The sequence below is a fragment of the Cobetia sp. PDI-23MA genome (genome assembly GCF_059507735.1).
Window position 1 is genome coordinate 2,928,752 of record NZ_CM183352.1, and the last position, 230,686, is coordinate 3,159,437.

Below are 230,686 nucleotides of genomic sequence, written 5' to 3' on the forward strand. Positions count from 1 at the left end.
TCATCGCCATCGACGTTGTTACCTTCGTACTGATCCAGGCTGTCGTACACAGCAGCGACAGAGAAACCGCCCACGGTGTATTTTACACCACCGAAGAATGAAGTTTGGTCAGAGCCACTGATGTTACCGGAGTCACCAGCGTTACGGACGCCATCATCGTTGTCATCGGAGTAAGAACCTTCTCCATTGAAGTTGGCACCAACGGCGAACTGCAGCCCGGCGTAGCTCGGAGACATGTACTGCAGCTTGTCACCTTCGCGCAAGGTGCTGTCATCGTTATCTTCGTTGGCAGTCAGTGCGGTACCGGAGTCGCTCAGATCAAAGTATTCATTGTTGGTTACCGGATCCTGGATCCAGTCATCCATCAGCGGATCCCAAGAACCGATACGCGCATCACCGAAGGAGCCCTTGGCACCGACATAAGCCTGGTCGCCAGTATCGAGACCGCCAGCGCCCTTGGCTTCGTCAGCGTCATATTCCCACTCGGCCTTGAAGTAACCGACGATGTCGTCGTTGATCTTGTGCTCGCCCTTGGCACCGAAGGTAGAGCCGTTGTCAGTCAGATCGCTGTCCGGATCGCCACCCAGCTTATCGATATAAGTATAAGCAATCTGAACGTTACCGTAGATGTCCAGCTTGGTACCGTCCTGGTTGTAGACGGTTGCAGCGGAAGCGGAAGTAGCAGCCAGGGCAGCAGCGCCGGCGATGGCAGTAGCCAGAAGTGTCTTTTTCATCGCGATAGTTCCTTAACTAGCGTTAACTGTTCGATCGTGTCTGCCGGTGGCAGTGACCAAGGTTCCGGGCGCTTGATGACGCCTCTAAAACTCTGTGGTCTAGTTATTATCCAATGCTCGCAGGGAAACCATATACCGGGCTTTCAGGATGTGCAACAGAAAAAAACACTGTTTTCGATCACCACTCCTGAACCTATCCATCGGTCGGTTGTCTGGCGTGAGCATACTCTAGGGCCCACGAATGAAGGATTCATGACAACCATGCGTCTTGACGCCGATTTCTGCAGCATCGAGCGCATCGCTGAGCGTTAATCCCGGATTCATTGTGGAAAAACCTCGTTTGCGACAAAAGTCGCAGATCAAATACCCGTCAACTGCTGTGCTTGTCTGATGCCAAGCTGTGGTTTCCTCTCAGCTTTATCTTCATCAAAGGCACCGTCCCTGTGCCAGTGATTCATTGATGAGTCTGCTATCAAGATCTGCAGACAGTTATCGTCAACTGCTCAACCAGTTGGGCAGGAACAGCGAGATCGCCGGCACATAGGTGATCAACACCAGGAACAGCAGCAACAGCGACAGCCACGGCAATGCTGCCCGAATGACCCAGGTCATCGGCTTGCCGGTGATTCCCGCCGTCACGAACAGATTCAGCCCCACGGGAGGCGTCAGCATGCCGATCTCCATGTTGACCACCATGATGATGCCGAGATGGATCGGGTCGATCCCCAGCTGCGTCGCGATGGGAAACAGGATCGGCGCCATGATCAGCAGGATGGCCGAGGGCTCCATGAAGTTGCCCGCCGCCAGCAACAGCAGATTCATCACGATCAGGAAGCCCCATGCCGGCAGTCCCCAGCCGATGATGGTTTCGGCGATGGTGTGCGGAATGCGCTCCGTGGTCAGGACATGCGCGAACAGCATCGCGTTGGCGATGATGAACAGCAGCATCATCGAGACACGCGCGCCATCCAGTACCACCTTCTTGACCTCCTGATCGGTGAAGGACCCCAGAAGCCCGGCAGGCACCTGCCACAGCGCGCGCAACCCCGCACTCCCCCAGGCTTCGTTGCCCTTGCGCCACGGCACGTTCTTCAAGGGCCCCATGTCGCGATAGCCCACCACGGCGATCAACCAGGCATACACCGTGGCCACGGCCGCGGCTTCGGTGGGACTGGCCACGCCACCATAGATCGAGCCCAGCACGATGAAGATCAACATCAGACCGCCCATGGCGATCAGGCCGGAGCGCGCAAGCACCCGTACGCCAGGGAAAGGCTGAGCCGGCAACTTCTTGATCCGCGCCGCGATATAGATCGCGACCATCAGGATACCGCCCATCAGGAGGCCCGGAATCAGGCCGGCCATGAACATCTTGGCCGCCGAGACTTCCGTGGCGGCGGAATACACCAACATCACGATGGACGGTGGAATCAGAATACCCAGCGTACCCGCATTGGTGATCACACCCGCCGCGAAGGACTCGGTATAGCCCTGGCGCACCATGCCCGCGATCACGATGGAGCCGATGGCCGCCACCGTGGCCGGAGAAGAGCCGGACACGGCGGCAAACAGCATGCACGCCAATACGGAGGCCATCGCCAGCCCACCGCGCACGTGGCCGATGGCATCGGTGGCGAAGGTGATCAGGCGACGTGCCACGCCGCCGGTCGAGAGAAAGGTGCTGGAGAGAATGAAGAACGGGATCGCCAGCAGGGTGTAGTGATGCGACAGGGCTTCGAACAGCTTGATCGCCACCGACCCCAGTGAGTCACTGGAAAACAGCAGGATCGTGGTAACGCTCGAGAAGCCCAGCGCAAAGGCGATCGGCATGCCGAGAAAGATGCCGCCGAACAGCAGCGCAAACAGAGTGGCTATGGTCATCGTGGTGTTCCCTGATCACTGTCACGGCCAGCATCGCCGTTGTCTTGGCCATCCGGCTCATCCGACTGCACCAGGTGCATGCTGTCCTCGCCTTCGTCATGAAAGCCGAAGCCACTGGCATCGCCACGAATCACCTTCCAGCCCAGTACCGTAAAGCGCAGCATCAGCAGCAACATGGCAATGGGCAGAATGGTGAGGGCATACCACTTGGGAATCGCGATGTCCTCAAGCTCGATGCCGATCATCTTCATCAGCGAGAGATATTCATAACTGCCGACCAGCAGCAACACGCAGTACGCCATGCAGATCGCCAGCGCCAGCAAGGTCGCCACGCGCTGCCAGAGCACCGGCAGCATCTTGACCACGACATCCACACCGATATGCGCGCCCTGCTTGACGCCCCAGGACACGCCGATCAACACGAACCAGCCCGCCAGATACAGCGTGGCTTCCTGTGACCAGCTGATGCCGGTATTGAAGACAAAGCGCAACACCACCTCGACGAAGACCAGCAGCACCATCGCTACCAGCAGCAGCGAGAACAGCGTCTCTTCCGCCTTGTGAAGCCATCTTAGTGCCATGGCAAGAATCCTCATGTCGCTCAAGGACACTTGCCCCACGCGTGATCGCCGATTTTCTGGCGCTCAAGATGGGGCAAGTGATGGATGGCCTGACGGCTTACTGGTTGGCCGCTTGCGCGGCGTCGATGATGTCCTGACCGATGTCGTCGGCAAACTCGCCCCATACCGGCTTCATGGCGTCGACCCACTGCTGACGCTGGGCATCGTCGAGCGTGATGATCTCGCTCTGGCCGGAATCGAGGATGGCCTGCTTGGCCTCCATGTTCTTGGCTTCGGAGAGCTGGTTGCCGTAGACGATGGCCTCATCGAGCGCCGACTTGACCTCGCCACGCACATCATCCGGCAGGCCATTCCAGAAGCGTGCCGAGGACACCACCATGTAATCCAGCACACCGTGGTTGGATTCGGTGATGTACGGCTGCACCTCGAAGAACTTCTGGGAGTAGATATTGGAGTAGGTATTCTCCTGACCGTCGATGGCCTTGGTCTGCAGCAGAATGAAGACCTCGGAGAACGGCTTCTTCAGCGAGACGGCATCCACCGCGTCAAACTGGGCCTCGAGCACATCGGAGGTCATGATGCGGAATTTCTTGCCGTCGGCATCCTCCGGTGTCTTGAGCGGCGATGACGCGGACAGCTGCTTCATGCCGTTATGCAGATAACCGAGCCCCACCAGCCCCTTGGATTCCAGCGACGTCAGCAATGACTGGCCCGTCTCGCTGCTCTGGAAGCGCTCGACAGCGCCCATGTCCTTGAACAAGAAAGGCAGATCGAAGACCTGCAGCTGATCGGTATATTTCTGGAACTTGGACAGTGACGGCGCGGCCAGCTGCACATCGCCCAGCAGCATGGCTTCCAGCACCTTGTCGTCCCCGTACAGCTGCGAACTGGGGTAGAGCTCGACTTCCACCTTGTCGCCCAGACGCTCTTCTACCAGCTGCTGGAATTTCTTGCCCATCTGGCCCTTGGGGGTATTTTCCGCCACCACATGGGAGAACTTGATGGTGATCGGGTCGGCCATGGCCGTCGCTGAGGCAAACAGGATGGCGGCACTCAGGGCGGTCAGGGCTGGCTTGATAAGGCGCATGGCGAATCCTCTTGAATTGCGGATATTGTTGGTCTTGTAGGGCATTCGATATCCCGTCTGCGCGGCTCCGACACGAAGCCGCGCAGAGGTGCGGCGCGAGCAGGGATAGCCGAGACACTGCGAGCATTGCGCCACAGCCGCCAGATAGACGAGACAATCCAGACAATTCAATAAGTTGCAAACGCACAGTTCACCCACAACTCGCGCACAAGTGAGCCGAATTCCGCGGGTCGCCGGCGATTTGTGAGGAGTTGTGCGGATTTCCGCCCACCAACGACAAGGCCCCTGTGCGGGAATCCGCACAGGGGCCTTGTCTGTTAGTACCGATCATTGTCGATCGAGCGTCTTCCTCAGCTGTCACACCACCTGCCAACACATTCTCAGAGACGGGGCTCAGGGACGGTACTCAGGGACTTTGTTCAAGGACGGTGTTCAGGGACGATGCTTGGTCATCAGCTCGCTGAGCTTGTGGCTGATACGCTGATCGGTCGCCTGCTCTTCACGCGCCTTCTGTTGACGCGTCAACTCATCGAGCTGCTGACGGGCATGGCGTGCTTCATCTTCCGTCACGGCACCCACCGACTGGCCCGACAGATCCACGCGCTGCGTGCCCGCCCGTACCGCCTTCAGATACCGCGGCAGATGGACATAACCCGCCAGCGCGCGCCGCACCAGCTTGTCATCCCAGGGCTCGTTTTCCAGCAGCTCGATATGGATGCCGATCTTCAGCGGCCGGGTATGGCCCTTGAAGAAGGTATCCGGATAGCGCTTGTACCACTGCTTGAGCAGCGCATGGGGAGAAGGCGCTGCCTCAGGCCGAGACGCCTGCTGCGCCTCGCCCTGCGTGACTTCGTTCTGCTGATGCGCTTCCTGCTCCTGCGGTACCTGAGCTTGCAGTGCCTGAGCCTCGGACGAGTCGGCAGCCGCCGCTGTCTGCGCGGCAGCTACCGGCTGACTCACGTTCAGGCGCTCTGAGGCCAGGCGTTCTGCCTGCGCCTCCTGCTGCGCTGCCAGACCCGACTCCGCATTCGTGGAGGGTTGCGGCGCAGAAGCCTGCTCAGCCAGTTCGCGCAATTGCGCATCTCGCGCCAGCAACGCCTCATTCACCGCGTTCAACTGCGCCTGCTGCTCCTGCAGTGTCTGGCGCGCCGCCGCGAGCTGCTCAGCGAGCTGCTCTCGCTCACGACGCTCTGCGGCCAGTGCACGCTCGGCGTCTGCCAGGGCACGCTGATGCGCATCGGCATCTGCCGTGGCTGCAGACGTTGCCTGCTGCTCAAGCTGGGCCAGCGCATCGCGCAGGCGGGCATTTTCCGACTCCAGGGCCGCACGGGCCTGGCGCTCTGTGTCACGCTGCTGTCGCTGTGTGTCGGCTTCATGTTCAAGCGCAGAATACAGCGCTTCGAGGCGATCCATCGTCAAGGCCTGAGCCTCCCTTGCACGCTATGGGCAGTTCCGTTTGGCACCAGTCTGTGTCAGTACCTGCTGACTGTAAAGGTCACGCCGGCCAGCCAGTGGCTCAGACGTCGCGGCGCTCGAAGCGCACGAAATCATAGGCCGGCAGGCCCTCACCGCTCTCCCCCGGGACGCGCTGCGCTTCCTGCCAGCTCGCATCCAGCGCCGGGAAATGGGCATCGCCCTCGATCTCGACCGCAACCTCGGTGAGATAGAGGCGCGTCGCCACCGGCAGCGCCTGGGCGTAGATCTGACCGCCACCGATCACCATGATCTCATCCACGCCTTCGATCATCGCGTGGTGGTCCGCCATGCTCAGCGCGGCGGCCAGGTCACTGCAGACCCGTACGCCATCGTGACTGAACTCGCTGTCACGCGTGACCACGATGTTGAGGCGGTTGGGCAACGGCCTGCCGATGGAGGCGAAGGTCTTGCGACCCATGATCACCGGCTTGCCCTGGGTGACATGCTTGAAGAACTTCAGGTCTTCCGGCAGATACCACGGCAACTGGTTGTCGACGCCGATCACGCGGTTGACCGACATGGCAGCAATCATCGCGACGGGCACGACGGTGTCAGCCGCCGCCGTCAGCGGAGAGAATTCATTATCGCTCATACAGCCACCTGCGCCTTGATATGCGGATGGGATTCATAGCCTTCGATGGCAATGTCATCGAAGGTGAAATCGAACAGATCCGTGACCTCCGGATTCAACACCAGCTGCGGCAGCGCCAGCGGCTCACGCGTCAACTGCTCACGCGCCTGCTCGAGATGATTGCTGTAAAGGTGGGCATCGCCGAGGGTGTGGATGAACTCGCCCGGCTTGAGGCCACACACCTGTGCGACCATCTGGGTCAGCAGCGCATAGCTTGCGATGTTGAACGGCACGCCGAGGAAGATGTCCGCGCTGCGCTGGTAGAGCTGGCACGACAGGCGACCATCGGCGACGTAGAACTGGAACAGCGCATGACAGGGCGGCAGCGCCATCTCGTCCACCAGCGCCGGGTTCCAGGCCGAGACCATCAGACGGCGCGAATCCGGGTTGGTCTTGATCTGCTGGATCAGCTGGCTGATCTGGTCGACGGAACCGCCTTGCGGGTTCGGCCAGCTGCGCCACTGGTAACCGTATACCGGCCCGAGATCGCCATTCTCATCGGCCCACTCGTCCCAGATACGCACGCCGTTTTCCTTCAGGTAGGCGATGTTGGTATCGCCTTTCAGGAACCACAGCAGCTCGTGGATGATCGAGCGCAGGTGCAGCTTCTTGGTCGTGACCAGCGGAAAGCCTTCGGCCAGATCAAAGCGCATCTGGTGGCCGAAGACACTCAGGGTGCCGGTGCCGGTGCGATCGCCCTTTTGTGTGCCGTTTTCCAGCACATGGCGCATCAGATCTAGATAGGGTTGCATGGTGGCGAGTCCGTACGGCGTGTCAGAGGCTGGCGCAGCGAACGGGCCAGGTGGATCGCCCTGCGCGCGCCAGCCTCTCATGAATTCGAATCGTTCACTTGACGATATTTGACGCTGCCAGATACGCAAGAACGCGGCCCGATGGCCGCGTTCTTGCGTATCTGGCAGGGGGCCAGTTTACACCGAATGCCCCCTGTATTCACGCCTGCATTGCCTCTCAGGAGGCGCGAGGTGCAGGCGGCTGCGCCACTTCCTGACCGCGCGACCAGGCCATCAACAGCAGCCCGAACAGCACCATCGGCAGCGACAGCAGCTGGCCCATGGTCAGCCAGTCGAAGGCGATGAAGCCCAGCTGGGAGTCCGGCTGACGGAAGAATTCGGTGATGAACCGGAAGCAACCATAGCAGAGCAGAAACAGCCCGGAGATCAAGCCCTTCTGGCGCGGTTCACGCGAGACGAACCACAGGATGGCGAACAGCACGACGCCTTCCAGTGCAAACTGATAGAGCTGCGAGGGATGACGCGGCTCCGGCCCGTAGAGCGGGTAGACCATGCCCCAGGAGACATCGGTGATGCGCCCCGGCAGCTCCTGATTGATGAAGTTGCCCAGCCGTCCTGCCCCGAGGCCGATCGGCACCATCGGCGCGATGAAATCGGTCAGCTGGAAGAAGGTCAGCTGATGGCGACGCGCGAACAACAGCATCGCGATCAACACGCCCAGCAGACCGCCATGGAAGCTCATGCCGCCATCCCAGACCTTGAAGATCCACACCGGGTCCGCCAGCAGCTTGTCGAAGCCATAGAAGAGCGCATACCCCAGGCGCCCCCCCAGCACCACACCCAGGGCGCCGAAGAAGATCAGGTCGCCCACCGCGTCCTGACTGAGGCCGACACGTGCGCGACGTGCTCGCGCCAGCCCCCAGGCCGCCGCGAAACCGATCACGTACATCAACCCGTACCAGTGAATCTTGAAGGGCCCCAGCGCCAGCGCCACGGGGTCGATCTCAGGATATTGCAACATGTGAAAACCTTGAATGAGGAAGTCGGGCTCTATCAACGCACTGGGCGATGCAGGCATCGCCTCTCAGGCGGGCAGAGCATAACAGTCAAAGCATGAACACGACCTGCCTGAGGCAGCGTATTCCCGCTCACGCCAGCAGAAACCGCAGTCCGACGACGACCAGAATCAGCGCGAACAGGCGCTTGAGCAGCAGAGCTGGCAAGGCATGTGCCAGCCGCGCCCCGAGGCGCGCGAACGGCACGGATACCAGCACGATGCCCAGCCACGCCACCCAATGGACATAGCCGATGGCGTGTTCCGGCAGATTGGGGGCATGCCAGCCAACCACGATGTTGGTCAGTGCGGCGGTCAGCGCAATGGGAAAGCCTGCCGCGGCGGCGGTCCCCACCGCCTCGGTCATGCGCGCCTGCCAGCTGGAGAGCATCGGCACCATCACCGTGCCGCCGCCGATGCCGAACAGCGAGGAAATCACGCCGACGGTACTGCCACCCACGAACTGGCCGACCCGCCCGGGGGCCTGTGCCATCTGGCCCACCTTGAGATCCAGCCCGAGCTTGGCCGCCACCAGCAGCACGAAGACGCCAAAGGCCATCTTGAGCGTCTCACCGCTCAGTTCACTGGCCAGCACCACGCCCAGCCCGGTGCCGACCACCAGTCCCGGCAACAGCCGCTTGAGCCAGTCGAGGCGCACCGCACCGCGCTCATGGTGTGCCCGCGCCGACGACAGCGAGGTCACCACGATGGTGGCCAGCGAGGTGCCGATCGCCAGATGCATCAACACCTCCGGCGCGACGCCTTGCAGCACGAAGGCCGCGGCCAGCACCGGCACGATGACCAACCCACCCCCTATACCGAACAACCCCGCAATCATGCCGGCGACCGCGCCCAACAAGGGATACCACCACCACATACCCGACTCCTCTCATGCTGAATTGCGGTGACTGTCTGCCGAGAGTGGCCAGGGCCTCTCAACGCCATGACCGTCAGCCCTCTGTTGATACTGGACCTTCGCCGCTGCCGGACGCGCGTGGCGTGAGCGTCACGTCAGGCAGCCACATGCTGACCTTGTCGATCAGCGCCTGGGGACGGTAGGGCTTGCCCAGATAATCATCCAGCCCGGCGGCGAAGAAGCGCTCGCGATCAGCTTCACTGGCATTGGCGGTCAACGCGATGATGACACTGCGCCGCCCGCTGCCGGCGGCGGCTTCCTGCTCGCGCCAGCGCTGACTGACACTGACGCCATCCATGCCGGGCATGAAGATATCCATGAACACCAGGGCGTAGAAATGTTGCCCACGTGCGGCCAGTGCCTCTTCGCCGCTGCTGGCGGTATCGACCAACAACCCCTGACGACCGAGCACCGTGCGCGCCAGCATCGCATTCACCGGCCCATCATCCACTACCAGAATGCGGGTTTCGGTCGGCTTGCCCGGCCATGTCATCGGCAGCAGGATTTCCAGCGCCTGCTCGTCGTCCAGATTGACCTGGCGATAGCTGCCGCCCAGCTCGTCGATCAAGCGCCGCGCCATGACAAGACTCGAGGGCGATTGATGGCCGATATCGAGCCCGACATGCCCACGCAGCTCGAGTCGCAGGCAGCAACAGCCAGCGCCCTCGTCATCCGCCCCCTCGGCAGAGAACGCTGCATCGCGACAGGCCGGCAGCTCACAGCCTTGCTGCAGATCAAGCAGTAAGGATTGATGACTGGCGCTTTCGTGGCGCACACAGCCTTCCGCAAGATGCTCGAACAGCTGTGCAAGCCGACGCACATCACCGCGCAATGCCTCCGGCATCGGTCCCAGCTGCCACTCGAAGGGGCAGCCGACATCATGATGGCGCTGCTGCATATCCTCGAGCAGCGCCCCCAGCGTCTCGGTCGGCGAGAAGTCATTCTCTTCCAGCGGTGCCCGTACCACTTCCTCACGCTCGGTCAGGGCATCCAGCAGTTGCGCCACGCTGTCGAGGCGGCCCTGCAGCAGGCTGAGCTCGGCATCCTCGATATGACGCTCGCGCCTGAGCTGACCAAGCTTGCGCACCAGGCCTTGCAACGGCGGCGTCAGCTCGGCGTGCAGCATGTCCAGATAATCGCTCTTCAGGCGAGCCTCTTCCCGTGCACGGTCACGCGCGACCAGCAACTGCTGACTGGCCTGATCATGTTCGGACTCGTCGATCAGCACCCCGAGCACCTGGGCCGGGTCATTGTTGAAGCGACACAGCTCCAGGCGCATGCGCCGCATGCGCCCCTCGGCGTCATGCACCCGGAGTTCACGACTGCTGGGCACGCTGGGGCTGGGCTCCAGCATCAGCAAGCTGCCCACCGACCGCCCCAGCGACTCATGCAATACCAGCCCGAACAGCTTCTCGAAGGCCGGGTTGGCCATCGCCAACAGCCCATGGCGCATCACGAAGGCCGGCAGCGGCAAGGCATCCAGCTCATGGCCGCGACCACGACGCAGCAAGGCCACGGCTCCACGATGGCGACGCAGGATGTCATCCGCCGGATAGCTCTGCCGCCCCACCGGCGGGTACTCCTCCATCACCTCTCCGTTTTCAAGACGCTCGCTCTGGCGCGCCAGCCACTCCAATGGCTGCCCCAGGCGCTGGTCCATACGCCTGAGCCGCCATTGCAAGATGAGCATGACGACAGCGAACACCAGCAGCAGCGCGCCACCACTGCCCAGCAACAGGGTCAGCAGCGGCACCTGGCCGGGCACCTCGAGTCGCGTGCTGGACACCAGGCGCCAACCCGTGACCGGCAAGCTGTCCCACACCACCACCTGGGCGCCGTGCGGGTCATCCAGCGTGGCACCGCGCAGGCTGGTATCCATTGCGCGGGCGATATCCGCAGGCAGCTCCCGTGAATGGCCGTCGCCGACATTGCTGCTGGCCGCCCAGACGTTCAGGTGGTCATCGACCAGCCAGAAGGCATCCGAGGGGGCATGCCCCGGCAGCAGCAGGCGCGCCTCCATCTGCGGCAGCGCGAGATCCAGCCCGACACGCGCCTTCTGGCCATTGCCGAGCGAGATCTCTGCCAACGCCGTGATCTGCGGCAGACCGGCAGGCCCGGGGTGCGGCGGCAGCCAGACCACGCGCGCCGCACCATTGTCGGCATTCTCGGCAAGCTGACGCACGGTGTCCGGCAGCACCCCGGTGTAGGGCATGAAATCACTGCCCGGCGCGAAGGCGTCCAGCACGTTGAACCAGGGATAGAGCATGACCATGCTGTTATCGAGACTCACGAACAGGCGTGAGATCAGGGGGTCCGACGAGTAGAGGTCCGATAGCAGCCACTGCATATGCATCAGTCGCCGCCCGGCGTCACGATCCTTATCGCTCAACGGTCCTTCGAATTCACCATAGAGTGCGGCTCCCCCGCGCGATACCGGCCTGAACAACTGGCCCTGCTCGGTGAGCGAGAACTGGTCCAGGCCATCGTCATAGGCGATGCTCCCGTTGGCGCCGAAGTCGAGATGGCGCCGTGCGTAGCGCGCCAGAATCTGCAGGCGACGCTGCTGGGTTTCCAGGCGCTCGCTGACCAGCGCCGTGGCCAACGCATGCTCCTGCCTGAGTTCCCCCAGCGCGCTATCGACGGCGGCATGCTGCGTGCTGTCCCAGACCACGGCGGCCCCGACCAGAAAGCACAACGCCACCGCCAGCTCCGCCAGCAGCAGCGGGCCAGCCGTCAGCCGAATCATGCGCGCCCAGACCTTCTCCAGGCTACTGGCGGAATTCTGGGCATTCGAAGCCGCCGCCGCGGGCGGTGGCTCGACAGAGGAAGCACGGCGCGAGAACATGATCTGAAAGCATCCTGTAGGTGAGGCGTCGGCAAGCCCGACCGCTTGCCAGCGCAAGCTGTCGAGACAAAGCAGCAGCATACGCAAGCCGCCGTCAGGCGTCATGCAGTGCCCGCGTGACAGAGGCGCTATTTTCTCCCGACCCCCTGATGGAGTGGCGATATGTGCCTGATGGCATTTGACTGGCAACCGGACTCGCCGCAGGGCGAATGCCTGCTACTGATCGGCAACCGGGATGAGTTTCACGCACGCGCCACCATCGGGCTCGGCGTGTGGCCGGATGGCCTGTTGTGCGGCGGACGCGACCTGGTGGCCTGCGGCGGCTGGCTGGTCATGCACCCCGCCGGCAGCCTCGCCACGCTGACCAATGTGCGACAGCTGGACCACCCTGCCCCGACGGCCAGCATCAGCCGTGGCCAGCTGGTCGCGGCAGCGGCGCGTCAGGCGCTGGGCCGATGCTCAGACTGGGGCCTTGAGGACTGGTTGCGCGCCCTGGTCGCGGGAGAGAGCGTGCCTGCGGCACTGGAGGGGGCAGACGCACAGAAGCTGTCTGCGCTGACACTTGAGGCCGTGGACTGGTGCAACCTGCTGGTCTGCGATGGCAAGGCGTTGTGGCGCCTGCATCATGGCCCGAAAGGGGCCGAGGTGAGCCGCCTCGGCGCGGGCATCCACAGCCTGAGCAATGGCCATCCCGAGAGCGACTGGCCCAAGCAACGACGTCTGAGTGGGCGCCTGGCAGCCCTCCTCGCCCCGTCAGCCCGTGCTGGTCAGACAACCGCACGAGCATTGAGCGACGACGCGCTGCTCGACCTGCTCAAGGATGACTGGCGGCCCGCGCCGACTCAGCTGCCGGCCACCGGGCTCACGCCCGAACGCGAAGCCCTGCTGTCCAGCCCGTTCATCGTCAGCGCCGAATATGGCACGCGGGCCTCGACCCTGGTGCGCTGGCAACGCCACCCGGCAAGGGACACGACTGATCCATCTGGTGTGGTACAGACCCTGACCCTGCTGGAGCGCCGCTTCAGCCCTGAGGGCCATACCATCGCCAGCCGCAGGGCCATGACATGTTCGATCGCCCCGGGAAGCGGCGAGAAAGGAGACATCGGCAGCTGGCGGCTCAGTTAGTCGTCTCGCCGGCTTTCTGCGCCACGGGCGCGTTGTCGCGCGGCGGCAACAGATGGGCCAGATCCCAGGCCTGCAGGCGGTGGAGCAACAGGTCATGAACCTCATCGGCGGTGGGCTGACACAGCACCTCGTCCACCAGTCCCTGCGCCGCACCCAGTGACACCCGCCGAATGGCCGCACGCACGCGCGGCAGACTCGGGGCATTCATCGACAGGCTGTCAAAGCCCATGCCCAGCAGCAGCAAGGCCCCGGCGGGGTCGCCCGCCAGCTCACCGCAGACGCTCACCGGCATCTTGAGCGCACGCGACTCTTCCGCCAGGCGCGCCAGGGCGCGCAACACCGCCGGATGGCAGGCATCGTAGAGACTCGCCACGCGCGGGTTGTTGCGATCCACCGCCAGCAGATACTGGGTGAGATCGTTGGAGCCCACGGAGAAGAAGTCGACCCGAGTGGCGAGCGCTTCCAGCTGGTAGAGCGCCGCCGGCACCTCGATCATCACGCCGAGACTCGGTCGCGAGACGTTGATGCCCTCTTCGGCCAGCTCGACCAGCGCCCGATTGACCAGCGCCAGCGCCGCATCAACTTCCTCTATTCCCGAGATCATCGGCAGCATGATGCGCAGATTGTCCAGTCCTTCCGCGGCACGTAGCATGGCACGCAGCTGCACCATCAGCACCTCGGGATGATCGAGTGTCACCCGGATGCCCCGCCAGCCCAGGAAGGGATTGGCCTCGTTGATCGGGAAATAGGGCAGGTCCTTGTCGCCGCCGATATCCAGCGTGCGCATGATGACCGGCAGCGGCGCGAAGCCCGTGAGCTGCTCACGATACAGACGCGCCTGCTCCTGCTCGCTGGGGAAGCGGTCACTCATCATGAACGGCACTTCGGTGCGGTAGAGCCCGACCCCGCCGACCCGCGACTTGAGCGACGCGACGGAATCCAGCGCCAGGCCGGTATTCACCATCAGCGGCAGAACATGACCATCCGGGGTCACGCTTGGCAGATCCTGCTCCTGCTCCAGCAGAGCACTCAACGCCTGCTCCTCCTCGATCAACCGTGAATAGTAGGCGCCGAGCTCAAGCTCGGGACGCACTACCAGTCGACCACGGTGACCATCGAGAATGACCGGTGCACCGCCCAGTCGCGACAACGGAAGATCCACCATGCCCAGCACGGTGGGAATCCCCATCGCACGCGCCAGGATGGCGACATGCGAGGTGCTCGAGCCACTGACCGCGACCAATCCCTTGAGGCGCTCACGCGGCACCTCTCCCAAGGTCGCTGGACTGATCTCGTGGCCGATGAGGATGGTGTTTTCCGGGTATTCGATCGGACCGCTGTCACCCTCTTCCTGCAGGTGTGACAACACGCGGCGCCCGAGATCCCGTATGTCGGCCGCTCTTTCGCGCAGGTAGTCGTCATCGACACGCTCGAGATACTGCACATGGCGGCGCACGATATCGGCCAGCGCCGCCGGCGCCCACTGTCCTTCACGGATGCGCTTCTCGACCTCCTGCCCCAGCGCCGCGTCGCCCAGCATCTGCTGATAGACCTCGAACAGCGCATGTTCCTGGGTGGAGATACGACTGGCGAGACGCTCCGCCGCGACGCGAATCTCTTCGCGCACGGCGTTGATCGCCTCCTTGAGGCGTGCGATCTCGAATTCGATATCGGTGGGGATCAGGTCGGGGACAGCGTCCAGATCGGCAGGCGGAGACAGCACGAAGGCCTTGCCGATGGCGATGCCGGGCGAGCCGGCCACGCCGGAGAAGGTCGCCTGGCCGCTGGTGCCGGCCAGCTTGCCCAGTGCCCCGGTGGCCAGCGCGTGGGCCAGTACCCCCGCCAGCTGTGCGCCGAGGGTGACAAGGAAGGCTTCCTCACCTTCATCGAAGCGGCGCTTCTCGTGTTGCTGGATGACCAGCACCCCAAGCACGCGACGCTGATGAATGATGGGGACACCGAGGAAGCTGGAGAAGCGCTCCTCTCCGGTCTCCTCGAAATAACGGAAATGGGGGTGTGCGGGCGCATCCTCGAGATTGAGCGGCTCTTCTCTGAGCGCCACCATCCCGACCAGGCCCTCGCCACGTGCCAGACTGACCTGCCCCACCGACGACGAGCGCAGACCGATGGTATCCTTGAGCACGAAGCGATCGCTTTCCGGTGCCAGCAGATAGACGGAGCAGACGTCCGTCTTCATGGCCTTGCGTATGCGCAACACCATGGTCGCCAGTGCCGCGTCCAGGGAACGTGCGCCATTGACCTCCTGAACGATACGACGTAGCACCTCAAGCATGGAGTACCTCAAGCATGGTGTCTCTCGCGCATCGGAGACGTCGAGAAAGTGATTGCTGGACACAGGTGGCGTGAATCAGGCTCAGCCACCCGCGCCCATCAACGCCATCAGTCGGACGAATGACGCCCGTGACCCTCGGAGCTGGCGCCACCGGCCTCGGGGTCAGTGGCACCTGTACCATCGAGCCCCTTGGCCGCCGCCGCATTGGCAGTGCCGACCGGTGAGCCACTGGCACCAGGCGTCCCGCAGGCACCTCGCGCCTCATGCAGCGAGGTCCCCTCGGCGAGCGCCTTGAGGCGCTCGGTGTCCACCAGACACTGCAGCCGCGGCGCCAGTTCACGCAGCGCCCGCCGATAGACCTCGCGCTTGAAGGCCACGACCTGCCCCAGTGGATACCAGTAGCTTACCCAACGCCAGCCATCGAATTCCGGCTTGGGTGTGGTATCCACGCTTACGCGGTTGTCCTGACAGCGAATCTGCAACAGGAACCACTTCTGCTTCTGACCGATGCAGATCGGTCGGGAGTGCGTTCTTACCATGCGTCTGGGTAACCGGTAGCGCAGCCATCCACGGGTGCAGGCCAGTATCTCGACGTCCTCAGCTTTCAGGCCGATCTCTTCTTCGAGTTCACGAAACAGCGCCTGTTGCGGTGTCTCGTTTGGCTTGATGCCCCCTTGCGGAAACTGCCACGCATTCTGTCCTACCCGGCGCGCCCAGAGCAGCTGGCCCTCACAGTTGGCAATGATGATGCCAACGTTGGGGCGAAAGCCGTCAGCGTCGATCACGGATGTCACCTTTGATTCGTTAATTGAAACCATTCTTCCACAAAGGCTGAAAGCGCTTCAATACGCGGTTTGGCGGTGTGAAAGCCCGAGTACCTCTGCAATAATCGCTGCCTTCACGCTATTGCAGTGCAACACGGCCGGGCGAGACTGCTCGTCGGCCACCGTACACCCGCGCAAACACTGGGCCGGCACCCTATCGTGCTCTGTTGTCCGTGTCTGTCGCCCAGCCGAGTGTGGCTGGGCAGAGCAAGGAGTTTTCCGTGAGTCTGGCCATCTTTGATCTCGACAATACCCTGATCGCCGGGGACAGTGATCACGCCTGGGGCGAATTTCTGGTCGAACAGGGCGCTGTCGACGCCAACGTCTATCGTGAAGCCAACGAGCGCTACTACCAGCTCTACCAGAGTGGCGAGCTGGACATTCACGAATACCTGGCCTTCTCACTCAAGCCGTTGTCCGAGAACAGTCCGGAGCAGCTGGCGGCCTGGCACCAGCAGTTCATGGCCGCCAAGATCGAGCCCATCATCCTGCCGCGGGCGGAAGAGCTGCTGGCACGTCACCGGGCACGCGGCGACACCCTGCTGATCATCACCGCCACCAATCGCTTCATCACCGCTCCCATCGCTGAGCGCCTCGGCGTCGATGAGCTGATCGCCATCGAGCCCGAGATCGTCAACGGCCGCTACACCGGGCGCGTCAGTGGCGTCCCCAGCTTCCAGGCCGGCAAGGTGACCCGCCTCGAAGCCTGGCTCGCCGAACGTGACCACACCCTGGATGGCAGCACCTTCTACAGCGACTCCATCAATGACCTACCGCTGCTGGAGCGTGTCGATACTGCCATCGCGGTGGACCCGGATAAGCAACTGCGCGACGCCGCTGACGCGCGCGATTGGCGAATCATTTCACTGCGCGACTGATAACAGACTGATTTACATGGATTTTATCGATCCATAAGGTCGAGCGACCTCAGCTATAAGGTTTTCATGTGGCCACAAGCATTCACCATAAAGTCGACCTTATTTGCTGAATCATTTCGCACAAGATGTGTCTATAATGTGTGTCCATCGAACCGTCGAGCCTGGTGCGGCAACTTTTGCCCCGTCACGGCAGGACGGCCTCCGGAATCCCGGTCGGGTCCGGGGGATGTCCCTCACCAACCTTGAGCGTGAGCAGCCATGTCCTCAACGACATACGATGTTCTGATTGTGGGTGGCGGCGTGTCCGGCACCGCCCTTCTCTATGAACTCGCCCGCTACACCGACCTCAAGTCGGTCGGCCTGGTGGAAAAGTACGACCACGTCGCGATCGTCAACTCGCACGGTCGCAACAACTCCCAGACCATTCACTGCGGCGACATCGAGACCAACTACACGGTTGAGAAGGCGCGTGTGACCAAGCGCACCGCGGGCATGGTGGTCAACTTCGCCACCAAGCTCAGTGAGAGTGAGCGCGATCACATCGTCTACAAGTATCCGAAGATGGTACTGGCGGTCGGTGCCAAGGAATGCCAGTTCCTGCGCAAGCGTTTCGACACCTTCAAGCAGCTGTTCCCCAATCTGAAGCTGCTCGAGCGTGATGACATCGCCGAGCTGGAGCCGAAGGTGGTGGAAGGTCGTCGTCCTGACGAGGAAATCGTCGCGCTGGGTTCCACCGACGAATATACCGCCGTCAACTACACCACCCTGTCGGAAGCCTTCGTCAGCGAAGGCGAGAAGGCAGCGGCCGAGAAAGGCATGAACTTCGACGTTCGCCTCTCGACCGCCGTGGAAGACATTCGCAAGGAAGGCGACGTCTACAAGGTCAAGACCGACAAGGGCGAGCTCAGCGCACGCTATGTCGTGGTCAGCGCCGGCGGTCACTCGCTGCTGTTCGCCCACAAGATGGGTTACGGCCTGGACAAGTCCTGCCTGCCGATGGCCGGCTCCTTCTACTTCACCCCGAAGGTGCTCAACGGCAAGGTCTACACCATCCAGAACGAGAACCTGCCGTTCGCCGCCGTCCACGGCGACCCGGACGTGCTGGTGGAAGGCAAGACCCGCTTCGGCCCGACCGCACTGATGCTGCCGCTGCTGGAGCGCTACAACGGCAAGACCTTCTGGGAGTTCCTCAAGGTGCTGCGCATGGACCGCAACGTCGTCAAGGCCCTGTGGGACCTGATGAAGGTGCGCGACATCCGCAACTACATCTTCAAGAACTTCATGTTCGAGGTGCCGGTGCTGCGTGAGCGTCTGTTCCACGGCGACATCAAGAAGATCGTGCCGAGCCTGGACGTCAAGGACGTCAGCTTCGCCAAGGGCTTCGGTGGCGTTCGTCCGCAGTTGATCGACAAGAGCAAGCAGAAGCTCGTGATGGGCGAAGCCAAGATCAATCCAGGCACCGGCATCGTCTTCAACATGACGCCGTCACCGGGTGGCACCAGCTGCCTGGGCAACGCCGAGAAGGACATGTATCTCGCCCAGGAATTCCTTGGCTTCAACATCGACAAGGAAGCCTTCGAGCGTGACCTGCTGACCGGCGAGATCGAATTGACCGAGATCGAGCGTCCGGAAGCCTCCTCTCTGATGTAAGCCTCTTTCGAGACACGCCTCGGGATGAGCATCAAAAAGCCCCGCCAGCATTCGCTGGCGGGGCTTTTTGATAGGTGCCTGCTGATGGCTGCCTGACGGAAGGTGCCTCAGGACACCGATTGGCCCGACGTGGCCGTCCGGGCAATTGGCTCGTGTACCGCATGCAGACGCTGGATCAGCTGATCCTCCAGCGCGAAACGCTCGGTCAGCCCCTGCTGCAGGCGAGCCAGCCATTCCGGCAGTCGTGCGCGATAGTGCTGGCAGCGGGTAGGGCTGGAGAAATCCTCATCGAAGGACAGCACCAGCTCGGTGGAGGGCTCCAGGCGCTGCATCAGCTGCTCGCAGACCGCCAGTGCCGCGGTGTCCTCGAAGACACGACCTTCTTCCTTGAGCTGGGGATAGACCTCGAAATGCCCCGCCGAGATGTAGTCCATCAAAAGCTCGATGAAGCGATTGACGCGTGTCATCTCGAGCTGCTCGAGGTCATTGACACAGGCCTCGTGCAGATCCATGAAGCAGACCAGCATCTCGCGTCGCTGGTCCAGCCAGCGATCAACCAACTGATGAACGCCACGAAAGCGTTCCGCCGCAGTGGTGCATTCCTCCAGCATGGGCGCCTCCTCTGGCATGACCCGAACGATAGGGGCTGACCTCCGGTGCTCGCCCCGCTGCCAACCCACTATCCTCCATGCCGTGCGCGCTGCCAACCCCCCACCATGGTGGCAGGGGCAATGGCTTCAACGGCGGCAACTGCTCCACAACATCGCCAGCGGCACCAGCGCCAGCCCACAGAAACCGATCAGCGACCACTGGGGAATCGAAAGTCCCAGCCACTGTGCGCTGATCTGGGCGCACTCACCGGAGGCGTTGAGCACCTGGGTGATCACGTCCCATACCGGCAGCACTTCCAGCATGTAGTTGAGGCCCGGGCCACAGGCCGGCACCTGGTCCGGCGGCAGAGACTGCAGCCAGACATGGCGCCCCGCCAGCACGACAGCACCGAGGCTGCCGGCCAGTGCGCCCAGCGCATAGATGCGCGTGCCGATGCGTCCGGGGCCATGCAAGGCCCCCAGCAGGAAGAAGACGCCGGCCACAGCCACCGCCACGCGCTGGAAGATGCACAGTGAACACGGCGCCAGATCGAAGGCGAACTGCAGCACGAAGGCCACGCCCAGCAGAAAGGCGCATCCCAGCGCTCCCAACAGACACCATTGACGCCCACTCCAGCTCGCCAGGCTGGCAAGCCCACCCTTGCGCGCTACCGGCTGCTGCCCAGATTGTTTGTCCGCTTGTGTCATTTGCCGTCCTTGCCGGTCGAACTCCAGTGGAGTCATGGGTGAGAAATGACGCAGCCGCAAGGCCATCAAGGCCCTGCGACTGCATGGAGGCTTGCACCGCGTCGTGCCCCGCAGCCGCGCTCAGTCTGGCTGCACAGGCCACATACATCATCGGCGCCTCAAGCCTGAGGCGCCGATGATGCAGCGATAGCCGAATCCGTCACTATCAGCGACTGATACCTATCATGCCGTGTCGCGATGACCTGAACATGAATTGGCGTTGCGTCACGAGATCACGCCGGTTGCGTAGCATGGGCGGACGCGAAGTACTCGGCCATGAAGGTGTCGAAATCCTGATGATCCCCCTTCTCGATATCACCCTGTTGCTGCAGCGAGGTCTCGACCAGCTGATCGAGCAGATAGCCGCGCGCACGCTCCGTCGGTTCTGACTTGAACTGCTCGGCCTGGCCCTTGGCCAGCGCCAGCACTTCGTCGACGAAGTTGCTGCCGTTGTCGAGCATGCTGGTCAGCAGACGGCCAGACGGTGTGGTCTGCGCATCATCGAAGCGCGGTGCGAGTGCCGCCAGCGCATCACGGTGCGCGCTGCCAGTCTTGTCGCCACTGTCGAGCAGGCCCGCGACTTCTCCCAGCTCATCCATGATATTGGCTGCCAGATCGCGCAGGCGTCGCTCTTCACCATTGACGCTCAGGGTCAGCGCCGGGTCACGCCCGGCCTCGACCACGCGACGCTTGCTGTCGTCGAGCGTGGCGCATTCCTCGTCGTCGATCCACGGACTCTCGGTCAGCAGACACCAGATCAGGAAGGTATCGAGGAAGCGGATCTGCGTCTCGTCGATCCCGACCGGCAGGAAGGGATTGAGATCCAGACAGCGCACTTCGATGTATTCGACACCGCGCCCTTCCAGTGCCTGACTGGGCGTCTCGTTCTGCCGGGTGACACGCTTGGGACGGATGTCGGAGTAGTACTCGTTCTCGATCTGCAGGATGTTGCTGGAGAGCTGCGACCAGCTGCCGTCGGCCTGCTTGACGCCCAGCTTCTCGTAGTCCTTCCACGGCGTGACAATGGCGTGACGCAGGGTGCCGACGAAGTTGTCCAGCGAGTTGAAACAGATCTTGAGCTGCGCCTGCACCTTGTTCTGATAGCCCAGGTCCGACATGCGCAGACTGGTGGCGTAGGCCGAGACCAGGCTGCGGTCCGCCTGACGCTTGAGGCGATCATCATTGCCGCCATCGAGGAAGCTCTCGTCGATCCCCGGCGAGGCGCCGAACAGATAGAGCAGGATCCAGCTATGGCGGCGGAAGTTGCGGATCAACTCGAAATAGCGACGCGAGCGGAAATCACGCGCATCTTCCGCCTCTGCCCCTTCCAGCCCCTGCAGCAGGCTCCAGAAATCATCCGGCAGCGAGAAGTTGTAATGGATACCGGCAATCGACTGCATGATGCGCCCGTAACGGACATCCAGCCCCTTGCGGTAGATATGCTTCATGGTGCCGCTGTTGGAGGTGCCGTAATCGGCGATCGGCACGCTGTCATTACCGTGCAGACGCGGCGGCATGCTGGCCGGCCAGATCAGCTCATCGCCCAGGTTGCGATAGCTGAAGCGATGCAGGTCAGCCAGAAACTCCAGCGACTCCTTGGGACGAGTGAACACCGGGGTGATGTACTCGAGCAGAGACTCGGAATAGTCCGTGGTGATGTACGGATGGGTCAGCTTCGACCCCAGAGAACGCGGATGCGGCGTCTGGCTGATGTCACCGCCAGCGGTAACCCGCAGGCCTTCCTTCTCGATACCACGGCGCAGGCGCCCGAAGAGACCCTGACGGGCCTGGGGCGTGAGTCGCGCGATGGCGGACGCGAGTTGCTCGGACAAGGTATGAACCCTTTCGCATGGGGAGAAGCCCAGCCTCTCCGGTCGAATTGGATGACCATGGCCCGCGTGCTGCACCGGATGCCATGCAAGACGCGAACGGCAGGCACCGTTCGCGTCAGGTCAGTATGCCCACATTATGGGCGCGTAAAAAATGCTTTCAAGGCTTATGATTTTGACTTGCGCGCATTGAGCAGTGCTGCCGCCATCGCATTGTTGGCCGGTGCCGCGCCGCCGCTAGCGCCAGAATTACTGCCGCGACCGCCGCGCTCCTGACGGCCACCACCGCCTTGCGAGCGCCCACCACGACCGCCCTCTGCGCCGCGTCGCGCCTCGCCGGCCGCGCCTTTCTCGGCGGGAGTATCGCTCATACGCATGCTCAACGCGATGCGCGCGCGCGGGATGTCGACCTCCATCACCTTGACGCTGACGATGTCGCCCGCCTTGACCACCTCCCGCGGGTCGGCAACATACTTTTGCGACAGGGCAGAGATGTGTACCAGGCCGTCCTGATGCACGCCGATATCCACGAAGGCTCCGAAGTGAGTCACGTTGGTGACGACGCCCTCAAGCTTCATGCCCGACTCGAGATCCTTGAGGGTCTCGACGCCTTCCTTGAACTCGGCGAAGCGGAACTCGGGACGCGGGTCACGTCCCGGCTTGTCCAGTTCGCGCAGGATATCGGTCACCGTCGGCAGGCCGAAGTACTCATCGGTGAATTCCGTCGGCTTCACGGTACGCAGGAAGGCGCTATCACCCAGCAGACTCGGCAGATCACGCCCGTGTGCCTTGGCGATGCGCTCGACCAGCGGATAGGCCTCCGGGTGGACGGCGCTGGCATCCAGCGGATTCTTGCCGGAGGCGATGCGCAAAAAGCCGGCACACTGCTCGAAGGTGCGCGGGCCCAGCCGGCTGACCTTGAGCAATTCCTGGCGCGAGGCGAAACGGCCATTGGCGTCCCGGTGCGCGACGATATTCTCGGCAAGCGTGGTGTTGAGACCCGCGACACGCGACAGCAGCGCGCTGGAGGCCATGTTGAGATCGACGCCAACACCGTTGACGCAATCCTCGACGACGGCCTCCAGACTGCGCCCCAACTGCACCTGACTGACATCGTGCTGGTACTGGCCCACGCCGATGGACTTGGGCTCGATCTTGACCAGCTCGCCCAGCGGGTCCTGCAGGCGGCGGGCGATGGAGACCGCGCCGCGGATGGTCACGTCCAGATCCGGAAATTCGCGCGCCGCATATTCCGAGGCCGAGTAGATGGACGCGCCGGCCTCGTTGACCATCACTTTCTGCAGACGACGGCCGGACAGGCGCGTCAGCACGTCGGCGGCCAGCTTGTCAGTCTCGCGTGAGGCGGTGCCATTGCCGATGGCGATCAGCTCGACATCATGCCGTTCGATCAGCTTGACCAGCTCGGCCACCGAGGCGTCCCAGCGATTGTGCGGTGCATGCGGATAGAGGGTGGCCTGATCGACATACTTGCCGGTGGCATCCACTACCGCGACCTTGACGCCGGTGCGTAGCCCCGGGTCCAGCCCCAGTGTGGCCTTGGGGCCCGCCGGCGCTGCCAGCAGCAGGTCCTTCAGGTTGTCGGCGAAGACCTGGATGGCCTCCTGCTCGGCGCGCTCGCGCAGGCGCCCGATCAGTTCGCTTTCCAGATGGGTGTAGAGCTTGACGCGCCAGGTCCAGCGCACCACTTCCTTCAACCAGCGGTCCGCGGCGCGCCCCTGATCGTCTATGGAGAAATGCGCCGCGATGGCGCCTTCCATCGGGTGACGCGGCAGGTCGTCCTCGCCTTCCAGCTTGAGCGCGAGGCTCAGCACGCCTTCGTTGCGACCCCGCAGCATGGCCAGCGCACGGTGCGAGGGCGCCTTGTGCAGCGGTTCGTCATGCTCGAAGTAATCGGAGAACTTGGCGCCCTCCTGCTCCTTGCCCTTCATGACGCGCGCGCTGAGGATGCCGTCGTCCCACAGACGTTGACGCAGGCGACCGACCAGCGCGGCATCCTCCGCGAAGCGCTCCATCAGAATCTGCTTGGCGCCATCCAGCGCCGCCTTGGTATCGGCCACGTCCTTGTCGGCAGCGACGAAGCCAGCCGCCTGAGCCTCCGGCTCCAGCGTCGGGTCATTGAGCAGCGCATCGGCCAGAGGCTCAAGCCCCGCTTCACGGGCGATCTGGGCCTTGGTACGGCGCTTCTTGCGATACGGCAGGTAGAGATCTTCCAGACGCTGCTTGCTGTCGGCGGCCAGCACATCGCGCTCAAGCGTGGCGCTCAGCTTGTTCTGCTCGGCGATCGACTCGAGCACGACCTGACGCCGCTCCTCCAGCTCACGCAGATAGCGCAGGCGCTCTTCGAGCTGACGCATCTGGGTGTCATCAAGCCCGCCGGTGGCTTCCTTGCGGTAGCGCGAGATGAACGGCACGGTCGCGCCGCCATCCAGCAGCTCGACGGTGGCAGTGATCTGTTCTTCGCGCACCCCAAGCTCACCGGCCAGCGCCTGTTGAATGCGGCGAGTGGTGGCAGCGGGCGACAGCGTCGGTGCAGGACGGGAGGTGGTAGCGTCAGTTGCAGTAGCGTCCATGAAACGTCAGTCCCTTACAGCAGAATTCATGCGGCAATATACAGACGGCCCGGTCGTGGAGTTGACCGGGCCGTCTGTATCACGATGTCGTCACGTTACCACAAAGCGGCAAGATTGCTTTAGCCGCTCACTGCGCCAATCGGGATGCCTCCCAAGCGCCTCACGCGGGCACGAAGCGCAGCGCGACACCGTTGTTGCACCAGCGCAGGCCGGTGGGTTCGGGACCATCCTCGAAGACATGCCCCTGGTGCCCGCCACAGCGCGCACAGTGATATTCGGTGCGCGGCCAGATGAGTCCGTAGTCGATCTTGGTCAGCAGGCGGCCTTCGATATGATCGAAGAAGCTAGGCCAGCCAGTGCCGGACTCGAACTTGGTGGCAGAAGAGAACAGCGCCAGATCACAACCGGCACAGCGATACTCGCCCTCGCGATGCTCCCTGTTGAGCTCGCTGGAGCCCGCACGCTCGGTGCCCTCCTCGCGCAGTACGCGATACTGCTCCGGGCTCAGGCGGGCACGCCATTCATCTTCCTCCAGGGTCAGCGGCGTGATGTCCGCGCCACGCTCGAGTTCCAGCTGCGGACGTGCGGCAGACAGCCTGGGCAGGGCCAGCATCGCTCCCGCCCCCAGCACCAGCCCCATGAATTGGCGTCGTTGCATGACGTGTCTCCTTATGACAATGAACGGCAATACTGACCTCTACGCGCAGCAACCTGCGTTGGATGCATTCGCCGCAAGAGAAAGCCCCCACGATGCTGTCATCGCGGGGGCTTCAGTCTCATCGGCTGACACAAGCCATGGGGTCAGATGCGCAGACCACCATCACATTCGATCACTCGCCCGGTGAAGTAGTCATTGTCGAAGATGAAGGCCACGCTGCTGGCGATATCTTCCGGACGCCCGAGATCGCGCAGCGGAATGCCACTCTTGATCTTGTCGAGCATCTCCGGCTTCATGCCGGCAGTCATCTCGGTGGCGATGAAGCCCGGTGCCACGGCACCGACGCGAATCCTGTAGCGTGCCAGCTCCTTGGCCCAGGTCACGCTCAGCGCCGCGACACCGGACTTGGCGGCGGTGTAGTTGCTCTGCCCCATGTTGCCGGCGCGCGAGATGCTGGAGATATTGATGATCACGCCCGGCTGGCCGGCTTCGATCATCTGACTGGCCGCTTCACGGGTGCACAGGAAGACACCGGTCAGATTGACATCGATGACCTGCTGCCAGCTGGACAGCGACATGGTCTTTTCCACCACGCCATCGCGTGCCTTGATCAGCAGGCCGTCACGGGTGATGCCGGCATTGTTGACCAGACCGCTCACCGGCCCCAATGCGCCCTTGATGGCCGAGAAGGCCGCGGTGACGGAGTCTTCTTCCGCGACATTGGTCACGAAGCCCTGCGCTTTGATGCCTGCAGCTTCCAGACTCGCGACGGCGTCATCCAGGCCGTCCTGTTCGATGTCCAGCAGCGCCAGCACCGCTCCCTTCTCGCCCAGATAGCGCGCCATGGCCAACCCCAGCCCTCGAGCGCCGCCCGTAATCGCGATGACCTTGTCGTCAAGTTTCATGTCCCGTCTCCCAGGTTGTCTGCCGGCAGTCAGTAACTGCTACCGGATGCGAGGCCCGCATGCCGTACGGGCGTCACTATCTATGTGTCGAGTGTCCCGCACCGCGCCCTTCAGTGTTCAGCGTCATCGTGACAGAGAATGCCTCTGGGTGACGCCCGCTGCCAGTTCGCGGTAAATTTTCATGATGCAGTGCAACAGATCGCGCCGTGTCCTGCCTCAACGCAGGCGAGATCCGCCAACGCTAGGCAATGACAGCGTCAACGCACACTATCAACAGCGTGAGCGTAATCAGGGGATACTGATGAGTGAGCCTGGGCCCGCCCCCTACGGCCGCCGTGGGCTCTGCCTGCCGGCGCTCCCGATCCAGCCCCTTCTATTGTGCACTGCAACATGCAACATCGTTCAGCATGGCACCGCTACCCCTGCAGCGCCAGCCATCCACGCCACCGACCATCAACCGCTCACCAGCGGATCATGGGCCGTTCAAAGGGCCCGATTCGACTGTTCCCCGTCCGGCGGCTGGTTTACCCTTGACGCATTGGCGCAACCTGCCATTTACCTGCTTCGGGAGAGACGATGCCCATACTGTTAGTGATTACCCTGTTCGGGTTATTGGATTTCGTGGTGTTGTTCAGCCTCGGCAGCCAGATCGGCCTGCTGCCGACCCTGGCGCTGGTGCTGATCACCGGCGCCGTCGGCCTCCATCTGATTCGCCGCGAAGGTCGCGCGACACTGATGCGCGCCCAGGAACGCCTGCAACGCGGCGAGATGCCTTCCGGCGAGCTGATGGAAGGCGCGGCGCTCATCTTCGGCGGCGCCCTGTTGATGGCGCCGGGCTTTCTGTCTGACGCCTTCGGCCTGCTGTGCCTGCTCCCCGCCTCGCGGGGACTGTTGACGCGCGGTCTGAGCGGCAATGGCGCGATCGCGCGCTTTTTCAAGGAGCGCTTCTCGGCTGCGGGGAGCTCGCGCAGCACCCGCACGGGTGACTGGGAAGCCGATGCCCGTGCTGACAGCGCCTCACGCAGCGGTGGCGATCAGCAGCACACAAGCAGCAACCACGCTGGACAGCAAGGCAGCAGCCAGCAGACCGGCGAGCCGCTGGAAGGTGATTACATCAGCCGTGACGAGCCGCGCCTGTAACCTGCGCTGCTGCGGCGTCACGGCGCAAGACATTGCCAGACGTGATCGAACGGCCCCAAGGCCCGGCACTGGAGAGACAGGCTCGAGTGCCGGGCCTTCTTGTTCGAGCCATCATCCGACCTGGCCTGGCGGGGCCTGGACTGGGTCTTAATCCGGCCTTGTACCAATGGACACCGTCTGGAGGCAGCCAGCTATATGCCAACGGCGAGTGGCTCAGATACACTCAAGCCGTTGATTCATCTAGTGGAACCTGTTCAAACAACATTGCGCCCGGGTTGCGTAGCTTTTACGCGACGCATTTGAGGCGGCGATTTGAATTTTTTTTGTGATCGCCTACTTGAAAGCTGTCCCCTCGCCACCATAAAAGCGGTGCAATGGATAACGGCCCCGCCCCCGGCGGCGGGGTCCACACTCGGTAGGCAACCCCATTGAACGCCAGACTCACCGACAGAGAACGGGAGCTGGCGGGATTTACCATCAGGAGAACGTGAGCAATGAACATCCGTCCCTTGCACGATCGCGTCGTGGTTCGTCGCGTGGAAGAAGAACAGAAAACTGCAGGTGGCATCGTTCTGCCCGGCAGCGCCCAGGAAAAGCCGACCCGTGGCGAGATTCTCGCTGCCGGTAACGGTCGCATCCTCGAGAACGGTGAAGTTCGCCCGCTGGACGTGAAAGTCGGCGATACCGTGATCTTCAAGGATGGCTACGGCGTCGAGAAGCAGAAAATCGACGGCGAAGAGGTGCTGATCATGAGCGAGAGCGACATCCTCGCCGTGGTGGAAGGCTGAGTTTCAGCTTTTTCGGGTTCCAACGCTTCGACTTACTGATTAAAGGTAGAGATAAACATGGCTGCAAAAGACGTTCGTTTCTCCGATGATGCACGCAAGCGCATGGCGCGTGGTGTCAATGTCCTGGCCGACGCGGTCAAGACTACCCTCGGCCCTAAAGGCCGTAACGTGGTACTGGAAAAATCCTTCGGCGCTCCGACCGTCACCAAGGACGGCGTTTCCGTCGCCAAGGAAATCGAACTGAAGGACCGCTTCGAGAACATGGGTGCCCAGATGGTCAAGGAAGTCGCTTCCAAGACGTCTGACGTGGCTGGCGACGGCACCACCACCGCCACCGTGCTGGCTCAGTCCATCGTCAACGAAGGCCTGAAAGGCGTGACCGCGGGCATGAACCCGATGGACCTGAAGCGCGGTATCGACAAGGCCGTCATCGAAGCCGTCAAGGCCGTGCGTGAGCTGTCCGTGCCGTGCACCGACACCAAGGCCATCGCTCAGGTCGGCACCATCTCCGCCAATGGCGACTCTCGCATCGGCGAGATCATCGCGGAAGCGATGGAGAAGGTCGGCAAGGAAGGCGTCATCACCGTCGATGAAGGTCGTGGCTTCGAAGACGAGCTGGAAGTGGTCGAAGGCATGCAGTTCGATCGCGGCTACCTGTCTCCGTACTTCGTCACCAACCAAGACACCATGGCGGTCGAACTCGAAGACCCGTACATCCTGCTGGTCGACAAGAAGATCTCCAACATCCGCGAACTGCTGCCGGTGCTGGAAGGCGTTGCCAAGTCCGGCAAGCCGCTGGCGATCATCGCCGAAGACATCGAAGGCGAAGCGCTGGCGACTCTGGTCGTCAACACCATGCGCGGTATCGTCAAGGTCGCTGCCGTCAAGGCACCGGGCTTCGGTGACCGTCGCAAGGCCATGCTGCAGGACATCGCCATCCTGACCGGTGGCACCGTGATTTCCGAAGAAGTCGGCCTCAACCTCGAACAGGCCAACCTGGACCACCTGGGCACCGCCAAGCGCGTGACCATGTCCAAGGAAAACACCACCATCATCGATGGCGCCGGCAACGAAGGCGATATCGAAGCACGCGTTGCCCAGATTCGCGCTCAGATCGAGGAAACCTCCTCTGATTACGACCGCGAGAAGCTGCAGGAACGTGTCGCCAAGCTGGCCGGCGGCGTTGCCGTCATCCGCGTCGGTGCTGCCACCGAAGTCGAGATGAAAGAGAAGAAGGCTCGCGTCGAAGACGCCCTGCACTCCACTCGTGCAGCCGTCGAGGAAGGCGTCGTGCCTGGCGGTGGTACTGCCCTGGTTCGCGTGCTGGGCCAGCTGGCCGACCTGAAAGGCGACAACGAAGATCAGACTCACGGTATCGCCATCGCACTGCGTGCCATGGAAGCGCCGCTGCGTCAGATCGTCACCAACGCCGGTGAAGAAGCCTCTGTCGTGCTCAACAACGTCAAGGCTGGCGAAGGCAACTATGGCTACAACGCCTCTACCGGCGTCTACGGCGACATGTTCGAGATGGGCGTGCTGGACCCGGCCAAGGTGACCCGTTCTGCACTGCAGTCCGCGGCCTCCATCGGCGGCCTGATGATCACCACCGAATGCATGATCGCTGAAGATCCGGAAGACAAGGAAGCTGCCGGCGGCGGCGACATGGGTGGTATGGGCGGCATGGGTGGCATGGGCGGCATGATGTAAGTCAGCCTCATCCACGACTCACCCGTCGTGACCCGAACCGCTCCTGCGCAAGCAGGGGCGGTTTTTTCATGCCTGTCATTCGGCGAGCGCTGCGAGCTCCACATGGTGTGCACCGCGAGCCCCATACAGTGAACGCCGTGACTCTCATATGGCAAGCGCCACGCCTCTCGGCACCTGACGCCTCCCGCTCACCACGCTACACTAGGCGCCACTTTTCGCCGCGACCCGAGACATTGCGCTTGGTGATGACAGTGAATCGAGGCTGACGTTGTATTGCGGCTGAAATGCCTACGGTCACGACCGATGACGCTACCACTCAGGCCGCGCGCCTCGCTTGCCCAGGACCTTCTCATGACTGACACCCCCGCCGCTTCTCCGACCACTAGTGACCTCGACAATGTGCGTGTCGTGCTGGTGCAGACCTTCCACCCCGGCAATATCGGCGCCACCGCTCGCGCCATCCTGACCATGGGCATCACGGACCTGGTGCTGGTCAATCCGCGCTGCTTCCCCGATGAGGAAGCGACGCGCATGGCCAGCGGCGCCGCGGAGCTGCTGGAAAATGCACACGTAGTCGAGCGCCTGGAAGACGCCGTCAATGACTGCCAGCTGGTCATCGGGGCCAGCGCTCGCCTGCGCAGCGTCCCACTACCCCACTTCGATGAGCCACGCGAGATGGCGGCCCACGCCATGGATATCGCGCGCGATGGCAAGGTGGCGCTGGTATTCGGCCGCGAACGCTTCGGGTTGACCAACGAGGAGATCGCTTGCTGCACGCATCAGGTGTCGATCCCCACCAACCCGGACTACGGCATCCTCAACGTCTCACAGGCCGTCCAGGTGCTGGCGCACGAGTGCCGCAGCGCATGGCGCCTGACACTCGACAAGCCTAAGAAGGCGCCTGTCGCGCGCCGTGAGGACGACCAGTTGCCGACCCGCGAACAGCTCGGCTACTTCCATGAGCATCTTGGTCGCGCCCTGCAGGGCTCCGGCTTCCTCAACCAGCCCCACTCCCAGACCGAAGAGCGGCTGCGCGCCCTGTTCGCGCGTGCCGAGCCGACCCGCCGCGAGCTCTCCATCCTGCGCGGCATGTTGTCCAATCTTGAGCGCCAGACGGCAGCGGCGAACGCTGGCACAGCCAGCGAGCAGAGCGATCACGAGGCGTCCTGAGTCGCGCACGGCCCTCCCGTCATGTACTGAGGCTCGGACTGTTGCGACTTGGCTCTTGCCACTTGGCTCTCGCCACTTCGCTACCGCCTGTCAGCGCATCGTCATCCCCCTGACATGGATCAAGGTGCACTCTAGACCTTCCGCTATGCTTGACGAGCAGGACAGCAGGTACCGAGTGACACACTGTCCCATGCAGCAACTGCAGCTCCGCCGTGATAGCTCGAGCGAGGGCTGCAGGTATCAGGCAAAGGCTCCCATCTGATCTCAAGATCCGACCCGGGACCTGGCATGCACGATGAGAATCGCTGAGCGGATCGCGAACTGGCTCAAGCGTAGACAGCAGCACCGCCACGTCGCGAGAAGTCTTCAAGACAAGAAGAGCCGACCCTGACCCCATCCACGACCATGGACTCACGGAGCGCCTTTACATGACTCAGACAGCCGCACGACAGCCTCTGACCCCGGACACGACACAGCTGGCCAGCGACCTCCACCAGCTGGAAGCTCGCCTGCTCAAGACCGATCCGAAGCAGGAACCGGAACTCTATCGCAGTCTGTACTGCACGATCTCGCTGCGTCAGATGCAACTGCTGGCCAAGGTCAGCCAGCCTGGCGCCTCGCAGACGCATTGAACAACGCCAGATCAGGTGGTTGGCAGGTGGCGACTGCTAATGGCCAGCAACGATCAGCAATGACCAGCAGTCACCCGTAACGACCAGACATGAAAAAACCGCCACCCCGAAGGGTGGCGGTTTTTTTCGTTCCCGCATATGACATGCGCCTCATGCAGGATACCGATTCGGAGACGCCGAGATGACAACCAGAGGCATGTCACCTCAGCGTGGATCCGGACACCCCACCTCACGAGGAGGCGGAGTGTCTCGGGATCACTCCTGACCCAGCTGCTGCTTGATCAGATCACCGATGGTAGTCGGGCCGTTGCTCTCGACTTCCTGGGTGCGCGGCTTGGCAGCCTGGCCACGCGGAGCTTCAACCTGGTCCTTGGACTTGACGGACAGGTTGATCAGGCGGCTCTTGCGATCCACACCGACGATCTTGGCTTCGACAGCATCGCCGACGCTCAGGACGTTGCGTGCGTCTTCGACACGGTCAGCGCTGATTTCAGAAGCCTTCAGGATAGCAATGACGTCAGTTGCCAGCTCTACCTGAACTTCCTTGGCATCGATGTCGACAACGCGACCGGACACGACAGCGCCCTTGTCGTTGACGGCCAGGTACTCGGAGACCGGATCGCTCTCGAGCTGCTTGATGCCCAGAGAGATGCGCTCACGTTCCGGATCGATGGACAGGATGACCGCTTCAGCTTCTTCGCCCTTCTTGTAACGACGCACGGCTTCTTCGCCAGCTTCGTTCCAGGAGATGTCGGAGAGGTGAACCAGGCCGTCGATGCCGCCTTCCAGACCGATGAAGATACCGAAGTCAGTGATTGACTTGATGGTACCGGAGACGCGGTCACCCTTGTTGTGCTTGCCGCTGAAGTCTTCCCACGGGTTGGTGGTGCACTGCTTGATACCCAGGGAGATACGACGACGCTCTTCGTCGATGTCCAGAATCATCACTTCCACGTCATCGCCGACATTGACGACCTTGGACGGGTGGATGTTCTTGTTGGTCCAGTCCATTTCGGACACGTGGACCAGACCTTCGACGCCCTCTTCCAGCTCGGCGAAGCAGCCGTAGTCAGTGAGGTTGGTGACGCGTGCGTTGATCTTGGCGCCTTCCGGGTAGCGAGCCTTGATGTTGACCCACGGATCTTCGCCCAGCTGCTTGAGACCCAGAGACACACGGTTGCGCTCGCGGTCGAACTTCAGCACCTTGACATTGATCTCGTCGCCGACAGCAACGATCTCGGACGGATGCTTGATGCGCTTCCATGCCATGTCGGTGATGTGCAGCAGGCCGTCAACGCCGCCGAGGTCGACGAAGGCGCCGTAGTCGGTCAGGTTCTTGACGATACCCTGAATCTGCTGACCTTCCTGCAGAGTGGCCAGGAGGGCTTCACGCTCAGCGCTGTTCTCGGCTTCGAGGACGGCACGACGAGACACGACAACGTTGTTGCGCTTGGCGTCGAGCTTGATGACCTTGAAGTCCAGCTCCTTGTTCTCGAGGTGGGCGGTGTCGCGCACAGGGCGGACATCGACCAGAGAACCCGGCAGGAAGGCACGGATGGTGTTGATGTCGACGGTAAAGCCACCTTTGACCTTGCCGTTGATCACGCCCTTGACGATCTCGTCCTTCTCGAAGGCAGCTTCCAGCTCTTTCCACGCTTCGGCACGCTTGGCCTTCTCGCGGGACAGGCGGGTCTCACCGAAGCCATCTTCCACGGCTTCCAGTGCAACCATGACTTCGTCGCCGACGCTGATGGACAGCTGGCCACTTTCGTCACGGAACTGTTCAGACGGAATCTGACCTTCAGACTTCAGACCGGCATTGACAGTGATCCAGTCGCCATCGATATCCACGATGGTAGCGGACACGATTGCGCCCGGCTCCATGTTGATGTCCTGGAGTGACTGTTCAAATAAATCAGCAAAGCTCTCGCTCATGGTATTCCTACATGATCAACGTTTGGGGCGGCTTGCACCGCAGTCTCCGTACCACCAGCAAGCACGGGCCATATCTACATATCCCCGGGGGCGTTGACGCTGGTTCGAGATACACCGGCTTTCCGCTTGCCGCCGATGCACCCCATGACACCTGGCCGGGGGGTTGATGACACCTCGGTGTCATCTGGGTTCTGCATCATCACTCGCGAAGCGAGCGAAACCCGCTGCTGCCCGACCCGGAGGCCGCATTGCAACAGCAGGCATTCAATCCGTTGTTCTGACGACTTACAGGCTGAGACTCGAGTCTCAGCGCGCTGCTACCAGGCCGTATTCGACCAGCAGCTGCTGGATGCGTTCGATCACCTGGTCGATGTCGAGATCTGTCGTATCGAGGATCACGCCGTCGTCTGCAGGCTTGAGCGGGGCGACTGCCCGGCCCATGTCACGCGCATCGCGCGCCTGTATTTCTGTCAAAAGGCTCGAAATATTAGCATCGACACCCGCTTCCTGCAACTGGGCATGACGACGACGCGCACGTTCCTCGGCGCTCGCCGTCAGGAAGATCTTGAGCGGCGCAGCGGTGAAGACCACCGTGCCCATGTCGCGACCATCGGCCACCAGGCCCGGCGCACGCGCAAAGGCACGCTGGCGCGCCAGCAGTGCAGTCCGCACGCGCGGCTGGGCCGCGATGATGGAAGCATTGTTGCCGACCGACTCGAGACGGATGTCACGGGTGACATCCTCGCCTTCCAGAATCACGCTGGTGGCGTCGCCTTCGGCATCGAACTGCACATCGAGGTACTCGGCGATGGTCGCCACGGCGTCCTCGTCTTCCAGCGCTACGCCATGACGCTCGGCAGCCAGTGCCGTCAGGCGATACAGCGCACCGGAATCCAGCAGATGCCAGCCAAGGCTCGCCGCGACCAGACGACTGATGGTGCCCTTGCCTGCCCCGCCAGGGCCATCAAGGGTCAACACCGGCGCGTCGCAGATCTGGCTGTGATGAGGTGTCGCTTCCCCGCTCATGAAGCCTCCTGGCCGGGTGCCACGGCACCGAGATTCTCGACCTGCATGCCGACTTCAGCGGCCAGCGCCACGAAGTTCGGGAAGGAGGTCGCGACATTGGCGCAGTCGTCGATCAGGATCTCGCCCTGGGCGCGCAGCGCCGCGACACTGAAGGCCATCGCGATGCGGTGATCGCCGTGACTGTCGACCAGGCCGCCGCCGTAGGCGCCGCCACGGATGTCGATGCCGTCCGCGACCACTTCGTGCTCGACGCCGATCTGCGCCAGACCATCCGCCATCACCTGGATGCGGTCGGATTCCTTGACGCGCAGTTCCTCGGCACCACGCAGACGGGTCATGCCCTCGGCGTTGGCGGCGGCGATGAACAGTGCCGGGAATTCGTCGATGGCCAGCGGCACCTGGTCTTCCGGAATGTCGATGCCCTTGAGCGGCGCATAACGGATGTGCAGGTCTGCCACCGGCTCGCCGCCGACTTCGCGCTCATTGGTGACGCTCAGGTCGGCACCCATCGCCTTGAGGATGTTGATCACGCCGATGCGCGTCGGGTTGATGCCGACGTGCTCCAGCACCAGATCTGAGCCCGGCGTGATGGCTGCGGCGACCAGGAAGAAGGTCGCGGAGGAGATGTCGGCCGGCACGTCGATCGGGCAGGCTTCGAGGCTGCCGCCACCGGTCAGCCACGCCTCGGCGCCCTCGCGCTCGACCTTGTAGCCGAAGCCATTGAGCATGCGCTCGGTGTGGTCACGCGTCGGCGCCGGCTCGATGGCACGTGTCTCGCCTTCGGCGTAGAGACCGGCCAGCAGCAGGCACGACTTGACCTGAGCGGACGCCATCGGCATCTCGTAACGGATGCCCTTGAGCGGCTGACCACCGTGGATACGCAGCGGCGGACGACCGTTGTCGGCGGTATCGATCACCGCGCCCATCTCGCGCAGCGGATTGGCGACGCGGTCCATCGGACGCTTGGTCAGCGAGGCATCACCGGTCAGCTCGGTATCGAAGGCCTGACCGGCCAGCAGACCGGCGAACAGGCGCATCGCGGTGCCGGAGTTGCCGACATACAGCGGGCCCGGCGGCTGCTTCAGGCCGTTGAGACCCACACCGTGGATGGTGACACGCCCCTGATGCGGGCCTTCGATGACGACGCCCATGTCGCGGAAGGCCTGCAGCGTGGCCAGGCTGTCTTCCCCTTCGAGGAAACCTTCGACTTCGGTCACGCCAGTCGCCAAGGCGCCCAGCATGATGGAGCGATGCGACATGGACTTGTCGCCCGGCACACGAATGCGCCCCTGAACCTGCCCACCCGGCAGTGCACGGTACCGCACGTTCTGCTGTTCCATGGTCTGATAACTCGTCTGTTTCAATAGGGTATTGAAGTAGTGTCGGGCGTGGCTTGCGCGGGTGAAGATCCCCAGCATCGCCTCACCATCGCCCGCGGTCACGGCAGCGCGCACCCGCGCCACCCCGGCCTCGAATTCGTCCAACGCCTCCAGCACCGCATCGCGGTTGGCCAGATAGACGTCGCGCCACATCACCGGATCACTGCCGGCGATGCGCGTGAAATCACGGAAACCGCCCGCCGCGTAGCGGAAGATCTCCAACCGCTCATCCTGGCGCGCCAGGCTGTCGACCAGCGAGAACGCCAGCAGGTGCGGCAGATGGCTGGTGCGCGCCAGCACTTCATCGTGGCGCGCCACGCTCATGCTCAGAAGCTGGGCACCACATACCGACCACATGGCCGCCACGCGTGCCACGGCCTCGGCATCGCTGTCCGGCTCCGGCGTCAGAATCACCTTGTGATCGCGATAGAGCTCGGGATTGGACGCCGCGACACCGCTCTTCTCGGACCCGGCGATCGGGTGACCGAGCACCAGATTCGGCGGCATGCGACCGAAGACGCCGAGCGCCGCATCGCGGATCGCGCCCTTGGTGCTGCCGACATCGGTGATGACGGCGTCATCATCCAGCAACGGCGCCAGTTCGGCCATCACGCCCTGCATCGCCATCACCGGCACGCACAGCACGATCAGCGAGGCACCCGGTACCAGCGCCGCCAGTTGCGTGCTACCACCGTCGATCAGCCCCATGCGCTGACCGAGGCAGATCTCGTTGGAGTCACGATCACAGGCGAGAATCTCGCCGTGATGGCCCGCCGCGCGCAATGCCGCCGCCAGCGAGCCACCGATCAAGCCCAGCCCGACCAGCAGGATACGCCGCTCGCCGGCCAGGCGCTCCGCTGACGGCAGCGAGGACAGCAGGTCTGACGACGCAGCATGGTGAGTGTGGTCAACCTCGCTCACAGCACACCGACCGGGTAGGACCCGAGCACCTTGACGTCCGCCGCGCACTGACGCAGCTCTTCCAGCGTCGTCGTGATGAGCGGGTCATCACGGTGGCCACGGAAGTCGATGAAGAAGACATAGTTCCAGGCACCGGAACGTGATGGACGCGTCTCGACGCGGGTCAGATCGATCTGGTGGCGGTGGAACGGCGCCAGCAGGTCGTGCAGTGCCCCCGGCTGGTTGCGCATCGCCACCACGATGGAGGTCTTGTCATCGCCGGACGCCGGTACCGAGCTGTCACCGATGATCAGGAAGCGCGTGGAGTTGTCAGGGCTGTCCTCGATCTTCTCCTCGACCTTCTCCAATTCATAGAGCTTGGCCGCCATGTCACCGGCAATCGCCGCACTGTGCCATTCGGTGCGCACCTGACGCGCGGCCTCGGCATTCGAGGACACCGCGATGCGCTCGGCGTGCGGGAAGTGGGCATCCAGCCACTTGCGGCACTGGGCCAGCGACTGGGCGTGGGAATAGATGCGCGAGATCTTCTCGCGACGCGTATTCGGGCCCACCAGCAGGTGATGATGAATGCGCAGCACCACTTCGCCGGAGATCTTGAGCTGCGAGCCCATGAACGAATCCAGCGTGTGATTGATGACGCCCTCGGTGGAGTTCTCCACCGGCACCACACCGTACTGCACCGCGCCCGCTTCCACTTCGCGGAACACCTCGTCGATGGCGGCCATCGGCTTGGTCACGGCACTGTCACCGAAGTGCTTGAGCGCGGCCTGCTGGGTGAAGGTGCCTTCCGGGCCGAGATAGGCCAGGCGGATCGGCTGCTCCAGCGCCAGACAGGCGGACATGATCTCGCGGAACAGACGTGCCATCTCCTCGCCTTTCAGCGGGCCGGGGTTGTTGGCCATGATGCGACGCAACACCTGGGCTTCGCGCTCCGGACGATAGAACTGCACCTGACCATCCTCGCCCACGTCACCGGCGGCCATCTTGACCTCGGCGACCTGCTGCGCGCAGCCCGCGCGCTCGCTGATCAGGTTCAGCAGTTCATTGTCGATGGCGTCGATGCGCTGACGCAGGTCATCCAACGTCACCGCCTTGCCCGCCGCCTGCGACACGGGATTCTGCTTGGAATCCGACATTTCATCTCCTCCCTTAGCCGTGACGGCGCGCGAAGTCGCCCATGAAGTCCACCAGCGCAGTGACGGCAGCTTCCGGCACGGCGTTGTAGAGGCTGGCACGCATGCCACCGACGCTGCGGTGACCGGCCAGATTCAAGAGACCCGCCGCTTCGGACTCGGCGAGGAAGGTCTTGTCGAGACGCTCATCGGCCAGCACGAACGGCACGTTCATGCGTGAGCGGTTCTCGGTCACGATCGGGTTGGAATAGAAGTCGCTGCCATCGATGGCAGCGTAAAGCGCCTGCGCCTTGCGATCATTGATCGCGTTCATGGCGGCGAGGCCGCCGACCTCATCCTTGAGCCACTCGAACACCAGCCCGGAGAGATACCAGGCGTAGGTCGGCGGCGTGTTGAACATAGAATTGGCCTCGGCGGCCGTCTTCCAGTTCAGCATGGTCGGGCAGTCCTTGCGGGCGCGATCGAGCAGGTCTTCGCGCACGATGACCAGCGTCAGCCCCGCCGGACCGATGTTCTTCTGGGCGCCGGCATAGATGACGCCGAAACGGCTGACATCCAGCGGGCCAGACAGGATGGAAGACGACATGTCACACACCAGCGGCACGCCATCCGCTGCTACCTCGGGGATATAGTCGAACTCGAGGCCGCCGATGGTCTCGTTGGCGGTGTAGTGCAGATAGCCCACATCGCCCGAGAGCTGGATCGCGCTCTGGCGCGGCACGGCGATCAGGCCATTGCTCTCGCTGGAGGCTGCCACGTGGCTGCCCACCGCCAGATGCTCGGCTTCCTTGATCGCCTTCTTGCCCCAGATACCGGTATACAGATAGTTGGCACTGCCACCCGCGCCCAGCAGGTTCAGCGGCACACCCGCAAACTGGGTCGAGGCGCCACCCTGCATGAACAACACGCGATAGCTGGACGGAATCTCGAGCAGTTCGCGCAGGTCCGCCTCGGCCTTCTCGGCGATGGCCACGAATTCGTCGGAGCGATGACTCATCTCCATGACGGACAGTCCGCGGCCCTGATAATCCAGCATCTCGGCGCGGGCGCGCTCCAGGACAGCGGTCGGCAGTGCAGCAGGACCGGCGCAGAAGTTGAACTTGCGTGTCATGTCGTCTTATTTCCCGAAAGTGAAGCGACCGCCCCGAAGGCGGTCGCAATCCAGCGTCTTATTCCGCGCCTGTCGGCGGGGTATCCGTCGACTCGGCGTCATCTCCCGCCTGCACCTGTTCGTCGGTGCTCAGCGCCTCTTCGTCCAGCTCATCCTGCACCACGACGACCTCTTCCGGCTCGTCGACACGCACCGTCGTCACCAGACGCTCCTCTTCCGCCGTGCGGATCAAGGTCACGCCCTGGGTGTTGCGCGAGGTGGTGGACACCTCGGCGACGCGGGTACGCACCAGAGTGCCGCGGTCGGTGATCAGCATCAGTTCGTCGTTGTCGCTGACCTGCACCGCGCTGACCAGATCACCGTTGCGCTCACTGGTCTGCATCGCGATCACGCCCTGGCCACCGCGGCCACGCAGCGGGAACTCTTCCAGACGCGTGCGCTTGCCGAAGCCATTGGCGGACGCGGTCAGGATGTAGCACTGCGGCACTTCACCGCTGGCGACGCTGTCTTCCGTCGCACCCTCGGTGGCCGCCACATCAGCGCTCTCGATGCCTTGCGCCGTCGCGTCCGCGGCCTCATCGACCTCGATCTCGTTGTCATCGATCGCGGTGGTGCGCGGAATGATCAGGCTGATGACCTGTGCATCGTCGAGCAGACGCATGCCGCGCACACCACGGGCGGTACGGCCCATCACGCGCACGTTCTGCTCTTCGAAGCGGATCGCCTTGCCGTTGGAGGACACCAGCATGACGTGGTCGGAACCGGACGTGATGTCGGCGCCGATCAGACGGTCACCTTCCTCGATGTCCAGTGCGATCAGGCCGACACTGCGCGGACGCGAGAACTGGCTCAGCGCGGTGCGCTTGACCGTGCCGTTGGCGGTGGCGAAGAAGATGTAGCTGTCGGCAGCGTAATCGCGCACCGGCAGGATGGTGGTGACCCACTCGCCGTCGTCCAGCGGAATCAGGTTGACCAGCGGCTTGCCGCGCGAGCCACGTGACGCCTGCGGCATCTCGTAGACCTTGAGCCAGTACACCTTGCCCTTGTTGGAGAACAACAGCACGGTGTCGTGGGTCGAGGCGACCAGCAGGTGCTCGATGACATCCTCATCCTTCATCGAGGTGGCGGACTTGCCGCGGCCACCGCGCTTCTGGGCCTGGTAGTCAGACAGCGGCTGGGTCTTGGCATAACCACTGCGCGAGACCGTCACCACCATGTCTTCCTCGTTGATGAGGTCTTCGATGGTCAGGTCACGACGGCTGGTCATGATCTCGGTGCGGCGCTCATCGGCGTACTGGGCGCGCACTTCGCGCAGCTCTTCGCGGATGACTTCCATCAGACGGTCGGCAGAGGACAGGATCTCCATCAGCTCGGCGATACGCTCGAGGATGGAGGAGTACTCGGCCAGCAGTTTCTCGGTCTCGAGACCGGTCAGGCGATGCAGACGCAGCTCGAGGATGGCCTGAGCCTGGGCCGGCGACAGACGGTAGTGCTTGGCGTCTTCAGATAGCCCCAGACCTTCCGGCAGGTCTTCCGGACGGCAGGACGTGGCACCGGCGCGCTCGAGCATCTCGACCACTTGACCCGGCTGCCATTCACGACCGATCAGCTTTTCCTTGGCTTCCGCCGCGCTCGGCGAGCCCTTGATCAGCTCGATCACCTCATCGATATTCGAGATCGCCACCGCCAGACCTTCAAGAATGTGGCCACGTTCACGCGCCTTCTTGAGCTCGAACAGGGTACGACGGGTGACGACTTCACGACGGTGACGCACGAAGGATTCCAGAATCTGCTTGAGGTTCAGGATCTTCGGCTGACCTTCGTGCAGCGCGACCATGTTGATGCCGAACACGGTCTCGAGCTGGGTCTGGGAGAAGAGGTTGTTGACGACCACTTCACCGGACTCGCCACGCTTGGTCTCGATGACCACGCGCAGACCGTCCTTGTCGGACTCGTCACGCAGCTCGGCGATGCCCTCGATCTTCTTGTCCTTGACCAGCTCGGCGATCTTCTCGATCAGACGCGCCTTGTTCACCTGGTAGGGAAGCTCGGTGATGATGATGTGATCACGGCCGTTCTTGTCGTTGTGCTCGATGGTATGCACGGCACGCACGTAGATACGACCACGACCGGTGCGGTAGGCATCGAGGATGCCGGCACGGCCGTTGATGATACCGGCAGTCGGGAAGTCCGGCCCCGGAATGAATTCCATCAGCTCATCGACGGTCAGGTCACCGTTGTCGATCAGCGCCAGACAGCCGTCGATGACCTCGCCCATGTTGTGGGGCGGGATATTGGTGGCCATGCCCACGGCGATACCGGAGGAGCCATTGACCAGCAGGTTCGGGGTCTTGGTCGGCAGCACGCCAGGGATGCGCTCGGTGCCGTCATAGTTGTCGACCCAATCGACGGTGTCCTTCTCGAGGTCGGCCAGCAGCTCGTGCGCCAGGCGCGCCATGCGCACCTCGGTGTAACGCATCGCCGCGGCGCTGTCGCCATCGATGGAACCGAAGTTGCCCTGACCATCCACCAGCACATAACGCATGGAGAAGTGCTGGGCCATGCGGACGATGGTGTCGTAGACCGCACTGTCACCGTGCGGGTGATATTTACCGATCACATCGCCGACGACACGGGCAGATTTCTTGTAGGCCTTGTTCCAGTCATTGTTCAGCTCGTGCATCGCGAACAGTACGCGACGGTGAACCGGTTTGAGGCCATCGCGAACATCCGGCAAGGCACGCCCGATGATGACGCTCATCGCGTAATCGAGATACGACTGCTTGAGCTCGTCCTCGATGTTGACTGGCAGTATCTCTCTGGCGATCTCACCCATGATTCGTCAAATCCTTGAACTCAACTGTTGGCGCCACTGCAGCAACGACGCATGCTCCGTCGCTACTGCAGCGCGGCAGTGACGTGAAGCGGACACGGGGTGCCAGCTCCGCGGCACCGAAGTGGCGGCATTATATCACTTGCGAGCGCGCCTAGCAGCTCACACGACGCCGCAAGGACACCTCAGTACGGTAGTACGGCCGTCAATGTGCACGGCCTGCTGGCTCATGCCTCGCCGCTGAGGGCGATCAGGCCGTTTCTTCACTGACCAACGCGCCCAGCAGCGCGCCGATCTCGCCATCCAGCGGCATGGCGCGACCGGTATCGGTATTCATCAGCACGAAGGTGAAATCCGCTCTGGAGACCAGCGCTCCGGAACGCGGATGAACCTCGCCCATGCGCCGCTCACCCAGATGGATCTCCTGGCGCATGATCATCTTGCGGCGCCCGAGCTCTGACAGCCGCGTGGTGATGATCAGCTCATCGTGCACGGTGGCGGGATAGTGCCAGTCCAGGTTGAGGTTGACCGCCACCATCGCGATGCCTTCTCGCTTGAGCGCGGCCAGATCGAGGTGCGCGAGCATGAACTCCCAGCGGCCTTCCTCATAGAACTCCAGATAGCGGGCATTGTTGACGTGCCCATAGCCATCCAGATGATAGCCTCGCACTGTCAGGGCCGTGCGACTGACGACGCCTGCGTGATTGCCGACGTCTGTGTGAGTGCCATTCGCTGCCTGCGGTGGATTGCTTTCGTGTTGCATCCCTGCCTCCCGTCCATGAAACGATCGCGCCGTATGGCCGTCGTCAGCTGATCTTATGCCGGTGACGGACAGAAAAACAAACGCTTGGCTGAAAATCGCGACTGCCGCCACTCGAGTGTCGGACAGAGACCGGAGAGAAATGGAACAGAGGAAATGGAACAGAGGAAAATGCCTGCCAGAGCCTTCTCCTCGTCTCCAGGCACCGGCACCATACTGCCGACCACTCCAGTCTCCCTATTCCTCTTCCCCGAACCACCGGATCACCACCGCGAGACCCACGGCGGATGACCCGCCGCATGAGTTTCGCCATAATATGCGCCATTCAGACGGGCAGCCCCCGTTCACCGGACTCAAGGACTGGTCGCATGTGGTTCAAGAACCTGCAATTGTATCGCCTGCACGATAGCGCACCGCTGGAAGAGGGTCGTCTCGCCGAGGCCCTGCCGGAGCATGTCTTCCGCCCGGTCAGCGGCGTCGAAGCCAAGCGTATCGGCTGGGTCGCACCGGGCGGTCGCAACAGCGATCTGCTGGTGCACGAGATTCAGGGCCATTTCCTGATCAGCGCCCTGCGCCAGGAGCGCGTACTGCCCTCCGCCGTGGTCAAGGAAGAGCTCGAGGAGCGCGTGGCCGAGCGCGAGACCGCCGAAGGCCGTCCGCTGCGTCGCCGCGAGAAGCTGACCCTCAAGGAGCAGATCTACGAGGAGCTGCTGCCGCGCGCCTTCACGCGCTCCTCGCGCACCGACCTGTGGTGGGACAGCCGTCGCGGCCTGATCGCCGTCAACGCCTCGAATGCCAAGCGCGCCGAGGAAGTGCTGGACCTGCTGCGCCAGACGCTCGGCACGCTCAAGGTCACCCCGCTGGCCGTCGCCCAGCCGCCCTCCCAGGTGATGACCACCTGGCTCAAGGATGTCAGCTCGCGCCCGGAAGACCTGATCGTCGGTGATCAGGTCGAACTCAAGGCGCCGGGCGGCGAAGATGGCGTACTGCGTGCGCGCCAGTTCGATCTCGACGGCGAGGAAATCCAGACGGCGCTGAATCTGGGCCGTGTGGTCAGCAAGCTGGCGCTGGAAGTCGATGGCCGCGTCGCGCTGGTGCTCGGTGAGGACATGGCGCTCAAGAGCCTCAAGTTCGCCGATGCCGTGGTCGATGAAGCCAACGCCCAGGATGATGGCGAAGACCCCATCCTGCGGCTGGAGACCGACTTCGCGTTGATGGCCCAGGTGCTGTCCGGCGTGATCGAGCAGATGACCGCCTGGCTGGGTGGTGAAGCCCAGCCCGCCAGCTGAGCCTTGGGGCCGCTGCCGACTTTCTCTTTTCTCAGAATGACAAACCCGGATGACGTGCGTCGATGACTGACACTGCAACACCCAAGCCTGCCACGACCAGCGAACAGGACCCGTTCGCCGATATTCGCCCCTACCACGACGACGAGGTAGCGGAGGTGCTGGTACGCCTGGAGCAGGACCGCGAGCTGCTCGACACCCTGACGCGTTTCCGCCTGCCGGGCCTGACCCAGCGCTTCCCGTGGCTGGCGCGTCAGATCGCGCGCCTGGCCATCAAGCGCGAGATGCGTGGCGTCACCGATGTGGCCAGCTTCCAGAGCCGCATCGCCAGCTACATGGCGCGCATGATCCACACCACCACCACCAGCTTCGAGACGGTGGGACTGGAACGCCTGTCGGACGACACGCCGTATCTGTTCCTGTCCAACCATCGCGATATCTCGCTGGACCCGGCCTTCGTCAACTACGCCCTCTATCGCCACGGGCGCGACACGGTGCGCATCGCCATCGGCGACAACCTGTTGCAGAAGCCCTTCGTCACCGACCTGATGCGCCTCAACAAGAGCTTCATCGTGCCGCGCTCCGCCAAAGGCAAACGGGCGATGCTGGCTGCCTATCAGTCACTGTCGGGCTATATCCGCCACTCGCTGATCCATGACCAGCACTCGATCTGGCTGGCCCAGCGTGAAGGGCGCGCCAAGGATGGCCGTGACGGCACCGAGAGCGCCATCATCAAGATGCTGACCATGGCGGCGCGCACCGCCGACAAGACGCGTCCGTTCAGCGAGGCGATCAGCGAGCTCAACATCGTGCCGGTGTCGATCAGTTATGAGTTCGACCCCTGTGATCTGCAGAAGGCGCGTGAGCTGGCGGCCGTCGCCAATGAAGGGCGTTACGAGAAGGTGCAATACGAGGACATCCAGTCCATCGCGGCGGGTATCAGCGGCCACAAGGGGCGCGTCAAGCTGGTATTCGGCGAGCCGCTCAAGGGCGACTTCGCGACACCCGAGGACGTGGTGGCCGAGGTCGATCGCCAGGTGCTCCAGCACTACACCCTCTACCCGAGCCATCAGCTGGCACTCGAGAAGCTGGCCGCCAGCCGTCCGCAGCTGCGTGAGGAGCCGCGCCTGGCCTCGGCGCTGGATGTCTCGGCGATCAGCGGTGCCGACCGCGCCACCTTCGAGAACCGCCTCGCAGAGGTACCCGCAGAGCTCAAGGACTGGTGGCTGATGCAATACGCCAACCCGATCCTCAATCGCGAAGGGCTCTCCATCGATCTCGATGAGAAGCTCGATGCCGCCGAGGCGACGGACGGCGAGAAGGTCGCGCAGTAAGACGGCGCAAGCCATATCGCCCCTGCGCTTGGCACGACCAAAGCCACGAAAACGCCACCGTCAATCGACGGTGGCGTTTTCGTTGGGTAGGACTGGACAGTATTACTTGCGCCAGAAGCTGGGCGAGAACAGCACCAGCACGGTCAATATCTCGAGACGCCCCATCAGCATGCCGATGCACAGCAACCACTTGGCGCTGTCCGGCAGGCTCGAGAAGTTGCCCGCCGGGCCGATGATCTCGCCCAGCCCCGGGCCGACGTTGGTGACGGCCGTGGCGGCGCCGGTCACCGCGGTGATCAGATCCAGCCCGATGAATGACAGCGCCAGCGCCAGGCCACCGATGGTGATGAAGAAGAAGAACGAGAAGGCGATCACGGCGCGCACCACCTCATCGGGCAGCGCACGGCCATTGTAACGCTGCGAGAAGACGCCATTGGCATGGATCAGCGAGCGCAGATGGTTGCCGAGCATGATCAGCCCGATCTGCAGACGGAAGATCTTCATGCCACCGCTGGTCGAGCCGCTGCAGCCGCCGACGAAGGTCAGATAGAAGAAGGCCACCACCGCAAAGGGCCCCCAGGCACTGTAGTCATCGCTGGCGTAGCCGGTGGTCGTCACCACCGAGATGACATTGAAGGTCACCTGGGTCAGCGCCGTGAAGATGGCCTCGCCATTGACGACGCGATACAGCGTCAGCAAGGCGATCACCCACCCCAGCAGCCGCAGGAAGCCGCGCACCTGGGCATCACGCCACAGGACACCGGCCTGATCCTGCCAGGCACGGATGAACAGCACGAAGGGCAGCGCCCCCAGCAACATGAAAGCCGAGGCCATCCACAGCAGATAGGGCCGGTCGGAATAGACGCCCATCGAGCTGTCGTAATTGGCGAAACCACCGGTGGCCAGCGACGTCATGCCATGTACCAGCGCATCCAACCAGTGCATGCCGCCCAGCCAGTAACAGACGATGGCCAGCAACGTCAGCCCGACGTAGACCAGCCCGATGGCCTTGGCCACGCCACCGGCACGCGGCAGCACCTTGTCGGACCAGTCCGAGGATTCGGTCTGGAACAGGCGCATGCCGCCGACCTTCAGAAACGGCAGGATCGCGATCGCCATCACGATGATGCCGATGCCGCCGACCCACTGCATCAGCCCCCGCCACAGCTTGAGCCCATCCGAGAGCCCTTCGATGTCAGACAGCACGGTCGAGCCGGTGGTGGTGATCGCCGACACCGATTCGAACACGGCATCGGTCACGCCCAGGTGGGTGGCACCGAAGATCAACGGCAGGCTCGAGTAGGCCGACACCAGCACCCAGCTCAGTGTCGTCAGCACGAACATCGCGCGCGGCTTGAGCTGCAGCTCCACCTTGCGCGATACCGTCAGCATGATGGCCGCCGAGCCGAGCGTGATGCCCAGCGAGATCAGGAAGGCGCTGGCATCCGCATCCGCTTCACCGAGCAGTACCAGCAAGGGCGCCAGCATCATCAAGGCCACCACGCACAGCAGCAGGCCGAGCACCTGGATGACCGGCAACCACTCCGAGAGCGAGAGAAGGCGAACCAGCGCCTGCGAGTGCGCTCGAGTCGCCTGCCCTGCGCGCTCCCGCCTGCGCCGCCGTTTCGGCGAGCCAGCCTTCATGCCACCGACCTGTTGATGACCGTCATCATTGTGCGTCCTCAGCGTTTTACCCCATGACGCCCCGGGCGCCAGTCTCAGTGCGGCGATACCCTACACCCTCTTTCGCCGCTGTCCAGCGCCGCCACAGCGGTGACCCGCCGCAGGACATCACGCCCCGACACCTCACGTCAGGCGCCTTGTGCCACCCTGCAAGCTGCTATCCTGCCAACGACACGCGTAGCCACGCCGCCTGCTCAGTGCCAACACGCCTGAGTCCGGTTGGGCTGCCCAACCCCCGTGCGGTACACTGAGGCCCCAATATGGCAACGATGCGTTCACGGACAAGAACCTCATGCGTCTGACTGACTGGCGAGCCTGGCAGGCGAGTGCGACCCGCACCGCCCACGACAGCCGCGTAGATATCACCCCTTCCCCGCGTGCCGAGCAAGTCCCGGCCATGCAGCGTCGTCGACTCAGCCCGGTCGGCCAGGCCTGCTGCAAGCTATTGTTCGCGCTCGACCCTGACGCCGACCTGCCCATCATCCATGCCTCGCGCCATGGCGATACCGGCAAGATTCTCGCCCTGCTGGATGCCGCCACCCAGTCCGACGAAGCCCTGTCACCGGCGCGCTTCTCGCTCTCGGTGCACAATGCCGTGCTGGGGATGTACTCGATCACCGGCAAATCACGCCAGCCGCTGGAAGCCCTCGCCGCCTGTGGCCACGAATTCGAGGCGCTGATGAGCGAGGCGCTCGGCTATCTGAGCGAGCGCGAGGAGGTCATCGTGCTGTTTTCCGATATCGCCGCGCCAGAGGCCTTTCTACACCACGGTGACTACCCGGCGTGCGCCAGCGCCGTCGCCCTGCGTCTGAGCCGCCGCAGTGACGATGACAGCGCCTGGACACTGAGCGCCACGTCAAGCGAGTCAATGACGGACAGCGCCCCGACGCCGCTTGAGGTCATCGCCTGGCTTGAGCAGGCCGGGGCCGAGACGCTCGTCTGTCGCCGCCAGCAGTGGCAGCTGAACACGGCCTCCTCCAGGCCCTCCTCCACTCCCTTCTCCAGCCCCCGGGCCGACTGATGTCGCGCGTGCTGTCGTCTGCCCTCGGACGCCTGTGGCGAGGTATCGCCACCGCCTTGAGCTTCCTGATCTTCGGACTGGGTGGACTGCTGCTGGGTGGCACATGGCCGCTGCTGGCATGGGTAGTACATCGCCCCGACAAGCGCCAGAGGCTCGCACGCCGGATCATCCATCACGCCATGCGCGGTTTCGTGGGCCTGATGCGCACCCTGGGGGTGCTCGACTATCGCCTGCATGACTGCGAGCGTCTGCAACGCCCGGGCCTGCTGGTGCTGGCCAATCATCCGACGCTGATCGACGTGGTCTTCCTGCTCGCGCTGATTCCCCACGCCGACTGCGTGGTCAAGGGGCGGCTAGCGCGCAACCTCTTCACTCGCGGGCCGATTCGCGCCGCCGGCTACATCACCAACAACGAGCCGCAGGACGTGCTGGACGCCGCACGCGCGAGCCTTGCCAAGGGCAATGCCCTGATCCTGTTTCCGGAGGGCACCCGCAGCGTGCCGGGGCGGGCGCTGAAATTCCGTCGCGGCGCCGCCAACATCGCGCTGCGTACGCCCAGTGACATCACACCGGTGCTGATCGACTGCCAGCCCAGCACGCTGACCAAGGGCGAGCCCTGGTACCACATCCCGGCCCGGCGGGTGATGCTCAACATCAAGGTGCTGCCGGACATGCCACCCGAGGTCACCCAGGCTCCCGACGCGTCGCCGATGCCTCCCTCGCGTGCCGCCCGTACACTGACACGTGAGCTTGCCGACACCTTCGCCACGCAGCTGGAAAGCTTCCAGCAGGCCAACGCGGCACAGGATGGCACAGGCCAGCCCCGGGCCTCTCGGCCGCGAAAGCTGTCATGAAGAGCGCAGTGCCCGCATGATCGCCGCCATGCCATGACGGAACCTTTTTCCCTATCGCCGATCGAGAGATCGACGTCTCACCGTTCAACGACCCTGACACGCCAGAGAGGACCCTCCATGAGTGATACGCCAGCGCTGGAACTGGAACTCAAGCAACTGATCATCGATACCCTGGAGCTTGAGGACATCACCCCGGACGACATCGTCGCCGATGAGCCGCTGTTCGTGGACGGCCTGGGGCTGGACTCGATTGACGCCCTGGAACTCGGCCTCGCGCTGCAGAAGCAGTACGGCATCACCCTGGACGCCGAAGCCGAGGACACCCGCGCGCATTTCGCCAGCCTCAATGCCCTGCGTGAACTGGTGGAGGCCCGTCGTGAGCGCTGATCGAGCAGCCCTCTCCCGCGAGGACATCCATGCCCATGTGCGCCGCACCCTGATCGAGCTGTTCGAGATCGATGCCGCTGACATCCATCCCGAGGCACGCCTCTATGAAGACCTCGACATCGACAGCATCGATGCGGTGGATCTGGTGGTCGAGCTCAAGAAGTTCACCGGCCGCCGCATCGACGCCAATGACTTCAAGAGCGTGCGCACTCTCGATGACATCGTGACCGCCGTCGAGCAGCTGTTGCAGCGCCAGGCATGACGTCATTGTCCTCCGCTCGAGGACGGCGCCCGTCACTGGCGAGTCTGCTGCTTGGCGGGCTGGGTGTCGTGGCGGCCATATGCTGGCCGCTGCTGGTCTACGCCCTGCTCTCGCGGCTGACGACAGCCCCGACGGGCGACGCGACCAGCGGACATGTCTCGCCCTGGATATGGGCACTGATCGCGCTGGGCGCCTTGCTGATCCAGCGCCTGCCCTTGCCGTGGCTACTGCGCCTGACGCTGGGGGCACTGCTGATCGTCGTCAGTGTGGTGAGCGAAGCGGAGCTGGGGCTGCGCGCCTATCCGGTGCTGGTCAATCTGGCCATGCTCAGCGTGTTCGCCACCAGCCTGTGGCGCGGCATGCCGGTGATCGAGCGCCTGGCGCGTCTCAAGGAGCCTGATCTGCCCGCCGCCGGCGTGCGTTATACCCGCAAGGTCACTCGCGTGTGGTGCGGCTTCTTCGTCTTCAATGCCAGTGTCGCCGCGGCCACGGCGCTGTATGCCGACCTGGCGACCTGGACGCTCTACAACGGCCTTTTGAGCTACGTGCTGATGGGACTGCTGTTCTGCGGCGAGTGGCTGGTACGCCTTCGCCTGCGCCGCGCCGATGACTGAGCGCACAGACCGTTGCCGGCCAACCGCCCTGTTCCCGATGAATCCGACTTTCTGAAGAGTTGTCTGACCCACATGACTGATGCCCGCCAGCCTGCCAGTCGCGCCACTGAGCAAGACGCCGCCCAGCGCGCTACCCCCCTCATACGTCAGAGCTGGCGTCAGCTTGCCCGACTCGCGCCCGAGGCGCCGGCCTGCTGGTTGGCCAGCCCCGGTCAGCCGCTGCGCGCGTTGAGCCGTGGCGAGCTGATGGCACGCGTCGATGCCTGGCATCAGTGGCTGGACAACCTGCCCGCTGCACATGCTGGCCGCCGGCCCGGCGCACGCTGGGTGCTGTTCCAGCCCACGGCGCTTGGCGCCTGCGTGCAGCTGCTGGCGCTGTGGGAGCGCGGCATGCTCGCCGTGCTGCCCGGCGACGACCGCCCGCAAACCCTGGCTCGTCTGGCCGAGAGCAGTGATGGCCAGCTGCCCGAGACCAGCCCCGCTGGCTGGCCGCCCGAGCCGCTCGACTCGGGCGCGGCGCCCGGCACACGCCCTGCGATCACGCCTGACGGCGCGCGTCTCGCGCTGGAACTCTGCACCTCCGGCTCCACCGGCGAACCGCTGCGCATCGCCAAGCGCTTCGCTCAGCTCGAGGCCGAACTGGCCGTGCATCGCGCTCTGTGGCCGCTGGTACCGGACGCTTCGGACGCTGACGCAGCGTCTGAGCCGGGCGCAGACACAGATACAGGCACAGACATCGTCAGCCTCAGCCAGGTCAGCCATCAGCATATCTACGGCCTGCTGGTCTCGCTGCTGCGCCCGCTCAGCGAAGGCGTGCCCTTCGTGAGTGACGCCTGTCATTACCCCGAGCAGCTGGTCGCTGCCATCGCACAGCTGGCCGGTCTCGGGTATCGCTGCCAGCTGATCAGCTCGCCGGCCCAGCTGGCGCGCCTGCCCCAGGCCAGTGACGAGAGCCGCGTGGCGGGCCAGGCTCAGACTCAGGTTCAGGCTCAGGTGCTGCGAGTGTTCTCTTCGGGGGCTCCGCTGCCGGCCGTGGCCGCCCGCCATGCCGAGAATTGCCTGCAGGCGCCGGTGATCGAGATCTACGGCAGCACCGAAACGGGCGGCATCGCGCATCGCCGCCAGCATGAGACACCCCACTGGACACCGCTGCCCCAGGTCGAGCTGCGGTTCTCGCCCGACTTCGCGGTGCGCTCGCCGTTTCTGGCACAGCCGGACCAGTGGTGGCAGCAGGCCGACAACGCCGCGCCAGTGACGGCGAAGCCGCCGTCGCAAGGTGATCAGCCGTCTGAGCCGCCGTCGCAAGGTGATCAGCACGCAGCGCCACGTTTCCAGCTGCTGGGGCGCAGTGACCGGCTGGTCAAGCTGGCCGGCAAGCGGGTCTCGTTGAGCGCGGTGGAGCGCTGCCTCAGCGAGCAAGCGCAGGTGCTGGAGGTACGCTGCCTGCCGATGCCCACTCGCGATCATCGCCTGGGCGCGGTGGTGGTGATGGAGGAGAGCGCACTGCCGCAGGACCACGCCAGCCGCCGCGCCCTGATCGCGCGGCTGCGCCGTGCGCTGATGCCGAGCTTCGAGCGCATCGCCCTGCCGCGCTACTGGCGCTTCGTCACGCGCCTTCCGCTGAATGCCCAGGGCAAGTTCACGGCGGACGCCGTCGCACGGCTGTTTGCCGATCTCGACGATACACGTCTGCCACGCTGGCTGGGCGAGACCTCCAGCGGCCCGCACCAGCTGACGCTGGAAGCCGAGGTGCCTGACAGCCTGATCTATCTCGAGGGCCATTTCGCCGCACAGCCTGTGGTCCCCGGCGTGGTGATGCTCAAGTGGGCGCGCGATCTCGACCGTCGCCTGCGCCTGGCGGGTGTCGGCGTGGAGGAAAGCCGTTTCCAGCGTCTCGAGCGCATCAAGTTCTCCAACCTGCTGCTGCCGGGCATGCGCTTCACGCTTGCCACGACACTGATTGCCGACAGCCACGGGCTGCGTATCGACTTTCGACTGGAATCGCCTGCGGGTCTGCATGCCAGTGGCCGCTTGCGCTACGGTGCTGATACCGATAGCGCACCTCTCAGTTCGCCTCTCAGCTCGCCACCTAGTTCGCCCCAGACGACACCCACACCGGAGGCGTCATGAGCCAGTCCCAGGCGCCGATGACCGGCCACACATCCTCCCCCCCCGTCAACGAGTCGCCACTGCGCGCCTGCGTGGTGATTCCGGTCTATGACCACCCCGCCACCATCGCCGGCGTATGTGCCGGTCTGGCACCGCTCGGCCTGCCCATCGTGCTGGTGGATGACGGCTGCAGCGCGCCCTGTGCCCGGGTGCTGGACCAGCTGGCGGCCGAGGGCCATCACCTGGTGCGGCGTGAGCGCAATGGCGGCAAGGGCGCCGCGATGCGCAGTGGCCTGCAGGCCGCCGAGCAGCTCGGCTTCACCCATGTCCTGCAGGTAGATGCCGACGGCCAGCATGACACCAGCGACCTGCCCGCCTTTCTCACCGCCATGCACAGGCGCCCCGACTGCCTGCAGATCGGCTATCCCGAGTACGATGCCAGCGTGCCACGCATCCGCTTCTATGGCCGCTACCTGACCCATATCTGGGTGTGGATCAACACCCTGTCACTGGCCATCCGCGACACCATGTGTGGCGTGCGCCTCTACCCGCTGGCCGCCACCAACCGGCTGCTGGCGCGGCATGACTGTGGTGACCGCATGGCCTTCGACACCGAGGTGCTGGTGCGCTGGTACTGGGGCGGTGGCGAGGTCGCCAATCTGCCAGTCCGCGTGAGCTATCCCACCGATGGCGTCAGCCATTTCCGCCACGGGCACGACAATCTGCTGATCACCGCCATGCATGCGCGGCTGTTTCTCGGCATGCTGCCGCGCTCGCCGAGACTTGCCTGGCGCACGCTGAAGGGACTGGCCGGCAGGTCACAACCTTCAAGCTCACGCAGCATGTCATCACCGCAATCCGCACTGCCGGCCGATGACGACGCCGGCCCCAGCCACTGGGCGCGCCTGTCCGAGACAGGTTCGCTGAGCGGCATGCGCCTGATGGTGACGATTCGCCGTCGCCTGGGGGCCTGGCCGTTTCGCATCGCGCTGTTTCCGGTGCTGGTGTGGTACTTCCTGCTGCGTGGGGTGGCGAGGCGCGCCTCCTTCGACTTCCTGAAGCGCCTGGAACCGGAGCTTGGCGGTGTGCGCCTGTGGGCGAGAAGCTTCGCCCACTTCATGCAGTTCGGTGAGGCGATCATGGACAAGGTCTCGGCCTGGAGCGGCGAGATTCCGCTGTCCTCGCTGACCGGCACCGGCCCGCAGGACCTGCGCGATGCCGCGCGACGCGGCGAAGGCGGCATCATCCTCGTCGCCCACCACGGCAACCTGGATGTGATCAATGCCATCGGCGAGCGCCACGCTGTCGACCTGTGCGCGCTGGTGCACACGCGCCATGCCGAGAAGTTCAACCAGCTGCTGGAGCAGGCCACCGGCCGCAAGCCGCCCCAGATGATCGAGGTCAGCGAGATCACGCCCGCCACCGCCATGGCATTGGGAGAGCGCGTCAATCGTGGCGGTTTCGTGGTCATCGCCGCCGACCGCGTGCCGATTCCGCCCACGGTCGATCAGCCAGAGCACAGCGCGAACCAATCAGAGCACAGCGCGAACCAATCAGAGCACAGCGCGAACCAATCAGAGAACGACAGCGGCGACAGAGAAGCACAGCAAGCCGCCAATCGTGATCGCGTGCTGCACTGCGACTTCATCGATCAGCCCGCGCCCTTCCCCCAGGGGCCCTTCATGCTGGCCGCGCTGCTGCGCTGTCACGTCTACACCCTGAGCTGCGTACGCGAACAGGGCGGTGCCCATCCGCGCTTCCGGGTCGATTTCGCGCCCTTCGATGACAGCCGCGCCGTGAGGCGCAGCGGTCGCGAGGCGTGGATCCAGCAGGCCATGCAGCGCCACGCCCGTCATCTGCAAGCCCGCGTGAAGCGTCATCCGCTGCAGTGGTTCAACTTCTTTGACTTCTGGCATCAGGCGCCCGAGAACCCCACGCCTCTGGAGACGCATCCCTCCGGCAATGATCTGTCGAGCACTGACCGCCCAGGCTGATGGCCGCCGCGACGCCTGCTTTCCTTTACCGACTTTCGCCCTTCAGGTAACTCGTCCATGTCATATCCCGTCTCATCCCCTGCCGCGACACTGATGCTCGACGGCAGTGATATCACCCTCGAGCAGTTGATCGATGTCGCCGAAGGCCGCCGTGAGGTGCGCCTGACCTCGGATGCCGCCTTCCGCGCCCGTATCGAGGCCGGCCCGGCCCTGCTGGAGCGCCTGCTGGAAGAGGAAGGCGTGGTCTACGGCGTCACCACCGGTTACGGCGATTCCGTGACGCGAGCCGTGCAGGGGGCAGAAGACCTCGAAGCCCTGCCGCGCCACCTCTACACCTTCCACGGCTGTGGCATGGGCGCGGACCTGGATGTGGTCAGCAGTCGCGCGGTGGTGATGGTGCGCCTCGTCTCGCTGTGCCGTGGTGTCTCCGGGGTCAGCATGGCGCTGCTGGAGCGCCTCGTATGGCTGCTCAATCACGACATCCTGCCGCGCATTCCCGAGGAAGGCTCGGTGGGCGCCAGCGGCGATCTCACCCCGCTGTCCTATGTGGCCGCCGTGCTGTGTGGCGAGCGTGAGGTCTGGGTGCGCCCCGGCGCAGGCCAGCCCCACGCGCTGCGCCCGACGGCGGAGGTCTTCGCGGCACACGGCCTGACGCCCTATGTGCTGCGCCCCAAGGAAGGTCTGGCGCTGATGAACGGCACCGCCGTGATGACGGCCCTCGCCGCGCTGGCCTACGGCCGCACCACCTACCTCAGCCGCCTGAGTGCGCGCATCACCGCGCTCAGCGTGCAGGCGCTGGAAGGCAACCCCTATCACTTCGATGCCGATCTGTTCGCCGCCAAGCCGCATCCCGGTCAGGCCCGCGTGGCGCAGTGGCTTCGCGATGATCTGGCCCATCCGGCGGCGCCGGAAGTCGATGCCACGCCGATCAACTCGCCGCGCCTGCAGGACCGCTACTCGACACGCTGCGCACCCCACGTCATCGGCGTGGTCGAGGACAGCCTGCACTGGTGGCGCAGTTTCCTGGAGACCGAGCTCAACAGCGCCAACGACAATCCGCTGATCGATGTCGAGGCGGGCAAGATTCTCCACGGCGGCCACTTCTACGGCGGCCATGTGGCGATGGTGATGGACAGCCTCAAGACGGCGGTCGCCAACCTGGCCGACCTGCTCGACCGCCAGCTGGCACTGCTGGTCGATAGCCGCTACAACCGTGGCCTGCCCAGTAACCTCAGCGGTGCCACGCCTGAGCGCGCGCCGCTCAATCACGGCTACAAGGCGGTGCAGATCGGCGCCTCGGCCTGGACGGCGGAAGCTCTCAAGCTGACCATGCCCGCCAGCGTCTTCTCGCGTTCCACCGAGTGCCACAATCAGGACAAGGTCAGCATGGGCACCATCGCCGCGCGGGATGCGCTGCGCGTGCTGACATTAGTGGAACAGGTCGCCGCCGCCACCCTACACGCCGCCGTGCAGGGCAGCGAGCAGCGCGCCGACATCACGGGCCAGGCTGCCACGCCGCCCAGGCTGGCCGCCTTCACCCGCGAGCTGCGTGAAGACATCGCGCCCCTCGAGGAAGATCGCGCTCTGGAAGCCGACCTGCGCCTGCTGTGCGCGCGCATCCGTGAGCGCCATTGGACCCTGAGCGCTGGCGAGGCCAACGCATGAGTGAGCGGACAGCCTTGAGCGAGGCAGCATTGAACGAGAGACAAGCCATGAATCAGCCCACAGATACCCCGATGCCGACCGCCACGGTAGAGATGGAAGTGCCCTTCCACGACGTCGACATGATGGAAGTCGCCTGGCACGGCCATTACGTGCGCTATCTCGAGATCGCCCGCTGCAAGCTGCTCGACATGCTCGACTACAACTATCCGCAGATGCGTGAGTCGGGCTACGCCTGGCCGGTGATCGACCTGCGCCTGCGCTATGCCGGTCCGGCGCGCTTCGGTCAGCGCATCGCCGTCACCGCACGGCTGCGCGAGTGGGAGAACCGCCTCAAGCTCGACTACGTGATCCGCGATGTCGAGAGCGGCAAGCGCCTGACCCGTGGCTACAGCGTGCAGGTCGCCGTCGGGTTGGAGGATGGCGAGATGCTGCTGGCCTCACCGCCCGCGCTCAGCGAGCGGCTGGCGAAGTGGCAGGCCGAACAAGCGCTGACACACGCAAGCGATTCACCTGACTCCCCTTCAGACGCCCGAGGAACGCCGTGATGACGTCACGCCTTGCCATTGCCGCCACTGCCCTGCTGCTGACTGCCGGGGCCTCCTGGGCCAGCGCTTCCGAGAGCAGCGCTCCCAAGACCAATGCTGCAAAATTCGACGCCCGTGCCCTGACGCAACAGCTGGCACGCACCGCCCCGGTCTGCGGTGATTTCCAGCAGGCGCGCTGGCTTGAGGATGTCGGCGCAGAGCTCGAGAGCCGGGGTCATTTCCGTCTGATCGGTGACCCGAACGCGCCTGAGGGCCTGGTGTGGGAAACCACTTCGCCGATTGAAGACCGTCTCGAGATGCGCCCCGATGCCAGCCAAGGCCCGAATGGCGAACCGCTGCCGGCCGACCAACAGGCGATGGCGGAGCTGCTGATCAGCTTCTTCCACGGCGACTGGCAGGCGCTGGAGGAGCACTTCTCCCTGACGTTGAGGGGCACGCCGGATGACTGGCAGGCCAGCCTGACGCCCAACGATGCCCGCCTGGCCGAGGCCATCGAGCGCCTCGAGATCGACGGTGGCAGCTGGCTGGAACACGTGAATCTCGCCAGCGGCGACGGTGATCGCCTTGAGCTGACCCTCACCGCCGGCGGTCACTGCGAACGATGACATCACCCAGTCATGAGCCGCGCAAGGGGCTGGATCGCGCCGTCTGGCGCTGGCTGTGGGCCGCCGCCCTACTGTTGTGCGCCCTGCTGCTGGCCGCGAAACTCGCCCCGCAGAGCCCATGGCGAGGGGCGATCGACACTCGCATCACCGCCATGCTGCCGAAGCAGGAACGCAGCCCGCTGGCGGCGCGCGCCGAATCGCTGGATGACACCGCCAACCGGCTGGTGATTCTGGTCGGCAGTCGCGATGCCAGCGCCGCCGCACGCAAGCAGCGTGACGCTGCAGCCCAGGCGCTGCGTCAGGCGCTCGCGCCCATCGCGAGGCTGGATGACGGCAAGAGCCTCGAAAGCCTGCGCCTGCCGGCAGAGGTGCAGCCGGCCCTGATCGCCCCGTCGCTTGCCGGCCTGAGTGACGATGACTGGCAGGCGCGCGCGCTCAGGCAACTGTTCCAGCCCGGCGGCCAGCGTGACCTGATCCGTGATCCTTTCGGGCTGGCCAATGCCTGGCAGAGCTGGCTGACGCCCGCCAACCTGTCGCTGTCCGGTGGCCAGCTGTTGCTGCGCTCGCCGGCGTCAAGCGGTGACCAACCCAGCAACGGCTATCGCCTGATCAGCGCCACCCTGACGGGCAGCGCCTACGCGATGAGTGGCCAGCAGGCGCTGGAGCAGGCCGTGAATGGCGTGAAGGCCGACTATCCCGACGTCCAGCTGCTGCGCTCCGGGCTGGTCTTCCATGCAAGCTCAGGTGCCAGACAGGCCAAGCAGGAGATGTCGACCATCGGGCTCGGCTCGCTGATCGGCGTGCTGCTGTTGCTGTGGGCGGTGTTCCGCACCCCACGGCGGCTGCCCTTGCTGCTGGTGCCGGTGGCCACGGGCGTGCTGTTCGCGCTGCCGCTGACCTGGTGGGCCTTCGGCAGCCTGCATGTGCTGACGCTGGCCTTCGGTGCCAGCCTGATCGGCATCTCCATCGATTACGTGCTGCATCTGGAATGCATGCGCCGTCTGGCGACGCATGGCCGTGGCGGGCTCGCCGCGCTATGGCCGGGCCTGACGCTGGGGCTGTGCTCCAGCCTCGCCGCCTATCTGGCCATCACCCTGACCCCGATGCCCGGCCTGCGCCAGATGGGCATGTTCGCCGCACTCGGCCTGATCGGTGCCTGGCTGAGCGTGCGCCTGTGGCTGCCGAAACTGCCACTGCCGGCGCAGGCCACCCGCGAGGACTCCCCCGCCGCCCGCGCCGCAGGACGTCTGGCGCGCGCCATCCCCGGCAGGCGCAGCTGGCAGGCACTGGCGCTGCTGCTGGTAGCCGCGCTGGCCAGCCTCTACGGACTGCGCAGCGATGACCGTCTCACGCAGCTCAACCCCTCGCCTGCGTCGCTAATCAATGAGCAACGCGAGGTCCAGCGCCTGCTCGCCGAGCCGGACGGCCTGCGCTACCTGATCGTGCAGGCCGAGACTGACGCCGCCCTGCTCACGCGCCTGCATGCCCTGGAAGACACCTTCCAGCGACTGAATGCACGCCAGCAGCTGGGTCACTGGGCGAGCCTCGCTCAGCAACTGCCGACACTTGAACAGCAGCAGGCCAACCTCGGCGCCATGCGTGAGCGCACCCGCACCCTGCTGCCTCAGGTGCTGAGCACCGCAGGCCTGCCGCCCGAGCTGGTCACGCGTGCCGAGCAGGCCAGCGCTGACGCCCACCCGCTGCGCCCGGCCGATTGGGTCGCGCTGCCCGCCGGCGAGATGGGCCAGCGACTGTGGCTCGACTCGCGCAGCGTCGCCATCGGCATCGTGCGCTTCGGCGATGTCACGGCTGAGGGCAGTGCCGCGCTTGCGCGCCTCGCCGCGGATGACGACAGCCTCGAGTATGTGGACCAGGTCGCCAGGCTCTCGACGACGCTGGGCAGGATTCGCAGCGAGATGGCCTGGCTGGTCGGCGGCGCAGTAATCCTGATCAGCCTGCTGCTGGCGCTGCGCTATCGCCACAGTACCTGGCGGGCGCTGTTGCCACCGCTGGGCGGACTGGTACTGACATTGGCAGCCCTGACGCTGGCAGGCGTCGGCCTCAACCTGTTCCACCTGCTGGGCCTGCTGCTGGTACTGGGGATTGGCCTGGATGCGGGCATCTTCTGTGCCGAGCATCCCGCGCGCAGCGCAGAAAAAGACAGGATCGGAGACACCGCCAGCCGTGCATCGCAGGCCAGCCTGCTGGCGATTTCGCTATCGTGCGCCTCCAGCCTGCTAGCCTTTGGGTTGTTGAGCTTCAGTCAGACACCGGCGCTGGCGGCACTGGGGCTGGCCTGCCTGCTGGGGCTGAGCGCTACCTGGTTTCTGGTGCCCTTCGCGCGCAGTTGATTCGGGCCATAAGCGAGAGGCAAGCAAGCCGCAGGAAACGCAGCGCAACATCAACACATAACGACAACGACGACAGGGGACGATGCCATGGAATCGGCAGATCGCAGCGACAACCCACCACGCAAGGAAGTCATCATCATCGGCGCCGGGCCCGCCGGTGCGGCGGCGGCGGCGTGGCTGGCACGCGCGGGCCATGCGGTGCGCGTACTGGAGCGCAGCCACTTCCCGCGCTTCTCCATCGGCGAGAGCCTGCTGCCGCGTTGCATGCAGCATCTGGAGGCCTGCGGCCTGCTGGAGGCCGCAGCCGCCGGTGGCTATCAGCGCAAGACCGGTGCGGCCTTCACCCGCCGCGGCGAGCATCGCGTGATCGACTTTCGCGACAAGTTCACTGACGGCCCCGCCATCACCTGGCAGGTGGAGCGCGCCGACTTCGATCAGCGCTTGATCGAGGGCGCACGGGCGGCAGGGGCCGAGGTCGAATTCGGCGTCACGGTCACGGGCTTCACTCCCGCTCGCCCCGCGCAGAGCGATGCCAGCAGCCAGGCCCAGGGGCCACGTCTTACGCTGGAAGATGGCCGCGAGCTTGAGGCCGCCTTCGTGCTGGATGCCAGCGGCTATGGCCGCGTGCTGGCGCGCCTCGAATCCCTTGAGCGCGACCCGCGTCTGGAGCCGCGCATGGCGCTGTTCGGCCATGTCCACGATGGCATCGCCGACCTTGCGCCACCCGCCGAGGACTATCGCCGCGACAATATCCTGATCGCCTCGCACCCGGTGCATCCCGATGTCTGGTACTGGCTGATTCCCTTCGCCAATGGCCGCGCCTCGCTGGGCGTGGTCGGCCCGCGCGAGCTGATCGAGCCTGCCGCCGGGGACGATACGCAGTCACGCCTGTGGCTGTGGGTGATGGAAGAACCGCGCCTGGCAGAGCTGCTGCGCGATGCTCGGCCGGCCAACGCCGTGCAGTCACTGGGCGGTTACAGCGCCGATGTCAGTCGCCTGCATGGCCCGGGCTATGCGCTGCTCGGCAATGCCGGCGAGTTTCTGGACCCGGTGTTCTCCTCCGGCGTGACCATCGCGCTGGAATCGGCACTGCGTGCCGCGCCGTTGGTCGAACGCGAGCTGACCGCCGAGCATGCCGCCCAGCGCCCCGACTGGGCCAGCGAATACGAGCAGCCGCTGCGCCGTGGCATCGAGGTGTTCCGCGAATTCGTCACCGCCTGGTATGACGGACGCCTGCCCACCATCATCTATCACCCGAGCTCGCCGGATCGCATCCGCCAGATGATCAGCGCGATACTCGCCGGTTACGCCTGGGACACGGCCAACCCCTTCGTCAGCGCCAGTCGCCGCCGCCTGACGGCCCTTGCCAGGCTGACCGCGCCCGAGCAGGCACTCGCGCCAGACGCGGTGCAGGAAAGCGACTCGCTCGCTGGCCTCAGCGCCTTCGGCCGCGCAGCAAGCGTCGGCGAGAACAGGTAAAGTAGCGTCATGAAAAACATGTCTTTCGCCTCTCACGTTGTTTCCACAAGGCTGCGCTCAGTCGGGCTGCGTTCAGCAGGGCTGAGCAGCCGCCTCGGGCTGGCCAGCCTTGCCGTGGCCGCCACGCTGCTGTTGAGCGGCTGCAGCCTGCTCGCCCCAAAGCCGCTGGAGGCTGCCAGCCCGATGCCGGCGCTGGCGAGTCTCGAGCAGACCCGCACCCAACGTCTGATTCTGCGTGTGGCGCGTATAGAGAGTGATGACAGCGCACAGCGTGCAGCCGATGGCGAGGGTGCGCAGGAGCACAATCTGCCGCCTCTCATCGGCGTACTGCGCCAATCGCCCGAGGCCATGCGGCTGGTCATGCTCAGCGTGCAGGGCCAACGTCTGTTGACGCTGGTGCATGACGCCGATGGCAGCCGTTTTGAGAAGGCACGCCCCGAGGTGCTCGAGAAGCTGCCCTTCAGCGCCGACTGGCTGGCGCGGCGTATCGCCTGGGTGCACTGGCCAAAGGCCACGATCGATAGCGCCTTTGCGAACACAGGCTGGCAGCTGGTACAACGCGGCGACTGGCAGCAACGTCGCCAGCCCGCGCAGCGCATCATCACGCAAGAGGGTGTGACCATCGCCGAGCTGACCCGCGATGCCAGCGGCCGCGTGACCCTGCGCGACCCGACGGCCGACATGCAACTGACGCTGGAACCGCTGGCAGCGCCCAGCACACAGAACGCCCCTGACGACTCACCGGAAGCTTCGCCGCATGACTGACCCCGTCACCCCTGACGTTCCCGATACCTGCCATGCCCCCACTCCGGGCCCTTGCCGCCTGTCACGCCCGGCCATCGTCTGCCCGCTGGGTGCGGACCACAGCCTGATCAGCAGTGCGCTGTTCACCGCCAGTCGCGGACTGCGCATCAGTGATGACTTCAGCCCCGGCACGCCGTTGCCGCTGGGGCGCGTCACCGCACGGCTGGTGGATGACGATGACTGGCCCGCCGTCATGCGTTCGCGCAACAATCGCCTGCTGGCCACCGCGCTTGAGCAGCTGGCACCGGAGCTTGAGGCCCTCAGGCGCCAGGGCATCGCGCCGGAGCGCATCGGCGTGGTGCTCGGCACCAGCACCTCAGGTGTCGGTGAGACCGAGCAGATGATGCCGGCCTATCGCGCCGGTATCGCCGCCGGCAAGGCGAGTGGCGAGAGCTGGCCGCCGGACTTCGAATACGGCCGCCAGGAGCTGGGCGCCCCCGCCAGCTGTGTCGCCTGGCTGAGCGGCGCACGCGGGCCGGTCTACACCCTCTCCACCGCCTGCACCTCCAGCGCCAAGGCCCTGGCCAGTGCGCGCCGTCTGCTGGCCTCCGGCCAGTGTGATGCGGTGATCGCCGGTGGCGCCGACAGCCTGTGCCACATGACGGTGAAGGGCTTCATGAGTCTGGAGGCCGTCAGTCGTCAGCCCTGCCTGCCGCTGGGGGCCGAGCGCGATGGCATCAACCTGGGTGAGGCCGCCGCGTTGTTCGTGGTCACGCGCGAGCGTGGCGGCGTGCAGCTCACCGGGGTCGGCGAATCCAGCGATGCCCACCACATCTCCGCCCCCTGCCCCGAAGGCAACGGTGCCGAGGCCGCCATGCGCGGTGCGCTCACCAATGCCGGGCGCACCCCGAGCGAGATCAACTACATCAACCTGCACGGCACCGCCACGCCGCTGAATGATGCGATGGAAAGCCTCGCCATCAGCCGCCTGTTCGGTACAGATGCCGGTTCTGATATCGATCAGCTCCGCCTCCCCGCCGTCAGCTCCACCAAGGCGCTGACCGGCCATACGCTGGGCGCCTGCGGGGCACTGGAAGCCGCCTTCTGCTGGCTGACGCTGGAACATGGCCGCCTGCCGCCGCATGCCACGCCGCAAAAGGCACTGGACCCGACATTGCCCGAGCTCAATGTCGTCACGCGTGACCGCCCCGAGACCCCGCCGCTCAGAGTGATGAGCAACGCCTTCGCCTTCGGCGGCAACAACATCTCGCTGCTGTTCGAGCGCCACCCCCAGCCAGCGGACAGCCCGGGAGGTGAGGCATGAGTGACAGTCCTGCGATGCTGCCGGCATTCCCCTGCGCCATCGCCGACTACGTGCCCCACGAGCACGGCATGTGCCTGCTGGATCGCATCCTGCATTGGGATACCACGAGCCTGAGTGCGGATGTCGTGCCTCAGGCGAGTGATGTCTTTGCCGAGCGCGGCCCGGCCGATCGCGGCCCGGCCGAGCGCAGTCCGAACGCTGACGCCGAGCAGCAGTTCGTGATTCCGGCGTTCGTGGGGCTTGAATGGATGGCGCAGGCCATCGCGGCCTGGTCGGGGGTCGAGGCGGCCCTGGCCCGGCAGGCACCGCGGGTCGGCTTTCTGCTCGGTACGCGCCGCTACCACTGCAACGTGGCGCATTTCGCCTGCCAACAGCGCTGGAAAATCCACGTTCGGCTGGATTATCGTGCTGCCAACGGACTGGGCGCGTTCACGGCCCACCTACAGGATGAGCAAGACAGGGAAGTCGCCTCCTGCGTGATCAACGTCTTCGAACCGCCCGCGGGTGGGAAGACAGACGACTCGCAGTCATCACAGACTCCCCGGGACACCGGTGGCAATGAATCGTAAGGAAAGACCGATGTCCGAGCACTCAGTCCCCACAAACTCTATCCACACAAGCCCTGCTGACGACACTCCCGATGCTGATACCCGCCCTCCCCGCGAGTGGATTCTGGTCACCGGCTCCAGCCGTGGCATCGGCCGCGCCATCGCGCTGCGACTGGCCCGCGAAGGCTACAACCTGGTGCTGCATTGTCGCTCGCGCCGTGACGCCGCCGAGGAGGTCGCGCGGGAGATCAGCGCCCTGGGCGGCGAATCGCGCATCCTGAGTTTCGATGTCGCCGACCGAGACGCCACGCGCAGCGCGCTGGAAGCCGATATCGAGGCCCACGGCTGCTACTACGGAGTGGTCTGCAATGCCGGTATCCATGCCGACAACGCCTTCCCGGCGCTCACCGATGACGACTGGGACAGCGTGATCCGCACCAACCTCGACGGCTTCTACAACGTCATCAAACCGCTTTCCATGCCGCTGGTGCGCCGTCGCAAGCCGGGGCGCATCATCGTGATGTCCTCGGTGTCGGGCATGATGGGCAATCGGGGGCAGGTCAACTATTCCGCCGCCAAGGCGGGATTGATCGGCGCTGTCAAGGCGCTGGCGGTGGAGCTGGCCAAGCGCCGCATCACCGTCAATGCCGTCGCACCGGGCGTCATCGCCACCGAGATGACCGAAGGCGTCGAGATGGAAGAGGCGTTGAAGATGATTCCCATGCGTCGCGCGGGAGAAGCCGAGGAAGTCGCCGCCACCGTGGCCTTCCTGTGCTCTAAGGACGCCGGCTACATCACCCGCCAGACCATCGCGGTGAACGGGGGCATGTTCTGATGACGACTACTTCATCCCTGCGCGGCAGACGTGTCGTGGTCACCGGCATGCATGGTTTCTCGCCCATCGGCAATGACTGGCCGACCCTGCGCGCCAACCTCGAAGCGGGCTGGACCGGCATCCGCTATATCGAGGACTGGGACAAGTACGAGGGTCTCAACACCCGCCTCGGCGCGCCGGTCAACGATTTCGAACTGCCGAAACACTACAATCGCCGCGCGCTGCGCAGCATGGGGCGTGTGGCGCAGCTGGCGACTCGCTCCAGCGAACTGGCGCTGGAAGCGGCCGGCCTGAGTGACAGCCCGCTCAAGGAGAGCGGCCAGATGGGCATCGCCTACGGCGCCTCGGCCGGTGAGCCGGATGCGGTGGCCGACTTCGGCAACATGCTGATCAATCACTCCACCGATGGCCTCAATGCCAATTCCTATATCCGCATGATGGCGCACACCGCGCCGGTCAATATCGGCGTGTTTCTCGGTATCAAGGGGCGGATTCACACCACCTCCAGCGCCTGCACCTCCGGCAGTCAGGGCATCGGCTACGCCTATGAGGCGATCCGCTTCGGCCGCCAGACCGCGATGGTCGCCGGTGGCTGCGAGGAGCTGTCCGCCGCCGACGCCGCCGTGTTCGACACCCTGTTCGCAACCAGTACCTGCAATGACCAGCCGGACCTCGCACCGCGGCCCTTCGATGCCGAGCGTGATGGCCTGGTGATCGGTGAAGGCGCCGGTACGCTGATTCTGGAAGAGCTGGAGCACGCCCTGGCACGTGGCGCGACCATCCATGCCGAGATTCTCGGCTTCGGCACCAACTCCGATGGCCGTCACGTCACCCAGCCGGATGCCAGCATGATGGAAGCCGCGATGCGCATGGCGCTGGAGGATGCCGGTGTCGAGGCCTCACAGATCGGCTATGTCAGCGCGCATGGCACCGCTACCGAGCGCGGTGATATCGCCGAGAGCCATGCCACCCATGCGGTGTTCGGCGAGCACATGCCGATCAGCGCCTTCAAGAGCTTCACCGGCCATACCCTGGGGGCCTGTGGCGCGCTGGAGGCCTGGGTCGCCATCGAGATGATGCGCGAGGGCTGGTTCCACGGCACCGCCAATCTCGAGGACATCGACCCGCGCTGCGCACCGCTCGACTACCTCACCGGCGCAGGCCGCGAGATCGCGACGGACACCGTGATGAGCAACAACTTCGCCTTCGGTGGCATCAATACCTCGCTGATTCTGCGTCGCTGGCAAGACTGACCCGCAGAGCGAGCCAACTGACGCACGACTGTCGCCACCAGACGACTTTGCAGCGGATCGGATCTGGCGCAAGATACGCGCCCGCTGCATGGTCTATGGTGTGATTGGCTCACGCCTCTGGCTGTCTGACGGCGATATTCGCTGGCGTCGCGCCAGTCAATCACACGGTAAGGAGGGGTTTCACATGGCGTCATCCGTTGCTCAGTCATTCTTTTGGGTGTTGCGTGCCGCGCGCTCTGCACGTGGCATGGCAATGGCCACCGCCCTGGTGACCGGCTCTGCCAGCCTGCTGGCCTCCATGCCGGCAGAGGCGCGGGACACGCAGCACTTCCTGCCGATCATGCCGGTGATGGCCAGCACCGCGGCCAGTCAGCGGCTGGGCAAGGACGTGGCCTTCTTCTTCGGTGACAAGCAGCCCTACGAGCGCATCGAGAAGCGTGGCTGGGCGCGGGTGAATCCGAAGACCAACGCGTCCAACAAGAGCGATGCGGAGGCCTGTCGCTGGGTGTTCCTGTCGGCGCTGCGCGAGTTGCAGAAGAAGGCGCGTGAGTATGGTGCCAATGCGGTGATCAACATTCGCAGCGACTACGACAACGTGCCCTACTCCAGCAGCGAGAAGTACGAGTGCCATGCGGGCAATATCGTCGCGGGTGTGGCGCTGCGCGGGGATCTGGTGATCCTGCATCCGAAGAACTGATTCCTCGATATGGCGGTCAGGCAAGGCAGTGGCGTGAGCGGGTCAAGTGAGCCGGTTGTGGATGACGTGGCAGGCACGCCTGCGAGGCGCCCGACCGATCACCCCGCCTACCGCTGCGTGGTGCTTGGACGCGCTGCATCAGATGACATCGCTTCGCTGAGCACGGGTTCGCCGAGCGCCGACTTGTCCAACGGCGAGCCGCTGATCTCGCATGATCCCCACGCCCTCGCCGCCTCCCTGGCATCTGCAACTGGCGGCGCTGCCAGCGCCTTGCCGAATCCCTGCTCTGAATCATCCTCTCGGCCAGCCCGCCTGTGGCTGGCCGAGGCGTGTGTGCTGCCAGCCTCCTGTGCTGACTCGGCTGATTCCTCTGCCAGCCCCTCCACTGAAACCTCCAGCTGTCGCTCGCTGCGCGCTCGCCAGCCGGATGTGGATAACGCTGCCCCCCCCGTGTCATCTGCCAAGGCCCGCCGTCGCCAGCAACGTGAAGCCGAATCGCGCCTCGCCCGCCTTCTGCTCGGTGAACTCGCCGCTGCTCAAGGCATCCAGCTTGCGCTGGCCGATTGGTCGCCGCGTGGCCAGGCACCCTATCACCCTGCGCTACCGGCGGGCTTTCACGTCTCCATCGCCCACCGCCACGGCCATGTGCTCGTCGGCCTCGCCACCGCCCCGCTCGGGCTGGACCTCGAATACCGCAACCCCCGCCACGCCCACGACCTCGACACCCGCATCGCCATGCTGCCTACAGACGCACGCGAACGCCTCGCTGAGGCATCACACCTCAGCGAGACAGAACGATTGGACGGGTTTTATCGCGAATGGGTGAGGTACGAGGCGAAAATAAAAATGAATTTCTGTACTCTGAGATGGAGCCATCAATTAGAAAGATAACCGAGAGCTCATAATAACTAGATAGAATTCCCCACTCTTAGGAACTCAGCAACGCTAATTATGCGACTTACATCTTTTCGAATCAATCCGAATTCAGGCCATGAAAACTGACCATATTTCTCATCAGACTTTATTTTATCATAGGAATCTTTTAGAGTTTTGACAGAAACTAGCAAACTACTCCACCTCATCAGATGTACACTTGATATTTCTGCCGCAGCAGAGGTTAAGCTAATTAGTATTTCATAATGTTGATCACACGTTTCCAAAAGCATTTTTACATTAAGATCGCTTATGTTTTTATCGACATCTAAAAACTTTCTCAGATCATGAAGCTGTGATTCATAATCACTAGGTGATGGCAAATCGTCAGCACTATCACTCCATGAAAAGGGGTCCCCAGTTTCAAAATTAATTAGCAATATAGAGACGTGTTTCTCTAGACTCTTTCTAAGCTGCTCTTTTCTATTACATTCTATCTCTATTTCTTTTTCTCTTATTCTACGTCCTAGTCTGTTAGATAAAGAGTTTAAAAAAAGACCAATTAACAAAATACCCAAAACAGCTTCTGAAGAAACCATTATCATACCAAGATCATTGCTTGGCAGAATATCTCCAAATCCTAAGGTGGTTATAGTAACAAAACTAAAATATATACTTTCAACCCAAGTCAGCTCTGTAGAGCTAACTCTCAAGTACTTGTAGAATACTCCGTATATAACTGTAGGGTGCCGGATGATCGGATTTCACAACGAAGCTATCCTTTGTTAGCCTCTCGTGAGCTCATCAAGCAATTGATTCAGGAAAAGCTTCATGGACATCAAGCTGCATAAGCAAGCGACGACGACACCGAAAATCCGTGCCGACATCCAAGCAGCTCCCTCCAGCATGACGAACAAAGATCTCGCTCGTCAGTTCGGGGTCAGCGTCTCAACTATACAACGCTGGCGCTATCGTGATGATGTCCTGGATCGTTCCCACACACGTCATAACCTACTCGCGACTCTGACCTCAGAACAGGAAGAGATCGTCATCGCCGCACGTGAACTGCTTCGCCTGGGGCTCGATGATCTACTTGTCGTTGCTCGGGAATTCCTGAACCCAAATCTGTCGCGTTCCGCACTTCAGCGCATGCTCAAACGACGTGATGTACCGACTCTCGCCAAGCTGGCGCGTCAAGATGCGAAGGAGGACGAAAAGCCCAAGCATCGGCCTTTCAAGGATTATGAGCCCGGGTATGTGCACATTGATATCAAGCACCTGCCCCAAATGCCTGACGAAGATCAGAAGCGTTATCTCTACGTCGCGATTGATCGTGCCACTCGGTGGGTGTATCTGGAGGTCAGATCAAGTCAATCTGCAAAGGACGCCCAGGCGTTCATGAAGCGTGTGGAAGAGGAGGCTCCCTTCACGATTCGAACCGTGCTCACGGACAATGGTAAATCCTTTACCGATCGCTTCACCGTGGGTGGCGAACGTAAGCCCAGTGGAAATCATCTTTTCGACCAGGAATGTCAGAACCATGGTATTGAGCATCGATTGATCAGGCCAGGCAGACCCCAAACGAACGGGATGGTGGAGCGCTTCAATGGGCGTATCAGCGATGTTTTGGCGACTCGGCGTTATGACTCAAGTGAGGATTTAGAACAGACACTCGAGCGTTATTGCTGGCTCTATAATCACCACATTCCTCAGAAGGCACTACAGCACAAAGCGCCTATAGCAGCAATGAAGGAGTGGCAGGTCGAACGACCTGAGCTGTTTACGCAAGCTATAGTCAATCAGACGGAACCCGACATATAAAAATAAGAGCTAGAGTTATACTAGAGAACCAAAAACCAAAACCTATAAGAGTTATTATCTCTCCATCGTCTTCAAAATTAAAAAATAAGCTTTTTGCTAAAAATCCAAACCCTGAAAAAACCAAGAATACAGAAGAGACTATCCCAGCTATAACACCAAAATCACATACGGACTCACTAACTCTATACACATAATTACCATAACTCTTAAAAAGCTTGCTTCTCTTAAGAGCGGTACTTAACCCAAAGAAAACACTTCCAAATATAAAATATACAACAGATATTGTGAAAGCTAAAAACTCATAAGCGACTGAATCAGCGATATTATTATAAAAATAATCAACATTTTCATCTAAAAAAAAGCAGCCTATGATAAAACCAGAGAATGCAGATATTGCTGCATTTGGAAAATAAGCAACTTTTAACCTTTTTCTTAAAAACTTACACTTAATATTAAGCACGCCGTCTCCTTGGCTACACTTGATGTATTAAAAAACTACAAGTACACCGAAAAACCCGCCAGAGTTTTCTCTGGCGGGCTTAGAAAAACCATACTGCGAGTTACTTAACGGCGGCGACCACGGTAATTTCACACAGCAGTTCCGGGCTGGCCATGGCGGCTTGTACACAGGCGCGGGCGGGGGCGTGGCCTTGTGGTACCCAGGTATCCCAGATGTCGTTGAAGGTCTTGAAGTCGTCCATTGTCTTGAGATAGACGGTGGCGGAGAGCAGGTGCTCGCGGTCGGTGCCGACTTCTTCCAGCAATGCATCGACACGCGCGAGCATGCTGTTGGCCTGGTCCGTGATATTCCCGAAGCGGTGGTCCGGCCCGGCGACCTGGCCACACAGGTAGATGGTGTTGTTGTGGATCACGGCGCGGCTCATGCGCGGCTTGGTGTCGTGACGTTGGATATCGCTCATGGAGAGTGTCCTTGTACCGTTCTTCCTGGAGTGGTGAAAGACGCGCCTGCGTAAGGGAAAGCCCCGCAGCGGCATGACGCGCAATGAGGATAGGCGGCCATCAGCGTTCCAGATTCCGGCGAGCGGCGCAACGCGACCTGCGGGGTATTTTCCAGTCGTCGAGAGGGTTTCTGCCTTGCGTACCTGTAGCCACTCCCCAAGGGGCAGAAATGAAGACGCCGCGCCGTCCCGACATGACACGGGAAGACGCGGCGTTCTCATTGCCCGACAGGGCGTGGGCTGAACGATGCTAGCGCAGGATCAGCAGCGGCACCGTGGCGTTGCGAATCATCTCGGTAGTGGTGCTGCCGACCAGCAACTGACGGATGCGCGAGTGGCCGTAGGCGCCCATCACCAGCATGTCGATGGCGTGTTCCTTGGCATATTCGCGCAGACAGGCTTCCACCTCCCCCGCTCTGAAGCTTGCCTGCACGCTGAAACCTGCCGCGGTGAGAGTGTCGCGCGCGGCGTCCAGCGGTGCCTGATGCTCCACCGTTTCCGCGCCGACCATCACCAGATGCAGCTCCGCGCCCTTGAGCAGCGGGCTTGCCGCCAACACCTCGACGGCACGCTTGATGGTGCTGCTGCAATCGAAGGCGATCAGCACCCGCGTCGGCAGGTTGAACTCACCCGGCACCACCAGCACGGGACGATGCAGGCTGCGAATCACGCGCTCCAGATTGCTGCCCAGGTGCTCGCTGGCCTGCTCCGCCCCTTCACCACGCTTGCCGATCACCAGCAGGCGAATCTCGTCTTCCAGTTCCTCCAGGGTCTCGACCAGCTCGCCATTGCGCTGGCGTGGGCGCGGCTCGGTGATACCCGCTTGCACGGCGCGCTTGTAGGCGGCCTCCAGCATCAGACGGCCCTGCTCCTGGGCGATGCGCCCGCGCTGCTCATCCAGGGTGGCGAGTTCTTCCAGCAGGTGCTCGCGCGCGCCGAGCCCGATGCTACCGGAAAGATCACTGGTGGTCTCGCCCGCCCCTTCCTGGCGGTCGATCACATGCAGGAAGCTCAGCGGCGCCGAGAGACGTTGGCTGGCCCATACGGCGGCATCACACACGGCGACGGCAAAGGCGGAGCCGTCAATGCAGGCGGTGATCTTGTCATGGCCTGTCGGGGCACTGGCAGAGGATTGGCTCATGGCGTGCTTCCTTATGCTGACGATCAAGGTTGGCGCTTCAGGCACCTGTTTCGAGATTACCACTTTCCGGCCCCATCAACGCAAACGGCGGGCAGCCCGTGTGGGACTGCCCGCCGTCTTTCCGCATGAATCACGCTGCTGGCGCCACCACCCTCGATCAGGCGGGTGGCGCCAACGGGATCAGTGACCCATCAGCTTCTCGACCGCATCCGGCTTGTCATGCACCGCGAAGCGATCCACCAGCGTGGCGCTGGCCTCGTTGAGGCCACGCACCTCGACCTCGGTCCCCTCGCGGCGGAACTTGACCACCACGGTGTCCAGCGCGCCGATGGCGGTGATGTCCCAGAAGTGCGCACGGCTGACGTCGATGACGACACGCTCGACGGTCTCCTTGAGGTCAAAACCGGCCTGGAACTGCTCGCTGGAGGCGAAGAACACCTGACCGACCACGCGGTATTCGCGGGTACGGCCATCGGCATTCATGTCGCTGCCGATATGCAGCACCTGACCGATCTTGTTGGCGAAGAACAGCGCCGAGAGCAGCACGCCGACCAGCACGCCGAGCGCGAGGTTGTGGGTCGCGACCACGACGGCCACCGTCGCCAGCATGACGATGTTGGTGGACATAGGGTGGGTCTTGAGGTCACGGATCGACTGCCAGGAGAAGGTGCCGATGGAGACCATGATCATCACCGCGACCAGAGCGGCCATCGGAATCTGCGAGACCCACGGGCCGAGGAACACGACCAGAATCAGCAGCACGACACCCGCCACCATGGTGGAGAGACGTGTGCGACCGCCGGACTTCACGTTGATCATCGTCTGACCGATCATCGCGCAACCCGCCATGCCGCCGAGGAAGCCGGTGACGACGTTGGCCGCGCCCTGGCCCTTGCACTCACGGTTCTTGTCGGACGGCGTGTCGGTCAGGTCATCGACCAGCGTGGCCGTCATCAGGGATTCCAGCAGGCCCACGACCGCCAGCGGCAGCGAGTACGGCAGGATGATCCACAGGGTGTCCAGATTGAAGGGGATGTCCGGAATCAGGAACACCGGCAGGCTGTCCGGCAGCTCGCCCATGTCGCCGACGGTGCGGATATCCAGACCGACGATCATGGAGAAGATGGTCAGCACGATGATGCAGACCAGCGGCGACGGCAGCAGCTTGCCGACCTTCGGCACCAGCGGCAGCAGATAGATGATGCCGAGACCGGCCGCCGTCATGGCGTAGACGTGCCAGGTGACGTTGGTCAGCTCCGGCAGCTGGGCCATGAAGATCAGGATCGCCAGCGCATTCACGAAGCCAGTGACCACCGAGCGCGACACGAAGCGCATCAGCGAGCCGAGCTTGAAGTAGCCGAAGATGATCTGGATCACGCCGGTCAGCACGGTGGCGGCCAGCAGGTATTCCAGGCCGTGGTCCTTGACCAGGTCGACCATCAGCAGTGCCATGGCACCGGTGGCGGCGGAGATCATGCCCGGACGGCCACCGGCGATGGCAGTCACCACGGCGATGGAGAAGGAGGCATACAGGCCGACCTTGGGGTCGACACCGGCAATGATGGAGAAGGCGATGGCTTCGGGGATCAGGGCCAACGCCACCACCAGGCCGGACAGGATGTCGGGCCGGAGGTTGGAGAGCCACTGCTGTTTGAGGCTGCTTGTCATCGAGTCGTCCGCAACAGGTTGGGGAAGGTGGTGTGCGTGCTGAATCCTGGCGCTGTCGAGTCAGTCTGGCGTCCGGTTGTGGCAATCTTCATCACTGCGTCAGGACAGTGCCGCTCGCGCCTGGCTCGCGTCGTGAAGTCGCTATCGTTTCCGGTCGCCCTGTGGCTTTCTTCGCGCCATGAGCTCTTCGCTCCGGTCGCCGTGAGGCGTCCGGAGGGCTGTCATTTGACAGTGAATAAACTCGGGGATGGGCGGAATTGTATCAGTTGCCGCCCGCAGACGCATCCGCAGAAGGCGCGCGCGTGGCCTGCAGGTGACGCAGGCGGCGGTCGATCAGGCTCTTGATCAGCATCGCGCCCAGCACCATGGCGCCGCCCACCCAGCCGCGCAGGGTCAGCGACTCGTCCAGCACCCACCACACCCACAGGATGCCGAACACGCTTTCCAGCAGCATCAGCAGTGCCACCTCGGCGGACGGCAGATACAGCGGGCCGCGCTGGATCAGCGTGAAGCCCAGCGGCGAGAGCACCAGACACAGCAGCACCAGCCAGCCGGCGCGCTGAGCGAAATCATCGCTGTGCGAGGGCCATAGCTGGGTGAGCACGCTCTCGAGGCCCTCTGCTGCACCCTCGCCTACCCCTACCCCAGAGGCTGCCAACCATATGCAGGCCAGCAGGCCGCACAGCGCGGTCATAAGCCCCGACAGGGTCAGCATCGGGCTCATGTCGAGCCCCGGGCGCGTGCGACACAGCGTGAAGTTGCCCGCCAGCGACAGGCTGCAGCCCAGCGCGAGCAGATTGCCGGTCAGCGAGCCGCTGCCCGCCTCATCCATCACCAACAGCGTGATGCCCGCCAGCGAGACCAGAATCGCGCCCCACACATGGCGCGGCTGGCGCTCGCCCAGCCATAGCCGCGACATCAGTGCCGCGAACAGCGGACTGGCAGCGAGGATGATCAGCACGTTGCCGGCGCGGGTGTATTGATTGGCGAGCACGAAGCCCAGCGTGGAGCCGGTGAACAGCAGCGCGACCCACAGTCCCGTGCGCCCGCAGCCACGCATGCGCGCCAGCGCACTGATAAAGCGCTGGCCAGGCCCGCCGCGCTGGGTGAGCAGCAGAATCAGCGCGAATCCGATGGCCGTCAGCAGGCCGCGCCAGAACACCAGCGGGCCATCGGCGACATCGGCGAGGCGCAGCAACAGCGCATCCGGCGAGATCAGCAGCACGCCCAGCGCCGTCAGCGCGACGCCACGCGCCTGCAGGGCTCTGGCATCCGGGCTGTGATCGCGGGAAAGGTGGGAGTCAGTCGCCGGCTTCATGCACGCTCAGTCCGATTCGATGGACAGGTGCGACTGGCGCCAATCGACCACCGGCCAGCCACGCGCTTCGGCGAACTGGCGCAGCGGCGCATCCGGCTGGGTGGCGTGGGGATGATCGACCCGCTCGAGCAGCGGCAGGTCGTTGTGGGAATCGGAGTAGCCCCACAGTGCCTGCGGCGCACGCTTGAGCTGGCTTGCGTCTTCCAGCCAGGCATCCAGCGCCGCCAGCTTGCCTTCGCGGAAGGTGACGATGCCGGTGGTCTCGCCGGTGAAGCGGCCCGCTTCATCGAAGGCAGGATGGGTGGCCAGCGCGCCATCGGCGGTCAGGCGACTGGCGATGGGGCCGACCAGATGGTGCATGGAGGCGGAGATGATCAGGGTGCGATGTCCCGCCTCGCCGTGTTCGGCGAGACGCGCGATGCCGCCTTCCAGCAGACGCGGCATCACCATCTCCTCCACGAAGCCATCGACCTCGCGGCGTACCTCATCGCGATGCCGCCCGATGAGCGGGCTGAGCAGATGACCGGTGTGCTCGTGGATATCCAGAGTGCCGGCGTGATACTCGCTCTGATGGCGCTCGCCGATGGCCATGAAGGCTTCGACATCCTCGATCCAGCCACAGGCGGCCATCCAGCGCATCCACATGCCAGTGCAGTCGCCATCGAGCAGGGTATCGTCGAGATCGAACACCGCCAGCGGGGAATCCAGCTGGCAGAAATGGCGCAGATACCCCTCACCCGGCGGGGATAGCGGTGGCAGCAGCGTCACGGCATCGCAGTCGGCACAGAGGTCCGCCAGCGGCGAGCGGCGGACCTCTACCCCGGGAGCAGCATTGAGGGCGCGCGGCGCAGCAGGGGGTGAGGGCATGGTTCGAGTCACGACAGGCTCCGAGTGGACGAGAGAGTCAACGGCTTCCTGCCGTTACTGCGTGACCCTCGCATGCGGCGCCGCGCTGGGCAAGTCCGTCGCGCCTTCACGACCCGCTGTCGCTGCGCGCTAGCGCTGGGCGAGTCGAGCCAGCGCCAGGCTGGCAATCGCGGTGTCCTGCACGCCGGTGCCGGTCAGGTCTGCCACCGTGATGCGGGTATCAGTGGTGGTTTCGGTCTCTTCATCTCTGTTCTGGTCACCCTCACGCAGACGGCGCCCATCGGCCAGCAGCTTGCCCAGCTCGTACACCTCGCACGCCTTGGCCTGGTCGTCATCCAGCCCCTTCAGCTCGCCATTGATTTCCGACTGGGCGCGGCTGTCACACACGAAGTAGTCGCAATCGGTCAGCACGTCGGCTTCCAGTTCGCGCTTCTCGGGGCTGTCGGAACCCATCGCGGTGACATGCACGCCTTCCGGCAGCATCGTGTATTCCAGCAGCGGCGTGTGAGACGGCGTGGCAGTGACGATGATGTCGGCGTTCTGGCAGACCGCGTGCAGGCTGTCATGACTACGTACGGTGAGGCCCAGCCGCTCCTCCGTCTCACGCGCGAAACGCTCGGCCCGCTCCTTGTCGCGTGCCCAGACATCGACACTCTCGATGTCGCGCACCAGCCGCAGCGCCTCCAACTGCAGGCTCGCCTGCTCACCGGCGCCGATCAGCGCGACACGCTTGCTGTCAGGGCGCGACAGGGCCTCGGCCGCCACGGCCCCGGCCAGTGCGGTGCGAATGGCGGTGAGATAGCCGCCGTCATTGAGCAGCGCCTCGGCAAGGCCGGTCTCGGCGGAGAACACCACCATCAGGCCATTGAGGCTCGGCAGGCCACGGGCGGGATTGTTGAAGAAGCCGGGGCTGATCTTGATCGCGAAGTGCTTGAGGCCCTGGATGTGGGCCGTCTTGACGTCCACCTCGCCATTGGCCTCCTCGATGGCCATCGACAGGATCGGCGGCTGCACCACCCTGCCTTGACCCAGCGCGATAAAGGCGTCACGGATGGTGGCAAGCGCCGTGGTATCCAGCCCCACGACCTGCTCGATCTGTTCACGGGAATATGTCTGCATGCTTTCTTGAGTCGTTTCCGTCATGCGCCCTCCTTCTGGTGTGCCGTCAGCTGTCTCACGCTGTGAGCCATGGGCGAAAAATCACTGCTGAGCGTCCGCCAGCAGCGCTCGGGCCTGATCGAAGGTCTCCAGACTGACACCGTTGCCGCTGATGATCAGCGCGACACGCTGGCCGCGGATCGACTCGGCCAGCCCCGGGTCACTCTCCCCCAGCCGTGAGGCCTCAAGTGCGGCGAGACCGACCACGGCGGCGCCCTCGACCAGCAGCTTCTCCTCTTCCAGCAGCATCAGCATGGCGCGGGCGATGGCACGCTCGCTGACCTGATGGTGGTGATCCATCACGCGGCGCACCAGCGGCAGCGTGGTGTGATTGCCAAGCCCGATGCCGCCGCCCAGTGAGTCGCCGAGGCTCGCGACCTCTTCCGCCTCCACCGGTTCGCCTGCCTGCAGGCTGTGCCACATGGCCGCGCCTTCGGTGAGGCTGATGCCATGCACCTGCGTCTCGGGGCGAATCGCCTTGAGCGCCGCCCCGATGCCGCCGAGCAGGCCGCCGCCGGACAGTCCGATCAGTACCTGATCGAGCTGCGGGCAATCCTCCATCAACTCAAGCCCGATGGTGCCCTGACCGGCCGCGATCAGCGGGTCATCGAAGGGCGGCACCGCCAGCATGCCCTCCTCCTCGACCAGCCGATTGACCTCGTGGAAGGCCTCGTCCTGGCTGCGCCCGACCCGGCGCACCTCGACACTGCCACCAGTGGCACCGCCCAGCTCACCCAGCGCCTCGATGGCACGCACCTTGTTGGCGGGCACCTGCTCGGAGAGACAGATGACCGCCCTGAGGCCACGGCGCATCGCGGCGTAGGCCAGCGCGCGACCGTGGTTGCCGGTGGAGGCGGTGGTCACGCCGCGCTGGAGGCGCTCGTAGGCCTCCCCAAAGGCCTGCTCCGCCACGGCGGCCAGCAGATTGCTGGCCCCGCGCAGCTTGAAGGCGCCGGTGGGCTGGCGGGTCTCCAGCTTGAGCAGAATCTCGGCATCGAAGCGGCGCGACAGCGCCGGTGACGGTACCAGCGCCGTGCGTTCGACACCCGTGGCCGTCGATGAATGAAACAGCCGCTGGCGCGCGGCATGGATATCGGCCAGCGCCAGCGGTGTCTCCCGTGAACTCTTGAGCGGGGGCAAGGTCAATGCCATGACCTACTTGTCACCAGGAGTGGGATCACCGGAAGAGAGATCACCATTGTCGACAAGCTCCTGATGCACCTTGTCCACGGCGCGGCGCGCGCGGGCGACGATGTCATCGATTTCCTCAGGCGTGACCACCAGCGGCGGCGCGAAGCCGAGGATGTCGCCCTGCGGCATGGCGCGTGCCACCAGGCCTTCCTCGAGGGCCGCCGCGGAGATGCGCGGGCCGACCTTGAGCCCTGAGTCGAACGCCTTGCGCTGTGACGGCTGCGGCGAGAACTCCAGTGCCGCCAGCAGGCCGATGCCACGCACATTGCCGACGATGGGATGATCGGCGAAGGCGGCCTGCATGGCGTTCTGCAGATAGGCGCCGGTATCGCGGGCATTGTCGACCAGGCCCTCGCGGCGAATGATCTCCAGATTGGCGACACCGGCGGCGGCGCCCAGCGCATGCCCGGAGTAGGTCCAGCCGTGGCCGATGGGGCCGAATTCGCCGGTGCCCTGCTCCAGTACCTTCCACACGCGGTCGCCGACGATGACCCCGGACAGCGGCTGATAGGCGCTGGTCAGGCCCTTGGCGATGGTGACCAAATCCGGCTTGATGCCGAAGTGCTGGAAGCCGAACTGGCTGCCGATGCGCCCGAAGCCGCACACCACTTCATCGCAGATCAACAGGATGTCGTGGCGCTTGAGCACGGCCTGGATGGCCTCCCAGTAGCCCTCCGGCGGCGGCACGATGCCACCGGTGCCCAGCACCGGCTCGCCGATGAAGGCGCCGACGGTCTCCGGCCCCTCGGCCTGGATCATCGCCTCGAGCTTCTCGGCGCACCAGGTGGAGAATTCGCGCTCGCTCATCTCGGCGCACTCGGCAGGACGGCGGTAGTAGTCCGGCGCCTCGGTGTGCAGGATGCCCGGAATCGGCAGATCGAAGTGATCATGGAAGGCTGCCAGCCCGGTCAGCGAGCCAGAGGCGATGCCGGAGCCGTGATAGCCGCGCCAGCGCGAGATGACCTTCTTCTTCTCGGGCTTGCCGATCACGTTGTGGTAATAGCGCACCAGCTTGAGCTGGGTCTCGTTGGCATCACTGCCGGACATGCCGTAATAGACCCTGGACATGCCGGGGCCGGCCAGCTCGAGAATCTTCTCCGACAGCGCGATCTGCGGCTCGTTCGAGTGGCCGACGTAGGTGTGGTAGTAGCTTAGCTTGAGGGCCTGCTCGTGGATGGCATCGGCGACTTCCGTGCGCCCGTAACCGATATTGACGCAGTAGAGGCCGGCGAAGCCGTCGATCAGCTCACGTCCGTCACGCTCACGGATGCGGATGCCTTCGCCACCGGTGATCACGCGGCCCGGTGCATCGCCCTGGGCGTAATCGCGCAGGTGGGTCGAGGCATGGAAGGTGACCTTGCGATCACGGCGAATCAGTTCATCGGTCGAGGTCGCGTCGTCGAAGCTGGCGGCCTGACTCAGGGTGTTATCGGTGCTCATGTGACTCTCCGAATGCTCAACTAGGGGCGATCGACCGGTAGTGTTGCTCAATGGCCACCGGTCGCTATGATCGACATGTGACAGTGAAGGATGTCCGTCTCAACTTCCGGAGGCGCTTTCCAGCCCACCCAGACAGTAGTACTTGATATCGAGATATTCCTCGAGCCCCTGACGACCGCCTTCGCGGCCCAGGCCGGATTGCTTGACACCACCGAAGGGAATCGGCGCGCCGGTCATCTTGACGGAATTGACCGAGACCATGCCGAAGCGCAGGCCACGCATCAGTCGCCAGATGCGGCGCACATCGTGGGTATAGACGTAGGCGGCGAGGCCGTATTCGGTGTCGTTGGCCATCGCGATCACCTCTTCCTCATCGTGCCAGGCGGTGATGCCGGCCACCGGCGAGAAGGTTTCCTCGCGCCAGACGCGCATGTCCGGCGTGATGTCGGCCAGTAGCACCGGCATGAAGAAGTTGGGGCCCGGCGCCATGCTCTGGTCACCGTGGATCAGCCGCGCGCCCCGCTCGACGGCGTCATCGACGATGGTCTGCGCCTTGGCGACGGCGTCGCGGTGGATCAGCGGGCCAAGGTCGATCCCCTTCACCTGGCCATTGCCGACCTTGAGCTGCTTCATGATGCGTGCGAAGTGGCTCAGGAAGTCCTCGTAGAGGCTGTCGTGGACCAGGATACGGTCGGCCGCGAGGCAGTCCTGACCGGAGGTCTGGAACTTGGCATCGACGGCGGCGCGTGCAGCCTCCTCGGGGTCCATGTCCGGCCCGACGATGAAGGGGGCATTGCCGCCCAGTTCCAGCGAGACACGCTTGACGCTGTCGGCGCACTGTTTCAGCAGCAGACGCCCGACCCGGGTGGAACCGGTGAACGAGAGCCCCGCGACGCGCGGGTCATCACACAGCTGCCTGGAGACCTCGGAGGCCTCGCCGGTGATGACGCTGAAGACACCGGCGGGAATGCCGGCGCGCTCGGCCAGCTCCGCCAGCGCCAGCGCCGAGAACGGCGTCTCGCCGGCCGGCTTGACCAGCACCGTACAGCCCGCCGCCAGTGCGGCCGCGGCCTTGCGGGTGATCATCGCCAGCGGGAAGTTCCACGGCGTGATCAGCGCCGCGACACCGATAGGCTCACGCACGGTGCCCAGCGCGGCATTCGGAATATGACTGGGTATGGTCTCGCCGAAGGCACGGTTGCCCTCCTCGGCGAACCAGTGAACGAAGCTGGCGCCGTATTCCACCTCACCACGCGCATCGTCCAGCGACTTGCCCTGTTCACGCGTCATCAGCATGGCCAGGTCTTCCTTGTGGGCACGGATGAGGTCGTACCAGGCATCCAGCAGCTCGCCGCGCTGGTCGACGCGCAGCTTGCGCCATTCACGCTGGGCCGCATCGGCGGCGGCGATGGCGGCGTCGATCTGCGCCTCCTCGAGCCACGGCACCTGGCCGAGGCGCTCGCCGGTGGCAGGGTCGAAGACCGCCTCCTCGCGTCCGCCTTCGCCATGCACCCAGTAGCCATTCACGTAGGCGAGCTGGCGAAACAGACGCGGGTCTTCCAGAGCAATGCCTTCGCTGGCGAACTGGGCAGGCTCGGACGTCGCTCCGTCCTGGGAAGTTGCCCACTGTCGTGCAAGAGATTGAGCACTCATCGCTTGTCTCCCGGGCCGCTCGGCCGTCATCTGAGAAGGCGGAACACCGCCAAGGACAACGCCCACCGAAACGCGGCGGGCGTCATGTGATGACCTCAGTGTGGGGGAGATGAGACGTGGAGACTTTCGGAATACCCGCCAACGACTTGGCGTTCTTTCTGTTGTGGCGGGCAGAGTGGGGATTCTTTCTGTGTTGCGGGGAATCGCGCGCAGCGTCACACAGCAGAACGCATGGATCAGGCGGTCACGACATCACTCTCGGTCAGTTCGGCGTAGAGTTCCGGGTAGGCTTTCTGGAGGCGCTCAAGCTCGGTGCGCGCATGCGGGATGGCATCGGTCAGCTGCTGCCATTCCTCGTCACTGAGGTTGTCGCGCATCAGCGGGAACAGCTCGGTGCGCTCGGCACGCAGGTAGTCACGGTGTGCCTCCACATACTCGCGCAGGTCGGCATTGAATTGGTCCATCGGGATGATCTGGTCCATCAGAATGCTGTCGAGATTGTCGGACAGCTTGTCCAGACGCTCGTGCAGGGTGCGATATTGCTGGATGAGGCGCTGACAGAGTGGCGCGGCGTCTTCGGAGCGTTCGCACAGCATCTGGGTGCATTGACGCTCCAGCGGAATGATGAAGCCCTGCATGTAATCGAGAATGTAATCCACCACCTCACGCATCATGCGAAAGTCGGGACGCTCACCACTGACGAGCGTCTTGTGGCGATGCGAAAGCACGTGCAGCAGACGTGCCATGTTGGCGTGGTCCTGGCGCAGCTGAGTCACATTGGGCATGACTTCCTCCTCCTGACGGAACAGGTGGCCGATGCTGGCAGACAGCGCTGCCGCCTCGGGCATTGCTACCGAATGTAGCAATGTCGTCACCTAGAAGTGTAGGACACATCCCTCGAGCGCCAGTTAGACGTTGGGTGGGATTGCCTGAATGAGCGTCTCATGCTGGCAAAGAAACATGACAGTCTGGTGCAATGCCACGCGCGGCCTGAGGCCGCTGACTGAGCGCGCCGCCACTGCTGATTTGTACAGGTCCGCAGGATCGGCCATGATGAGCGCAATACTGCCCCACGCCTGCCGGAGCCAGACTCGCCGATGGATCTTTTTGCCGATACCGCCTCGAATTCCCATGCGCCACTGGCCTTCCGCATGCGCCCACGCACCCTGGATGACTACATCGGACAGACAGCGTTGGTCGGGCCTGACATGCCACTGCGCCAGATGGTGGCCTCGGGCGTGGTGCGCTCGATGATCCTGTGGGGGCCGCCGGGGGTCGGCAAGACGACGCTGGCCGAGATTCTCGCCAAGGGCTGTGATGCCCATCTGGAGCAGCTCTCGGCGGTGATGGCCGGCGTCAAGGACATCCGCGAGGTGGTGGAGCGCGCCAGACACTTCCAGGCCAGCGATCGCCAGACGGTGATGTTTCTCGATGAGATCCACCGCCTCAACAAGAGCCAGCAGGACGCCCTGTTGCCGCATGTGGAATCCGGCCTGCTGACGCTGATCGGCGCGACCACCGAGAACCCGTCCTTCGAGGTCAACTCGGCCTTGCTGTCACGGGCGCGGGTCTATGTGCTCAAGGCCCTGGAGACGGAAGACCTGATCGAGGTATTGACGCGCGCCCTCAAGGATGAGGTCAACGGCCTCGGCAAGCGTCACATCGACGCCAGCCGCGAGACGCTGACCCGCATCGCGCGCTCGGCCTCCGGCGATGCACGCCGTGCCCTGGGCCTGCTGGAGACCGCCTGTGACTTCGTGCGCCGTGAGCCCGACGGCCAGGGGGGAACGCGCGAGATACTCGAGGACAGCTCGCTTGAGGCCGTGCTGGGCCATCAGGCCTCCAGTTTCGACAAGCAAGGCGATGACTATTACGACCTGCTGTCGGCGATCCACAAGTCGATACGCTCCTCACGGCCCGACGCGGCGCTGCTGTACATGGCGCGCTTCATGGATGGCGGTGGCGACCCGCTGGATGTCGTGCGGCGCCTGACGGCGATTGCCTCGGAAGATGTTGGCAACGCCGACCCGCGCGCCCTGCCGCTGACCATCGCCGCCTGGGATGCCTATCTGCGCCTCGGTGACTACGAGGGCCAGCGCGCCATCGCGCATGCGGCGATCCACCTGGCCATCGCGCCCAAGAGCAATGCCATCGAGGTGGCCTGGAAGGAAGCCCGCGCTTTCGTGCGCCAACAGCCCCACTTCGAGGTACCGGTGTATCTGCGCAATGCGCCGACCACGCTGATGAAGGAGCTGGGCATGGGCGAAGGCTATCGCTATGCCCACAACGAGCCCAATGGCTATCCGGCCGGCAGCTCCCACGATGCCTGGCCAGAAGAGCTGCCGACCCAGCAGTTCTACCGCCCGACCCAGCATGGTGGTGAGAAGCGCTTCGCCGAGATCGAGCGCTGGCGCCGCGAGCAGGACGCCGCCGCAGACCGTGGCGAGACGCCCGGACAGCGCTGATCAGCGGCGAATCCTGCGCGCACGTGCCTGCCGAGTCGAGACTGGCACTAACAGGAACGCCCGGACCATCTGGTCCGGGCGTTCCTGTTTGTTCAGCATATTGCGATGTGCTCACAATTTGCGCTGCACCTTGGGCGCGATCACTGCTCGCGAATGACGTCGGCGCCTTGCGGGATCTGGAACACGAAACGACTATCCTGCAGCGACGGATTGTATTGCACGTTGCTGAAGTCGATCGCCGTGCGCTGACCGGTGGAATCCGCCATCTGCAGCATGTCGAGCTGCTCGCTGTCAAAGGTCAGCTTGAGGCTTTCGAACAGCGTATCGGCCTGCTTGGGCGTCAGCGTGAAGGTCTCACGTGCGCCCTGCTGCTGGCGCTTGACCGCATAGTTGGCGGTCAGCTCACTGGAACGACCTGACAGCAACAACGCCGGCGTGTGGGTGACACGCTCATCCAGCGGCTGCACGGTGACCTGCTCGAGGTCCGGATCATGCAGATAGACTTCCTTGCCATCCGACACCACTTCCTGCCGGTACGGCGCATCGACGCTCCAGCGGAACTTGCCCGGGCGCGACAGCCACATCTTTCCCCTGGCTTCCTGCAGACGCTGACCGGAGGCATCGAGGATCTGCTGGTCGAAGTCGGCAGCATAGGTCTTGAGCGGCTCCAGCAGGCGCGACAGGCGATCGCCTGCCGACTCCTCGGCGTGCGCTGGCAGAGCGGCCATACCCAGCATCAGAGCGGCGCCCAGCCCCTTGGCCAGACGAGCGGTCAACGAAGATGCGAAAGAACGCGACAATGTCTTCATGAAACTCCTTGCGATGAGGAAGACCAGTGGCGAGCCTCGGCATCGAGGCCCTGCACCTGACCATCACCGTTTCAGCGATTCGGGATGATTGCTGCCAACATCCTGCTGGCAGCGATCTGTTATCTGACGTCTTTGACACGAAGGGGAGCAAAAAGCTCCCCTTCGTGTGTTTCAGCGACCAGACCTGCGGCGGCTAGCCACTGTGGTTGGGCGCGATCACTTCCCGCGAGCCATTGGTGCCCATCGCGGAGACGACACCCGCCATCTCCATCGCCTCGACCAGACGCGCGGCGCGGTTGTAGCCGATCTTGAAGCGACGCTGCACGGCAGAGATGGAGGCACGACGCGACTCGACCACATAGGCCACGGCCTCATCGTAGAGCGCATCCTGCTCGGCATCGCCGTCCTCGCCTTCAGCCTCGAGACCGGCCAACGCATCCGCCTGCACACCACCGGTGAGGATCTCCTCGATGTACTCCGGCGAGCCGCGACGCTTCCAGTCGTCGACCACACGGTGAACCTCGTCATCATCGACGAAGGCACCGTGCACGCGCGTCGGCATGCCGGCACCGGCCGGCAGGTAGAGCATGTCACCGTGGCCCAGCAGGTCCTCGGCGCCGCCCTGATCGAGGATGGTGCGCGAGTCGATCTTGGAGGAGACCTGGAAGGCCATGCGCGTCGGAATGTTGGCCTTGATCAGGCCGGTCACCACGTCCACTGACGGGCGCTGGGTGGCCAGAATCAGGTGAATCCCCGCGGCACGGGCCTTCTGGGCCAGACGTGCGATCAGCTCCTCGACCTTCTTGCCGACGATCATGAACATGTCGGCAAACTCGTCGATCACCACCACGATGTAGGGCAGCTTGGCGAGCACCGGCGGATGCTGGTGCATCTCCCAGGGCTGCGGCTCCCACAGCGGATCAGCGATCTGGGCGCCGTGCGCCTCGGCTTCATCGATCTTGGCATTGAAGCCGGCCAGGTTGCGCACGCCCATGGCGGCCATCAGCTTGTAGCGACGCTCCATCTCGGCGACACACCAGCGCAGGGCGTTGGCGGCCTCCTTCATGTCGGTCACCACCGGCGCCAGCAGATGCGGAATGCCGTCATAGACCGACAGCTCCAGCATCTTGGGGTCGACCATGATCATGCGCACTTCGTCCGGCGTGGCCTTGAGCAGCATCGAGATCAGCATCGAGTTGATGCCGACTGACTTGCCCGAACCGGTGGTACCGGCGACCAGCAGGTGCGGCATCTTGCCGAGGTTGGCCACGACAGGGGCGCCACCGATGTCCTGCCCCAGCGCCAGCGTGACCGGAGATTCCGCCAGCTGATAGGCATCGGAATCGAACACTTCACGCAGGCGAATCATGGCGCGGTTGGGATTGGGGATCTCGATGCCGACTGTCGGACGGCCCGGAATCACCTCGACCACACGCACGCTCTTGACCAGCAGCGAACGCGCCAGGTCCGTCGACAGATTGGAGATCTTGGACGCCTTGACGCCCGGCGCCGGCTGAATCTCGAAGCGTGTGATGACCGGCCCCGGCCAGACATCCGCCACCTCGGCCTTGACGCCATACTCGCGCAGACGCACCACCAGCAGCTCGGCCATCTGGTCGAGCTCTTCTTCGCTGTAGTTGGGCTTCTGGGCATCCGGCGGGGTCAGCAGATTCAGCTGCGGCAAGTCCCCTTCCGGCTCATCTTCGTGATCGGCACCTTCATGGCGCTGGCTCTGCATGTGCTCCACGGTCCACAGGGTCGGGCCGGAAGGATCACTGGCAGCCGCCTGCGCATCCTCCGCCGTCGCCAGGCGACCGCTGCCCGGCACCATGCCGGATTCATCGCCGTCATAGGCCCAGGACGGACGCTCGGCCGGCGCGGGGGCCGCTTCCGGCGTGGCAGGCTGAGCCTCGAAGGGCGGCACATGCTCGGCCTGAGGTGCGACGGAATCGGGCTCCGGTGGCGCGACCGGCTCGGCCGGTTGATGGGGCGCTGCAGGCTGACGCGGCTCAGGGGCATGCTGCTGCGGCGTCGCAGACGGGCTGCTTGACGCCGCAGGCGCGTCTGCCTGTGTCGGCGCGTTGCCCGTCGGCTGCTCGAAGGCATCATCCCAGGAGACGACCGCCTTGCGAGCGGGAGTCTCGGAAGAGGCCGCCGCGACACCGGCCGCCATCACACCCGCACCGGCTGCCAGCCCTGCGGCCGTGGCGAATTGACCACCACTGCCGGGCAGGGGCGCATCGTCGTCGTCCCTGGGCTCCGGCGGTTGATTGCGGCTATCCGGCGCGACACCGCTGCGCTCGCGCGCAAGTTGCGCGTCGCGCTCACGCTGTGTCTCTTTCTCAAGCTGCGCCTCTTTCTCAAGCTGCGCCTCTTTCTCAAGCTGTGCCTGCTGTTCAAGCTGCGCTTGTCGCTCTGCCGCTTGCTGCTCGGCTGCACGCTGCGCTTTCTGTTCTGCTTCGCGCTGCGCCTCCTGCTCTGCCAGACGCTGCGCTTCCTGCTCGGCCAAGCGCTGTGCCTCCTGCTTGCGAGCCTGAGCTTGCGCCTGAGACGGATCTTGAGCTTGCGACGAAGCCTTGTGAGCTTCGGCCTCGCTCTGCGCCTGAGCCTCTTGCGCTGTCTCGTGACGGGCGGTCTCATGACGAGCGGCCGGCGTAAAGGCAGAGGCAGCATCCCAGGCAGCAGGGGCAGCCGAGCTGTCGGAGGCTGATGCCGTATCTTCGACAGCAGGGCCTGGCGTCGGTGCCTTGGGAGCCTGTGCCGTGGCTGAGGCGTCAGCATGACGCTGGCGCTCAGCCTCAATGGCAGCGGCTTGGGGCAGGCGAGAGCGCGTGACATCGGCATGCGCGACACGTGGCGCGGAGGCTGTCTCTGCCGCCACGGCGGTCTTCAGGGCCGCGGCCAGGTCAACCCCTTCGATGCTGACATTGGCGCTCTGCACCGTCATGCGCTCGGTGTAGGCAGCGCCCGGCACCTTTGCGGAAGGCGTGGTTTCAGCGGTCTGCCACGGGATATCGGTGCTGCGGTCGTCCGTGAAGTCATCGCGAGCGCTGATGGCCTCGTCGGTGCCGCCATCCAGCGACGGCTCGACACGGCGCTGGCCGCGCGGTTCGGCGGCGATACCTTCTGCCTCCTGCCGGCGACCAAGCAGAATCTCGTCGCTGTCCTCATCCCACTTCTCCTCACGGGCACGCCGGTCCGGCAGCAGACGCTGCCACCAGCTCAGTCTGGGGGCTGGTTCACGATCCGCGTCATCCTCTTCACCATCCTCGTGAGTCAGCGACTCCTCGGCGTAGGCTGCCTCGTCATCGTAGGCGTCCTGATCGTCGCGGCGGCTGTTGAAGCGCTCGGCGCACCAGCCGGACACCCGCATGCAGCCATTGCCCAGCTCATCCATGACCGTCAGCCACGACATGCCGGTAAACAGCGTGAAACCGCACAGGAAACTGGCCAGCGCGACCAGTACCGTGCCGCCCATGCCGATCAGCGGCGTCAGCGCACCGGCAATGCCCTTGCCGAGAATGCCACCCGCGCCGTTGGTCAACTGGCTGTCGGGGCTGTAGAACTGGATATCGCCGATGACGCAGGTCGCCATGATCAGCAGGAACAGGCCGCCAGCACGCACCGCGATGGTCGTCGGATCCCACACCAGCTCTGTACTGGGCTGACGCATCAGACGCCAGGCACCGAAGCCCAGCATCGCCGGCCACCACAGGGCACTGCCGCCGAACAGCGAATACAACACGTCTGACAGCCAGGCGCCGATGCTGCCCATCCAGTTGCTGGGCGTCAGTTCAGGGCCGCTGTAGGACCAGCCGGGGTCCGTCGGCGCATAACTGAACAACGCCAGTAGCATGAAGACGCATAGGCTGAGCATGAGAATGACCACGCCTTCACGGCTGACGCCCTGCAGGGTGGTGGTCAGGCGTGACGGTGGTCGCGCTGCCTTCTCCGCACGCTGCTCGGCGCGGATGGCCTGGCGTTCGGCGCGTTCGGCCTGACGCTCGGCGCGGCGCTGGGCTGCAGGGCTTTCTTCCTGCACGCGCGGCGTGTTTCTGGTCTTGGCAGCAGGCTGGCCGCTGGCATCCTTCCTCGCGGGCTTGCCCGAGACGCGCGGCGTCTTGCGTGCCGGGCTGGACTCGTTGGCCGAAGCACCGCGCAGACGCGCGAAGAAGCCCGGCGAGTCCGATTTCTGACGGGCACGCTTCCTGGGTGTTGCTGCCGCACGGCGGCTACGGGTTTCAGGCTTGGCCTGTTCCCGACTTGTCTTTCTGGCACTCTTGGCAGTCAAGTCGCCATCCCCCTTGCACCTTGTGGGCGATTTTCCATGTACCTTCAGCCGGTTATCATAACCATTCGATGGCAGTGACGTCATAATTGCCGATTCACGTCCGCTCATGACGCCAAGGCGCCAGGAGCCCATTGCTCCGTGCATGTTCCCGAACCGACAAGAGGCTGCCCATGCTTCCCTGGCTTCCCCCTGCCCCTGTCCGCTTTCCGCATGCTTCCACCGCCCTGAGCGAGCCCGACGGCCTGCTGTGTGCAGGGGGCGAACTCAGTCCCGAGTGGCTGCTGGCGGCCTACCCCCGCGGCATATTTCCCTGGTTCAGTCCGGGTGATCCTATCCTGTGGTGGTCACCGGACCCACGCATGGTGCTCAAGCCAGAGGAAGTCCGTGTACGCCGCAGTCTGGCCAAGCGCCTGCGCAATGCAGGCCTGAGCTACAGTATCGACCGCGACTTTACCGGTGTGATCAATGCCTGTGCCAGCATTCCTCGCGATGGCCAGACAGGCACGTGGATATTGCCAGAAATGCAGCAGGCCTACATCGCCCTGCATGCCATGGGACATGCCCACAGCGTTGAAGTCTGGCAGGGCGATTCTCTGGTGGGCGGCCTGTATGGCGTCGCCTGTGGACGCATCTTCTTCGGCGAGTCGATGTTCTCGCGCGTGCCCGATGCCTCGAAACTGGCGCTGGTGATCCTGTGCCAGGAATTGAAGGCACGGGATTTTCCGTTGATCGACTGTCAGATGCATACTCCGCACTTGGCAAGTCTTGGCGCCCGCAGCATCGCCCGCAGCGATTTCATCAGCTATCTTGACCAGTATGCCACTGGCCAAGGGCATGAGGGCAAGTGGTCACTGACATCCCGGCCCACGCAGCACGCCCGGGAATGATGGCCACGGCAATTCCAAGAGGGAGATGATGCAACGGTGAGCAGCAATACCCCCAAGCAACCGCAACGCGATCTGCGCTTCTTTCTGACGGTACCGCACGCCTGCAGCTATCTGGAAGGCCGCCAGGCGACCACGCTGTTTCTCGATCCGCAGGAAGCGCCCAATTCCGGTGTCTATGACGCCCTTGCCCTGCTCGGCTTTCGCCGCAGCGGCTCTCATCTCTATCGTCCGCATTGCGGTGATTGCCGTGCCTGCATTTCCGTCCGCGTGCCGATCGCCGACTTCACGCTCAACCGCACCCAGAAGCGTCTGGTGCGTCGCAATGCCGACCTGGTCATCGAAGAGGGGCCGGCACTCTTCGACCCCGAACATTATCGCCTGTACGCCCACTACATCCGCAGCCGTCATGCGGATGGCGACATGTTCCCGCCCAGTCATGAGCAGTATCGCACCTTCCTCACCTCCCGCGATGACTACGCCCGTCTGGTGAGCTTTCGCCTCGACGGCCGTCTGGTGGCCGTCGCCGCCATGGACCGCATGAGTCATGGCCTGTCCGCCATCTATACCTTCTACGATCCGGATGAATCACTGAATCAGCGCTCGCTGGGGACCTACGCGGTGCTGTGGCAGATCGAGCAGGCACGCCGCGAAGGCCTGACCCACCTCTATCTGGGCTACTGGATCCGTGACTGCCGCAAGATGAACTACAAGCAGCATTTTCAGCCGCTCGAGTATCTGGATGGCAGCCACTGGCGGCGACGCATACCGGCCAATCATACCGATAGCCATCTGCCACTGAGCCTGGTCAAGCAAGGCGCGTCAGTGACACCCGGCGAGTGACGCGCTCTGCGGGCGCCCTCTCGACGCAAGCGCGTCTGACAACGTCAAGATGAGCATCGTTCAGCTAGCAGGAGCTCACCAGACAGCGCCGACTGCCGACCAACCGCCTCCCGGAAGTTGCCCCGGCGCAAGAAGCCGATTTTTATCTTCCTCCTGAACTGCCCACAGGCGCTCAAGGAGCGTACAATCGCGCTTCGGCTTTGCCTTGCCGCCGCCCTTACGGCACAATATCGCGTATCGAAGTCCCGAATCGGGCACTTTTTGTGCTGAGGCGGCTCGGAACTACCAGCAGTATTCCCTGTAATAAGTGAGGATCAGCCTATATGGCGCGTGAAGATCATATTGAAATGGAAGGCGTCATCGTCGACACCCTTCCGAACACCACTTTCCGTGTTGAACTGGAAAACGGCCACATCGTGACCGCACACATCTCCGGCAAGATGCGCAAGAACTACATCCGCATCCTGACTGGCGACAAGGTCAAGGTTGAGCTGACTCCGTACGACCTGTCCAAGGGCCGTATCGTCTACCGTTCGCGCTAAGCACGGTCAGACTGCCCTGCCGGTTGCCATGCCATCGATCACTCTGCACGTCCTGGACCTGCATGCGATCATCATGACACCGGCTGGCTGAACCGGTCGTTCCCGGCATCTCAGGCACCAGCGTCACCTCCGCCTGAACCCTCCGCCCGGACCCGGAACGCATCGAGGTTGCAAGACTTGCCCTTCACGGCGAGACACCCGCCACCTCGATGGCGTATGCCTGAGTATTCCGATGATGCCGCCTTGTCCCATGAATGTGTCTTGAGCCCGAACGCCAATCTGGTCTTCGCTCCCATTGTATGATGACAGGCGGCTCATCCCCGCTGGGCATTTTCTCCTCAATACGCATTCGCTTCCCCCGATACGCATTCGCCTCCTCGCAGTACTCATCCAACTCCCCGCCCTCCCCTTGAGGATCGCGAGCCCCTTGGCGTGCGCGCGTGTCCAGGTTGAGCAATCGACTCCATGTTAGCTACATGCGGACAGCCTGCTGACTGGCGACCATAAAAAACGGCCAGTGCTTGAGCACTGACCGTTCATGTCGCCCCCCTCAAGGCAGGAGGCTTAGCGTCAGATCACGCCATTTCCGCTTCCGTTTCCAGGTGCAGCTCGCCGTTGTCGACTGTGACATGCACGATGCCGCCCGACTCGGAAAGGTCGCCGAACAGGATCATTTCTGCCAGCGGCTTCTTGAGCTTCTCCTGAATCACGCGTGCCATCGGGCGAGCCCCCATTGCCGGGTCATACCCGAGGGTCGCCAGCAAGTCGCGCGCCTCATCAGCGACATCCAGCTGCACGCGTTTCTCATCCAGCTGCGCCTGCAGTTCGACCAGGAACTTGTCGACCACATTGCGCACCACGGCGAGATCCAGCGCGCCGAACTGGATGATGCCATCCAGACGGTTGCGGAATTCCGGCGAGAACGTCTTGCGGATGACTTCCATGGCGTCGGTGGAGTGATCCTGGTGCTTGAAGCCGATGGAGCGACGCGCCACCTGCTCGGCACCCGCGTTGGAGGTCATCACCATGATGACGTTGCGGAAGTCCGCTTCGCGGCCGTTGTTGTCGGTCAGGCGGCCGTGGTCCATCACCTGCAGCAGCAGGTTGAAGACTTCCGGGTGTGCCTTCTCGATCTCATCTAGCAACAGCACGCAGTGCGGCTGCTTGGTGATGGCTTCGGTCAACAGACCGCCTTGGTCATAACCGACGTACCCCGGCGGTGCCCCGATGAGGCGCGAGACGGTGTGACGCTCCATGTACTCGGACATGTCGAAGCGCACCAGTTCGATACCCATCAGCGCCGCCAGCTGACGAGCGACCTCGGTCTTGCCGACGCCTGTCGGGCCCGCGAACAGGAAGCTGCCCACCGGCTTGTCCGGCGCCTTGAGGCCTGCACGCGACAGCTTGATCGCCGCGGACAGTCCGGTGATGGCGTCGTCCTGCCCGAACACCAGCATCTTGAGATCGCGCTCGAGATTGGACAGCAGCTTCTTGTCGGAGCTGGAGACCGTCTTCGGCGGAATGCGAGCGATGGAGGCGACGATCGCCTCGACCTGCTCGGTATCGATGGTGTCGACGCGGATGCTCTCCGGCAGCAGCCGCTGGTGGGCACCGGCCTCGTCGATCACGTCGATGGCCTTGTCCGGCAGCTGACGCTCGTTGATGTAGCGATCGGCCAGACGCACTGCCGTTTCCAGCGAGGCATCGGTGTACTTGATGGCATGGTGCTCCTCGAAGCGACCACGCAACCCCTTGAGGATACGGATGGTGTCATCCACCGACGGCTCCATCACATCAACCTTCTGGAAACGACGCGCCAGGGCGCGGTCCTTCTCGAAGATGCCGCGGAATTCCTGGAAGGTAGTGGAGCCGATGCAACGCAGTTCACCGGAAGACAGCAGCGGCTTGAGCAGGTTGGAGGCATCCATCACGCCACCGGACGCAGCACCCGCACCGATGACAGTGTGGATCTCGTCGATGAACAGGATCGAGTTCGGTTCCTTGCGCAGCTCCGCCAGCAGCGACTTGAGACGCTTCTCGAAGTCGCCGCGGTACTTGGTGCCGGCCAGCAGCGCGCCGAGATCCAGCGAGTAGACCACGGCTTCCTTGATGACGTCCGGCACGTCCTCCTCGACGATGCGCTTGGCGAGACCTTCCGCGATGGCAGTCTTGCCGACGCCCGCCTCACCGACCAGCAGCGGGTTGTTCTTGCGGCGACGCACCAGAATCTGCACCACACGCTCAAGCTCCTCGTCGCGACCAATCAGCGGGTCGATCTTGCCCAGACGCGCCTGCTCGTTGAGGTTGGTGGCGTAGTTGGTCAGCGGGTTGTTGCCGCCTTCGCTGCTCGCCTCTTCGCTCTCTTCGTTCTCGACCGACGCCTGGGGCGCCTGGGTGTGACCCGCGACCTTGGAGATGCCATGCGCGATGTAATTGACCGCATCCACACGCGCGACATTCTGCTGCTTGAGGAAGTAGACGGCCTGGCTTTCCTGCTCGGAGAAGATGGCCACCAGCACGTTGGCGCCGGTCACTTCACTCTTGCCGGAAGATTGCACGTGGAAGACGGCACGCTGCAGGACGCGCTGGAAGCCCAGCGTCGGCTGCGTCTCGCGGTCTTCCTGCTCTTCCGGAATCAGCGGGGTGGTGGAGTTGATGAAGTCCTGAAGGTCGACTCGCAGCTTGTCCAGATTGGCACCACAGGCGCGCAGGACATCGGCAGCGGAGGCATTGTCCAGCAGTGCCAGCAGGAGGTGTTCCACGGTCATGAATTCGTGGCGTTTGGAGCGTGCCACGGTGAAGGCCGTGTTCAGGGTCAGTTCAAGTTCTTTGCTCAACATGGCAAGTCCCCTCTAGGCCGCGTCTTGGACGGATCACTCCGCCCGGTCGATGTCGCACAGCAGCGGATGCTGGCACTCTCGAGCATATTGATTGACTTGGTGGCATTTCGTTTCCGCGATGTCGCGACTGAAGATGCCACAGGTTCCTTTTCCCTGATGATGGACAGCGAGCATGATCTGTACTGCCTGCTCCTGATCCTTGTTGAAAAAGGTGGTCAGCACCTCCACGACGAAGTCCATCGGCGTGAAGTCATCATTGTGCAGAACGACCTTGTACATGGGCGGTGGAGCCAGTTCAGGCTCAGCGGTCTCGAATGCCAGATCACCTTCGTGGTCTTCCTGGTATCCGGGGTCCTGAGCCGACGGGGCCTGATTGCTGATCGACAGTGTCTCCAGAAAGGGAGGACTGCCGCGCGATGTCTCTGTCTTGAACATAAGGGGCTGATCCGGTGAACACAAGCCGTGACGAAGCAGATTGCCTCAACGCGCCGCGAAGAAGGTCAAGCGCTGCCACGTCGTCTCAATGTGGGTGTGATAAGGAAAAGATGGGGGCTTGTCGATCTGGTTGCAAGCTTTGGTCGCGTCCGCCCAGGCGTACACGTTCATGCCTGCATCGCGACGCTCTGACATGAATGCGGGCATTTGCATGCATTTTCGCTCACATACGCGACAGACACTTCTCGACAGGCGTCGCCACCTGACGACCCATTCAAGCGCCTCGCCGCTCAATGAAACCCGGAATGCGACCGCGCAGAACGCTCCACGCAGAATGCCCAGGAGTAGCAATCGTTGGCAGCCGTCTGGGCGCGCAACCGAGAAGCTTCCATCTCAAACGCAAGAAGGCCCCCGGACATGTCCGGGGGCCTTCTGCTGAAACCTGTCACGCAACCTGATGCCTGGGCATCAGATCAACGCAGGATCTCAGGCATCCATGTTGTCAGCGACAGCCTGACCGAACTCGGAGCACTTCAGCAGCTTGGCATCGTCCATCAGGCGATGGAAGTCATAGGTGACTTCGCCCTTGGCGATGGCCTTCTCGACGCCTTTCAGCACGAGGTCAGCCGCTTCGACCCACCCCATGTGACGCAGCATCATCTCGGCAGAGAGGATGACGGAGCCCGGGTTGACCTTGTCCTGCCCCGCGTACTTCGGTGCAGTACCGTGAGTCGCTTCGAACATGGCGACGGTGTCGGACAGGTTGGCACCCGGCGCGATACCGATACCACCCACTTCCGCCGCCAGGGCGTCGGACAGGTAGTCACCGTTCAGGTTCAGGGTGGCGATGACGTCATATTCCGCCGGACGCAGCAGAATCTGCTGGAGCATGGCGTCAGCGATGACGTCCTTGACCACGATGTCCTTGCCGTTGTTAGGGTTCTTGAAGGTCATCCACGGGCCGCCATCCAGCAGCTCGCCGCCGAACTCGTCCTTGACGATTTCGTAGCCCCAGTCCTTGAAGGCACCTTCGGTGAACTTCATGATGTTGCCCTTGTGCACCAGGGTCAGCGACTCACGGTCGTTGTCGATGGTGTACTGGACAGCCTGACGGACCAGACGCTTGGTCCCTTCTTCGGAGACCGGCTTGACGCCGATACCGCAGTTCTCCGGGAAGCGGATGTTGGTGACACCCATCTCTTCGCGCAGGAACTTGATGACCTTATCGGCTTCCGGGGTTCCCGCTTTCCATTCGACACCGGCATAGATGTCTTCGGAGTTTTCACGGAAGATGACCATGTCGACGTCAGCCGGCTTCTTGACCGGGCTCGGCACACCAGTGAACCAGCGCACCGGGCGCAGGCAGGTGTACAGATCCAGCTTCTGACGCAGAGCGACGTTCAGAGAGCGAATACCACCGCCCACCGGAGTGGTCAGCGGGCCCTTGATGGAAACGATGTAATCCTTGACAGCCTCGAGAGTCTCTTCCGGCAGCCAGGTGTCAGCATCATAAACGTGAGTGGCTTTTTCACCGGCGTAGACTTCCATCCAGTGAATCTTGCGCTCGCCGCCATAGGCCTTGTCGACAGCAGCGTCGATGGCAATCTTCATGGCCGGAGTCACGTCCACACCGATACCATCGCCTTCAATGAACGGGATGATCGGATTATTCGGAACGTTGAGGGTATTGTCGGAATTTGCGGTGATCTTGGCACCGCCTTCCGGGACGACAATCTTCTGGAACCCCATTGATAACTCCCCTGTCATGGATTCAGTGGAGGCGCGAGTATAGCACCCGTGCCGCTTCTCACAGTAGGCTTATACGGCAGCCGCGACAAAAGTCTAAACCATGTCTCTCATATATCTGCTTCACAAGCCTTACCGCGTCCTGACCCAGTTTACCGACCGCGATCAGGGCCGCCAGACACTCGCTGACTTCATCGACGTGCCGGATGTCTATGCCGCCGGGCGCCTCGACTATGACTCCGAGGGACTGCTGCTGCTCACCAGTAATGGCGCGCTCTCCCACCAGATCGCGCACCCGAAGAAGAAGCAGCCCAAGACCTACTGGGTGCAAGTGGAAGGTGCTCCCGATGAACAGGCCATCGCCGCGTTGAGAGCCGGTGTCGAGCTCAAGGATGGCATGACCCGGCCGGCGAAGGTCAGGCTGATTGACCCGCCGGCGTTGCCGGACAGGCAACCCCCTGTGCGCTTCCGTGCCAGCATTCCGACCCACTGGCTGGAGATCATCATCAGTGAAGGTCGCAATCGCCAGGTGCGCCGCATGACCGCCCACGTCGGCCTGCCGACCCTGCGCTTGATCCGCGCAGCCATCGGGCCGTGGAAGCTCGATGGCCTTGCCCCTGGTGAATGGCGCAGCGAGGAAGTCGAGATGCCAGCGCCACCTCGTCGCGAGTCCCGCTCGCCACGCCACAAGGGCGCGACGGGCGAGCGCCGCACCGGCAACGCTGGCCCCCGGGGCAGTGGCAGTAGAAGCAGTAAAGCCAGGAATGGCAAGGGTTTCAGCAAGGGCTCAGGTCAAGGTTCAGGCAAGACACCCGGCGCCGCCTCCCGTCGCCCCTCATCCCCCAAGAAAGGAAGGAAATCCTGATGGCTGCTCGCTGGACCCCGAATGTCACCGTCGCCTGTGTCGTCGAACGCGCCGGGCGCTACCTGATCGTCGAGGAAGACAAGGGCGGGCCCTGCACGGTGTTCAACCAACCGGCCGGCCATCTCGAACCCCATGAGCGCATCATCGACGGCGTACAACGCGAAGTTCGCGAGGAAACCGCCTGGCGCATCCTGCTCACCGGCTATCTCGGCCTATATGTGCACGTGGCCGAGGACGGGACCCACTTCCACTCCCACAGCTTCGAGGCCGCCGCCCTTGAGCACCTGTGCACGCCGCTGGACCCTGACATCGTCAGAACGCACTGGCTGTCGCTTGAGGAGATCGAGCAGCTCGAGGACATGGGCCGCCTGCGCAGCCCCCTGGTGACCCGTCGTATCCGCGATAGCCAGCGTGGCAAGCGTTTCCCGCTGGATGTGCTGCACGATTGAGCGATCGCCCGGGCGCAGGCGGGGTGAATCCCTGCCCCGCATTCAGGTATAATCCCAGCCATTCGAGCGGCGCCAGAATGACGGGTCTGCCGCCTCCCCTGTTTGTGACAACCCGCGGCCATGCGGGTGACGAGAGAACTGATGACCGCTGAAACCGGTACCGGAACCAAGGTCATCGTCGGCATGTCCGGCGGTGTCGACTCCTCCGTCTCTGCCCTGTTGTTGATGGAGCAGGGCTACCACGTCGAAGGCCTGTTCATGAAGAACTGGGACGAAGACGACGGTAGCGAATACTGCACCGCCCTCGAAGACCTGGCCGATGCCCAGGCCGTGTGCGACAAGCTCGGCATCAAACTGCACACCGCCAACTTCGCCGCGGAGTACTGGGACAACGTCTTCGAGCATTTCCTGGCCGAGTACAAGGCCGGTCGCACGCCGAATCCCGACATCCTGTGCAACCGCGAGATCAAGTTCAAGGTCTTCCTCGAGTATGCCGAGATGCTGGGCGCCGAGTTGATCGCCACCGGTCACTACGTGCGTGGCGGCGTGCGCGAGGGTCTCCCGCGCCTTCTCAAGGGCCTGGACACCAACAAGGACCAGAGCTACTTCCTGCATGCCGTGCCGCAGGCAGCCATCGCGCGCACCCTGTTCCCGGTCGGCGAGCTCGAGAAGCACGAAGTGCGCGCCATCGCCGAGAAGCATGAGCTGATCACCGCGCGCAAGAAGGATTCCACCGGTATCTGCTTCATCGGCGAGCGGCGCTTCGCCGACTTCCTCAAGCAGTACCTGCCCGCTCAGCCCGGCAAGATCGAGACTCCCGATGGGGACGTCATCGGCGAGCACATGGGCCTGATGTACTACACCCTCGGCCAGCGCCAGGGGCTGGGAATCGGTGGCCTCAAGCGCTATCCGGACGCGCCCTGGTTCGTGTGTGCCAAGGATCTGGAGCGCAACGTGCTGATCGCCGTGCAGGGCAAGCACCACGACCTGCTCTACACTCAGGCGTTGAGCACCGAATCCGTGGACTGGGTCGCAGGCGAGCCGCCGCAGACCGACGCCAATGGCGAGCTGCGCATTCGCTGCAAGAACCGCTATCGCCAGGAAGACCAGGCCGCGACCTTGATCGTCAATGACGGCCAGCGTGTCGAGGTGCGTTTCGATGAACCGCAACGCGCCGTCACGCCCGGCCAGTCTGCCGTCTTCTATCTCGGCGACATCTGTCTGGGCGGCGGCGTGATCGATGCCGCCTGGAAACTTCCAGCGGCGGACGCCAGCGCTTCCACCGCTCCGCTCTCTGGCCCCGAGGAGTCCGCCGCGCAATGACCAGCGTGCCGATCCGTCCCGTCACTGATACCACTACCCGCCAGGCACTTTCGCTGGCGGGCGTCTTCCAGGCAGCCGCGCTGGTCGATGAGCTGGCCCGCCACGGCCAGTGCGATGAGCGCGCCTGGGAAACCCTGGTCAATGCCACGCTGGATACCAATCCGGAAAGCTTCGAAGCCATCTACGGCGGGCACCATAACCGCCTGCGGCTCGGCATCGACACCGTCAGTGCGGTGATGGAACGTCGCCAGGTCTCACCCGTGGTGATGCGTTACGGCTTCTCGCTGGTGATGCTGATGAGCAAGCTCAAGAAGGACCCGGACATGCTGGACAAGCTGGGCGCGGGCCTGACGCGCATCCAGGGTCAGGCCGAGCACTTCGGGCCGACCCACGAGAACGTGATCGCAAGCCTGGGCGAGCTTTATCAACAGACCCTCTCCACCTTCCGCTACCGGATCGTGGTGCAGGGCGACCCCGGCCTGCTGCAGCAACGCATGATGCCGGAACGCATCCGCTGCGCCCTGCTGGCGGGTGTGCGTTTCGCACTGCTGTGGGACCAGCAGGGTGGCCGTCGCTGGAAGCTGGTCTTCCAGCGCAGCGCGCTCAAGAAGTCATTGCAGCAGCTGGGCTGAGCCCGCCTACGCGCTCGCGCCAGCGCGTCACCTGACGCACCAGATTCACACCCGAATTCGCTTCAACAACGCTGGAGCCCGTGAACCGGGCTCCGAGACACTTGAACCGGCAGCGCGTCATGTCCTGCCACCATCGGAAGATTCTCATCATGCAGCTGTCCGCCCTCACCGCCCTGTCTCCCGTCGATGGCCGCTATGGCGCCAAGACCGAGGCCCTGCGCGAGCACTTCAGTGAATTCGGCCTGATCCGTGCCCGCGTCATCGTCGAGGTGCGCTGGTTGCAACGCCTGGCCACCCACGCCGAGATCGCTGAAGTGCCGGCCTTCTCCGCGGATGCCAACGCCGTGCTGGATAGCATCGTCAGTGAATTCAGTGTCGAGGATGCCCAACGTATCAAGGACATCGAACGCACCACCAACCACGACGTGAAGGCGGTCGAGTACTTCCTGAAGGAAAAGGTCGAGAGCAACGCCGAACTCAACGCCGTCACCGAGTTCATCCACTTCGCCTGCACCAGTGAAGACATCAACAACCTGTCTCACGCCCTGATGCTGCGTGGCGGCCTGGACAAGGTGCTGCTGCCGCAGATGCGTGAAGTGACCGAAGCGATCGTCGCGCTGGCCCACCAGCACGCCGAACAGCCGATGCTGTCGCGCACCCACGGCCAGACGGCCAGCCCGACCACCCTCGGCAAGGAAATGGCCAACGTCGCCGCGCGCCTGCGTCGTCAGCTGGCGCAGATCGAACGCATCGAGATGCTCGGCAAGATCAACGGTGCCGTGGGCAACTACAATGCCCACCTGACCACCTATCCAGCCATCGACTGGGCGGCCAACGCCGAAACCTTCGTCGAGAGCCTCGGGCTGACCTTCAACCCGTACACCACCCAGATCGAGCCGCACGACTACATCGCCGAGCTGTTCGATGCCATCTGCCGCTTCAACACCATCCTGATCGACTTCGATCGTGACATCTGGGGCTACATTTCGCTGGGTTACTTCAAGCAGCGCACCGTGGCCGGCGAGATCGGCTCTTCCACCATGCCGCACAAGGTCAACCCGATCGACTTCGAGAACTCCGAAGGCAATCTGGGCATCGCCAACGCCGTGCTGGGCCATCTGGCACAGAAGCTGCCGATCTCCCGCTGGCAGCGTGACCTGACCGACTCTACCGTGCTGCGCAACCTGGGCACCGGCCTGGCGCAGGGTCTGATCGCCTACCAGGCGACCCTGAAAGGCATCAGCAAGCTGGAAGCCAACCCGGAGCGCCTGGACGCCGACCTGGACAACAGCTGGGAAGTGCTGGCCGAGCCGATCCAGACCGTCATGCGCCGTTACGGCATCGAGAAGCCCTACGAGAAGCTCAAGGAGCTGACCCGTGGCAAGCGTATCGACCAGGCCGGTTTCGCCGCCTTCATCGAGACGCTGGAACTGCCGGAAGACGTCAAGACCGAGCTGAAGGCACTGAGCCCGGCCAGCTACATCGGCAACGCCATTGCACAGGCCAAGGCGCTCTAAGCGGCGCAGGTCACTGCAAATCTTTGGACGCCGGGGCCTCTGCTCCGGCGTCATGCATTGCGCATTAGACGCATGCAACACGCAGCACGCTGAATGACACCCTGGATTCACGACCACTGACGTTCTTCCTCAGTGGGCACGACATGCCACGCTCTCAAGGCTCGGCATGGAACGCATCGCCTTCTGCCATCCGGCAAAACGGCTTCAACGACGTCATCGCGAGACCGCCGCCCCCTGACAGGCTGCCGTTCGCGTTCGAGAGGTTCTGCATGAGCACATCCCCCGCCCCCCGCGACACCGACACGCCTCTGGCGCTGTTGGGCGGCCTGAGCATCCGCGAATTCCTGCGCGATTACTGGCAGCAGAAGCCGCTGCTGATCCGCGGGGCCTTCGCAGACTTCGAGACGCCGCTGGAAGCCGATGAACTGGCCGGTCTGGCCTGTGAAGATGGCATCGAAGCGCGTCTGGTCGAGGAAAACGGCCCGGACAAGGCCTGGCAGGTCAGCCACGGCCCCTTCGATGAGGCGACCTTCGCGCGTCTCGACGCCAAGGACGACAGCCAGTGGAGCCTGTTGGTGCAGGCGGTGGATCACTACGTCCCCGACGTCGCCGCGCTGTTCGAGCCCTTCACCTTCCTGCCGCGCTGGCGCCTCGATGACATCATGATCAGCTACGCGCCGACCGGCGGCAGCGTCGGCCCGCACCTGGACAACTACGATGTCTTCCTGCTGCAGGCCCAGGGCCAGCGTCATTGGCAGCTGGGCGGCATGCACGGTGACGACGCCGAGACCATCGATGGCATCGACCTGCGCATCCTCAAGCACTTCGAGGTCACGCCGGGCGAGGACTGGGTGCTGGAACCCGGCGACATGCTCTACGTACCGCCGCGCCTGGCGCACCACGGTGTCAGCCAGTCCGATGACTGCATGACCATCTCCGTCGGCTTCCGCGCGCCTTCCGCCGATGAAGTCGTCACCTCCTACGCCGACTATCTGGGTGCCAGCCTGCCGGAATCGCTGCGCTACCGTGACCAGGGCATGGCCCCGGTCGCCAATGCCGGCGAGCTGGACGACGCCTCGCTCGAGCGTGTGCGCGAATTGCTGCTCAGTACGCTGGATAACCCGACCCAGCTGGCGCAGTGGTTCGGCCGCTACATGACCCAGCCCAAGTATCTGGAGCAGCTCGCCGCTCGCGAACCGGCCCTCAAGACGCATGAGCTGGTCGAGTATCTGGAAGATGAAGGCGTACTGGTGCGCTCACTGGGATCACGCTTCGCCTTCCGTCAAGGTGAAGATGGCAACAGCACGCTGTTCGTCGATGGCGATGGCATCCTGGCCCCCCAGCCGCTGGCGGAAGCGTTAGCCTCCGATCAGCGCCTTACCGCGGTGTTGCTTGACTACACCACGGCAGACCTTGATCGCAGTGCCGTGGCCAGCCTGCTGACGGCGCTGATCAACCGCGGCAGCCTGATACTGGAATGTGACCTTCAGGACGAAGAGGACGATGAAGAATGAGTGACGCCATGATCAGCCTGGAACGGGGCGACTGGCAGACCTTGGGCAACGAGGCCAGCGAGATCCGCCGCGTCGTGTTCATCGAGGAACAGCAGGTGCCGCGGGAGGAGGAGTGGGACGGGCGCGACGACGCCTGCGAACACTTCCTCGTGCATCTGGATGGCCGCACCGTCGGCACGGCCCGTCTATTGCCGGACGGCCATGTCGGCCGTGTCGCCATTCTCTCCGAAGCACGCGGGCTGGGGCTTGGCCAACGCCTGATGGAAGCGGTCATCCATGCTGCGCGTCAGGCTGGCCACGCTGAAGTGCTACTGGATGCTCAGACCCATGCGCTGGAATTCTATCAACGTCTCGGCTTCACGGCTTACGGCGACGAGTTTCTCGATGCCGGCATACCGCACCGCAGCATGCGCTTGATTCTGAACTGAATTTTAGCGTCTGCCTTACGAAAACCGGCCCCATTTGGGGCCGGTTTTTTTGTGCCATGAATGTTCTTGTAGTCTGGCTACAACCCGCTCCTTGACCAAGTCATCATTCCCCAAGGCCCATGATGACTGACATCATGACGTCACTAAGAAATATTAAAACGACTGTTTGCCAACAGGAATCACGCAACGTTGAATCTGATATAAAACGATCGTTTTAATGCGACCAAGGAATGAAAGACAGCACTCAATTTGGGAGCGATGCTAGAGATCAGGTCATTTACGCTGCACTGCAACATGACGCGCTGCCCGACTCGGCACCGCCTTCAGGAGATTCGCCCATGCTCACCTCAGACTCACGAACGCAGATCACCCTGGTGGGCGGTAGAGGTGACCAGGTACTCGGGCAGCCTGAGGATGCCGCTCTGGCCGAGCAATGGCACAACGCCGAGATCCGAACGCGGATTCTCAAGCTGGCGCGCCCCCTCAAGGACCTGCTGCCACCGCAGACAGCGGAGTCGGTGGCGGCACAGGCGCAGACGATCTGCCATCTGAGTCGCGACCAGCGCTGGCAACTCCCCGGCGAGCAGTGGCAACTGCGCTCAGAGGGCAGCGCCTGGCAGTTGAAGTGCAGCGCGCAGCCGGCAACCGCTGGCGAGACGCAGGACGCACCTGACCAGTTGGCACTTGCCGGACTCACCGATGACGTGACGGGGATGCAGCTGGGCAACCGCCCGCTCCCCCGGGCCCTCTGGACCCTGGCCGCCGCGCGGCATCGCGGTGAACGTCATTCGGTACTGGCCATTGCCCAGGTCAGCAGCGTACGCGAAGCACTGTGCTGGGGAGAATTGGTCTCACGGCTGCGCGCGCCAAACGGCAGGCCACCGCGCATCGCCCTCACCCTCAGCCACTGCACGTTACCCACGCTGGAAGCCAGCTTGTACTTCCTGATGCCCTGGTTGGACAGCATCACGCTGACAGCGGCACCCGGCCTGGAAACTGCCTGCCTTGGCGTGATCAAGGCTCGCTTCAGACTTGCTGAGCCAGTGGAGCTCGACAACGCCACCGACGACGTCTTCTGTCGCACGGAGTGACTCCACTGGTGACGCCTGAAAGATCAATAACAACAACAAACTGTCATGCAGCAACCTCAAGACGCAGAGCGCCGGCACTCCCATTTCACGCGTCGCTCTCGCGTCAACCGCCAGACGATAGACAAGCGAACAGACACAAGACACAGACAACACGCCAGGGGCTGCGCCCCGACGACGAAGCCATCAGGAGATGCCACCATGAGTCACACACGTGCCGATCAGATTGCCGCGCTCGAAAAGGACTGGGCCGAGAATCCGCGCTGGAAAGGGATCACTCGCCCCTATTCCGCCGAGGATGTGGTGCGCCTGCGCGGTTCCGTCCAGGAAGCCAACACCTTGGCGACCCGCGGTGCCGAGAAGCTCTGGAAACTGGTCAATGGTGATGCCAAGAAGGGCTATGTCAACTGTCTGGGCGCCCTGACCGGTGGCCAGGCCATGCAACAGGTGAAGGCCGGTATCGAAGCCATCTATCTGTCCGGCTGGCAGGTGGCTGCCGACAACAACACCAGCGAAGCCATGTACCCAGATCAGTCGCTCTATCCGGTGGATTCCGTGCCGACCGTGGTCAAGCGCATCAACAACACCTTCCGTCGCGCCGACCAGATCCAGTGGCAAAAAGGGGCCAACCCCGGCGATGCCGGCTTCGTCGATTACTTCGCGCCTATCGTGGCGGATGCCGAGGCCGGTTTCGGTGGCGTGCTCAACGGTTACGAGTTGATGACCGCCATGATCCGTGCGGGTGCCTCCGGCGTGCACTTCGAGGACCAGCTGGCCTCTGTCAAGAAGTGTGGTCACATGGGTGGCAAGGTACTGGTGCCGACTCAGGAAGCGGTGCAGAAGCTGGTGGCCGCCCGTCTGGCCGCTGACGTGGCAGGTGTGCCGACCCTGGTCATCGCACGTACCGATGCCAACGCCGCTGACCTGATCACCTCAGATGTCGATGACTACGACAAGCCGTTCCTGACCGGTGAGCGCTCCGACGAAGGCTTCTATCGCGTCAAGGCAGGTCTGGATCAAGCCATTGCCCGCGGTCTGGCCTACGCGCCCTACTCCGACCTGATCTGGTGCGAAACCGCCAAGCCGGACCTCGAGGAGGCGCGCCGCTTCGCCGAAGCGATCAAGAAGGAATACCCGGACCAGCTGCTGGCCTACAACTGCTCGCCTTCCTTCAACTGGAAGAAGAACCTCGACGATGCCACCATCGCCAAGTTCCAGCAGGAACTGTCGGACATGGGCTACAAGTACCAGTTCATCACTCTGGCCGGTATCCACAACATGTGGTTCAACATGTTCGATCTTGCCTACGACTATGCGCAGGGCGAAGGCATGAAGCACTACGTCGAGAAGGTGCAGGAAGCCGAATTCGCGGCAGCCGAGAAGGGCTATACCTTCGTGGCGCACCAGCAGGAAGTCGGTACCGGCTACTTCGATGACATGACCAACGTCATTCAGGGCGGCAACTCCTCCGTCACCGCGCTGACGGGTTCCACGGAAGAAGACCAGTTCTAAGAGGACCCGTTCCAGGCGCTGCCAGCGGCGCCATCACGACAGCAAGCTCGAGGCACAGGTGTCTCGAGATGACGGGAAGGCACCTCGACATCATGCCGGGATTGCACGAGGTGCCTGGCCCACGACTGACTGAAGCCCGCTCACGCGGGCTTTTTCGCGTGCATACGACGTGAAGCCCCTCGACCGGAGGCGATACGCCGAAGGCAGAACGGCGGGTGGTAGCATTCATGCGACAGGCAAGAACCAGATTTGCATCATCTCAGCGTGTCAGACCGGGAACCCGTCCAGATCCACGTGGTCTATAATGTTAAGAAACAGTGTTCTCGCACGCTCGGCGTGACTAGAATCTGCTGGCGGCCCAAGGAAGTGATCGCCTACCTGAGCCTTGCTCTCTCAGCACTCAGCATTCTCCATCACAACCTCAAGCTGCACCGCATCATGCGAGGAGATACACCATGACACTCTCACTGACTCACAAACGATCGACTGGCGCACTCCGCTGGCTGCCCGTGATCGCACTCGGCGTGCTGACGCTTGGCGGCTGCGCGAACAGCGACATCTATTCCGGCAACGTCTATACCGGCGATCAGGCCAAGCGCGCACAGTCCGTCAGCTACGGCACCATCACCTCACTGCGACCGGTGCAGATCCAGGCACAGGATGAAGGCAGCGGCGTGCTCGGTGGCCTGGGGGGTGCGGTCGTCGGCGGCCTGCTCGGCAGCCAGATCGGCGGCGGCTCCGGCCGTGCCATCGCCACTGCCGCGGGCGCCATCGGCGGCAGCGTGGCCGGCAAGTCGATCGCCGACAACGTCGACCAGATCGACGCATACGAGATTGAAGTCCGCCGCGATGCCGGCGACAGCCTCATCGTCGTCCAGAAAGCCGACACCGCCTTCTCGGTTGGCCAACGTGTCCGCCTGGTCGGCTACGGCGCCAACCTGAGCGTCGCGCCTTATTGAGTCTCCGACGGCTGGCGCTCCCCTGTCGGGGCGCCAGCCGCTTTGTTTCTGCGCCCTTTATCGATTCCTGCCGCAAGCTCTGCGTGGGCAGCACTGCCACACTTTACCCTCGACTCGCCAAGCGAGCGCATTCCCGCATCTCTCGCACCTTTCACATATCTTGCGCTCCCGTATTTACATCCGCCTCATCTCCTCCTGCTTGCTGCCCCCGTTTATTTCTCCTTGTCCCATCGCTTCGTATTCCCTCCTCCGGTTACACGCATGAACGGCTCGTCTCAGCGAACAATCTGCAGATCGCCTATTGATTAACAGGCTATGAAATCGTGATTTTTTGTGCAAAGTTATACATATGCAGCCTAACTTGACTCTGTGTACAACTTTTCGTTCCAGGAGTTGCGATGCGTCCCGTCACTGCCCGTCCAGCAGGTTCTCACCCAGGCACCCGCAAGCTGTCTTGTAGCACGTCATCTTCAAGAAGCTCCCCCCGCGCTTGCCCCAGCGCAGTCAATGACAGTCCCGGCGGTGCCACCGCCCTCAGCCATGCCCCGCAGATGGCGCCGGCCTTCTCGACCCGGCGCCTGGGCATGGCATTGATCATGCTGGGTGCGGTGGCATTGGCCCCCATGGTGGAGGCAGCCGAGGACGAGGGTGGCGTGCTGTCATTGAAGGTCGAGAACGACATTCTCACCTCCGGCGATGATGGCCATTACACCAACGGCTTTGCGTTGAGCTACACCTTCGAGACACCAGAGCAGCACTGGTCACGCTCATTCGCGGACTGGGTGCCCGGCTTCAGCGCTGCGCGACTGGACGCCACGGCCTACCGCTTCGGGCAGCAGATCTATACCCCCAATGACATCACGCGAGAGCAACCAGATCAGGATGACCGCCCCTACGCAGGCTACCTGTTCGGTGGCGTCTCGCTGTTCGCCGGTGAAGAAGGAGATGACTGGCGACGGGTGGATACCTTCAATCTGGATCTCGGTATCGTCGGCCCGGCCTCGGGCGCCAAGGATGCCCAGAAGGCGGTACACAAGCTGACCAGTAGCGATGAGCCGGAAGGCTGGGATCACCAGCTGCACAACGAGCCGGTGATCAATACCGGCTGGCAGACGCAGCTATGGCTGCCCGCCAGGGCCGCAGGGCTGGAGGTGGAATACGGGCCATCCGCCTCCGTGGCGCTGGGCAATCTCTACACCTATGCGGGCGTCGGAGGCGGAGTACGCATCGGCCAGGGGCTGACCCGCAGCTACGGGATACCGACAGTCGCGCCAGCCCAGGGCGGCCGTCAGTACTTCCATTCCGACGGCGACTTCGCCTGGTACCTGTTCGCCAATATCGAGGGCCGCGCGATGGCCTACAACATGCTGCTGGATGGCAATGGCTTCGAGGACAGTGCCTCGGTGGACCGTCGCCCACTGGTCGGCGATCTGCAGCTGGGCTTCGCGCTCAGCTGGCAACGCTGGCAGCTGGCGTTCGTCAACGTGTGGCGCACTCACGAATTCGAGACGCAGCAGGAAAGCGATCAATTCGGCTCGCTGACGCTCTCGACCTGGCTGTGAGTCAGCGCTGAGCTGCAATCGGCACTGACAGGCAGCGATGGCTGAGCAGAGCCCGATGAGAAGAGTCCGATGAGAAAAGCCTGATGGGCAGAAACAGATGAGCAGAAACAGAAAGGCCGGGCAGATAGCCCGGCCTTTCTGTCTGCGGGAAACGTCATGCTTCCCAGAAGGTTGCTGCTGGTTGAATCAGTGCATCTTGACCTTGCTCATGCCCCAGCAGATCAGCTTGCCGCCGATCAGAACGATCAGCGCCAGCACGATCAATGCCATCAGCATGGAAACGGGATTGACGATGAAGGTCGCCCCCAGGATACCCAGGGCCACGCCCCAGACGTAGCGGTCACCGCTATCGATGCTCAGAGCCTCCGGCAGGACACGCTTGACGGTGGCACCCAGCGAGCCTTCCCAGCGGTTCAAGCACAACATGAAGATCGCAGCGAAGCTCACCAGCCAGATCAATGTCACGGTCATCGAAATTCTCTCCTGAAAAATAGGGTCGCATGGCGCCTGAGTTGTCATTTCCCGTCAGGCGACGGGACAGAGTGTGCAGAGCGAGGCCACCTCGGGCCGCGCGTCAGAATCCGCAATATCCGAGTAGGCAGAGTAACCAGACCCCGTGGCCCTCGCAAGCCATCGCCACAACCTTGCATGGCCGCCAGCAGCAAGCCCGCTGTGCGCTGACAGGGTAACCCCGCCAGACACCTGATGATCCAACCGTTTTGCTCCTTTGTTCACCGATGGCGTCGGGGGTGAGAAAAAACCTGCCTCAGGGTTGAAATGCACGCCTGCGAGCGTCACCTATACTTTCAAGACAAGGTAACGTGCGCTGGATTGCCTCTCTGGCAATGTCATCAGCGGGCCAAGAGCCACGTGATACGCGGCTTTTTTCCTATTTCCCCCCTGACAGTCACCTCAGGGGCACGTTACCATTGACGTTCATATACCTATCGAAAGGCTCTCATCATGCAAATCGCCCAGAATGCCGTCGTATCCTTCCACTACACCCTGACCAACAACGAAGGGGAAGTGCTGGATAGCTCCGAAGGCCGCGAGCCGCTGGCCTACATCCACGGCGCTGGCAACATCGTCCCGGGCCTCGAGAAGGAACTCGATGGCAAGACTTCCGGCGACGAGCTGAAAGTTGCCGTCTCTCCGGAAGAAGGTTACGGCGAAGTCCAGGAAGCCCTGGTCCAGGAAGTGCCGCGTGAAGCCTTCCAGGGTGTCGAAGACATCGAAGCTGGCATGCAGTTCCAGGCGCAGACCCAGGGCGGCCCGCTGATGGTTACCGTCACCAAGGTCGAAGGCGACACTGTCACTGTCGATGGCAACCACCCGCTAGCCGGTGAAACCCTGAACTTCGACGTGCAGATCACCAACGTGCGTGAAGCTTCTGCCGAAGAGCTGGAACACGGCCACGTTCACGGCGAAGGCGGCGTGGAGCACTAAGCTCCGCCTCTTCCCTCATCTGAGGCCTCGCCCCGGATGAGCGCCTCCCACAGTGTGGGAGGCCGGAACCGAAAGCCCCGCGACTGAGTCATCAGTCGCGGGGCTTTTTCGTGTCTGGCTGGCTGACTTGGCAGGCTTGTCGGAGTGGCTCAGCCCACCCTTTCAAGCCCACTCTTTCCAGCGCTTCAGGCCCAGCTCTTTCCTCAGGCTCCCGGATCAGGCGCCGCAGCTGGGCGGTGTGGCATCGCTGGAAAGGCTCAGGCCACGAAACAACGCCGTGGCATCACCGCCGGCATTGTCGCCGTCAGCCATCAGCGCAAGACCGGCAATCTCGCTCGGCTTGCTGTCAAACAGTGACGCGTAATCAGCACGCAGGTCGCGCACCTCCGCCACCCACTGTCCTACCTTCTCGTCACCGGATTCAACCGCCAGCAGCACGGCACGATCCGTGAAGGCGTTGTCCCAATGGCTACCTCGCGCTTCATTGCTGGACCAGACGTAATTGATGGCCTCGACCTGCCACGGCAGGATGCCGGTCTTGTTGACCACATAGAGGCGTGCCGGATAGTCATCGCCGCCCTTGGTCTTCTCGTTCACACTTGGGTAGATGCCATCCACCTGCCAGCACCATTTCAGATAGGGGGTCTCTTCCAGCGAGATATCCTGCTCCAGATAGCGCGCGGATGCCTGACCCCGGGCGCGCGCCTCGAGCGCAGGCCTGCCGTCGCGCTCCACCACGCGATAGGCCGTCTGGCCTTCGAAGGTCTTCTCGCCCCAGGCAAGGATCTGCGCAGGCGAGAAGGACTTGTCAGCCGAGTGGGCCACAGAGGGCAGTAGCGCCGTCAGTAGACCGCTGGAGGCGACTGCCGCGAACAGGGGCAGGAATGACGGCAACTGACGGGAAGCAATCTTCATTGGCAGAACTCCGATGTGCCTGAGCAAGGCAAGTGAGGAAGGTGAAACGCCATGTCACCGAAACGGCCAGGTTCGCAGCGCATCAATCTGGGGCGATGCCGTGATGCTCGTTCTGGCCCTGCGCTCGCAAGGTGACATACCCTCCCCATACGCGCGTCAGCGTGGTCAGGATGCATGCCGCGGCGAAGATCCACGCCAACCATGCGAAATGCTGTGGCATCAGGCAAGCCAACACGAAGAAGGCAATGGTCTCGGTGCCTTCGGTCAGGCCATCCAGATAATAGAAGGCCTTGCGCGTGAAATTGGGTCGCTCCAGCTGATGCTTGGCCGCCATGATGGCGAAGGCCAGAAAGCTCGAGCCCGTGCCGACGAAGGCGAACAGCAGCGCCACCGCCGCCATCGCATTGGCGGCAGGGTCTGCCAGGGCGAAACCCACCACCACAGCGGCGTAGAACAGGAAATCGAGACAGATATCCAGAAAGCCACCGGCATCGGAGCTCAGGCCGGCGTGCCGCGCCAGCGCGCCATCCAGCCCGTCCACCACCCGATTGATCAGGATCGCGGCCAGCGCGAGACCGAAATGCCCATAAGCCAGCAACGGCAACGCCAGCATGCCGATGGCGAAGCCTGCGAGGGTCAGCTGATCCGGATGCAGACCGCGCGCCGCCGCACTTTTCGCAAGACGTTTCAGAGGCGGCTGTACCCAGCGTGAGGTCCACTTGTCCAGCATGTTGCATCTACTCCCATGAAGTCGTTGAGATCATCGTCATTCCAGCGCCTGACAGGCGCTCAGCCGCGCGTCGGCGAGACCGAGCGCCCGGCAGGTACCGCACGCGCCAGCAGGTAGACCACCAGCGGCAGACAAGCCTGCAGGCAGGCGGCCACCGCGGTCAGACGTGGGTCGGCCCCCGTCGCCAGCGCCAGGGTTTCGGTGGTCAGGGTCGGGACACGCCCGCCGCCCAGCACCACCGTCGGCACGTATTGCGCGATGCTGACCGCGAAGGCCACTGCCCAGCTGATGGCCAGCGGCCTGAGCATCAGGCGCAGGCGGATACCGATCAGCACCTCGAGCCGGGAACGCCCCAGCAGGCGTGCTGCCTGCTCGAGTCGGGTATCGAAGCGCGCCCAGGGTCCGGCCAGCGTCAGCCAGGCGTAAGGCAAGGCGAACAGCAGATGGCCGATCACCACTCCCGCCCAACCGGGGCTGGCCCCCAGGCTCAACCAGCCGACCTGAAAGCCGAACAGGAAGCTGGCCTGCGGCAGCAGCAATGGCAGATAGAGGCAGACCACGAAGCCGCGCAGGCGGCCACTTTCCCGCTCACGCTCGAACACCGCCACACTGAGGATGACGGCCAGCGTCGCCACCAGCAGTGCCAGCCACAGGCTGTTGCTGAAGGCATCCCCCAGGCCAGCGAGGGCCTGGTGCCAGCTCTCCCAGCCCCAACGAGACGGCAACAGCGCAGGGAAGAACCAGCTCCTGGCCACCGATTGCACACCGATCACCACGAAGGCGAGCAGTGAGATCAGCGTGACCACGCCCAGCACTCCGCGCGCGACACGCCCGAACATGACTTCACTCACCAATGCCAGGCGGCTTGCGCGCGCCGGATGATGGCTCAATACCCAGTCGCGGTGCCAGGTGAGCAGAGTACGTCCCAGCGCCGCGCCCAGCGCCATCATCCCGATCACCAGCAGGGCCAGCATCAGGGCGCCGACACTCGCCGGCAGACGCGCCGTCGGGTCACTGTCACGCCACAGTTCGATCAGGCGGACTGCCAGCGTCGGCGTGCGCGTCGGCCCCAACACCTGGGCCACATCCACCACCGCCAGCGAGTAGGCCAGTACCGCACCGATGGGCAAGGCGATCGCGCGCATCACCTGGGGCATCAGAATACGCCAGCGCAGTTGAGGGATGCTGTAGCCGAGCGCCTGGCCTGCCTGCAGTTGCGCCGTGACCGGCAGGCGTGACAGCGCCGTCTGCGCCATCAGCATCAAGAATGGCGCCTCCTTGAGCGCCAGACCGACCGCCAGCGAGATGCCATGGGCATCCGGCAGCGGATACTGCGGCGGCACCAGCACCTCGAAAGGTGCCAGCAGCAGGCGCATCAGCACGCCGCTGGGCGCCGCCAGCCACAGCAGCCCCAGTGCCAGCGCCAGATGCGGCATCGCCAGTATCGGGGCCAGCAGACGCTCCATGCGCTCACCGAAGCGAGTCCCGGCGGCCGCCGAGACCCACCCCATGGTCAAAAGCACCGCCAGCAGCGTACCGCCGAGGCCACTGACCAGCGTCAGACGAAAGCCCTCCGCCAGTCCGGGCAAGGCCCACCAGCGTTGCCAGGCGACCGCCGAGACCTCCTCGAAGCCCAGTGTCGGCCACAGCCCGAAGGCCGGCGCGACCAGTCCGGCCAGCCCCAGCGCCGTCGGGCCGAGCAGCAACAGCAGGACGCCCCAGCGCAGCACGCGGGCGGGCGTCAGCGGCGCATGACCAGTGGCGGGGGCGACACGCCAGCGATCAGCGACCCATTGCGTCAGTTGCGATAGCGTCGCGCCCACTCGGCCTCCAACGCATCGGTCCAGCTCGGGTGTGGCTCGCTGAGCGGTGTGCCCAACGCCTCTGGCGACATGCTGCCGGGCAGCTGCGGCAAGGCCTCGAAGGCGGCGCGTTCTTGCGGCGGCAGGCGGGCGACATCCAGCACCGTGTCATCGCCCCAGCGCGAGGGGTCGGCCTTGGCGGCCTGGGCCTCGGCGGACATCAACTGATTGATCCACACCAGTGCAGCGGCCTTGTGCGGTGCACTGGCCGGAATCGCAAGATAGTGCACATTGCCGAGGGTGCCACCGTCATGGATATACGGCTCGATGGTCGGTGGCAGCCGCCCTTCCTGACGGGCATTGGCCACTTCCTGAGGCACGAAGGTCAGCGCTATCCACACGCTGCGCTGAGCGAGCAGTTTCATCTGCTCTTCGGCACCGGCCGGCTGACGCTCGCCCTGCGCCCACATCAGCGGATGCAGCGCATCGAGGTAGTCCCACAGCGGTGCGGTCACCTCAGCGAACTGAGCATCACTCGCCACGGGAGATGCCAGCACCTCGCGCTGCTCGGCGGGCAACACCTCCAGCAACGCCTGCTTGAGGAAGGTGGTGCCGTGGAAGCTGGGCGGCTGCGGATAGGTCACGCGCCCGGGATGCTCTCTGGCCACCTCCAGCAGTGCCTGCATCGAGCGCGGCGGCGATTCCAGCAGCGCGGTGTCGTACATGAAGATCAGCTGCGCACGCCCCCAGGGCGCCTCCATGCCATCGGTGGCGAGCCCGAAATCGCGCGCGCCGATCTCCTCGAGCAGATAGTCACTGTTGGGCAGGCGCTCGACGAAGGGCCCCCACACCAGCTCGGCCTGCTTGAGCGCACGGAAGTTCTCGCCGTTGATCCAGATCACATCGATGCTGCCATCACGGCGCCCGGCTGCCTTCTCGGCCAGCAGGGTCGAGACGCTCTCGGCGGTATCGGCGATCTTGACGTGGCGCACCTCGATACCATGCCGCGCTGCTGCCGTCTCGGCCTGGGCACGCAGATAGGCGTTGGTCGCCTCACTGCCGCCCCAGGCATGAAAGTCGATACGTTGACCACGTGCGCGTTCGGCGATCACCTGCCACTCGAGCGAAGCGAGCTCAGGGGTCGGGCGCCCGGCCTGCGCATCGGCCGCATACGCCAGTGCCGTGGACCAGGGCGAAGCACTCACGCCCGCTATCAACAGCAAGGATCCGCCCATCAACGCCAGGGCACGACGACGGCCTGGCTTGTGATTCGTCTCCATGAGGGGATCTCCTGATAGGAAAATGCCGCGTCCCGGACATGCGGGTGCGCGGCATCAGTCATCGATTAGTGTTTTTCAGCAGCCGGAGCACTCGCGGTGTCCGTCGCCTTGAGCGTCTTGGTCGGCTCGAAACGGCCGTTGCGGCGCCAGGTGAAGTAACGATCGAGCACCTTGAGCACGCCTTCCGGCTTGTGGGCATTCTTCCACATGCCAGCCGCGGCCTTGTTGGCTTCCGACAGTGTCGGGTACGGATGGATGGTGGAGAGGATCTTGTTGAGGCCGATGCCGTGTTTCATGGCCATGGTGAATTCTGCCAACCACTCCCCTGCATAGGCACCGACCAGCGTCACACCCAGGATGCGATCACGCCCCTTCTCGGTCAGCACCTTGACGAAGCCTTCGGTGGCCCGCTCGGCCAGCGCGCGGTCGCTCTCGCCCATCTCGTAATGCGTGACTTCATACTCGTAACCCTGGGCCTTGGCTTCGGTCTCATTGAGGCCGACACGTGCCACTTCCGGCTCGGTATAGGTGACCATCGGCATGATACGGTAGTCGACCTTGAAGGTCTTCAGGCCACCGAACAAGGCGTTGACCGCCGCGTGCCACGCCTGATGACCCGCCGCATGGGTGAACTGGTAGGGGCCAGCCACATCGCCGCATGCCCAGATGTTCGGCTGCAGGGTCTGCAGCGACTCGGAGACATCGATGGTGCCGCGCTCGGAAACCGCGATGCCCAGCTCTTCCAGACCGAAGCCTTCGACGTTGGCTTCGCGCCCGATGGCCACCAGCAGCTCGTCGAACTCGATCCAGCTCTCCTCGCCGTCGGGAGAACTCACGACCAGATGGCGCATTGGCTGACTGTCCTTGTCCTTGAGCACCTCGATGCGCGTGGCGGTGGAATTGATGCGCAGATCGACGCCCTCACCAGCCAGCTGCTCGTGCATCAGCGTGCTGACTTCCTCATCTTCACGCGGCATCACCCGTGGCGCACCCTCGATGATGGTGACGTGACTGCCCAGGCGCGCGAAGCTCTGACCCAGCTCCATGCCGATCGGGCCGGAACCCAGCACGACCAGGCGCTTGGGCTGCACCCTGAGATCCCACAGATTGTCAGAGGTCAGCGGCGTGATCAGCTCGATCCCGGGGATCGCAGGCACACGCGGACGAGCACCGGTGGCGATCACCACATTGCGGGTGGTCAGCACACGCCCATCGACTTCCACTTCCCAGGGCGTCTTGAGTCTGGCATTGCCGCTATGGACTTCCACGCCCAGGCTCTCGTAGCGCTCGATGCTGTCATGCGGTTCGACACTCTCGACCACGTCCTGCACATGGCCCATCACCTTGGCGAAATCGATTTCCGGCTCACTGGCGGTGATCCCGAAACGCTGGGACTGGCGAATTTCATGAGCCGCACGTCCGGCACGGATCAACGCCTTGGAGGGTACACAGCCGGTGTTGAGACAATCCCCCCCCATCTTGTGACGCTCGATCAGCGCGACACGTGCATTGACGGCGGAGGCGATATAGCTGGTCACCAGCCCCGCGGAGCCTGCCCCGATCACGACCATGTCGTAGTCGAAGGTCCTCGGCTTGTCGAAGGCCGCCTGCTGCTTGCGCTTGCGCAGTACGCCGACGATCTTCTTGGCGATCAGCGGGAAGAGGCCCAGCGCAGTGAAGGAGGCGATCAGCCCCGGCGAGAGGATACCGGACAGCGACTCGAGCTGGCCCAGTTCACGCCCGGCATTCACGTAGATGGCGGTTCCGGCGAGCATGCCCAGCTGACTTGCCACGTAGAAGGTGACCACGCGCATGCGGGTCAGGCCCATCACCAGATTGACGATGAAGAACGGGAAGACCGGTACCAGGCGCAGCGTGAACAGATAGAAACCACCCTCACGCTCGACGCCACGATTGAGGGATTCCAGCTGACGGCGGAAGCGCTTCTCGATGCTCTCGCGCAGCAGAGTGCGGGAAATCAGGAAGGCCAGCGTCGCACCGATGGTGCTGGCGAAGGAGATCAGCAATAGCCCCCAGCCGAAGCCGAACAGCGCGCCCCCCAGCAGCGTCAGCAGTGCTGCCCCGGGCAGCGAGAGTGCCGCCATCGCCACGTAGACGACGAAGAAGGTGCCCGCGACCTTGTACGGCGATTCCGCGAACAACGCCTGGAATTCCGCCTGGCTGGCCTTGAGGCTCTGCAGAGTGAAGTAGTCCTGTGCCCCGCTGGCAAAGAACACCACGATGGCAGCGACGATGGCGCCTAGAAGCAGTAACTTGCGTTTATTCACTGGCGATTTCCTTTTCGATTCCTGCCGTCATGGGCATGTCATTGGGAGGTACCGTGTCCTTACGAGGCATGTCGCTGACTGGATGCACTGATTCGCGTAGCGGAGTGAATGGCTATGGCTTGATCACGACAACGGTAACGTTTCATTCTGCATGTTCGCATCCATCCCACGTTTATTCGCGTAGAACCCTGATACAGGCAGTGAGTGAATGGCAAGGCCAGCCACCTCGCAGCCCACCGGGACATGGAGATTTCCATGTTCTCACTTCGAAGGAATGACGCCTTTCCCGGAGACACCATGACCCGATACACGCGAATCCCCTTCCCAGCGCTCAGACGCCTCACGCCACTGGCAAGCCTGCTCGGCGGCCTGCTGATTGTCGGCCACGCCAATGCCTTCGACCCGGAAACGGCGCCCAAGGGCGTCGCCGAGGGTGTCGCCCAGGGCCAGGAAGTCGCCATCTTCGCCGGTGGCTGCTTCTGGTGCATGGAGGGACCCTTCGACAAGCTGGACGGTGTGATCTCGACCACCTCCGGCTATACCGCCGGCGAACAGAACAATCCGACCTACAAGCAGGTCTCCTCGGGCAGCACCGGGCATACCGAAGCGGTCAAGGTGGTCTACGAGCCGGAAAAGGTCAGCTACGACACCCTGCTGGATGTCTTCTGGCACAACATCGACCCGGTCGCGGTGGATCGCCAGTTCTGTGATGCCGGCACCCAGTACCGCAGCGGCATCTACCCCCTCGATGAGGCCCAGCGTGACGCCGCCGAGGCCAGTCGCGAGGCGCTGAAAGACAGATTCCCCGAAGGCATCGCCACCGAGATCGAGGCGGCAGGCCCCTGGTATGCGGCCGAGGACTACCATCAGGACTTCTACAAGAAGAACCCGGTGCGCTATCGCTTCTACCGCGCCGGCTGTGGCCGCGATGACCGTCTGGAAGAGATCTGGGGTGACGACGCCCCCGCGCACTGATTCCGCCCTCCAGGCCCTCTGAACGACAACGGCTCGCCATCTGGCGAGCCGTTGTCGTTTGCGTGCTCTGCTGTCTGAGCTGATCTCAGTCTCGATACTGCGTGGCGGCCCGGCGCCAGCACAGGGTCGCCAGCGCGAAGGTCACCGCCAGCACCATTACGCTGGCGGCCACCACCCCGGGCCAGCCGGCAGCCTGCCAGAAGGGCTCCAGCCAGAAGCCACCGAGACTCGCGCCCAGATAGTAGGCGGTCAGATACAGCGCACTGGCACTGGCCCGCGCGCCTTCGGCATTGCGTCCGACCCAGGCCGAAGCGGTGGCATGCGCGAGGAAGAAGCCGAAGGCATTCAGGCTCAGGCCGATCAGCATGCCGATCAGCGAATGGCTCAGCGTCAGCAGCGTGCCAAGCACCACGATGCCGGTGCCCAGCATCATGGTCAATGCCTGACCGCGTCGCTGAGCGATCGCCAGCGCGGCCTCGCCGTCCTCAGGCGCGGCCCCCGACACCAGACGCCGTGCCAGCCGGCCAGACTGGGAGGCGCCGAAGGTGCCTGCCAGATAGGTCAGGAACAACAGCCCCAGCCATTGACTGCTGAGCGACCAGGGCGCCTCACTCAGCCGGAAGGTCATGTAGCTGTAGAGATTGACGAAGATGAAGAAATTCAGCCCGCCAAGCAAAAACACCGGCCACAGACGGGGGTTGCGCAGATGACGTCCCAGACCTGCCAGCATGCTTCTCAGCTTGAACGGCTGGGCGACGAAGCGCCTCTGGCGCGGCAGCAGCTGCCATAACGCCCCCAGCACCAGCAAGCTGACACCGCCGATGGCGGCAAAGCTGGCCTGCCAGCCCCAATGCTCCGCAATCACGCCCCCCGCGACCCGCCCGGAGATGCCGCCCAGTGAATTGGCGCTGATATAGAGCCCCACCGCCACCATCAAGGCGGGTTGCTCCATCTCGTCACTCATGTACGCCACCGCCACCGCCGGCAGGCCGCCGAGCAGAAAGCCCTGCAGCGCGCGCACCACCAGCAGCGACCAGAAGCCCTCGGCGAACAGGGCCAGCCCTGAACAGGCCACCCCGCCGGCCAGGGTCCACAGCAGGATACGCCGCCGCCCAAGCGCATCGGACAGCGGACCGAACACCAGCAATGCGAGAGCCAGCGTCAGGGTGCTTACCGACAGGGACAGACTCGCCTGCAGCGAGCTCAGGCCCAGATCCGTCGCCAGCAGCGGCAGCAGCGGTTGCACCAGATAGAGGTTGATGAAGACCACGAAGGAGCCCAGGCACAGCGCCTGGGTCATGCGCCGCCAGTCACGCCCGCGCGCCTTGAGCGGTTCGGGCAGCTCTGCCTGTGCGGCGGAGAACGAGGCGGCTGAATCGGGGGAAGAAGACGCGGAAAGCGATGAAGCCATCAGGTACCTGCACTCAATCAAGCATGGGGATGGCGCCAGTCTGCGCCGCGCGCCCGCATCAGTAAAATAGCTCGACATGATGCTGACCATCAGCAAAGCTGATGGCAATGGCGGCACTGGGATGGCGCAAACTGCGCCGAGAAGGGAGCCGCACTGTGAAAGGACTCCACGATGAAAAGAGCCTCGCGTTAAAAAGAACCTCGCGCTGAGAGGAACCTAGCGCTGAAAGGAACTTCGCGATCAAAAGGACCCCGCGATGAAACTGCCCTTCGATCTGCGTGCACTCGAGATTTTCGTCAGTGTCGTCGAGCACCAGAGCTTCACCACTGCCGCTCAGGCACTCAGCCTGGCCCAGTCAGCAGTCAGCCAGTCGATCGCCGGACTCGAAAGCCGACTGGGCACGCAGCTGCTGATCAGAGGCTCACGCGGTCTGCGCCTGACACCGGCCGGCGACACGCTGCTCGAGCATGCCCGGCCCCTGCTGCAACAGGCACAGCGCGCGGCACTGGCGATGGCCGAGCTCGAGGGGCTGGTCAAGGGCGAGGTGCGCATCGGCGTCTCCTCGATGCTCGGCTCCTACTACTTCCCGCCCCTGTTGATGGCGTTCAAGGCACGCTACCCCGACATCAAGCTCAGCGTGATCGAGGGCGGTACCCTGAGCCTGCGCCGGATGATCGACAATGCCGAGCTGGATCTGGGCGTCATCGTCGAGGATCAACTCGGCACCGATACCCACGGCCTGATCCGGCGCCACTTCCTGAGTGAGGAAATGGTGGTCTGCCTGGCGAACGATCATCCGCTGGCCGCCCGCACGCAGATCAGTGTCGAGGAGTTCTTCGCCGAGGAGCTGGTGGTCTTCAAGCGCGGCTACTTCCATCGCGATTTCATCGAGCGCCTGGCCAGTCAGAATGGACTCGCGCCGAGCATCGCCTTCGAATCGAACCTGATCGCCCTCAACAAGGCGATCGTCGCGCGTGGCTTCGGGATCACCACCTTCCTCAAGCGTGTGGTCGAGGATGACCGTGAAGAGAACAACCTGACCGCTGTCTCCTTCGATGAGCCCGCCTGGCTTGAGCTATCACTCGCCTGGCGCCGCGAGCGCGGCCTGTCGCGTGCCGAGCAGGCGCTGGTCGATTTCGTCATTGAACACTCGGCGGCCGGGAGGCCCACCCCGGATGCCTTGAGCGCTGAGGGTCAGGCTGACAGCGCTGCGCTGGACTCTCCTTCCTGAGCAGTGGCTGACATGTTCCCGGGCTCAGAAACGACATCACCCGGCCAGGGCCGGGTGATGTCGAAGAGGTTCTTGTCCCTTCAAGTGCTTGTCTCTTCAAGGGCTTGTCTGTTTCAGCGCTTGTTTTTTCAGTGCCAGGCGTGATCGCCTCACTGGCTGCGCATGGCCAGCTTCATCTGCATGGCCTCATGGGGCATCGGACGACGCGACTGCCAGTAGTGCCTGGACCAGTAGACGTTGTCGAGCCGCGACAGCTTCACACCACGCGAGGTGGAGGCATGCAGGAAGTAGCCGTTGCCGACGTAGACCCCCACATGGTTGTAACGACGTGAGGGACGAAAGAAGACCAGATCACCCGGCTTGAGCTGCGACTTGTCGATACGCTTGCCACGCTTCACCTGGTCGGTAGTGGTACGCGGCAGATCGATACCGAAGCCATCACTGAAGACATGCTGCATCAGGGCGGAGCAATCGATGCCGCGGGTGTTGGTTCCCCCCAGGCGGTAGGGCGTCCCGGCCCAGCGATCATGCTCTTCCAGCAGGACATCGCGGATGCTCGGCCCAGACATGGCGTAGTCCTGCGACTCGGCGACCGGCTGGGGCGCGGACTGGCGATAGCGCTTGAGCTTCGGCAGTTCCGGCAGGTCCACATCGTAGTAGGCCACTTCATTGGATGGTGTTGAGTGACTGGCACAGCCTGCCACACCCAGTGGCAGGATCAGAAAACAGCATAATAACGCGTGGCGCATCCAGCATTCCTCGTCGTGGGCCCGGCGCTGGAAGGGTGAAGGTGAGCAGCGCTTGCGGACGGCGATAACCATTGATGCATGACGATGATCGTTGATCGATCAGGGATAACACGGTGACCATCTGACAAGGTGTGCCGGATCAGGCAGCAGCACACCTTGCAGCACGATGACGACAGACAGATGACAAACCCAAGTCGTTCGCAGGATAGTAGTTCATGTCTCCGCAAACCGTATGCCATTACCGCAGAATTTAGACCAAAGCATCAGAGAACGTACCCCTGCCGCTCACCCGACCTGGGTTGAATCCCGCTCAGTGCAACGTGCGAGCGTCTCCGCTCAGCACATCCAGATGCAACGCCGGCCAATGCCCCGGGCGCGCGCCCGGGAAATCGAGACTCGACCAGGCACCGGCCAGCGGTGGCGCCGCCGTCAACCACTGGATGAGCGCATCGCGGAAGCCGCGCAAGAAGCTGTCACGCTGGTCGGTATCGCCCATGAAGAAGGCATAGCCGGCGAACAGCCCACGGGCATATTCCTTCCAGCTGCCGTAGTGGTCGCGCGCCATCGCATAGGCGCTGTCCAGATAGGCAGTGAAGGTCGCATCGTCCAGCCAGCCCAGCTGTCGCCCGGCAATCGCGAGGTCCACCATCTGGGCGATGTCCCACGCTGCCATATCCAGCTCGTTGCAGCGCGCCTCGTTGTCCCTGACGCGTCGCAGACGGTCCAGATGCACCTGCTCATCATCGCCGCGCTCGGCGCTTTCCAGCACGTCGATCTCATTGTCGAGACGGGCGCGATTGAGGGTGTAGGGGCCGTAATTGATCTGGTATTCGTCCCGATCACCGGCATCGCGCAGAAAGTCGAGGAAGCCCTTGAGCGCCTCGGCATTGGCGAGACCATAATGACCTTCGAGCCAGCCGCTGAGTTCCTCGACGCCCCGCCCGTACTCCACCATCGGCTCGCCCCAGCACGGCGTATTGAGCGGGCCGCTCAGCGCCAGCGCCGTGAAGCGATCCAGACTCGGGCGCAGCCCCGGCTCCTGCCAGTCGCTGGCGCGCCAGTCGAGCCAATGGAACAGGCTGCCGGGGTCATCGAGATGCCAGCGGATCTCGTTGACCAGCGGATGGTCCTCGAGTTCCGGCACCGCGGACTCCCACACCGCCCAGGCTTCCAGCAGACGCGTAGCGTCCGGATAGTAGCGGCACAGGGCACTGCGCAGACGCTCGGCACAATGGGCCAGCTCATCGGCGGGGAAATCACCGCTGTCCTGCACCATCAGCAGATAGAAGGCGTACTTCTCGGCCATCACCACACTGGCAGGATAGCGATGACAGACGGCCAGCCGCTGACGGCGCTCCAGCTCGACGGCATCGGCACGTCCGAAGGGCGTCTGGGCATCGGGCAAGGCACCACGCGCGGCATCGGCGGCCAACTGATTGAGATGATGCGCCTGCGCCGGCAGCCAGAAGCGCGCCATGCCCTGCACGCCATCGCGGGTGTCCAGCGCCAGCGTCTCATTGAGATATTGACGTGCCTCTTCGCGGCGCGCCGTATCGACCTCGGCGACAAGCCCCTGACGATAGAGCAGGTCCGGCTCGCGGATACTGGCGATGGCCAGCACCCAGTGGCGGCTGTCATTGCGCCACGCACGAATCGCCGCTCGGCAGCGCTCACGCTGGGCGGCAGGCAGCAGCGCATGCAGCTCGCAACGCAGCGGCGTCAGCGGTGACGCCATCAGCGGACGCCAGTCACTCTCGGTGTCACGGGTCAGATCGACACCCTCGAACAGGCTGCGACCGCGCTGATAGGCGCGGGCCACGCCCTGCCAGTCGGCATAGCGACGCACCAGCAGGTCAATGCCGTGGGCGGCGAAGTCCTCGCCCTCCTCACGACTCAGCCAGCCAGCACATAGCCCGGCAAAGGCGAGATCGACCAGACGCAGCCAGTCCCAGGCGGCGAATTCCAGTGGCTCCCCACGATCGAGATACTGCAGCAGCAGCTCGCCGTAGGCCGCGGGTGACGGGGGCTTTTCCAGCCCGCCATCGGCGACGTCGATGCTGGAGGAGGCATGCGCGGGGGCGCCCTTGCGCCCTGCCGACTTGCGTTCGGCCTCTTCCTGAGCCGCGTCCGCTTCCAGCTCATCCAGCCACTTGGCACGCTCGCTGTCGCTGGCCGTCATCAGGCGTGCGCTGTCGATGTCCCAGCCATAGCGATGCCCCTGGGAGGCTAGCCACAGCAACAGTCGAATCAGCTCATCACGCCCGGTGATCGCCCAGGTCTCGGCCAGCCAGCGCGTGACGTCCGGCCAGTGCGCCGCGGCGTCAAAACCGCTGACACCGTCTTCGTGCGGGCCGCTGTCACCGGTGGTCAATGTCCGACCGCCGAGCCACGGCGAGAAGATGGCGCGCGCCATCCAGACCCGGTCGCGCTCACCCTGAGGCCAGAGCTGCGTAACCGCCACCGGAGGCTGTGCCTCCAGCGCCTCCAGCAGACGCGGCCAGGTGACACCGGCGTCTTCGTGCTCCAACTGGGACAGCGCGAGACTGGCCTCGAAGAAGCCATCATCGCCTCGCGTCCAGCCCGCATCGCTGCGCGAATGGGCCAGGGCCTTGAGCCAGTCATCCAGCGAGGTGAAACGCCCGCCGATCGCCGTGAGCAGACGTATCAGCCAGGCACGCGTGCGCGCCTCTGACAGCCAGCCGGCGGTACGTGCCAGCGCCAGCAATTCCAACGCCTCCAGCTGGTGCAGCGGGTCCGGGGTGTCATGGGGGAAAGCCTCCAGCAGACGCCATCCCAACTCGCCCGCATCCGGGACTTCCTGGGCCTTCAGACGCGCGCACGCCTGGGCCGGTGTCCACACCGTTTCCGGCGCAGCACTGAAACCCCAACCGCACAACACCAGCTGTTGCCCCCACCAGGCACTCAGGGGTTCGACCAAGGCACACCTCACGACTCGATAGGATTCGACTGACGCAACACTTGCGACCGGGCAACTCGCAACCGGCGGCGCATAGTGTAACGGAAAGGGGCTTGCGGCGATGCCCCTCACGCAGGATAGCGAGCACGAACCACACCATGACGCCCGATGACAAAGGCACTGTCATCGGGCGTCATGGTGTGGGTGGCCGCGACTGCGCAGACAAGATTACCGCATTCTCATCACATCAGGATCATCACATCAGGATGTCTTCATGGACTTGTTGCCGGTCGGGATACGGAAGAAGGCGCAGTACGCCACCGGCAGCACCACCAGCGTCAGCAGGGTCGCCACGCCCAACCCGAACACGATCACCACCGCCATGCTCGAGAAGAAGGCATCCGGGAACAGCGGAATCATGCCCAGCATGGTGGTGATGGCCGCCATCGACACCGGCCGCACACGGCTGACGGCCGCCTGCACCACCGCCTGGAAGCGATCCTCCTGCTCATCGAGCTGCACGTTGATCTCCTCCACCAGCACGATGGCGTTCTTGAGCACCATGCCGATCAGGCTCAAGGTGCCGAGCAGCGCCATGAAGGTGAAAGGCGCCCCGAACACGATCAGACCACTGACGATACCGATCAGGGTCAGCGGCACGATGGACCAGATGGCCAGCGCCTGACGCAGGTTGGAGAACAGCAGCACCGTGATCACGAACATGCCCAGCAGCCCCATCGGCAGCGAGGAGAACAGCGCCTGCTGAGCTTCGGATGAGGTTTCATACTCGCCGCCCCACTCCAGGTGGTAGCCCTCGGGCAGCTCGATGGCCTCGATCTTGGGACGGATACGTCCCAGCACGCTGGCGGCCGTTTCCCCGGACAGCGGCATCGGTTCGGCGTAGACCGCCAGCATGCGCTGACGATCACGACGCTTGATCAAAGGGTCACGCAGCTCTGTCTTGAGCGGCCCCATCACCGAGCCCGCCGGCACGTAGGTCTCCTGCTCATCGCTCCAGACGTTGAGACTCGCCAGGGTGTCGAGATCGAAGCGCTGACGCTCCTCACCGCGCAGCAGAATCGGGATCAGCTCGGAGCCTTCGCGATAGACACCGACGCTCTCGCCGTCGCTGTTGATCAGCAGCGCCTGATGCAGCGAGTCACGCGTCACGCCGACACGCCGCGCCTGATCATCCAGGAATTCGGGCTCGATGCGATTGACGCGATTGCGCCATGACAGACGAATGCTGTCGGCCAGCGGCTCCTCCTCGAAGACGCGACGTACCTTGCCCGCCAGCTGACGCAGTACTGCGGGGTCTTCGCCGTAGAGACGCGCCTCGAGACTCGCCTTGGCCGATGGCCCGACCTGCAACGCCTGCACCTTGTATTCCACTTCAGGGTACTCGGCGCGCACCAGGCGTATCACCTCCTCCATGCGCGCTTCGCGGCTGGCCCGGTCCCGGGTCTCGACGATCAGCTGCCCGAAGCTGGCATAGCTGTCTTCCGGCGAGTAGGTCAGCGTGAAGCGCTGGGCGCCCCCGCCGGTGACGCTGGTGACATGCTTGACCTTGTCCATCTTGAGCACCTGCTGCTCCAGGTCGGCGATACGCGCTTCCGTCGCCAGCACATCGGTGCCTTCCGGCATCCAGACATCGACGAAGAACAGCGGGGTCGAGGCATCCGGGAAGAAGGCATTCTTGACCTGTCCGAAGCTCATCACGGCCGCCACCAGCAACGCCACCGCGCCCCCCAGGGTCAGCCAGCGCAGGCGAATCGCCCAGCTCAGCAGACTGCGGAAGCCACGGAAGATGACGCCACGATAGGGGTCTTCCTCCTGATTCTCGTCCGTGTCACTGTCCTTCGTCTCCCGCGCTTCGCGGAAGAACATGTCGAAGAAGAACGGTGTCAGCGTCAGGGCGGTGATCCAGCTCAACAGCAACGAGTAGCACAGCACCCAGAACAATGACCCGACGAACTCGCCGGTGGCATCCGGCGACAGACCGATGGGCGCGAAGGCAGTGATCGCGATCACCGTGGCCCCCAGCAGCGGCATGCGGTTCTGATTGACGACCTCGAAGGCGGCTTGGCGCTTGGTCTTGCCACGCTTGAGACCGATCAACATGCCCTCGGTGACCACGATGGCGTTATCCACCAGCATGCCCAGCGCGATGATCAAGGCCCCCAGCGAGATCTTCTGCAGCTCGATGCCATGGATCGACATCATGACGAAGGTGCCCAGAATGGTGATCAACAGCACCAGCCCCATCAGCACGCCACTCTTGACGCCCATGAACACCAGCAGCACCAGAATCACGATGCCGATGGCCTCGGCCAGGTTGATCAAGAAGCCGGACACCGCCTCATCCACTACCTGGGGCTGGTGATAGACCGTGGTCAGCTCCATGCCCAGCGGCATGCGCGACTCAAGCTCGCCAAGACGCTTGTCGACCAGCGCACCGACCTCGACCACATTGACGCCAGAGGCGAACGAGATGCCCAGCGACAGCGCCGTCTCACCATCGGTGTGATAGAGGCGCGACGGCGATTCGGTGTACTCGCGGCTGACCGAGGCGATATCGCCGAGACGAATCAGGCCACCATTGCCGGGACGCCCGACCACCAGACGCTCCAGGTCCTGCACGCTCTGGAACTCGCCACTTGGCTGCAGTTCCAGCGACAGACCGTTCTGACGGATACGCCCGGCGTCGCCGACCACGTTCTGGGCATTGAGCAGGTTGGCGAGCTGATCCGGCGAGATGTTCAGCGCCTGCATGCGATCACGATCCAGCGCGACGATGACCTGCTCGCTGCGCGCGCCGACGATGGAGACCTTCTTGACCCCCTCCACCAGCGTCAGCTCACGCTGCAGGAAGTCGGCCTGGTCCTCGAGGTCATGCGCCGAATAGCCCTTGCCGCTCAGGTTGTAGAGCAGGCCGAACACATCGCCGAAGTCGTCATTGACGATCGAGGAGCCACTGCCGGGCGGCAGGCTCGACTGGGCGTCATTGATCTTGCGGCGCAGCAGGTCCCAGTACTGCTGCATCTCGCCTTCGCGCACGCTGCTCTCGAGCTCCAGCGTGATCTGGGAAAGACCGGAGCTGTTGACCGAGCTGACGCGCTTGAGATTGGGAATCTGCTGGATCGCCTTCTCCAGCGGCAGCGTGACTTCCTCTTCCACCTGCTTGGGCGTCGCACCCGGATACTGGGTAATCACCACCGCGTTGCGGATGGTGAACTCGGGAAATTCCAGCTGGCCGAGGCCGAAGAAGGAGGTCACGCCACCCACCGACAGCAGCAGCACGACCATCCAGCTGATGACCTTGTGTCTCAGGAAATAATCGACCATGGATCAGAGCCCCGCTTCCTTGACCCAGGGACGCACAGGCTCCCCGGCTTCCATGCGACTGGCGCCCGCCGTGACCAGACGGTCACCGGCACTCAGTTCTCCCGTGATCACCAGTCCTTCGCCGGTAGCCTGCAGTACCGTGACCGGCACGGCCTCGACGGTGCCCTGGGCACCAGCTTCCTGCTGCTTGCCCTCACGCTTGCCCTCATTCTTGCCGTCGACTGAGCCGGTGTCCGTGGTGGCGTCCGTGTTGATTGTTGCGCTCGCCTGGGCGTCACCGTCCTTGGGCACGTAGCGCCACACCACGGCCTGGTTCGGGCTTTCCTCCTGAGTGACCACCGCCTCGACCGGCACGCGCCACTGGCCCTGGGTCGCCGCCGTCAGTTGCTGCATGTCCAGCTCCACGGTGGCGCTCATGCCTGACAGCACGGTGATGTCCTGCGGCTCCGGCAGCGTCAGGGTGACTTCATAGCTAAGCGAACCCTCGCTGGCACTGGTGTCGTGCTCCTTGTAACGGGCCGGGTAGCGCGTCTCGCCACTGCCGAAGCGCACCCAGGCCAGGGCGGCATCCTCAAGGCGCCCGGCCTCGGCACGCTCACGATCGATGGCGCGCACCTGACGCTCCGGCATGTTGAAGATCACGTCGATCTGGCCCGGCTGCTGCAGCACGGCGATGGTTTCCTGGGCGGCGACCACCTGATAGTTATCCACCGGCACGCGCGCGATCACCCCGTCATAGGGCGCCTTGAGATAGGTGTAGCTGAGCTGGTCCTGCGCCTGGGAATACTGGGCCTGCGCAGACTGGAATTCGGCCTGCGCCTCATCGAAGCGTGCCCGACTGATGGCGCCCTTCTCCACCGAATACTTCATGCGCTTGTAGGTCGCCTGCGCCAGATTGAAGCTGGAACGGGCATTGTTGAGCTCGCTTCTGGCATCGCGATCATCCAGACGGGCGATCAACTCGCCCTTCTCGACCTCCTGGCCGGCCTGGACCTTGAGTTCGCGCAGCTCACCGCCGATGCGAAACGACAGGTTGGAGCGCTCCGAGGCCTCGACCACACCGGGATAGCGCTGGATGACCCCGCCGCCTTCATCCGACAACGACAGCAACTTGACCGGATGCACCTTCTGCTTCTCCAGCGGCGCCTCGGCCTCGCTGCAGGCCGCAAGCCCGAGGGCCAGCAGGAGTCCGGCGAACAGCTGAAGGACGCGGCCTCCCCGCCAGGCGAAAGGAGTACGCAGGTGTGGCTTGGCACCAGGTCGAAGTTTCATCAGCGGGCCCTTGAATCGTTGGAATGGAATGTCACAAGCGAAATCTGTCATCTGTCCGGCGTGCGCTGCGGGGTTGACTGCCCTCACTGGCGAAGCGCGATCGCGTCCCAGGCCATCTCGAAGGCCTGGTCGAAGCTGTCATCACTGATGGCTGGCACTTGGCAACCGGAGCCCTGCAGCAGGCTGTAGATCGACCGAAACATGAACACCTCGATGAGGGCGAGATCGATCTGCTTGAGAATGCCGGTCTGCTGGCCCAGCGCGAAGGCGTCCAGCAAGGGCGCGGCGCGCTCCTGATTGGCCACCTTCAGGGCATCCTGCATATGGGAAGAGTGCAGAAACTGATCGTGAAAGCGGAACAACGCGGGCTGATGGCGCCCCAACGCCACCAGGGCATTCCATACCCGACACAGTGCCGATTTCAGCTGCTGGGCGGCCGGCGGCAGCGTTGACGGCTCGTCCTCGAGCACCTCTACAGGCTCGGCCTGGAAGGCCTCGATGGCGACCGCGATGATGCGCCGGCTGACCTCGCTGAAGGTAGCCTCCAGCAGATCATCCTTGTCACGGTAATAAAGATAGAGGGTGCCGGGTGACATGCCGGCGGCACGCGCGATGCGCGCCACGGAGGTCACGGCGAAACCATGCTCGGCCACCTCATGCAGGGTGGCTTCCAGCAACGCCTGTTGCTTGTGTTCATCACGATGGCGCATGGCCCGTCTGCCTTTGGTCTGTTCTGGTCTTGAGCGAATCCCCATAAAATAAATGAACGTTCATTTATTTACAACTAGACATTGCGCTGCCGAGTGCATGCACGCGCCTTGGCCATGCAAATCATCTCATGCAAATTATCTTATCTAGCAAATCAAGCCGTGACTGAGGGGCAGAGGCGTCAAATACAAGGCCAGTGAATGCCTGACTCGAAATGCCTGACTCGAACTGTCAGGCACGGAATGCCAGATACAGAATGTCAGAAACAAGAAAGCGCAGCTCATCGAGCTGCGCTTTCTGAAGGCATCCACCTGAAATCTGACACGCGCCCGCAGCGCGCTTCAGCTCTCGGGATCGATGATCGCGATGATGTGGTCTTCCAGGTCCTGCTGGCGCACAGACACCTCGGAGACGGCAAAGCGTGACACCGAGACTCCGGCACGCTTGACGCTCCTGGCATCGCCGGTCAACAGCGGGTGCCATTCGGGCAGCTCACGGCCTTCATTCAGGCGACGATAGCCGCAGGTTTCCGGCAGCCAGCGCAGCTTGCCCACCGTCTCGACATCCAGCGGAATGCAGCCCGGCACGCGCGTGGCGCGATTGGGATAATCGCGGCAACTGACCTTGCGCACATCCAGCAGACGACAGGCGACATCGAGTACCGCGATATCGCCACTGTCTTCATCCTCGAACTTGAGCAGGCAGCATTGGCCACAACCATCGCACAGCGCCTCCCACTCGGCGGTATTCAGCTCCGAGAGTGCGTGGCGCTCCCAGAAACGCTCACGCTTTCCGCCGTCAGGCTGCGGAACATCGCTCATCTTGCTCTCCTCGCCCTGCCGGGCAGCAGGGTCGTTTCATCAGTACGGTCTTGTCTGCCGGACAGGGCGTCAGTAATGCGTTTCCGGCGGCGTCACGCCAATCTCCTTGAGGAGATTTTCCTTGGCCGGCGGCATCTGCAGATAGAAGCCCTGCTCGCGAATCTTCTCGAGCACCGTGGTGCTGGCAACGCGCGCCAGCGGCTTGTCGGCACGAATCAGCAGTGTCATCAAAGGGGTCGGCGTGCCGAAGATGCCCAGCAGGGATTCCGGCACATCCTCGAGTCCGCGCGCCTTCTCGACGTAGAGGTACATCTCGTCCTTCTTGGCGCTCTTGTAGATCTCGCAGATCATCTTGTCGTCTGTCATCGGGCTACCCATCATCTTGCAGCGCTTGCGCGCATCAGCGAGCTCTGGCGTCACGGGCATGACCCGAGAGCTCACTATCGGTTTCTGGCCTGTGTTTTTAACCTGTGCGTCTGACCTGTGTTGCTGGCAGACCAGGCTGCGCGAACCTTGCGCATTGCCTCTTTGCAGTCTGGCCCGCAGAAGCGGCGTGCGTCAGCTCTCGAGCGCCTTGGCCAGGCGCGCGGCCAGCAGCTCACCGCGCCAGCCCTGCGGCAAGGGCAGCGTCTCTCCCTCGTGATCGGCGATCACCAGCGCTTCCATGTCACGGCGCTTGCCGAGAATCTCCGGCTTGAGCTGCGTCTCCTCGGCCACCGCATTGACCTCCCGCTTGAGGCGCTTCATGCAGTTCTTCCACTCCGGCGCCAACGGCGACGGCGGCACGCGCGGCAGCTGACTGTCATCGATCATCGCCACGTCCTTGAGCAGCGTCAGCACGGTGTCCCCGTGGCGCTTGATCTGCGGCGGATGCATGCCATCGACCTTGGCCAGTTCGAAGCGATTGGTCGGCAGTCGCTCACAGATACCGAACAGCTGCGCATCGGCCAGCAGGCGTGAACGCGGCACGTCGCGCAGACGAATCTGCTCCTCGCGCCAGTCGCACAGCACCTGCCAGGCGGCCAGGCCACGCGGCGAGAGCTTCCACAGGCTGCGATGACGCTTCCAGTACTCCGGGTCCGGCGTGGCACCACCGCTGCTGCCCGGGTCCCGGCAGTCCTCTTCAAGCCAGGCCATGCGATCCAGCTCGAGCAACGCATCGCGCTGCTCGGACCACACCTGCGGCAGGAACAGCACGTCCAGCGCGGCGTAGTCGCACTGCGCCTGACTCAAGGGGCGTTTGAGCCAGTTGGAACGCGTCTCTTCCTTGGGCACGGTGACGCCCACCACACGCTCGACCAGACGCTGATAACCCATCGAGGCTTCGCCGCCGGTCAGGCCTTCGGCGATCTGGGTATCGATCAGCGGCGTCGGCGCCACGCCCGCCCAGCGCAGGAAGACTTCCATGTCCTCGCCACAGGCGTGCAGCAGCTTGAGCGGACCCTCTGCCCCCAGCAGACGCTTGAGCGCCTCGCTGGCCGGCACCACGGTGGGGTCGATCAGGAAGATGCGCGGCGTCTTGCCGTCCGCACCGGGCAGCTCGCCGTCATGGGCAGCCATCAACTGCACCAGTGCCGGAATGGGGAAGAAGGTCGACTCGCGGATGAATTCGGTGTCCAACGCCAGCCAATCGGCGCCTTCCAGTTCTGCACAGGCAGCGGCCAGCGCCTCGGGGGTCTCGATCCAGACGGCCTCGAAATCGAGTTCTGACAGCAGTGCGGTGGCGGGTTGATCACTCATCAGCAAGGAAATCTCGTGGTGACAGGCTTGCCCGGGCAAGCGGGAATTGAAGGTGACGGGCACTCGCCAGACACCGGGCGGTAAACGACCGCGGGCGTGGTGGTTCCTGACCACCACGCCCGCAGACGTGCTGCTGTAGTTGCTTTGATACCGAAGCTGCCTTTTGCAGAAGCTGCCTCGACATCGATGCCGGTGCCGAGCATCGGCACCGGCATCGCATCAGATCTCGCCGAGGGTGAACGGCAGACGGCCGCTGAAGGCACGACTGAGCGTGCCGCCATCGACGTATTCCAGCTCGCCGCCCATCGGCACGCCATAGGCCAGACGCGTCAGCTTGAGCGGCTGCCCACCGTGTTGCACATCGCGAAGCTGCTCGGCGATGTAGTGTGCGGTAGCCTCGCCCTCGACCGTCGGGTTGGTGGCCAGCACCAGCTCCTCGATCTGGCTTTCTCGGACGCGGGTCTCCAGCGCATCCAGCCCGATATCCTCGGGCCCGATGCCATCCAGCGGCGACAGATGGCCGTGCAGCACGAAGTAGCGCCCCACATAGCCACCCGCGCCCTCGATGGCGAGCTGGTCGGCGGGCGATTCCACCACGCACAGCACGCGCTCATCACGCCGCGGACTCAGGCACAGCTGACAGACCTCCTCCTCTGTCAGCGTGCGGCAGCGCGCGCAATAGCCGACGCGCTCCAGCGCCTCGCCCAGCACGCCGACCAGACGATCGGCACCCATGCGATCACGCTCCAGCAGATGCAGCGCCATGCGCTGTGCCGTTCGCGGGCCAACGCCCGGCAGCACGCGCAAGGCATCCAGCAACTGATCTACCAGCGGCGAAAACCCCATCAGAACGGCATCTTGAAGCCGGCCGGAAGGTTCAAGCCAGCAGTCGCCTCTTCCATCTGCTTCTTGGAATTGACTTCGACCTTGCGCACCGCGTCATTGACGGCGGCCGCCAGCAGATCTTCCAGCAGCTCCTTGTCTTCTTCCATCAGGCTCGGATCGATCTCGACGCGCGCGACGTCATGACGACCATTCATGGTGACCTTGACCATGCCCGCGCCGGATTCGCCCTGGACTTCCGCCTTGGCGGCTTCTTCCTGGACCTTCTGCATGCGCTCCTGCATTTCCTGCGCCTGCTTCATGATGTTACCCATACCGCCTTTTCCACCGAACATGGCTCACCTCATCAATAACGTGTTGAACATGACCTAACGATAAAAACTGTCTGCCAGACGTGCCATGTCGTGGCACCTCTGGCCTTTGGTATGCGTGCTTGCCGGCACACACACCGCAAATCCGGGGAAGCATCAGTGGTACCCGGCACCGCCGACACTCGGTCGAAACTGCCCATAGCGTCAGAAATCATCCGGCTCGAAGGAGTTGACGCTTTCCTCGATCAGACGAGCACCCAGCTGTTGCTCCATGGACTGGATATGCGGGTCAGCACGCAAGGCTTCAACCGCGCGCGCATGACGCTCACCCAGCAGACGAATGCGACGACTGTGCGGCGTTTCCAGACCCTCCGGCAGCGGCGCGACGCTGATCTCCAGCACACGCTCCACGCCCTGGCCCGCCAGCGCCTTGCGAATACGCTCCTGATGGACTTCGGCCATCATCGCCGACTGGGCGGGGTCCAGCCTCAACTTGAGGTGGGTGCCGTCATCGTGCTCGACCAGGCAATGCGCACCGATATTGCGCGTGATGCCGCCCAGCCCCAGTGAGGGGAACAGCTCCAGCCACGCCGCATGATTCAAGCGACCATCGGCACTCGGGGTGCTGGAGACACTTGGTGCAGGCGCCGCGGGTGCCGGCTCCGGTGCAGGAGCAGGCTCCGGCATTGGTTGCGCTGCCACGGCCGGCTCGCTGGCGACCGGCTCGTTTGCGACCGGCTCGGGCGTGACAGGCTCGGACACGACCGGCTCAGACACGACCGGCTCAGGCGCCGACGATGTAGCGGGCTCGGGTCGTGCTGGCGCTACCATTTCAGCTTCAGGGGGCGGCGGGGCCGATGACTCAGCAGCCTCTGGCTGTGCTGACGAACCGAAGGCGGCACTCAGGCGTGACATCGCCGAGCTGGGCGCAGCCGGCGCCTGTGCGGGAGCTGCCGTCTGTTCTGGCGCTGGCGCTGGCACCGGCGCGACCGCTGGCTGAGGCGCGTCTTGCGCTACGTCGCGAAAGCCGGCATCCCGGGCGTCCTGCGGAACGTCCTCCGTCGCCCACGGGGGCGGCTCGTCGGCCATCGGCGGCTGTGCTTCGGTCGCTGGCTCAGCAACTGGTGCAGCAGACTGAGGCGCGGCCGCCATCGGGGCCACTGGCGCTTGCTGAGGCTGAGCCGGGGCTTCTTGAACAGGAGCCTGCTGAGCCGGAGCTACTTGAACAGAAGCCTGTTGGACGGGCGCTTGCTGGACAGGCGCCGAGGCTTGAGCGCCAGGCGCGTTCGCACCCTCCGCCTGGCCGGTCATCGGCAGCGGCGTCTGCGCCGGGCGCGGCACGCCCTGCGGGCGGAAGGCCAGCATGCGCAGCAGCGTCATTTCCAGCGCGGTGCGCGCATCGGGGGCGTTGGCCATGTCACCACGTCCCTGCAGGGCGATCTGATAATAGAGCTGCACGTCTTCGCCGGTGAAGCGGCTGGCCAGTGCCAGCAGCGCATCACGGTCACCATGGCCGTTGTCCAGTGCGCTCGGCACCATCTGGGCGATCGCCAGGCGATGGAAGACGGAGGCCATGTCGTCCAGCACCCCGCCATAGTCCGGCCCCTGCTCGGCCAGTGTCGCGACCTCCGCCAGCAGACTCGCGGCATCCAGCGAGGCCAGACACTCCAGCAGCGCCAGCACATGGCGGTGATCCAGCGTGCCGAGCATGGCGGCGACATCTTCGCGCCGCACCTGTCCATGGCCGAAGGCGATCGCCTGATCCGTCAGACTCATGGCGTCACGCATCGAGCCATCGGCGGCCTTGCCGAGCAGCCACAGCGCGTCTTCCTCGAAGCTGACTTCCTCGCGGGCGAGAATGTCAGACAGGTGCTCGACCACACGCACCGGCGGCATGTTCTTGAGCGTGAACTGCAGGCAGCGCGACAGGATGGTGACCGGCAGCTTCTGCGGATCCGTGGTCGCGAGCAGGAACTTCACATGGGGCGGCGGCTCTTCCAGCGTCTTGAGCAGCGCATTGAAACTGTGGGTCGACAGCATGTGCACCTCATCGATGAGGTACACCTTGTAGCGGCCCTGGGTCGGGGCGTACTGGACGTTGTCCAGCAGCTCACGCGTGTCCTCGACCTTGGTCCGCGAGGCGGCGTCAACTTCGATCAGGTCGACGAAGCGGCCATCATCGATCTCGCGACAGGTGCCACACACGCCACACGGCCTGGAGCTGACGCCCTCTTCGCAGTTCAGGCACTTGGCCAGAATGCGTGCCAGCGTCGTCTTGCCGACACCGCGGGTCCCGGTGAACAGATAGGCATGGTGCAGGCGCCCCTGATCGAGGGCATTGACCAGCGCACGGCTGACATGCTCCTGACCGATCAGTTCGTGAAAATTGCGCGGGCGCCACTTGCGCGCCAATACCTGATAGCTCATTGAGCGGGGCATTCCTTGGGCGATCTGAAACATGAGCTGAAATCTGCACGATCCGGCTGGGCTTCACCCCCGACGATCGACAGACGGAGACCGATGACGAGGCCTCGCTGAGAATGCGCTCATTCTAGCGACTTGCCGAGTGGCTTCAAAGCACGATGCCACTTGCGCAGCAGGATTGAGGGCACGACGCCGGATGACAGGCGTGGTGCACCCCGAATTGCGGGCACGACGAAACGCCAAGCGGGGCTCGGGTCAGGCAGGAGATGACAGGTTCAGACAGCGAGGGCGTGGCGAAAAGCTTCAGGCAGCGTGAAGCGAAGGACTTGCGAGGGCTTGCAATGCAAGGGCTTGCAATGGAGCGTTGCACAGCAGGCGGGATGATGCGGACATTTCATGAGCAGCCACTTTCAGGTCCCTGAAATGGAGGCGGCCCCATCAGCCACATCCCGGCACACGCGTCAGCCACTACCGTTGCTCCCTTCCGGGCCTGGCGGGGTTTGCAGCCTAGCATTGCGGGAGGACCGATAGGGCCACCACAAACATGATCATTCGGTAAACTACCGAGCCAATCGCTTGAACTTCAAGCACTTGGCGTGATCAAGGCGCACACTATAACAGCGCATCGCCGCCCTCACAAGGGGGAGATCACGCCACGGGCTATAGCGTTGCCTCACGCGCATGGCGATGGCGGAAATGACGCGCCATCACCGGTAGCAACAGCATCAGGACGATCAGGCGCAGAAGATGATGGAAGGCGACGAAGATCGGGTCGAGATCGAGCGCCACCGCCAATAGCGCCATCTCGCCGATACCGCCGGGCGCTAGGGCGAGGAAGGCCACGTCACGCGGCACGCCCATCAGCTGATGGATCAGCTCGGCAAAGCAGCCCAGCACCGACAGCGAGATCAGGGTCGCCACGCCCGACTGCCCCATCACCCCGACCAGCACCCGCGGCGCAAGGCCCTTGAAGCGCGTCCCGATGGCGCAGCCCAGCACCAGCTGCATGACATCGGTGCCCCATACCGGTGGCGAGAAACGCACCACGTCGCCAAGCGACAGCACCAGCGCCAGCAACAGCGGCGCCAGCAGCGAGGCATTGGGAATGCGCAGTCGCCTGGCCAGAGGCAGCAGAATCGGCAGCACCGCGATCAGCCACAGGCCGCTTACCGCCACATCGCTGCCGATGCCGGGCGTGCCCGCCGCGCCTTCCAGCACCCAATAGAGCGGCGGCAGAATCATGATCACCAGCAGCACTCGCAAGGATTGCGCCACCGCGATGCGCTGCGGGTCGCCACCGATGCGCTCGCCGATCACCACCATCGCCGTCAGCGCACCGGGCACCGAGGAGAACCACGCGCTGGTGGCGTCAAAACCACAGCGGCGATACCAGGCGGCGCAGGCCAGCGTCGAGGCCCATACCCCCGCCAGCAGCAGCAACGCCGACAACCACCAGCTGGAGAGGTGCGAAACCAGCTCCGGCGAGACGCGCGCGCCCAGCGTCAGACCCAGTACGCCCAGAAACAGGTTGCGCAGGCGGTCCGGCACACCGAGCCTCAACCCGGCCATCGCGCCCAGCAGGTTGGCGACCAGCGGCCCCAGCATCCACGCCAGCGGCATGCCGGTGAGCTGGAACAGCCAGCCGCCCACCACCCCCAGCGCCAGTGAGGTCAGCAGCGGCCTGAGCGGCACGTCAGCCTTGAGCGAGATAGCAGCCCTGGGCGAGATAGCAGCCTTGAGCGAGATAGCAGCCCTGAGCGACATGACAGCCGTGAGCCAATGGGCTGACGAGAGGCGCGCGCCTTGAGGCGCTGCAATAGCGGAACGGATGGCATGCTGGCTTCCTTGTCAGCGACACGAAACAGGCCACCAATGATACGCTGGCGCAAGCGCCATTGGCTGCCTGTTTGAGGCATTATTGCGCCTTCAAGCGGCCACTGCAGGTCGCAGACCGGCCCTGGGCCTGACTCTCATCACTCTTGTCGCGTACCTGACGCGCCCTTGCGGAGCCCGGATGACTTTTCCCGACTCACTCCCCTCAGCACCTGACAATTCAGCGGCTGACGCCTCAGCGGCTGACGCTTCAGCGCATGGCTCAGCCACCGCCCCGTCCCCGCCCCTGCTGCTGGTCGAGGACGACGCCCTGCTGTCCAGCACGCTGTGCAGCGTCTTTTCCGCCGAGGGCCTTGCGGTCACCCACCTGGCCGACGGCGCCGCGGCGCTTGCCCGCCTGGCGACCCACCACGATCACGGCTTCGCGCTGATCGTGCTGGATCTCAACCTGCCCGGCGCTTCCGGGCTCGAGATTCTCGCCGCGCTGCGCCAGCACGACCGCCAGACCCCGGTGCTGATTCTCACCGCGCGCGGCGCCATCGAGGACCGCGTGCGCGGGCTGGACCTGGGCGCCGATGACTATCTTGCCAAGCCCTTCGTGCTCGATGAGCTGGAAGCCCGCGTGCGCGCCCTGCTGCGCCGCCATGCCACTCTTCAGGCCAGTCAGCAGGCCACTCTTCAGGCCAGTCAGCAACCGGCGCCCTCGTCTGGCATCGTCCCACGCCTGACCCTCGGCAGCCTGGTCTTCGAACCACTCAATGCACGCTTTCTGCTCGCCGATACCCCGCTGGCGCTGCCACCCCGTGAACAGCGCCTGCTGGGTTGCCTGATCCAGCATGCCGGCGAGCCGGTGGACAAGGCGCGCCTGACCCGGGAGGCCTTCGGCGAGGAGGAAGCCGTGGGCGACAACGCCATCGAGGTCTATGTACACCGCCTGCGCAAGCGCCTGGAAGGCAGCGATGTCAATCTGCGCACCATCCGGGGCCTTGGCTATCTACTGGAACAGACCACGGACGACAGCGCTTGAATTCCGCACCCTCACCACGCCCGCATTCGGCGGCAAAACGCAGCATCAGCCTCTATCGGCGCCTGCTGAGCTGGCTGCTGTTGCCCCTGCTGGCGCTGGGCACGCTTTTGCTGGTGCAGGCCTTCCTGTCGGCGCGCGAGGCAGCGGACCGCGCCTATGACCGGCTGCTGGAGGCCTCGCTGGTCACCATTGCGGAGCAGGTCAAATGGCAGGACGGCCAGTTGTGGCTCGACCTGCCGCCCGCCGCGCTCGAGATGCTGGCCACCGACGCCCAGGAGCGCGTCTTCTACAGCCTGGTGGATGCCGATGGCGAGCAGGTCACCGGCAATACCCACCTGCCGGACGCCAATCGCGCCGCCGATGGTCGCCTGACCCCACAGGAATCGCTCGGACGCAGCGGCGAGCTGTCGTTTCGCGATATCGCCTGGCAGGGGCAGGCACTGCGGCTGGGCAGCCTCGATACCCGGCTGGGCGGCTGGGGCGATGACCCACGCCACGGCCAGCGCTACAGCATTCGCGTCGCCCATACCCGCGAGGGGCGAGACACCCTGACGCGTGAGCTGTTCAGTGGCTCACTGGTACGTCTGGCGGGCATGGCCACGCTGGCGCTGCTGGTGGTGCTGATCGGCGTACGGCTGGCGCTGTCGCCGCTGACCCGACTGCGGCGCGCCATTCGCGAACGCGACTCACGCAGTCTGGCACCACTCAACCTGCCCCTGCCGCGCGAACTCGAGGAGCTCAAGCACACCATCAATGACCTGCTGGCGCGCATGCGCCGCGTGCGCGCCAATCAGGAACGCTTCATCGGTGATGCCTCGCACCAGCTGCGCACCCCGCTGGCGGGACTCTCCGCTCACGCCGAGCTGGCACTGCGTCAGCAGGACCCCAGCGCCTGGCATGCCGCGCTGGGCCAGATGCAGGCCACCGCCAGCCATACCGCCCATCTGGCCAATCAACTGCTGTCGCTGACACGACTCAACAACCCGGAAGTGCAGCCGCCGCGCGTGCCGCTGGAGCTGTCGGCGCTGGCGCGCGCCACCGTCAGCCGCCTGTTCCTGCGCTGTGATCGCGCCGGGGTGGACCTCGGCCTCGAGATCGCCCCGGACATCGATGGCGCCGCCTGGACGCTGGGCGTCGAATGGCAGCTCGAGGAGGCACTGGCCAATCTGATCGACAATGCCTGCAAGCACGGCGCGCGCACCGTCACACTCACCCTGAGCCGGATGGCGGCACCGAGCGATGCCACGTTCACGCAACCGGACAGCGCCGCACTGGCGGGCCGCTGGCGGCTGAGTGTCGAGGATGACGGCCCGGGCATCGACGCCGAGCGGCGCCTGCTGGTGCTGCGCCCCTTCCACCGCAACACCCAGCCCGACAGTCATGCCCAGACGCCGGCGCAGCAGCCCGATGAGCTCAAGCATCACGAAGGCGCCGGACTGGGGCTGGCGATCGTCGATGGCATCGCGCGACACCACGATGCGCGCCTGACGCTCAGCGACGCGACAGCACGCAGCGTGACGCAGGCTGCTGATCCTGCAACCCGCACGGGCGACGCAGCCGAGACAGGCGCGTCCTGCGGGCTATGCGTCAGTCTGCATCTGGCACCCTGTGCAGCGCCTGAGGTGAGAGAGGATGAGGACGATGAATCGGCACAGGCCGGCAAGCCTGCCAGGACAGGAGGCACAGCATGCTAGCGCGACGTCCGCGAATCGGGCGGCAGCGCCCTGACAAACACAGCCCTGACAGTCACGGCTCTGGCAATCACAGCCCTGTGAATCAGGGTCCGGGCAGACAGCGCGCTGGAGGACTGGTGGTCTGCCTGGGGCTGGCCATGCTCCTGAGCCCCGTCAGTCAGGCCGCAACCCAGACAGGGGCCCGGACGGCGTTCGATCCGCTGCTCGAAGAGCATCAATCGCTGTGGTTGCAGGGCGGCCAGCCACTCACGGCGCCCGCGCCTGACAGTGGCGCCAGCCTCGCGGCCGACCTGACGATACACGCCGCGCTGGATCTGCCCGAGATTCGCCCGCTGCTGCTGCGCTACAGCCGCCAGCATCCTGAGCGCGTGCTGCACTACGTCAATCGCTCCGCCCTGGGACTTGAAGCACAGTACCTGCAGGCGCCGCTGACACCGCAGGCCGATCTGATGATCTCCTCGGCCATGGGGCTGCAGTACCGACTCGCCAATCAGGGTCATGCTCTGGCACTCGAGGCCCCCAACCTGACCGCCTGGCCGGCCAACTCACGCTGGCGCAATGAGCTGTATGCGATGAGCTTCGAGCCGATCGTGATGGTGGCGCGACGTGATGCGCTCAAGCACCTGGCGGACCTCGACGGCCTGCGCAATCCCCTCGATGTGCTGCGCAGTCATCGCGACTTCTGGCACCTGCTCGAGACGCGCCGCGAGCAGCTGCGCGGCCGCATCATCAGCTACGATCCGCGCCGCAGCGGCTCCGGCTTTACCTATGCCGTGTCCGACGCCCGTCAATCACCGCGCTACTGGACGCTGGTGCGCGCCATGGGGCAAGCCGATGCCAGGCTGGTCAGCACCACCGGCGCCATGCTCGAGGCGCTGGCCAGCGGCAAGGTGGACATCGCCTACAACCTGGTCGGCCCCTACGCGGTGACCTTTGCCCGTGCCCATCCGGAGCTGGTGGTGATCGTGCCGGAAGACTATGTGCTGATTCAGCGCCGGCTGGCCTTCGTCCCCCAGCAGGCACCTCACCCCGAGGCTGGTGAAGCCTTTCTCGACTGGTGGCTGAGTCTGGAAGGCCAGCAGGCAGTGGCCAGCGACAGCCAGCTGGGCGCGTTGCACCCCGAGGTGCGTGGCGAGGGCAGCGCTCAGCATATGCGCGAACAGCTGGGCGATGCGCTGCGCCCGATCGAGATCGGCCCTGGCCTGCTGGCGACGCTCGATCGCCTCAAGCAGGCCAGCTTCCTGAGCCGCTGGGTACTGGAATTCGAGGCACCCGCTCCCGTTGTCGGTGAGACGAGTCAGGGTCAGATTCAGAGGCAGACCCCGTCAGCCACGCCGCCAGAATTGAACCAATGATCCGTGGCGTCAGAGCTGGCTAGCCCCTCTCGTTCTGTAAACGTGCTGGACACAGCTCCGAGCCCATCACGCACAAGGCGCCCCGCGGGGCGCCTTGTGCGTGATGCCATGCGGCATTCAATGAGACAAGCGGGAAGGTTCAGCGTCAGCGACCGCCGGCATCTCCACCGCCGGCATCTCCACCACCGTCAGCGCCATCGGCATCCGGAGCGGCCTCACGCAGCCCGGCGTCCTCACGGCCTGCCAGACCATCAGCGGGCTTGCGACGCGCGATCAGTGCACCACCTTCCCGGTGCTCGCTGCTCTGATACTCCGTGCTTTCCGCCTCGCTGCTTTCCAATGAGCCGCTGGCGGGGCGCAATGGCTCCGCCGAGGCGCTGCGCTGCTCGACGAGGCGCTCGGTGCCATCGGCGCGATGCAGCCAGACATCCATCTGCTGGAAGGCGACCTTGAGGCCATGCTCACGGAAGCGAGCATCCACCCAGCGGTTGATCTCATCGGTGGCGTAGAGGCGATCGGTCAGGTCATTGACGTAGATGCGCAGCTCGAAACCGAAGTTGTCCTGGTTGTAGGTCAGGCAGAATACCAGTGGCTCCGGGTCCTTGAGCACTCGCCTGTTTTCCTGGGCGGCCTGCATCAGCAGCCGGTGCGCCAGATCCAGATCACTGCCATGGGCGACACCGAAATTGAGCACCACCCGCGTGACGTTGTCCGACAGCGACCAGTTGATCAGCTGGTCGGTGACGAACACCTTGTTGGGAATGATGATCTCCTTGCGATCGAAATCCGTCACCGTGGTGGCGCGGATCCGGATGCGGTTGACCGTGCCATGCAGGTTGCCGATGGTGATGGTGTCGCCGATGCGCACCGGGCGCTCGAACAGGATGATCAGGCCCGAGATGAAGTTGGCGAAGATCTCCTGCAGACCGAAGCCCAGCCCGACACTCAACGCCGCCACCAGCCACTGCAGCTTGTCCCAGCTGACGCCCATGCTGCCCAATGTCATCACGAAGCCGGTCGCCATGATCACGTAGGACAGCAGCGAAGTGATCGCGTAGCTGGAGCCCTGCTTGAGCTCGAGCCGCGACAGGATCGAGACCTCCAGCAGGCCCGGCAGGTTGCGCGCCATCATCACCGCCACGGCGAGGGTGATCATGCCCGCGATCAGATCCGCCAGCGAGATGGGCGTCGCCGAATCGCCCTCGACGGAGGCGGCGATTTCCCACACCACCACGCTGTCGAGATAGCTGAGCACATTGAGCAGGTCGGCCCACACCACATAGAAGATCGCCAGGAAGCTGATGACCAGGATCAGCTTCGAGAGACGCAGTGACTGGGAGTTGACCTGTTCCATGTCCAGCGGCGGCTCTTCCACCACCTCGACACCGCCTTCGGCGCCCTCCTGCACCTGGGCGCGGCGACGCGCCACGGCGCGACGATAGGCCAGTCGCCGCGCGGCGACTGCCAGACCGCGCACCACGGTGGCTTCCACCAGGATCCAGGCCCCGAACAGGAAGATGGTGGTGATGAAGCGGCCACACAGGCGCAGCGCGGTGTACTCGTAACCGAGGCAGATCAGCACGCCCAGCGCCACCGGCACCAGCGCCATCACAAGGCCCAGAATCAGTCGGAACAGCTTGAGCCCGAAGAAGGGCACATGCGCCAGGATCAGCCGCGAGAGACAGAAGCTCATCGCCATCAGGCCCACGAACAGAATGGCCAGCCCCAGCGGACGCTCGAGCAGGTTGAGGTCCGCCTCGCTGATGATGTTGGTGGTCAGCACCACCGGCAGCAGCGCGAAGCCCAGCCACCAGATGTGGCGGCGCAGCTCCGCCACGTAGGTGGCCGGCCACTGGAAGTGACGCTCGGCGACGCCGTCCTTGACCAGCAGCCGGCGGAAGATGGCGAAGATGCCCCACGCCAGCGACAGCTTCAACAGCGCCTGGCCCAGCGCCCACAGCATGATGCCCTCACCCAGCGACAGCACACCGCCAATCAAGGCCAGCGCCAGCGCGCCGGGAATGGCCAGCAGGACGTTGAGCAGAATGGCGCGCGGCGTATGCAGCTGGGTGTCCTGCTTCAGGCGCCCTATCTGGGCATGCAGATCCGCCAGGCGCGCGCGGATGCGTGAACGCTTCCAGGTGATGAAGATCAGCAGCAGCAAGCCCGGCAGCGCCACCCACAGGTCATTGAGCTGAAAGCCCTTGGACAGCCCCGCCACCACGCCGCGCCAGACGGTGGGCTTGAGCTCCTCGGCAAGCATTTCCGGGGTGCGTGACAGCCATTCCAGATCCAGTGGCTTGCCATTGGCGACCCAGAACAGCTGCTCCTCGATGGTCTGGCGCAGGCGTCCGGAGACTTCGAGCAACTGCTGCTGGTTGAGCTGCAGGTCAATGGCACGTGCCAACAGGCTGTCGTATTCCTTGTCGAGCTTGTCGACCAGCTCCTTGCGCGCCTCCAGCTGACCGATCAGCGCCTGACGCAGTTCGGCGCTGACCTGGCTGACATCGGTATTGCCGCCGGGGCGCTCCAGCGCCGCGGCCTCGCCCAGCACGTGCGAATCGAGATAGCCCGGAATATCGGCGAGCTGTTCGCGCACCTTGTTGAGTTCGAACTGCTTGAGGCGCAGGTCGGCGATCTCTTCCTTCAAGTCCTTGCGCACATCGACCTGCGGCAGGCGGCTCTGCTGCTCGCGAAGGATACGTGCCAGCAGGACGCTGCCCTTGATGGCCTCGATCTGCTCGCTCATGGTGCGCTCGACCTGGGTGACGCGATCAAGCTGGGTGCGTACCTCCAGCCCGTCGCGAATCACGGCGTTGACGCGATCGGTGATCGCCAGCAACTGGCTGCTGAGCTCGCGATTGCGGTTGAGCACCTGCTGGAAGATGGGATTGTCGGCCAGCGCGGCATTCTCGCCACTGGTGGCATCGGCGATGGTCTGCTCGGACTGGTTGCGGCGCTTGTCGTTGACCAGCGTCTGGACCTGCTCCAGGTCCTGCTCCAGATTGGCGATCTGGCGGCTGTAGAGGGTCTTGCGCACCTGGGCCAGCTCACGCAGCAGGGAGCTTGAATTGAGCTCTGAATGGCTCAGCTCGCCACGCGTCTCGGCCAATGCCAGACGCGCCTCGATCAGGTCACGCCCGGTGCCGGACAGGTCGGCATCGCCGCTGCCACCCAGCTGGGTCTGCAGGCGCTGCACCTGCTGCTGTGCATCGGCCAGGGTCGAGCGTGAACGCTCCGGCAGGCTCTGGGCATTGATCAGGCGCCGGTTGGTATCGGCCAGCCGGTCCTGCAGGTTCTGCAGCGAGTCGAGAATCGAGGTCATGCGCTTGTCCAGCGCCTCGACCGACTCGTCTTCCAGCGAGGCGATGCTGGGCGGGGTGTAGTCCTGAGGCAGGCGCGCCAGCTCGGCCTGCGCCTTCGCCAACTCCGCCGGCGCCTCCTTGACCTCACTCTTGAGGGAATTCAGGCTGCTGGTGGCCTCGGCGAGGTCGTCGAGCACCGTCAGGGTATCCTTGAGGTCCGCGATGCGCTGACGGGTGTCGGCATCCGGTTTCTCGACGCTCTGCAGGTCTTCAAGCTGAGTCTGGACATCAGCACGCTTCGGGGCGTCCGCACTGGCCGTGGCCGGCACCCAAGCCAGCAGCACCATCAGCAGCAAGGCGCCTGCCAACACCATCAGTCTCAAGGACTTGTTACCTGTCACAGCTGTCTCCTCAATGGTCACCACCGCGCTTCTTCATCGGCTCTACTGCCCGCCAGGCCGCCGCCAGCCATGCAGGATGGCATCGTGGCAGGCCGCAAACGCGGGCAAGGGCCGCATTGTCGACTGGCGCTGCATCCCGCGCAATCCTTGTCGGCAAACGTCTGCCGGCGGGCGCCCAGCAAAGGATGAGGGGGAGAATGAACGAGAAAATGCAGAAAAGAATGACGGGGCGAGAAAGCGGTGCTTGCAGGCCAACGTGAGCGACATACATCGTCGCATCGAGGCGACGCACCTGTCGGAATCTTCGTGCTGGAACCGGACACAGCGTCACCAGTAGAATGGCAGACATGTCATGAACATTGCTCCATAATGCGCTGCTCCCCCGCCGCGGTGTAACCGACAGGATATTTCCATGCCCCTCCGCCTTGCCTCCATCGGATTCCGGTCCGTACCTGCACGCCTCTCGGGAGTGCTGGCCACAGTACTGCTGGGTGCCGCCGCACCGGCAGCGGCCGACGTGCCCTACACCATGGATGCCGAGGGACGCGTGGTACTGGCCAACGGCAAACGCTTCGCTCCCGAAGCGCTGGGCATGACTGCCGCCCAGGCCCGCGCGGGTGCCATGAGCCAGGCTGACTGGCGCGAGATGGAGGCGTCTGCACCGGGCACGGCGGAGGACGTCGAGAGTGACCCGCGTACCGAGCAGGTCTTCCTCTCCAACCGCGAAGACGCGGATGACGAGCGCTACTCGGCGGAAGCGGCCGAGATCGAGCAGGCACAAGGCCAGAGCATCGATGCGCCCCTCGATGAAAGCCTGGCCCAGCAGCGTGCCAAGGAGCGTGTCGTTCTCGAGGACGATGCCGAGAAGAATCCGCTGGCCATCACCGCCTACAAGCGCAATTACCTGCTGCCCTGGGCCTACAACACCAACCCGGATGCCAACGGCTTTGCCGAAGTCACCCGGGAAGGCGAGGTGGACAAGACCGAGGTGAAATACCAGCTCAGCCTCAAGGTCGAGCTGATGGATGACATCTTCGGTGACAATGGCGACGTGTTCTTCGCCTATACCCAGCGCAGCTGGTGGCAGGCCTACAACTCCGATGCCTCGGCGCCGTTCCGCGAGACCAATTACGAGCCGGAAGCCTTCCTGCAGTTCGACAACCGTTATGAGCTGTTCGGCTGGACCAATACCCGCAACCGCATCGGTTTCGCACATCAGTCCAACGGTCGTTCCGACCCGTTGTCGCGCAGCTGGAACCGTGTCTACGCCGACATGATGTTCCAGAATGGCGACTGGGCCATTGCGGTCACGCCGCACTGGCGCGTGCCGGAGGAGTCCGACGAAGACGACAACCCGGATCTCTACAACTATATCGGCTACGGCGACATCACGGTCGGCTATACCGCGGATCAGCACGAAGTCACCTGGATGGTGCGTGGCAACCCTTCCAAGGGCAATTACGGCAACCAGCTCGACTACTCCTTCCCGCTGTTCGGCAAGGTACGTGGCTACGTGCAGTACTACCACGGCTACGGTGAGAGCCTGATCGACTACGACCACAGCGTGAATCGCTTTGGCCTGGGCTTCTCGATCAATACCTTCTTCGCCGGCTCGCCCGAGACCTGATAAAGAGACCTGATAAAGAGACCTGGTCCAGAAATTCTGATCAAAGAGTGCTGATGCAAGCACTCACATGACCCTCTCGCAACGGGCAGCCCAGGCTGCCCGTCTTGCCATCTGCCCCGCCCGTATGCGCCTTCCTCATGTGGACCGCCCATGTAGACCTAGTGGCACGCCCATGTAGACCTAGTGGCACGCCCATGTAGACCTAGTGGCACATCCATGATCCAGATCATGCCTCCCGCGCGCGACATGGCGATATCGTGCTCTGTGCGTGTCTTGCCCTTGTGTTTGTCGCGTTCGACCCCCACGACTTGTGCATGACCACGCAAGACGCGTCATGACGACGTGCTGACGATGCTTGCAGGAAGTCTCGCGCAAGCGGATTCAGGTCATGCCCTGCCGCCTGCGGCGCCCCAGGGAAGAGAGAGTTCGAGAGTCAAGCGCAGACAACACCGCGCTCACCATTCGCGAAATCTGATTCGACATACGGGAAGGAGTTACACCATGGCTATGCAAAAGATCGGCGATCACACCACTTCCGCGACCGGTGCCAACACCGACCAGCTGAAGGAAGATCTGCGCCATCTGTCCCAGACCGTCGAGGAACTGCTGCACGCCTCGGCTGAAGATTCCCGCGAGAGCATGAAGGAAGCCCGCGCCCGCGCCCAGACTCGCCTGGAAGCTACCCGCGCCCGCCTCAGCGCCCAGGGCGATCGCCTCGCCGCTGGCGCGCGCGAATCCGTGGACTGCGCTGATCGCTACGTGCACGACAACCCGTGGACCAGCATCGGTATCGGCGCGGCCGCCGGTGTCGTCGTCGGCATGCTGCTTGGCCGTCGCTGATGCAGGAGCAAGGGCCGGTTGAACGCGTACTTGGCGCCATCCGACGTCTGACCGCGAGCCTGGTCGAGAGTGGCGAGACGCGCTTGCGTCTCGCCGTGCTGGAACTCGAGGAAGAGCGCGAGCGGCTATTCGTGATGCTGCTGCTATCGGGTATCGCCCTGATGCTGATCTGCTTCGGCATCGGTCTGGCGATCCTGCTGGTGGTCGTGGCCTTCTGGGATACCCATCGCCTGCTGGCCATCGCCCTGAGCGGCGGCATCCTGCTGACTCTGGGGGGATTGATCGCCTGGCGCGTCAAGGTGATCGCTTCCCAGCGCAGCCTGCTGCGCTCCACGCTCAGCAACCTGAGCCGTGACAGCGACAGCCTCAAGGATGTGCGGGCCGACGCACTGGAACGCCAGCGCCAACGCGAACACCATTGATGCCCCGCCTGCCAGTGCCTGCCAAGGAGGCGAGATGAGTTCTTCCAGACAGTCCCTCGCGCGACGCGAGCCGGCGCTGCCCCCCGTACAGGGAAGCGGACGCCGGTCAGCACATCCGCGTGACGCCCGGCGTGCGGAACTCGAAGCACGCATCAGTCAGCAGCGCCTCGATGTCAGCCATGCGATGCGCGAACTCAAGGAAGCCACCGCCCCCATCGACCGTGGCTGGGCCAAGGTCCAGCAATACCGCGGCCCGCTGGTACTGGTGGGCGGCCTGATCGCGGCGCGGGGCGGGTTCCGGCCAAAAAAGGGCCTGAGCCTGCTCAAGCGCGGGTTGATGGGCTGGGTGATGATTCGCCGTCTGAGAATACTGCTCGACAAATGATCACGGTATTACAGCGAAAGCCCCGCCACCTGACATTCAGGTGGCGGGGCTTTTTTCGTCTCTGCAGCGTGCAGCTCCGTGACTCCTGCCACGATCAGGCGCTGCGGCTGTCACGCTTGAGCAGATACACGCCCAGATAGAGCACCGCGAAGATCAGTCCCAGCACGGCGGCGGCGCCGAAGACATTGCTGCCGTCATCGGGCAGGAACTCCAGGAAGGACGTCAGGAACTGTCCCAGGAATATCGCCATCGTCAGGTAGGAGAGATTGCGACCGCGCACCGAGGCGTGGCTGCGCTCCACCGTCATGTGGTTGAGCAGAGGGATCGAGAAGCCGAAGCCCATGCCAGACAAGACGGCACCGACACTCATCAGCGTCATGGTCTCGGCCTGCTGGAAGACGAACAGGCTGCCGGCATAGAGCAGGAAGGCAAGTATCAGCGTCGGCATCTCGCGCAAGGCACGTGAGACCTTCGGCATCAGCATCGCCGCCACCACCGCGACCAGCGAGATCGCCGCCAGGAAGATGCCGGTCGCGGTCTCGTCGAATCCCAGCATGCTCAGACGCTCGGGCAGCATGACGATGGCGGTGAAGAACAGCGTCAACGAGATGGCCGCGGCCAGGTAGATGCTGGTCAGCGAGGAGGACAAGGCCTCACCGCCGGCATTTCCGCTCTCCTCGGCAGGCGCTTCAGGCGACTTCCTCGGCACCATCATCCACAACATGACCAGCAGTAGCCATGCCAGCAGATAGAGCAGGAAAGGCAGCTGCCAGGCGATGCCCGCCAGCACGCCACTGACGAACAGGAAGATCACGCCGCCAAGCTCGATGGACATGCCCTGCTGGGCGATCATCGCCAGACGCGCATGGCCGTGATACCACTCGGAGATCAGCGTGGTGCCGCCCGCCATCACCACGGCGGTCACGCCCCCGAGCAGAATGCGATCGGCAAACACGACGACGGTGCCTTCCAGCAGTGCGCCGCCCGCGCCCAGCACGCCATACAGGAACAGCCCGCCCACCAGCGAGCGATAGGCACCGACACGATCGATCATGCGCCCGGCGATGGGCGCGAACAGCACGGCACCCAGCGACGGCAGAGTAATCAGCCAGCTGGCATGGCTCGCCACCTCAAGCGCCGAAGCGATGCTCAGAAGCCCCGGCGCGACCACTGTGCCCACCATGATGGTCAGACAGGCAATGGCCAGCAGCGTGAAACGGCCGCCGGCAGAAAGCGGTTGTGAGGGTCCGCACGTATCCTGCGCGGCCACTCCACTCGTTGATGTCGTCATATTGGCTCCACTCGAATTCAGAACCCTCCTGTCAGCCGCTACGCGCCCCGCCTGCTTGCGTGCTTGCGTGCTTGCGTGCTTGCGTGCTTTCGAGGCAAGGCCAGCGGCAAGCAGCAAGAGACAGGAGACAAGGCGAGACGGCAGAGACTGACGAAGGGAGATTTGGCAGGCCTTCAGACTAGCGAGTGCAGGCTTATAATAGAAATGACAATCCTTGATATGACTTATACTGACTGGACATCAATCAACCACGAGGGCCGGCATGGAACTCCGCACACTGAAAACCTTCGTCTCGGTGGCGACGCACAGAAGCTTCTCGGCCGCCGCCCGCGAGCTGCATACCGTGCAACCCGCCATCAGCCGCCAGATCGCCGATCTCGAAGCCGAACTGGGCGTCAGCCTGCTATGGCGCAATACGCGGGAAGTGAAGGTGACGGCACCGGGGGAGGCGTTGCTGGAAGAAGCGCAGCGCATGCTGGCGCTGGAGGCGCAGGCACGCAAGCGCGTGGCGATGGCTGCCAGCGGCCAGACCGGCACACTGCGCATCGGCTACATGAGCTCGGCCTGCGCAAGCTTCGTGCCCGAACTGATGCGCGACTTTGCCAGCGACCATCCCGAGGTCAGCCTGTCATTGCATGAGATGAGCGCCCAGCAGCAGTTGGATGCCTTCGCGCGTGACGAAATCGACATCGGGCTGTCGCGCCCGCTTCCCAGCGAGCAGCGTGACAGCCTGACCGCCCTGGCGGTCTACGAGGATAGGCTGATGGCGGTGGTGCCCGAGGGGCATCGTTTGGCGCACCGCAAGCGACTGGCCCTCAGCGAGCTTGCGCAGGAAGATTTCGTGCTGTTTCAGCGCGGGCAGGCGACGGGGCTGTTCGATCAGATCATCAGTGCCTGCGGCGATGCCGGCTTCTCACCACGCATCCAGCGCCAACCGGCCTTGATGCAGACACTGCTCAGTGAGGTGGCGGCGGGACTGGGAGTCGCCATCGCGCCCGGCTGCATTCGCCGCCTGCAACGTGATGGCTGCCAGTTCATTCCCCTGCGCCCGGCACTCGGCGCAGTACCGCTGGAGCTGCACTACCCCACCACACCGGCCCGTCCGGTGATCGAGGCCTTCGTCGCGCTGGTCGAGCAGCGCCTGCCCGCCATCCGCCAGCAGATGGCGTGAGGCGCAGCCAGTGGCGAGAAGGTGCCGGTCAGCAGTTCAGGCCGCAAGCCACCGCCGAAGACCAGGCCCACTGGAAGTTGTAGCCGCCAAGCTCGCCGGTGACATCCAGCACCTCGCCGATGAAGGCCAGCTGGGGCAGATCGCGCACGCTGAAGTCCTTCTGGGAGATGGCATCGGTGACCACGCCGCCCATGGTGACCTCGGCGGTACGCCAGCCTTCGGTACCCGCGGGCTTGAGCTGCCAGTGATTGAGCGCCTTGGCCAACTGTTCGAGACGCGCGTTGGAGAGCTCGGCGAGACTGCGCTCGCTGATGCGGCCGGCATCGGCGTCCTGCCACTCGACCAGCGACTGGGCGAGGCGCTTGGGCAGGCGCTCGCCAAGCCAGGGGCCGATCTGGCGTCTGGGATGCTGCTCACGCAGGGCCAGCAGCTCGGCGTAGGCATCCACGCCCGGCAGCAGGTCGATGTCCAGCGGCTGACCGGGTGTCCACCAGCTGGAGGCCTGCAGCATCGCAGGACCGGAAAGCCCGCGATGGGTGATCAGCATCGGTTCGCGATAATGGCCCTTGCCGGCGGTGACGCTGACGTCACAGGCAAGCCCTGACAGCGGCGACAGACGCTCCTTCCACTGCGAGGTCAGCGTGAATGGCACCAGCGCGGCGTAAGTATCAGTGACCTCGAGCCCGAACTGGCGCGCGATGTCGTAGCCGAAGCCAGTGGCGCCCAGCGTCGGAATCGACATACCGCCGGTGGCCACCACCACGCGCCCTGCCGTATGCGTGCCATTGCTGGTCTCGACCCGCATGCCCTCGCCCGCGCGCTCCAGCGAGGTGATGCGCGTACTCAGGCGAATCTCCGCCCCGGCCCACTCACACTCCGTCAGCAGGATCGCCAGCAGGTCCTTGGCGGAATCGGCGCAGAACAGCTGTCCCGGCTTCTTCTCGACGTGCTCCAGCCCATGGCGCTCCACCAGTTCCAGGAAATGGTGCGGCGTGTAGCGCTTGAGCGCCGAGATGCAGAAATGCGGATTGCGTGAGAAGAAGTTGGCGGGGCCGGCATCCAGATTGGTGAAGTTACAGCGCCCACCGCCGGACATCAGGATCTTCTTGCCGGCCTTGTTGGCGTGGTCCAGCACCAGCACGCGCTTGCCCTGATAGCCTGCCGTGGCGGCACACATCAGGCCTGCCGCGCCTGCGCCGATGATGATGACGTCGTATGTGGCCATGCGGGACACTCCGTGAAGCGAAGAAAGGAAAGGAAATCGGCTGTGCAGACACACGCGGGCCGGCATTCTACCAGAAGCCTGCCGCAGCCAGCGGCCGGACATGGGAAACAAGACACCCCCACCGTCAGAGACGATGAGGGTGTCTTGTCAGACCGGACAGACTAGCCAGTCACGGCGTGTCTCAGACGATGACGCCCTGGCTGCGCAGGTAGTCGTCGTAGGTGCCGGAGAAGTCGACCACGCCATCGGCCTTCAGCTCGATGATGCGGGTGGCCAGCGAACCGACGAATTCACGGTCGTGGCTGACGAAGATCAGGGTGCCCGGGTAGTTTTCCAGCGCGAGGTTGAGTGCCTCGATGGATTCCATGTCCAGGTGGTTGGTCGGCTCATCCATCACCAGCACGTTGGGCTGCTTGAGAATCAGCTTGCCGAACAGCATGCGGCCCTGCTCGCCACCGGAGATGACCTTGACCGACTTCTGGATATCGTCATTGGAGAACAGCATGCGACCCAGAGTGCCACGCACGACCTGCTCGCCGCCGCCGGTCCACTGCGCCATCCAGTCATAGAGGCTCATGTCGTTGGCGAAGTCATGGGCGTGGTCCTGCGCGTAGTAGCCGACATCCGCGGCGTCGGTCCACTTCACTTCACCGGCGTCCGGGTGCATCTCGCCGACCAGGGTGCGCAGCAGCGTGGTCTTGCCGATGCCGTTCGGGCCGATGATGGCGACACGCTCACCGGCGGCGACCGTGAAGCTGAAGTTCTCGAACAGGGTGTTGCCGTCGAAGCCCTTGGCGAGCTTGTCGATCATCACCGCGTTGTTGTGGACCTTTCTGGTCTGCTCGAAGCGAATGAACGGGCTGACACGTGAGGACGGCTTGATCTCGTTGAGCTGGATCTTGTCGATCTGCTTGGCACGCGAGGTCGCCTGCTTGGCCTTGGAGGCATTGGCGGAGAAGCGACTGACGAAGGACTGCAGCTCGGCGATCTGTGCCTTCTTCTTGGCGTTGTCGGCCTGCAGCTGTTCACGCGCTTGGGTAGCGGCGGTCATGTACTCGTCGTAGTTGCCCGGGAACAGACGCAACTCTCCGTAATCCAGGTCCGCCATGTGGGTGCAGACGCTGTTCAGGAAGTGACGGTCGTGGGAGATGATGATCATGGTGCTGGAACGCGCGGTCAGCACGCCTTCCAACCAGCGGATGGTGTTGATGTCCAGGTGGTTGGTCGGCTCATCGAGCAGCAGGACGTCAGGATCGGAGAACAGCGCCTGCGCCAGCAGCACGCGCAGCTTCCAGCCCGGCGCGACTTCACTCATCGGCCCCAGGTGCTGTTCGATGGGGATATCGAGGCCCATCAGCAGCTCACCGGCACGCGCTTCGGCGGTGTAGCCATCCAGCTCGGCGAATTCGACCTCGAGGTCGGCGACCTTCATGCCGTCTTCCTCGCTCATCTCCGGCAGCGAGTAGATGCGGTCACGCTCGGCCTTGACCACGGCCAGACGCTCGTGACCCATGATGACGGTGTCGAGCACCGTGTATTCCTCATAGGCGAACTGGTCCTGGCGCAGCTTGCCCAGGCGGGTATTGGGCTCGAGCATGACATGACCACCGGACGGCTCCAGATCGCCACCGAGAATCTTCATCATGGTCGACTTGCCGCAGCCGTTGGCGCCGATCAGACCGTAGCGATTGCCACGCCCGAACTTGGCGGAGACGTCTTCAAACAGCGGCTTAGCACCGAACTGCATGGTGAGATTGGCGGTAGAGATCACGAGGGAATATCCGTTTGAAATGAAAAAGGTGGGCGGTGACGAAGCGTCACGCTGGCGCCGGGAGATACGGGGAGCCGCAAAGGCCTGGCAGACATCAGCCGCGGAAGAAGACTTCCAGCAGGTGATAGCCGAACTTGCTCTTCAGCGGCCCCTGCAGGGTATTGAGCGGCCCCTTGAAGATGGCACGATCAATGCCGCCGACCATCTGGCCGGGACGCACTTCGCCCAGATCACCGCCCTGCTTGCCGGAGGGACAGGTGGAGTGCTTCTTCGCCAGTTTCTCGAACGGCTGGCCGCGCTCCAGTGACTGCTTGAGACGCTGCGCCTCGGCCTCGGTCTTCACCAGAATGTGGCGTGCCATGGCAATACGAGCCATCTCATGTCCTCTTGCAGGCGGAATCGGTCTTGCCTCACGCCATCTCGTGCCCCGGGCATCCCGGAGGCGGGCCCGACGTCACCCGACCACGCCACTGACGGCATGACAGCGTCATGACGCGAGATCAGGCGTTCGGGGAAGGTTCGACAGGCGATGGGGTGAGTCTGAAGGCGGGCATGATAACAGCTCAGGATGACAGACGCTGTAGCGCGAGCTCGACAGCCCCCTCAGAAACGCGAAAAGCCCGCATCGTGAGATGCGGGCTTTTCTGAATCTGGTGGAGGGGGAGGGATTCGAACCCTCGAAGCCTTTCGACTTACACACTTTCCAGGCGTGCTCCTTCGACCACTCGGACACCCCTCCAGATCAGTGCTCTCATTGGTCACCCGACTGCGTCGTGTTTCCCTTGAGAACGCGGCGTATATTATCGATAACCTTCGAGTGGCGCAAGCCTTTTTTCCAAAAACTTTCAGATAGATAGCGTCAGCGCTCTCACTCTACTTCCGCCCTGCGCTTTCAACCTGCACTCTCAGCCCGCGCATTGGCCCGAGGCCGTGCTCGTCATCACGGCCCCAGCACCACGTAATCGCCACGGGCCTCGAAACACAGTCGCGGAGCGGACTGCCCTTCGAGCTGACACCACAGCTGCTGGGTCAGCGACAGTCGTGCTCGCCGTCCTGCCGCCAGGCGCTCGCCTACCTCGTGCAGCGCCGCCGTGTCATCCGGCGCGCAGAGGATGTGATAGTCGCCACTGACCGGAGCCAGAAATTGCTGGCTGGCCTGCGACACCACGATATCGCGCTGGATACCGCGGGCACGCAGCCAGAGCGTCAGCCAGCTCCAGCCACACAGGGTCGCCTCGAGACTCATGGCGCCGCCAAACGCCGTGCCCTTGTCGTTGAGATTGGGCGGCAGATGCAGATGCCAGCTCAGCTGACCCGTCGCACGCTCGGGCTCTGACCACTGCATCTCGACAAGCCCCAGATGAGCGGCCAGCGGGATCGCCTGCGTCAACCAACCACAAAACCGTGACAGGTCGTCGCTGACCGGTGCCACGAGACTGCCCAACCGCCCCTGCCCGTCACGCGGCAAAGGCAACGGTGGCCAGGCCTCACCACTCAAGCGCGACGGCTCGTTCATTCAGCGCCTCACTGCCAGCGTTCGACGAAGTCGGCACTGTTGCGGTTCGGCAATGGCTTGAGGCGTCCGCCCGGGGTGCCGAGATAGAGGAAGCCGACCAGCTCATCCTGGTCGCCCATGCCCAGTCCTGCGTGCACGATGGGGTCAAAGGCGTAACCGCCGGTGCGCCACATGCCACCGAGCCCCTGGGCCTGAGCGGCATACAGCATAGCGTGAGCGGCACAGCCGGCGCTGACCACCTGCTCGACACGCGGCACCTTGGGGTGGTTCGGCGTGACCCTGGCGATCACCGCGATCACCATCGGCGCACGCAGCGGCTTCTTGCTGGCGGCGGCCTGGGCGGCCTCGTCACCGGCCGGCGACTTGTTGCGCTCCGCCTCGGCGAACAGCTCGCCGAGGCGCTCAAGCCCGCCCCCCGTGAATTCGATGAAGCGCCAGGGCGTCAGCTCGGCGTGGTCCGGCGCGCGCAGGGCGGCCTGGTAGATGGCCTCCATCTGCTCAGCGCTCGGGGCCGGCGCCATCAACTTGCCCATGGAATTGCGTTCATGCAGTAACGTCAGCGCGTCCATCGTCTCTCCTGTCACAGACTTAAGATAAGAATGATTCTCACACTAGCATGTCGCCGGTACGTCGTCTCATCACTCGCTGCTATCTGCCTGATTGGCAAGCCGATCAGGCGACATGAGCATAGAGAGAACTACTGACGCGAGAGACGCAGCGGCAGGCTGGCACGGGCCTCTGCCTCGAGATCTGGCGTAGCACGCCACGGGCTGATATCCAGGCCGCCGCGTCGCACATAGCGCGCCATCACCAGCAAGGACTCGGGCTTCACGCGCGCCATCAGGTCGACGAACAGATGCTCGACGCAGTGCTCATGGAAATCCTGGTGCTGGCGATAGCTGATCAGATAGGCCAGCAGGCGCTCGCGATCAATACGCGGGCCGCGATAACGAATCCAGACGCTGCCCCAGTCGGGCTGACCGGTGACCGGGCAGTTGGACTTGAGTAGATGGCTGTGCAGGTCTTCGCTGACGATGTCGGCGGCATCGGCGCTGAGCAGCTCCGGCGACGGCGTGTAGTGCTCGACGCTGATCGGCAAGTCATCGAGGCACTCTCCCGGCAGACGCCCGACGTCCAGCTCGCTATCGTCCAGCTCCAGCAGACGCACCTCGACCGGCGCACCGGCCGCGGCGGCGAGGTCACGCTCCAGCGTTGCCTGCACCGCTGCCTGATCGGGGAAACGACTCTGATTGAGACTGTTGAGATAGAGCTTCCAGGACTTCGATTCGATCAGGTTCGGCGAGGCTGCCGGCAGGCGGAAACGGGCCACGCGCACCCACGGCTTGCCGGCCTCATCCAGCCAGGAGACTTCAAAGGCGTGCCACTCATCCTCACCGACGAACGGCAACGCCGCGTCATCGATGCCGATGGGGCCACGGTTGGCTGCCCGCGCGATGGGGAACAGCAAGCTGGCATCGTAGTGCTCGGGATAGGCGGATTCTCGCCCGAGTGGGGCATCCTTTAGGGTCTCGGGGCGCGCCTCATCGGGCACGTTGACAGCAGTGGGGTGAGCCATGACAGCACTCCAGTGAAATAGGCCAATAACGTATCGGTATCAGGGGCGCAGACAGCAGAACGCCGGCAGAAGCCGGCGTTGCATGCACTGGCGCGATAGCGCGCATCTTACCATCATCGTCTGGGCGACATCTTCAGCTGCGGATGCCCTTGCCACGCTCCAGCAGCCACAGCGCGAAGGCGAACAGGCCGATGATGAAGGCCACGATAGCCGCCATCGCCGGGCCGACGCTGATGTCCGAGACGCCCAGAATGCCGTAGCGGAAGGTGTTGACCATGTAGAGGATCGGATTGGCCAGCGACACCGCCTGCCAGAATTCCGGCAGCATGTGGATGGAATAGAAGACGCCCCCCAGGTAGGTCAGCGGCGTGAGCACGAAGGTCGGAATGATCGAGATGTCATCGAACTTGCGGGCGAACAGCGCATTGATGAAGCCACCGATGGAGAACAGCAGCGCCGTCAGCACCACGACCACGACGGTCAGGATGGGGTGATGGATATCCAGGTCCGTGAACAGGAAGGCCACGGCGGTCACGATGATGCCGACCCCCAGACCGCGTACGGCGCCACCGATGATGTAGCCGAGCAGGATGATCCACGAGGGCAGTGGCGAGACCATCAGCTCCTCGATGCTGCGCTGGAACTTGTTGGAGAAGAATGATGAAGCCACGTTGGAATACGAGTTGGTGATCACCGACATCATGATCAGCCCCGGCACGATGTAATCCATGTAGCTGATGCCGTCCATGGTGCCGATGCGCGAGCCGATGAGATTGCCGAAGATGACGAAATAGAGCGTCATGGTGATGGAAGGCGGCAACAGCGTCTGCGGCCAGATGCGCGTGAAACGACGGACTTCCTTGACGACGATGGTGACCAGAGCCACCCATAGCTGACGGGGGTTCACTGCGTGATCTCCTTGGCAACATTGGAGGCGATACCGCTTTCGGCGTTGGAGCGCTCGACCAGGTCGACGAACAGCTCCTCGAGACGATTGGCACGATTGCGCATCGACACCACGGTGATACCGGCGCGATCCAGCGCCGCGAAGGCGGTATTGATCGACTGGCCCTTGCGCACGGCGAGCGCCAGCTGCTGGGAATCGCTCAAGGACACCTCGAAGCCGTCAATTGCCGGCGCCTCACTCAACGGCTCACGAATATCAAGCAGAAAGGTTTCCGCATCCAGCTCCTTGAGCAGCTCACGCATGCTGGTGTTATGCACGATCTCGCCATGGTTGATGATGGCGATATTGCGGCACAGGCTCTCGGCCTCTTCCAGGTAATGCGTGGTGAGGATGATGGTGGTGCCCTCCTCACGATTGATGCGGCGCATGAACTCCCACATCGAGCGGCGCAATTCGATATCCACACCGGCCGTCGGCTCATCAAGAATCAACAGACGTGGCTTGTGGATCAGCGCACGGGCAATCATCAGGCGGCGCTTCATGCCACCGGACAGCATGCGTGACGGGGTATCGCGCTTGTCCCAAAGCCCGAGGTCCCTTAGCAGGCGCTCGGCACGCGGGCGCGCTTCCTTCATCGGCATACCGTAATAACCCGCCTGGGTCATCACGATGTCCTGCACCTTCTCGAACTGATTGAAGTTGAACTCCTGCGGTACGACACCGAGGTGATACTTGGCCTTCGAGAAGTCCTTGTCGATATCGATTCCTGAGATCTCGACCTTGCCTGTGGTCTTCTGCACCAACGAACTCACCACGCCGAGGGTCGTGGACTTGCCGGCCCCATTGGGGCCCAGCAGCGCGAAGAAATCGCCCTCGGGGACGTCAAGATCAATCCCCTTGAGCGCCTCAAAACCGTTGCCGTAGACCTTGGTCAGGCCACGGATAGACAAGGCAGGTCGTGACATCGGACACCTGTAATCGATTGACGCTGTCAGCCAGCACAGCAGAAAAGACGCATCTGAGAACAATTGCGCAACAGTGATGGCACCGTTTCGCCGTCCGCGAACATGAAAATCAGACGCAAGATATTGGATGCGCATGGTAACGCATTCGGCGCTGCCACATCAGACACACGGCAGAAAGGCATTAGTGCGCCACGGGAAACAAGTAGAGAGAGAAAATCACACGGGGGACAGCACCAGCGAGAGGTGCAGAACAGGGTGGAGAGGGATTCCAGGCACAAAAAAATCGCCAGTGACGTAACACGATGATCGTGCCTGTCAGGCGATGGTGTACTGCTATGTCATGCTTTTGCTTGCAACGTTACATTCGACTGGAGCGGGAAACGAGATTCGAACTCGCGACCCCAACCTTGGCAAGGTTGTGCTCTACCACTGAGCTATTCCCGCCTGTCGAAACACAAAAACTGCGGCGTAAAACAGAATGGCGTCCCATAGGGGGTTCGAACCCCTGTTACCGCCGTGAAAGGGCGGTGTCCTGGACCACTAGACGAATGGGACGTACTGGAGCGGGAAACGAGATTTGATCGGACTGGCGAACCAGCTCGCGACCTTGTCGCATTACCTTTTCCTTTGGAGCGGGAAACGAGATTCGAACTCGCGACCCCAACCTTGGCAAGGTTGTGCTCTACCACTGAGCTATTCCCGCACCGGGTGTCATGATCCTGTGATCACGACATCTGTCTTACTGCTGGCTTGCCACACCATCATGCTCTGCATGGCGTCCCATAGGGGGTTCGAACCCCTGTTACCGCCGTGAAAGGGCGGTGTCCTGGACCACTAGACGAATGGGACGTACTGGAGCGGGAAACGAGATTCGATCGGACTGGCGAACCAGCTCGCGACCTTATCGCATTGCCTTTTCCTCTGGAGCGAGAGATGAGATTCGACCGGGCTGACGTTCAGCTCGCGACCTTGTCACACCACTTGTTCCTAATGGAGCGGGAAACGAGATTCGAACTCGCGACCCCAACCTTGGCAAGGTTGTGCTCTACCACTGAGCTATTCCCGCAACACAAGCAGATCATGCGACCACACAAGACCGAAGATGGCGTCCCATAGGGGGTTCGAACCCCTGTTACCGCCGTGAAAGGGCGGTGTCCTGGACCACTAGACGAATGGGACACACGTTAGAACAAGACATGCCTGATCTAAATGGAGCGGGAAACGAGATTCGATCGGACTGGCGAACCAGCTCGCGACCTTGTCGCATTGCCTTTTCCTTTGGAGCGAGAGATGAGATTCGACCGGGCTGACGTTCAGCTCGCGACCTTGTCACACCACTTGTTCCGAATGGAGCGGGAAACGAGATTCGAACTCGCGACCCCAACCTTGGCAAGGTTGTGCTCTACCACTGAGCTATTCCCGCACTCCGGTCTCTACGCTGCAAGAAAGTGGCGTCCCATAGGGGGTTCGAACCCCTGTTACCGCCGTGAAAGGGCGGTGTCCTGGACCACTAGACGAATGGGACGTAACGTTCTTGCCTCGTCGAGGTGGCGCGTATATTACAAATCCCCTCCCCCTTCGTCAACCCCCTGCTTCAACAGGATTTTTCCGGCGTTGGCCAAGTACATCCACCACATGCTTGTGGTCACGCCCTGACGCCCGCATTCTTGGGGTATGTACCGGGTTTCGCGTGAAGACCGGCAACCACTCTTTTTCGAATTGCCGCGCAGGAGAACTTGCTGGCAGGTTCACACGAGCACGCATTCGAGAAACGCATAGATAGAGAGAAGAGATCATGAGCGAACAAGACCCGCAGACTCAGGACAAGTTGATTCGCAGTGAAGAGGAGTGGCGCAAGCGACTGACGCCGGAACAATACCGGGTGACGCGCGAGGCAGGGACCGAGCGCCCCTTCACCGGCGATCACGAAGTCAGCCCGACGCCGGGTACCTATCACTGCATCGCCTGTGACGCCAAGCTGTTCGACAACGACACCAAGTTCGATTCCGGCTGTGGCTGGCCAAGCTTCGACCGCCCCCATGCCGATGCCGCCATTGAGGAGCACTTCGATACCAGCCATGGCATGCGTCGCGTGGAAGTGCGCTGTCGCCGCTGCGAATCCCATCTGGGGCACGTCTTCCCGGATGGCCCGACTGACACCGGCCAGCGCTACTGCATCAACTCCGTCGCGCTGCGCTTCAAGCCGATACGCGCCTGACGCCCGGGGCATGGAGAGTCGATAGAGGCGCCGAGCAGTGATGACCGGATAGCGCGCCTCCATGGCCAGGCCGCCTCTGATAGAATGCGTCGCCATACGCGTCCCCTCCTCTTTCGCATGCCATGTAGCGCCATCCCTGATGGATGAGCGTCCTGCCTGGCATGCGGGAAGAAGGAGGCAGGACAGAGGTGACAGATCAACCGTCATACCCCTGACGGCAGGAGAGAAGCGACATGCTGGGCTGGTATCCGGGACATATGCACAAGGCACGCCGTCAGATAAAGGACGCGCTGCCCGAGATCGACGTGGTCATCGAAGTCCTCGATGCCCGCCTCCCCTACTCCAGCACCAATCCGGTGCTGTCCGAACTGACCCGCCACAAGCCGGTACTCAAGCTGCTGTCTCGCGCCGATCTGGCGGACCCGGCACGCACCCGCGAATGGGTCGAGTATTTCGATGGCCTGCCCAATACTCGTGCATTGGCGATCACCACGCTTGAGGCGCGTGATCTCAAGCAGATCCCGCGGCTGTGCCGCGAGATGGCCGGCCATATCCGCGTCGATCGTGATGCGCGCGTGATGGTGATGGGCATCCCCAACGTCGGCAAGTCGACGCTGATCAATGGTCTGGCGGGTCGCAAGATCGCCAAGACCGGCAACGAGCCCGCCGTCACCAAGCGCCAGCAGAAGATTCGCATCGACGGTGGCATCGCTCTGATCGACACCCCCGGGGTGATGTGGCCGAAGATCGAGGACCAGGCCAGCGCCTATCGTCTGGCCGGCAGCGGCGCGATCCGTGACACCGCCATCGATTACACCGATGTGGCAGTGATCGTCGCGGCGGAGCTGGCCAAGCGCTACCCCACGGAGCTGACCGCACGCTACAAGCTGAAGTCACTGCCGGCCTACAGCGCCAACCCTGACGCCGAGCGCGTCGAGAGTGACGGCCCGCGCAAGGTCGATCTGATGGCGCTGTCCGGCTTCAATGGGGTCGCGATTCTGGAAGAGATCGCCAGCAAGCGCGGCGGCCTGCGTGCCGGTGGCATCATCGATCTGCACCGCGGCGCCGAGGTGCTGCTGCATGAACTGCGCGATGGCAAGCTGGGGCGCCTGACACTGGAAACACCCGCCGACATTCCTGCCGAGCCGGTGCCGGAAGCCAGGGGCGAGACAGAAGATGGAGCCGAGACGCGTGAGCAAGAGAGCGAATAACGCTACCAGAACAAGGCGCTAACGCGACTCTCTTCTGGCTCCCACCCGCGGGAGAGGCTTGAACGCCAGTTGAAAATCCCGCCAGAAAACCTCTGGCGGGATTTTTTTCTGCCTGAACATCTCAAACCACAAATTTAACCACGCTATTGGCCCTTGGCCGTGGCGCGGCAGGCCAGCGCCGCGATATGCTGGACGCTCGCCCCTACACCTTACGTGACGGAGATCTACGGAAAGCATCATGGATACCGAGCAAAGAAAGCCCCGCGAAATTCGCAAGTCACACAAGCTGGACAACGTCTGCTATGACATTCGCGGGCCGGTTCTCGAACACGCCAAGCGTCTCGAGGACGAGGGCCATCGCATTCTCAAGCTCAATATCGGCAACCCGGCGCCCTTCGGCTTCGAGGCACCGGAAGAGATTCTGCAGGACGTGATGCGCAACCTGCCGACAGCGCAGGGCTATTGTGATTCCAAGGGGCTTTACTCTGCGCGCAAGGCGATCATGCAGGAGTGCCAGCGCAAGGATATCCAGGGTGTCGGGATCGAGGACATCTATGTCGGCAACGGCGTCTCGGAGCTGATCGTGCTGGCCATGCAGGCATTGCTCGATGATGGCGACGAGCTGCTGGTACCGGCGCCGGATTACCCGCTATGGACCGCTGCCGCCAACCTGGCCGGTGGTCGCGCCGTGCACTATCTGTGTGACGAAGCGCAGGACTGGGCGCCCTCCATCGAGGACATCCGCGCCAAGGTGACCAGCCACACCAAGGGCATCGTGCTGATCAATCCGAACAATCCGACCGGCGCGGTCTATCCGCCCGCGGTGGTAAAGGACATCCTGCAGGTCGCGCGCGAATTCGGTCTGGTGGTGTTCTCTGACGAGATCTACGACAAGATCCTCTATGACGGTACCGAGCACGTCTCCACCGGCGCGCTGGCCGATGATCTGCTGGTCGTGACCATGAACGGTCTGTCCAAGAGCTACCGCTGCGCGGGCTTCCGCTCCGGCTGGATGATTCTCTCCGGCGACAAGCGCCCGGCGGCCGACTTCATCTCCGGCCTCGACATGCTGGCCAGCATGCGCCTGTGCGCCAATGTGCCGGCGCAGCACGCCATCCAGACGGCGCTCGGCGGCTATCAGTCGATCAATGATCTGGTACTGCCGGGCGGACGCCTGCTGGCCCAGCGTGACGCGGCCTGGAAGAAGCTCAACGAGATTCCCGGCGTCAGCTGCGTGAAGCCCAAGGGCGCGCTCTACATGTTCCCGCGGCTCGACCCCGAGATGTACCCCTTCGAGGACGATCAGCAGATGGTGCTGGAGCTGTTGCTGGAAGAGAAGATGCTGCTGGTGCAGGGCACCGCCTTCAACTGGCCGAATCCGGACCACCTGCGCATCGTCACCCTGCCCTACGCCGACCAGCTGGAAGAAGCCATCGAGCGCCTCGGCCGCTTCCTGGCGCGACGTCGCAAGGCCTGACATCGGCCCGGCCCCGCGATCAAGGGGCTACGCAGGTCACCTCCAGTGGTGATACCTTGCTGTCCTTGCAGATCGTTCTTGCAGACTGTTCTTGCAGACTATCGACGCAATTTCTGCCCGCGCCACCGCCAGTGATTCATCTCACTGTCAGTATCGCGGGCAGATAATTGTGCCCTACCGATATATTGGCATTGGAGACCTGACCCCATGATGCGGATAGCCCTTTTCCTGATCACCAACCTGGCGGTGGTGCTGCTGGCCAGTGTCACGCTGCGCCTGCTGGGCTTCGATGGCTACATGGAAGCCAACGGCATCAACTACACGGCGCTGCTGATCTTCTGCTTCATCATCGGCATGGCCGGTTCCGTGATCTCGCTGTTCCTGTCCAAGACGATGGCCAAGTCCTCGACCGGCACCGTGATCATCGAACAGCCGCAGAACGACACCGAGCGCTGGCTGCTGGACACCGTCGGTGAACTGGCGCGCGACGCTGGCATCAAGATGCCGGAAGTCGGCATCTTCCCGGCGCAGCAATCCAATGCCTTCGCCACCGGCTGGAACCGCAATGATGCGCTGGTCGCCGTCTCGGCCGGCCTGCTCAATCGCATGCGCCCCGAGGAAGTGCGCGCCGTGCTGGCGCACGAGATCGGCCACGTCGCCAACGGCGACATGGTGACGCTGACGCTGATCCAGGGCGTGGTGAATACCTTCGTGATGTTCTTCGCGCGTATCGCCGCACACGCCATCGACGCCTTCCTCAAGCGCGATGACGAGAATGGCGGCCTGGGCTTCTTCGGCTACATGGCCGTGGTCTTCGTGCTCGAACTGCTGCTGGGCCTGGTGGCCTCGATGATCGTCGCCTGGTTCTCGCGCTGGCGCGAATACCGTGCCGATGCCGCAGGCGCAGGCCTGGCGGGCAGCGGCTCGATGATCAACGCCCTGGCTCGCCTAAAGCAGGAACATGAGCTGCCGGACCAGATGCCCGACACCATGACCGCCTTCGCCATCACCACCGGCAAGAGCCGCAAGCTGATGGAGCAACTGTTCGCCAGCCACCCGCCGCTGGATGACCGTATCGCCGCGCTCAAGGCCGCTGCCTACAAGTAAGCTGCGCCAATCCTGCACGGCCTGATTGACCCCTGCAGACAGCAAAAAGCCCGCCACGTGATCCACGTGGCGGGCTTTTTCTCTTTATCCCTCAGGGCTGAGTCAGCGTGACTCCAAGGTCTCGTGGGGCGTATCCAGCACCAGCGACTCGGCCAGCGGCGTCGGCTCCACACCTTCAGCTCCCTCGCCTTCTTCAAGGCGCTCCAGCTTGAAGCCGACCATGGCGTAGGCCACCGCCAGCGCCAGATTGATCAGGTTGAACAGCGCAAAGGGTAGATAGCTCAAGGTCGCGACGCCGAGGGTGGCCGCCATGTAGGCGCCGCAGCTGTTCCAGGGAATCAGCGGCGAGGTGATGGTGCCGGAATCTTCCAGCGCGCGTGACAGGTTGACCGGCGCCAGGCGGCGGCGACGGAACTCGGCGCGATACATGCGCCCCGGCAGGATGACCGAGATGTACTGATCGCCGGTCACCACGTTGGAGGCCAGGCAGGTCCCCAGTGTGGTGATGACCAGCGAACCGGCGTTGCGTGTCGCGCCCAGCAGGCTCTTCACCAGGCGCTCCAGCAGGCCAAGACGCTCGATCACGCCACCGAAGGTCATCGCCGACAGGATCAGCCACACGGTGTTGAGCATGCTGCTCATGCCGCCCTTGGAGAGCAGCGAGTCGATCACCTCATCACCGCTGTGGGAGACATAGCCATCGAACATCGACATCCACACCCCCTTGAGCAGCGCCATGGCGGTGGACATGTCAGTGACGCTTGCCAGCCCCACCACCGCCTGCGGCTGGAAGATGACCGCGAAGACGGCGCCCAACGCCGCGCCGATGAAGATGGCCGGGAAGGCGGGCATCTGACGCACGGCCATCACCAGCAGCACCAGGAGTGGAATCAGCAGGTGCAGTCCGATGTTGAACTGCTCGCCCAGCCGGGCACGCAGATTGGCAACCTGCTCCGGCGTCTGCAGGCTGGAGACGGAGTCATGGCCGAGCCACAGAAAGCCTGCCAGCGCGAGCAGGATGCTGGGCACGGTCGTCCACAGCATGTGACGAATATGCGCGAACAGCGTGGTGCCGGCCGCTGCCGGCGCCAGGTTGGTGGTATCGGACAGCGGCGAGAGCTTGTCACCGAAGTAGGCCCCGGAAATCACCGCGCCGGCGGTAATCGCCTCGGACAGCCCCAGGCCATCGGCGATACCGATCAGGCCGATGCCGATGGTACCGGCGACCGTCCACGAGCTGCCCACCGACAGCGCCACCAGCGCGCACAGCAGACAGGCGGAGGCATAGAAGTACTGCGGCGCGATCACGTCCAGACCGTAATAGATCATCGCCGGCACGGTGCCGCCGAGAATCCAGGTGCCGATCATCGCGCCGACCGCCAGCAGGATCAGGATCGCGCCCAGCGAGATCTGGATGCCCTTGTTGATCCCCTCTTCGATATCGCTCCAGCGATAGCCGTTCTTGAGACCGATGATCCCTGCGATCATCGCGCCGGACAGCAGCGCGACCTGATTGGGCCCCCAGGAGGCATCGGCACCGAACAGCACCACCGCCAGCACCAGCATGGCGATGACCAGCACGATGGGAATCAGGGCATCCAGCAGAGAAGGCGGACGATAGCCGCTGTCCTCAGCAGAGTTATCAGGGTGTTGTTGCATTCAAGACACCATCTTCAAGAAATGAGGACGCCGACACGCCGCGTGATGACGGGCATGGCAGAAGACACGGAGAAAGGGGAGCAACGCCGCAGCGTCAGGCGGGGCATGCCGTCAAGGCCAGCCCCGGCGCGTGTCGCCAGGCGATCTGGGGCGCATTATATCGACCAAGGTCGCAGACCGAAACGGTCATGGATGCAGCCATGCCACAAGGCTCTCGTCCATCAGGCGACCTCCACAACGCGAACGCCCCCGCTAGCAGGGCTGACGGGGGCGTTGCAGGGCGGCTTGCGAATCACGCCGTGATCATTTGCTGACCAGCTTGACGCGGGAGAAGCCGAAGCCCTCGAGCACCTCTCGCAGTTCGCGGGCATTCTTCTTGAGCTCGACACGCAATGTGGAGAACTCGCGACGCAGCGGATATTCGCGTCGATAACGCACGAACCCCTCGGCATTGCCGAAACGACGCTGATAGCGACGCAGACCCAGCGCATCGCGGCGCACGTCATAGCAGGCGCGTACGCAGAGTCCCAGCGCCTCTTCCGGCGGCGCCCAACCCGTCAGCACCAGCTTGCGCAGCCACGGGTCCGGCTTGAGCTGGCCCAGCTTGCGGCGCGCCGGCAGCCCGAAGTGACGGCAGGCCTGCTGATAGATGATCTCGGTGCCCTGCATCTTGCCATCCAGGCTATGCCCGGCGATGTGCGGCGTGGCGATGTCCACCAGTGCGGCCAGCTCGGCATCGATATCCGGCTCGTTTTCCCACACATCCAGCACGGTCAGCAGATCAGCCTGCTCCTTGAGGCGCTGCTTGAGCGCCGCGGTATCGACACAGCCTCCGCGGCCGGCACTCAGCAGCACGCTGCCGGGCTTCAAGGCGCGGATGCGCTCGGCATTGATCAGATGATGGGTCGGATGCTCGCCACCGGTGACCATCGGGGTGTGCACACAGATGACATCACACTCGGCGACCAGCTCATCGAGGTCCACGAAGCGGGACTTCTCGGGGCGCTCATCGCTCTGGCCCTCAAGCGCGGCACGCGGCGGGTCACAGACCAGCACCTCTGCACCCAGCGACTCGAGACGCTTGACCAGCCGTGACCCGACCTGACCGGCCCCGACCACGCCGAAGCGGCGGTCCAGCTGCAGGTCCAGCCCTTCCTGCTCGGCCAGATGCCACAGCGACGACAGCACGTAATCCACCACCGAGTCGGCATTGCAGCCCGGCGCGTTGGTGAAGTGGATATCGTTGGCCGCGAGCCATTCGAGATCGGCATGGTCGGTGCCGATGATCGGCGAGCCGACGAAGCGCACCCGCGTTCCTTCCAACAGCGCCTGATCCACGCGCAAGGTAGAGCGACAGATCAGCATGTCGACGTCCTTGAGGACGGCATTGGTGATCTCGCGAGTCGGCATGCAGGTCACCTCTCCCAGTTCGGAGAAGAATTCCTCTGCCAGAGGGACGTTATCGTCCACGATGATGTGCATCTGTTGCCTTTCCTTGCTGTGGCAATGAGTGTCGCTGCGGGTTCACGGGCCAACATGAGCGCCTGAGTGACTTCACACCTTGCCGCAAGGCACGTGAAGATTACAATGGTATGCTTGCTTGCCCGCCGCCGTGCCATCTTAGGCGCACGCAACGGGCGTCACAAGCTCATGATTGAGTCCAGCCACCATCGTTTCGCCTCGGGAGTCACGCGTGATCATCCGCTGGGAAAGCCACCACGATTACGTTCTGGTCCATGTGCATCAGGACATGTTCGGCGACTGGATCGTCAGCCGCTCATGGGGCCAGATAGGCACCCAGTTCGGCGGATTGAAGCACGATCTCGCCGAAAGCCACGAGCAGGCCATGACCTGGGTCAGCGACCTCGCCCACATCCAGGCCTCACGCGGCTACACTAAGGTGCTGGAGGCCACGGCCGATAGCCCGGAAGCCGAAGACGCCATGCGCCAGATGTCGCTGCTGGAGAGCTAGTACGCAGCACGGTGCCAGACACGAAAAGACCGCCGCTACCCTGAGGTAGCGGCGGTCTTTTTGCACCAACTTCTAGCGACATATCTGCGCCGCTCAGCGCAGAAAGCGACGCCCGTTGCGCAGGGTGAGGCCCTGCAGCTCAGTGGCTGGGTCGTGCTCGGCTGGGGGCGTCATTTCGACGCCCTGCTCGAGGCGCTGCTCGACGCCCTGCGCGCGCAACCATTCCAGCAATACCTCTTCGCCATCGGCCAGCGAATACTCCGCCCCCGATGTGCTTGCCAGCACGGGAATTCGCGTCGCGTAACGCTCGCTCAACTGCGCATCGAAGGCAATCTCGACCCGCGTGAGCGTGACATCCGCCCCCAACGCCTGCAGCGTGGCTTCCAGCCGAGCACACAGATGACAGCCCGCCGTGGTGTAGAGCCACAGCGGGATGCTGGCCATAACTCAGCCCTTCACGTCGCTGGCGCGACGGATTCGGAAGACGTGGTGGATATCCGGGCGACGCTTGAAGTCCGGGTCCAGCAGCTTGCGCGACAGGTCTTCCACCACATGGTGCTGGCTGACGCTGTCATCCATCACGAAACGACGATGGTTGTTGGAGAAGATCAGCGTGCCGCCCGGTGCCAGACTGGCCATCGCCAGGTCGATCAGGCGTGCGTGATCACGCTGAATATCCAGGGTGCCTTCCATCTTCTTGGAATTGGAGAAGGTCGGCGGGTCGAGGAAGATCAGGTCGAACTCCTCGCGGGAGCGCTCCAGCCACTTCAGGCAGTCGGCACGCACCAGCTGATGGCGCTTCTCGCTGATGCCGTTGAGCTTGAAGTTCTCGCGCCCCCAGTCCAGATAGGTATTGGACATGTCGACGCTGACGCTCTCGCTGGCACCGCCCAGCACCGCATGCACGGTCGCCGTCGCGGTATAGCAGAACAGGTTGAGCACCCGCTTGCCGTCCGCTTCCTTGCCCAGCAGCTTGCGCACCGGACGGTGATCCAGGAACAGGCCGGTATCCAGGTAGTCCTTGAGATTCACCCACAGCCTGGCATCGCCTTCCTGCACCTCGATACGCTGACCAGAGCTGTCCTGGCGCGTGTACTGCGCCTTGCCCGCCTGACGCGTGCGTTGCTTGATATGGATATCGTTGGGCGAGCAGCCCAGCACCTGCGGAATCGCCGCCAGTGCATCCATCAGGCGACGCTGCGCCTGACTGGCATCCACGGACTTGGGCGGCGTGTATTCCTGCACGTGCACGTGACGGCCATAGATATCGATGGCCAGCGCGTACTCCGGCATGTCGGCATCGTAGAGACGATAACAGGTGGTACCGCTCTGCTTGAGCCAGCGCGCCAGTGACTTCTGGTTCTTCTTGAGGCGATTGGCGAACATCTGGCCGCCCTCGCTCAGCGCGGGCTGACTGCGGGCATCTTCGGCCACGCTGTCTTCGTCAACCGCACGCTCACGCGCCGCCACATCGATCATCAACAGCTTGCAATCGAGCTGGCCGTTGCGGAAGGCGTACTGACGATGCGCCCGCAGACCGAGACGGTGACCGAGATCCGGATTGCCGGTGAACATGCCCAGCGTCCAGCCGCCGAAGTGACGCTTCATGCGCTCACCCAGGCTTGCGTAGAGCGGCACCAGTGCCGGTAGCTCGCCCAGACGCTCACCGTAGGGCGGGTTGGTCATCACCAGGCCAGTGGTGGCGCCCTCGGGACAGGTCAGCTCGGCGACGGAGGCGCCTTCCAGCTCGATCAGCGCCGGAATTCCCGCACGCATGGCGTTGGAGCGCGCGGCAGAAATCGCCTGCGGACTGTGATCACGCCCGAACAGACGCGCGGTGACCTTGCGCCGCCCGGCAATGGCACGCTGCTCCATCTCTTCCCACAGGCCCTTCCAGATGCGCTCGTCATGGCGCCCCCAGTGGCGGCAGGCGAAGTCCTGGTTCAGCGACTGCGGCGCGATATCCGCCGCCATCAAGGCCGCTTCGATCAGCAACGTGCCGGAGCCGCACATCGGGTCGACCAGGCTCTCGCCACGCGCCGCACGCGCCGGCCAGTCGGCCCGCATCAGCAGGGCCGCCGCCAGGTTCTCCTTGAGTGGCGCATGGGCGAGATCAGGACGGTAGCCACGCTGGTGCAGACTGCGACCCACAAGGTCGATGCCCAGGGTGATGTAGCCATTGTGCAGGTGCGCGTAGATGCGCAGATCTGCATTCTTGCCATCGACGGTCGGCTTGTTGCGGCCTTCCTCGAACATCGCCTCGACGATGCCGTCCTTGACGGTCTGGGCACCGAAGAAGGTGTGGCGAATATCTTTCCATGTCCCGTGGAAATCGACGGCGATGGATGCACGATCCGGTAACTCCATCGCCCAATCGACACCCGCACTCGCCTTGCGCAGTTGCTCGCCGGTGTCGACGCCACCCACGCGAGTGAGCAGACGAATGATGCGGTTGGCCAGTCGCGACCACAGGATGGTGCGGTAGGCGGTTTCCTGGCTACCGTTGAAGTGTACGCCAGCGACGGTCGTGCCAGTCACCTCGGCACCCAGAGCCGTCAGCTCATCGGCCAGCAGCGTTTCGATGCCACGCGGGCAGGTCGCAAACCAGGTAGAGAGCGAGTTGCTGGGCGCGCGGGGTGTAGTCGCAGAGGTCGTATCAGTCATGAATCTCTCACCGGCAGGCGCCGGACTTATTCCTGTGAGTTGGCTTCTGGCACTAGCGATATTCCTATACGGCTGTCGACAAGCCAGAGGCAGTGTTCTAAAAACTATAGGTGTAGCTGCAATTCGGAAAGGTGACACGCCATGCGAAATCGAGGATCAAGGGACACGAGCCTCATTCGGGCAGCCTGTCTGTGCCGCTCAGGAGATCGGACTTCCGGCACGGCAAGGCAGTCGCTCTTTCACCATCACGCTCGAGCATATACAGGCAAGACCTTCCATCATCTCACACTCGTGACCTTTTCCGACAATAATGGCCAACGACGCGAGGTGATGATGCACGAGGCCGGCAGTGCCCGACAGGGCATCGGCCAACTCTCTCACTCGGCATGTCCAATGGCAGGGCAACCGCGGCCAGACAAGGTCTCGCCGGGTATGTCTCGCCATCACTGACACGCAGTGCCGATGGGTTCTCACTTAGAGGTCATCCATGAAGAGACAGAAACGTGATCGCTTTCAGCGTGCCTATGTTCACGGCTACAAGGCTGGTGTCACCGGCCGTTCCCGTGATGATTGTCCCAGTATCGATGTCAATCTACGTGAATTCTGGATGAGCGGCTGGCGTGAAGGCCGCGGGGACCAATGGTCGGGAATGACCGGCGTCTCCGGCATCCACAAGAACCCCATGGTGCTCAGCTGAGCACCGCATGACGCCAAGGTTCATCATCCGCGACCAGGAGGTCATCCCATTTCAGGAAAGCGGCACGTCACGGAATGACACTGGCAATACGGCGCCTGGCGCCCTTCACCCCGCCGACGCAGCCTGATGCGCTGCCCAAGCGGATTCTCCGGCATCACGCCACCGCCTCCTGACAAGTTACAGGGTCGGCTGGCACGTACAGAGAGGACTCGAGGTGTTCACGGTGAGTCGGTTTAGCGACATCACCCGGAAAATCCCACGGAAGTCGCCCAGCGACACGTCAAATCACCAGGGAGGTAACGCCTTATTTCTATCTTGATGACGCGCGGCACTGACAGGCAAGAGACGCAGTAGGCAATGGGGCCGACTCGCTTCACTTCCTGAAAGGCCGAGATGTTGGCGCTCGTGTCGTTTCAATCGTGGTATGGCTCCAGAAGAGGAGGCGCAGCAGGCGACGGCCTGCGAGGACGACGGTCCAGCGCGGAGCACGACACGGGCAAACGTTCACCTTGACTGCATCAGCAGGTTCTTTCCAGGCCTGCTTCAACCATCCACGCACCCGATGAGCTCAAGGGGCCAACCCCCAACCGCCGTTTCTGACGGCAAAAGCGCTTCGCATCGTGCACGCTGGCTGGACATGGCAGCCAACACGACAATGGCAGATCACGCATAACTTCCCTGCCGTTGTCTTATCATCATTCACGCCGGTACCGAGGCCGCCTTCTGATGTCAGGAGGCGGCTTTTCCGTGTCTGCCCTTCCCCACTCGCCCCTCTCTTGAAGCGCCGTGAGCGAAGGGTGCCAGCATCACGCTGTGTCTGAGCCCAGCCCGGATCACACCTTGATCAGGGTATCGGCCTTCTCCAGTGCGCGCGCGCACTCACCGATCAATGCCGGGCCGCGGTAGATCAGCCCGGAATACAGCTGCACCAGATCCGCCCCCGCGGCAATCTTCTCACGCGCACTCTCGCCGTCGGTGATACCGCCCACACCGATGATCGGCATGTTCGGCAGCGCTTCACGCAGGCCACGGATCACCCGCGTCGACGATTCACGCACCGGGGCGCCGGAAAGTCCGCCCGCCTCCTGCGCATGCGGACTACCCGCGACCGCCGTGCGCTCGATGGTGGTGTTGGTGGCGATGACGCCATCGATGCCGTTGTCCGCCAACGCCCGCGCCACGAACAGGATTTCCTCGCTGTCCATGTCGGGCGCGATCTTGATCACCAGCGGCACCTTCCTGCCGCGCTCGGCATCGAGCTGATCGCAACGCTGGCGAAGCCCGGCCAGCAGCTGGCTGAGATGATCACCGAACTGAAGATTGCGCAGCCCCGGGGTATTGGGCGACGAGATGTTGGCGGTGATGTAGTCGGCATGCGCATGTACGGCATCGAGGCAGACCAGATAGTCGCTCAATGCATCATCCACTGCCGTAGTCAGGTTCTTGCCGATGTTGATCCCCAACACGACACCAAAGGCAGCACGCGCCTGACTGGCCTTGACCTTCGCGACCAGATGCTCGACCCCGGCATTGTTGAAGCCCATGCGGTTGATGATCGCCCGATGCTCCGGCAGCCGGAACAGACGTGGCTTGGGATTGCCGTCCTGCCCTTTCGGCGTCACCGTGCCGACCTCCACGAATCCGAAGCCCAAAGCGGCAAGCGCATCAAGGTGATCGGCATTCTTGTCGAGACCTGCCGCCAGGCCAACGCGATTGGGGAATTCGAGCCCCATCAGCGAGACCGGATCACGCGGCGCTTCACCGCCCAGACCGCGCGCCATGCCGAGGCGATGTGCCATGTCCAGCGCACTCAGCGTCACACCATGAGCTGTTTCCGGGTCGAGCTTGAAAAGAAGCGAGCGAGCAAACGAGTACATGATGATCTCCAGACAGCGGACGGCAGGGTCGTGACGACAGCATAGCTGGGCGCGAAGTATACCCGAAGCCCGCGAGGACAGACACTGCGCGCCGGCACGCTCGCGCTGCTATCGATAAAATCGCTCACGCCAAGGCCGGCAGCATTACTCATGCTCAGGGCAACAAGAAAGGGCGGCCCGCTGGGCCGCCCTTGTGTCACACCCGACTATGACGGGGTCATGCCCTGCAGATCATTTCACGTCGAGCTGCTGCACGCGCACGGTGTAGTTGTTGACGCCCTGCATGGAGGAGCCGAACTTCTGACCGCTGACCCAGACGGTGTAACGCCCCGGCTCCAGCACGGTCTTGAGGTGGAAGTCGCCCTGGAAGCCTTCGCCCTTGTCGCTGGCGACGGTGTTGCCGTTCTCGTCGAGCAGACGCATCTCAAGCTTGTAGGTGCCCTCGCTGCCCGGGAAGGTCTCACTATCGATGGTCACGGTGCCGCGGTCCGCGACATCGAAGGTCATGACCTCGCCCTTCTCGAGAATGCGCACATCGGTGACGATCTCGTCGAAACGACGATCCGGCTCCGCTTCGGCCTCGGTTTCCGTCACGGCTGCACTGCCCGTGGCAGCAGCCGTCGTGGCGGCAGCGGCAGACGTCTCGGCTGCAGCAGTCGCGGCTGCCGAAGTAGTAGCGGCGGCGCCTGTGGCAGAAGCAGCGCCTTCAGCTGCCGCATTGCCCGTTTCGGCCGCCTTCTTCTCGCGGGCGGCCTGTTCGGCGGCGGCCACGGTGGCCGGCTTGATGGTCGCGACCTCATCGTTGGCATCGACGAAGGCGGTACGACGGCCATCGCCATCGGTGTCGAGGAAGACCAGGCCGTTGCCGGTCTCGATGCCGCTTTCCTCGGCAGACAGCTTCTCGCCACTCTCGCTCAGGCCTGCGACGTTGATCTCATAGGTGTTGCCGCCCGACTTGCCAGCCCCCAGCTTGTCGGCGCGCACCCGTAGCTTGTAGACGCCCGGCTCAAGCTCGGTATTCATGGTCAAGCCATCGGAGGCCCTGTCACCTTCTGCAGTGGCCACGACCTCACCCTGCTCACTCTCGAGCGTGGCTTTCATGGTGTAGGGGTCGGTCACATCGAAACTGGCGACGCCATCGATTTCGTAGCGTCCGGCTTCCTTGATGGTGAACTGGTGCACGCTGGTACCACCGAACTGGAAGTTCTGGCTGTGGGCATCACTGCGCGACTTGAGGAACTTGGAGATGTCCAGCTTGCCTGCCGCTTCTTCTGCACGCTGCTGAGCGGGGCTGCCATCGGCCAGCACGGTCTGGGATGCCAGAGTGGACAGGCCGAGCGCGAGGGCGCAGGCGAGGGGTAATGCACGATGTGACATGGTGTCTCTGCCTTGTTGTACTGATGCTTTGAAAACAGAAGCCTCCAGCGAGCGCCGCAGCGACTCCGAGACTTGAAATGAGAGTCTGATAATCAAGGACTGAAAACAGGGTCTGCAGAAAAGGATCCCCCATCAGGGCCTGTATCAGTCTGTGCACTGGTCACCACTCAGCATACCAGACAGCTGACGACAGTTACCTTACCGCAGGCTTCAGCTATCACTTTTTTATCTATCCCCCATGAAAAAGCCCTCACCGAGAGTGAGGGCTTCGATCAGCGAGTCACCAGCTACTCGCCACTTGTGTCAGCTCTTGCTGCATTCGAGGCGAGTCTCAGGCTTCGCGCTTGGACTCGGCCAGATCGACCAGCTCGCGCAGGGCGACCGCGAACAGCGGGAAGCTCAGCTGAGCACCGCCCTTCATCTCGCCGAGCAGTGAGCACCAGCGGCTGACCAGACTTTCATGGCTGGCCATCCAGCTGTCGACACGCTCATCGATCTCGCGCGGTGCATTGTCCTGCTTGAGCACGCTGACGGTCAGGGCCAGCTGCTGACGATCGAGATCATCGCGGAAGCTTTCACGTGCCTGCGCCTGCCAGCTGTCCTGCACCTCAAGGCCGTTGATCTTGTCACCGACCCACGGCAGCTCCAGACGATGGCCGATGCCGTAGAAGGCTTCTGCCACGCGATTGATCTTCTCGCCGGTCGCCTTGGCCGCCTCGATGATGCCAAGCCCTGCATAGAGGCTTGAGGTCGCGGCGATGGTGCTGGCCAGGGCCTCCGGCACGCCTGCCTCGACATAGCTGTCGCGACGCGCTTCCCAGTTCTCGCGGGCTTCGCCCTTGAGACGCTCACCGATGCTCTCGGAGAGCTGGGCCAGACGCGGGGCGAAGTGGCCGATGCATTCCTTGACGCCCATGGCGCTGCGCTGACGCAGGAACCAGCGAGTGGCACGACGCATCAGGCGCATCAGATCGCCCATCATGCGGTACTGCAGTTCTGCCGGCACCTGGTGATCGAGGGCCTCGATCTGGGTCCACAGCGCTTCCAGATTGAAGCTGTCACGCGCCACGATGTAGGCACGCGCGATTTCCGCCTTGTCGGCACCAGTGGTGTCTTCCAGGCGACGCACGAAGGCGATGCCCATGTGGTCGACCAGGTCATTGGCGATCTGGGTCGCGGCGATTTCACGCTTCAGACGGTGCTGGTACATCTCTTCCGGGAAGCGCTCCATCAGCACGCGCGGGAAGGCGCGCTCGAGGTGCTGCTGCACGTAGCTGTCGTCCGGCACGTCAGAGGCGATCAAGCTGGTCTTGAGATCGCTCTTGGCGTAGGAGACCAGCACGGACAGTTCCGGCAGGGTCAGGGCTTCACCGGCGTTGGAACGCTCGATCAGCGCCTCATCGGATGGCAGGAACTCGAGTTCACGGTCCAGGGTGCCGGCCGCTTCCAGCTCATTGATGAAGCGACGGAAGACGCCCATGCCTTCCTTGGACTGCTGCTCGGAGAGCGACAGTGCCTGGGTCTGGCGATAGTTGTCCTTGATCACCAGCTCGCCGACTTCGTCGGTCATCTCGGCCAGCTGCTGATTGCGTTGCTTGTCGGTCAGGTCACCGCGGGCAACGATGTCATCCAGCAGGATCTTGATGTTGACCTCGTGATCCGAGCAGTTCACGCCACCGGCATTGTCGATGAAGTCGGTGTTGACGCGCACGCCACGCTTGGCCGCAGCTTCCATGCGCCCACGCTGGGTCAGCCCCAGGTTGCCGCCTTCGCCCACTACCTTGCAGCGCAGCTCACGGCCGTCGATGCGCAGGCCATCGTTGGCCTTGTCGCCAACCTCGGCGTGAGTCTCGGTGGACGCCTTGACGTAGGTCCCGATACCGCCGTTCCAGATCAGGTCGACCTGCGCCTTGAGCATCGCGTTGATCAGCTCGTTAGGCGCCAGATGGTCAGCACTGATATCGAAGACTTCCTTCATCTGCGGGCTGATGGCGATGGTCTTGGCATCACGCGAGAACAGACCGCCGCCTTCGCTGATCAGGCTCTTGTCGTAGTCGTCCCAGCTGGAACGCGGCAGACGGAACAGACGCTCGCGCTCGGCGAAGCTCTTCGCGGTGTCCGGATTCGGATCGACGAAAATGTTGCGGTGGTTGAAGGCACCGACCAGACGAATCTTCTCGGACAGCAGCATGCCGTTGCCGAAGACGTCACCGGCCATGTCACCGATACCGACCACACTGAACTCATCTTCCTGGATGTTGATGCCCATCTCGCGGAAATGACGCTGCACGCTGACCCAGGCGCCCTTGGCGGTGATGCCCATGCCCTTGTGGTCGTAACCGTTGGCGCCACCGGAGGCGAAGGCATCGCCCAGCCAGAAGCCGTACTCGTTGGAGATGGCGTTGGCGATGTCGGAGAAGGTCGCGGTGCCCTTGTCGGCCGCGACGACCATGTAGGGGTCGTCTTCGTCGTAACGCACGACGGCCGTCGGGGCCACCACCTCACCACCGGACAGGTTGTCGGTGATGTCGAGCAGTGCGCGGATGAAGATCTGGTAGCAGGCGATACCTTCCTTCTGGATCACGTCGCGGTCGGTGGTTTCCGGCATGCGCTTGCAGACGAAACCGCCCTTGGCGCCGACCGGCACGATGACCGCGTTCTTGACCTGCTGTGCCTTGACCAGACCCAGCACCTCGGTGCGGAAATCCTCATGACGGTCAGACCAGCGCAGGCCGCCACGTGCGACCTTGCCGCCACGCAGGTGAACACCTTCGACGCGCGGCGAGTAGACGAAGATCTCGAACATCGGGCGCGGCTTCGGCACGTCCGGAATCTGACGGGTATCGAGCTTGAAGCTGATGTAGTCCTTGGCCTGGCCATCTTCTGCCGGCTGGAAGAAGTTGGTACGCAACGTGGCCATCATCAGATCGACGTAGCGACGCAGCAGGCGGTCGTCGTTCAGGCTGGAGACCTGGTCGAGCAGACCATTGATGCGCTCGCGGCAGGCGTTGACGTCATCCTCGCCACCCTGCCCCTGCGGGTCGAAGCGCAGGTTGAACAGCTGCACCAGCTCGCGGGTGATGTCCGGATGGCTGCCCAGCGCATTGGCGATGTAGGCCTGGGAGAGACCGAAGCGGATCTGCTTCAGGTAACGCGCGTAGGCACGCAGCATCGCCACTTCACGCCAGTCCAGGCCAGAGCCGATGATCAGGCGGTTGAAGGCATCGGATTCGGCTTCGCCGGACCAGATCTTCTTGAAGGCTTCGATGAAGCTCTCGCGCACTTCGGAGAGCTCGACTGCGCCCTTGCCGTGATGCTCGAGATCGAAATCGTGTATCCAGCAGGAGGAATCGGTGCGGGTGATCTCGTAGGGACGCTCACCGATGACACGCAGGCCGAGGTTTTCCAGCACCGGCAGTACGTCGGAGAGCGGAATCGGCTGATGCTTGTGGAACAGCTTCAGGTTGACGCCGGAGTTGTCGTCCTCGACCAGACGATAGGTGCTCAGGCCGACGGCCTGACCTTCGTCCAGCGCGCGCAGGTGGCCCACATCATAGACAGCGGTGCGCGGCGAGAAGTCGTCACGGTAGCTGCCCGGGAAGGCATCACGGTAGCGAGTCATCAGCTCGTTGGCCTGCTCTTCACCGAAGCCTTCGACCATGGCGGCGTGCAGTTCGTCACGCCAGCTGCGGGCCAGCTGAGCGATCTTGTTCTCCAGCGCGCGCATGTCGTACTGGCCCGGTTCATCGCCCTTGAAGCGCAGGATGAACTGGATACGCGTCAGCACGGACTCGGACAGATACGGCGTGAAGTCACCGAAGGTGGCGTTCAGCTCTTCACACAGCAGATTCTGGATGCGCACGCGCAGGTCGGTGGAGTAGACATCGCGCGGCACGAACACCAGTACCGAGAAGAACTTGCCGAAGCGGTCTTCACGCACGATCAGACGCACGCGACGACGCTCACGGATGTTGAGAATGCTGGTGGCGGTACGGGTCAGCTCGTCCGTGGAGATCTGGAAGAGGTCATCACGCGGATAGACTTCCAGAATCTGCAGCAGGTGCTTGCCATTGTGGCCCTTCGGGTTGACGCCGGCGGCTTCCATGACGTCCTGCACCTTGCGACGCAGAATCGGCACGTTGCGCGGGCTCTGGTTGTACACCGTGGAAGTGTAGAGCCCCAGGAAGCGGCGCTCGCCGATCACGCGGCCTTCTTCATCGAAGCGCTCGACGGTGATGTAGTCCGGGTAGGCCGGACGATGCACGCGGGCGTGGAAGGCGCTCTTGGCGAAGGACAGCAGCTCCGGGATCAGCACGTACTGATCGCTGTTGACGCTCTGCTGGTGACGCGACTGCTCGTGATAGCGATCAAGATCCAGCTTGAGCACGCCAAGCTCCGAGCCTTCGACCTTGTTCAGCACGCGGGTGCCGTCTTCCTGCTCGTCGACGGTGTACTCGTCATAGCCCAGGAAGGTGAAGTGGTCGTTGCCCATCCACTGCATGAAGTCGCAGGCTTCCTTATGGTCAGCCTCGGAGACAGTCGGCGGACGGTTGTCACGCAACTCCTGCAGCGCTTGGGCGCCCTGGCTGCGCATGGCGTCGAAGTCAGCGACGGCAACGCGCACTTCGGCCAGCACTTCACGCAGGCTGGTCTCGAGGTCTTCCAGTGTCTCGGCGTCGTTGTGACGATCGACCTCGATGTAGATCAGCGACTCGCGGTGCTGCGGGGCGTTCTCGGCACGTGGTGCCGTCACGCGCTCCAGCTGACCGGCGTCATCACGTGCGACGGCCAGCACGGCGTTGTGGATGGCGTGAACGGTGATGCCACGACGATTGAGCTCGATACGCACGGAATCGACCAGGAATGGCATGTCCGGGTGCAGCACTTCGATGATGGTGTGCGTCGACTGCCAGCCATGCTTCTCGAAGTCCGGGTTGTAGGCGCGCACCTTGGGAGCCTCGAGGCTCTGCAGGAAGTGCCATACGGCCAGGGTGGAACCGTAGAGGTCATCCAGCTTGCGCTCGGCCATGTCCTCGAAGGAGGCCGTTGCGTGATAGTCGCGCGCAAACGCCGCGATCACGTCCACCTTGTCCTTGGGAAGTCGCTTGTCCAGCTGCTCTTCGAGCTGCGCAAGAAATTCCTGCTTGCCGTCCGTCGCCACGTGTAGCATCAATCACCTCGACTGACCTGATGGATGTATCAGGGAAAATAGTCATAGAGAGTCTGCGCCAACCAAAAGGCGTGGCAGCACAGACTCATGCAGTGCATCACAGACTAGCGCAGTCTGCGCCTCTGCCCCATGCCTGTTCCATATTGGTCATGCAGCATTACATCTGTGCATCGGGTATTGACTTGGCGGTCCGCGCATGAAACGAAAGTCTAATTCGAGTGGCTGTCATGTGCGCAAAAAAGCCCCGTCATCCCCTACCTGACAGGTAGATGACGACGGGGCTCCGGTTTTTCAAACGATTGGCGCGATGCCTGACTCATACGGGCGTGACGACAGTTGCCGATTTGACGACGCGCTTATCTGCGAACCAGATAGACACCGCACTCGAGGTGGTCGGTATACGGGAACTGATCGAACAACGCGAAGCGCTCGATACGGTGCGTGCGACACAGCACCTCAAGGTTGTCGATCAGCGTCTGCGGGTTGCAGGAGATGTAGACGATACGCTCGTAGCGCGCGGTCTGCTCGCAGCTGTCGGCATCGAGGCCGGCACGCGGCGGATCGACCAGCACGGTGCGGAAGTCGTGGTTGTCGAGGTCCATCTCCGCGACACGACGGCCCGCCTTCTCGCCCGCCAGCGCCAGCGAGAAGTCCTCGGCCGACATGCGCGCCACCTGGGCATTGTCGATGCTATTGGCCGCCAGGTTGACCTGCGCCGAGGCCACGGAAGTGCGCGAGATCTCGGTGGCCAGCACGCGGCGGAAGTTCTCGGCCAGCGCGATGGTGAAGTTGCCGTTGCCGCAATAGAGCTCGACCAGATCGCCCTGCTCACGGCCTTCCGCCTGCGCCTTGTCAGGATGGGTTACGTCACGCGCCCAACTGAGCATCGAGCGGCAGATCTCGGCATTGGGCTGGGTGAAGCTGTTCTCGACCTGCTGATAGACGTACTCGCGGCCATCGACCTCGAGACGCTCGAAGACGTGATCGCGCGTCAGCACGATATGCTGCTTGCGCGAACGCCCGATGATCATGATGTCGAGCTCTTCTTCCAGCGCGCGTGCTTCGGCTTCCCAGTCTTCGCCGAGCTTGCGATGGTAGATCAGCGTGACCAGTGCCTCGCCGCTCAGGGTGGTGAGGAACTCGCACTGGAACAGACGCTCGCGCAGCACCGGGCTTGCCTTGAGGCGCTCACGCAGCAGCGGCATCAACTCATTGATGCGCTGGCTGGCAACCGGAAAGTCGTCCATGCGCACGACCGTCTTCTTCTTGTTGCCTTCGTCGTCGAACTCGACCTCGAACATCGCGTAGTAGAGGTCATCATCCTCGTGCCAGATACGGAACTCGCAACGCATGCGGTAATGGCTGGGCGGCGAGGGAAACACCTCGAGTTCCGGCGCATCGAAGGCAGCGAAACGTGCGCGGGTCTGCTCGGCCTTCTCGGCGAGCTGCTGTTCATACTGACTGGGATCGACGACGGCGATGGCCACACTGACTCCTGCCTGCGGGCATACCGCAGCACTGAAACGATGAGCAAAGGGACGCGGGGACGTCATGGTGAGCCATGCCGATCACGTCCATTCAAAGGTTGGGCGCGCTAGCCTACCATCGGCAGCGCGAAGCTCAAGCGCCAAATCGCGGGCCAAGGCGGGAGCAGGCAGGTGCAATAGGGCCGCGAGAGTCAGCGCCCCTGCGCTTCAGTCGTCGAACGCCAGTGCCTGCAGCGCGGCGAAACCCTGACTGGCCAGCGCCGTGGCCAGCCCCGGCTGCCGGGCATCCGTCGCCAGCGCCATGTGCTCACGTGGTGCTGGCTGAACCGCCTGAGCGGCTTGCTGTCCAGCCTCTTGAGAGACCTGCTGATCAGTCTGAGCAACTTGTTGCCCAGCCACTTGGGCCGCAGCACCAAGCGCCAGCACCTCCGCCACACGGCGGGCGATTGCCGCGCCGGAATCCACCAGCGCCACTCGAGACTCGCCCAGCACCTGTGAGATGTCGGCGCCAAGCAGTGGGAAATGCGTGCAGCCGAGAATCACCACCTCCAGCGCCTCGACCGCCGCCAGATCAGCCAGACTGGCCGCCACCACCTCGGGGCGCGCCGGCTTGCCGCGCAGACGCCGCTCGGCCTCGGCGACCAGCGGATCGGCCGCAACGCGAATCACCTGACAATCCGCCGCGAAATCGTGGATCAACTGCTCCGTATAGGCACGTCTTACCGTGGCGGAAGTCGCCAGCAACGCGAACACCGGCGGCTCGCACTTCTCACGACGTTCTGCACTCTGACGCGCACGTGCCAACGCCGCCGCCGGCTTGATGGCGGGCACGGTGCCGATCACCGGAATCGACAGCGCTTCGCGCAACGCCACCAGCGCCAGGGTGCTGGCGGTATTGCAGGCCACTACCAGAGCACGCGCCCCGCTTGCCTCCACCGCCGCCACGCACACCTGCGCGATACGAGCCACCAGCCAGTCATCGGGCTTGGTGCCATAGGGCAAGGCGGCATTGTCACAGACATAGGCCAGTGGCAATGAGGGCCATTGGCGGCGGATCTCTGAGGCCACCGAGAGCCCTCCGACCCCCGAATCGAAGATCAGCACCGGGGCACCGGGGGATTCGGCCTGGACGTGGGACGGACAATCGACGGAGCCGGAAGGGGCGGCGAAAGGCACCATGGTGAGAGTATCTCGTGCGGCATGAGAGGAAGAGCGACGGAGCTGGCGCGCTATTTTACCTGCTTGGTGACGATGTAGGTGAAATAGCGATCGATACCCAGTTCCGAGACCAGCCAGCGGTCGATCAACCGCTGGTAGGCATCGATGCTGGCCGTCTCCAGCCGCAGCAGATAATCCACGCCACCACCGACCGCCACGCACTCGATCACTTCATTCGCTTCACGCATCGCCCGCTCGAAGCGCTGGAAGCTGCTGGCATCATGATGCTTGAGGTGGATCTCGACCCACACCGGCGTGCGCGGGGCGGCCGCCCGGGAAGCGCCCCCCTGCTGATCACTCAGGCGCTGCTGATTGATGATGGCGGCATAGCCCTCGATGATGCCCGCCTGCTCGAGGCGCTTGACGCGCTCCCAGCACGGGCTGACCGACAGGTTGATCTCCTCGGCCAGCCGCGACTTGGTGATGCGGCCATCGCGTTCGAGTATCGCCAGAATCTTGAGATCGAAGGCATCCAGTTTCGGCGATGGCTGCGAGCGGGAGGGACTCGCGCTCATGAGTCCTCTCGCGCCAGGTCGTCCACGACTTCCGCGATCACCGCCAGGGTGTCGCCCAGACTCACCTGGGCCGGGAAGCGCCGCGCCACCAGCACGCCATCACGCTCGGCGCGATATTCCACCGCCGCCTGACCGGCACGCCCCAGCGGATAGACCCGCGCCACGCATTGCCCCGCCGTGACCTGCTCACCGAGTGCCACGCACAGCTCCAGCAGCCCTTCATGCTCACTCTGCACGTAACAGCTGGCATCCGGCATGTCGATCAACAGCGGCGCGTTCGCCTGGCTGGCACGCTGGCGCTCGATGTCCTGCTCCAGATCCGCGCGACTGCGCTCGCGCAGCACACCACTGAAGGCGAGGAAGTTGTCGACGCCACGATCGGCGGTCGCCTGACGTTCCGGCGTGGTGGAACCGCCGCCGCCCAGCTCCGTGGTGACGAAGACCTTGCCCTGGCGCTCCACCGCAGTGTCGTAGAGTGCCTCGGCATCCAGCTCGAACATCATCATCGCCGAGGGTGCCCCGAAGGCCAGCGCCCCGGCCAGGCTCTCGGCTTCCTGCAGACGACACTGCTCGACGCCCAGCGACTCCTCGAGATAGTCGAGACGGTGCGCGGCGGCGAACGGCAGGATATCCAGAGTGCGGCCGCCGGAATGCAGGTCCAGCGCATAGTCGCACTGCGGCACCAGCACCCGGGTGAAGTAGTCGGCGATCTGCTCGGTCGGGCCGCCGGTGGGGCTGCCGGGGAAGCTGCGGTTGAGGTTGCCGCCATCGAGTGGCGAACAACGCCGCCCGGCCTTGGCCGCCAGCGCATTCATGGTCGGCACGATGATGACGCGCCCCTGCACGTCCTCAGGCGTGAGGCGCGCCGCCAGCTTGTAGAGCGCGGTGATGCCTTCGTACTCGTCGCCATGATTGCCGCCGGTCAGCAATACCGTCGGCCCCTCACCATTGGCGATCACGCTGATCGGGGTCATCACCGCGCCCCACGCCGACTCGTCAGTCGAGATCGGCAGCTTGAAGAAACCGTGCTGAACGCCATCGGCGAACAGATCGATGGTCAGACTGACGGGGGACTCTCGCATGACACCACTCCTTGTTATGGCGGGCTGCTGACACTTGTCGGCAGGCTATTTGACGAACAGCTGGCGCGGCACATCACACAGCGGCTCGGCACCGTTTTCCGTGATCAGGATCGACTCGGTGATCTCGAGCCCCCAGTCGTCCATCCACATACCGGGCATGAAGTGGAAGGTCATGCCCGGTTCCAGCACGGTCTCGTCACTGGGGCGCAGACTCATGGTGCGCTCGCCCCAGTCCGGCGGATAGCTGATGCCGATGGGATAGCCGCAGCGTGCGCCGCCACGGTCGAAGCCATACTTGTCCATCGCCGCGCCCAGCGCCAGCGCGATGTCACAGCAGCGATTGCCCGGCTTGGCGATGGCCAGTCCACTCTCGATGCCTTCCAGCAGGGCAGACTCACCGCGCACGAAATCGCGCGGCGGACGGCCGAGAAACACGGTACGCGACAGCGGCGCGTGATAGCGCTTGTAGCAGCCGGCCAGCTCGAAGAAGGTGCCCTCACCCTCACGAAACGGTGTGTCATCCCAGGTCAGGTGCGGCGCGGCGGCATCACTGCCGGTGGGCAGCAGCGGCACGATGGCCGGATAGTCGCCACCGAGAATCTCACCCTCGGGGCCGATCACGCCCTCGACGCCGACCCGGTAGATCTCCGCGACCAGCGCACTCTTGGGCAGGCCCGGCTCGATCATCTCCAGAATGCGTGAATGCATGCGCTCGACGATGCGCCCGGCCACGCGCATATAGGCGATTTCCTGCTCGGACTTGATCGCGCGACACCAGTTGACCAGCGAGTTGGCATCCACCAGCCGTGCGTGGGGCAGCTCCTTGAGCAGCGCCAAGTGCGCCCGCGCCGAATAGTAATAGTTGTCGAGCTCGACCCCGACGACCCCATCGTGCCAGCCACGCTGCGGCAGGATGGACTGGGCGAGAAACTCCATCGGGTGCATGTCCGGATTCTGCACGTAGTAATCCGGGTACCACAGGATGTTGTCCTCGCCCATCCAGCAGGTACGCAGCGCGCCGTTGCCGTCCTGACGACGCCCATACCAGACCGGCTCGCCGGAAAGCCCCAGCAGCACGCATTGGTGCACATAGAAGGACCAGCCGTCGTAGCCGGTCAGCCACGCCATGTTGGAGGGGTCGGAAATCACCATCACATCGATGCCGGCGCGCGCCATGGCCTCACGCACCCGCTGGATGCGCGCGCGATACTCGCCGATGGTGAAGGCCTGACGGCCAGCGGACAGCGCACGTGGCGTCCAGTCACTCTCGGTGGCCGGTGCCTCGCTGCTGGGCAAGGTGGCCAGGCCAGCGAAGGCTGGCTGGGGCGCACCAGTATGGGGCGGGAATTGACTCATGCAGCGCTCCTTATCGATCAGGCCTTGAGGCAAGCAGCACGTTGGGGCGGAGCCAGTGGCCATACGCAGGGCCAGGCAGCGGGTGACCGACCTGCCAGCCGCACCGGGCTGACAATGGCTGCCTGCGCCGCGAGCGAACGATGCGCCCCGCGGTTCGGCAGGGTCGGCGTACATGCGTACATCCGAATTCCCCTCTGGATTCGAGTCTGTCACTCTGCCAACAACGGGTCAAAGGACGACTCTGGCACTGTCGCCCTTCGCTTGAGCCCTTGCAAGGCCTGCGCCATTGCCGCCCGCGAGCAGGTCATGCCCGCAAGACAATGGCGCAAGGCAATGGCGCATGGTGAGGCCAAACTCCAGCCCCTTTGCACAGAGCCACGAACAGAGCCTACGAACAGGCCGGGACGGCTCAAAAATCTCGACCCGCCACCCAGCGTTACTGAAGAGGAGAACAGCATGCGGATACTGGTACATCATGAACGCGCCGAACGCTGGTGCGATGCTCTGCGTCAGCGCCTGTGCGATACCGCCGACGCCAAGGGGGCGCGGCAAGATGAGTCGTCGGAACAGTCATCAAAACAAGCGCCGCTGGAAATCATTGCCGATGACGGCGAGATGCTGGGCGATGTACTGGTGGTGTGGGCACCGCCCGCAGCGCTGTTCGAGCGCCACCGCGATCATGACGTCAAGGCGATCCTCAATCTGGGCGCGGGCGTCGACAGCCTGCTAGGCAACCCGGCACTGCCTGACGATGTGCCGGTGCTCAAGCTGAGCGATGCCGGCATGGCCAGCCACATGCTGGATTACGTGCGCTATGGCCTGCTGCACTTTCGACGTGACTTCGACCGCTACGCCAGACAGCAGACGGACACCCAGTGGGCCCCGCACCGCGTGGTGCGCGCCCATCAGTACCCGGTGGCGGTACTCGGGCTCGGCGCCATCGGCAGCCAAATCGCCGAATCATTGGCGGCAGACGGCTATCCGGTGCATGGCTTCAGCCGCAGCGCCCACACGTTGCAGGGCGTGACCTGCCACCATGAAACCGGCGAAGGCGGCCGCACCCTCCAGCAAGTGCTGGGTGACGAGTCGCTCGGCCTCAAGGCGGTGATCAACCTGTTGCCCAATACGCCGGCCACGAGAGACGTGTTGAACGCAGATGTCTTCCAGTCCCTGCCCGACGACGCCGTGCTGATCAATCCGGGGCGTGGCAGCAGCGTGGTCGAGGAGGACCTGGTCGCGGCGCTCGAGGAAGGCAAGCTCAGGGGCGCCCTGCTCGACGTCTTCCAGCACGAGCCACTGGCCGAGGACAGCCCGCTGTGGCACCAGCCGCGCGTGATCATCACGCCGCATGCCGCTGCGCCGACCCCGGTGGCCGAGGCAGCTGATCAGCTGGCAGACAACATTCGCCGCATTCAGCGAGGTGAAGTGCTGACCGGCATCAGCCGCGAGCACGGTTATTGAGCACGCTGGCGCACGGCGCTCAACCGGCGATCAGACGTCACCGCCTGACAGCCATCACAGCGGCAGCGCGGTGGTCGTCTTGATGCGCTCCATCGCGAAGCGGGCCGACACGTCGCTCAGCTCGTCGATGGTGTTGACCAGCCGCTTGTAGACGCGATCGTAGGCGTTCATGTCCTCGACCTGCACCTTGAGGAGATAGTCGTAGTCACCGGCCATGCGATAGAACTCGGTGACTTCCTCGATCTCCTCGACGATGGCCACGAAACGCTCGAACCAGGCCCGCGAGTGATCGCGGGTCTTGAGCTGCACGAAGGCCGTCAACCCCATGCCGATCAGCTCGGCATTCAGCAACGCCACCCGTGCGGTGATCACGCCACACTCTTCCAGGCGCTTGAGGCGCTTCCAGCAAGGAGACGTGGTCAGATGCACGGCTTCCGCCAGCGCCGCCAACGACAGGCTGGCATCGCGCTGCAGCAGCCGCAGCAGGGCGCGGTCCGTGGCATCGAGCACTATTTTCTCCATTACCCTCACCTCGCAATGAATTCTTGCCATGAAACATGGCTCACGCCATGACAACTGGCAAGTTTTGCTTGGCGGCTGGTCATACCATGAAAGCTCCTTCCTGCGACCGGAAATGCCGCCATGCCGACCACTGCCTCGCCCTCGACTGCGCCTTTCAGCACGCCCGCAGCACAGCACGCCCCGCACGCGACTCAGCGCGAGTCATGGCACCAACGCAGTCTCATGAAGCTTGCGGCCTTGAAGGCCGCCACCCCGGCGACCCCGCTGCTGGAACTCAGCCTGCGCGGGCTGGGTGAGGCGCGCATCCTGATCAAGGACGAGCGAGCGCATGCCAGCGGCTCGCTCAAGCATCGCCTGGCGATGTCGCTGTTCGAGCAGGCCCTGCTAAAGGATTGGCTCACACCCGGCTGTCCGGTGATCGAAGCCTCCTCGGGCTCCACGGCGGTCTCCGAGGCGTGGCTGGCACGCCGGCTGGGGCTTCAATTCATTGCCGTGGTGCCCAGGGGCACCGCCTTTTACAAGCAGGAAGCGATTCGTGACGAGGGCGGGCGCGTGGTGGAAATCGAAGACTCCGCTCGGCTTTGCCAGCATGCGCAGGCGCTTGCCGATGACAGCGGCGGTCACTTCCTCAATCAATTCCGCCATGCCGCTACTGCCGGTGACTGGGCAAGCGACACGAGCCTGCCCGGGGAGTGCCTGGCACAGATCGCCGCGCGTGAGCTGCCCGAGCTACAGGCGGTATTTCTCGGCGCCGGCACCGGCGGCAGCGCCGCCAGCTTCGCGCGCCATCTGCGCCACAAGCGTCATCTGCATCAGGGGAGCCATCTGCATCACGGGAGCCATCGTGCCCGCGTGATCGGCGTGGACCCCGAGCACTCCGTCTATCACGCCTGCTGGCAGCACCATCGTGCCCACGGCACCCGTACGACCAGCCTGCCCGTCCCGCAGGCGGCCAACCCCATCGAAGGCATCGGGCGGCCCTGCGTGCTGGAGGCATTCGACCCCGCCCATTTCGATGACTACCTACGCATCGCGGATGCACGCAGTCAGGCGGCCGCGCTATGGCTGGCCGAGCATGCCGGGCTTGAAGTCGGCCCCTCCACCGGCACCGCCTTCGCGGGGCTGCTCGAGAGTCTGGCGAGCAAGCGCGCTCGCGGTGAGTCGCTGGCCGGCAGCTGGTTGCTGCTGGCCTGTGATCACGCCGAGCGGTATGCCACCACGCTGGGCGACCCCGCATGGCGAGCCGCACAGCAATCGCGACTCGCCCCGCAGCGGGCCTGGATCGAGGCGCTGACCGTCTGAAACGACGACACCCCGCCGAGTGGCAGGGTGTCGTCAGGCAGATCCGATGCGATGGCGGGCGCTAGCGGGGGTGAATCACACCAGCAGCGCCTGGAACTGACGCAGCCATTCCGGATGCGCCGGCCAGGCCGGTGCAGTCACCAGCTTGCCGGAGGTCACGGCGTCGGTCACTTCCAGCGACACGAACTCACCGCCCGCCAGCTTCACCTCAGGCGCACAGGCTGGATAGGCGCTGACGCGATGGCCTTCCAGCGACATGGCGGCGGCCAAGAGCTGCGGACCATGACAGACGGCGGCGATGGGCTTGTCGGCCTCGACGAAGTGACGCACCATCGCCAGTACACGCTCATCCAGACGCAGATACTCGGGGGCGCGGCCACCGGGAATCAGCAACGCGTCGTAACTCTCGACGGCGATCTCGGCGAAGCTGGCGTTGAGCGCGAAGTTGTGGCCCGGCTTCTCGGTGTAGGTCTGATCACCCTCGAAGTCATGGATGGCGGTCTTGACGATATCGCCTTCCGTCTTGTCCGGGCAGACGACATCCACGCGATGTCCCATCGCCTGCAGCGCCTGGAAGGGCACCATCAGCTCGTAATCTTCTACAAAATCCCCGGCAATGATGACAATGCTGGCCATGATGATCTCCTGATTGGACCCAACGTCTAGGTACGCGCCGCGTGCGGCGGAAGGACAAGGCAGTTACAGAGTACCTATCCATTGCACATGAGCAAGCGCTGAAATATCGTCGTGGCCGCCTGGCGGGCGTTGGCTTGATTGTGGATCGCCTCAACATCATTACATCACTATTACATCACTACGTGCAGTCGCCCTACCCCGTCGCTGCCTGACCGCTCGACACCCTCATTCACAGGCCACGGCTCCAGTGCCGGTCTCGGGAGTCACCATGACCCTGCCATCTTTCGCCTTGTCTCACCTTTCTCAAGCCCCCGCGCGGCGCGGCGCTTGCACCGCCACACGCGCTGATCGACCCTCGGCATGGCAGCGCCTGTGCCGCGCAGGCCTGGGGGCGCTCCTGCTGGCGGGCAGTGCCCAGGCGGCCAGCGATGAAGCCGCTGTCAGCCCTGACGCGCCCGTGGCACCTGTCGCCAGCATCGCCCCGGTGCCCTTCACCGCCCACTACACCCTGGTGCTGGATGGCTGGCCGGATGTGCCCATCACCCAGCGCGTCAGCCAGAGCGGCGAGCTGTACATCGTCAGCATGGAGGCCTCCATCAAGGTCGCCAGCGGCTATGAGCAGGGCCGCTTCACGCTTGCGGAGGGCCGCATGCTGCCCGAGGGCTATCGCTCCGGCTATCGGCTGGCCGGCATCGGCAAGGACTACAACCGGGAAGCACCGCAGGCAGGCGACACCCGCCTGCCTGACCGTCAGAGCCTGCTGGTGCTGCTGAGCCAGCAGGTCGACAGCCAATGGAGCGAGCAGGCCTGTCTGGCCGCGACGCCCTGCTCACTGGACTATCTCGACCACAAGGGCCGCCAGCGCACCTTGATGTACGAGATCCAGGGCCAGGAAACGCGCCAGGCGGCACAGCGCACCTTCCGCACCCTGCGCATCGAGGCATGGCGCAAGCATCGCGAACACAAGCACTACCGTATCTGGCTGGCGCCGCGCTGGCCGGGCCTGATGGTCGGCCTCGATTACCTCGACTACGAAGACGTCATGGACAAGGAAGGCAACCGCAACGGCAAGGTACCGCCGCGCTCGGCCCACCTGACCCTGAACCAGCTGAGCAGCGCCCGCCAGTGATGACATGCTCCCGCCTCTAGCGCGGCTGATCATAAGCCCCGCTGATACGCCATCAGCAAGTCTCTCACGCAATGCTGATGGCGGGGTTATCCAGACCCCACGCCAACCGATATAATAAGGTCCTTCGGCGGTATTCACCGCCAATCAATCACTTGCGCCACCCTGCTATCCGGGTGGCAATGCCAGGGAAGGGTCATGCTGTCGGGTCTCATCTTCATTCTGCTGCCGCTGATACTCGGCTATCTGGTACGTCTCACTGATCCTGGCCGCCTGGCGGTGGTCAATCGGCTGGTCAATGCCTCCATCTATCTCATCCTGTTCCTGATGGGCATGGGACTGGCGGCGCTGGAGCAGTTGAGTGTCGGCATGGCCGCCATGAGCGGTCAGGCGTTGACGCTGTTCGCCATCATCACGCCGCTGAATCTGCTGGCGCTGTGGTGGCTGTCGCGCCGCAGCCCGCTACGCGCCAATCCCGCCCAGGCGGTGGATGGCGCACCGATGACCCGCTGGCAGGCACTGTCCGGCTCGCTGACCCTTGCCGCCATGGTCGCGCTCGGCGTCGGCGCCGGCGTGCTGCTCAAGACCTTCGGCACCCAGCTTGATACCGACACCCTCGCCGAATGGGCCCTCTATGTGCTGCTGGCGCTGATCGGCTGCCAGCTCAGAAGCTCCGGCATGAGCCTGCGCCAGATCCTGCTCAATCGACACGGCCTGGTCATCGCGCTGACGGTGATGGCCAGTTCGCTGCTCGGCGGCCTGCTGGCGGCGCCTCTGCTGGCGCTGGAGTGGAATCAGGGCATGGCGATCTCGGCCGGCTTCGGCTGGTATTCCCTGTCGGGGATCCTGATCGGTGATCAGCTCGGGCCGATTCTCGGCGGCGCCGCCTTCTTCAATGATCTGGCGCGCGAGCTGCTGGCCTTCGTGCTGATCCCCCTGACCATCCAGCGCTACACGCCGCTGGCCATCGGCATCGGTGGGGCCACCTCGATGGACTTCACGCTACCGGTGATCCAGCAGACCGGCGGCGTGGCCTGCGTCCCGGTCGCCGTGGTCTCGGGCTTCCTGCTGTCGCTGGCAGCGCCGCCGATGATGCTGTTCCTGCTCTCGCTGAGTCACGTCTGATCCGCCGGGCAAGGCTTGCTCCCGGGCTGCCTTAACAGGGACACTCTTGTCCTCCTTCGCAGCCGCTTGAATGTCCATGCCCTCTCAGCCACACAAAGCTTCCCGCCTCAAGCGCGTCACCCTGGCCGATATCGCCGCCCGACTGGGCGTCACCAAGGTCACGGTGTCGCGCGCGCTCAATCAGCCCGAGAAGGTGTCCGCCGCGATGTGCGAACGCGTCACCGAGTGCGCTCGCGAGCTGGGTTACATGCCCAATCGTCAGGCCGGCAGCCTCGCCAGCGGTCACTCGCGGCTGATCGCGCTGCTGATTCCTTCGCTCTCCAACGCCGTGTTCTCGGAGCTGCATCGCGGCCTGGAAGCCCCGCTGGCCGCCGCGGGCTATCAGCTGCTGATTGGCCATACCGGCTATTCGATGCAGGAAGAGGAGCGCCTGATCGAGACCTGGCTCTCCTTCGGTATCGACGGGCTGGTGCTGTGCGGCAGTCGCCATAGCCCGCGTACCCGCGAGATGATCGCGCGCTCGGGCTGTGCGGTGGTGGAGTGCATGGAGAAGCGCGAGACGCCGCTCGACATGGCGGTGGGACTGGACCAGCACGCCGCCGGCCGTGCGATGACCGAGGCCATGATCGCCCTGGGCCATCGTCATATCGGCTTTCTTGGCGCGCGCATGGACCGCCGCGTCGAACAGCGCCTGGGCGGCTGGCGCGCGGCACTGGAGGCCGCCGGCCTGTCGCAGCAGGCGCTGTTGACCACCGATGCGCCCTCCAGCGTGCGCATGGGCGGCGAGCTGCTCGACGAGATGCTGACCCGCTGGCCCGAGACCCAGGCCGTGTTCTGCTGCAATGACGACCTGGCGGCCGGCGGGCTGTTCGAGTGTCAGCGCCGCGGCCTGTCAGTGCCCGACCAGCTGGCGCTGGCCGGCTTCAACGGCCTGGAGATGACCCGCGGCACTTGGCCGCCGCTGGCCAGCGTGGTCACGCCACGCCGCGAGATCGGCGAGCGCGCCGCCGCCCTGCTGCTGGCGCGCTTGAGCGGTGATCTCGACGCCACGCCCCACGGCCTGTGGGAAGACCTGGGCTTCAGCCTGCAGACTGGCGGTAGCCTGTCCTCGTGATACTTTGTCCTCGTAATAAGTGGCAGCAACCTGTCGCCGTGAGACGTCCGGCGAGCGACTAGCGCTATGGCGCGTCGAGGACCTGCTGACAGACACTCTCGACCAGCGCCTGCGGTGTGGCGCTGATGTCGAGGGTGTGAATGCGCCCTTCATCGTCGCCGGGCACCTCGAGCGTCGCCAGCTGATTGTCGAGCATGTCAGCGCCCTTGAAGAAATGATCGGTCCGCGCCTCGAGGCGTTCCAGCAGCAGCTCGCGCGTGCCTTCGAGGAACACGAAGCCCAGCGCGGGGTCCCCGCCACGCAGTTGATCCCGATAGCGTCGCTTCAAGGACGAGCAGGCCAGTACCAGACTGCGCCCGTCGCGACGCGCCGCCTCGATCAGCTCCGTCAGACGGGCCAGCCAGCCGTGGCGATCATCGTCATCCAGGGGGATGCCGCGCGCCATCTTGGCCACGTTGGCCTCACCGTGATAATCGTCGCCATCGATGAACTGCGCGCCCAGGCACGCCGCCAGCTGCTGCCCGACGTGTGACTTGCCACAGCCCGACACCCCCATGACCACCAGACGCACGCCACCCTGAGCGGCCAGAGCCTCTGACCTGGTCGGCATCGACGCGACCGCTGATGCTCCTTCTGCCTGCTGCTGCATGAAAACCCTCTCCCCCTTGAATGAAAACGATGGCCCACCAGCGTACCCGATGTTGCCGATCAATCCCTTGTCAGGCGCCTCGGGACGGCTGTCGCGCACTGAGCGACTGCCCGTTGGCGGACAGCCAGCTGCCGGACGCGACAGACTTTTGTCCCTCATGCACCTTTCGGATCATTGCGTAAGCGTTAATGTTACCGGTAACTTTCATCCTGCACGACCCACGACGCCTCACACAATACGCCTTTGGGCAATGGCCGATGATCACGCCGTTGCCAGCCGCAAGAGTTCGCCATCATGTCCCCAGATAGCACCCTCGTCCTTGCCGCCCTCGGCGGCATTCTGCTGCTGCTTTACCTCGTCATGCGCCTGCGCCTGCATGCCTTCGTTGCCCTGCTGGTGGTGAGTCTGGGGGTCGGACTGGCCACCGGCATGCAGCCCGACGCCATCATCGATTCCGTCACCAACGGCATGGGCAACACCCTGGGCTTCGTTGCCACCGTGGTCGGACTCGGCGCGATGTTCGGCAAGATGCTGGAAGTGTCCGGCGGTGTCGATCGCATGGCCAACACCCTGCTGGGGCGATTCGGCACCTCACGCTCGCAATGGGCGTTGGCGCTGACCGGCTTTCTGGTCGCGATTCCGGTGTTCCTGGATGTCGCCTTCATCATCCTGGTGCCGCTGGTCTACGCGTTGGCACGCCGCAGCGGCCGCTCGCTGCTCTATTACGGCATCCCGCTGCTGGCCGGCCTTGCCGTGACGCACTCCTTCATTCCGCCGACCCCGGGGCCGATCGCGGTCGCCAAGCTGATCGGTGCCGATCTCGGCTACGTCATCCTGTTCGGGGCGCTGTGTGGCCTGCCGGCGATGATCGTCGCGGGGCCGATCTTCGGTCGCTTCATCGCGGCGCGCATCGACGCCAGGATCCCGGATTACATGGAAAATACCGGCGGTGTGATGAGCGATGAAGAGGTCAATCAGCGCGCCCCGGGCTTCGGTCTGATCCTGTCCATCGTGCTGCTGCCGCTGGCGCTGATCGTGCTCAATACCGTCTCGGGCTTCCTGTTCGGTGACGACAGTCCGCTGGTCGGCTGGCTGGGCTTCCTCGGTCACCCGTTCGTGGCGCTGAGTCTGGCCACCCTGATGGCCTTCACCCTGCTGGGTACACGGCGTGGCATGACGCGCGAACAGGTGATGGAAGTCGCCACCAAGGCGCTCGAACCCGCCGGCATCATCATCCTGGTCACCGGGGCGGGCGGCGTCTTCAAGCAGATGCTGATCGATTCCGGGGTCGGTGACGTGCTCGGCAACCTGATGGCCGACAGCAACCTGCCGCCTATCCTGCTTGCCTTCCTGATCGCCACCGCCGTGCGTGTCATCCAGGGCTCGGCCACCGTGGCGATGATCACCGCCGCCGGCCTGATGGCGCCGGTGATCGATACGCTGGCGCTGTCCGGCCCGGTACTGGGGCTGGTGGTGATCGCCATCGCCAGTGGCGCCACCGTGCTCAGTCACGTCAATGACTCCGGCTTCTGGCTGGTCAGCCGCTACTTCGGCCTCACCGAGAAGGAAACACTCAAGAGCTGGACGGTGATGGAGACCCTGATCGGCGTGATCGGCGTCTGCATGGCACTGCTGATCGGCCTGTTCATCTAGGTTATCCAGTTCAACTATTTCAACTACTGAACCTGGTCTGCCCGCGCGGTTCAGCCAGGCTGATAGAGCGATTCACCCGTCAGAGACGCCGCCCGCCAGGCGCACTCGTGAAAAGCTGCCACTTCATGTGGCAGCTTTTTTGTGGGGCGCCAATCACGCAATGGCAGATTGCGTCTGTTGCACGCTATTTCCCATTTTGGCATTGCGCCTGAATGGCATCATGCGATCATCCACCCATTCGTCTGCCTTTCATGGCCATGATCCATCGCCCGCTCTGACCGACGCCAAAGCGACTGGCCAGAAGACGGCTGCGCATCAGGCCAGTCACTTTTCGTTCGGAGTCCGCATGGACCATAGCCCTGAGACGCCAGCCTCGTCTTCCGCATCGCCCGCCCCTGACGGCCGCCCCGCACCCTCCTCGCGGCGCCTGATCTGGATGCGCCTGCTGGCGCTGATCATTCTCGCGCTGGCGATCGCGCTGGCCGCCTGGTGGATGAATCATCGCCCCGGTGCGCCGAAGCGTGCCCCCAGCGAGGCGCCTGCCCCCACGGTCGAGGTAGTGACGGTCAGCCACGCTGCCAACGCCCCGACGCTTGAGGGCTTCGGTCGCGTGATCGCCGATCGTCAGACCACGGTCTCCACGCGCGTCAGCGGCCAGCTGGCGCCCTTCCCCGAAGGCATCGAGGCCGGCCGCGAAGTCCGCAAGAACCAGCTGCTGGCCAGTCTCGATCAACTGGATTATCAGCTGGCACTGCGTCAGGCCGAGGCAGATCTCGCCACGGCAGAAGCCAGCCTCGCCTCTGAAAAGGGCGAGCAGATCCGCGCCGCCTCGGAATACAAGACCTTCGGTCGCAATCTGCCGGCGGCCCAGAAAGCGCTAGTCCTGCGCGAGCCTCAGCTCAAGTCGGCCCAGGCCGCCGTGGAAAGCGCCCGCGCCAGCCGCGATCAGGCCAAGCTCAATCTGGCCCGCACCGAGATTCGCGCCCCCTACGACGGCCTGATCAGCGAGCGTCTGGTCGGCGAAGGCAGCGATCTCAACGCCTTCACCGACCTGTTGACGCTGGTGGCCACCGACCGCTTCTGGGTGCGCCTCAATCTGCCGCAGGCCGACATGGAGTGGCTCTCGACCCACGCCCGTGATGGCCAGGGCACGCCGGTACTGCTCTCGAGCAAGGCCTGGCCGGATGGCCAGCATCGCCGTGGCGAAGTGTGGAGCGTGCTGCCGTCGCTGGAAGACAACGGCCTGCTGACCCAGGTGATGGTGGCGGTGGAAGACCCGCTGGCGCTCAATGTCTCTGGAGAGGCGCGCGCCAGCACCCCGGCACTGCGCATCGGCGATGTGGTCGAGGCGACCCTGACGCCCCAGCGCACCGCCTCGCTGATCGAACTGCCGATCAGTGCGCTGCGCAGCGGCCAGCAGGTCTGGGTGCTGACGCAGGACGGGCACCTCGAGAAGCGCTCGGTAGGCGTGCGCCATCTGGGCAATGACACCCTGCTGGTCGCCGACGGTCTGGTGGACGGCGAGCGCGTCATCACAAGCTCCCTGAGCAGCGTCGAAGCCGGCATGGCACTGCGCGCACGCGGCGATGCGCCGACGCCGACCGCCCAAGCGAACGATGCCAAAGCGGCTGACGACAGGACGACGGCTGGCGACAAGAGCACCGCGACAGTTGAGAAGGACACGGCGACTGTCGACAAGAGCGCCACGGTTGCCGATCAAAACACCGCAGCTGCCGACAAGAACGCCACGACCACCGGAAGTGACTCATGACGGCACAGTCGCGCCTCAAGGGCCCCATCCGCTGGATGCACGATCACGGCGTCGCCGCCAACCTGCTGATGCTGTGTCTGATTCTCGGCGGCCTGCTGATGTCCAGTCAGATCAAGAAGGAGGTATTCCCCTCCTTCGAGCTCGAGATCATCAACGTCAGCGTCAGCTATTCCGGCGCCACGCCGGATGAGGTCTCCGAAAGCCTGTTGCAGGCAATGGAGTCCGCGGTACAGGACGTGGAGGGCATCGAGGAGATCACCGCCACCGCCGAGGAAGGCCTTGGCTCGCTGTCCATCGAGCTGCAAGACGGCGTCGAGACCATGCGCGCCTATCAGGACATCCAGCAGGCCATCGACAGCATCACCACCCTGCCCGATGAATCCGACCCGCCCGTCTACTCGCTGGCGGGCCGCTCGCGCAGCGTGATGGAGCTCAAGCTGCATGGCCAGACCGATGACCAGACCCTGCGCAATGTCGCCGAGCGTCTGCGCCTGAGCCTGCTGGACAGCGATGACATCACCAAGGTGGAGCTGACCGGCATCCGTGACCGCGAGGTGCATGTCGCGCTGGAGGAAGGCGCGCTGCGTCGCTACGGCCTGTCGCATCAGGATATCGCCGGCCTGATCGGCAATCAGGCGCTCAACCTGGCCGGGGGCAGTCTCGATACCCAGCAGGGCGAATACCTGGTGCGCTATGAGGCGCGTCGCGACGGCGCCGCCGAGTTCGCGCAGCTGCCGGTGATCTCCAGCCAGGAAGGCAATGTCGTGCGTCTGGGCGATATCGCCACCGTCACCGACGGCTTCGCTGACAGCGACAAGGAAGTGCTCTACGACGGCGAACCGGCGATTGGTCTCGATATCTATCAGGTCGGCTCCCAGACACCCAACGAGCTGTCCGCCGCGACCATGGCGATGCTGCCGCAATTGACCGCCAGCCTGCCGCGCGGGCTGACGCTGAGCGTCGAGGACGATGACTCGCTGATCTACCAGGACCGCCTGGAACTGCTGCTCAAGAATGCCTGGATGGGGCTGGTGCTTGTGTTGGTGCTGCTGGGGCTGTTCCTCGAGGCGCGTCTCGCCTTCTGGGTCACGCTGGGCATCCCCACCGCCTTCCTGGGCGCGATGCTGTTCCTGCCGCTGGTCGGCGTGTCCATCAACATGATCTCGATGTTCGCCTTCATCATCGCGCTGGGCATCGTGGTCGATGACGCCATCATCGTCGGCGAGAACATCCACTCGCATCGCGAGCGCGGCGCCAGCATGCGCGAAGCCGCCATTCTCGGCGCGCGCGAGATCGCGGTGCCGCTGGCATTCTCGATCCTGTCCAACATCGTGGCCTTCATTCCGCTGCTGTTCCTGCCCGGTTTCCTCGGGCTGGTATTCGGCATCATCCCGCTGGTGGTGATCAGCATCTTCGCGCTGAGCTGGATCGAGGCGATCTTCATCCTGCCCGCGCACCTGGGCCACACCAGCGAGAAACCGATACGCTGGCTGGCACCGCTGGACCGCGTGCGCCATGGTGTCCAGCACGGGCTGGAGCGTTTCACGCGTCGCCGCTTCCAGCCCTTCCTCGAAGGGTGCCTGAACTATCGTGGCCTGACCGCCGTCTGCGGTCTGGCGCTGCTGGTGCTGGCGATGGCCTGGATGGCCAGTGGCCGCCTCGGCTTCTCGCTGATGCCGCGTGTCGAGTCCAACCGTGCCGGCGTCACCGCCAACCTGCCGGTGGGCAGCCCGATCAGCCAGGACCGCGAGGTACGCACCCTGCTGCTGGACGCGCTGGAGCGGGTTCGTGAGCGCGACGACGCCCCCGCGATCTACTCCACCAGCGCCGAGATCGAAGGCAACTCGCTGAGCATCATCGCCAATCTGGACACCACGGTAGAGGACAACTGGTCGCCCTCGCAGCTGATCAAGGCCTGGCGTGAGGAAGCCGGCACCATCGCCAATACCGAGTCGCTGCTGTTCGAATCCGATATCGGCGGGCCGGGACGCGGCGCGGGCCTCACCATCCGCCTCTCCTCGTCTGACAGTGGCGCGCTGATGGCCGCCGCCGAGTCGCTGGCGACGTCGCTTGAGGATTACAGCTCGCTGTCGGACATCGACAGCGGCCTGGATGACGGCAAGCGCGAGCTCTATCTGCAGCTCAATGCCTACGGTCGCTCGCTGGGACTGGATGGCGCCACCCTGGCCAACCAGCTGCGTGGGCCGCTGTCCGGCGCCACCGCCCTCAAGCAACAGCAGGGCCGCAATGAGGTCGAGGTCAAGGTGCTGCTGCCCGAAGACCAGCGCGCGAGCCTCGCCCAGCTGGAGAACTTCGGCGTGCAGACCGCCAACGGTGTCAGTGTGCCGCTGGGGCTGGTGGCCGATATCGAGCAGGGACGCGCCGCGTCCAGCATCCTGCGCATCAACGGGCGCCGCGTGATCGAGGTCACCGCCAACGTGACCCCGTCCGACGCGGTCAGTCAGGTGATCACCAGTCTGGAAAGCGATGTCTACCCTCAGCTGAAGCGCCAGTATCCGAGCCTGAGCATCGGCTATGGCGGGCGTCAGGAAGAGACCGCCGACAACCTGGGGTCACTGCAGGTGTCGTTGCTGCTGACGCTGGCAGCCCTCTATCTACTGCTGGCGCTGCCGTTCAGAAGCTATCTGCAACCGCTGCTGGTGATGACGGCGATTCCCTTCGGCCTGATCGGCGCAGTCATCGGCCATCAGCTGATGGGCTATGGTCTGTCGGTGATCAGCCTGATGGGCATGCTGGCGCTGTCGGGCATCGTCATCAACGACGCCCTGGTGCTGATCGACTACGCCAATCGCCAGCGTCTGGCCGGTGCCACCGCGCGTGAGGCGATCATCATGGCGGCCACGCGGCGTCTGCGCCCCATCCTGCTGACGACGCTGACCACCTTCTTCGGCCTGGCGCCGATGATCTTCGAGACCTCGCGCCAGGCGCGCTTCATGATCCCGATGGCGGTCTCCATCGGCTTCGGCATCCTGTTCGCGACGGTGATCCTGCTGATTCTGGTGCCCTCGCTCTACCTGTTGCTGGAAGACCTGCAGCACAACCTGCGACGCCTGCTGGGGCTGCCGCCCCGCACCCCGCGTCATGAGGAGCAGCCATCATGATGCCCGCCGTCACCGCCTGGCGCTCACGGCTGTCCGTGAGGCTGTTCGTGATCCTGCTGCTGACCAATGTCGTGATCGGCGGCAGCATCTACATGTTCATCTCCCACAGCATGGACAGAGGGTTCGCGGAGTATCTGGAGCAGACCCAGCAGGAGCGCATCGAGCTGATCTCGTCCGATCTGGTCAGCGCCTACGCCGCGGAAGGCAACTGGGACTGGATGAAGAGCCGGCGCAACTGGGGACGCATCGTGCACTCCCAGGCGCCGCCGGACAGATTCGATCTGCCGCCGGGCGCCAACATGAATCGCCCCCAGGACTACATGCTGCGCGATACCCGCGGCCAGCGCCTCAATGGGCCGCCGCGCCCCATCCCCGGCATGCAGTTCAAGGACCTGATACTGGACGGCGAGAAGATCGGCGAGCTGGGCTACCTGCCGGTGAGTGAATTCCTGCGCCGCGGCAAGGACCAGTATCTGGAGCGTCAATCGCGCAATCTGGCGACCATCATCCTGTCCTCCACCTTCGCCTCGCTGCTGGCAGCGGCCGGGATCGCCTGGTGGCTGGGCCATCGGGTGCGTGACCTCGCCAGTGGCGCCAGCCGTCTGTCGAGTGGCGACTATGCCACCCGCCTGCCGGTGCGTGGGCGAGATGAGCTGTCGCGGCTGGCCGGCGACTTCAATGCGCTGGCGCAGACGCTGGAGACCAACCGCGATTCGCGCCAGCGCTGGGTGAGTGATATCTCCCATGAGCTGCGCACGCCGCTGGCGGTGCTAAAGGGCGAGATAGAGGCCATGCAGGACGGTATCCGCCCGATGAGCCAGGACAGCCTCGGCTCGCTGGAGCAGGAGGTGGATGCCCTAAACCGCCTGGTGTCGGATCTGCGCCTGCTGGCCCAGAGCGACGCCGGCACACTGGAAGCCTGGCGAGAGCCGCTGGAGCTGGATGCCCAGCTCAGCGATAGCCTGGACGACCTGCGCGGCTGGCTGGAAGACAGCGGCATCCAGCTGGAGACCGACATCCAGCTGCCACTGCGCGTGCAGGGCGACATGCAGCGCCTGCATCAGCTGTGGAGTAACCTGGCCAGCAACACCCGCGCCTACACCGACTCGCCCGGCAACTTGAAGGTCAGCCTGCTGCGCGAGGCTGCCTCACCCGGGGATGGCGCCGGTCACCCCGGCTGGGCGGTCGTGCGCTGGGAAGACTCGAGCCCCGGCGTGCCAGAAGCCGAGCTCGCCCACCTCACCGAGCGCCTGTATCGGGTCGAGAACTCGCGCAATCGCTCCAGCGGGGGTTCAGGCCTGGGCCTATCGATCGCCAGCGCGCTGGTCAGTGCCCATGATGGCGAGCTGGTACCGGGGCAGTCATCGCTGGGCGGACTGCGATGGGACATTCGCCTGCCTCTACTGTCTACTTGAAACAGACATTTTCCTCTGCAAGGACTCTTGACCATGAGCGACGTTTACGCCGACACCCCTGACGCCCGGGCCGAGACCCAGAAACCGCTGATTCTGGTGGTGGAAGACGAGCCCAAGATCGCCAGCTTGCTGTGCGATTATCTGGACGGCAGCGGATATCGCACCCGGCATGTCGACGACGGCAACGCCGTCATCGCGGCGGTCAATGACGAGACACCCGCCCTGGTATTGCTGGACCTCATGCTGCCGGGTACCGACGGCCTGACCCTGTGCCGCCAGCTGCGGGCCGAGGACAACCTGCTGCCCATCGTGATGCTGACCGCGCGGGTCGAGGAAGTGGACCGCCTGCTGGGGCTGGAACTGGGCGCCGATGACTATATCTGCAAACCCTTCAGCCCGCGTGAGGTGGTGGCGCGCATCAAGGCCGTGCTACGTCGCAGCCAGGCGCTCGATCAGACCCTCTCGCAGACCTCCGACAAGGGCCAGCTGGTGCTCAATGAGGAAGGCTGGCAGGCACTGGCCGATGGCAGTGACCTGGGCCTGACCGCCGTCGAGTTCCAGCTGCTCAAGGTGATGATGCAGTCGCCGGGGCGCATCTTCTCCCGCGATCAGCTGATGGACCACATGTACCGCGACCACCGCATCGTCTCCGAGCGCACGGTGGATTCCCACGTCAAGAAGCTGCGTCGCAAGATCGCCAATGTCTGGCCGGAGCGCGACGTGATTCGCTCCATCTATGGGGTCGGCTACAAGTTCGAGCCTGACGTGCTGGACTGACCCCCGCCTCACGCAGGCACCGAAACCTTTCAGAAACATGACAACCGCCGTCTGTGACCACAGACGGCGGTTGCGTTTTTGTTGCACCCACGGTGCGAACTTGCTGTCCAACTGCGACGGATACTGTCATCACTGCCCAAGCGAAAGCCATTTACTGCTGCTCAAGCGCGGGTCTACGCCACAAGTGAGGTATTCGTCATGTCCCACAGTCCTGCCCGTCGTGCTCTTTCCCGCACTCGCCTGATCGGTGCCGGCATACTGAGCGTCATGCTGATGGCATCACCGCTGAGCGTGACCAGTGCCAGCGCCGCCGATGTCTCGCTGAACGTGCTGCTGGATGGCATCAGCCTGAACGTCAGTCAGCGTGCCACCCTCGACCAGCAATATCGGCATTATCTCCAGCAACGTCAGGCCGCAGAGAGCCATCACGACGCCAAGGCGCTTGCCAAGGCGCGCGCGGCCTATCTGGCCAATGTCGATCGCATCCTGAACGGCCATCAGACCCAACGCTTCCACCAGCAGTTCGACCGCCACTATCCGGCGAAGGCCCAGGCGAACGCCAAGGTGGCGAAGAAGCGCCACCACAGCGGCTGACGGCCAGCGCGTCTGAGCGCCACGGGTTGAACCCTGGCACCATCACCTTGATCAGGGACTCAGTCTCCACAGGGGGCTGTCTCTAAAGGATTCAGACCACAAGATCACGCTGCACAAAGACCACGCAGCAAGCCGTTGCATGTTCCGCCGAAGCGCGTTGCACGCAACCCCATGAAACCTTGCACAATGCCGGCACATTCACTGCTGATAATGCTCTTATCGCTTGATTCCGGCCCTTTACCTAGACACTCGGAGTACGCCATGAACCGCATTTCTCGCAAGCTCATCGTTTCCGGTCTGCTGACCGCCCTGGCGCTGCCGATGACCGCCATGGCCTCAAGCAACGACAAGCACCATGACGGCGCCGACCGCAAGGAAGGCCTCGACAGGATTCTCGCCAGCTGGCATCTCAGCGATGAACAGCAGCAACAGCTCGACGCACTCAAGCAACAGCAGAGGGAAAGCCGCAAGCAGCTCAAGGAGCAGAAGTTCGACTCCCGCGAAGCGCGCCGCGACGCCATCCAGGCACAGCGTGAAGAACACAAGGCCGCCCTGGCTGAGATTCTCGACGAGAATCAGGTCAAGGTGCTCGAAGCCTATTGGGCTGCCGGCAAGCCGATGCACGGCAAGCACATGGACAAGCATGACGGCAAAGGTCACGGCGAAGGCAAGCATGCCGACGAGCATGGCGGTGAGCGTGGCGGCAAGCACATGGCCGGTGAGCGTGGCCGTCAGCACATGGCCGAGGACGGCAAGCAGCGCATGCAGCTGATGGGTGCCCTGTTCGACAGCTGGGACCTGGATGATGACCAGCGCAGCGCCCTCAAGGACTCCTTCAAGTCCATGCGCGACGACATGGAGTCACTCAAGAAGAAGGACTTCGACTCACGTGAAGCGCGCAAGGCCGCCTTCGAGGAACTGCGCAAGACCCAGCATGATCGTCTAGCCAAGGTGCTGGATGACGAGCAGATCAAGGTGCTGGACCTGATGCACCAGCGTGACAAGCGCGGTCCGAAGATGGCCGACCGTCAGCAGCGCGAAGGCATGAAGGCGCTGCTGGCCAGCTGGAACCTGAGCGATGACCAGATGCAGGCGCTCAAGGAAGTCCGCAAGGAAATGCGCGACGAGATGCATGACAGCATGAAAGAGATGCACGACGACATGCGTGATGTCATGCAGGACGCCGACACCAGGCAGGAGCGTGTCGCCGCCCGCCAGGAAATGCGCAAGGAAATGAAGGAGCAGCGCCTGGAGCTGCGTGAGGAAGGCCGCGAGAAACTCGCCGATGTGCTGTCCGCCGAGCAGCTCGATGCGCTGGAAGCTTTCATGGCAAATGGCATGCGCCATCACGCTGGCAAGCATCATGGCGGCATGAAGGGCGGCGACATGCAGCGCGGCCCGATGCATGACGCCGACCAGTCTGAAGATGCCTGAGTCAGGCCATCACCCGAGCAGCTGAACGCCGGCTGATCGACGCTCCGGCGAGCTAAGAACCGAGCGATCGCATCCCGGACGGTCGCGCCCCGAACGATCGCGTCCCGGACACAGCCATTCAACTGCCCTGCTGACGTCACTTTCGCCGCCCCGGCCACGATTCTGTGGTCGGGGCGGCGTCGTTGTGTCCTTTTACCGACAGCGATTTTCCAGAGCACGACACCGCGCCTGAGAGGCTCTGCCATCGGGTCTCGCGGCGATCTGACCGCGACGCGAGGATAAACGAAAGCGACAGTTGCACTGCCTTTTTCCCCAAAGGGGGGTTATATTTTTATTGAACAATCAATTAAAATAATTCTGCAACGCTTTGAGCATTACACGGCGTGATGATGTGAGTCGCGTTTTCCTGACTGCTGAGCTCCCCTCCGCTGCCGATCTCGACCGGTGGCAGCAAGACGGGATGCCTGCAACCGTCACAGGAAAGCGGACCCGGTAGATGCCGACGAGACTGACGCCTGCCATCCCGGCAACTTCAAGGGAACAGGTGATGGCGACCGCCACGGACTCGCGAGTAGACACCGGAGTCACCCGCCCTTCGCGAGAAGGCGGGTGACGTCCAGGGACGCCGAGTAGACGTTCGAAGTGATGAGAGCAGCACGATGAAGGCACAGCGCTCCCCTGCGCTCGACCCGCCATCGTTCTTCTGCGGCCATGCTGGCCTGTAGGGAAAGGACCGCAGCACCGCGGTGCACGCGCCCGGCGTCTCTCATGAATTGCCCACCGGCATTTCTTGCTTGCTGCCCAGCGATGCCCCTGCAATCGCATCGCCACGGCAGTCGACACTGCCGCTGCTGCAAGCTCCGCCCCGTGCGTGAGCTGAGCACGGCCCGTGCCGTTCGTGTCCGTCTTTTCCTGCTCGCCACCCGTACTTCCTGCGGCTGACGGGCAGCTAAGCACCACGCACGAGTGAAACTTCCCCTGATAAGGAGTTGCTCATGCAGAAACCTGCTTCCGCCGAGAACGCCACGCCGTCCTCGAGTCGTATCAACCCGACGGTCTTCTACGGATCGATCATCGGTATCCTCGCTTTCCTGGCCTTCGCGATGCTGTTCACCGAACAGGCCGACGCCTGGATCGGCAGCGCCCTGGGCTGGACCATCGATACCTTCGGCTGGTTCTACATGCTGGCCATCGTCGCCTATCTGGTCTTCGGGGTACTGATCGCATGCTCGCGCTTCGGCCGCATTCGCCTCGGGCCGGATGATTCACGCCCGGAGTTCTCGCTGCTGTCCTGGTCGGCGATGCTGTTCGCGGCCGGTATCGGCATCGATATCCTGTTCTACTGCATCGCCGAACCGCTGTCCCACTACGTGGCACCGGTGACCGGTGACCCAGAGACCCAAGCGGCAATCCGCAACGCCATGGTGGAAACCTTCTTCCACTGGGGCCTCTCCGGCTGGGGCATCTACGTGCTCGCCGGCATGTCACTGGCCTACTTCAGCTATCGTCACCGCCTGCCGCTGGCGATCCGCTCGGCCTTCTACCCGCTGCTCGGCAACCGCATCAATGGCCCGATCGGCAACACCGTGGACATCTTCGCGATCATCTCCACCGTGTTCGGCATCGCCACCTCGCTGGGCATCGGCGTCATCCAGCTCAACTACGGCCTCAAGTTCATGCTCGGCGTGCCCGAGAACCTCGCCGTCCAGGCCGCGCTGATCCTCGGCGTGATGGTGCTGGCGACCATTTCCGTGATCACCGGTGTCGAGAAAGGCATCCGCATGCTGTCCGAGTTCAACATGCTGCTGGCCACCGCGCTGCTGATCTTCGTGCTCGCGGTCAGCGATACCTCACAGCTGCTCAACGCCCTGGTGCTCAACATCGGTGACTACATCACCCAGTTCACCGCCAAGAGCTTCGATACCTACGCCTACACGCCGGGTACCGATGAGTGGATGAGCGGCTGGACGCTGTTCTTCTGGGGCTGGTGGATCGCCTGGACCCCGTTCGTCGGCCTGTTCCTCGCACGCATCTCGCGTGGCCGTACCATCCGCGAGTTCGTGTTCGGCGCACTGCTGATTCCGCTGAGCTTCATGATGGTGTGGATGAGTGTGTTCGGTAATTCCGCCATCGACATGGTCGCCAATCAGGACGTCGCGGCACTCGCCACCGAAGCCCTGAATGCACCACAGAACACCATCTACACCTTCCTGGAGCAGCTGCCCTACTCCACCATCACCACCGCCGTGGTGGCGATTCTGGGTATCGTGTTCTTCGTGACCTCCGCCGACTCCGGCGCCCTGGTGCTGGCCAACTTCACCTCCATCCTCAAGGACGTGAATCACGACGCACCGATCTGGCTGCGCGTCTTCTGGTCCGCCATCATCGGCCTGCTGACGCTGGCGCTGTTGATGGTCGGGGGACTGAGCGCGCTGCAGAGCGCCGTGGTGATCACCGCCGTGCCCTTCTCCATCGTGCTGATCTTCATGATGATCGGCATGTACAAGGCGCTGATGATCGAAGATCGCAAGGAGAGCGTGCGTCAGGACAACCGCTACGTCTACGAAGGTGTCGACTGGCATGAGCGTCTGGACCACGTGCTCGACTTCGCCCAGAGCGGCAGTTCCGAGGCGACCCTCAAGCGCTCCATCTGCCCGGCCCTCAACCAGCTGGCCGAGGAGCTCAATCGTCGCGGTCAGGTCTCCAGCGTCACCGAAGAGACGCTGGAAGATGAGCCGCTGCCCCGCGTGACGCTGGAAGTCGAGTTCGAGGATGCCTCCAACTTCGTCTACCAGGTGCGTGCGGTGCGCCAGCAGACGCCGAGCTTCATCGACGCCAATGATGACTACTACCTGCGTCTTGAGGTCCACCTCTCCGAAGGTGGCAGCGGCCAGGAGCTCAACGGCCTGTCGCGTGCCCAAGTGCTCGACGAAGTCGTCACCGCCTACCAGCAGCATCTGGCCTTCGTGCGCCACGATACGGTCAATGAAGCGCCGGCGATGCCGGGCGTGATCGGCAAGTCCGAACTGGACTGAGCCGTCGCTGAGCGCCTGCGCTCGGCCTGCAATGCAAAAGCCCCCGCCGGGAGACCGGCGGGGGCTTTTTGCGTCTTGCCTTGTGCGTTTGCGGCTTGCGTCCTTACCTGACTGCCAGCGGCTCAGGTCGCGGCTGCGGTCTCGACCTGCTGGGCGCCCTTCTTGATCAGCGCATAGCCGATACCTGTCACCAGGGTGCCGGCGACGATGGCGCCCAGGTACATCAGCGGCACGTTGATGGCATTGGGAATCAGCAGCACGAACAGCCCGCCGTGCGGCGCCAGCAGCTTGGCCCCTATCAACATCGACAGTGCGCCGGTAACGGCACCACCGACCATGCAAGCCGGAATCACGCGCAGCGGGTCCTTGGCGGCGAACGGAATCGCACCCTCGGAGATGAAGCACAGGCCGAGAATGAAGCTGGCCTTGCCAGCCTCACGCTCCGGCTCGGCGAACTTGCTACGCGCGATGAAACTGGCCAGCCCCATGCCCAGCGCCGGCACCATGCCAGCGGCCATGATGGCCGCCATCGGCGCATAGGTCTCGCTGGCCAGCAGGCCGACACCGAAGGCATAGGCGGCCTTGTTGACCGGGCCACCGAGATCGAAGCACATCATCGCACCGAGCAGAATGCCCAGCAGCACGGCATTGGCCGAGCCCATGGACTCGAGGAATTCGGTCAGCGTCGCCATCAGCCCCGCCACCGGCGTACCGACCACGTAGATCATCACCAGGCCAGTGACCATGCTCGCCACCAGCGGGATGATCAGGATCGGCTTGAGCGATTCGATCGACTGCGGCAGCTTGACGAAACGGCTCAGCCCCAGCGCGCTGTAGCCCGCCAGGAAGCCGGCGATGATGCCGCCGAGGAAGCCGGCGTCCAGGGTGGCGGCCAGCCAGCCGCCGATCATGCCCGGCGTGATGCCCGGGCGGTCGGCGATTGAGTAGGCGATATAGCCCGCCAGCACCGGAATCATCAGCTTGAAGGCCGAGCCACCGCCGATCTGCATCAGCGCCGCCGCCAGGGTGCCTTCTTCCTCGAAGGCCTTGATGCCGAACACGAAGGACAGCGCAATCATCAGGCCGCCCGCCACCACCATCGGCAGCATGAAGGACACGCCGGTCAGCAGATGCTTGTAGGGGCCGCGCTTCTCGCCCTTCTGCTGGCCGCCCTGACCGCCCGCGGCGGTGGCGGATTCCACCTCGGCGCCTTCCAGCGCCTGCTCGATGGTATCGCGCGGCTTCTTGAGCGCGGTGCCGGTGGAGGTACGCCAGATGCGCTTGCCGGCGAAGCGTGTCGGGTCGACCTCGATATCACAGGCCAGGATCACCACCTCGGCCGCGGCGATCTCGGCCTCGGTCAGCGCATCCTGCGCGCCCACCGAGCCCTGGGTCTCGACCCGCGTCGGGTAACCCAGCGCGCGTCCTGCCTCGCTCAGGGCCTCGGCGGCCATGAAGGTATGCGCCACGCCGGTCGGGCAGGCGGTGACCGCGACGATGGACGGTTTGTGCGTCACGTCTCCACCAGCTGCACTTGCTGCGCCGCTGGCCGTCGTGCTGGACATCGTGCCGACAGTCGCAGCCACGTCGGCGATGTCCTTGGCTTCCAGCACGCGGGCACGGGAATCGGCATTGGCCAGGAAGGCGGCGGGGTCCGGCAGCGCCTCTTCAATAGGCGCGACATGCACGCGCTTGCCGACGAAACGCTCGAGACCGGCGCTGGTCAGCGGCGACGCTGCGACGATCACCAGCTCGGCGGCGGCGAGCTGGGCATCGCTCAGCACGAGTTCACGCTCGAATTGCGAGCGCATGTCGATGAGGGGCTCCCAGTCGCGACGACGGGCGGCCTGCTCCAGGCGGCGTGCCGCCAGGAAGCTGGTCGCCATGCCGCTCGGGCAGGCGGTAACGATGATGACATTCATGGGCGTGGCTCTCCGGCTGTCGCGACCTCGGCAGACGCCAATGTCTCGATGCTGGTGTGTTGTTGGAGGGTTTCAAGCTCCGGGGCGGCGGGATTGCCCGGCCCCGGGTGGGTTACGGCCTCGGCGGAAAGCGCCGTGGCATGACGCAGAATCCGTTCACGCATGGCCGCCGTGGGTGCCGGATGGCAGAGCACCCCATGCAGCATGGCGGCCAGCAGGGTATCACCGGCACATACGGTACTGACCACTCGCATGCGCGGCGGACGTGCCCGCAGTGTCTCGGCGCCGGGGCTTGCCCACAGCACGCCTTCCGGGCCGGCAGAGATCAGCGCCTGCTCGACGCCGTGCTCGACCAGACTCGCCAGCGCGCGCTGACGGGCGGCGTCGGTCTCCAGCGGCTCGCCCGCCCACAGTGCCAGTTCCTGTTCGTTGGGCTTCACGCCGCTGGGCGGCACCGCCAGACCGGCTTCCAGTGCCGTGCCGCTGGTATCCAGCCAGCAGGCAATGCGGCGTGAACGCACCCGCTGCACTAGGCTTGCCAGCTGCTCGCTGCTGACACCCGGCGGCAGGCTGCCGGCGATGACGACAGCACAGCGCTCGTGGCTACCCTCGGCCTGCTGACGAGCGATCCAGTCATCGATGCGCGCCTCGAGCCGCGTGAAGGCGGCCTCATCGACCTGCATGCCCGCGCCGTTGATATCGGTGACACGACCACTGGCCTCACCGAGCTTGACGTTGATGCGGGTCGCGCCCGCGACGCGCTCGAAGGCATCACACAGCCCCCACTCGGCGAAGGCGGCCTCGAAATCGGCCTGGTTGTCGGCGCCCAGAAAGCCGCTCAGCGTCACGGGATGGCCCAGCGTCGCCAGTACCCGCGCGACGTTGATGCCCTTGCCCGCTGCCTCGAGATGCTGGCTGCGCGCCCGGTTGACCTTGCCCGGCACCAGGCTGTCGAGGCCGATGGTCATGTCCAGCGCCGGATTGAGCGTCACGCAGAATACCGGGCAGTCGGCGGCCTGACGCGTCGTGTTGTCACTCATCACACTGACTCCCGCGGGCTGTGCCCATTACTGTTCGCATGACTGACCGCAGCGCCCGAGGTGGCCTCGGCAACCGAAGGCTCGCCCTGCTCGAGCAGCGCTTCCAGAGCACTGCGCACGTCTTCCGAGGTCGGCTGGGCCAACGCGACCCGCGCCTGCTCACGCGCCGTGGCCAGGTCCAGTTCACGCACCCGCGCCTTGACCAGCGGAATCTGGCGACTGGACACCGACAGCTCATCCACGCCCAGCCCGACCAGCACGCCGACGGCCTGGTCATCACTGGCCAGTTCACCACAGACGCCGACCCAGGCGCCGTGGGCGTGGGCGGCACTGACGGTCATCTCGATCAGGCGCAACACCGCCGGATGCAGGCCATCGGCCTGCGCCGAGAGGGTCGCATGGCCACGGTCGATCGCCAGGGTGTACTGGGTCAGGTCATTGGTGCCCACCGAGAAGAAGTCGACTTCCGGTGCGATGCTGGCCGCCGTCAGCGCCGCCGAGGGGATCTCGATCATCACGCCGACCTGCACGTCGCGCACCGGCGGCTGGCCATGTTCGGCCTCATAGGCGGCGTCCAGCTCGGCACGCACGCGATCGACGATGGCACGCGCGCCACGCAATTCGGCCAGGTCCTTGACCATCGGGAACATCAGGCGAATCGGCCGCGCACCGGCGGCCGCCAGCAGCGCCCGCACCTGGGTCTCGAGCACTTCCGGGCGCGTCAGGGCTAGGCGAATGCCGCGCAGGCCGAGGAAGGGGTTGTCCTCACGCGGCAGCGGCCAGTACGGCAGCGGCTTGTCGCCGCCGACGTCCAGCGTGCGTGCCACCAGCGGCCGTCCCTCGAGCGCATCCAGCGCCTCGCCGTACTGGGCGGTCTGGGTGGCGAGGTCCGGCGCCTGCGGGTGCGCCATGAACACGAATTCGGTACGCAGCAGGCCGACACCCTCGGCACCGCGCTCGACGGCGTCGCCGGCATGAGCGGTGTTGCCCAGATTGGCGACCACCTCGACATGATGGCCATCCAGGGTTGTGGCGGGCGCCATGCGCGACTCCCAGGCAGCGGCCTGGCGGTGTTCATGCCCGGCGATCGCCTCTTCGGCACGCGCGCGGCGACTGGCCGAGGGCATCACGCTGACGCGGCCGCGTTCACCATCGACGATCAGCTCGCTGCCATCGGCGATCGCCAGCACGCTCGGGCCAGCCCCGACCACCGCGGGGATGCCCAGCGAGCGCGCCAGAATCGCGCTGTGCGAGGTCGCTCCGCCCAGCGCCGTGACCAGGCCGCGCACGCGCGTGGTATCCAGGCGCGCCACATCCGACGGGCCGATATCCTCGGTCACCAGCACATGCGGTGTCTCGGGGGCGCTGGGCAACGGCGTATCGGTCAGCACGCCGAGCACCCGCCGACCGACATCGCGCAGGTCAGCGGCGCGTTCGGCCAGCAGGCGATCGGCGAGGTTCTCCTGAGCGCTGGCGGCGCTGTCGATGGCCGACCACCAGGCCGCTTCGGCGCTGTGGCCTTCATCGAGGCTTTCGCGCGCCGCGGCAAACAGCTCCGGATCGCCAAGCATCTCCTCGTGCATCGAGAGAATCTCGGCCATCTCGGCACCTTCAGCGCGATTGACCAGCGCCAGCAGCTGCTCGCGGGCGGTCTGGATGCTGGCCACCAGGCGCTCGGCCTCACGATCGGCGCCGGCATCGCTGCGCGTCTCATAGACGAAACGCGGCAGGCGCATCACCCAGCACGGCGCGATGGCCATGCCCGGCGAGGCGGCCACCGCGGGTACCACGCTGTCGGCGGCCGGAGCGGCCTGCTGAGGGTCGCGGGTAGCTTGCTGCTCGCTGACCGCAAGCGGCGTGGCGGCGTCGGCGCGCCAATCGGCCAGCGGCTCCACCGCCTCGCCGAGACCGGCCTGTACCGCGCTCACCATCATGCTCAGCGCCGCCTGATTGGCCGCCGAGTCATCGCCGGAGGCGCTGAAGATCAACGTCTGGCCGCGGCGTGCCCCCAGCCCCAGCACCTTGGTCAGACTGGCGGCACTGACCACACCGCTGTCATCGCCTTCCAGTCGCAACGCCGGAATGACGCCATGCTGCTCTCCCGCCTCGCGCGCCGCCTGCACCAGCTGCTTGGCCGGACGCGCATGCAGGCCGTGGGCGTTGAGCAACACGACCTGAGCCAGCTGCGCCGAGGCGGACTCTCCCGACAGCCGCGCCAGCAGGGCGCTGGCCGACAGACCCGGCAGGCTTTCGCCTGCGCCCTCCTCCAACAGCGTCAGCAGGCGCTCCAGCAACGGCTGATGCTGGCCCTGCCGGGCATCGGCTGCCAGACAGGCCAGCGCAGTGATGCGCCCGTGGCGCGTCTCCAGTGCCTTCTCCGGCGTGACGATGGCCAGCGCCGAGCGGGACACATCCTGCTGCGACTGCGCCAGCCACACGCCCTGCCCCAACGCCACCGGTTCGGCGGCGAGCATGGCCGAGATGAAACCATCGTTGACACAGCCGGCCTGGCGCAGGCGCGCGGCCCCCGCCAGTACCAGCTCGTCACGATCACGCGCGGGGAAACCGCACAGCAGCGTCTCGGCATCCAGCCGCGGCGGTACCACCTCGCGCCCCAGCTCGCTCAGCACTTCCTCGGCGGTCGTCGACGCGGCCAGGCGCTCACTGACGCCGTCGCGATCGAGCACACGCGTCAGCGCGCGCAGGATGTCGAGGTGCTCATCGGACTGTGCCGCGATGGTCACCAGCAGGAAGACGCGATTGCCGTCGTGCCACTCCACGCCCTGCGGGAACTGCAGGACACGCACTCCGGTAGCCAGCACGGCCCCGCGGCTGTCCGGCGTGCCGTGGGGGATCGCGATCCCCTGCCCCAGGTAGGTGGAAGACTGGGCTTCACGCGCCAGCAGACCCTCACGATAGTCGGGCGTGGCGCGCCCACCGGCGACCAGGGCATCGGCGGCCTGTTGCAAGGCATCGCGCCAATCGCTGGCATGGGCGGCGAGAAGGATGTCCTCGCGATCAAGACTGAGCATGGCTGGCTCCTTGAGGCTCCCTTGGGGTGAGGAGCCTGGATGTTGGCGGTGCGCGGCAAACGCGTCTTTCAGCTGCCGCGACACGTCACTTGGCGAGTTCCGACAGGGTAGCGCGTCATGGCGTGATGACGAGCGTGCTGAATCGTGTCACCTCAATAGGACTCATGCTGGCCGTTTTCTTGCGCCCGATCAAGCGAACACAAACCGAAAACGTGCTTCTGGTGACTAGACATTGGGCGTAGAGCCGCCTGTGGCGCGGGCTCGAGAGGCGTCGAGCGAGGCGTGCCCGGCGCAGAGAGGATTTGCACCCGAGCCCACAAGTGCGCATCATTCCTCGCACATGGAGCACGCAGATCCCGTTCCCCTTTCCAGCAAGGACAGTGGCATGACCCTGGCAGAAATCGCGCGTCTTGCAGGCGTTTCACGCACCACCGCCAGTTATGTGGTCAATGGGCAGGCACAGGCACGACGTATCAGCCCGCAGACGGTCGAGCGCGTCATGGCGGTGGTACAACGTCATCATTATCGGATCGATGCCCAGGCAGCCGCGCTGCGGCGTGGTGAGAGCCGCACGCTGGGCTTCATGCTGCCGGACCTGGAGAATGCCAGTTATGCCCGCCTGGCCAAGTTGCTGGAGCGCGGGGCACGTGAGCGCGACTATCAGCTGTTCATCGTCTGCTCCGACGATGAGCCGGAAACCGAGCGCGAACTTGCACGCATGCTCAAGGCGCGGCGGGTCGATGCGCTGATCACCGCCAGTTGCCTGTCCCCCGATGACCCCTTCTACCGCGAACTGGCGCTGGATGGCTTCCCGGTCATCGGTGTCGATCGCGCACTGGATACGCGCCACTTCGCCAGCGTGGTCAGCAACAACGAAGATGCCGCCCGCCAGCTGACCGAGGCCGTGCTGGAACACGCGCCGCAGCGACTGCTATGGCTGGATGCCTTGCCGGAGATCGATATCTCGCGGGCGCGGGCCAGCGGCATGCAGGCGGCGCTGACGCACTATCAACAAAACACCGGCAGCAGCGAGCTTGAGGCCACCATCCTGCATGCCGCACGTTACGAGCGCGAGGCCGGTGCAGCGGCGCTGATCGAGCATCTCCGCCATTCACCGCTGCCGGATGCCATCGTCACCGCCTCCTACACCCTGATGGATGGCGTGCTCGATGTGCTGTTCGCCGAGGGGCCGCCGGCCAATCCGCCCAAGGCGATGGCCAGCTTCGGCGATGATCGCCTGCTCGACTTTCTGCCCCTGCCGATCCATTCGCTGCCCCAGCGTCACCAGCAGATCGCCGATGCGACGCTGACGCTGGCGTTGCAGGGTATCCAGGGCAAGACCACGCCGGGTGTGACGCTGGTGGAGCGCGAGCTGCGCCGACGCCAACACTGAGCTGCCGCGCTCGCCGATCTCCAGCCTCAAGGGTAGCGGGCGCCCTCAGCCTGATCGGCGCTGCGGTGATCGCGAATCTCGGCCAGCAGCGCCGCCACCGCGGCCTCGATGCGGGTGCGCGGCGTGTCGGATGCCAGCAGCAGCTCCAGCTGCAGAGCGGCGTCGCGTAGCAGGTCGTGATCCAGAGTGGCGGCGCTGCCCTTGAGCAGATGGGCCTCATGCTGGAGCTGCTTCAGATCCATATGATCCACCGCCCGCGACAGGCGCTGGGACTGCTGCTCGAGCTGCTCCTCGAAGGCCGTCTCGAGGGCCGCGATACTGTCGGCATCCAGCTCATCCCGCAGCGCAGGTGTCACGGCCTGTGCAAGCGCCGCCGCTGACCCGCCAGACATCCACGACTCGCCTGTGTTCATGCTCGTGTCTCCCCCATCTATCCCTTCCCGTTCGCCCTCGCCTTCGCTTTCGCCCTCAGGCTCACGCCGCTCGATGGGGCCAGCCGCCGACGACTCACTGACCTTGCCTGCTTTAGTCTCAGTTTCAGCTTCAGCCTCGGCCTCAGTGGCACGCGCCTGAGCCTCCTGGATCATGCGACGCCGCGCAGCGGGGGAATCGAGTGATGCCACCAGTGACGCCGCACGCGCGAGAGCCTCACCGGTTTCCGGCGGCGCCTCGAAGTGGGGCGGTCGCTCAGTGGTAGGGGAATAGCTGATCGGGTCGAAAGGCTGGGTGCTGGCGAGGGCATTGACGCGCCATTCGCCGAGGTCCTGGCTGCCCGACTGCCAGCGCGCCAGCATGCTGGCGAGCTGCTGACGCCGGATCGGCTTGGACAGGAAGTCGTTCATGCCCGCCGAGAGGCAACGCGCACGCTCCCCCGCCGCCACATTGGCCGTCATCGCGACGATAAGACTCGGCGCACGCCTGTCACTGTGCTCCATGGCGCGCCAACGACGCGCCACCGCAAAGCCATCCAGTCCCGGCATGCGCAGGTCGAGCAGCACCAGCACCGTATCGGGCTGGCGTGCATACCACGCCAGCGCCGCCTCGCCACTGTCGACCGTCGTCACCGTATAGCCCAGGCCACTGAGCATGGAGTGGGCCACTTCGCGATTGATGTGATTGTCGTCGACCACCAGAACATGCTCGCCACGGCTGATCGGCAGGGGTGTGGAGGAGAAGGTCGGTCGCTTGAGCGCCGCGGCGCGTGGCAGCGGCAGCTCGAACCAGAAACAGGCGCCCTTGCCCGGGCGTTGCCTGATGCCCAGTCGTCCCCCCATCAGTTCGACCAGCCGTCGCGAGATCGAAAGCCCGAGCCCGGTACCACCGAAGCGGCGCGCGGTGGAGGCATCGCCCTGGGTAAAGGGCTCGAACAGCTGGGCGGCCTGCTCTTCACTGACCCCGATGCCGGTGTCATCGACCTCGAAGCGCACGCGCCCCGCCGGCAATGCCTCGACCAGCAGACAGACACGCCCCTGCTCGGTGAACTTGAAGGCATTGGAGAGCAGATTGAGCAGCACCTGACGCAGGCGCACAGAATCGCCCATGACCTGCTCGGGCAGCTGGGCGGAACGGCGGTCATCGAAGACGATGCGCGTGCTGTCCATCTGCGGCAGCAGCAGGTCGATCACGCCATCGATGGCCGTGTGCAGTTCGAAGGGGCGTCGCTCGACGCTGAGTTTGCCGGCCTCGATCTTGGAGAAGTCGAGAACATCATCCACCAGCCCCATCAGCACTTCGCCACTGTCGCGCAGGCTGCTGGCATAGCGGTGCGCACTGCTCTGCAGCGGTTCGGCCAGCAGCAGTTCGCTCATGCCGATCACGCCATTGAGCGGGGTGCGAATCTCGTGGCTCATGGTGGCCAGAAACTCGGACTTGGCGCGACTGGCCTGTTCGGCCCGCGCCGCCTCGTGCTTGAGGGCCGACGACATCGCCAACATCTGCTGGCGGGCCTGTTCACGCCCGCGGGCCTGCAGCCAGATCTGACGGCAGACCATCACGGTGGCCAGCAGCATCAGCGCCAGCAGCAGCAACATCAGCTGCACCAGGCTGTCGCGGCTCTGACGCTCGTGGGCCAGCTCCTCGGCCAGACGTGCACGTACCCGCAACAACAGCGTCTGGGTGGTATCGCCCAGCGCATCGCTCAACTGCTGGAACTCCGCCGCCTCGCGACCCTCGGGCCCCAGCACCCGGGAGCGCTGTGCAGCGCCATTGCCTGCTGAAGCGTCACTGCCTGCTGAAGCGTCGTCGGTCTGTGCCGCCTGCACCGGGCCCGCGCCCTCGAACACCGGGCCATGTCGCCACTTTTCCAGCCGCAGATCGAGATACTCGATCTGGCTCATCAACTCATCGGCCAGCAGCGGCACGGCCGGCAGGGTCATCAGATGGCGCTGGAAATCCCCCCGCCGGAAGATGTAGGTACGGCTGTAGAGCAGTTCGTAATTCTGCAGCACCTCATTCCAGATACTGGCACGGTCAGCTGGCTCGGCGACGCGATAGCGCGCCATCGAGGAGGAGAGACTGACCGCCTCACGATCCAGCTTGTAGATCGACCAGACGGCATCGTCGCGGGTGCGGTCTTCCAGGCTGACCTGGTTGTGCAGGATGGTGCCGCCGATGCCGATGGAGGCCAGCAGACACAGGATGCTGATCGCCATGCCCAGCCACAGCGGCCAGCGGACAGGGGGATTGCCGCTTCCGGCCACGTCCGACGCGACAATGCCCTGATCAGCAAAGGACTGATCAGCAGCGGTGCCTGAAATCGGGGATCTTTCACCCGGCGACTGATTCACTGCATGACTCCATGTCATATTGCGACTGGGGGGCCGGGCGCCAGCCCTCGCTCACTCCAGCGTCAGCCCGGTGACTTGCCAGACACTGCGAAAGCGCACCTGCTCATTGAGCAATTCCGGATGAGCATCAAAGGGATACAGCACGAACAGGGGCCCGAGATCACGCACCGGCATGCGCTCGCCATCACGTCGCGTGGCCAGCAGGACATCGAAGTCCTCGATATCGCTGAGGGGGATCTCGGCCACGAAGTCATTCAGTGCCCGCACCTTGAGTCCGCTGGCATCTTCAGACACCCGCGCCACCAGCTCGCGCAGCAGCGGGCCGGAGAAGCTGACACGCCCCTGGGTCCAGGGAGTATGGGTGGCCACCACGCGCGACGGCATGGCTTCGAGCATCGCCAGATCGAAACGCGCCCGCGGTGCCTGCCGGGACCCGGCATTGCCACAGCTGACGGCGCCCTCGACCGTCAACACCACCGGCCCGCTGGGCGCGGGCAGGCAGTCATTGGCCGCCAGCACGTGGCGCTCGCCTGTCGCCAGCGGCGCCTCGGCGGCCAGGGCCGCAGGGCTTGAGAGGCACGCGGCCAGGCCTGCTGTCAGACTTGCGGCCAGAGCGACCTTGCGCCAGACAGGGCTGCGCAAGCCGGGCCCGCGGTTGACGGGTCTGGACAACGGACTCACGAGGCGCATCGCCGATGGATCATTCATGCCGGTTTCCCATGCTATTGTGCGAACGCCATGTGCATTCAAGGGCCCAACTTTACGCTAGCTCGCGCATGCTTTGCGAGTCTGCGAACCTCGCGCCACGACGAGTTGTCCACTCAACGCACGGAGCCACTCACACGCGCAAGCCCACGCCTGCACCCATGGCTGGCGTTCGTCGCCTGTTAGGCTATCGCTTGATAAGCGCCAGCTGACCGCCATCCCTCTCCACCTGCCATCGAGCCTGCTTCATGTCTGCCACTTCGTCCGCCTCGCTGCCTGCCAACGGCTCTCCCACACCGACTGCTGTCCTGCCCCGCGTGCTGGCAGGCCCGATATTGCGTCGTGTCACCGCCGAGGGCGTGATGCTGTGGCTGGTGACTTCTCGCCCACAGCAGGCGCGGGTGTGGCTGCTGCCGGAACAGGACGCGACGCCTCTCACCCGAGATGAGGATGGCCTGCCGACGACATCAGGCTGTCGGCTGACGGAGCATCTGGCGATGCCGCTGGGGGAGCACGCCTGGCTGCTGTTGATCGAAGCGCACCCCGACACGCCCTTGCCTGCCGACTGCGCCATCGCCTACGAGCTGGGCCTGGCGGAGCCATCCTCGACAACGGCGGCATCATCCACAGACACGCCCGAATGGCAGGGCATCGCCGACTGGGCGCCACAGATCCGCTATCCCGGTGAAAGCCTGCCGCGTTTTCGCCTGCCGTCACGCCTGACGCGTGTCGCACATGGCAGTTGCCGCAAGCCGCATCACGGCTTGAGTGACGACGAGCAGCAGACGCAGCAAAGTGCGCAAGGCGCTGCGATGACAGACCGCCTTGAGACGCCACCGCCCAAGGGCCCGGGTGGCGATGGACTGGTGGCGCTGGATCACTGGTTGAGCGAGCGTCGACAGAGCGTCACCGAGTGGCCGGAGGTGATGCTGTTCACCGGCGATCAGATCTACGCCGACGATGTCGCGGGGCCGATGCTGGGCGCGATCGATCAGCTGATCGCGGGGCTGGGCCTGCCGGAGGAGACATTGATGGAGGCCGAGGTCTCCGACACTCGCGAGCTGCGCCAGCACCCCTCGCACCTCTACCATCGCCCGCAGCTGCTACCGGACATGGCGGCCAACGAAGGTGTGGCCGCCAGCTTCTTCGGTGCCAAGCGCAAGCCCATCTTCACCTCCACCGGTGCCGACAACCATCTGATCGGCCTGTCGGAAGTCATCGCCATGTACCTGCTGGTGTGGTCTGACGTGCCGTGGGAGGCGCTGGGCATCACGCTGGAAGATCCCTTGTCGCTCGAGGGCCATGACGACGCCACCCGCAAGCGCCATGCCACCGAGGCCCGCCATCTGCGGCGCTTCTGTGGCGGACTCGGTCAGGTACGTCGCCTGCTGGCCAATGTCCCCAGCCTGATGATCTTCGATGACCACGACGTCACCGATGACTGGAACCTCAGCGCTGCCTGGGAGGAAGCCGCCTATGGCCACCCCTTCTCGCGCCGCATCATCGGCAATGCGCTGACCGGCTATCTGCTGTGTCAGGCCGCCGGCAACGGGCCGGAGCCACTGGCGGAGCTGCTGGAGGAGACCCGGGCGCTGTTCACTCATGCCCTGACTGGCACTGACACGGCCGCAGACGGCCATTTCGATGTCGAGCGTCAGGAGGCGTTGATCGCCCACCTGCATCGCTGTGAAAGCTGGGATTATCAGCTCGACACCACGCCGCCGCTGATCGTGGCCGATACGCGCACCCGCCGCTGGCGCAGCGAGCGCAAGCTCTCGCATCCCTCGGGGCTGATGGACTGGGAGGCACTGAGTGAACTCCAGCAACGCCTGGTCGGCCATCCGGCCGTGGTGCTGGTGTCCCCGGCACCGATGTTCGGCGTCAAGCTGATCGAGAGCATCCAGAAGCTGTTCACGCTGGCCGGCAAGCCGTTGATGGTCGATGCCGAGAACTGGATGGCGCATCGCGGGGCGGCCAGCGTGATGCTCAACATCTTCCGCCACTCGCGCACGCCGCAGAACTTCGTGATCCTGTCCGGCGACGTGCACTACTCCTTCGCCTACGACGTGCGCCTCAAGCATCGCCGTTCGAGCCCGAGCATCTGGCAGATCACCAGCAGCGGCATCCGCAATCGCTTCCCTGTCGGCCTGCTGGATGTGCTCGATCGTCTCAATCGCTGGCTATACGCCCCGCGCTCGCCGCTCAATCTGCTGACGCGCCGGCGCAACATGCGTGTCACGCCGCGCCGTCACGATGCGGCCAGTCAGGGCGAACGCCTGCTGAATGCCTGCGGCATCGGGCTGGTCGATCTGGACAGCGACGGCCGCCCCACCGCCATCCGCCAGCTGACCACCGACGGCCAGGAGGTGCACTTTGTGCCCCGTCGCTGATGCCCACTGCCCGCCGCTGGCGATGATCCATCATCCCGGCTATCGGATCGCGCTGCCCGAGAAGCATCCCTTCCCGATGGACAAGTTCAGCGTGCTCAAGCGGCTGCTCGACCGCCAGCTGGCCGACTGCGCCTCGGCCGTCGACTGGGTGACGCCTCAGCCCGCCGAGGAGGAGGACCTGCTCAGCGTGCACACCCGCCGCTATGTGCATGAATTCCTCACCGGCACCCTGAGCCATCAGGCCCAGCGACGCAGCGGCTTCGTATGGAGCGAGGCACTGCGCGAACGCAGCGTGCTGGCCGTGGGCGGCACCATGACCACGGTGCGCGAAGCGCTGACGCGCGGGCTGGCCTGCAACACCGCGGGCGGCACCCATCATGCCCACCCGGAGGCCGCCAGCGGTTATTGCCTGCTCAATGACATCGGCGTGGCGGCGCATCAGGCGCTGGACGACGGCGTGACGCGAGTGTTGATCGTCGATCTCGACGTCCATCAGGGCGATGGCACGGCGTTGATCTTCGCTGATGAGCCGCGGGTCTTCACGCTGTCACTGCATGCCGAGAGCAACTTTCCGGCACGCAAGCAGCAAAGTGATCTGGACGTGCCCTTGCCCAGGGGCATGGGCGATGAGGACTATCTGGCGGTGCTGGAGCGTACGCTTGAGGAGGTGCTGGCGCGGGTACGCCCGGAGCTGGTGATCTTCGATGCCGGTGTCGACCCGCATGCCGCAGACAGGCTCGGCCATCTCGAATTGAGCGACAGTGGCCTCTACCGGCGCGAGCGGCATGTCATCCAGCGCTGTCGCGCGGCGGGCGCCGCCGTGGCCTGCGTGATCGGCGGCGGCTATGACCGCGATATCGAGGCGCTGGCATGGCGTCACAGCCAGCTGCACCGTGCGGCGCTGGATGTCTGGCGCGAGGAACATGGCCAACCTGCCCTGTTCGGGCCGCCGACCTGAGTTTGCCTACCTCCTTGCCAAGCGCCCCCTCAACGAAAACGCCCGCCATCGAGGGTGGCGGGCGTTTGGGTTCAGGCCTGTAGGCAAGATTCCAGCGACATCACTTGAAGGCGGTGACTTCCACCTCATCGCCGACATGCAAGGTAGGCTTGCGCGAGGGATCGAGTGCGACGAGGTTGTAGCCGAAGTGCACCTGGCCATCCGCGAAGCGACGCACCCGCGCCAGCGTCTTGAGCGGCTCACCGTCGCCACGCTTGTCGCCCGTCGCCGGGTCGACATTGACCATCGCACAGCGGGTGCAGGAGGACACCAGCGTGAAGCGTGCCTCGCCGATGCGCACTTCCTGCCAACCATCCTCGGCCCATGCCTCGGCACCACTGATCACCAGATTGGGCCGGAATTGATCCATGCCATGATCCGCCGTCGGCGTCTCACGATTCAGCGCTTCCAGCGAAGCCTCGTTGGCCAGCAGCAGCGGGAAGCCGTCGGCGGCGCTGACGCGCTGCGCGATGATCTCGCGATAGCGCTGCGAGCGCTCGCCCAGCCAGCAGAGCCTGACCGGCATGCCGATCTGCTCGCTCAGCCAGGCATCAGCCTCAAAGCTCACGCTCAAGGCAGTGAACCGATCGGCCCAGACCTGGATATCGAGACGCTCGGCCTGGTCATCGGTGGCAAAGCTGACGCTGCCGCATTCGGGGTGGTCCAGATGCCACAGTCGCCACTGGCCGCTGGCGTCTTCGCGCAAGGCCAGACGCTGCATCTCGGGATGCGTGCGCGCGGTGACGAACTTGCCCCGCGCCGCGACCACCACGAAGCGGCGGTCCTGCGTGAGACCTTCCTCGCCAAGCGTCACTGCCTCCAGCGCTTCAGCGGCGCCGGACTTGAGGGGATAGCGCCACAGGTGGGTCAACTTCATGAGAAGTTCCTTTCCAGAATCCATCAATTTGACAAGTCAGCGTAGGGTGCAACCGAGCGGCATCAGCTCGCAGACGAAGTGGAGCCTGCGTCATTCTGCGTCGCATTTGCCTGTGCCGCATATGTCTGTGCCGCATCCATCACGGGAATATCATCATCCATGGCGTCCAGACTGATCACGTCGGGGCCCGAGAGCGCCACGCTGGAGATCAGCGCCTTGACGCCCAGCCCGACCTTGAGGCCCAGCTCCTGACACACCAGGCGGTCGACTCGCGCCCTCACCCGCTGACCGGCGATGCCCAGTACCAGCTCGGCGCTGGCGTGGCCGCGCTCGCTCTCGATCTCGTGGATCACGGCCGGCAAGGCATTGCGCAGGCTGGTGTGAGTCGGCGTCTCCAGTGCGATGCTGATGTCACGCGCCCGCAGCCGCAGTCGCACACGACGCCCCACCGGCATCGCCAGCCGCGCCAGCTTGAGGCTCAACCCGGCGCCCAGCCCCAGACGCGTCAGCTGCCAGTCATCATCGTGCGACAGCACCTCGGCGGTCAGCAGCGAGCCCGCTTCGAAGCGGCCGGTCTGCGGTGCCAGGTCCAGCCGTGACAGCATGTCACCGATCTCGCCGCTGGCGGTGATGCGGCCGTTGTCCACCAGCGCCAGGCGGTCGGCGACCGCGAACAGCTCGCGGGTGTCATGACTGACGAACAGGATCGGGATCTCGATCTCGCGGGCCAGCCGCGCGATGTAGTGCAACAGCTCCTGCTTGCGAGCGCCGTCGAGGCCGGTCAACGGCTCATCCAGCAACAGCATGCGCGGGCGTGACAGCAGGGCGCGGCCGATCGCGACACGCCGCGCCTCGCCACCGGAGAGCTGGCCAGGCATGCGCGACAGCAGGTCCTCGATGCCCAGCAGCGTCACCATCTCATGCAGACGTGACTGATTCTGTTGGCGCTGAGCGGGCGTCAGGGCGCGCGGCATGCCGTAGCGAAGGTTGCCGCGCACGCTGTAGTGCGGAAACAGGCGCGGCTCCTGGAAGACGACGCCGAGCCTGCGGCGATGCGCCGGCACGAAGATATCGCTCTCGCCGCCCGTCAGGCACTCGCCATCCAGGCGCAGATGGCCATGGTCGGGACGTTCGAGGCCTGCGATCAGGCGCAGGATGGTGGTCTTGCCGCTGCCGGAGCGCCCGAAGAGCGCCGTGACGCCGCGCGCCGGCACCTTGAGCGTGGCATCCAGCGTGAAGGCGCCCTGCTGACGATGGAGGTGGAAATCAAGCATCACGCCCCTCCATGCGCAGTCGCGCGCGACGTGCCAGCCATTCGGAGGCCAGCAGCGACAGCATCGCGATGACGACGGCGATGGCGCACAGCCTGGCCGCGGCACCTTCCTGGCCCGGGGTCTGGATCAGGGTATAGAGCGCCAGCGGCAGCGTGCGGGTCTCGCCGGGAATATTGGCGGCGAAGGTGATGGTGGCACCGAATTCCGACAGCGCACGCGCGAAGGCCAGCATGCCACCGGTGAGAATGCCCGGCAGCGCCAGCGGCATGGTCACCGTGAACAGTACCCGCAGCGGATTGGCCCCCAGGGTGCGGGCCGCGGCCTCCAGCCCCGGGTCGATGGCCTCCAGCGACAGGCGCATCGCGCGCACCATCAGCGGAAAGGCCATCACCGCCGCCGCCAGCGCCGCGCCCTGCCAGGTGAAGGGCAGCACGATATCGACCTTGGCCAGCCACTGGCCGATGACACCATTGCGCCCGAAGGTGACCAGCAACAGGTAACCGACCACCACGGGCGGCAACACCAGTGGCAGATGCAGCAGACCATCGACCAGCGCCTTGCCACGAAACTCACGTCGCGCCAGCCACCAGGCCGCCGCAAAACCGGGAATCAGGCTCAGGCCGACCGCGACGCAAGCCACCTTGAGGCTCAGGCTCAGGGCTTCCCATTCCAGCGCACTCAGCATGGATCTTCCTCAGACGAAGACAGGTTCTCGCACACGACGTGACGCCAAGAGCCGGCAGACAGCCCTGCCCGCCTTGCTCACGCCGATGTGACAGCAGGCTTCCAGTGTAGCGGCCTCACCTTGCCGATGACATGCCAGCGTATGCCACGAGATGTTTGCGGCTGATCCAGCGACTACTCGTCCTCAGGCTGCGCAGCAGCAGCAGCCTGATGGGCGAGCGTGCTGAAGCCGAAGCGATGGAAGATGGCACCGGCCTCGTTGCTGGAAAGCCAGGCCGAGAAGGCCTCGGCCTGTGATGATGGCGCATCACCGCCACGACTGATCAAGGCAGCGGGATAGCGGATGGGGTCATGGCTGCTGTCCGGCAGCAGGCCGATCTGATGCACCCGATGACTGATGGCGGCGTCGGTGGCATAGACAATCCCCAGCGGGGCCTCGCCATGCTCGACCAGCGCCAGCGCGGCGCGCACGTCCTCGGCGCTGGCCAGGCGCGAGCGCAGCATCTGCCATTGTCCCAGCGCTTGAAGCGACTGACGCGCATAGATGCCCGCCGGCACGTGGTCGGGGTCGCCGACGGCCAGGCGCGTGTTGCTCCCGGTGGCGGCGAGGCGCTCGGCCACATCGGTGACATCCTCGGCATTGCTAACACTGGCGTCCAGCTGGCTGGGGCCAGGCGCGACCAGCGCGAGACGGTTGCCCAGCAGGTCGTGACGGCCGGTGACGACAATGCCGGCCTGCTGCTCCAGCCAGTCCATCCAGCGCTCATTGGCCGACAGGTACAGCTGCGCTGGAGCCCCATTGGCCAGCTGACGCGCCAGGGTCGAGGAGGAGGCGTAGACCGGCTGGATATCCACGTCGACGAGACGCTCGTAGCGCGCCTCGATGGCATCCAGCGCATCATGCAGCGAGGCGGCGGCCATGACACGGATCTGGGGGCGTTCGTCTGCCTGAACCGGCGCGGCCAGCAGTGCCAGCATCAACGGGGCCGCCAGGCTGGCGCCTCTCAACAGCGCTGATGAAGAAGATAGTGCTGATGAAGGCGTTGGCGCTGATGACGCAAGCCGTAGCGGAGAGACAAGCAAGGCGGCCCGGGCGCGCAAGCGGGTAGCGAATGACATCTACAGGGGTCCTTGAACAGTGACACGCAGCGACGAGGCCTGCTGCACATTGATCTCGCCATGATGCCGCGCTCGCTCGCCATGTGCATCTCATGTGGGCACAATTGCCGCGCAGGGCGCGGAAACCGTCAACCCTGTTTGTCGAACGCCAGCGGCTTGAGGTTCGCTTGGGGCACGCCGGCTGCCTGTCAGCGCCCGTCTGCCATCAGCCACGGGCTGGTCAGCGACGGCGCCGGCTGGCGGATGTTTCGCCTCATCCGGCTACAGGCAAACGCGAATCACTCACATGTATGCCATTCACTCGACCAGATCGGCTACAATGCTGGCCAAAATGGCAGGGAGTCGCTGGCCCACACCCCAGCAACGACGCGATTCCTGCTTTCATGCTTTCTTTCACGCTATTTGCCGCTTCAACGGCAGACAACAGCGGCGGGTGCCACCAAGTCATGCCTCCAGTACTTGACGAATTTCAGGGCCTCAGTGCCTTCGATGCCATCATGCGCTACGGCAATCTGGGCGCTGGAGCCGAGCATCTCGGTATCTCCAAGTCCACGCTCAGCCGTCGGATCAGCCATCTCGAGCACCAGCTCGGCCAGCCACTGCTGCACCGCCAGGCCAACCGCCTGATTCCCACCGAGGCCGGCACGCTGTTCTATCAGTACTGCCAGCAGATGCTGTCGCTGGGTGAGCGCTCACAGATCGCGCTGGATGAACTGCGCGAGGAGATCAGCGGTGATATCACCGTCAGCGCGCACCCGCACTTCCTGCGCGGATGGTTCAATCATGTGCTGACCGACTTCATCGAAGCGTATCCGGGCATCCGTCTGACCCTGACCGCCAACCACCTGCCGCCGTCACGTGATGACGATCAGGTGATGCTGTGGCTGTGGGAAGGGCCGGCCAAGGACACCGGGCTGCGCGAAGAGATACTGGGGCAACAGCAGCAACATCTCTATGCCCACCCCAGCTATCTGCGCCAGCATGGCCATCCGCAGCACCCCAGCGAGCTGACCTCCCATGACTGGGTCAATCTGATCGACCGCCACCACCCCAATCTGGTGCTCAACCACCCCGAGGAAGGCGAGTATCGCCTGAGCCTGCCGCCGTCACGCTTCACGGTCGACAACGTGGTGGTGCATGCCGACCACATCGCGCATGGTGCCGGTATCGGCCTGCTGCCGGACTACCACGTGCGCACTCGGGCGAAGGCGCACCCGGGACAGTTCGAGGCCTGCCTGCCCGAGTGGAAGGGGCCATCGATTCCGGTCAGCCTGCACTACCCCTTCGGGCACCCGCCGCGCAAGCTCGGTGCCCTGCTCGACCATATCCGCCGTCGTGTGCCGGCGGACTGGACCCGCTGACCTGTCGGCCTGACAACTCTGCAGGCCGTTCAGCGGTTGCTTCACGTTTTCAGCTCCACGATTTCACAGCTTCACGGCAGCACTGACTGCCCGTCAGGATTGCTGACCGAACAGATGACGGCGCGCTTCCTCATCCATCGCCACATTGGCGGCCGGGTTGATGTCATCGATACGTGCCATTGCCCGCTTGACGCCATCACGCTCGACGATGCGGGCACGATAGGCGGCGACCGCCGGGAAGCGCGTCAGATCGATCTCCTGCTTCTCGGCCTTCAGCCATGGCCAGATGGCCATGTCGGCGATACTCAACTCATCCCCCGCCACGAAATCACGCTCCGCAAGCTGGCGCTCCAGCACGCCATACAGACGCTCGCCTTCCCTGTGATAGCGCTCGATGGCGTACTTCACCGGCTCTGGCGCGTAGTGCGTGAAGTGATGCACCTGACCCAGCATCGGCCCAAGGCCACCCATCTGCCAATGCAGCCACTGCAGCACGTCATTGCGCGCACGCGTCTCGCGCGGCAGGAACTTGCCAGTCTTGTCAGCCAGGTACTCCAGAATCGCGCCGGACTCGAACACCGAGATCGGCTCACCGCCATCGGCTGGCGCATGGTCGACGATCGCCGGCATGCGATTGTTGGGCGAGATGGCCAGAAACTCCGGCGCGAACTGCTCGCCCTTGCTGATGTTCACCGGAATGAGGCGATACTCGAGTCCGGCTTCCTCAAGAAAGATCGTGATCTTGTGGCCGTTGGGCGTGGTCCAGTAATACAGATCGATCATCATGGGCTCCTTGTCTGGAACAACACGACATGGCCCGAACGCCCATCAGCGTTCGGGCCATGAGAAAGTTCACCTGCGATGCGAGATTACTGCGCAATCTCGCTGGCACGTGGCGCCTTGCGCGCCATGCCGTCGTGCAGGTCCATCATGCGCTCGCGCCACTGCACCAGCGGGTCGCCCGCGTCTTCCGTCTCACCGAAGGGCGAGGTGTCAGAGACGATGTGCGCCCAGATGAAGAAGCCGAAGACCAGGTAATCCGCCGCCGCCGGGGCATCGCCATCCATGAAGGGCTGATTGGCAAGCAGGCCACGCAGTGGCTTGAAGGCGCTGTCGAGAATGCCACGGGCAATCTCGACGTTATGGAACTCCTCGAACGACATGCCGAAGCGGGCTTCACGCGCGCTCCGGAAGTACTCGCGGTCATCCGGGTGAATCGCCGCCAGCAGATCCAGCGCCACCAGGCGGAAGAAACCGACCGCCATGACCTGCTCGGCATACACCTTGACGAAATTCAGGCGTGCCTGCGCCTGGGCATCACCGATCAGCGGGCCATTGCCGGCGTTCGGATAATGCGCGTCCAGATGCTTGAAGATGTCATAGCTGTCCATCGCCACGCCGTGCGCATCCTTGAGTACCGGCACCGTGGTGGAATCACAGAAGTCGATCGGGCTCTTGTCGGTGAACAGCATCGGCACGAGTTCTGCCTCGATACCCTTGTGGGCGAGTGCCAGACGCGCGCGCCAGCAGAACGGCGAGAAACGCAGGCGGTCATCACGGCCACGCAATTCATAGAGGACTGGGGTCATGCGGATCTCCTTGGGTGTCATTGAGGCCTGGGATCATTGGGGCCTGGGGTCATTGAGGCTTGATATGAACGGCATGACTTCGCTGCGCGTCCTGCCCCTGGCAATGTTTTGGACGTTGTGTCGCGCCAATGCAAGAAAAATGAGCATTCGTTCAATATCACGTCAAGCGCCACTCAAGGCGCGAAGCCTCGCTCACCCTTGCAGTGACGCGAGGTTGGACCCATTGATGAGGGTTACGTGACCAGGGCCGGACATTGACCAAAGGATATTGATGACACCCGGCCTCGACAGCGCGAATAATGGGGCCCATCGCTTTCGCGCCAGCCACTTCCTGCCCTGATCCCCTCTTTTCATTTTTCCAAGGAGTCTCGATGTCCGTCGAAGACCTGCACCTGAACCTGCGCAACCTGCAGGAATCAGACTACCCCCAGCTCAAGCGCCTGATGGACGGCATCTATGACGACATCGGTGGCGCCTGGCCTGAGCACACCATCAACCGTCTGATCGCCGAATTCCCCGATGGCCAGATCGTGATCGAGGATGGCGACAAGCTGGTCGGTGTCGCTCTGACGGCACTGGTGGATTACGACGCCTTCTCCAACCCGCACAAGTACGACGACCTGATCGGCCAGCGCGAGATCATCCTCAACAAGGAGGATGGCGATGCGCTTTACGGTCTGGATGTGCTGATCGACGTCGACTACCGCGGCTATCGCCTCGGTCGCCGCCTGTACGAGGCGCGCAAGGACCTGTGCCGCTCGATGAATCTGCGCTCGATTCTGGCCGGCGGACGCATTCCCCAGTACCACGAATATGCCGCCGAGCTCTCGCCCTCCGAGTACATCGACAAGGTGGAGCGTCGCGAGATCCATGACCCCATCCTGTCGTTCCAGCTGGCCAACGGCTTCCTGGTCAAGCGCCTTTTGCGCCAGTACCTGCCGGAAGACGAGGATTCCCAGGGCTACGCCACGCTGCTGGAGTGGAGCAACATCCTGTTCGAGCCCGTCGAGCGCGTGCTGGAAAGTCGCAAGACGATGATTCGCGTCGGCGCCGTGCAGTGGCAGATGCGCAAGTTCGACAGCGTCGAATCCGTGCTGCAACAGGTCGAGTACTACGTCGATGCCCTGTCGGATTACCAGAGCGACTTCGCCGTCTTCCCGGAGCTGTTCAACACGCCGTTGATCGGCCTTCTGGAAGACCAGAGCGACCCGGTGCGCTGCATCCGCTACCTCGCCGGCTTCACCGAGCGCTTCAAGCAGGAAATCTCGCGCATGGCGGTGGCCTACAACATCAACATCGTGGCCGGTTCCATGGTCGAGATCGGTGACGACAACGAGCTCTACAACGTCACCTACCTGTGTCACCGCGATGGCGAGATCGACCGTCAGGCCAAGCTGCACATCACGCCGCAGGAGCGCCGCGACTGGATCATCAAGGGCGGTGACGAGCTGGCCGTGTTCGAGACCGACGCCGGACGCATCGGCATGCTGATCTGCTACGACGTGGAGTTCCCGGAACTGTCGCGTCTGCTGGCCGATCAGGACATGGACATCCTGATGGTGCCGTTCTGGACCGACACCAAGAACAGCTACCTGCGCGTGCGCAACTGTGCCCAGGCGCGTGCCATCGAGAACGAATGCTACGTGGTGGTCTGCGGCAGCGTCGGCAACCTGCCGTCCATCGAAAGCCTCGACATCCAGTACGCCCAGTCAGCGGTGTTCTCGCCGTCGGACTTCTCCTTCCCGCATGACGCGGTGATGGCCGAGACCACGCCGAACACCGAGATGATCATGTTCTCGGATCTCGACCTGGAGCGCCTCAAGGTGGTGCGCAGCGAAGGCTCGGTGACCAACCTGAAGGATCGCCGCAAGGACCTCTTCGAGCTGCGTCTGCGTGACTGGTCGTGGAAGTCCGGCAGCCGTCAGGACTGAGCCGATGACGCACTGGTGGCAACGGCTGTGGCAGCGCCCCGCTCGCCACGGCCGTGACGGCTCAGCCCCGGACGCCTGCATTGCCTCGGCCGCTTCCCACGCTGGCGAGACAGCGCAGGATGACGAGTGGCAGGCAGTCCGCGAGCGCCTGCCGATCCTCGATGGACTCGACGCCGAGGCACTGGCGCGTCTTGAACGGCGCGCCCGCCATCAGCTGAGGGACTGGAAGCTGACCAGCGCCGAGCCGCTCTCACAGGTCGAGGCGCTGGCACTGGCTGCCCAGGCGATGCTGCTGCTCAACGGCTGGGCGCATGCCGAGCGCTGGCAGGACGCCGGCGCTCGCGTGCACGAGATCATGCTGCCGCTGCAGGCCATCCGCCGTGAAGTGGAAGAGATGGATGACGCCGGTGTGGTGCATGTCTTCGAAGACACCCGCGCTGGCGAGACCTGGTATCAGGGGCCGGTGGTGGTCACCCAGCAAGACCTGGCCGCCAGCGGTGACTGGAGCGGCTTCAATGTGGTGATCCATGAATTCGCCCACAAGCTCGACATGGCCAACGCCACCGATGCCGATGGCTTTCCGCCCCTGCCGCGCCATATCAGCGCGGCGGAGTGGCACGCCACCTTCACTGCCGTGTGGGATGACCTGAGCGCGCGCCTGTCACGCGGTGAGCCGACGCCCATCGATGACTACGCCGCCAGCCACCCCGCCGAGTGCTTCGCCGTCTGCTGCGAGTATTTCTTTACTGCTCCGGATGAGCTCGATACGGCCTATCCGGCGCTCTATGCCCTGCTGGAGCGCTTCTTCCAACAGTCGCCATTGGCGCGCTGCCCGTCGCCTTCCGACTGACTACGCCAGACAGACGAGGCACCAGGCAGACAAGGCGCCAGCCAGCCGAGGAAAGAGTGAGAGAAGAGATAGCGGCCGCTTACTGTGGCGGACACCACCTCAAGCTAACGGTATATCGTTCAAAGCGTACCTGCAGGCACGGAACACCGATCAACAGGGGGCACAGAAGCACCCTCTGCATCGCTCACTTTGGCTCCGCCAGCAGATAATCCCAGACACGCTGCGCGGTGGGCCGCATCGGGCGTTGATTGGAGCGCACCAGCCAGAAGTTCTGCTCGGCGGGGATCGTCAGCGCGAAGACCTGCTCCAGCCCGCCATTGCCGGACGCCACCCATTGCCGGAAATGGCCTTCATGCACCAGCGCCACCCCCATGCCGAGACGCGCCATTTCCAGCGTCATCACCTGGGTGTCACAGCTGATGGTGGAGG

General features: G+C 63.9%; 179 protein-coding genes, 9 tRNA genes, 1 other RNA gene and 1 pseudogene (2 of these 190 cut by a window edge). 81 read left to right on the forward strand and 109 right to left on the reverse strand.

The annotated features are described in order from the left end of the window. The 10 genes from AC5WNJ_RS12440 to AC5WNJ_RS12485 form a co-directional block, all read right to left on the reverse strand. Positions 1 to 734, reverse strand: the 5' portion of a protein-coding gene (locus AC5WNJ_RS12440; protein WP_495929825.1) for a porin. 352 nt of this gene lie to the left of the window's left edge; the window shows 734 of its 1,086 coding nt (coding positions 1-734); the start codon lies at positions 732 to 734; its stop codon lies beyond the left edge, outside the window. 495 nt (positions 735 to 1,229) lie between these two features. Then, positions 1,230 to 2,615 carry a TRAP transporter large permease gene (locus AC5WNJ_RS12445; protein ID WP_175088497.1) on the reverse strand — a complete coding sequence of 462 codons (1,386 nt, stop codon included), beginning with the start codon at positions 2,613 to 2,615 and terminating at the stop codon, positions 1,230 to 1,232. After that, entirely contained in the window at positions 2,612 to 3,196 is a 585-nt protein-coding gene (locus tag AC5WNJ_RS12450; protein ID WP_176677673.1) for a TRAP transporter small permease subunit, read from the reverse strand. Before AC5WNJ_RS12450 ends, AC5WNJ_RS12445 begins: the two co-directional genes overlap by 4 nt. Positions 3,197 to 3,293: 97 nt before the next feature. Beyond that, entirely contained in the window at positions 3,294 to 4,283 is a 990-nt protein-coding gene (locus tag AC5WNJ_RS12455; protein WP_175088495.1) for a TRAP transporter substrate-binding protein, read from the reverse strand. A gap of 432 nt (positions 4,284 to 4,715) precedes the next feature. Next, positions 4,716 to 5,696, reverse strand: coding sequence for a ProQ/FINO family protein (locus AC5WNJ_RS12460; protein ID WP_495931052.1), 981 nt, complete (start codon positions 5,694 to 5,696; stop codon positions 4,716 to 4,718). A gap of 103 nt (positions 5,697 to 5,799) precedes the next feature. Further along, positions 5,800 to 6,351 carry a dihydrofolate reductase gene (locus tag AC5WNJ_RS12465; protein WP_054555577.1) on the reverse strand — a complete coding sequence of 184 codons (552 nt, stop codon included), beginning with the start codon at positions 6,349 to 6,351 and terminating at the stop codon, positions 5,800 to 5,802. After that, complete coding sequence (locus AC5WNJ_RS12470) at positions 6,348 to 7,142, reverse strand: thymidylate synthase (RefSeq protein ID WP_176677675.1); 795 nt, start codon at positions 7,140 to 7,142, stop codon at positions 6,348 to 6,350. The genes AC5WNJ_RS12465 and AC5WNJ_RS12470 overlap by 4 nt, the downstream gene beginning before the upstream one ends. 217 nt (positions 7,143 to 7,359) lie before the next feature. After that, positions 7,360 to 8,163 carry a prolipoprotein diacylglyceryl transferase gene (gene lgt, locus AC5WNJ_RS12475; RefSeq protein WP_176677676.1) on the reverse strand — a complete coding sequence of 268 codons (804 nt, stop codon included), beginning with the start codon at positions 8,161 to 8,163 and terminating at the stop codon, positions 7,360 to 7,362. Positions 8,164 to 8,290: 127 nt separating this feature from the next. After that, positions 8,291 to 9,073: a sulfite exporter TauE/SafE family protein gene (locus tag AC5WNJ_RS12480; protein ID WP_253061293.1), complete on the reverse strand. Its 783-nt coding sequence runs from the start codon at positions 9,071 to 9,073 to the stop codon at positions 8,291 to 8,293. Positions 9,074 to 9,146: 73 nt separating this feature from the next. After that, the gene (locus AC5WNJ_RS12485) at positions 9,147 to 11,957 is read right to left on the reverse strand and encodes a response regulator (RefSeq protein ID WP_495929826.1); all 2,811 of its coding nucleotides are present in this window, start codon (positions 11,955 to 11,957) and stop codon (positions 9,147 to 9,149) included. A gap of 171 nt (positions 11,958 to 12,128) precedes the next feature. Here AC5WNJ_RS12485 and AC5WNJ_RS12490 point away from each other — a divergent pair, with 171 nt between their 5' ends. Continuing rightward, positions 12,129 to 13,082, forward strand: coding sequence for an NRDE family protein (locus tag AC5WNJ_RS12490; RefSeq protein ID WP_495929827.1), 954 nt, complete (start codon positions 12,129 to 12,131; stop codon positions 13,080 to 13,082). Here AC5WNJ_RS12490 and ptsP (AC5WNJ_RS12495) read toward each other — a convergent pair. Next, positions 13,075 to 15,375 (reverse strand): phosphoenolpyruvate--protein phosphotransferase, encoded by a 2,301-nt coding sequence (gene ptsP / locus AC5WNJ_RS12495; RefSeq protein WP_253061299.1) that lies wholly within the window; start codon positions 15,373 to 15,375, stop codon positions 13,075 to 13,077. The two genes, AC5WNJ_RS12490 and ptsP (AC5WNJ_RS12495), sit on opposite strands and share 8 nt — an antisense overlap. A gap of 311 nt (positions 15,376 to 15,686) precedes the next feature. Continuing rightward, a pseudogene (locus AC5WNJ_RS12500) lies at positions 15,687 to 16,160 on the reverse strand (RNA pyrophosphohydrolase); the annotation flags it as partial. Positions 16,161 to 16,420: 260 nt separating this feature from the next. Between AC5WNJ_RS12500 and AC5WNJ_RS12505 the strand changes: the two are divergent. Together AC5WNJ_RS12505 and AC5WNJ_RS12510 are read left to right on the forward strand one after the other, a co-directional pair. Beyond that, positions 16,421 to 17,077 (forward strand): histidinol-phosphatase, encoded by a 657-nt coding sequence (locus AC5WNJ_RS12505; RefSeq protein WP_495929828.1) that lies wholly within the window; start codon positions 16,421 to 16,423, stop codon positions 17,075 to 17,077. 258 nt (positions 17,078 to 17,335) lie between these two features. After that, positions 17,336 to 18,727 (forward strand): FAD-dependent oxidoreductase, encoded by a 1,392-nt coding sequence (locus tag AC5WNJ_RS12510; RefSeq protein WP_175088486.1) that lies wholly within the window; start codon positions 17,336 to 17,338, stop codon positions 18,725 to 18,727. A 107-nt stretch (positions 18,728 to 18,834) separates the two neighbouring features. Here AC5WNJ_RS12510 and rsd read toward each other — a convergent pair whose 3' ends face one another. From rsd to AC5WNJ_RS12540, 6 genes are all read right to left on the reverse strand, one after another. Further along, positions 18,835 to 19,338 carry a sigma D regulator gene (gene rsd / locus AC5WNJ_RS12515; RefSeq protein ID WP_253061303.1) on the reverse strand — a complete coding sequence of 168 codons (504 nt, stop codon included), beginning with the start codon at positions 19,336 to 19,338 and terminating at the stop codon, positions 18,835 to 18,837. A 126-nt stretch (positions 19,339 to 19,464) separates the two neighbouring features. Further along, positions 19,465 to 20,025, reverse strand: coding sequence for a disulfide bond formation protein B (locus AC5WNJ_RS12520; RefSeq protein WP_495929829.1), 561 nt, complete (start codon positions 20,023 to 20,025; stop codon positions 19,465 to 19,467). A 272-nt stretch (positions 20,026 to 20,297) separates the two neighbouring features. Further along, entirely contained in the window at positions 20,298 to 21,896 is a 1,599-nt protein-coding gene (gene gshA, locus AC5WNJ_RS12525; RefSeq protein ID WP_253061305.1) for a glutamate--cysteine ligase, read from the reverse strand. A gap of 164 nt (positions 21,897 to 22,060) precedes the next feature. Then, positions 22,061 to 24,484, reverse strand: coding sequence for a Tex family protein (locus AC5WNJ_RS12530; protein ID WP_495929830.1), 2,424 nt, complete (start codon positions 24,482 to 24,484; stop codon positions 22,061 to 22,063). Positions 24,485 to 24,644: 160 nt separating this feature from the next. Continuing rightward, positions 24,645 to 25,142: a peptide-methionine (R)-S-oxide reductase MsrB gene (gene msrB / locus AC5WNJ_RS12535; protein ID WP_253061309.1), complete on the reverse strand. Its 498-nt coding sequence runs from the start codon at positions 25,140 to 25,142 to the stop codon at positions 24,645 to 24,647. 143 nt (positions 25,143 to 25,285) lie between these two features. After that, positions 25,286 to 26,047 carry an SDR family oxidoreductase gene (locus AC5WNJ_RS12540; RefSeq protein WP_495929831.1) on the reverse strand — a complete coding sequence of 254 codons (762 nt, stop codon included), beginning with the start codon at positions 26,045 to 26,047 and terminating at the stop codon, positions 25,286 to 25,288. Between the two features lie 576 nt (positions 26,048 to 26,623). Between AC5WNJ_RS12540 and AC5WNJ_RS12545 the strand changes: the two genes are divergently transcribed. The 5 genes from AC5WNJ_RS12545 (at position 26,624) to AC5WNJ_RS12565 (ending at position 31,484) form a co-directional block, all read left to right on the forward strand. Beyond that, the gene (locus AC5WNJ_RS12545; RefSeq protein ID WP_495929832.1) at positions 26,624 to 27,187 is read left to right on the forward strand and encodes an FxsA family protein; all 564 of its coding nucleotides are present in this window, start codon (positions 26,624 to 26,626) and stop codon (positions 27,185 to 27,187) included. 494 nt (positions 27,188 to 27,681) lie between these two features. Beyond that, positions 27,682 to 27,975: a co-chaperone GroES gene (locus AC5WNJ_RS12550; protein WP_043331438.1), complete on the forward strand. Its 294-nt coding sequence runs from the start codon at positions 27,682 to 27,684 to the stop codon at positions 27,973 to 27,975. Positions 27,976 to 28,032: 57 nt separating this feature from the next. Beyond that, positions 28,033 to 29,682, forward strand: coding sequence for a chaperonin GroEL (groL, locus tag AC5WNJ_RS12555; protein ID WP_253061315.1), 1,650 nt, complete (start codon positions 28,033 to 28,035; stop codon positions 29,680 to 29,682). Positions 29,683 to 30,033: 351 nt separating this feature from the next. After that, the gene (locus tag AC5WNJ_RS12560; RefSeq protein WP_495929833.1) at positions 30,034 to 30,852 is read left to right on the forward strand and encodes an RNA methyltransferase; all 819 of its coding nucleotides are present in this window, start codon (positions 30,034 to 30,036) and stop codon (positions 30,850 to 30,852) included. Positions 30,853 to 31,280: 428 nt separating this feature from the next. Beyond that, the gene (locus AC5WNJ_RS12565; RefSeq protein WP_253061319.1) at positions 31,281 to 31,484 is read left to right on the forward strand and encodes a hypothetical protein; all 204 of its coding nucleotides are present in this window, start codon (positions 31,281 to 31,283) and stop codon (positions 31,482 to 31,484) included. A 255-nt stretch (positions 31,485 to 31,739) separates the two neighbouring features. On the opposite strand, the gene rpsA is transcribed toward AC5WNJ_RS12565, so the two are convergent. The 7 genes from rpsA to AC5WNJ_RS12600 form a co-directional block, all read right to left on the reverse strand. Further along, on the reverse strand, positions 31,740 to 33,419 hold the full coding sequence (gene rpsA / locus AC5WNJ_RS12570) for a 30S ribosomal protein S1 (RefSeq protein ID WP_176677691.1): 1,680 nt from the start codon (positions 33,417 to 33,419) through the stop codon (positions 31,740 to 31,742). Positions 33,420 to 33,725: 306 nt separating this feature from the next. Further along, the gene (gene cmk / locus AC5WNJ_RS12575; protein WP_176677692.1) at positions 33,726 to 34,445 is read right to left on the reverse strand and encodes a (d)CMP kinase; all 720 of its coding nucleotides are present in this window, start codon (positions 34,443 to 34,445) and stop codon (positions 33,726 to 33,728) included. Next, positions 34,442 to 36,673, reverse strand: coding sequence for a bifunctional prephenate dehydrogenase/3-phosphoshikimate 1-carboxyvinyltransferase (locus AC5WNJ_RS12580; RefSeq protein WP_495931053.1), 2,232 nt, complete (start codon positions 36,671 to 36,673; stop codon positions 34,442 to 34,444). Before AC5WNJ_RS12580 ends, cmk begins: the two co-directional genes overlap by 4 nt. A 68-nt stretch (positions 36,674 to 36,741) precedes the next feature. Next, complete coding sequence (gene pheA / locus AC5WNJ_RS12585) at positions 36,742 to 37,881, reverse strand: prephenate dehydratase (RefSeq protein WP_495929834.1); 1,140 nt, start codon at positions 37,879 to 37,881, stop codon at positions 36,742 to 36,744. A gap of 13 nt (positions 37,882 to 37,894) precedes the next feature. Then, positions 37,895 to 38,989, reverse strand: coding sequence for a 3-phosphoserine/phosphohydroxythreonine transaminase (gene serC / locus AC5WNJ_RS12590; protein ID WP_495929835.1), 1,095 nt, complete (start codon positions 38,987 to 38,989; stop codon positions 37,895 to 37,897). Positions 38,990 to 39,047: 58 nt separating this feature from the next. Continuing rightward, positions 39,048 to 41,825: a DNA gyrase subunit A gene (gene gyrA, locus AC5WNJ_RS12595; RefSeq protein WP_495929836.1), complete on the reverse strand. Its 2,778-nt coding sequence runs from the start codon at positions 41,823 to 41,825 to the stop codon at positions 39,048 to 39,050. A 247-nt stretch (positions 41,826 to 42,072) separates the two neighbouring features. Then, on the reverse strand, positions 42,073 to 42,585 hold the full coding sequence (locus AC5WNJ_RS12600; protein ID WP_495929837.1) for an acyl-CoA thioesterase: 513 nt from the start codon (positions 42,583 to 42,585) through the stop codon (positions 42,073 to 42,075). Positions 42,586 to 42,950: 365 nt separating this feature from the next. Here AC5WNJ_RS12600 and AC5WNJ_RS12605 point away from each other — a divergent pair, with 365 nt between their 5' ends. Together AC5WNJ_RS12605 and AC5WNJ_RS12610 are read left to right on the forward strand one after the other, a co-directional pair. After that, complete coding sequence (locus AC5WNJ_RS12605; RefSeq protein WP_253061329.1) at positions 42,951 to 43,871, forward strand: recombination-associated protein RdgC; 921 nt, start codon at positions 42,951 to 42,953, stop codon at positions 43,869 to 43,871. Positions 43,872 to 43,933: 62 nt separating this feature from the next. Next, positions 43,934 to 45,202, forward strand: a complete 1,269-nt coding sequence (locus tag AC5WNJ_RS12610; RefSeq protein WP_495929838.1) for a 1-acyl-sn-glycerol-3-phosphate acyltransferase — start codon at positions 43,934 to 43,936, stop codon at positions 45,200 to 45,202. A 102-nt stretch (positions 45,203 to 45,304) separates the two neighbouring features. On the opposite strand, the gene AC5WNJ_RS12615 is transcribed toward AC5WNJ_RS12610, so the two are convergent. After that, positions 45,305 to 46,846 carry a TrkH family potassium uptake protein gene (locus AC5WNJ_RS12615; RefSeq protein ID WP_495929839.1) on the reverse strand — a complete coding sequence of 514 codons (1,542 nt, stop codon included), beginning with the start codon at positions 46,844 to 46,846 and terminating at the stop codon, positions 45,305 to 45,307. A gap of 331 nt (positions 46,847 to 47,177) precedes the next feature. Here AC5WNJ_RS12615 and AC5WNJ_RS12620 point away from each other — a divergent pair, with 331 nt between their 5' ends. From AC5WNJ_RS12620 to AC5WNJ_RS12710, 19 genes are all read left to right on the forward strand, one after another. Next, a complete protein-coding gene (locus AC5WNJ_RS12620) occupies positions 47,178 to 47,906 on the forward strand; it encodes a beta-ketoacyl synthase chain length factor (RefSeq protein ID WP_495929840.1) in 729 nt (242 codons plus the stop codon). After that, positions 47,906 to 48,760 (forward strand): lysophospholipid acyltransferase family protein, encoded by an 855-nt coding sequence (locus tag AC5WNJ_RS12625; protein ID WP_495929841.1) that lies wholly within the window; start codon positions 47,906 to 47,908, stop codon positions 48,758 to 48,760. The genes AC5WNJ_RS12620 and AC5WNJ_RS12625 overlap by 1 nt, the downstream gene beginning before the upstream one ends. Positions 48,761 to 48,877: 117 nt before the next feature. Then, entirely contained in the window at positions 48,878 to 49,147 is a 270-nt protein-coding gene (locus tag AC5WNJ_RS12630) for a phosphopantetheine-binding protein (RefSeq protein WP_495929842.1), read from the forward strand. Beyond that, positions 49,137 to 49,409: an acyl carrier protein gene (locus tag AC5WNJ_RS12635; RefSeq protein ID WP_253061341.1), complete on the forward strand. Its 273-nt coding sequence runs from the start codon at positions 49,137 to 49,139 to the stop codon at positions 49,407 to 49,409. Before AC5WNJ_RS12630 ends, AC5WNJ_RS12635 begins: the two co-directional genes overlap by 11 nt. Beyond that, positions 49,406 to 50,023, forward strand: coding sequence for a COG4648 family protein (locus AC5WNJ_RS12640; RefSeq protein ID WP_495929843.1), 618 nt, complete (start codon positions 49,406 to 49,408; stop codon positions 50,021 to 50,023). Before AC5WNJ_RS12635 ends, AC5WNJ_RS12640 begins: the two co-directional genes overlap by 4 nt. A 72-nt stretch (positions 50,024 to 50,095) precedes the next feature. Beyond that, positions 50,096 to 52,153 (forward strand): ApeI family dehydratase, encoded by a 2,058-nt coding sequence (locus AC5WNJ_RS12645; protein WP_495929844.1) that lies wholly within the window; start codon positions 50,096 to 50,098, stop codon positions 52,151 to 52,153. Next, positions 52,150 to 54,126 carry a glycosyltransferase family 2 protein gene (locus AC5WNJ_RS12650; RefSeq protein WP_495929845.1) on the forward strand — a complete coding sequence of 659 codons (1,977 nt, stop codon included), beginning with the start codon at positions 52,150 to 52,152 and terminating at the stop codon, positions 54,124 to 54,126. The genes AC5WNJ_RS12645 and AC5WNJ_RS12650 overlap by 4 nt, the downstream gene beginning before the upstream one ends. Positions 54,127 to 54,183: 57 nt before the next feature. Beyond that, positions 54,184 to 55,791, forward strand: a complete 1,608-nt coding sequence (locus tag AC5WNJ_RS12655) for an HAL/PAL/TAL family ammonia-lyase (RefSeq protein ID WP_495929846.1) — start codon at positions 54,184 to 54,186, stop codon at positions 55,789 to 55,791. A 47-nt stretch (positions 55,792 to 55,838) separates the two neighbouring features. After that, complete coding sequence (locus AC5WNJ_RS12660) at positions 55,839 to 56,336, forward strand: acyl-CoA thioesterase (RefSeq protein ID WP_495929847.1); 498 nt, start codon at positions 55,839 to 55,841, stop codon at positions 56,334 to 56,336. Then, complete coding sequence (locus AC5WNJ_RS12665; RefSeq protein ID WP_495929848.1) at positions 56,336 to 56,941, forward strand: LolA-related protein; 606 nt, start codon at positions 56,336 to 56,338, stop codon at positions 56,939 to 56,941. Before AC5WNJ_RS12660 ends, AC5WNJ_RS12665 begins: the two co-directional genes overlap by 1 nt. Then, entirely contained in the window at positions 56,938 to 59,292 is a 2,355-nt protein-coding gene (locus AC5WNJ_RS12670) for an MMPL family transporter (protein ID WP_495929849.1), read from the forward strand. Before AC5WNJ_RS12665 ends, AC5WNJ_RS12670 begins: the two co-directional genes overlap by 4 nt. Before the next feature lie 87 nt (positions 59,293 to 59,379). Further along, positions 59,380 to 60,771 carry an NAD(P)/FAD-dependent oxidoreductase gene (locus tag AC5WNJ_RS12675; RefSeq protein WP_495929850.1) on the forward strand — a complete coding sequence of 464 codons (1,392 nt, stop codon included), beginning with the start codon at positions 59,380 to 59,382 and terminating at the stop codon, positions 60,769 to 60,771. Positions 60,772 to 60,780: 9 nt separating this feature from the next. Then, the gene (locus AC5WNJ_RS12680; protein ID WP_495929851.1) at positions 60,781 to 61,536 is read left to right on the forward strand and encodes a DUF3261 domain-containing protein; all 756 of its coding nucleotides are present in this window, start codon (positions 60,781 to 60,783) and stop codon (positions 61,534 to 61,536) included. Beyond that, a complete protein-coding gene (locus AC5WNJ_RS12685; protein ID WP_495929852.1) occupies positions 61,529 to 62,839 on the forward strand; it encodes a beta-ketoacyl-ACP synthase in 1,311 nt (436 codons plus the stop codon). Before AC5WNJ_RS12680 ends, AC5WNJ_RS12685 begins: the two co-directional genes overlap by 8 nt. Further along, positions 62,836 to 63,408: an ApeP family dehydratase gene (locus tag AC5WNJ_RS12690; protein ID WP_495929853.1), complete on the forward strand. Its 573-nt coding sequence runs from the start codon at positions 62,836 to 62,838 to the stop codon at positions 63,406 to 63,408. Before AC5WNJ_RS12685 ends, AC5WNJ_RS12690 begins: the two co-directional genes overlap by 4 nt. Before the next feature lie 10 nt (positions 63,409 to 63,418). Further along, positions 63,419 to 64,222: a 3-oxoacyl-ACP reductase FabG gene (gene fabG, locus AC5WNJ_RS12695; protein WP_495929854.1), complete on the forward strand. Its 804-nt coding sequence runs from the start codon at positions 63,419 to 63,421 to the stop codon at positions 64,220 to 64,222. Beyond that, positions 64,222 to 65,475, forward strand: a complete 1,254-nt coding sequence (locus AC5WNJ_RS12700) for a beta-ketoacyl-ACP synthase (RefSeq protein WP_495929855.1) — start codon at positions 64,222 to 64,224, stop codon at positions 65,473 to 65,475. The genes fabG and AC5WNJ_RS12700 overlap by 1 nt, the downstream gene beginning before the upstream one ends. A gap of 184 nt (positions 65,476 to 65,659) precedes the next feature. Then, a complete protein-coding gene (locus AC5WNJ_RS12705; RefSeq protein WP_495929856.1) occupies positions 65,660 to 66,172 on the forward strand; it encodes an excinuclease ATPase subunit in 513 nt (170 codons plus the stop codon). Between the two features lie 450 nt (positions 66,173 to 66,622). Further along, positions 66,623 to 67,063: a 4'-phosphopantetheinyl transferase family protein gene (locus tag AC5WNJ_RS12710; RefSeq protein ID WP_495929857.1), complete on the forward strand. Its 441-nt coding sequence runs from the start codon at positions 66,623 to 66,625 to the stop codon at positions 67,061 to 67,063. Between the two features lie 17 nt (positions 67,064 to 67,080). Here AC5WNJ_RS12710 and AC5WNJ_RS12715 read toward each other — a convergent pair whose 3' ends face one another. Further along, the gene (locus tag AC5WNJ_RS12715) at positions 67,081 to 67,803 is read right to left on the reverse strand and encodes a potassium channel family protein (protein WP_495931054.1); all 723 of its coding nucleotides are present in this window, start codon (positions 67,801 to 67,803) and stop codon (positions 67,081 to 67,083) included. A gap of 73 nt (positions 67,804 to 67,876) precedes the next feature. Between AC5WNJ_RS12715 and AC5WNJ_RS12720 the strand changes: the two genes are divergently transcribed. Then, positions 67,877 to 68,866 carry an IS481 family transposase gene (locus tag AC5WNJ_RS12720; RefSeq protein WP_495929779.1) on the forward strand — a complete coding sequence of 330 codons (990 nt, stop codon included), beginning with the start codon at positions 67,877 to 67,879 and terminating at the stop codon, positions 68,864 to 68,866. On the opposite strand, the gene AC5WNJ_RS12725 is transcribed toward AC5WNJ_RS12720, so the two are convergent. The 11 genes from AC5WNJ_RS12725 to AC5WNJ_RS12775 form a co-directional block, all read right to left on the reverse strand. After that, the gene (locus AC5WNJ_RS12725) at positions 68,841 to 69,326 is read right to left on the reverse strand and encodes a hypothetical protein (RefSeq protein WP_495929858.1); all 486 of its coding nucleotides are present in this window, start codon (positions 69,324 to 69,326) and stop codon (positions 68,841 to 68,843) included. The genes AC5WNJ_RS12720 and AC5WNJ_RS12725 overlap by 26 nt on opposite strands. A 100-nt stretch (positions 69,327 to 69,426) precedes the next feature. After that, positions 69,427 to 69,786, reverse strand: a complete 360-nt coding sequence (locus tag AC5WNJ_RS12730) for a RidA family protein (protein ID WP_175088450.1) — start codon at positions 69,784 to 69,786, stop codon at positions 69,427 to 69,429. A 289-nt stretch (positions 69,787 to 70,075) separates the two neighbouring features. Then, on the reverse strand, positions 70,076 to 70,966 hold the full coding sequence (locus tag AC5WNJ_RS12735) for a universal stress protein (protein ID WP_495929859.1): 891 nt from the start codon (positions 70,964 to 70,966) through the stop codon (positions 70,076 to 70,078). A gap of 180 nt (positions 70,967 to 71,146) precedes the next feature. Next, the gene (locus AC5WNJ_RS12740; RefSeq protein WP_495929860.1) at positions 71,147 to 72,634 is read right to left on the reverse strand and encodes a SulP family inorganic anion transporter; all 1,488 of its coding nucleotides are present in this window, start codon (positions 72,632 to 72,634) and stop codon (positions 71,147 to 71,149) included. A 262-nt stretch (positions 72,635 to 72,896) separates the two neighbouring features. Further along, the gene (locus AC5WNJ_RS12745) at positions 72,897 to 73,952 is read right to left on the reverse strand and encodes a DMT family transporter (RefSeq protein WP_495929861.1); all 1,056 of its coding nucleotides are present in this window, start codon (positions 73,950 to 73,952) and stop codon (positions 72,897 to 72,899) included. A 6-nt stretch (positions 73,953 to 73,958) separates the two neighbouring features. Then, positions 73,959 to 74,819 (reverse strand): HAD family hydrolase, encoded by an 861-nt coding sequence (locus AC5WNJ_RS12750; RefSeq protein WP_495929862.1) that lies wholly within the window; start codon positions 74,817 to 74,819, stop codon positions 73,959 to 73,961. Between the two features lie 129 nt (positions 74,820 to 74,948). Then, on the reverse strand, positions 74,949 to 75,962 hold the full coding sequence (locus AC5WNJ_RS12755) for a cyclodeaminase (protein WP_495929863.1): 1,014 nt from the start codon (positions 75,960 to 75,962) through the stop codon (positions 74,949 to 74,951). Between the two features lie 57 nt (positions 75,963 to 76,019). Continuing rightward, positions 76,020 to 77,129 carry a pyridoxal-phosphate dependent enzyme gene (locus tag AC5WNJ_RS12760; protein ID WP_495929864.1) on the reverse strand — a complete coding sequence of 370 codons (1,110 nt, stop codon included), beginning with the start codon at positions 77,127 to 77,129 and terminating at the stop codon, positions 76,020 to 76,022. A gap of 3 nt (positions 77,130 to 77,132) precedes the next feature. After that, a complete protein-coding gene (locus tag AC5WNJ_RS12765; RefSeq protein WP_495929865.1) occupies positions 77,133 to 78,608 on the reverse strand; it encodes an aminotransferase in 1,476 nt (491 codons plus the stop codon). Positions 78,609 to 78,707: 99 nt separating this feature from the next. Beyond that, positions 78,708 to 80,261: an NAD-dependent succinate-semialdehyde dehydrogenase gene (locus AC5WNJ_RS12770; protein ID WP_253061395.1), complete on the reverse strand. Its 1,554-nt coding sequence runs from the start codon at positions 80,259 to 80,261 to the stop codon at positions 78,708 to 78,710. 236 nt (positions 80,262 to 80,497) lie between these two features. Then, on the reverse strand, positions 80,498 to 81,046 hold the full coding sequence (locus AC5WNJ_RS12775; RefSeq protein WP_253061397.1) for a hemerythrin domain-containing protein: 549 nt from the start codon (positions 81,044 to 81,046) through the stop codon (positions 80,498 to 80,500). Between the two features lie 312 nt (positions 81,047 to 81,358). Here AC5WNJ_RS12775 and AC5WNJ_RS12780 point away from each other — a divergent pair, with 312 nt between their 5' ends. Then, positions 81,359 to 82,726, forward strand: coding sequence for a replication-associated recombination protein A (locus AC5WNJ_RS12780; RefSeq protein WP_495929866.1), 1,368 nt, complete (start codon positions 81,359 to 81,361; stop codon positions 82,724 to 82,726). Between the two features lie 140 nt (positions 82,727 to 82,866). Here AC5WNJ_RS12780 and lolA read toward each other — a convergent pair whose 3' ends face one another. Both lolA and AC5WNJ_RS12790 read right to left on the reverse strand, forming a co-directional pair. After that, positions 82,867 to 83,535, reverse strand: coding sequence for an outer membrane lipoprotein periplasmic chaperone LolA (gene lolA, locus AC5WNJ_RS12785; protein ID WP_253061401.1), 669 nt, complete (start codon positions 83,533 to 83,535; stop codon positions 82,867 to 82,869). Between the two features lie 193 nt (positions 83,536 to 83,728). After that, a complete protein-coding gene (locus AC5WNJ_RS12790) occupies positions 83,729 to 87,826 on the reverse strand; it encodes a DNA translocase FtsK (protein ID WP_495929867.1) in 4,098 nt (1,365 codons plus the stop codon). Positions 87,827 to 87,996: 170 nt separating this feature from the next. On the opposite strand from AC5WNJ_RS12790, the gene aat reads away from it, so the two are divergent. From aat to infA, 3 genes are all read left to right on the forward strand, one after another. Further along, positions 87,997 to 88,713, forward strand: a complete 717-nt coding sequence (gene aat / locus AC5WNJ_RS12795) for a leucyl/phenylalanyl-tRNA--protein transferase (protein WP_495929868.1) — start codon at positions 87,997 to 87,999, stop codon at positions 88,711 to 88,713. Positions 88,714 to 88,749: 36 nt separating this feature from the next. Continuing rightward, positions 88,750 to 89,553, forward strand: a complete 804-nt coding sequence (locus AC5WNJ_RS12800) for an arginyltransferase (protein ID WP_495929869.1) — start codon at positions 88,750 to 88,752, stop codon at positions 89,551 to 89,553. A 323-nt stretch (positions 89,554 to 89,876) separates the two neighbouring features. Continuing rightward, positions 89,877 to 90,095 (forward strand): translation initiation factor IF-1, encoded by a 219-nt coding sequence (gene infA / locus AC5WNJ_RS12805; protein ID WP_024953359.1) that lies wholly within the window; start codon positions 89,877 to 89,879, stop codon positions 90,093 to 90,095. 575 nt (positions 90,096 to 90,670) lie between these two features. Here the strand turns inward: infA and clpA are convergent. The 3 genes from clpA to icd form a co-directional block, all read right to left on the reverse strand. Further along, the gene (gene clpA, locus AC5WNJ_RS12810; RefSeq protein ID WP_495929870.1) at positions 90,671 to 92,935 is read right to left on the reverse strand and encodes an ATP-dependent Clp protease ATP-binding subunit ClpA; all 2,265 of its coding nucleotides are present in this window, start codon (positions 92,933 to 92,935) and stop codon (positions 90,671 to 90,673) included. 33 nt (positions 92,936 to 92,968) lie between these two features. Next, a complete protein-coding gene (gene clpS, locus AC5WNJ_RS12815) occupies positions 92,969 to 93,370 on the reverse strand; it encodes an ATP-dependent Clp protease adapter ClpS (RefSeq protein ID WP_176677737.1) in 402 nt (133 codons plus the stop codon). Between the two features lie 486 nt (positions 93,371 to 93,856). After that, positions 93,857 to 95,119, reverse strand: coding sequence for an NADP-dependent isocitrate dehydrogenase (icd, locus tag AC5WNJ_RS12820; RefSeq protein ID WP_043333852.1), 1,263 nt, complete (start codon positions 95,117 to 95,119; stop codon positions 93,857 to 93,859). A 100-nt stretch (positions 95,120 to 95,219) separates the two neighbouring features. Here icd and AC5WNJ_RS12825 point away from each other — a divergent pair, with 100 nt between their 5' ends. From AC5WNJ_RS12825 to AC5WNJ_RS12875, 11 genes are all read left to right on the forward strand, one after another. Beyond that, on the forward strand, positions 95,220 to 95,981 hold the full coding sequence (locus AC5WNJ_RS12825) for a pseudouridine synthase (protein ID WP_176677738.1): 762 nt from the start codon (positions 95,220 to 95,222) through the stop codon (positions 95,979 to 95,981). Then, positions 95,981 to 96,430: an NUDIX domain-containing protein gene (locus tag AC5WNJ_RS12830; protein ID WP_043333853.1), complete on the forward strand. Its 450-nt coding sequence runs from the start codon at positions 95,981 to 95,983 to the stop codon at positions 96,428 to 96,430. Before AC5WNJ_RS12825 ends, AC5WNJ_RS12830 begins: the two co-directional genes overlap by 1 nt. Positions 96,431 to 96,571: 141 nt before the next feature. After that, entirely contained in the window at positions 96,572 to 97,753 is a 1,182-nt protein-coding gene (gene mnmA, locus AC5WNJ_RS12835; protein WP_253061411.1) for a tRNA 2-thiouridine(34) synthase MnmA, read from the forward strand. Continuing rightward, positions 97,750 to 98,385 carry a high frequency lysogenization protein HflD gene (gene hflD / locus AC5WNJ_RS12840; protein ID WP_043333854.1) on the forward strand — a complete coding sequence of 212 codons (636 nt, stop codon included), beginning with the start codon at positions 97,750 to 97,752 and terminating at the stop codon, positions 98,383 to 98,385. Before mnmA ends, hflD begins: the two co-directional genes overlap by 4 nt. 149 nt (positions 98,386 to 98,534) lie before the next feature. Continuing rightward, positions 98,535 to 99,902 carry an adenylosuccinate lyase gene (gene purB, locus AC5WNJ_RS12845; protein ID WP_495929871.1) on the forward strand — a complete coding sequence of 456 codons (1,368 nt, stop codon included), beginning with the start codon at positions 98,535 to 98,537 and terminating at the stop codon, positions 99,900 to 99,902. A 269-nt stretch (positions 99,903 to 100,171) separates the two neighbouring features. Beyond that, on the forward strand, positions 100,172 to 101,416 hold the full coding sequence (locus AC5WNJ_RS12850; RefSeq protein WP_495929872.1) for a JmjC domain-containing protein: 1,245 nt from the start codon (positions 100,172 to 100,174) through the stop codon (positions 101,414 to 101,416). Continuing rightward, the gene (locus AC5WNJ_RS12855; RefSeq protein WP_253061417.1) at positions 101,413 to 101,844 is read left to right on the forward strand and encodes a GNAT family N-acetyltransferase; all 432 of its coding nucleotides are present in this window, start codon (positions 101,413 to 101,415) and stop codon (positions 101,842 to 101,844) included. The genes AC5WNJ_RS12850 and AC5WNJ_RS12855 overlap by 4 nt, the downstream gene beginning before the upstream one ends. Before the next feature lie 338 nt (positions 101,845 to 102,182). Beyond that, positions 102,183 to 102,935, forward strand: coding sequence for a hypothetical protein (locus tag AC5WNJ_RS12860; RefSeq protein ID WP_495929873.1), 753 nt, complete (start codon positions 102,183 to 102,185; stop codon positions 102,933 to 102,935). A gap of 198 nt (positions 102,936 to 103,133) precedes the next feature. After that, entirely contained in the window at positions 103,134 to 104,444 is a 1,311-nt protein-coding gene (aceA, locus tag AC5WNJ_RS12865) for an isocitrate lyase (RefSeq protein ID WP_253061421.1), read from the forward strand. A 455-nt stretch (positions 104,445 to 104,899) separates the two neighbouring features. Beyond that, positions 104,900 to 105,403: an outer membrane lipoprotein gene (locus tag AC5WNJ_RS12870; protein WP_495929874.1), complete on the forward strand. Its 504-nt coding sequence runs from the start codon at positions 104,900 to 104,902 to the stop codon at positions 105,401 to 105,403. Positions 105,404 to 105,987: 584 nt separating this feature from the next. Beyond that, complete coding sequence (locus AC5WNJ_RS12875) at positions 105,988 to 106,965, forward strand: lipid A deacylase LpxR family protein (protein ID WP_495929875.1); 978 nt, start codon at positions 105,988 to 105,990, stop codon at positions 106,963 to 106,965. A gap of 186 nt (positions 106,966 to 107,151) precedes the next feature. Here the strand turns inward: AC5WNJ_RS12875 and AC5WNJ_RS12880 are convergent, their stop codons facing one another. Next, positions 107,152 to 107,436, reverse strand: a complete 285-nt coding sequence (locus AC5WNJ_RS12880; protein WP_043333859.1) for a hypothetical protein — start codon at positions 107,434 to 107,436, stop codon at positions 107,152 to 107,154. Between the two features lie 492 nt (positions 107,437 to 107,928). Here AC5WNJ_RS12880 and AC5WNJ_RS12885 point away from each other — a divergent pair, with 492 nt between their 5' ends. Further along, positions 107,929 to 108,411 (forward strand): FKBP-type peptidyl-prolyl cis-trans isomerase, encoded by a 483-nt coding sequence (locus AC5WNJ_RS12885; protein ID WP_043333860.1) that lies wholly within the window; start codon positions 107,929 to 107,931, stop codon positions 108,409 to 108,411. A 216-nt stretch (positions 108,412 to 108,627) separates the two neighbouring features. Here the strand turns inward: AC5WNJ_RS12885 and AC5WNJ_RS12890 are convergent, their stop codons facing one another. From AC5WNJ_RS12890 to AC5WNJ_RS12910, 5 genes are all read right to left on the reverse strand, one after another. Next, positions 108,628 to 109,326: a DUF3047 domain-containing protein gene (locus tag AC5WNJ_RS12890; protein ID WP_495929876.1), complete on the reverse strand. Its 699-nt coding sequence runs from the start codon at positions 109,324 to 109,326 to the stop codon at positions 108,628 to 108,630. A gap of 82 nt (positions 109,327 to 109,408) precedes the next feature. Further along, positions 109,409 to 110,056 carry a CDP-alcohol phosphatidyltransferase family protein gene (locus tag AC5WNJ_RS12895; protein WP_495929877.1) on the reverse strand — a complete coding sequence of 216 codons (648 nt, stop codon included), beginning with the start codon at positions 110,054 to 110,056 and terminating at the stop codon, positions 109,409 to 109,411. 59 nt (positions 110,057 to 110,115) lie between these two features. Further along, positions 110,116 to 111,879, reverse strand: a complete 1,764-nt coding sequence (locus AC5WNJ_RS12900; RefSeq protein ID WP_495929878.1) for an ABC transporter permease — start codon at positions 111,877 to 111,879, stop codon at positions 110,116 to 110,118. After that, on the reverse strand, positions 111,855 to 113,138 hold the full coding sequence (locus AC5WNJ_RS12905; protein WP_495929879.1) for an ABC transporter substrate-binding protein: 1,284 nt from the start codon (positions 113,136 to 113,138) through the stop codon (positions 111,855 to 111,857). Before AC5WNJ_RS12905 ends, AC5WNJ_RS12900 begins: the two co-directional genes overlap by 25 nt. Before the next feature lie 65 nt (positions 113,139 to 113,203). Next, a complete protein-coding gene (locus tag AC5WNJ_RS12910; protein ID WP_495929880.1) occupies positions 113,204 to 115,426 on the reverse strand; it encodes a dihydrolipoyl dehydrogenase family protein in 2,223 nt (740 codons plus the stop codon). A 297-nt stretch (positions 115,427 to 115,723) separates the two neighbouring features. On the opposite strand from AC5WNJ_RS12910, the gene msrA reads away from it, so the two are divergent. Continuing rightward, on the forward strand, positions 115,724 to 116,401 hold the full coding sequence (gene msrA, locus AC5WNJ_RS12915; protein ID WP_495929881.1) for a peptide-methionine (S)-S-oxide reductase MsrA: 678 nt from the start codon (positions 115,724 to 115,726) through the stop codon (positions 116,399 to 116,401). Positions 116,402 to 116,486: 85 nt separating this feature from the next. Here msrA and AC5WNJ_RS12920 read toward each other — a convergent pair whose 3' ends face one another. Continuing rightward, positions 116,487 to 117,812 (reverse strand): MFS transporter, encoded by a 1,326-nt coding sequence (locus tag AC5WNJ_RS12920; RefSeq protein ID WP_495929882.1) that lies wholly within the window; start codon positions 117,810 to 117,812, stop codon positions 116,487 to 116,489. Between the two features lie 256 nt (positions 117,813 to 118,068). On the opposite strand from AC5WNJ_RS12920, the gene AC5WNJ_RS12925 reads away from it, so the two are divergent. Next, a complete protein-coding gene (locus AC5WNJ_RS12925) occupies positions 118,069 to 119,043 on the forward strand; it encodes a LysR family transcriptional regulator (RefSeq protein ID WP_495929883.1) in 975 nt (324 codons plus the stop codon). A 149-nt stretch (positions 119,044 to 119,192) separates the two neighbouring features. On the opposite strand, the gene AC5WNJ_RS12930 is transcribed toward AC5WNJ_RS12925, so the two are convergent. The 13 genes from AC5WNJ_RS12930 to AC5WNJ_RS12990 all read right to left on the reverse strand — a co-directional run bounded on the left by AC5WNJ_RS12930 (position 119,193) and on the right by AC5WNJ_RS12990 (position 135,937). Next, positions 119,193 to 119,792 carry a C40 family peptidase gene (locus tag AC5WNJ_RS12930; RefSeq protein ID WP_495929884.1) on the reverse strand — a complete coding sequence of 200 codons (600 nt, stop codon included), beginning with the start codon at positions 119,790 to 119,792 and terminating at the stop codon, positions 119,193 to 119,195. 310 nt (positions 119,793 to 120,102) lie between these two features. Then, positions 120,103 to 122,730: a DUF1266 domain-containing protein gene (locus tag AC5WNJ_RS12935; RefSeq protein ID WP_495929885.1), complete on the reverse strand. Its 2,628-nt coding sequence runs from the start codon at positions 122,728 to 122,730 to the stop codon at positions 120,103 to 120,105. Positions 122,731 to 122,970: 240 nt separating this feature from the next. After that, complete coding sequence (locus tag AC5WNJ_RS12940; protein ID WP_495929886.1) at positions 122,971 to 126,054, reverse strand: efflux RND transporter permease subunit; 3,084 nt, start codon at positions 126,052 to 126,054, stop codon at positions 122,971 to 122,973. Between the two features lie 3 nt (positions 126,055 to 126,057). Beyond that, positions 126,058 to 127,326 carry an efflux RND transporter periplasmic adaptor subunit gene (locus AC5WNJ_RS12945; protein WP_495929887.1) on the reverse strand — a complete coding sequence of 423 codons (1,269 nt, stop codon included), beginning with the start codon at positions 127,324 to 127,326 and terminating at the stop codon, positions 126,058 to 126,060. Positions 127,327 to 127,409: 83 nt separating this feature from the next. Continuing rightward, positions 127,410 to 128,036 carry a TetR/AcrR family transcriptional regulator gene (locus AC5WNJ_RS12950; RefSeq protein WP_495929888.1) on the reverse strand — a complete coding sequence of 209 codons (627 nt, stop codon included), beginning with the start codon at positions 128,034 to 128,036 and terminating at the stop codon, positions 127,410 to 127,412. 339 nt (positions 128,037 to 128,375) lie between these two features. Then, complete coding sequence (locus tag AC5WNJ_RS12955; RefSeq protein WP_166018941.1) at positions 128,376 to 128,855, reverse strand: YcgN family cysteine cluster protein; 480 nt, start codon at positions 128,853 to 128,855, stop codon at positions 128,376 to 128,378. Positions 128,856 to 128,924: 69 nt separating this feature from the next. After that, positions 128,925 to 129,281: a YcgL domain-containing protein gene (locus AC5WNJ_RS12960; RefSeq protein WP_306424362.1), complete on the reverse strand. Its 357-nt coding sequence runs from the start codon at positions 129,279 to 129,281 to the stop codon at positions 128,925 to 128,927. A gap of 132 nt (positions 129,282 to 129,413) precedes the next feature. After that, positions 129,414 to 130,595 (reverse strand): ribonuclease D, encoded by a 1,182-nt coding sequence (gene rnd / locus AC5WNJ_RS12965; protein WP_495929889.1) that lies wholly within the window; start codon positions 130,593 to 130,595, stop codon positions 129,414 to 129,416. A gap of 219 nt (positions 130,596 to 130,814) precedes the next feature. Next, positions 130,815 to 131,441 carry a recombination mediator RecR gene (gene recR, locus AC5WNJ_RS12970; RefSeq protein WP_043333870.1) on the reverse strand — a complete coding sequence of 209 codons (627 nt, stop codon included), beginning with the start codon at positions 131,439 to 131,441 and terminating at the stop codon, positions 130,815 to 130,817. Beyond that, positions 131,441 to 131,773, reverse strand: a complete 333-nt coding sequence (locus AC5WNJ_RS12975; protein ID WP_175088413.1) for a YbaB/EbfC family nucleoid-associated protein — start codon at positions 131,771 to 131,773, stop codon at positions 131,441 to 131,443. Before AC5WNJ_RS12975 ends, recR begins: the two co-directional genes overlap by 1 nt. Before the next feature lie 180 nt (positions 131,774 to 131,953). Next, a complete protein-coding gene (gene dnaX, locus AC5WNJ_RS12980) occupies positions 131,954 to 134,176 on the reverse strand; it encodes a DNA polymerase III subunit gamma/tau (protein ID WP_495929890.1) in 2,223 nt (740 codons plus the stop codon). Between the two features lie 430 nt (positions 134,177 to 134,606). Then, positions 134,607 to 134,703: signal recognition particle sRNA small type (gene ffs / locus AC5WNJ_RS12985), an RNA gene on the reverse strand. Between the two features lie 130 nt (positions 134,704 to 134,833). Further along, on the reverse strand, positions 134,834 to 135,937 hold the full coding sequence (locus AC5WNJ_RS12990) for an AbrB family transcriptional regulator (RefSeq protein WP_495929891.1): 1,104 nt from the start codon (positions 135,935 to 135,937) through the stop codon (positions 134,834 to 134,836). Positions 135,938 to 136,187: 250 nt separating this feature from the next. Here AC5WNJ_RS12990 and AC5WNJ_RS12995 point away from each other — a divergent pair, with 250 nt between their 5' ends. The 3 genes from AC5WNJ_RS12995 to AC5WNJ_RS13005 all read left to right on the forward strand — a co-directional run bounded on the left by AC5WNJ_RS12995 (position 136,188) and on the right by AC5WNJ_RS13005 (position 140,082). Further along, entirely contained in the window at positions 136,188 to 137,033 is an 846-nt protein-coding gene (locus AC5WNJ_RS12995) for a response regulator (RefSeq protein WP_176677764.1), read from the forward strand. After that, a complete protein-coding gene (locus AC5WNJ_RS13000) occupies positions 137,030 to 138,727 on the forward strand; it encodes a sensor histidine kinase (RefSeq protein ID WP_495929892.1) in 1,698 nt (565 codons plus the stop codon). The genes AC5WNJ_RS12995 and AC5WNJ_RS13000 overlap by 4 nt, the downstream gene beginning before the upstream one ends. Before the next feature lie 137 nt (positions 138,728 to 138,864). Next, positions 138,865 to 140,082: an ABC transporter substrate-binding protein gene (locus AC5WNJ_RS13005; protein WP_495929893.1), complete on the forward strand. Its 1,218-nt coding sequence runs from the start codon at positions 138,865 to 138,867 to the stop codon at positions 140,080 to 140,082. Between the two features lie 145 nt (positions 140,083 to 140,227). On the opposite strand, the gene mscK is transcribed toward AC5WNJ_RS13005, so the two are convergent. Beyond that, complete coding sequence (gene mscK, locus AC5WNJ_RS13010) at positions 140,228 to 143,788, reverse strand: mechanosensitive channel MscK (RefSeq protein ID WP_495929894.1); 3,561 nt, start codon at positions 143,786 to 143,788, stop codon at positions 140,228 to 140,230. A gap of 412 nt (positions 143,789 to 144,200) precedes the next feature. On the opposite strand from mscK, the gene AC5WNJ_RS13015 reads away from it, so the two are divergent. The 4 genes from AC5WNJ_RS13015 to AC5WNJ_RS13030 all read left to right on the forward strand — a co-directional run bounded on the left by AC5WNJ_RS13015 (position 144,201) and on the right by AC5WNJ_RS13030 (position 147,062). Continuing rightward, positions 144,201 to 145,415, forward strand: a complete 1,215-nt coding sequence (locus tag AC5WNJ_RS13015) for a phospholipase A (protein WP_253061463.1) — start codon at positions 144,201 to 144,203, stop codon at positions 145,413 to 145,415. A 501-nt stretch (positions 145,416 to 145,916) separates the two neighbouring features. Then, complete coding sequence (locus AC5WNJ_RS13020; protein ID WP_253061465.1) at positions 145,917 to 146,255, forward strand: ElaB/YgaM/YqjD family protein; 339 nt, start codon at positions 145,917 to 145,919, stop codon at positions 146,253 to 146,255. After that, a complete protein-coding gene (locus tag AC5WNJ_RS13025) occupies positions 146,255 to 146,677 on the forward strand; it encodes a phage holin family protein (protein ID WP_253061467.1) in 423 nt (140 codons plus the stop codon). Before AC5WNJ_RS13020 ends, AC5WNJ_RS13025 begins: the two co-directional genes overlap by 1 nt. A 34-nt stretch (positions 146,678 to 146,711) precedes the next feature. After that, positions 146,712 to 147,062, forward strand: coding sequence for a YqjK-like family protein (locus AC5WNJ_RS13030; protein ID WP_253061469.1), 351 nt, complete (start codon positions 146,712 to 146,714; stop codon positions 147,060 to 147,062). 94 nt (positions 147,063 to 147,156) lie between these two features. On the opposite strand, the gene AC5WNJ_RS13035 is transcribed toward AC5WNJ_RS13030, so the two are convergent. Beyond that, complete coding sequence (locus AC5WNJ_RS13035; protein ID WP_253061471.1) at positions 147,157 to 148,353, reverse strand: MFS transporter; 1,197 nt, start codon at positions 148,351 to 148,353, stop codon at positions 147,157 to 147,159. A gap of 262 nt (positions 148,354 to 148,615) precedes the next feature. On the opposite strand from AC5WNJ_RS13035, the gene AC5WNJ_RS13040 reads away from it, so the two are divergent. Next, entirely contained in the window at positions 148,616 to 149,524 is a 909-nt protein-coding gene (locus tag AC5WNJ_RS13040; protein ID WP_253061473.1) for a LysR family transcriptional regulator, read from the forward strand. A 28-nt stretch (positions 149,525 to 149,552) separates the two neighbouring features. On the opposite strand, the gene AC5WNJ_RS13045 is transcribed toward AC5WNJ_RS13040, so the two are convergent. From AC5WNJ_RS13045 to AC5WNJ_RS13125, 17 genes are all read right to left on the reverse strand, one after another. Continuing rightward, positions 149,553 to 150,749, reverse strand: a complete 1,197-nt coding sequence (locus AC5WNJ_RS13045) for a BaiN/RdsA family NAD(P)/FAD-dependent oxidoreductase (RefSeq protein WP_253061475.1) — start codon at positions 150,747 to 150,749, stop codon at positions 149,553 to 149,555. Positions 150,750 to 150,930: 181 nt separating this feature from the next. Continuing rightward, positions 150,931 to 152,520 (reverse strand): ABC-F family ATPase, encoded by a 1,590-nt coding sequence (locus AC5WNJ_RS13050; RefSeq protein WP_176677771.1) that lies wholly within the window; start codon positions 152,518 to 152,520, stop codon positions 150,931 to 150,933. 94 nt (positions 152,521 to 152,614) lie between these two features. Then, complete coding sequence (locus AC5WNJ_RS13055; RefSeq protein WP_043333877.1) at positions 152,615 to 152,896, reverse strand: peptidylprolyl isomerase; 282 nt, start codon at positions 152,894 to 152,896, stop codon at positions 152,615 to 152,617. A gap of 275 nt (positions 152,897 to 153,171) precedes the next feature. Further along, positions 153,172 to 153,259 (reverse strand) — tRNA-Ser (locus AC5WNJ_RS13060). Between the two features lie 201 nt (positions 153,260 to 153,460). Beyond that, complete coding sequence (locus AC5WNJ_RS13065; RefSeq protein WP_253061477.1) at positions 153,461 to 154,036, reverse strand: YiiD C-terminal domain-containing protein; 576 nt, start codon at positions 154,034 to 154,036, stop codon at positions 153,461 to 153,463. 8 nt (positions 154,037 to 154,044) lie between these two features. Beyond that, the gene (locus AC5WNJ_RS13070; RefSeq protein WP_253061479.1) at positions 154,045 to 154,605 is read right to left on the reverse strand and encodes an NAD(P)H nitroreductase; all 561 of its coding nucleotides are present in this window, start codon (positions 154,603 to 154,605) and stop codon (positions 154,045 to 154,047) included. Positions 154,606 to 154,733: 128 nt separating this feature from the next. Beyond that, positions 154,734 to 155,612 (reverse strand): NADPH-dependent 7-cyano-7-deazaguanine reductase QueF, encoded by an 879-nt coding sequence (queF, locus tag AC5WNJ_RS13075; protein WP_253061481.1) that lies wholly within the window; start codon positions 155,610 to 155,612, stop codon positions 154,734 to 154,736. 133 nt (positions 155,613 to 155,745) lie between these two features. Next, entirely contained in the window at positions 155,746 to 156,519 is a 774-nt protein-coding gene (locus AC5WNJ_RS13080; protein WP_253061483.1) for an ABC transporter permease, read from the reverse strand. Beyond that, positions 156,516 to 157,484, reverse strand: a complete 969-nt coding sequence (locus tag AC5WNJ_RS13085; protein ID WP_253061485.1) for an ABC transporter ATP-binding protein — start codon at positions 157,482 to 157,484, stop codon at positions 156,516 to 156,518. Before AC5WNJ_RS13085 ends, AC5WNJ_RS13080 begins: the two co-directional genes overlap by 4 nt. Before the next feature lie 369 nt (positions 157,485 to 157,853). Further along, positions 157,854 to 157,928: transfer RNA gene (locus tag AC5WNJ_RS13090), tRNA-Gly, on the reverse strand. A gap of 35 nt (positions 157,929 to 157,963) precedes the next feature. After that, positions 157,964 to 158,039: transfer RNA gene (locus AC5WNJ_RS13095), tRNA-Glu, on the reverse strand. A 73-nt stretch (positions 158,040 to 158,112) separates the two neighbouring features. Next, positions 158,113 to 158,187: transfer RNA gene (locus AC5WNJ_RS13100), tRNA-Gly, on the reverse strand. Positions 158,188 to 158,257: 70 nt separating this feature from the next. Beyond that, positions 158,258 to 158,333: transfer RNA gene (locus AC5WNJ_RS13105), tRNA-Glu, on the reverse strand. A gap of 142 nt (positions 158,334 to 158,475) precedes the next feature. Continuing rightward, positions 158,476 to 158,550 (reverse strand) — tRNA-Gly (locus tag AC5WNJ_RS13110). Positions 158,551 to 158,587: 37 nt separating this feature from the next. Then, positions 158,588 to 158,663, reverse strand: a tRNA-Glu gene (locus tag AC5WNJ_RS13115). Positions 158,664 to 158,832: 169 nt separating this feature from the next. Further along, positions 158,833 to 158,907 (reverse strand) — tRNA-Gly (locus AC5WNJ_RS13120). 26 nt (positions 158,908 to 158,933) lie between these two features. Beyond that, positions 158,934 to 159,009, reverse strand: a tRNA-Glu gene (locus AC5WNJ_RS13125). 270 nt (positions 159,010 to 159,279) lie between these two features. Here AC5WNJ_RS13125 and msrB (AC5WNJ_RS13130) point away from each other — a divergent pair. From msrB (AC5WNJ_RS13130) to htpX, 4 genes are all read left to right on the forward strand, one after another. After that, positions 159,280 to 159,702 carry a peptide-methionine (R)-S-oxide reductase MsrB gene (gene msrB / locus AC5WNJ_RS13130; RefSeq protein WP_253061487.1) on the forward strand — a complete coding sequence of 141 codons (423 nt, stop codon included), beginning with the start codon at positions 159,280 to 159,282 and terminating at the stop codon, positions 159,700 to 159,702. Between the two features lie 233 nt (positions 159,703 to 159,935). Next, a complete protein-coding gene (gene ylqF, locus AC5WNJ_RS13135; protein ID WP_495929895.1) occupies positions 159,936 to 160,913 on the forward strand; it encodes a ribosome biogenesis GTPase YlqF in 978 nt (325 codons plus the stop codon). A gap of 238 nt (positions 160,914 to 161,151) precedes the next feature. After that, complete coding sequence (locus tag AC5WNJ_RS13140) at positions 161,152 to 162,390, forward strand: pyridoxal phosphate-dependent aminotransferase (RefSeq protein WP_043334294.1); 1,239 nt, start codon at positions 161,152 to 161,154, stop codon at positions 162,388 to 162,390. Between the two features lie 207 nt (positions 162,391 to 162,597). Then, a complete protein-coding gene (gene htpX / locus AC5WNJ_RS13145) occupies positions 162,598 to 163,497 on the forward strand; it encodes a protease HtpX (protein WP_176677779.1) in 900 nt (299 codons plus the stop codon). A 102-nt stretch (positions 163,498 to 163,599) separates the two neighbouring features. Here htpX and nhaC read toward each other — a convergent pair whose 3' ends face one another. Together nhaC and pdxB are read right to left on the reverse strand one after the other, a co-directional pair. Beyond that, positions 163,600 to 165,156: a Na+/H+ antiporter NhaC gene (gene nhaC / locus AC5WNJ_RS13150; protein ID WP_495929896.1), complete on the reverse strand. Its 1,557-nt coding sequence runs from the start codon at positions 165,154 to 165,156 to the stop codon at positions 163,600 to 163,602. A gap of 303 nt (positions 165,157 to 165,459) precedes the next feature. Then, positions 165,460 to 166,638: a 4-phosphoerythronate dehydrogenase PdxB gene (gene pdxB / locus AC5WNJ_RS13155; RefSeq protein WP_495929898.1), complete on the reverse strand. Its 1,179-nt coding sequence runs from the start codon at positions 166,636 to 166,638 to the stop codon at positions 165,460 to 165,462. Positions 166,639 to 166,849: 211 nt separating this feature from the next. Here pdxB and AC5WNJ_RS13160 point away from each other — a divergent pair, with 211 nt between their 5' ends. Then, a complete protein-coding gene (locus AC5WNJ_RS13160) occupies positions 166,850 to 167,128 on the forward strand; it encodes a WGR domain-containing protein (protein ID WP_043334304.1) in 279 nt (92 codons plus the stop codon). 93 nt (positions 167,129 to 167,221) lie between these two features. Here AC5WNJ_RS13160 and AC5WNJ_RS13165 read toward each other — a convergent pair whose 3' ends face one another. After that, entirely contained in the window at positions 167,222 to 167,572 is a 351-nt protein-coding gene (locus AC5WNJ_RS13165; RefSeq protein ID WP_176677782.1) for a glutaredoxin family protein, read from the reverse strand. A gap of 3 nt (positions 167,573 to 167,575) precedes the next feature. After that, complete coding sequence (gene rlmKL, locus AC5WNJ_RS13170) at positions 167,576 to 169,792, reverse strand: bifunctional 23S rRNA (guanine(2069)-N(7))-methyltransferase RlmK/23S rRNA (guanine(2445)-N(2))-methyltransferase RlmL (protein WP_192837427.1); 2,217 nt, start codon at positions 169,790 to 169,792, stop codon at positions 167,576 to 167,578. Between the two features lie 487 nt (positions 169,793 to 170,279). Between rlmKL and rmf the strand changes: the two genes are divergently transcribed. Further along, complete coding sequence (gene rmf / locus AC5WNJ_RS13175) at positions 170,280 to 170,489, forward strand: ribosome modulation factor (protein WP_043334308.1); 210 nt, start codon at positions 170,280 to 170,282, stop codon at positions 170,487 to 170,489. An 833-nt stretch (positions 170,490 to 171,322) separates the two neighbouring features. Here the strand turns inward: rmf and AC5WNJ_RS13180 are convergent. From AC5WNJ_RS13180 to doeA, 8 genes are all read right to left on the reverse strand, one after another. Continuing rightward, entirely contained in the window at positions 171,323 to 172,366 is a 1,044-nt protein-coding gene (locus AC5WNJ_RS13180) for a quinone-dependent dihydroorotate dehydrogenase (RefSeq protein WP_495929899.1), read from the reverse strand. A 231-nt stretch (positions 172,367 to 172,597) separates the two neighbouring features. Beyond that, complete coding sequence (locus tag AC5WNJ_RS13185) at positions 172,598 to 173,743, reverse strand: hypothetical protein (protein ID WP_495929900.1); 1,146 nt, start codon at positions 173,741 to 173,743, stop codon at positions 172,598 to 172,600. A gap of 331 nt (positions 173,744 to 174,074) precedes the next feature. After that, a complete protein-coding gene (locus AC5WNJ_RS13190; protein ID WP_253061501.1) occupies positions 174,075 to 178,913 on the reverse strand; it encodes an NAD-glutamate dehydrogenase in 4,839 nt (1,612 codons plus the stop codon). 356 nt (positions 178,914 to 179,269) lie between these two features. Next, on the reverse strand, positions 179,270 to 180,400 hold the full coding sequence (trmA, locus tag AC5WNJ_RS13195) for a tRNA (uridine(54)-C5)-methyltransferase TrmA (protein WP_248380820.1): 1,131 nt from the start codon (positions 180,398 to 180,400) through the stop codon (positions 179,270 to 179,272). A 207-nt stretch (positions 180,401 to 180,607) separates the two neighbouring features. Continuing rightward, positions 180,608 to 181,579, reverse strand: a complete 972-nt coding sequence (murI, locus tag AC5WNJ_RS13200) for a glutamate racemase (protein ID WP_495929901.1) — start codon at positions 181,577 to 181,579, stop codon at positions 180,608 to 180,610. Between the two features lie 50 nt (positions 181,580 to 181,629). Continuing rightward, the gene (locus tag AC5WNJ_RS13205; RefSeq protein ID WP_495929902.1) at positions 181,630 to 182,133 is read right to left on the reverse strand and encodes an Lrp/AsnC family transcriptional regulator; all 504 of its coding nucleotides are present in this window, start codon (positions 182,131 to 182,133) and stop codon (positions 181,630 to 181,632) included. Beyond that, positions 182,130 to 183,215, reverse strand: coding sequence for a N(2)-acetyl-L-2,4-diaminobutanoate deacetylase DoeB (gene doeB / locus AC5WNJ_RS13210; protein ID WP_253061507.1), 1,086 nt, complete (start codon positions 183,213 to 183,215; stop codon positions 182,130 to 182,132). The genes AC5WNJ_RS13205 and doeB overlap by 4 nt, the downstream gene beginning before the upstream one ends. Before the next feature lie 45 nt (positions 183,216 to 183,260). Continuing rightward, the gene (gene doeA / locus AC5WNJ_RS13215; protein WP_176677791.1) at positions 183,261 to 184,571 is read right to left on the reverse strand and encodes an ectoine hydrolase DoeA; all 1,311 of its coding nucleotides are present in this window, start codon (positions 184,569 to 184,571) and stop codon (positions 183,261 to 183,263) included. Positions 184,572 to 185,027: 456 nt separating this feature from the next. Here doeA and AC5WNJ_RS13220 point away from each other — a divergent pair, with 456 nt between their 5' ends. Then, positions 185,028 to 186,032 (forward strand): 2-hydroxyacid dehydrogenase, encoded by a 1,005-nt coding sequence (locus AC5WNJ_RS13220; protein ID WP_495929903.1) that lies wholly within the window; start codon positions 185,028 to 185,030, stop codon positions 186,030 to 186,032. A gap of 54 nt (positions 186,033 to 186,086) precedes the next feature. Here AC5WNJ_RS13220 and AC5WNJ_RS13225 read toward each other — a convergent pair whose 3' ends face one another. Then, positions 186,087 to 186,554, reverse strand: a complete 468-nt coding sequence (locus AC5WNJ_RS13225) for an Lrp/AsnC family transcriptional regulator (protein ID WP_205700861.1) — start codon at positions 186,552 to 186,554, stop codon at positions 186,087 to 186,089. 120 nt (positions 186,555 to 186,674) lie between these two features. Between AC5WNJ_RS13225 and AC5WNJ_RS13230 the strand changes: the two genes are divergently transcribed. Continuing rightward, complete coding sequence (locus AC5WNJ_RS13230; RefSeq protein WP_495929905.1) at positions 186,675 to 187,856, forward strand: PLP-dependent cysteine synthase family protein; 1,182 nt, start codon at positions 186,675 to 186,677, stop codon at positions 187,854 to 187,856. A 75-nt stretch (positions 187,857 to 187,931) separates the two neighbouring features. Here the strand turns inward: AC5WNJ_RS13230 and AC5WNJ_RS13235 are convergent, their stop codons facing one another. Then, positions 187,932 to 188,492, reverse strand: a complete 561-nt coding sequence (locus tag AC5WNJ_RS13235) for a DJ-1/PfpI family protein (protein ID WP_043334317.1) — start codon at positions 188,490 to 188,492, stop codon at positions 187,932 to 187,934. Between the two features lie 268 nt (positions 188,493 to 188,760). Here AC5WNJ_RS13235 and AC5WNJ_RS13240 point away from each other — a divergent pair, with 268 nt between their 5' ends. The 3 genes from AC5WNJ_RS13240 to AC5WNJ_RS13250 all read left to right on the forward strand — a co-directional run bounded on the left by AC5WNJ_RS13240 (position 188,761) and on the right by AC5WNJ_RS13250 (position 191,857). After that, the gene (locus AC5WNJ_RS13240; RefSeq protein ID WP_253064956.1) at positions 188,761 to 189,621 is read left to right on the forward strand and encodes a hypothetical protein; all 861 of its coding nucleotides are present in this window, start codon (positions 188,761 to 188,763) and stop codon (positions 189,619 to 189,621) included. A gap of 195 nt (positions 189,622 to 189,816) precedes the next feature. Continuing rightward, positions 189,817 to 190,743: a LysO family transporter gene (locus AC5WNJ_RS13245; protein WP_176677797.1), complete on the forward strand. Its 927-nt coding sequence runs from the start codon at positions 189,817 to 189,819 to the stop codon at positions 190,741 to 190,743. A gap of 76 nt (positions 190,744 to 190,819) precedes the next feature. Continuing rightward, the gene (locus AC5WNJ_RS13250) at positions 190,820 to 191,857 is read left to right on the forward strand and encodes a LacI family DNA-binding transcriptional regulator (protein WP_495929907.1); all 1,038 of its coding nucleotides are present in this window, start codon (positions 190,820 to 190,822) and stop codon (positions 191,855 to 191,857) included. 64 nt (positions 191,858 to 191,921) lie between these two features. Here AC5WNJ_RS13250 and AC5WNJ_RS13255 read toward each other — a convergent pair whose 3' ends face one another. Then, positions 191,922 to 192,506, reverse strand: coding sequence for a gluconokinase (locus tag AC5WNJ_RS13255; RefSeq protein WP_306424427.1), 585 nt, complete (start codon positions 192,504 to 192,506; stop codon positions 191,922 to 191,924). A 294-nt stretch (positions 192,507 to 192,800) separates the two neighbouring features. Between AC5WNJ_RS13255 and AC5WNJ_RS13260 the strand changes: the two genes are divergently transcribed. The 8 genes from AC5WNJ_RS13260 (at position 192,801) to betT (ending at position 206,307) form a co-directional block, all read left to right on the forward strand. Then, positions 192,801 to 194,159, forward strand: coding sequence for a GntT/GntP/DsdX family permease (locus AC5WNJ_RS13260; protein WP_176677802.1), 1,359 nt, complete (start codon positions 192,801 to 192,803; stop codon positions 194,157 to 194,159). 346 nt (positions 194,160 to 194,505) lie between these two features. Then, positions 194,506 to 195,930, forward strand: a complete 1,425-nt coding sequence (locus AC5WNJ_RS13265; RefSeq protein ID WP_495929908.1) for an efflux RND transporter periplasmic adaptor subunit — start codon at positions 194,506 to 194,508, stop codon at positions 195,928 to 195,930. Continuing rightward, positions 195,927 to 199,052, forward strand: coding sequence for an efflux RND transporter permease subunit (locus tag AC5WNJ_RS13270; protein ID WP_495929909.1), 3,126 nt, complete (start codon positions 195,927 to 195,929; stop codon positions 199,050 to 199,052). Before AC5WNJ_RS13265 ends, AC5WNJ_RS13270 begins: the two co-directional genes overlap by 4 nt. After that, positions 199,049 to 200,467 carry an ATP-binding protein gene (locus tag AC5WNJ_RS13275; protein ID WP_495929910.1) on the forward strand — a complete coding sequence of 473 codons (1,419 nt, stop codon included), beginning with the start codon at positions 199,049 to 199,051 and terminating at the stop codon, positions 200,465 to 200,467. Before AC5WNJ_RS13270 ends, AC5WNJ_RS13275 begins: the two co-directional genes overlap by 4 nt. A 33-nt stretch (positions 200,468 to 200,500) precedes the next feature. Continuing rightward, the gene (locus tag AC5WNJ_RS13280) at positions 200,501 to 201,244 is read left to right on the forward strand and encodes a response regulator (protein ID WP_176677805.1); all 744 of its coding nucleotides are present in this window, start codon (positions 200,501 to 200,503) and stop codon (positions 201,242 to 201,244) included. Between the two features lie 198 nt (positions 201,245 to 201,442). Next, positions 201,443 to 201,838 (forward strand): hypothetical protein, encoded by a 396-nt coding sequence (locus tag AC5WNJ_RS13285; RefSeq protein WP_176677806.1) that lies wholly within the window; start codon positions 201,443 to 201,445, stop codon positions 201,836 to 201,838. Positions 201,839 to 202,099: 261 nt separating this feature from the next. Then, positions 202,100 to 203,272, forward strand: a complete 1,173-nt coding sequence (locus tag AC5WNJ_RS13290) for a hypothetical protein (protein WP_176677807.1) — start codon at positions 202,100 to 202,102, stop codon at positions 203,270 to 203,272. Positions 203,273 to 204,267: 995 nt separating this feature from the next. Then, positions 204,268 to 206,307, forward strand: coding sequence for a choline BCCT transporter BetT (gene betT / locus AC5WNJ_RS13295; protein ID WP_495929911.1), 2,040 nt, complete (start codon positions 204,268 to 204,270; stop codon positions 206,305 to 206,307). Positions 206,308 to 206,429: 122 nt separating this feature from the next. Here betT and AC5WNJ_RS13300 read toward each other — a convergent pair whose 3' ends face one another. Genes AC5WNJ_RS13300 through ptsP (AC5WNJ_RS13310) form a run of 3 tightly spaced genes read right to left on the reverse strand, consistent with a single transcriptional unit; the run spans position 206,430 to position 212,301 of the window. Further along, the gene (locus AC5WNJ_RS13300) at positions 206,430 to 208,229 is read right to left on the reverse strand and encodes a PTS fructose-like transporter subunit IIB (RefSeq protein WP_495929912.1); all 1,800 of its coding nucleotides are present in this window, start codon (positions 208,227 to 208,229) and stop codon (positions 206,430 to 206,432) included. Further along, positions 208,226 to 209,269, reverse strand: a complete 1,044-nt coding sequence (locus AC5WNJ_RS13305) for a 1-phosphofructokinase family hexose kinase (RefSeq protein ID WP_495929913.1) — start codon at positions 209,267 to 209,269, stop codon at positions 208,226 to 208,228. Before AC5WNJ_RS13305 ends, AC5WNJ_RS13300 begins: the two co-directional genes overlap by 4 nt. Beyond that, the gene (gene ptsP, locus AC5WNJ_RS13310; RefSeq protein ID WP_495929914.1) at positions 209,269 to 212,301 is read right to left on the reverse strand and encodes a phosphoenolpyruvate--protein phosphotransferase; all 3,033 of its coding nucleotides are present in this window, start codon (positions 212,299 to 212,301) and stop codon (positions 209,269 to 209,271) included. The genes AC5WNJ_RS13305 and ptsP (AC5WNJ_RS13310) overlap by 1 nt, the downstream gene beginning before the upstream one ends. Positions 212,302 to 212,686: 385 nt before the next feature. On the opposite strand from ptsP (AC5WNJ_RS13310), the gene cra reads away from it, so the two are divergent. After that, positions 212,687 to 213,694, forward strand: a complete 1,008-nt coding sequence (gene cra, locus AC5WNJ_RS13315; RefSeq protein WP_176677812.1) for a catabolite repressor/activator — start codon at positions 212,687 to 212,689, stop codon at positions 213,692 to 213,694. A 26-nt stretch (positions 213,695 to 213,720) separates the two neighbouring features. Here the strand turns inward: cra and AC5WNJ_RS13320 are convergent, their stop codons facing one another. Both AC5WNJ_RS13320 and AC5WNJ_RS13325 read right to left on the reverse strand, forming a co-directional pair. Beyond that, the gene (locus tag AC5WNJ_RS13320; RefSeq protein ID WP_495929915.1) at positions 213,721 to 216,480 is read right to left on the reverse strand and encodes an ATP-binding protein; all 2,760 of its coding nucleotides are present in this window, start codon (positions 216,478 to 216,480) and stop codon (positions 213,721 to 213,723) included. Positions 216,481 to 216,531: 51 nt separating this feature from the next. After that, positions 216,532 to 217,188 carry a putative pterin-binding protein gene (locus AC5WNJ_RS13325; protein WP_495929916.1) on the reverse strand — a complete coding sequence of 219 codons (657 nt, stop codon included), beginning with the start codon at positions 217,186 to 217,188 and terminating at the stop codon, positions 216,532 to 216,534. Positions 217,189 to 217,433: 245 nt separating this feature from the next. Here AC5WNJ_RS13325 and AC5WNJ_RS13330 point away from each other — a divergent pair, with 245 nt between their 5' ends. Then, entirely contained in the window at positions 217,434 to 219,575 is a 2,142-nt protein-coding gene (locus AC5WNJ_RS13330) for an alkaline phosphatase D family protein (protein WP_495929917.1), read from the forward strand. Further along, positions 219,559 to 220,533: a histone deacetylase family protein gene (locus AC5WNJ_RS13335; protein WP_495929918.1), complete on the forward strand. Its 975-nt coding sequence runs from the start codon at positions 219,559 to 219,561 to the stop codon at positions 220,531 to 220,533. The genes AC5WNJ_RS13330 and AC5WNJ_RS13335 overlap by 17 nt, the downstream gene beginning before the upstream one ends. Positions 220,534 to 220,633: 100 nt before the next feature. Here the strand turns inward: AC5WNJ_RS13335 and AC5WNJ_RS13340 are convergent, their stop codons facing one another. The 4 genes from AC5WNJ_RS13340 to modA form a co-directional block, all read right to left on the reverse strand. Beyond that, positions 220,634 to 221,449: an MOSC domain-containing protein gene (locus AC5WNJ_RS13340; RefSeq protein WP_495929919.1), complete on the reverse strand. Its 816-nt coding sequence runs from the start codon at positions 221,447 to 221,449 to the stop codon at positions 220,634 to 220,636. Between the two features lie 62 nt (positions 221,450 to 221,511). After that, positions 221,512 to 222,723 (reverse strand): molybdenum ABC transporter ATP-binding protein, encoded by a 1,212-nt coding sequence (modC, locus tag AC5WNJ_RS13345; RefSeq protein WP_495929920.1) that lies wholly within the window; start codon positions 222,721 to 222,723, stop codon positions 221,512 to 221,514. Beyond that, complete coding sequence (gene modB / locus AC5WNJ_RS13350; RefSeq protein ID WP_176677817.1) at positions 222,716 to 223,408, reverse strand: molybdate ABC transporter permease subunit; 693 nt, start codon at positions 223,406 to 223,408, stop codon at positions 222,716 to 222,718. The genes modC and modB overlap by 8 nt, the downstream gene beginning before the upstream one ends. 173 nt (positions 223,409 to 223,581) lie before the next feature. Continuing rightward, positions 223,582 to 224,415 carry a molybdate ABC transporter substrate-binding protein gene (gene modA / locus AC5WNJ_RS13355; protein ID WP_495929921.1) on the reverse strand — a complete coding sequence of 278 codons (834 nt, stop codon included), beginning with the start codon at positions 224,413 to 224,415 and terminating at the stop codon, positions 223,582 to 223,584. 557 nt (positions 224,416 to 224,972) lie between these two features. Here modA and AC5WNJ_RS13360 point away from each other — a divergent pair. Beyond that, on the forward strand, positions 224,973 to 225,887 hold the full coding sequence (locus AC5WNJ_RS13360) for a LysR family transcriptional regulator (RefSeq protein ID WP_495929922.1): 915 nt from the start codon (positions 224,973 to 224,975) through the stop codon (positions 225,885 to 225,887). Between the two features lie 93 nt (positions 225,888 to 225,980). Here the strand turns inward: AC5WNJ_RS13360 and AC5WNJ_RS13365 are convergent, their stop codons facing one another. Next, on the reverse strand, positions 225,981 to 226,670 hold the full coding sequence (locus AC5WNJ_RS13365; RefSeq protein WP_495929923.1) for a glutathione S-transferase N-terminal domain-containing protein: 690 nt from the start codon (positions 226,668 to 226,670) through the stop codon (positions 225,981 to 225,983). A gap of 86 nt (positions 226,671 to 226,756) precedes the next feature. After that, on the reverse strand, positions 226,757 to 227,476 hold the full coding sequence (locus AC5WNJ_RS13370; protein WP_176677820.1) for a glutathione S-transferase N-terminal domain-containing protein: 720 nt from the start codon (positions 227,474 to 227,476) through the stop codon (positions 226,757 to 226,759). Between the two features lie 371 nt (positions 227,477 to 227,847). Here AC5WNJ_RS13370 and AC5WNJ_RS13375 point away from each other — a divergent pair, with 371 nt between their 5' ends. Together AC5WNJ_RS13375 and AC5WNJ_RS13380 are read left to right on the forward strand one after the other, a co-directional pair. Next, positions 227,848 to 229,407, forward strand: coding sequence for a carbon-nitrogen hydrolase family protein (locus tag AC5WNJ_RS13375; protein WP_176677821.1), 1,560 nt, complete (start codon positions 227,848 to 227,850; stop codon positions 229,405 to 229,407). 4 nt (positions 229,408 to 229,411) lie between these two features. Beyond that, the gene (locus AC5WNJ_RS13380; RefSeq protein WP_495929924.1) at positions 229,412 to 230,257 is read left to right on the forward strand and encodes a M90 family metallopeptidase; all 846 of its coding nucleotides are present in this window, start codon (positions 229,412 to 229,414) and stop codon (positions 230,255 to 230,257) included. 184 nt (positions 230,258 to 230,441) lie between these two features. Here the strand turns inward: AC5WNJ_RS13380 and AC5WNJ_RS13385 are convergent, their stop codons facing one another. Then, positions 230,442 to 230,686 carry the end of a LysR family transcriptional regulator gene (locus AC5WNJ_RS13385; protein WP_176677823.1) on the reverse strand. It continues 679 nt past the right edge of the window, so 245 of the gene's 924 nt are visible here — the last part of the coding sequence; its start codon lies off the right edge, out of view; it ends in the stop codon at positions 230,442 to 230,444.

Bases quoted from the DNA above. Each gene is read 5' to 3' on its own strand.
- AC5WNJ_RS13180 (WP_495929899.1), bottom strand. From the start codon at position 172,366: ATGTACTCGTTTGCTCGCTCGCTTCTTTTCAAGCTCGACCCGGAAACA.
- AC5WNJ_RS12690 (WP_495929853.1), top strand. From the start codon at position 62,836: ATGAGTGACAGTCCTGCGATGCTGCCGGCATTCCCCTGCGCCATCGCC.
- pdxB (WP_495929898.1), bottom strand. From the start codon at position 166,638: ATGCACATCATCGTGGACGATAACGTCCCTCTGGCAGAGGAATTCTTC.
- ptsP (WP_495929914.1), bottom strand. From the start codon at position 212,301: ATGCTCAGTCTTGATCGCGAGGACATCCTTCTCGCCGCCCATGCCAGC.
- AC5WNJ_RS12700 (WP_495929855.1), top strand. From the start codon at position 64,222: ATGACGACTACTTCATCCCTGCGCGGCAGACGTGTCGTGGTCACCGGC.
- murI (WP_495929901.1), bottom strand. From the start codon at position 181,579: ATGGTGCCTTTCGCCGCCCCTTCCGGCTCCGTCGATTGTCCGTCCCAC.
- purB (WP_495929871.1), top strand. From the start codon at position 98,535: ATGCAGCTGTCCGCCCTCACCGCCCTGTCTCCCGTCGATGGCCGCTAT.
- AC5WNJ_RS13140 (WP_043334294.1), top strand. From the start codon at position 161,152: ATGGATACCGAGCAAAGAAAGCCCCGCGAAATTCGCAAGTCACACAAG.
- AC5WNJ_RS12565 (WP_253061319.1), top strand. From the start codon at position 31,281: ATGACTCAGACAGCCGCACGACAGCCTCTGACCCCGGACACGACACAG.
- AC5WNJ_RS12650 (WP_495929845.1), top strand. From the start codon at position 52,150: ATGAGCCAGTCCCAGGCGCCGATGACCGGCCACACATCCTCCCCCCCC.
- AC5WNJ_RS12975 (WP_175088413.1), bottom strand. From the start codon at position 131,773: ATGTTCGGTGGAAAAGGCGGTATGGGTAACATCATGAAGCAGGCGCAG.
- aceA (WP_253061421.1), top strand. From the start codon at position 103,134: ATGAGTCACACACGTGCCGATCAGATTGCCGCGCTCGAAAAGGACTGG.
- AC5WNJ_RS13380 (WP_495929924.1), top strand. From the start codon at position 229,412: ATGACGCACTGGTGGCAACGGCTGTGGCAGCGCCCCGCTCGCCACGGC.
- AC5WNJ_RS13255 (WP_306424427.1), bottom strand. From the start codon at position 192,506: ATGCAGCAGCAGGCAGAAGGAGCATCAGCGGTCGCGTCGATGCCGACC.
- AC5WNJ_RS12750 (WP_495929862.1), bottom strand. From the start codon at position 74,819: ATGCCCTCACCCCCTGCTGCGCCGCGCGCCCTCAATGCTGCTCCCGGG.
- AC5WNJ_RS12490 (WP_495929827.1), top strand. From the start codon at position 12,129: ATGGCATTTGACTGGCAACCGGACTCGCCGCAGGGCGAATGCCTGCTA.
- AC5WNJ_RS12685 (WP_495929852.1), top strand. From the start codon at position 61,529: ATGACTGACCCCGTCACCCCTGACGTTCCCGATACCTGCCATGCCCCC.
- AC5WNJ_RS12655 (WP_495929846.1), top strand. From the start codon at position 54,184: ATGTCATATCCCGTCTCATCCCCTGCCGCGACACTGATGCTCGACGGC.
- AC5WNJ_RS12735 (WP_495929859.1), bottom strand. From the start codon at position 70,966: ATGAGCCAATCCTCTGCCAGTGCCCCGACAGGCCATGACAAGATCACC.
- AC5WNJ_RS12485 (WP_495929826.1), bottom strand. From the start codon at position 11,957: ATGTTCTCGCGCCGTGCTTCCTCTGTCGAGCCACCGCCCGCGGCGGCG.
- AC5WNJ_RS13015 (WP_253061463.1), top strand. From the start codon at position 144,201: ATGCCCCTCCGCCTTGCCTCCATCGGATTCCGGTCCGTACCTGCACGC.
- AC5WNJ_RS13280 (WP_176677805.1), top strand. From the start codon at position 200,501: ATGAGCGACGTTTACGCCGACACCCCTGACGCCCGGGCCGAGACCCAG.
- AC5WNJ_RS12460 (WP_495931052.1), bottom strand. From the start codon at position 5,696: ATGGATCGCCTCGAAGCGCTGTATTCTGCGCTTGAACATGAAGCCGAC.
- AC5WNJ_RS13065 (WP_253061477.1), bottom strand. From the start codon at position 154,036: ATGAACGAGCCGTCGCGCTTGAGTGGTGAGGCCTGGCCACCGTTGCCT.
- AC5WNJ_RS12770 (WP_253061395.1), bottom strand. From the start codon at position 80,261: ATGAGTGCTCAATCTCTTGCACGACAGTGGGCAACTTCCCAGGACGGA.
- msrB (WP_253061487.1), top strand. From the start codon at position 159,280: ATGAGCGAACAAGACCCGCAGACTCAGGACAAGTTGATTCGCAGTGAA.
- msrA (WP_495929881.1), top strand. From the start codon at position 115,724: ATGACCCGATACACGCGAATCCCCTTCCCAGCGCTCAGACGCCTCACG.
- AC5WNJ_RS12830 (WP_043333853.1), top strand. From the start codon at position 95,981: ATGGCTGCTCGCTGGACCCCGAATGTCACCGTCGCCTGTGTCGTCGAA.
- modB (WP_176677817.1), bottom strand. From the start codon at position 223,408: ATGCTGAGTGCGCTGGAATGGGAAGCCCTGAGCCTGAGCCTCAAGGTG.
- recR (WP_043333870.1), bottom strand. From the start codon at position 131,441: ATGGGGTTTTCGCCGCTGGTAGATCAGTTGCTGGATGCCTTGCGCGTG.
- AC5WNJ_RS12755 (WP_495929863.1), bottom strand. From the start codon at position 75,962: ATGACGGAAACGACTCAAGAAAGCATGCAGACATATTCCCGTGAACAG.
- AC5WNJ_RS12920 (WP_495929882.1), bottom strand. From the start codon at position 117,812: ATGGCTTCATCGCTTTCCGCGTCTTCTTCCCCCGATTCAGCCGCCTCG.
- AC5WNJ_RS12860 (WP_495929873.1), top strand. From the start codon at position 102,183: ATGCTCACCTCAGACTCACGAACGCAGATCACCCTGGTGGGCGGTAGA.
- AC5WNJ_RS13265 (WP_495929908.1), top strand. From the start codon at position 194,506: ATGGACCATAGCCCTGAGACGCCAGCCTCGTCTTCCGCATCGCCCGCC.
- AC5WNJ_RS13030 (WP_253061469.1), top strand. From the start codon at position 146,712: ATGAGTTCTTCCAGACAGTCCCTCGCGCGACGCGAGCCGGCGCTGCCC.
- lolA (WP_253061401.1), bottom strand. From the start codon at position 83,535: ATGAAGACATTGTCGCGTTCTTTCGCATCTTCGTTGACCGCTCGTCTG.
- AC5WNJ_RS13325 (WP_495929916.1), bottom strand. From the start codon at position 217,188: ATGAATGATCCATCGGCGATGCGCCTCGTGAGTCCGTTGTCCAGACCC.
- AC5WNJ_RS12530 (WP_495929830.1), bottom strand. From the start codon at position 24,484: ATGGACGCTACTGCAACTGACGCTACCACCTCCCGTCCTGCACCGACG.
- AC5WNJ_RS12560 (WP_495929833.1), top strand. From the start codon at position 30,034: ATGACTGACACCCCCGCCGCTTCTCCGACCACTAGTGACCTCGACAAT.
- AC5WNJ_RS13070 (WP_253061479.1), bottom strand. From the start codon at position 154,605: ATGGACGCGCTGACGTTACTGCATGAACGCAATTCCATGGGCAAGTTG.
- AC5WNJ_RS12955 (WP_166018941.1), bottom strand. From the start codon at position 128,855: ATGAGCGATGTTCCGCAGCCTGACGGCGGAAAGCGTGAGCGTTTCTGG.
- AC5WNJ_RS12995 (WP_176677764.1), top strand. From the start codon at position 136,188: ATGACTTTTCCCGACTCACTCCCCTCAGCACCTGACAATTCAGCGGCT.
- rlmKL (WP_192837427.1), bottom strand. From the start codon at position 169,792: ATGACTGATACGACCTCTGCGACTACACCCCGCGCGCCCAGCAACTCG.
- AC5WNJ_RS12990 (WP_495929891.1), bottom strand. From the start codon at position 135,937: ATGTCGCTCAGGGCTGCTATCTCGCTCAAGGCTGCTATCTCGCCCAGG.
- AC5WNJ_RS12540 (WP_495929831.1), bottom strand. From the start codon at position 26,047: ATGAAACTTGACGACAAGGTCATCGCGATTACGGGCGGCGCTCGAGGG.
- AC5WNJ_RS12740 (WP_495929860.1), bottom strand. From the start codon at position 72,634: ATGACAAGCAGCCTCAAACAGCAGTGGCTCTCCAACCTCCGGCCCGAC.
- rpsA (WP_176677691.1), bottom strand. From the start codon at position 33,419: ATGAGCGAGAGCTTTGCTGATTTATTTGAACAGTCACTCCAGGACATC.
- AC5WNJ_RS13005 (WP_495929893.1), top strand. From the start codon at position 138,865: ATGCTCCTGAGCCCCGTCAGTCAGGCCGCAACCCAGACAGGGGCCCGG.
- AC5WNJ_RS12905 (WP_495929879.1), bottom strand. From the start codon at position 113,138: ATGGAGACGAATCACAAGCCAGGCCGTCGTCGTGCCCTGGCGTTGATG.
- AC5WNJ_RS13250 (WP_495929907.1), top strand. From the start codon at position 190,820: ATGCCCTCTCAGCCACACAAAGCTTCCCGCCTCAAGCGCGTCACCCTG.
- AC5WNJ_RS12680 (WP_495929851.1), top strand. From the start codon at position 60,781: ATGAAAAACATGTCTTTCGCCTCTCACGTTGTTTCCACAAGGCTGCGC.
- AC5WNJ_RS13365 (WP_495929923.1), bottom strand. From the start codon at position 226,670: ATGATCGATCTGTATTACTGGACCACGCCCAACGGCCACAAGATCACG.
- AC5WNJ_RS13225 (WP_205700861.1), bottom strand. From the start codon at position 186,554: ATGGAGAAAATAGTGCTCGATGCCACGGACCGCGCCCTGCTGCGGCTG.
- rsd (WP_253061303.1), bottom strand. From the start codon at position 19,338: ATGCTGGAGGAATGCACCACTGCGGCGGAACGCTTTCGTGGCGTTCAT.
- AC5WNJ_RS13285 (WP_176677806.1), top strand. From the start codon at position 201,443: ATGTCCCACAGTCCTGCCCGTCGTGCTCTTTCCCGCACTCGCCTGATC.
- AC5WNJ_RS12455 (WP_175088495.1), bottom strand. From the start codon at position 4,283: ATGCGCCTTATCAAGCCAGCCCTGACCGCCCTGAGTGCCGCCATCCTG.
- AC5WNJ_RS13305 (WP_495929913.1), bottom strand. From the start codon at position 209,269: ATGAGTGACAACACGACGCGTCAGGCCGCCGACTGCCCGGTATTCTGC.
- AC5WNJ_RS12510 (WP_175088486.1), top strand. From the start codon at position 17,336: ATGTCCTCAACGACATACGATGTTCTGATTGTGGGTGGCGGCGTGTCC.
- AC5WNJ_RS12520 (WP_495929829.1), bottom strand. From the start codon at position 20,025: ATGACACAAGCGGACAAACAATCTGGGCAGCAGCCGGTAGCGCGCAAG.
- AC5WNJ_RS12630 (WP_495929842.1), top strand. From the start codon at position 48,878: ATGAGTGATACGCCAGCGCTGGAACTGGAACTCAAGCAACTGATCATC.
- AC5WNJ_RS12960 (WP_306424362.1), bottom strand. From the start codon at position 129,281: ATGCCCGTGACGCCAGAGCTCGCTGATGCGCGCAAGCGCTGCAAGATG.
- AC5WNJ_RS12875 (WP_495929875.1), top strand. From the start codon at position 105,988: ATGGCATTGATCATGCTGGGTGCGGTGGCATTGGCCCCCATGGTGGAG.
- AC5WNJ_RS12940 (WP_495929886.1), bottom strand. From the start codon at position 126,054: ATGGTCGATTATTTCCTGAGACACAAGGTCATCAGCTGGATGGTCGTG.
- AC5WNJ_RS12775 (WP_253061397.1), bottom strand. From the start codon at position 81,046: ATGCCCAATGTGACTCAGCTGCGCCAGGACCACGCCAACATGGCACGT.
- AC5WNJ_RS12885 (WP_043333860.1), top strand. From the start codon at position 107,929: ATGCAAATCGCCCAGAATGCCGTCGTATCCTTCCACTACACCCTGACC.
- AC5WNJ_RS12895 (WP_495929877.1), bottom strand. From the start codon at position 110,056: ATGCTGGACAAGTGGACCTCACGCTGGGTACAGCCGCCTCTGAAACGT.
- AC5WNJ_RS13055 (WP_043333877.1), bottom strand. From the start codon at position 152,896: ATGGCTCGTATTGCCATGGCACGCCACATTCTGGTGAAGACCGAGGCC.
- AC5WNJ_RS12465 (WP_054555577.1), bottom strand. From the start codon at position 6,351: ATGAGCGATAATGAATTCTCTCCGCTGACGGCGGCGGCTGACACCGTC.
- AC5WNJ_RS12445 (WP_175088497.1), bottom strand. From the start codon at position 2,615: ATGACCATAGCCACTCTGTTTGCGCTGCTGTTCGGCGGCATCTTTCTC.
- ptsP (WP_253061299.1), bottom strand. From the start codon at position 15,375: ATGCTTGAGGTGCTACGTCGTATCGTTCAGGAGGTCAATGGCGCACGT.
- AC5WNJ_RS12825 (WP_176677738.1), top strand. From the start codon at position 95,220: ATGTCTCTCATATATCTGCTTCACAAGCCTTACCGCGTCCTGACCCAG.
- AC5WNJ_RS12760 (WP_495929864.1), bottom strand. From the start codon at position 77,129: ATGGCATTGACCTTGCCCCCGCTCAAGAGTTCACGGGAGACACCGCTG.
- AC5WNJ_RS12880 (WP_043333859.1), bottom strand. From the start codon at position 107,436: ATGACCGTGACATTGATCTGGCTGGTGAGCTTCGCTGCGATCTTCATG.
- AC5WNJ_RS12665 (WP_495929848.1), top strand. From the start codon at position 56,336: ATGACGTCACGCCTTGCCATTGCCGCCACTGCCCTGCTGCTGACTGCC.
- hflD (WP_043333854.1), top strand. From the start codon at position 97,750: ATGACCAGCGTGCCGATCCGTCCCGTCACTGATACCACTACCCGCCAG.
- lgt (WP_176677676.1), bottom strand. From the start codon at position 8,163: ATGTTGCAATATCCTGAGATCGACCCCGTGGCGCTGGCGCTGGGGCCC.
- AC5WNJ_RS12470 (WP_176677675.1), bottom strand. From the start codon at position 7,142: ATGCAACCCTATCTAGATCTGATGCGCCATGTGCTGGAAAACGGCACA.
- AC5WNJ_RS12780 (WP_495929866.1), top strand. From the start codon at position 81,359: ATGGATCTTTTTGCCGATACCGCCTCGAATTCCCATGCGCCACTGGCC.
- AC5WNJ_RS13165 (WP_176677782.1), bottom strand. From the start codon at position 167,572: ATGGCCAGCATCCCGCTGTGGCTCTACACCACGGCGGGCTGTCATCTG.
- serC (WP_495929835.1), bottom strand. From the start codon at position 38,989: ATGACACGCAAGTTCAACTTCTGCGCCGGTCCTGCTGCACTGCCGACC.
- cra (WP_176677812.1), top strand. From the start codon at position 212,687: ATGACCCTGGCAGAAATCGCGCGTCTTGCAGGCGTTTCACGCACCACC.
- AC5WNJ_RS12925 (WP_495929883.1), top strand. From the start codon at position 118,069: ATGAAACTGCCCTTCGATCTGCGTGCACTCGAGATTTTCGTCAGTGTC.
- rmf (WP_043334308.1), top strand. From the start codon at position 170,280: ATGAAGAGACAGAAACGTGATCGCTTTCAGCGTGCCTATGTTCACGGC.
- queF (WP_253061481.1), bottom strand. From the start codon at position 155,612: ATGGCTCACCCCACTGCTGTCAACGTGCCCGATGAGGCGCGCCCCGAG.
- AC5WNJ_RS13025 (WP_253061467.1), top strand. From the start codon at position 146,255: ATGCAGGAGCAAGGGCCGGTTGAACGCGTACTTGGCGCCATCCGACGT.
- cmk (WP_176677692.1), bottom strand. From the start codon at position 34,445: ATGAGCGGGGAAGCGACACCTCATCACAGCCAGATCTGCGACGCGCCG.
- AC5WNJ_RS13240 (WP_253064956.1), top strand. From the start codon at position 188,761: ATGACCCTGCCATCTTTCGCCTTGTCTCACCTTTCTCAAGCCCCCGCG.
- AC5WNJ_RS13220 (WP_495929903.1), top strand. From the start codon at position 185,028: ATGCGGATACTGGTACATCATGAACGCGCCGAACGCTGGTGCGATGCT.
- AC5WNJ_RS13185 (WP_495929900.1), bottom strand. From the start codon at position 173,743: ATGTCACATCGTGCATTACCCCTCGCCTGCGCCCTCGCGCTCGGCCTG.
- AC5WNJ_RS12705 (WP_495929856.1), top strand. From the start codon at position 65,660: ATGGCGTCATCCGTTGCTCAGTCATTCTTTTGGGTGTTGCGTGCCGCG.
- AC5WNJ_RS13040 (WP_253061473.1), top strand. From the start codon at position 148,616: ATGGAACTCCGCACACTGAAAACCTTCGTCTCGGTGGCGACGCACAGA.
- AC5WNJ_RS12855 (WP_253061417.1), top strand. From the start codon at position 101,413: ATGAGTGACGCCATGATCAGCCTGGAACGGGGCGACTGGCAGACCTTG.
- AC5WNJ_RS12640 (WP_495929843.1), top strand. From the start codon at position 49,406: ATGACGTCATTGTCCTCCGCTCGAGGACGGCGCCCGTCACTGGCGAGT.
- AC5WNJ_RS12720 (WP_495929779.1), top strand. From the start codon at position 67,877: ATGGACATCAAGCTGCATAAGCAAGCGACGACGACACCGAAAATCCGT.
- infA (WP_024953359.1), top strand. From the start codon at position 89,877: ATGGCGCGTGAAGATCATATTGAAATGGAAGGCGTCATCGTCGACACC.
- AC5WNJ_RS12870 (WP_495929874.1), top strand. From the start codon at position 104,900: ATGACACTCTCACTGACTCACAAACGATCGACTGGCGCACTCCGCTGG.
- nhaC (WP_495929896.1), bottom strand. From the start codon at position 165,156: ATGCAACAACACCCTGATAACTCTGCTGAGGACAGCGGCTATCGTCCG.
- AC5WNJ_RS12545 (WP_495929832.1), top strand. From the start codon at position 26,624: ATGCCCATACTGTTAGTGATTACCCTGTTCGGGTTATTGGATTTCGTG.
- clpA (WP_495929870.1), bottom strand. From the start codon at position 92,935: ATGTTGAGCAAAGAACTTGAACTGACCCTGAACACGGCCTTCACCGTG.
- htpX (WP_176677779.1), top strand. From the start codon at position 162,598: ATGATGCGGATAGCCCTTTTCCTGATCACCAACCTGGCGGTGGTGCTG.
- AC5WNJ_RS12660 (WP_495929847.1), top strand. From the start codon at position 55,839: ATGAATCAGCCCACAGATACCCCGATGCCGACCGCCACGGTAGAGATG.
- doeB (WP_253061507.1), bottom strand. From the start codon at position 183,215: ATGCGAGAGTCCCCCGTCAGTCTGACCATCGATCTGTTCGCCGATGGC.
- gyrA (WP_495929836.1), bottom strand. From the start codon at position 41,825: ATGGGTGAGATCGCCAGAGAGATACTGCCAGTCAACATCGAGGACGAG.
- AC5WNJ_RS13190 (WP_253061501.1), bottom strand. From the start codon at position 178,913: ATGCTACACGTGGCGACGGACGGCAAGCAGGAATTTCTTGCGCAGCTC.
- AC5WNJ_RS12675 (WP_495929850.1), top strand. From the start codon at position 59,380: ATGGAATCGGCAGATCGCAGCGACAACCCACCACGCAAGGAAGTCATC.
- AC5WNJ_RS13300 (WP_495929912.1), bottom strand. From the start codon at position 208,229: ATGAATGTCATCATCGTTACCGCCTGCCCGAGCGGCATGGCGACCAGC.
- aat (WP_495929868.1), top strand. From the start codon at position 87,997: ATGCTTCCCTGGCTTCCCCCTGCCCCTGTCCGCTTTCCGCATGCTTCC.
- AC5WNJ_RS13275 (WP_495929910.1), top strand. From the start codon at position 199,049: ATGATGCCCGCCGTCACCGCCTGGCGCTCACGGCTGTCCGTGAGGCTG.
- AC5WNJ_RS13235 (WP_043334317.1), bottom strand. From the start codon at position 188,492: ATGGCCAGCATTGTCATCATTGCCGGGGATTTTGTAGAAGATTACGAG.
- AC5WNJ_RS13270 (WP_495929909.1), top strand. From the start codon at position 195,927: ATGACGGCACAGTCGCGCCTCAAGGGCCCCATCCGCTGGATGCACGAT.
- mnmA (WP_253061411.1), top strand. From the start codon at position 96,572: ATGACCGCTGAAACCGGTACCGGAACCAAGGTCATCGTCGGCATGTCC.
- AC5WNJ_RS13020 (WP_253061465.1), top strand. From the start codon at position 145,917: ATGGCTATGCAAAAGATCGGCGATCACACCACTTCCGCGACCGGTGCC.
- AC5WNJ_RS13045 (WP_253061475.1), bottom strand. From the start codon at position 150,749: ATGGCCACATACGACGTCATCATCATCGGCGCAGGCGCGGCAGGCCTG.
- icd (WP_043333852.1), bottom strand. From the start codon at position 95,119: ATGGGGTTCCAGAAGATTGTCGTCCCGGAAGGCGGTGCCAAGATCACC.
- rnd (WP_495929889.1), bottom strand. From the start codon at position 130,595: ATGAGTGATCAACCCGCCACCGCACTGCTGTCAGAACTCGATTTCGAG.
- fabG (WP_495929854.1), top strand. From the start codon at position 63,419: ATGTCCGAGCACTCAGTCCCCACAAACTCTATCCACACAAGCCCTGCT.
- AC5WNJ_RS12950 (WP_495929888.1), bottom strand. From the start codon at position 128,036: ATGCGCCATCGTGATGAACACAAGCAACAGGCGTTGCTGGAAGCCACC.
- AC5WNJ_RS12670 (WP_495929849.1), top strand. From the start codon at position 56,938: ATGACATCACCCAGTCATGAGCCGCGCAAGGGGCTGGATCGCGCCGTC.
- msrB (WP_253061309.1), bottom strand. From the start codon at position 25,142: ATGCAACGACGCCAATTCATGGGGCTGGTGCTGGGGGCGGGAGCGATG.
- AC5WNJ_RS12945 (WP_495929887.1), bottom strand. From the start codon at position 127,326: ATGAAACTTCGACCTGGTGCCAAGCCACACCTGCGTACTCCTTTCGCC.
- betT (WP_495929911.1), top strand. From the start codon at position 204,268: ATGCAGAAACCTGCTTCCGCCGAGAACGCCACGCCGTCCTCGAGTCGT.
- AC5WNJ_RS13360 (WP_495929922.1), top strand. From the start codon at position 224,973: ATGCCTCCAGTACTTGACGAATTTCAGGGCCTCAGTGCCTTCGATGCC.
- AC5WNJ_RS12930 (WP_495929884.1), bottom strand. From the start codon at position 119,792: ATGCGCCACGCGTTATTATGCTGTTTTCTGATCCTGCCACTGGGTGTG.
- doeA (WP_176677791.1), bottom strand. From the start codon at position 184,571: ATGAGTCAATTCCCGCCCCATACTGGTGCGCCCCAGCCAGCCTTCGCT.
- AC5WNJ_RS12550 (WP_043331438.1), top strand. From the start codon at position 27,682: ATGAACATCCGTCCCTTGCACGATCGCGTCGTGGTTCGTCGCGTGGAA.
- ylqF (WP_495929895.1), top strand. From the start codon at position 159,936: ATGCTGGGCTGGTATCCGGGACATATGCACAAGGCACGCCGTCAGATA.
- groL (WP_253061315.1), top strand. From the start codon at position 28,033: ATGGCTGCAAAAGACGTTCGTTTCTCCGATGATGCACGCAAGCGCATG.
- AC5WNJ_RS13340 (WP_495929919.1), bottom strand. From the start codon at position 221,449: ATGAAGTTGACCCACCTGTGGCGCTATCCCCTCAAGTCCGGCGCCGCT.
- AC5WNJ_RS12450 (WP_176677673.1), bottom strand. From the start codon at position 3,196: ATGGCACTAAGATGGCTTCACAAGGCGGAAGAGACGCTGTTCTCGCTG.
- AC5WNJ_RS12620 (WP_495929840.1), top strand. From the start codon at position 47,178: ATGCGTCTGACTGACTGGCGAGCCTGGCAGGCGAGTGCGACCCGCACC.
- AC5WNJ_RS13205 (WP_495929902.1), bottom strand. From the start codon at position 182,133: ATGAGCGCGAGTCCCTCCCGCTCGCAGCCATCGCCGAAACTGGATGCC.
- clpS (WP_176677737.1), bottom strand. From the start codon at position 93,370: ATGTTCAAGACAGAGACATCGCGCGGCAGTCCTCCCTTTCTGGAGACA.
- AC5WNJ_RS13375 (WP_176677821.1), top strand. From the start codon at position 227,848: ATGTCCGTCGAAGACCTGCACCTGAACCTGCGCAACCTGCAGGAATCA.
- modC (WP_495929920.1), bottom strand. From the start codon at position 222,723: ATGCTTGATTTCCACCTCCATCGTCAGCAGGGCGCCTTCACGCTGGAT.
- AC5WNJ_RS13290 (WP_176677807.1), top strand. From the start codon at position 202,100: ATGAACCGCATTTCTCGCAAGCTCATCGTTTCCGGTCTGCTGACCGCC.
- AC5WNJ_RS13245 (WP_176677797.1), top strand. From the start codon at position 189,817: ATGCTGTCGGGTCTCATCTTCATTCTGCTGCCGCTGATACTCGGCTAT.
- AC5WNJ_RS12615 (WP_495929839.1), bottom strand. From the start codon at position 46,846: ATGAAGGCTGGCTCGCCGAAACGGCGGCGCAGGCGGGAGCGCGCAGGG.
- AC5WNJ_RS12730 (WP_175088450.1), bottom strand. From the start codon at position 69,786: ATGAGCGATATCCAACGTCACGACACCAAGCCGCGCATGAGCCGCGCC.
- pheA (WP_495929834.1), bottom strand. From the start codon at position 37,881: ATGTCGGATTCCAAGCAGAATCCCGTGTCGCAGGCGGCGGGCAAGGCG.
- AC5WNJ_RS12600 (WP_495929837.1), bottom strand. From the start codon at position 42,585: ATGCAACACGAAAGCAATCCACCGCAGGCAGCGAATGGCACTCACACA.
- AC5WNJ_RS13085 (WP_253061485.1), bottom strand. From the start codon at position 157,484: ATGTCACGACCTGCCTTGTCTATCCGTGGCCTGACCAAGGTCTACGGC.
- AC5WNJ_RS13230 (WP_495929905.1), top strand. From the start codon at position 186,675: ATGCCGACCACTGCCTCGCCCTCGACTGCGCCTTTCAGCACGCCCGCA.
- AC5WNJ_RS12480 (WP_253061293.1), bottom strand. From the start codon at position 9,073: ATGTGGTGGTGGTATCCCTTGTTGGGCGCGGTCGCCGGCATGATTGCG.
- AC5WNJ_RS12890 (WP_495929876.1), bottom strand. From the start codon at position 109,326: ATGAAGATTGCTTCCCGTCAGTTGCCGTCATTCCTGCCCCTGTTCGCG.
- AC5WNJ_RS12745 (WP_495929861.1), bottom strand. From the start codon at position 73,952: ATGAAGCCGGCGACTGACTCCCACCTTTCCCGCGATCACAGCCCGGAT.
- AC5WNJ_RS13330 (WP_495929917.1), top strand. From the start codon at position 217,434: ATGTCTGCCACTTCGTCCGCCTCGCTGCCTGCCAACGGCTCTCCCACA.
- AC5WNJ_RS13035 (WP_253061471.1), bottom strand. From the start codon at position 148,353: ATGACGACATCAACGAGTGGAGTGGCCGCGCAGGATACGTGCGGACCC.
- dnaX (WP_495929890.1), bottom strand. From the start codon at position 134,176: ATGAGCTATCAGGTATTGGCGCGCAAGTGGCGCCCGCGCAATTTTCAC.
- AC5WNJ_RS12625 (WP_495929841.1), top strand. From the start codon at position 47,906: ATGTCGCGCGTGCTGTCGTCTGCCCTCGGACGCCTGTGGCGAGGTATC.
- AC5WNJ_RS12610 (WP_495929838.1), top strand. From the start codon at position 43,934: ATGACTGACACTGCAACACCCAAGCCTGCCACGACCAGCGAACAGGAC.
- AC5WNJ_RS12645 (WP_495929844.1), top strand. From the start codon at position 50,096: ATGACTGATGCCCGCCAGCCTGCCAGTCGCGCCACTGAGCAAGACGCC.
- AC5WNJ_RS12605 (WP_253061329.1), top strand. From the start codon at position 42,951: ATGTGGTTCAAGAACCTGCAATTGTATCGCCTGCACGATAGCGCACCG.
- AC5WNJ_RS12850 (WP_495929872.1), top strand. From the start codon at position 100,172: ATGAGCACATCCCCCGCCCCCCGCGACACCGACACGCCTCTGGCGCTG.
- AC5WNJ_RS13370 (WP_176677820.1), bottom strand. From the start codon at position 227,476: ATGACCCCAGTCCTCTATGAATTGCGTGGCCGTGATGACCGCCTGCGT.
- AC5WNJ_RS13260 (WP_176677802.1), top strand. From the start codon at position 192,801: ATGTCCCCAGATAGCACCCTCGTCCTTGCCGCCCTCGGCGGCATTCTG.
- AC5WNJ_RS12765 (WP_495929865.1), bottom strand. From the start codon at position 78,608: ATGAGCACCGATAACACCCTGAGTCAGGCCGCCAGCTTCGACGACGCG.